Origin of the sequence: Caldivirga maquilingensis IC-167 (genome assembly GCF_000018305.1) — an archaeon.
Classification (GTDB): domain Archaea; phylum Thermoproteota; class Thermoprotei; order Thermoproteales; family Thermocladiaceae; genus Caldivirga; species Caldivirga maquilingensis.
The window spans coordinates 922743-1153428 of sequence record NC_009954.1; the positions used below are offsets into that span (position 1 = coordinate 922743).

At 43.1% G+C, this 230686-nt stretch carries 223 protein-coding genes, 3 tRNA genes and 4 pseudogenes (2 of these 230 only partly in view); 131 read left to right on the forward strand and 99 right to left on the reverse strand.

What is annotated here, in order from left to right; genetic code table 11:
• A protein-coding gene (locus tag CMAQ_RS04475; RefSeq protein ID WP_048062939.1) for an aminotransferase-like domain-containing protein crosses the window boundary here: on the forward strand, positions 1–833 show its 3' portion. 316 nt of this gene lie to the left of the window's left edge; the window shows 833 of its 1149 coding nt (coding positions 317–1149); the start codon falls outside the window, past its left edge; the stop codon is at positions 831–833.
• A 22-nt stretch (positions 834–855) separates the two neighbouring features.
• On the opposite strand, the gene CMAQ_RS04480 is transcribed toward CMAQ_RS04475, so the two are convergent.
• The 3 genes and pseudogenes from CMAQ_RS04480 to CMAQ_RS04490 form a co-directional block, all read right to left on the reverse strand.
• The gene (locus CMAQ_RS04480) at positions 856–1176 is read right to left on the reverse strand and encodes a hypothetical protein (protein WP_156769832.1); all 321 of its coding nucleotides are present in this window, start codon (positions 1174–1176) and stop codon (positions 856–858) included.
• A gap of 164 nt (positions 1177–1340) precedes the next feature.
• Positions 1341–1580: pseudogene (locus CMAQ_RS04485) on the reverse strand (type II toxin-antitoxin system VapC family toxin); the annotation flags it as partial.
• A gap of 679 nt (positions 1581–2259) precedes the next feature.
• A complete protein-coding gene (locus CMAQ_RS04490; protein ID WP_012185934.1) occupies positions 2260–2835 on the reverse strand; it encodes a DJ-1/PfpI family protein in 576 nt (191 codons plus the stop codon).
• 97 nt (positions 2836–2932) lie between these two features.
• On the opposite strand from CMAQ_RS04490, the gene CMAQ_RS04495 reads away from it, so the two are divergent.
• From CMAQ_RS04495 to CMAQ_RS04505, 3 genes are read left to right on the forward strand one after another with little or no spacing between them, the layout of a single operon-like run.
• Positions 2933–3553, forward strand: a complete 621-nt coding sequence (locus CMAQ_RS04495; protein WP_012185935.1) for a tetratricopeptide repeat protein — start codon at positions 2933–2935, stop codon at positions 3551–3553.
• A gap of 24 nt (positions 3554–3577) precedes the next feature.
• Positions 3578–4042: a nucleotidyltransferase family protein gene (locus CMAQ_RS04500; RefSeq protein ID WP_012185936.1), complete on the forward strand. Its 465-nt coding sequence runs from the start codon at positions 3578–3580 to the stop codon at positions 4040–4042.
• Positions 4035–4469, forward strand: coding sequence for a HEPN domain-containing protein (locus CMAQ_RS04505; RefSeq protein ID WP_012185937.1), 435 nt, complete (start codon positions 4035–4037; stop codon positions 4467–4469). The genes CMAQ_RS04500 and CMAQ_RS04505 overlap by 8 nt, the downstream gene beginning before the upstream one ends.
• Before the next feature lie 23 nt (positions 4470–4492).
• Here CMAQ_RS04505 and serS read toward each other — a convergent pair whose 3' ends face one another.
• Both serS and CMAQ_RS04515 read right to left on the reverse strand, forming a co-directional pair.
• Positions 4493–5899, reverse strand: a complete 1407-nt coding sequence (serS, locus tag CMAQ_RS04510; protein ID WP_048062940.1) for a serine--tRNA ligase — start codon at positions 5897–5899, stop codon at positions 4493–4495.
• Positions 5900–5946: 47 nt separating this feature from the next.
• Positions 5947–7314, reverse strand: a complete 1368-nt coding sequence (locus tag CMAQ_RS04515; RefSeq protein WP_012185939.1) for a type II/IV secretion system ATPase subunit — start codon at positions 7312–7314, stop codon at positions 5947–5949.
• A 107-nt stretch (positions 7315–7421) separates the two neighbouring features.
• Between CMAQ_RS04515 and CMAQ_RS04520 the strand changes: the two genes are divergently transcribed.
• A complete protein-coding gene (locus CMAQ_RS04520) occupies positions 7422–7712 on the forward strand; it encodes a hypothetical protein (RefSeq protein ID WP_012185940.1) in 291 nt (96 codons plus the stop codon).
• On the opposite strand, the gene CMAQ_RS04525 is transcribed toward CMAQ_RS04520, so the two are convergent.
• Positions 7709–7915 (reverse strand): hypothetical protein, encoded by a 207-nt coding sequence (locus CMAQ_RS04525; protein ID WP_012185941.1) that lies wholly within the window; start codon positions 7913–7915, stop codon positions 7709–7711. The genes CMAQ_RS04520 and CMAQ_RS04525 overlap by 4 nt on opposite strands.
• Positions 7916–8169: 254 nt before the next feature.
• Between CMAQ_RS04525 and CMAQ_RS04530 the strand changes: the two genes are divergently transcribed.
• Positions 8170–8355 carry a TFIIB-type zinc finger domain-containing protein gene (locus tag CMAQ_RS04530; protein WP_012185942.1) on the forward strand — a complete coding sequence of 62 codons (186 nt, stop codon included), beginning with the start codon at positions 8170–8172 and terminating at the stop codon, positions 8353–8355.
• Positions 8352–8858 (forward strand): hypothetical protein, encoded by a 507-nt coding sequence (locus CMAQ_RS04535; protein ID WP_012185943.1) that lies wholly within the window; start codon positions 8352–8354, stop codon positions 8856–8858. Before CMAQ_RS04530 ends, CMAQ_RS04535 begins: the two co-directional genes overlap by 4 nt.
• On the opposite strand, the gene CMAQ_RS04540 is transcribed toward CMAQ_RS04535, so the two are convergent.
• Positions 8839–9435, reverse strand: a complete 597-nt coding sequence (locus tag CMAQ_RS04540; RefSeq protein ID WP_048062674.1) for an alpha/beta fold hydrolase — start codon at positions 9433–9435, stop codon at positions 8839–8841. The two genes, CMAQ_RS04535 and CMAQ_RS04540, sit on opposite strands and share 20 nt — an antisense overlap.
• Positions 9436–9496: 61 nt before the next feature.
• Positions 9497–11053: an HD domain-containing protein gene (locus tag CMAQ_RS04545; protein ID WP_012185945.1), complete on the reverse strand. Its 1557-nt coding sequence runs from the start codon at positions 11051–11053 to the stop codon at positions 9497–9499.
• A gap of 242 nt (positions 11054–11295) precedes the next feature.
• On the opposite strand from CMAQ_RS04545, the gene CMAQ_RS04550 reads away from it, so the two are divergent.
• Positions 11296–12453, forward strand: a complete 1158-nt coding sequence (locus tag CMAQ_RS04550; protein WP_048062675.1) for an NAD(P)/FAD-dependent oxidoreductase — start codon at positions 11296–11298, stop codon at positions 12451–12453.
• Here CMAQ_RS04550 and CMAQ_RS04555 read toward each other — a convergent pair.
• Positions 12437–13558 (reverse strand): tyrosine--tRNA ligase, encoded by a 1122-nt coding sequence (locus CMAQ_RS04555; RefSeq protein WP_048062676.1) that lies wholly within the window; start codon positions 13556–13558, stop codon positions 12437–12439. The two genes, CMAQ_RS04550 and CMAQ_RS04555, sit on opposite strands and share 17 nt — an antisense overlap.
• A gap of 199 nt (positions 13559–13757) precedes the next feature.
• On the opposite strand from CMAQ_RS04555, the gene CMAQ_RS04560 reads away from it, so the two are divergent.
• From CMAQ_RS04560 to CMAQ_RS04585, 6 genes are all read left to right on the forward strand, one after another.
• Entirely contained in the window at positions 13758–14156 is a 399-nt protein-coding gene (locus CMAQ_RS04560; protein ID WP_012185948.1) for a translation initiation factor IF-5A, read from the forward strand.
• A 219-nt stretch (positions 14157–14375) separates the two neighbouring features.
• Positions 14376–15149 (forward strand): ABC transporter ATP-binding protein, encoded by a 774-nt coding sequence (locus CMAQ_RS04565; protein WP_012185949.1) that lies wholly within the window; start codon positions 14376–14378, stop codon positions 15147–15149.
• Positions 15146–16807, forward strand: coding sequence for an ABC transporter permease subunit (locus CMAQ_RS04570; RefSeq protein ID WP_012185950.1), 1662 nt, complete (start codon positions 15146–15148; stop codon positions 16805–16807). The genes CMAQ_RS04565 and CMAQ_RS04570 overlap by 4 nt, the downstream gene beginning before the upstream one ends.
• A gap of 84 nt (positions 16808–16891) precedes the next feature.
• Complete coding sequence (locus CMAQ_RS10680; protein ID WP_156769834.1) at positions 16892–17029, forward strand: eL34 family ribosomal protein; 138 nt, start codon at positions 16892–16894, stop codon at positions 17027–17029.
• A 2-nt stretch (positions 17030–17031) separates the two neighbouring features.
• On the forward strand, positions 17032–17577 hold the full coding sequence (cmk, locus tag CMAQ_RS04580) for a (d)CMP kinase (RefSeq protein WP_012185951.1): 546 nt from the start codon (positions 17032–17034) through the stop codon (positions 17575–17577).
• 104 nt (positions 17578–17681) lie between these two features.
• Positions 17682–17906, forward strand: a complete 225-nt coding sequence (locus CMAQ_RS04585; RefSeq protein WP_012185952.1) for a hypothetical protein — start codon at positions 17682–17684, stop codon at positions 17904–17906.
• Positions 17907–17974: 68 nt separating this feature from the next.
• Here the strand turns inward: CMAQ_RS04585 and CMAQ_RS04590 are convergent.
• The 5 genes from CMAQ_RS04590 to CMAQ_RS04610 all read right to left on the reverse strand — a co-directional run bounded on the left by CMAQ_RS04590 (position 17975) and on the right by CMAQ_RS04610 (position 23876).
• A tRNA-Pro gene (locus CMAQ_RS04590) sits at positions 17975–18100 on the reverse strand.
• A 183-nt stretch (positions 18101–18283) separates the two neighbouring features.
• Positions 18284–20962: a beta-galactosidase gene (locus CMAQ_RS04595; RefSeq protein ID WP_012185953.1), complete on the reverse strand. Its 2679-nt coding sequence runs from the start codon at positions 20960–20962 to the stop codon at positions 18284–18286.
• A 152-nt stretch (positions 20963–21114) separates the two neighbouring features.
• The gene (locus tag CMAQ_RS04600; protein ID WP_012185954.1) at positions 21115–22263 is read right to left on the reverse strand and encodes a DegT/DnrJ/EryC1/StrS family aminotransferase; all 1149 of its coding nucleotides are present in this window, start codon (positions 22261–22263) and stop codon (positions 21115–21117) included.
• A 72-nt stretch (positions 22264–22335) separates the two neighbouring features.
• Positions 22336–23115 (reverse strand): amidohydrolase family protein, encoded by a 780-nt coding sequence (locus CMAQ_RS04605; protein ID WP_012185955.1) that lies wholly within the window; start codon positions 23113–23115, stop codon positions 22336–22338.
• Positions 23116–23117: 2 nt separating this feature from the next.
• Entirely contained in the window at positions 23118–23876 is a 759-nt protein-coding gene (locus CMAQ_RS04610) for an amidohydrolase family protein (RefSeq protein ID WP_012185956.1), read from the reverse strand.
• Positions 23877–24047: 171 nt separating this feature from the next.
• Here CMAQ_RS04610 and CMAQ_RS04615 point away from each other — a divergent pair, with 171 nt between their 5' ends.
• On the forward strand, positions 24048–25418 hold the full coding sequence (locus tag CMAQ_RS04615) for a RuvB-like helicase (protein WP_012185957.1): 1371 nt from the start codon (positions 24048–24050) through the stop codon (positions 25416–25418).
• Positions 25419–25529: 111 nt separating this feature from the next.
• Here the strand turns inward: CMAQ_RS04615 and CMAQ_RS10685 are convergent, their stop codons facing one another.
• Entirely contained in the window at positions 25530–25844 is a 315-nt protein-coding gene (locus CMAQ_RS10685; protein WP_156769835.1) for a hypothetical protein, read from the reverse strand.
• A 294-nt stretch (positions 25845–26138) separates the two neighbouring features.
• Positions 26139–26477, reverse strand: a complete 339-nt coding sequence (locus tag CMAQ_RS04620; protein ID WP_156769836.1) for a hypothetical protein — start codon at positions 26475–26477, stop codon at positions 26139–26141.
• 238 nt (positions 26478–26715) lie between these two features.
• Between CMAQ_RS04620 and CMAQ_RS04625 the strand changes: the two genes are divergently transcribed.
• A complete protein-coding gene (locus CMAQ_RS04625; RefSeq protein WP_048062679.1) occupies positions 26716–26937 on the forward strand; it encodes a hypothetical protein in 222 nt (73 codons plus the stop codon).
• A gap of 55 nt (positions 26938–26992) precedes the next feature.
• Here the strand turns inward: CMAQ_RS04625 and CMAQ_RS04630 are convergent, their stop codons facing one another.
• A complete protein-coding gene (locus CMAQ_RS04630) occupies positions 26993–27886 on the reverse strand; it encodes a Gfo/Idh/MocA family protein (RefSeq protein ID WP_012185958.1) in 894 nt (297 codons plus the stop codon).
• Between the two features lie 43 nt (positions 27887–27929).
• Complete coding sequence (locus CMAQ_RS04635) at positions 27930–28640, reverse strand: 30S ribosomal protein S3 (protein ID WP_012185959.1); 711 nt, start codon at positions 28638–28640, stop codon at positions 27930–27932.
• A 172-nt stretch (positions 28641–28812) separates the two neighbouring features.
• Between CMAQ_RS04635 and CMAQ_RS04640 the strand changes: the two genes are divergently transcribed.
• The 6 genes from CMAQ_RS04640 (at position 28813) to CMAQ_RS04665 (ending at position 34723) form a co-directional block, all read left to right on the forward strand.
• Positions 28813–29931 carry a hypothetical protein gene (locus CMAQ_RS04640; RefSeq protein ID WP_012185960.1) on the forward strand — a complete coding sequence of 373 codons (1119 nt, stop codon included), beginning with the start codon at positions 28813–28815 and terminating at the stop codon, positions 29929–29931.
• Entirely contained in the window at positions 29924–31030 is a 1107-nt protein-coding gene (locus CMAQ_RS04645; protein WP_012185961.1) for a hypothetical protein, read from the forward strand. Before CMAQ_RS04640 ends, CMAQ_RS04645 begins: the two co-directional genes overlap by 8 nt.
• Positions 31031–31189: 159 nt before the next feature.
• Positions 31190–32134: an AAA family ATPase gene (locus tag CMAQ_RS04650; RefSeq protein WP_012185962.1), complete on the forward strand. Its 945-nt coding sequence runs from the start codon at positions 31190–31192 to the stop codon at positions 32132–32134.
• A gap of 7 nt (positions 32135–32141) precedes the next feature.
• A complete protein-coding gene (locus CMAQ_RS04655) occupies positions 32142–33428 on the forward strand; it encodes a DUF58 domain-containing protein (RefSeq protein WP_012185963.1) in 1287 nt (428 codons plus the stop codon).
• On the forward strand, positions 33425–34009 hold the full coding sequence (locus CMAQ_RS04660; RefSeq protein ID WP_012185964.1) for a hypothetical protein: 585 nt from the start codon (positions 33425–33427) through the stop codon (positions 34007–34009). The genes CMAQ_RS04655 and CMAQ_RS04660 overlap by 4 nt, the downstream gene beginning before the upstream one ends.
• Positions 34010–34045: 36 nt before the next feature.
• Positions 34046–34723 carry a hypothetical protein gene (locus CMAQ_RS04665; RefSeq protein ID WP_012185965.1) on the forward strand — a complete coding sequence of 226 codons (678 nt, stop codon included), beginning with the start codon at positions 34046–34048 and terminating at the stop codon, positions 34721–34723.
• Here CMAQ_RS04665 and CMAQ_RS04670 read toward each other — a convergent pair.
• Together CMAQ_RS04670 and CMAQ_RS04675 are read right to left on the reverse strand one after the other, a co-directional pair.
• Positions 34720–35757, reverse strand: a complete 1038-nt coding sequence (locus CMAQ_RS04670; RefSeq protein WP_048062944.1) for an NAD(P)-dependent alcohol dehydrogenase — start codon at positions 35755–35757, stop codon at positions 34720–34722. The two genes, CMAQ_RS04665 and CMAQ_RS04670, sit on opposite strands and share 4 nt — an antisense overlap.
• A gap of 175 nt (positions 35758–35932) precedes the next feature.
• A complete protein-coding gene (locus tag CMAQ_RS04675) occupies positions 35933–38917 on the reverse strand; it encodes a glycosyl hydrolase (RefSeq protein ID WP_012185967.1) in 2985 nt (994 codons plus the stop codon).
• Positions 38918–39069: 152 nt separating this feature from the next.
• On the opposite strand from CMAQ_RS04675, the gene CMAQ_RS04680 reads away from it, so the two are divergent.
• Complete coding sequence (locus CMAQ_RS04680) at positions 39070–39375, forward strand: hypothetical protein (protein WP_048062680.1); 306 nt, start codon at positions 39070–39072, stop codon at positions 39373–39375.
• Here the strand turns inward: CMAQ_RS04680 and CMAQ_RS04685 are convergent.
• Both CMAQ_RS04685 and CMAQ_RS04690 read right to left on the reverse strand, forming a co-directional pair.
• Positions 39352–40071, reverse strand: coding sequence for a helix-turn-helix domain-containing protein (locus tag CMAQ_RS04685; protein WP_198002089.1), 720 nt, complete (start codon positions 40069–40071; stop codon positions 39352–39354). The genes CMAQ_RS04680 and CMAQ_RS04685 overlap by 24 nt on opposite strands.
• A 177-nt stretch (positions 40072–40248) precedes the next feature.
• On the reverse strand, positions 40249–41316 hold the full coding sequence (locus CMAQ_RS04690; protein WP_012185970.1) for a four-carbon acid sugar kinase family protein: 1068 nt from the start codon (positions 41314–41316) through the stop codon (positions 40249–40251).
• Between the two features lie 236 nt (positions 41317–41552).
• On the opposite strand from CMAQ_RS04690, the gene CMAQ_RS04695 reads away from it, so the two are divergent.
• From CMAQ_RS04695 to CMAQ_RS04735, 9 genes and pseudogenes are all read left to right on the forward strand, one after another.
• Entirely contained in the window at positions 41553–42599 is a 1047-nt protein-coding gene (locus CMAQ_RS04695) for a replication factor C small subunit (RefSeq protein ID WP_012185971.1), read from the forward strand.
• On the forward strand, positions 42596–43852 hold the full coding sequence (locus CMAQ_RS04700; protein ID WP_012185972.1) for a replication factor C large subunit: 1257 nt from the start codon (positions 42596–42598) through the stop codon (positions 43850–43852). The genes CMAQ_RS04695 and CMAQ_RS04700 overlap by 4 nt, the downstream gene beginning before the upstream one ends.
• Before the next feature lie 3 nt (positions 43853–43855).
• On the forward strand, positions 43856–44560 hold the full coding sequence (locus CMAQ_RS04705) for a class I SAM-dependent methyltransferase (protein WP_012185973.1): 705 nt from the start codon (positions 43856–43858) through the stop codon (positions 44558–44560).
• On the forward strand, positions 44553–45062 hold the full coding sequence (locus CMAQ_RS04710; RefSeq protein WP_012185974.1) for a hypothetical protein: 510 nt from the start codon (positions 44553–44555) through the stop codon (positions 45060–45062). The genes CMAQ_RS04705 and CMAQ_RS04710 overlap by 8 nt, the downstream gene beginning before the upstream one ends.
• Positions 45063–45183: 121 nt before the next feature.
• Positions 45184–46377, forward strand: a complete 1194-nt coding sequence (locus CMAQ_RS04715) for an ORC1-type DNA replication protein (protein ID WP_012185975.1) — start codon at positions 45184–45186, stop codon at positions 46375–46377.
• A 5-nt stretch (positions 46378–46382) separates the two neighbouring features.
• Positions 46383–46664 (forward strand): winged helix-turn-helix domain-containing protein, encoded by a 282-nt coding sequence (locus CMAQ_RS04720; RefSeq protein ID WP_012185976.1) that lies wholly within the window; start codon positions 46383–46385, stop codon positions 46662–46664.
• A gap of 111 nt (positions 46665–46775) precedes the next feature.
• Positions 46776–47408: pseudogene (locus tag CMAQ_RS10960) on the forward strand (mechanosensitive ion channel domain-containing protein).
• Positions 47409–47707: 299 nt separating this feature from the next.
• On the forward strand, positions 47708–49297 hold the full coding sequence (locus CMAQ_RS04730; RefSeq protein ID WP_156769838.1) for an APC family permease: 1590 nt from the start codon (positions 47708–47710) through the stop codon (positions 49295–49297).
• A gap of 210 nt (positions 49298–49507) precedes the next feature.
• Positions 49508–50278 (forward strand): tRNA (adenine-N1)-methyltransferase, encoded by a 771-nt coding sequence (locus CMAQ_RS04735; RefSeq protein WP_048062947.1) that lies wholly within the window; start codon positions 49508–49510, stop codon positions 50276–50278.
• 30 nt (positions 50279–50308) lie between these two features.
• Here CMAQ_RS04735 and CMAQ_RS04740 read toward each other — a convergent pair whose 3' ends face one another.
• The 4 genes from CMAQ_RS04740 to CMAQ_RS04755 all read right to left on the reverse strand — a co-directional run bounded on the left by CMAQ_RS04740 (position 50309) and on the right by CMAQ_RS04755 (position 55564).
• Entirely contained in the window at positions 50309–51112 is an 804-nt protein-coding gene (locus tag CMAQ_RS04740) for a phosphoglycerol geranylgeranyltransferase (RefSeq protein WP_012185979.1), read from the reverse strand.
• A gap of 33 nt (positions 51113–51145) precedes the next feature.
• The gene (locus CMAQ_RS04745; protein WP_083755286.1) at positions 51146–51517 is read right to left on the reverse strand and encodes a hypothetical protein; all 372 of its coding nucleotides are present in this window, start codon (positions 51515–51517) and stop codon (positions 51146–51148) included.
• A gap of 112 nt (positions 51518–51629) precedes the next feature.
• Positions 51630–54137, reverse strand: coding sequence for a M1 family metallopeptidase (locus tag CMAQ_RS04750; protein WP_012185981.1), 2508 nt, complete (start codon positions 54135–54137; stop codon positions 51630–51632).
• Positions 54138–54238: 101 nt separating this feature from the next.
• Positions 54239–55564, reverse strand: coding sequence for a class II fumarate hydratase (locus tag CMAQ_RS04755; protein ID WP_012185982.1), 1326 nt, complete (start codon positions 55562–55564; stop codon positions 54239–54241).
• A gap of 160 nt (positions 55565–55724) precedes the next feature.
• Between CMAQ_RS04755 and CMAQ_RS04760 the strand changes: the two genes are divergently transcribed.
• From CMAQ_RS04760 to CMAQ_RS10380, 3 genes are all read left to right on the forward strand, one after another.
• Positions 55725–56009: a stationary phase-response protein gene (locus CMAQ_RS04760; protein ID WP_012185983.1), complete on the forward strand. Its 285-nt coding sequence runs from the start codon at positions 55725–55727 to the stop codon at positions 56007–56009.
• Between the two features lie 133 nt (positions 56010–56142).
• The gene (locus CMAQ_RS04765) at positions 56143–57384 is read left to right on the forward strand and encodes a nicotinate phosphoribosyltransferase (protein ID WP_012185984.1); all 1242 of its coding nucleotides are present in this window, start codon (positions 56143–56145) and stop codon (positions 57382–57384) included.
• Between the two features lie 67 nt (positions 57385–57451).
• Entirely contained in the window at positions 57452–57994 is a 543-nt protein-coding gene (locus CMAQ_RS10380; RefSeq protein WP_012185985.1) for a hypothetical protein, read from the forward strand.
• On the opposite strand, the gene CMAQ_RS04775 is transcribed toward CMAQ_RS10380, so the two are convergent.
• Both CMAQ_RS04775 and CMAQ_RS04780 read right to left on the reverse strand, forming a co-directional pair.
• Entirely contained in the window at positions 57991–58872 is an 882-nt protein-coding gene (locus CMAQ_RS04775) for a dihydrodipicolinate synthase family protein (protein WP_012185986.1), read from the reverse strand. The two genes, CMAQ_RS10380 and CMAQ_RS04775, sit on opposite strands and share 4 nt — an antisense overlap.
• A 134-nt stretch (positions 58873–59006) precedes the next feature.
• Positions 59007–60809 carry a glycoside hydrolase 5 family protein gene (locus tag CMAQ_RS04780; RefSeq protein WP_012185987.1) on the reverse strand — a complete coding sequence of 601 codons (1803 nt, stop codon included), beginning with the start codon at positions 60807–60809 and terminating at the stop codon, positions 59007–59009.
• Between the two features lie 60 nt (positions 60810–60869).
• Here CMAQ_RS04780 and CMAQ_RS04785 point away from each other — a divergent pair, with 60 nt between their 5' ends.
• The 8 genes from CMAQ_RS04785 (at position 60870) to CMAQ_RS04820 (ending at position 68777) form a co-directional block, all read left to right on the forward strand.
• On the forward strand, positions 60870–61478 hold the full coding sequence (locus tag CMAQ_RS04785; RefSeq protein WP_012185988.1) for a rhomboid family intramembrane serine protease: 609 nt from the start codon (positions 60870–60872) through the stop codon (positions 61476–61478).
• 74 nt (positions 61479–61552) lie between these two features.
• Positions 61553–63775 (forward strand): elongation factor EF-2, encoded by a 2223-nt coding sequence (locus CMAQ_RS04790; protein ID WP_012185989.1) that lies wholly within the window; start codon positions 61553–61555, stop codon positions 63773–63775.
• Between the two features lie 60 nt (positions 63776–63835).
• A complete protein-coding gene (locus CMAQ_RS04795; RefSeq protein ID WP_012185990.1) occupies positions 63836–64126 on the forward strand; it encodes a hypothetical protein in 291 nt (96 codons plus the stop codon).
• A gap of 117 nt (positions 64127–64243) precedes the next feature.
• Positions 64244–65653 (forward strand): TSUP family transporter, encoded by a 1410-nt coding sequence (locus tag CMAQ_RS04800; protein ID WP_012185991.1) that lies wholly within the window; start codon positions 64244–64246, stop codon positions 65651–65653.
• 153 nt (positions 65654–65806) lie between these two features.
• Positions 65807–66739, forward strand: coding sequence for a sulfite exporter TauE/SafE family protein (locus CMAQ_RS04805; RefSeq protein WP_012185992.1), 933 nt, complete (start codon positions 65807–65809; stop codon positions 66737–66739).
• The gene (locus CMAQ_RS04810) at positions 66736–67137 is read left to right on the forward strand and encodes a DUF1634 domain-containing protein (RefSeq protein ID WP_012185993.1); all 402 of its coding nucleotides are present in this window, start codon (positions 66736–66738) and stop codon (positions 67135–67137) included. The genes CMAQ_RS04805 and CMAQ_RS04810 overlap by 4 nt, the downstream gene beginning before the upstream one ends.
• A gap of 256 nt (positions 67138–67393) precedes the next feature.
• Positions 67394–68392, forward strand: a complete 999-nt coding sequence (locus CMAQ_RS04815; protein WP_012185994.1) for a sulfite exporter TauE/SafE family protein — start codon at positions 67394–67396, stop codon at positions 68390–68392.
• Positions 68385–68777, forward strand: coding sequence for a DUF1634 domain-containing protein (locus tag CMAQ_RS04820; RefSeq protein ID WP_012185995.1), 393 nt, complete (start codon positions 68385–68387; stop codon positions 68775–68777). The genes CMAQ_RS04815 and CMAQ_RS04820 overlap by 8 nt, the downstream gene beginning before the upstream one ends.
• A gap of 8 nt (positions 68778–68785) precedes the next feature.
• On the opposite strand, the gene ilvA is transcribed toward CMAQ_RS04820, so the two are convergent.
• The 5 genes from ilvA to CMAQ_RS04845 all read right to left on the reverse strand — a co-directional run bounded on the left by ilvA (position 68786) and on the right by CMAQ_RS04845 (position 75136).
• Positions 68786–70042 (reverse strand): threonine ammonia-lyase, encoded by a 1257-nt coding sequence (gene ilvA / locus CMAQ_RS04825; RefSeq protein ID WP_012185996.1) that lies wholly within the window; start codon positions 70040–70042, stop codon positions 68786–68788.
• Positions 70043–70061: 19 nt separating this feature from the next.
• Positions 70062–70409 carry a 50S ribosomal protein L29 gene (rpmC, locus tag CMAQ_RS10970; RefSeq protein ID WP_012185997.1) on the reverse strand — a complete coding sequence of 116 codons (348 nt, stop codon included), beginning with the start codon at positions 70407–70409 and terminating at the stop codon, positions 70062–70064.
• 171 nt (positions 70410–70580) lie between these two features.
• Positions 70581–71546: a Gfo/Idh/MocA family protein gene (locus tag CMAQ_RS04835; RefSeq protein ID WP_156769839.1), complete on the reverse strand. Its 966-nt coding sequence runs from the start codon at positions 71544–71546 to the stop codon at positions 70581–70583.
• Between the two features lie 5 nt (positions 71547–71551).
• Positions 71552–72370, reverse strand: a complete 819-nt coding sequence (locus tag CMAQ_RS04840; RefSeq protein ID WP_012185999.1) for a sugar phosphate isomerase/epimerase family protein — start codon at positions 72368–72370, stop codon at positions 71552–71554.
• Between the two features lie 468 nt (positions 72371–72838).
• Positions 72839–75136, reverse strand: coding sequence for a sodium-translocating pyrophosphatase (locus CMAQ_RS04845; RefSeq protein ID WP_012186000.1), 2298 nt, complete (start codon positions 75134–75136; stop codon positions 72839–72841).
• A gap of 382 nt (positions 75137–75518) precedes the next feature.
• Between CMAQ_RS04845 and CMAQ_RS04850 the strand changes: the two genes are divergently transcribed.
• Positions 75519–76637: a M42 family metallopeptidase gene (locus tag CMAQ_RS04850; RefSeq protein WP_048062951.1), complete on the forward strand. Its 1119-nt coding sequence runs from the start codon at positions 75519–75521 to the stop codon at positions 76635–76637.
• Positions 76638–76669: 32 nt separating this feature from the next.
• The gene (locus tag CMAQ_RS04855; RefSeq protein ID WP_012186002.1) at positions 76670–77650 is read left to right on the forward strand and encodes a dipeptidase; all 981 of its coding nucleotides are present in this window, start codon (positions 76670–76672) and stop codon (positions 77648–77650) included.
• A gap of 117 nt (positions 77651–77767) precedes the next feature.
• Here the strand turns inward: CMAQ_RS04855 and CMAQ_RS04860 are convergent, their stop codons facing one another.
• Positions 77768–78235 carry a KOW motif-containing protein gene (locus CMAQ_RS04860; protein ID WP_012186003.1) on the reverse strand — a complete coding sequence of 156 codons (468 nt, stop codon included), beginning with the start codon at positions 78233–78235 and terminating at the stop codon, positions 77768–77770.
• Between the two features lie 122 nt (positions 78236–78357).
• Positions 78358–79092, reverse strand: a complete 735-nt coding sequence (locus CMAQ_RS04865) for an RIO1 family regulatory kinase/ATPase domain-containing protein (protein WP_012186004.1) — start codon at positions 79090–79092, stop codon at positions 78358–78360.
• Positions 79093–79251: 159 nt separating this feature from the next.
• Here CMAQ_RS04865 and CMAQ_RS04870 point away from each other — a divergent pair, with 159 nt between their 5' ends.
• Positions 79252–80457, forward strand: coding sequence for a tRNA pseudouridine(54/55) synthase Pus10 (locus CMAQ_RS04870; protein ID WP_012186005.1), 1206 nt, complete (start codon positions 79252–79254; stop codon positions 80455–80457).
• An 8-nt stretch (positions 80458–80465) separates the two neighbouring features.
• On the opposite strand, the gene CMAQ_RS04875 is transcribed toward CMAQ_RS04870, so the two are convergent.
• Positions 80466–81215: a spermine/spermidine synthase domain-containing protein gene (locus CMAQ_RS04875; protein WP_012186006.1), complete on the reverse strand. Its 750-nt coding sequence runs from the start codon at positions 81213–81215 to the stop codon at positions 80466–80468.
• Between the two features lie 70 nt (positions 81216–81285).
• Between CMAQ_RS04875 and CMAQ_RS04880 the strand changes: the two genes are divergently transcribed.
• Entirely contained in the window at positions 81286–82197 is a 912-nt protein-coding gene (locus CMAQ_RS04880) for a hypothetical protein (RefSeq protein WP_012186007.1), read from the forward strand.
• Here CMAQ_RS04880 and CMAQ_RS04885 read toward each other — a convergent pair.
• Positions 82156–82494, reverse strand: a complete 339-nt coding sequence (locus CMAQ_RS04885; RefSeq protein ID WP_012186008.1) for a hypothetical protein — start codon at positions 82492–82494, stop codon at positions 82156–82158. The two genes, CMAQ_RS04880 and CMAQ_RS04885, sit on opposite strands and share 42 nt — an antisense overlap.
• 258 nt (positions 82495–82752) lie before the next feature.
• Between CMAQ_RS04885 and CMAQ_RS04890 the strand changes: the two genes are divergently transcribed.
• Positions 82753–83637, forward strand: a complete 885-nt coding sequence (locus CMAQ_RS04890) for a geranylgeranylglycerol-phosphate geranylgeranyltransferase (RefSeq protein WP_012186009.1) — start codon at positions 82753–82755, stop codon at positions 83635–83637.
• Here CMAQ_RS04890 and CMAQ_RS04895 read toward each other — a convergent pair.
• On the reverse strand, positions 83599–84000 hold the full coding sequence (locus CMAQ_RS04895) for a helical membrane plugin domain-containing protein (RefSeq protein WP_232203815.1): 402 nt from the start codon (positions 83998–84000) through the stop codon (positions 83599–83601). The two genes, CMAQ_RS04890 and CMAQ_RS04895, sit on opposite strands and share 39 nt — an antisense overlap.
• 78 nt (positions 84001–84078) lie before the next feature.
• Here CMAQ_RS04895 and CMAQ_RS10385 point away from each other — a divergent pair, with 78 nt between their 5' ends.
• A complete protein-coding gene (locus CMAQ_RS10385) occupies positions 84079–84333 on the forward strand; it encodes a transposase (RefSeq protein ID WP_052290700.1) in 255 nt (84 codons plus the stop codon).
• A gap of 294 nt (positions 84334–84627) precedes the next feature.
• Positions 84628–85641 carry an AIR synthase family protein gene (locus tag CMAQ_RS04905; protein WP_012186011.1) on the forward strand — a complete coding sequence of 338 codons (1014 nt, stop codon included), beginning with the start codon at positions 84628–84630 and terminating at the stop codon, positions 85639–85641.
• A 15-nt stretch (positions 85642–85656) separates the two neighbouring features.
• Here the strand turns inward: CMAQ_RS04905 and CMAQ_RS04910 are convergent, their stop codons facing one another.
• A complete protein-coding gene (locus tag CMAQ_RS04910; RefSeq protein ID WP_012186012.1) occupies positions 85657–86601 on the reverse strand; it encodes a ParA family protein in 945 nt (314 codons plus the stop codon).
• The gene (locus CMAQ_RS04915) at positions 86592–86960 is read right to left on the reverse strand and encodes a hypothetical protein (protein ID WP_012186013.1); all 369 of its coding nucleotides are present in this window, start codon (positions 86958–86960) and stop codon (positions 86592–86594) included. Before CMAQ_RS04915 ends, CMAQ_RS04910 begins: the two co-directional genes overlap by 10 nt.
• A 519-nt stretch (positions 86961–87479) precedes the next feature.
• Here CMAQ_RS04915 and CMAQ_RS04920 point away from each other — a divergent pair.
• From CMAQ_RS04920 to CMAQ_RS04940, 5 genes are all read left to right on the forward strand, one after another.
• On the forward strand, positions 87480–89402 hold the full coding sequence (locus CMAQ_RS04920) for a S16 family serine protease (RefSeq protein ID WP_012186014.1): 1923 nt from the start codon (positions 87480–87482) through the stop codon (positions 89400–89402).
• Positions 89403–89573: 171 nt separating this feature from the next.
• A complete protein-coding gene (locus CMAQ_RS04925) occupies positions 89574–90965 on the forward strand; it encodes an APC family permease (RefSeq protein ID WP_012186015.1) in 1392 nt (463 codons plus the stop codon).
• 59 nt (positions 90966–91024) lie between these two features.
• Positions 91025–91507 (forward strand): hypothetical protein, encoded by a 483-nt coding sequence (locus CMAQ_RS04930; RefSeq protein WP_012186016.1) that lies wholly within the window; start codon positions 91025–91027, stop codon positions 91505–91507.
• Entirely contained in the window at positions 91464–92468 is a 1005-nt protein-coding gene (mvk, locus tag CMAQ_RS04935; protein ID WP_048062955.1) for a mevalonate kinase, read from the forward strand. The genes CMAQ_RS04930 and mvk overlap by 44 nt, the downstream gene beginning before the upstream one ends.
• A gap of 72 nt (positions 92469–92540) precedes the next feature.
• Positions 92541–94553: a carboxypeptidase-like regulatory domain-containing protein gene (locus CMAQ_RS04940; protein ID WP_012186018.1), complete on the forward strand. Its 2013-nt coding sequence runs from the start codon at positions 92541–92543 to the stop codon at positions 94551–94553.
• 137 nt (positions 94554–94690) lie between these two features.
• Here the strand turns inward: CMAQ_RS04940 and CMAQ_RS04945 are convergent, their stop codons facing one another.
• Entirely contained in the window at positions 94691–95218 is a 528-nt protein-coding gene (locus tag CMAQ_RS04945) for a 50S ribosomal protein L16 (RefSeq protein ID WP_012186019.1), read from the reverse strand.
• A gap of 84 nt (positions 95219–95302) precedes the next feature.
• Positions 95303–97207, reverse strand: a complete 1905-nt coding sequence (locus CMAQ_RS04950; protein WP_012186020.1) for a glycoside hydrolase family 127 protein — start codon at positions 97205–97207, stop codon at positions 95303–95305.
• A 111-nt stretch (positions 97208–97318) separates the two neighbouring features.
• On the opposite strand from CMAQ_RS04950, the gene CMAQ_RS04955 reads away from it, so the two are divergent.
• The 9 genes from CMAQ_RS04955 to CMAQ_RS04995 all read left to right on the forward strand — a co-directional run bounded on the left by CMAQ_RS04955 (position 97319) and on the right by CMAQ_RS04995 (position 106454).
• The gene (locus CMAQ_RS04955; protein ID WP_012186021.1) at positions 97319–98005 is read left to right on the forward strand and encodes an MBL fold metallo-hydrolase; all 687 of its coding nucleotides are present in this window, start codon (positions 97319–97321) and stop codon (positions 98003–98005) included.
• Between the two features lie 261 nt (positions 98006–98266).
• Positions 98267–98650, forward strand: coding sequence for a hypothetical protein (locus tag CMAQ_RS04960; RefSeq protein WP_012186022.1), 384 nt, complete (start codon positions 98267–98269; stop codon positions 98648–98650).
• A gap of 46 nt (positions 98651–98696) precedes the next feature.
• The gene (locus CMAQ_RS04965; protein WP_012186023.1) at positions 98697–99740 is read left to right on the forward strand and encodes an NAD-dependent epimerase/dehydratase family protein; all 1044 of its coding nucleotides are present in this window, start codon (positions 98697–98699) and stop codon (positions 99738–99740) included.
• Positions 99741–99835: 95 nt separating this feature from the next.
• Entirely contained in the window at positions 99836–102394 is a 2559-nt protein-coding gene (locus CMAQ_RS04970; RefSeq protein ID WP_012186024.1) for a CDC48 family AAA ATPase, read from the forward strand.
• A 136-nt stretch (positions 102395–102530) separates the two neighbouring features.
• Complete coding sequence (gene proC / locus CMAQ_RS04975; RefSeq protein WP_269479090.1) at positions 102531–103349, forward strand: pyrroline-5-carboxylate reductase; 819 nt, start codon at positions 102531–102533, stop codon at positions 103347–103349.
• Positions 103350–103511: 162 nt separating this feature from the next.
• Entirely contained in the window at positions 103512–104174 is a 663-nt protein-coding gene (locus CMAQ_RS04980) for a methyltransferase domain-containing protein (RefSeq protein WP_012186026.1), read from the forward strand.
• Between the two features lie 125 nt (positions 104175–104299).
• A complete protein-coding gene (locus CMAQ_RS04985; RefSeq protein ID WP_012186027.1) occupies positions 104300–105286 on the forward strand; it encodes a deoxyhypusine synthase in 987 nt (328 codons plus the stop codon).
• Positions 105271–106251: an MraY family glycosyltransferase gene (locus CMAQ_RS04990; protein WP_012186028.1), complete on the forward strand. Its 981-nt coding sequence runs from the start codon at positions 105271–105273 to the stop codon at positions 106249–106251. Before CMAQ_RS04985 ends, CMAQ_RS04990 begins: the two co-directional genes overlap by 16 nt.
• A complete protein-coding gene (locus tag CMAQ_RS04995; protein ID WP_012186029.1) occupies positions 106251–106454 on the forward strand; it encodes a hypothetical protein in 204 nt (67 codons plus the stop codon). The genes CMAQ_RS04990 and CMAQ_RS04995 overlap by 1 nt, the downstream gene beginning before the upstream one ends.
• A 24-nt stretch (positions 106455–106478) precedes the next feature.
• Here CMAQ_RS04995 and gapN read toward each other — a convergent pair whose 3' ends face one another.
• The 3 genes from gapN to CMAQ_RS05010 form a co-directional block, all read right to left on the reverse strand.
• A complete protein-coding gene (gene gapN, locus CMAQ_RS05000; protein WP_012186030.1) occupies positions 106479–108020 on the reverse strand; it encodes an NADP-dependent glyceraldehyde-3-phosphate dehydrogenase in 1542 nt (513 codons plus the stop codon).
• 68 nt (positions 108021–108088) lie between these two features.
• Complete coding sequence (locus tag CMAQ_RS05005) at positions 108089–108643, reverse strand: KH domain-containing protein (RefSeq protein WP_012186031.1); 555 nt, start codon at positions 108641–108643, stop codon at positions 108089–108091.
• Positions 108644–108756: 113 nt separating this feature from the next.
• On the reverse strand, positions 108757–109905 hold the full coding sequence (locus CMAQ_RS05010; RefSeq protein ID WP_156769842.1) for a cobalamin-independent methionine synthase II family protein: 1149 nt from the start codon (positions 109903–109905) through the stop codon (positions 108757–108759).
• 183 nt (positions 109906–110088) lie between these two features.
• Here CMAQ_RS05010 and CMAQ_RS05015 point away from each other — a divergent pair, with 183 nt between their 5' ends.
• Together CMAQ_RS05015 and CMAQ_RS05020 are read left to right on the forward strand one after the other, a co-directional pair.
• Positions 110089–111231: an OBG GTPase family GTP-binding protein gene (locus CMAQ_RS05015; protein ID WP_012186033.1), complete on the forward strand. Its 1143-nt coding sequence runs from the start codon at positions 110089–110091 to the stop codon at positions 111229–111231.
• 62 nt (positions 111232–111293) lie between these two features.
• Entirely contained in the window at positions 111294–112223 is a 930-nt protein-coding gene (locus CMAQ_RS05020; protein WP_012186034.1) for an alpha/beta hydrolase, read from the forward strand.
• A 12-nt stretch (positions 112224–112235) separates the two neighbouring features.
• On the opposite strand, the gene CMAQ_RS05025 is transcribed toward CMAQ_RS05020, so the two are convergent.
• Complete coding sequence (locus tag CMAQ_RS05025) at positions 112236–113909, reverse strand: thiamine pyrophosphate-binding protein (protein ID WP_048062685.1); 1674 nt, start codon at positions 113907–113909, stop codon at positions 112236–112238.
• 370 nt (positions 113910–114279) lie between these two features.
• Between CMAQ_RS05025 and CMAQ_RS11005 the strand changes: the two are divergent.
• Positions 114280–115715: pseudogene (locus tag CMAQ_RS11005) on the forward strand (MFS transporter).
• A gap of 344 nt (positions 115716–116059) precedes the next feature.
• Positions 116060–116794, forward strand: a complete 735-nt coding sequence (locus CMAQ_RS05035; RefSeq protein WP_012186036.1) for a flavin reductase family protein — start codon at positions 116060–116062, stop codon at positions 116792–116794.
• A 41-nt stretch (positions 116795–116835) separates the two neighbouring features.
• Here the strand turns inward: CMAQ_RS05035 and CMAQ_RS05040 are convergent, their stop codons facing one another.
• The 5 genes from CMAQ_RS05040 to CMAQ_RS05060 form a co-directional block, all read right to left on the reverse strand.
• On the reverse strand, positions 116836–117951 hold the full coding sequence (locus tag CMAQ_RS05040) for a radical SAM protein (RefSeq protein ID WP_012186037.1): 1116 nt from the start codon (positions 117949–117951) through the stop codon (positions 116836–116838).
• A gap of 393 nt (positions 117952–118344) precedes the next feature.
• Positions 118345–118419: transfer RNA gene (locus tag CMAQ_RS05045), tRNA-Lys, on the reverse strand.
• Positions 118420–118515: 96 nt separating this feature from the next.
• Positions 118516–119469, reverse strand: a complete 954-nt coding sequence (locus CMAQ_RS05050) for a hypothetical protein (RefSeq protein ID WP_012186038.1) — start codon at positions 119467–119469, stop codon at positions 118516–118518.
• Between the two features lie 99 nt (positions 119470–119568).
• Positions 119569–120603, reverse strand: coding sequence for a potassium channel family protein (locus tag CMAQ_RS05055; protein WP_012186039.1), 1035 nt, complete (start codon positions 120601–120603; stop codon positions 119569–119571).
• Between the two features lie 376 nt (positions 120604–120979).
• Complete coding sequence (locus tag CMAQ_RS05060; protein WP_012186040.1) at positions 120980–122287, reverse strand: TrpB-like pyridoxal phosphate-dependent enzyme; 1308 nt, start codon at positions 122285–122287, stop codon at positions 120980–120982.
• A gap of 115 nt (positions 122288–122402) precedes the next feature.
• Between CMAQ_RS05060 and CMAQ_RS05065 the strand changes: the two genes are divergently transcribed.
• Genes CMAQ_RS05065 through CMAQ_RS05080 form a run of 4 tightly spaced genes read left to right on the forward strand, consistent with a single transcriptional unit; the run spans position 122403 to position 124949 of the window.
• Entirely contained in the window at positions 122403–123578 is a 1176-nt protein-coding gene (locus tag CMAQ_RS05065; protein WP_012186041.1) for an aconitase X catalytic domain-containing protein, read from the forward strand.
• Positions 123579–123628: 50 nt separating this feature from the next.
• Positions 123629–123904 carry a hypothetical protein gene (locus CMAQ_RS05070; protein ID WP_012186042.1) on the forward strand — a complete coding sequence of 92 codons (276 nt, stop codon included), beginning with the start codon at positions 123629–123631 and terminating at the stop codon, positions 123902–123904.
• Positions 123905–123910: 6 nt separating this feature from the next.
• The gene (locus CMAQ_RS05075) at positions 123911–124372 is read left to right on the forward strand and encodes a hypothetical protein (protein ID WP_012186043.1); all 462 of its coding nucleotides are present in this window, start codon (positions 123911–123913) and stop codon (positions 124370–124372) included.
• Complete coding sequence (locus tag CMAQ_RS05080; RefSeq protein ID WP_012186044.1) at positions 124335–124949, forward strand: class I SAM-dependent methyltransferase; 615 nt, start codon at positions 124335–124337, stop codon at positions 124947–124949. The genes CMAQ_RS05075 and CMAQ_RS05080 overlap by 38 nt, the downstream gene beginning before the upstream one ends.
• 18 nt (positions 124950–124967) lie before the next feature.
• Here the strand turns inward: CMAQ_RS05080 and CMAQ_RS05085 are convergent, their stop codons facing one another.
• Positions 124968–126005, reverse strand: coding sequence for an ATP-binding protein (locus tag CMAQ_RS05085; RefSeq protein ID WP_012186045.1), 1038 nt, complete (start codon positions 126003–126005; stop codon positions 124968–124970).
• 121 nt (positions 126006–126126) lie between these two features.
• On the opposite strand from CMAQ_RS05085, the gene CMAQ_RS05090 reads away from it, so the two are divergent.
• Positions 126127–127296, forward strand: a complete 1170-nt coding sequence (locus tag CMAQ_RS05090) for an MFS transporter (protein ID WP_012186046.1) — start codon at positions 126127–126129, stop codon at positions 127294–127296.
• A 44-nt stretch (positions 127297–127340) separates the two neighbouring features.
• Here the strand turns inward: CMAQ_RS05090 and CMAQ_RS05095 are convergent, their stop codons facing one another.
• The 11 genes from CMAQ_RS05095 to CMAQ_RS05145 all read right to left on the reverse strand — a co-directional run bounded on the left by CMAQ_RS05095 (position 127341) and on the right by CMAQ_RS05145 (position 136465).
• Positions 127341–128180, reverse strand: a complete 840-nt coding sequence (locus CMAQ_RS05095; protein WP_012186047.1) for a TIM barrel protein — start codon at positions 128178–128180, stop codon at positions 127341–127343.
• A gap of 61 nt (positions 128181–128241) precedes the next feature.
• Complete coding sequence (gene cca, locus CMAQ_RS05100; RefSeq protein WP_012186048.1) at positions 128242–129609, reverse strand: CCA tRNA nucleotidyltransferase; 1368 nt, start codon at positions 129607–129609, stop codon at positions 128242–128244.
• A gap of 50 nt (positions 129610–129659) precedes the next feature.
• Positions 129660–130367, reverse strand: coding sequence for a nucleotidyltransferase family protein (locus CMAQ_RS05105; protein ID WP_048062960.1), 708 nt, complete (start codon positions 130365–130367; stop codon positions 129660–129662).
• Between the two features lie 127 nt (positions 130368–130494).
• Positions 130495–131043: a hypothetical protein gene (locus tag CMAQ_RS05110; RefSeq protein WP_012186050.1), complete on the reverse strand. Its 549-nt coding sequence runs from the start codon at positions 131041–131043 to the stop codon at positions 130495–130497.
• 71 nt (positions 131044–131114) lie between these two features.
• Positions 131115–131882, reverse strand: coding sequence for an isopentenyl phosphate kinase (locus CMAQ_RS05115; RefSeq protein ID WP_012186051.1), 768 nt, complete (start codon positions 131880–131882; stop codon positions 131115–131117).
• An 82-nt stretch (positions 131883–131964) separates the two neighbouring features.
• Complete coding sequence (locus CMAQ_RS10390) at positions 131965–133242, reverse strand: glycoside hydrolase family 76 protein (RefSeq protein ID WP_012186052.1); 1278 nt, start codon at positions 133240–133242, stop codon at positions 131965–131967.
• Between the two features lie 106 nt (positions 133243–133348).
• On the reverse strand, positions 133349–134617 hold the full coding sequence (locus CMAQ_RS05125) for a tRNA (N(6)-L-threonylcarbamoyladenosine(37)-C(2))-methylthiotransferase (protein ID WP_012186053.1): 1269 nt from the start codon (positions 134615–134617) through the stop codon (positions 133349–133351).
• A 53-nt stretch (positions 134618–134670) separates the two neighbouring features.
• Entirely contained in the window at positions 134671–135033 is a 363-nt protein-coding gene (locus CMAQ_RS05130) for an ACT domain-containing protein (RefSeq protein ID WP_012186054.1), read from the reverse strand.
• A gap of 239 nt (positions 135034–135272) precedes the next feature.
• On the reverse strand, positions 135273–135617 hold the full coding sequence (locus tag CMAQ_RS05135; protein WP_012186055.1) for a cupin domain-containing protein: 345 nt from the start codon (positions 135615–135617) through the stop codon (positions 135273–135275).
• A gap of 37 nt (positions 135618–135654) precedes the next feature.
• A complete protein-coding gene (locus tag CMAQ_RS05140) occupies positions 135655–135879 on the reverse strand; it encodes a hypothetical protein (RefSeq protein ID WP_012186056.1) in 225 nt (74 codons plus the stop codon).
• Between the two features lie 73 nt (positions 135880–135952).
• A complete protein-coding gene (locus CMAQ_RS05145) occupies positions 135953–136465 on the reverse strand; it encodes a hypothetical protein (protein WP_012186057.1) in 513 nt (170 codons plus the stop codon).
• 60 nt (positions 136466–136525) lie between these two features.
• On the opposite strand from CMAQ_RS05145, the gene CMAQ_RS05150 reads away from it, so the two are divergent.
• Positions 136526–136951 carry a UPF0179 family protein gene (locus CMAQ_RS05150; RefSeq protein ID WP_012186058.1) on the forward strand — a complete coding sequence of 142 codons (426 nt, stop codon included), beginning with the start codon at positions 136526–136528 and terminating at the stop codon, positions 136949–136951.
• On the opposite strand, the gene CMAQ_RS05155 is transcribed toward CMAQ_RS05150, so the two are convergent.
• A complete protein-coding gene (locus tag CMAQ_RS05155) occupies positions 136948–137349 on the reverse strand; it encodes a roadblock/LC7 domain-containing protein (protein WP_012186059.1) in 402 nt (133 codons plus the stop codon). The genes CMAQ_RS05150 and CMAQ_RS05155 overlap by 4 nt on opposite strands.
• Before the next feature lie 119 nt (positions 137350–137468).
• Between CMAQ_RS05155 and CMAQ_RS05160 the strand changes: the two genes are divergently transcribed.
• The 3 genes from CMAQ_RS05160 (at position 137469) to CMAQ_RS05170 (ending at position 141107) form a co-directional block, all read left to right on the forward strand.
• Positions 137469–138620 (forward strand): LUD domain-containing protein, encoded by a 1152-nt coding sequence (locus CMAQ_RS05160; protein WP_156769843.1) that lies wholly within the window; start codon positions 137469–137471, stop codon positions 138618–138620.
• A 12-nt stretch (positions 138621–138632) separates the two neighbouring features.
• A complete protein-coding gene (locus CMAQ_RS05165) occupies positions 138633–140378 on the forward strand; it encodes an amylo-alpha-1,6-glucosidase (protein ID WP_012186061.1) in 1746 nt (581 codons plus the stop codon).
• Between the two features lie 108 nt (positions 140379–140486).
• Entirely contained in the window at positions 140487–141107 is a 621-nt protein-coding gene (locus tag CMAQ_RS05170; RefSeq protein ID WP_012186062.1) for a hypothetical protein, read from the forward strand.
• Here CMAQ_RS05170 and CMAQ_RS10935 read toward each other — a convergent pair.
• Entirely contained in the window at positions 141104–141235 is a 132-nt protein-coding gene (locus tag CMAQ_RS10935; RefSeq protein ID WP_269479077.1) for a hypothetical protein, read from the reverse strand. The genes CMAQ_RS05170 and CMAQ_RS10935 overlap by 4 nt on opposite strands.
• A 19-nt stretch (positions 141236–141254) precedes the next feature.
• Here CMAQ_RS10935 and CMAQ_RS05175 point away from each other — a divergent pair, with 19 nt between their 5' ends.
• Both CMAQ_RS05175 and CMAQ_RS05180 read left to right on the forward strand, forming a co-directional pair.
• A complete protein-coding gene (locus CMAQ_RS05175) occupies positions 141255–141557 on the forward strand; it encodes a hypothetical protein (RefSeq protein WP_052290702.1) in 303 nt (100 codons plus the stop codon).
• Positions 141558–141614: 57 nt separating this feature from the next.
• Positions 141615–142868, forward strand: a complete 1254-nt coding sequence (locus CMAQ_RS05180; RefSeq protein ID WP_012186064.1) for an ArsB/NhaD family transporter — start codon at positions 141615–141617, stop codon at positions 142866–142868.
• A gap of 40 nt (positions 142869–142908) precedes the next feature.
• Here the strand turns inward: CMAQ_RS05180 and CMAQ_RS05185 are convergent, their stop codons facing one another.
• Positions 142909–143901: an NAD(P)H-dependent amine dehydrogenase family protein gene (locus CMAQ_RS05185; protein WP_012186065.1), complete on the reverse strand. Its 993-nt coding sequence runs from the start codon at positions 143899–143901 to the stop codon at positions 142909–142911.
• Positions 143902–144006: 105 nt separating this feature from the next.
• Between CMAQ_RS05185 and CMAQ_RS05190 the strand changes: the two genes are divergently transcribed.
• Together CMAQ_RS05190 and CMAQ_RS05195 are read left to right on the forward strand one after the other, a co-directional pair.
• The gene (locus tag CMAQ_RS05190) at positions 144007–144843 is read left to right on the forward strand and encodes a class II glutamine amidotransferase (protein WP_198002051.1); all 837 of its coding nucleotides are present in this window, start codon (positions 144007–144009) and stop codon (positions 144841–144843) included.
• 55 nt (positions 144844–144898) lie between these two features.
• On the forward strand, positions 144899–146791 hold the full coding sequence (locus tag CMAQ_RS05195; protein ID WP_012186067.1) for an arginine--tRNA ligase: 1893 nt from the start codon (positions 144899–144901) through the stop codon (positions 146789–146791).
• Positions 146792–146793: 2 nt separating this feature from the next.
• Here CMAQ_RS05195 and CMAQ_RS05200 read toward each other — a convergent pair whose 3' ends face one another.
• Positions 146794–147210 carry a hypothetical protein gene (locus CMAQ_RS05200; RefSeq protein WP_012186068.1) on the reverse strand — a complete coding sequence of 139 codons (417 nt, stop codon included), beginning with the start codon at positions 147208–147210 and terminating at the stop codon, positions 146794–146796.
• A gap of 195 nt (positions 147211–147405) precedes the next feature.
• Here CMAQ_RS05200 and CMAQ_RS05205 point away from each other — a divergent pair, with 195 nt between their 5' ends.
• Entirely contained in the window at positions 147406–148095 is a 690-nt protein-coding gene (locus CMAQ_RS05205; RefSeq protein WP_012186069.1) for an SIMPL domain-containing protein, read from the forward strand.
• A gap of 210 nt (positions 148096–148305) precedes the next feature.
• Positions 148306–148848, forward strand: a complete 543-nt coding sequence (locus CMAQ_RS05210; protein WP_012186070.1) for a Mut7-C RNAse domain-containing protein — start codon at positions 148306–148308, stop codon at positions 148846–148848.
• Between the two features lie 140 nt (positions 148849–148988).
• Here CMAQ_RS05210 and CMAQ_RS10395 read toward each other — a convergent pair whose 3' ends face one another.
• Positions 148989–149681, reverse strand: coding sequence for a recombinase family protein (locus CMAQ_RS10395; RefSeq protein WP_012186071.1), 693 nt, complete (start codon positions 149679–149681; stop codon positions 148989–148991).
• A gap of 64 nt (positions 149682–149745) precedes the next feature.
• Positions 149746–150114, reverse strand: a complete 369-nt coding sequence (locus tag CMAQ_RS05220; protein ID WP_012186072.1) for a hypothetical protein — start codon at positions 150112–150114, stop codon at positions 149746–149748.
• Between the two features lie 150 nt (positions 150115–150264).
• Here CMAQ_RS05220 and CMAQ_RS05225 point away from each other — a divergent pair, with 150 nt between their 5' ends.
• From CMAQ_RS05225 to CMAQ_RS05235, 3 genes are all read left to right on the forward strand, one after another.
• Positions 150265–150840: a cysteine hydrolase family protein gene (locus CMAQ_RS05225; protein WP_012186073.1), complete on the forward strand. Its 576-nt coding sequence runs from the start codon at positions 150265–150267 to the stop codon at positions 150838–150840.
• A gap of 55 nt (positions 150841–150895) precedes the next feature.
• On the forward strand, positions 150896–151519 hold the full coding sequence (locus CMAQ_RS05230) for a hypothetical protein (protein ID WP_012186074.1): 624 nt from the start codon (positions 150896–150898) through the stop codon (positions 151517–151519).
• A gap of 67 nt (positions 151520–151586) precedes the next feature.
• Positions 151587–153644: a Sip1-related alpha-galactosidase gene (locus CMAQ_RS05235; protein WP_012186075.1), complete on the forward strand. Its 2058-nt coding sequence runs from the start codon at positions 151587–151589 to the stop codon at positions 153642–153644.
• 6 nt (positions 153645–153650) lie between these two features.
• On the opposite strand, the gene CMAQ_RS05240 is transcribed toward CMAQ_RS05235, so the two are convergent.
• Positions 153651–154331: a hypothetical protein gene (locus tag CMAQ_RS05240; protein WP_012186076.1), complete on the reverse strand. Its 681-nt coding sequence runs from the start codon at positions 154329–154331 to the stop codon at positions 153651–153653.
• A 499-nt stretch (positions 154332–154830) separates the two neighbouring features.
• Here CMAQ_RS05240 and CMAQ_RS10690 point away from each other — a divergent pair, with 499 nt between their 5' ends.
• From CMAQ_RS10690 to CMAQ_RS05280, 9 genes and pseudogenes are all read left to right on the forward strand, one after another.
• Positions 154831–154971: a hypothetical protein gene (locus tag CMAQ_RS10690; RefSeq protein WP_156769844.1), complete on the forward strand. Its 141-nt coding sequence runs from the start codon at positions 154831–154833 to the stop codon at positions 154969–154971.
• A 263-nt stretch (positions 154972–155234) separates the two neighbouring features.
• Positions 155235–155408, forward strand: a complete 174-nt coding sequence (locus tag CMAQ_RS10695; RefSeq protein ID WP_156769845.1) for a hypothetical protein — start codon at positions 155235–155237, stop codon at positions 155406–155408.
• A gap of 1187 nt (positions 155409–156595) precedes the next feature.
• Entirely contained in the window at positions 156596–157708 is a 1113-nt protein-coding gene (gene glcV, locus CMAQ_RS05250; RefSeq protein ID WP_012186077.1) for a glucose ABC transporter ATP-binding protein GlcV, read from the forward strand.
• A 16-nt stretch (positions 157709–157724) separates the two neighbouring features.
• A pseudogene (locus CMAQ_RS11010) lies at positions 157725–158428 on the forward strand (adenosylhomocysteinase); the annotation flags it as partial.
• Positions 158429–158891: 463 nt separating this feature from the next.
• Positions 158892–160406 (forward strand): glucose ABC transporter substrate-binding protein GlcS, encoded by a 1515-nt coding sequence (gene glcS / locus CMAQ_RS05260; protein ID WP_048062690.1) that lies wholly within the window; start codon positions 158892–158894, stop codon positions 160404–160406.
• Positions 160407–160419: 13 nt separating this feature from the next.
• Entirely contained in the window at positions 160420–161280 is an 861-nt protein-coding gene (glcT, locus tag CMAQ_RS05265) for a glucose ABC transporter permease GlcT (protein ID WP_012186079.1), read from the forward strand.
• A gap of 5 nt (positions 161281–161285) precedes the next feature.
• On the forward strand, positions 161286–162107 hold the full coding sequence (gene glcU / locus CMAQ_RS05270) for a glucose ABC transporter permease GlcU (RefSeq protein ID WP_012186080.1): 822 nt from the start codon (positions 161286–161288) through the stop codon (positions 162105–162107).
• Positions 162108–162452: 345 nt separating this feature from the next.
• Complete coding sequence (locus tag CMAQ_RS05275) at positions 162453–162677, forward strand: hypothetical protein (protein ID WP_156769846.1); 225 nt, start codon at positions 162453–162455, stop codon at positions 162675–162677.
• 142 nt (positions 162678–162819) lie between these two features.
• On the forward strand, positions 162820–163791 hold the full coding sequence (locus CMAQ_RS05280) for a thiamine-phosphate synthase family protein (protein ID WP_012186082.1): 972 nt from the start codon (positions 162820–162822) through the stop codon (positions 163789–163791).
• 99 nt (positions 163792–163890) lie between these two features.
• Here CMAQ_RS05280 and CMAQ_RS05285 read toward each other — a convergent pair whose 3' ends face one another.
• Positions 163891–165000, reverse strand: coding sequence for a saccharopine dehydrogenase family protein (locus CMAQ_RS05285; protein WP_012186083.1), 1110 nt, complete (start codon positions 164998–165000; stop codon positions 163891–163893).
• Between the two features lie 273 nt (positions 165001–165273).
• On the opposite strand from CMAQ_RS05285, the gene CMAQ_RS05290 reads away from it, so the two are divergent.
• The gene (locus CMAQ_RS05290) at positions 165274–165744 is read left to right on the forward strand and encodes a hypothetical protein (protein WP_012186084.1); all 471 of its coding nucleotides are present in this window, start codon (positions 165274–165276) and stop codon (positions 165742–165744) included.
• Positions 165745–165924: 180 nt separating this feature from the next.
• Here CMAQ_RS05290 and CMAQ_RS05295 read toward each other — a convergent pair.
• From CMAQ_RS05295 to CMAQ_RS05310, 4 genes are all read right to left on the reverse strand, one after another.
• Positions 165925–166012 (reverse strand) — tRNA-Leu (locus CMAQ_RS05295).
• A gap of 43 nt (positions 166013–166055) precedes the next feature.
• Positions 166056–166481, reverse strand: coding sequence for a hypothetical protein (locus CMAQ_RS05300; RefSeq protein ID WP_012186085.1), 426 nt, complete (start codon positions 166479–166481; stop codon positions 166056–166058).
• Positions 166482–166484: 3 nt separating this feature from the next.
• Positions 166485–166982, reverse strand: coding sequence for an adenosine-specific kinase (locus CMAQ_RS05305; protein WP_012186086.1), 498 nt, complete (start codon positions 166980–166982; stop codon positions 166485–166487).
• 139 nt (positions 166983–167121) lie between these two features.
• Positions 167122–168306, reverse strand: a complete 1185-nt coding sequence (locus CMAQ_RS05310) for a DegT/DnrJ/EryC1/StrS family aminotransferase (RefSeq protein ID WP_012186087.1) — start codon at positions 168304–168306, stop codon at positions 167122–167124.
• A gap of 96 nt (positions 168307–168402) precedes the next feature.
• Here CMAQ_RS05310 and CMAQ_RS05315 point away from each other — a divergent pair, with 96 nt between their 5' ends.
• Positions 168403–169749 (forward strand): phospholipid carrier-dependent glycosyltransferase, encoded by a 1347-nt coding sequence (locus CMAQ_RS05315; protein ID WP_012186088.1) that lies wholly within the window; start codon positions 168403–168405, stop codon positions 169747–169749.
• 313 nt (positions 169750–170062) lie between these two features.
• Entirely contained in the window at positions 170063–170257 is a 195-nt protein-coding gene (locus tag CMAQ_RS05320; RefSeq protein WP_048062692.1) for a hypothetical protein, read from the forward strand.
• Here the strand turns inward: CMAQ_RS05320 and CMAQ_RS05325 are convergent, their stop codons facing one another.
• From CMAQ_RS05325 to trpA, 6 genes are read right to left on the reverse strand one after another with little or no spacing between them, the layout of a single operon-like run.
• Positions 170258–170842 (reverse strand): anthranilate synthase component II, encoded by a 585-nt coding sequence (locus CMAQ_RS05325; RefSeq protein WP_012186090.1) that lies wholly within the window; start codon positions 170840–170842, stop codon positions 170258–170260. It lies immediately after the preceding gene.
• Positions 170830–172083, reverse strand: coding sequence for an anthranilate synthase component I (locus CMAQ_RS05330; protein ID WP_012186091.1), 1254 nt, complete (start codon positions 172081–172083; stop codon positions 170830–170832). Before CMAQ_RS05330 ends, CMAQ_RS05325 begins: the two co-directional genes overlap by 13 nt.
• Positions 172067–172708, reverse strand: a complete 642-nt coding sequence (locus tag CMAQ_RS05335; protein ID WP_012186092.1) for a phosphoribosylanthranilate isomerase — start codon at positions 172706–172708, stop codon at positions 172067–172069. The genes CMAQ_RS05330 and CMAQ_RS05335 overlap by 17 nt, the downstream gene beginning before the upstream one ends.
• Positions 172695–173714, reverse strand: a complete 1020-nt coding sequence (trpD, locus tag CMAQ_RS05340) for an anthranilate phosphoribosyltransferase (RefSeq protein ID WP_012186093.1) — start codon at positions 173712–173714, stop codon at positions 172695–172697. Before trpD ends, CMAQ_RS05335 begins: the two co-directional genes overlap by 14 nt.
• Positions 173711–174961, reverse strand: coding sequence for a TrpB-like pyridoxal phosphate-dependent enzyme (locus CMAQ_RS05345; RefSeq protein ID WP_012186094.1), 1251 nt, complete (start codon positions 174959–174961; stop codon positions 173711–173713). Before CMAQ_RS05345 ends, trpD begins: the two co-directional genes overlap by 4 nt.
• Positions 174958–175686, reverse strand: a complete 729-nt coding sequence (gene trpA, locus CMAQ_RS05350; RefSeq protein WP_012186095.1) for a tryptophan synthase subunit alpha — start codon at positions 175684–175686, stop codon at positions 174958–174960. The genes CMAQ_RS05345 and trpA overlap by 4 nt, the downstream gene beginning before the upstream one ends.
• Before the next feature lie 125 nt (positions 175687–175811).
• Between trpA and CMAQ_RS05355 the strand changes: the two genes are divergently transcribed.
• On the forward strand, positions 175812–176834 hold the full coding sequence (locus CMAQ_RS05355) for an aldo/keto reductase (protein ID WP_012186096.1): 1023 nt from the start codon (positions 175812–175814) through the stop codon (positions 176832–176834).
• Between the two features lie 108 nt (positions 176835–176942).
• Here the strand turns inward: CMAQ_RS05355 and CMAQ_RS05360 are convergent, their stop codons facing one another.
• The 4 genes from CMAQ_RS05360 to CMAQ_RS05375 form a co-directional block, all read right to left on the reverse strand.
• On the reverse strand, positions 176943–177893 hold the full coding sequence (locus tag CMAQ_RS05360; RefSeq protein ID WP_012186097.1) for an RIO1 family regulatory kinase/ATPase domain-containing protein: 951 nt from the start codon (positions 177891–177893) through the stop codon (positions 176943–176945).
• Positions 177880–178404 (reverse strand): PUA domain-containing protein, encoded by a 525-nt coding sequence (locus CMAQ_RS05365; protein ID WP_012186098.1) that lies wholly within the window; start codon positions 178402–178404, stop codon positions 177880–177882. The genes CMAQ_RS05360 and CMAQ_RS05365 overlap by 14 nt, the downstream gene beginning before the upstream one ends.
• 10 nt (positions 178405–178414) lie before the next feature.
• Positions 178415–178660, reverse strand: a complete 246-nt coding sequence (locus CMAQ_RS05370; protein WP_048062693.1) for a hypothetical protein — start codon at positions 178658–178660, stop codon at positions 178415–178417.
• A 62-nt stretch (positions 178661–178722) separates the two neighbouring features.
• Positions 178723–178902 (reverse strand): preprotein translocase subunit SecG, encoded by a 180-nt coding sequence (locus CMAQ_RS05375; protein WP_156769848.1) that lies wholly within the window; start codon positions 178900–178902, stop codon positions 178723–178725.
• A 109-nt stretch (positions 178903–179011) separates the two neighbouring features.
• On the opposite strand from CMAQ_RS05375, the gene CMAQ_RS05380 reads away from it, so the two are divergent.
• Together CMAQ_RS05380 and CMAQ_RS05385 are read left to right on the forward strand one after the other, a co-directional pair.
• Positions 179012–180163, forward strand: coding sequence for a dihydrodipicolinate synthase family protein (locus tag CMAQ_RS05380; RefSeq protein ID WP_012186100.1), 1152 nt, complete (start codon positions 179012–179014; stop codon positions 180161–180163).
• On the forward strand, positions 180153–181436 hold the full coding sequence (locus CMAQ_RS05385; protein WP_012186101.1) for a hypothetical protein: 1284 nt from the start codon (positions 180153–180155) through the stop codon (positions 181434–181436). Before CMAQ_RS05380 ends, CMAQ_RS05385 begins: the two co-directional genes overlap by 11 nt.
• A 53-nt stretch (positions 181437–181489) precedes the next feature.
• Here CMAQ_RS05385 and CMAQ_RS05390 read toward each other — a convergent pair whose 3' ends face one another.
• Together CMAQ_RS05390 and CMAQ_RS05395 are read right to left on the reverse strand one after the other, a co-directional pair.
• On the reverse strand, positions 181490–182026 hold the full coding sequence (locus tag CMAQ_RS05390; RefSeq protein ID WP_012186102.1) for a transcription elongation factor NusA: 537 nt from the start codon (positions 182024–182026) through the stop codon (positions 181490–181492).
• Between the two features lie 63 nt (positions 182027–182089).
• Entirely contained in the window at positions 182090–183373 is a 1284-nt protein-coding gene (locus CMAQ_RS05395; RefSeq protein ID WP_012186103.1) for an APC family permease, read from the reverse strand.
• 84 nt (positions 183374–183457) lie between these two features.
• Here CMAQ_RS05395 and CMAQ_RS10400 point away from each other — a divergent pair, with 84 nt between their 5' ends.
• Complete coding sequence (locus tag CMAQ_RS10400; protein ID WP_052290704.1) at positions 183458–184036, forward strand: Brix domain-containing protein; 579 nt, start codon at positions 183458–183460, stop codon at positions 184034–184036.
• Here the strand turns inward: CMAQ_RS10400 and CMAQ_RS05405 are convergent.
• Complete coding sequence (locus tag CMAQ_RS05405) at positions 184033–184590, reverse strand: 50S ribosomal protein L30 (RefSeq protein WP_012186105.1); 558 nt, start codon at positions 184588–184590, stop codon at positions 184033–184035. The genes CMAQ_RS10400 and CMAQ_RS05405 overlap by 4 nt on opposite strands.
• Before the next feature lie 119 nt (positions 184591–184709).
• On the opposite strand from CMAQ_RS05405, the gene CMAQ_RS05410 reads away from it, so the two are divergent.
• From CMAQ_RS05410 to CMAQ_RS05420, 3 genes are all read left to right on the forward strand, one after another.
• A complete protein-coding gene (locus CMAQ_RS05410; RefSeq protein ID WP_012186106.1) occupies positions 184710–185309 on the forward strand; it encodes an ArsR family transcriptional regulator in 600 nt (199 codons plus the stop codon).
• 51 nt (positions 185310–185360) lie between these two features.
• Complete coding sequence (locus CMAQ_RS05415) at positions 185361–185789, forward strand: type II toxin-antitoxin system RatA family toxin (protein ID WP_012186107.1); 429 nt, start codon at positions 185361–185363, stop codon at positions 185787–185789.
• A gap of 83 nt (positions 185790–185872) precedes the next feature.
• Positions 185873–186253 carry a hypothetical protein gene (locus CMAQ_RS05420; protein ID WP_012186108.1) on the forward strand — a complete coding sequence of 127 codons (381 nt, stop codon included), beginning with the start codon at positions 185873–185875 and terminating at the stop codon, positions 186251–186253.
• Here CMAQ_RS05420 and CMAQ_RS05425 read toward each other — a convergent pair.
• Positions 186250–187479: an RNA-guided endonuclease TnpB family protein gene (locus tag CMAQ_RS05425; protein ID WP_012186109.1), complete on the reverse strand. Its 1230-nt coding sequence runs from the start codon at positions 187477–187479 to the stop codon at positions 186250–186252. The two genes, CMAQ_RS05420 and CMAQ_RS05425, sit on opposite strands and share 4 nt — an antisense overlap.
• A gap of 465 nt (positions 187480–187944) precedes the next feature.
• Between CMAQ_RS05425 and CMAQ_RS05430 the strand changes: the two genes are divergently transcribed.
• Together CMAQ_RS05430 and brxL are read left to right on the forward strand one after the other, a co-directional pair.
• A complete protein-coding gene (locus CMAQ_RS05430; RefSeq protein ID WP_012186110.1) occupies positions 187945–191640 on the forward strand; it encodes an Eco57I restriction-modification methylase domain-containing protein in 3696 nt (1231 codons plus the stop codon).
• Positions 191641–191645: 5 nt separating this feature from the next.
• Positions 191646–193079, forward strand: a complete 1434-nt coding sequence (gene brxL / locus CMAQ_RS05435) for a BREX system Lon protease-like protein BrxL (protein WP_012186111.1) — start codon at positions 191646–191648, stop codon at positions 193077–193079.
• 635 nt (positions 193080–193714) lie between these two features.
• Here brxL and CMAQ_RS05440 read toward each other — a convergent pair.
• The gene (locus tag CMAQ_RS05440) at positions 193715–193906 is read right to left on the reverse strand and encodes a hypothetical protein (RefSeq protein WP_048062970.1); all 192 of its coding nucleotides are present in this window, start codon (positions 193904–193906) and stop codon (positions 193715–193717) included.
• A gap of 381 nt (positions 193907–194287) precedes the next feature.
• On the opposite strand from CMAQ_RS05440, the gene CMAQ_RS05445 reads away from it, so the two are divergent.
• Positions 194288–194539: a hypothetical protein gene (locus tag CMAQ_RS05445; protein WP_048062696.1), complete on the forward strand. Its 252-nt coding sequence runs from the start codon at positions 194288–194290 to the stop codon at positions 194537–194539.
• 216 nt (positions 194540–194755) lie between these two features.
• The gene (locus CMAQ_RS05450; RefSeq protein WP_012186113.1) at positions 194756–195016 is read left to right on the forward strand and encodes a hypothetical protein; all 261 of its coding nucleotides are present in this window, start codon (positions 194756–194758) and stop codon (positions 195014–195016) included.
• A 189-nt stretch (positions 195017–195205) separates the two neighbouring features.
• Here CMAQ_RS05450 and CMAQ_RS05455 read toward each other — a convergent pair whose 3' ends face one another.
• On the reverse strand, positions 195206–195946 hold the full coding sequence (locus tag CMAQ_RS05455; RefSeq protein WP_012186114.1) for a hypothetical protein: 741 nt from the start codon (positions 195944–195946) through the stop codon (positions 195206–195208).
• 99 nt (positions 195947–196045) lie between these two features.
• Between CMAQ_RS05455 and CMAQ_RS05460 the strand changes: the two genes are divergently transcribed.
• A complete protein-coding gene (locus CMAQ_RS05460; protein ID WP_012186115.1) occupies positions 196046–196825 on the forward strand; it encodes an SAM hydrolase/SAM-dependent halogenase family protein in 780 nt (259 codons plus the stop codon).
• Here CMAQ_RS05460 and CMAQ_RS05465 read toward each other — a convergent pair.
• Positions 196806–197384 carry an MGMT family protein gene (locus CMAQ_RS05465; protein ID WP_012186116.1) on the reverse strand — a complete coding sequence of 193 codons (579 nt, stop codon included), beginning with the start codon at positions 197382–197384 and terminating at the stop codon, positions 196806–196808. The two genes, CMAQ_RS05460 and CMAQ_RS05465, sit on opposite strands and share 20 nt — an antisense overlap.
• Positions 197385–197482: 98 nt before the next feature.
• Here CMAQ_RS05465 and CMAQ_RS05470 point away from each other — a divergent pair, with 98 nt between their 5' ends.
• The 4 genes from CMAQ_RS05470 to CMAQ_RS05485 all read left to right on the forward strand — a co-directional run bounded on the left by CMAQ_RS05470 (position 197483) and on the right by CMAQ_RS05485 (position 201396).
• Positions 197483–197773 (forward strand): MoaD/ThiS family protein, encoded by a 291-nt coding sequence (locus CMAQ_RS05470; protein WP_012186117.1) that lies wholly within the window; start codon positions 197483–197485, stop codon positions 197771–197773.
• A gap of 30 nt (positions 197774–197803) precedes the next feature.
• Positions 197804–198298, forward strand: a complete 495-nt coding sequence (locus tag CMAQ_RS05475; RefSeq protein ID WP_012186118.1) for a hypothetical protein — start codon at positions 197804–197806, stop codon at positions 198296–198298.
• Positions 198299–198572: 274 nt separating this feature from the next.
• Positions 198573–200471 carry a 2-oxoacid:ferredoxin oxidoreductase subunit alpha gene (locus tag CMAQ_RS05480; protein ID WP_012186119.1) on the forward strand — a complete coding sequence of 633 codons (1899 nt, stop codon included), beginning with the start codon at positions 198573–198575 and terminating at the stop codon, positions 200469–200471.
• Positions 200458–201396: a 2-oxoacid:ferredoxin oxidoreductase subunit beta gene (locus CMAQ_RS05485; RefSeq protein WP_012186120.1), complete on the forward strand. Its 939-nt coding sequence runs from the start codon at positions 200458–200460 to the stop codon at positions 201394–201396. Before CMAQ_RS05480 ends, CMAQ_RS05485 begins: the two co-directional genes overlap by 14 nt.
• A gap of 41 nt (positions 201397–201437) precedes the next feature.
• Here CMAQ_RS05485 and CMAQ_RS05490 read toward each other — a convergent pair whose 3' ends face one another.
• From CMAQ_RS05490 to CMAQ_RS05500, 3 genes are all read right to left on the reverse strand, one after another.
• Complete coding sequence (locus CMAQ_RS05490; protein ID WP_012186121.1) at positions 201438–202121, reverse strand: metal-dependent hydrolase; 684 nt, start codon at positions 202119–202121, stop codon at positions 201438–201440.
• A gap of 190 nt (positions 202122–202311) precedes the next feature.
• Positions 202312–203385 carry a threonine synthase gene (locus CMAQ_RS05495; protein ID WP_012186122.1) on the reverse strand — a complete coding sequence of 358 codons (1074 nt, stop codon included), beginning with the start codon at positions 203383–203385 and terminating at the stop codon, positions 202312–202314.
• A gap of 102 nt (positions 203386–203487) precedes the next feature.
• Positions 203488–203718, reverse strand: a complete 231-nt coding sequence (locus CMAQ_RS05500) for a CDGSH iron-sulfur domain-containing protein (protein ID WP_012186123.1) — start codon at positions 203716–203718, stop codon at positions 203488–203490.
• Between the two features lie 201 nt (positions 203719–203919).
• Here CMAQ_RS05500 and CMAQ_RS05505 point away from each other — a divergent pair, with 201 nt between their 5' ends.
• The 8 genes from CMAQ_RS05505 (at position 203920) to CMAQ_RS05540 (ending at position 214336) form a co-directional block, all read left to right on the forward strand.
• On the forward strand, positions 203920–204132 hold the full coding sequence (locus CMAQ_RS05505) for a DUF3311 domain-containing protein (RefSeq protein ID WP_012186124.1): 213 nt from the start codon (positions 203920–203922) through the stop codon (positions 204130–204132).
• A complete protein-coding gene (locus CMAQ_RS05510; protein ID WP_012186125.1) occupies positions 204129–205691 on the forward strand; it encodes a sodium:solute symporter family protein in 1563 nt (520 codons plus the stop codon). The genes CMAQ_RS05505 and CMAQ_RS05510 overlap by 4 nt, the downstream gene beginning before the upstream one ends.
• Positions 205692–205981: 290 nt before the next feature.
• Positions 205982–207349 carry a Fe-S cluster assembly protein SufB gene (sufB, locus tag CMAQ_RS05515; protein WP_048062974.1) on the forward strand — a complete coding sequence of 456 codons (1368 nt, stop codon included), beginning with the start codon at positions 205982–205984 and terminating at the stop codon, positions 207347–207349.
• 280 nt (positions 207350–207629) lie between these two features.
• A complete protein-coding gene (locus tag CMAQ_RS05520; protein ID WP_012186127.1) occupies positions 207630–207938 on the forward strand; it encodes a twin-arginine translocase TatA/TatE family subunit in 309 nt (102 codons plus the stop codon).
• Positions 207939–208056: 118 nt separating this feature from the next.
• Positions 208057–209274, forward strand: coding sequence for a metallophosphoesterase family protein (locus CMAQ_RS05525; RefSeq protein WP_012186128.1), 1218 nt, complete (start codon positions 208057–208059; stop codon positions 209272–209274).
• Positions 209256–211670, forward strand: coding sequence for an AAA family ATPase (locus CMAQ_RS05530; RefSeq protein WP_012186129.1), 2415 nt, complete (start codon positions 209256–209258; stop codon positions 211668–211670). Before CMAQ_RS05525 ends, CMAQ_RS05530 begins: the two co-directional genes overlap by 19 nt.
• 221 nt (positions 211671–211891) lie before the next feature.
• Positions 211892–213736 (forward strand): indolepyruvate ferredoxin oxidoreductase subunit alpha, encoded by a 1845-nt coding sequence (gene iorA, locus CMAQ_RS05535; protein ID WP_048062697.1) that lies wholly within the window; start codon positions 211892–211894, stop codon positions 213734–213736.
• Between the two features lie 9 nt (positions 213737–213745).
• Complete coding sequence (locus CMAQ_RS05540; protein ID WP_012186131.1) at positions 213746–214336, forward strand: indolepyruvate oxidoreductase subunit beta; 591 nt, start codon at positions 213746–213748, stop codon at positions 214334–214336.
• 143 nt (positions 214337–214479) lie between these two features.
• On the opposite strand, the gene CMAQ_RS05545 is transcribed toward CMAQ_RS05540, so the two are convergent.
• The gene (locus CMAQ_RS05545) at positions 214480–215829 is read right to left on the reverse strand and encodes an MFS transporter (RefSeq protein ID WP_156769851.1); all 1350 of its coding nucleotides are present in this window, start codon (positions 215827–215829) and stop codon (positions 214480–214482) included.
• A 159-nt stretch (positions 215830–215988) separates the two neighbouring features.
• On the opposite strand from CMAQ_RS05545, the gene CMAQ_RS05550 reads away from it, so the two are divergent.
• The 4 genes from CMAQ_RS05550 (at position 215989) to CMAQ_RS05560 (ending at position 219035) form a co-directional block, all read left to right on the forward strand.
• Complete coding sequence (locus tag CMAQ_RS05550; RefSeq protein WP_048062698.1) at positions 215989–216252, forward strand: hypothetical protein; 264 nt, start codon at positions 215989–215991, stop codon at positions 216250–216252.
• 47 nt (positions 216253–216299) lie between these two features.
• Entirely contained in the window at positions 216300–216467 is a 168-nt protein-coding gene (locus CMAQ_RS10700) for a hypothetical protein (RefSeq protein WP_156769852.1), read from the forward strand.
• Between the two features lie 98 nt (positions 216468–216565).
• The gene (locus tag CMAQ_RS05555; protein WP_012186133.1) at positions 216566–217705 is read left to right on the forward strand and encodes an AAA family ATPase; all 1140 of its coding nucleotides are present in this window, start codon (positions 216566–216568) and stop codon (positions 217703–217705) included.
• Entirely contained in the window at positions 217689–219035 is a 1347-nt protein-coding gene (locus tag CMAQ_RS05560; protein WP_012186134.1) for a vWA domain-containing protein, read from the forward strand. The genes CMAQ_RS05555 and CMAQ_RS05560 overlap by 17 nt, the downstream gene beginning before the upstream one ends.
• 85 nt (positions 219036–219120) lie before the next feature.
• On the opposite strand, the gene CMAQ_RS05565 is transcribed toward CMAQ_RS05560, so the two are convergent.
• A complete protein-coding gene (locus CMAQ_RS05565; protein WP_012186135.1) occupies positions 219121–220320 on the reverse strand; it encodes a pyridoxal phosphate-dependent aminotransferase in 1200 nt (399 codons plus the stop codon).
• A gap of 63 nt (positions 220321–220383) precedes the next feature.
• Between CMAQ_RS05565 and CMAQ_RS05570 the strand changes: the two genes are divergently transcribed.
• The 3 genes from CMAQ_RS05570 to CMAQ_RS05580 all read left to right on the forward strand — a co-directional run bounded on the left by CMAQ_RS05570 (position 220384) and on the right by CMAQ_RS05580 (position 225515).
• Positions 220384–221631, forward strand: a complete 1248-nt coding sequence (locus tag CMAQ_RS05570) for an arginine deiminase family protein (RefSeq protein WP_012186136.1) — start codon at positions 220384–220386, stop codon at positions 221629–221631.
• A 58-nt stretch (positions 221632–221689) separates the two neighbouring features.
• Entirely contained in the window at positions 221690–222742 is a 1053-nt protein-coding gene (locus CMAQ_RS05575; RefSeq protein ID WP_012186137.1) for a DUF354 domain-containing protein, read from the forward strand.
• Positions 222743–222902: 160 nt separating this feature from the next.
• On the forward strand, positions 222903–225515 hold the full coding sequence (locus CMAQ_RS05580) for an ABC transporter transmembrane domain-containing protein (RefSeq protein WP_012186138.1): 2613 nt from the start codon (positions 222903–222905) through the stop codon (positions 225513–225515).
• Positions 225516–225561: 46 nt separating this feature from the next.
• Here CMAQ_RS05580 and CMAQ_RS05585 read toward each other — a convergent pair whose 3' ends face one another.
• Together CMAQ_RS05585 and CMAQ_RS05590 are read right to left on the reverse strand one after the other, a co-directional pair.
• The gene (locus tag CMAQ_RS05585; RefSeq protein WP_012186139.1) at positions 225562–226263 is read right to left on the reverse strand and encodes an acetate--CoA ligase family protein; all 702 of its coding nucleotides are present in this window, start codon (positions 226261–226263) and stop codon (positions 225562–225564) included.
• Between the two features lies 1 nt (position 226264).
• Positions 226265–227698 carry an acetate--CoA ligase family protein gene (locus CMAQ_RS05590; protein WP_012186140.1) on the reverse strand — a complete coding sequence of 478 codons (1434 nt, stop codon included), beginning with the start codon at positions 227696–227698 and terminating at the stop codon, positions 226265–226267.
• 107 nt (positions 227699–227805) lie between these two features.
• Here CMAQ_RS05590 and CMAQ_RS05595 point away from each other — a divergent pair, with 107 nt between their 5' ends.
• Positions 227806–228921, forward strand: a complete 1116-nt coding sequence (locus CMAQ_RS05595) for a VIT1/CCC1 transporter family protein (protein ID WP_198002053.1) — start codon at positions 227806–227808, stop codon at positions 228919–228921.
• A 248-nt stretch (positions 228922–229169) separates the two neighbouring features.
• On the forward strand, positions 229170–230686 hold the 5' portion of the coding sequence (locus CMAQ_RS05600; protein ID WP_012186142.1) for a hypothetical protein. Its footprint extends 97 nt past the window's final position; only the first 1517 of its 1614 coding nucleotides appear in the window; its start codon is at positions 229170–229172; its stop codon lies beyond the right edge, outside the window.

Below are 230686 nucleotides of genomic sequence, written 5' to 3' on the forward strand. Positions count from 1 at the left end.
CGCAGCTATTGGTTAGGAGGGGTGTTAGGGTTTACGTGGAGGATCCAACGTTCTACGAAACCCTCTCACCCTTCAGGTTTCAGGGGGGTAGGGTAATTGGTGTATCCTTAACTAATGAGGGTATGCTGGTTAATGAAGTGGTTAAGGTGATTAAGGAGGGGGATATTGTTTACACAATCCCTAACTGCCACAACCCAACGGGTGTCTGCATGAGTGATGATAATAGGAGGATGCTTATTGAGGCCTCTGAGGAGAAGGGCTTCTTAATAATTGAGGATGACCCATACACCGTGCTTTCATTAAAGGCCCCGAGGCCCCTTAGGTCAGTGAGCAGTAATGTTATCTACGTGGGTACGTTCTCTAAGATACTTGGTCCAGGGCTTAGGATTGGTTTCATAGTGGCGCCTAATTGGCTTAGGGGGCATTTAGAGAGGCTTGAGCAGCATGACTTCTCAACATCAACGTTAACCCAGTTAATCGTGTATAAGCTTCTTAGAAGCAATACTGTTGATAAGGTTCTAGGTAAGGCAAGGGGAATCTACGAGGAGAAGCTTAGAACCCTAATTAATGCCCTAGACGAATACCTACCCAATGCCCTACAGTTTAAGCCTGCATGCGGATTCTACGCATTGGTTAGACTAGGTGTTGATGCTGAGAGGCTACTTAGGACTACGGCCAAGGTTGGTTTAACCTACGTGCCTGCTAGGAGATTCTTCATTAATGGCGGCTTCCCTGACGCAGCCAGGTTAAGTATCGGTGCTATTAGGCCTGAGAGAATCGAGGATGGTGTTAAACTCCTCTCAAGCTTAATTAAGAGTGCACGAAGCCAGTAACATTACTAACTCATGTTAATGCTCATGCACAGTACACGTAACCCTCCACTAAACCCATTAACCTATCCACTAACTCCCCAACCGTGAAACCCCTCCTCATTACCTCGGTGTAAATCCTCATATCTAATTCACCATCATTAACCACCATTACATCAATAACCCCATTACCCTCACCAAGTAGCCTATTGATATAATCCCTTAATACTAACGCCACCTTCTGCGCAATGGGTCTAGTTAACTTGAATACGCATGGTACGTACTTACGTCCACCATAATCATACTTATCGTAATTCATATCACACTCCACGGATACGTAGATGTAGGACTTGTAGAGTAGGCTCATTACCATTTTAATAATAATGAGGTTAAAAGCATTGCCTCACCGGGTTTAATAATAATTGACGATGCCCAAGGTTGAGGAGAGAGTTATATTAATATGACATTCACGTTCAATTCCCTTGCGGCATCAGCCTGCCTCCTATCAGCTGTAGCTAATTTAATGTTTAATTACTTAGCTAAAGCTACGTATATTGCATCGTAAATAGTGACCCTCTTTTCAACAGCTATCTCAAGGGCTTTCTCATAGTAAGGTCTTTGATCAACTACATCCACTAATGAATATAGTATCCTCAGGATTTTAAGGGCATCAGAGGCATTAATCTTATTCATTAGAGTCATCCTCCATAAAGCGTTCATAGCCTCCTTAATAGCTAACTCCACGGTAATGGCACCTTCAGTAAATACGTTCCTAGCTGCTTCCCACCCGGCTCCCTCGCTAGGTACTTAATGATTACACTGGCGTCAGTGACTATCACGGTCCTCCCTCACTAAGTGTTCTGTGAAACCTTCTTCTGCCGATTCAATTCTCGATAATACTGAGTCTAATTCCCTAAGTGCCTTCTGGGCTCTTATTTTACGGGCTAAAAACCCCAGCCCCATCTAACGCATCCTTAACCCCCTTCTTATTCTCACACTGATTACTACAGTTGACATTGTAATACGAATATATATTATGGATTTATAAATATTTCATAATACATACAAACCATATTATGAAAAATAATTACCATAAGGCATTAATGGCCACTTCGACTAACGTATCAATGTAATTATTACCGCATGGCTTAACCCGACTACCGTAATTTAGTAGAATTCATGTAATCGGCATCCTTCTCAACAACTATGGTTAAGCATATTAAGTAATCGCTAATTCCTGTAAACTATTTGACCGAAGACTATGGTTACCTGAGATTAATATCAGGTAATGAAGCGTATGCCTCTCATTAACCATAATACTTCCAGCATAGCGAGTTACCCATTATACTCATACTAAACAGTGAATTATACCAGGAACCTAATGACCTTAAGAGCATATTGAAATAATTTAAGATTAAGGTGTTTAATGGTCTTTAAGTAAATTACCTAACTAACCACCTATCCTAGCCTTTACTAGCTTTATGAATTCCCTCATCCAAGCTGGGTTATCAGGCCATGCCCTAGACGTGACTAGGTTCCCATCTACCACAACCTCCTCATCAACCCATATTCCTCCATTATTCTCAACCTCGGGTCTTACGGCTATGTAGCTAGTCATTCTTCTACCCTTAACCACGCCGGCTGCAGCCAGTATTTGAGGTGCATGGCATATTGCTGCCACAGGTTTCTTAGTCTCAAAGAAGTGCCTTACAATGCGCTTAACATCCTCTGAGGCAACAACCCTAACGTACTCAGGCATTCTACCCCCTGGTATAACTAACCCATCGTACTCCTCAGGCTTAACCTCGGAGAGTGTTTTAGTAACCCACTTAAAGAGGTAACCAGGTTTCTCACTGTAAGTTTCCCACCCTGGTTCAAAATCATGAACCACAGTCCTTAAATCCTTCCTACTTGGAGCCGCCACGTCAACATCCCACCCCTCCTCCTTAAGCCTATAGTATGGGTAGAAGAGTTCAAGAGCTTCAACGGCATCTCCAGCTATTATTAGAATCCTAGCCTTAGCCATGATTAATAATAATTTTTGAGAATATTTAAGCTTTATGCAGATATGTGGGTTTGGTATGATGGGTAATCTTTATAAGTAGGATATTTTTCCTAACTATATGAATGAGGAGTACTGTAAAGCCCTCTATAAGGCGGCTGAAGCCTCAATATGCTTAATGGAGCATTCACATGGATTAAGGCTATACAGGGAGTACCTATTAAGGTGTCCTGAAATACCGGGGGCATGGCATGGCTTAGCCATATGCCTTGAAGCCGTTGGGGATAGAAAGGAGGCGTTGAAGGCCTATGAGAAGGCCCTGGAGTTGAACCTAAGGCGGAATGATGCAGTAAGCCTACTATGGGGTGGTTGGTGTGCCTTTAAGCTGGGTAGGCATGAGTTGGCTTATAGATTATTCAAGGAGTCCATTGAAAAGAACCCTAACTACGCCTACACCTGGCATAGCTTAGCCGTGGCGGCTTTTAAGCTTGGTAAACGTGAGGAGGGGGAGGCGGCTATGGCTAAGTATAGGGCTTTAATTAAGGAGAGGCCCTATGAGAGAAGGGAGTGTGAGGGCATTAGCATGCTCATGGATTCACTTGAATCATTAAAGAAAATAAGCAGTGTTGATCAAGGCATTATTCAGGTGGTTGAGGACTTATTGATGAAATCCATTACTAAGCATAAGGGTAAATGCACTCAATTAAGCAACTATTACGTTAACTTGAGTGAAGGTAAATAAGCCCCAGCATCTTATTAACACTAAATGAGTATTAATGAAATTATTAACTCACTGAGTAATGCATGTAGGGAACTGGATAATGAACTTAAGGATGAGTTCCTAGGCTTAATGCTATTCGGTAGTTGGGCTAGGGGTGAGGCTAAGTTTAATAGTGATGTTGATGTCATGGTTCTTCTAAACTCGGTTAAGGGACTTGAGGTTAGGGTTAAGGTATATTCAATATTAAGAAAATACATCAGCAGTGACATAACTTTAGTAGATGTTAGGAGAAGTGAATTAGAGGGTGGGTTAACGGCATTAAGCATAAACATTGCATGGGATGGGGTAATAATATGTGATAAGTATGGTTACTTAGCTAGGTTTAAGAATGAGGTTAAGAGGTTTATTGAGGAAGAGGGGCTTATAAGGTATAGGACCCCTGATGGGAAATACGGCTGGACAAGGGCAGATGGGAAACCCCTCATTAAGGTGAATAAGAGTAATGTATGATCCCATTGATGAGGTTAAGTACAGGTATAGGTTAGCCATAAATTACTTCAATGAAACCACATCATCCTACAATAGACGGGATTGGAGAGGTGTTGCGGCTAATGCCCAATTAACCGCTGAAAATGCCGTGAAGGCAATTATAGCGGTATTCAACATACCCAGTTGGAGTCATGATCCATCTAATGAATTACTAAGCCTACTCAATAAACTGCCTGAGGGGGTTAAGGCCTTAATTAATGAATTAGCCATCATTGTTAGAACCCTAGCCCCCGAACATGGACGAAGCACCCATGGGGAACCTAGCAGAGGTTTAACCCCCTGGGAAATATATGATAGAGGTGATGCTGAGAGGGCCTTGGATATGGCTAAGAGAGCTGTGAGTATAATGATTACTGTTCTTAATGCTTTAAACATTAGCGTGCAGTGAGTATGTGATCCCTTTAAGCGTTTTTAGCTAATCTTAACAATATCCACTATTTTACCTTCACTATCCCTAATTATCTTAGCCCTAGGGTGTATGTAATCCCTCGGAGCCTTTGGGAAGGCTTCAAGATACTTGTTGAGTACCTTAGGTATCCTCACTGTGCCATCCTCCTCCTGGTTATTCTCAAGAATAGCTGTTATGGTTCTCTCCACGGCTATGGCAGTACTATTTAGAGTGTGCACGTACTCCCTCCTCATACCCTTCCTAATCACCCTAATCCCAAGCCTATATGATTGCCAATCAGTCACATTACTGCAGGAGGCCATTTCCCTGAACATTCCCTGGGCAGGCATCCAAGCCTCTAAGTCATATTGCTTAGCGGCTGTTCTAGACATTTCCCTAGGACACACTAAAACCACCCTGAAGGGTAATTCAAGGCTACTCCATATGTCAATTAGATTACCTAACAGCTTCTCGTGCCAACTCCAACTATCCTCAGGTAGCGTGAAGGCGAATTGCTCAACCTTATAGAATTGATGAACCCTAAATATGCCCTTCAAATCCCTGTTACCGGCCCCAGCCTCCTTCCTATATGATGGTGAGAAGCCGGCTAGGAGTATTGGTAGATCCTTCTCCAGTAATTCACTGCCGCGGTATAATGCAGCTAATGGATGCTCAGCGGTGCCTATTAGGTAAAGCTGTTCATTATCCACACTGTATATTGCATCCTTAAATGCATCGAAGTCTATTACTGAGCTTATAACATCGTAGTTAAGCATGTGGGGCGGCATAACAAGCCTAAACCCCCTCTGGGTTAGGAAATCCACTGCATATAGGGATAGGGCTAGGTTAAGCCAAGCCACATCATCAAAGAGGTAGAAGAACCTACTCCCAGCCACCTCCCCAGCCTTAGCGGTGTCACCAAGGCCAAGGACACGCTCAAGCATATCAGCATGACCAATCGGCTGCCAGTCAATAACATTGAATTCAAGACCATTGAAGCCGCTTAATTCACTCAAGTACCCCCTCCAAGCCTTCGGTTTCCCAAAGTACTTTAAGGCCACTGACTCAGCGGATTCATTTGGGCATGTTGAGTAGACTGACTCATGAAGTAGATTTGGAAACCTCCTAAGTAGCCTATCCCTCTCATCCTCAATTCTCTTAAGCTCAGCGTTAAGGTTCTCAAGCTCCTTAAGAACCTTATTAGCCTCCTCAATCATTAACCCCCTTGCCTCAGGGGGAGCCTTAGATATTTGACTACTTAGGCTATTCCTCCTATGCCTAAGTTCATCAGCCTTAACCTTAATGCTCTTCCACTGGTTATCAAGTGCAATGAATTGATCAACCATTGATTCTTCATAACCCCTCCACTTAAGCATTCTTCTAACCTCCCCAGGCCTCTCCCTAAGGGCGGTGAGTAGGCTCCAACTCACGTTAACTGCTTCAAGCATACCTTAATAACGCTTATCCTTAACAGCGGCTAGGAGTAGAGTTTACCTATTGTTGATAGGAGTTGATCAATTGATGAATCCATTAAGCTCCCTATAATGCTCCTCCTTAAGTGTAAGTCATCCTTAATGCTCAGGTACTTTTCATTAACCTCACTGGGCACTATAATGTCCTTAACATACCTAAGCCTCCTCATAACCTTCAAATTACCTCCAACACTCACCGGCACCAGTTCTGAACCCACTATAACCGCAATTACACTCTTTAAAACCTCCTCGGAACCTGGGGCAAGAACTGTAAGTCTCTTCACCATCTGTTGATAATCATCTGCGTGAAAGGTTGTAATACCCCCATGCCCAGTGGTTACTGCGTTCAACCACGCCTTAACCTCCTCAGGTTCCCTAACCTCATTCACGATAACGTAGTCAGCACCCATTCTCAACGCGTGTGCTATTAACTCATCCTTAGTTATGGGCTTAACCCCTAGGCCGAAGGACCTCCTCTCATATAGTTTAACTGATAAATGCCCTGGTAGATTCATCTCATCAACATCCATCACCAGTACCTTAAGCATACTAGGCTTAAGCATCATTGCTATGGCATTGGCTAAACTAGTTTTACCTGAACCCATGGATCCACCTATAAGTATAGGCACCTTCTCATCAGCCAACTTCCATAGTAATGCAGCTTGGTTAACAGTTAACATGCCCAGTTTAACAAGTGTAGGTAATGTCCATGGTTTACTCGGCAGAACCCTAATATGCACGCTTGTTTGCGATACAGGCATTGTTGATATGGTGAATCTAACCCTGTATTCAGGGTCAGTTACAGATACTAGAGGCATGTATGCAGTTAATGGGGTTCTTGTTCTTTTAGCAGCATTAACCGCCACCCGATTAACCAGGTCCCTTACAGTTAATGTTGATTCAATGAGCCTCATTGGAATTAGCCTCACCGGTCTAATTACCTTAACTTCACTTAACTTAACGAAGCATAATCCATAATCCCTATGGCTAACTCTAACGCCATTAGTGTCAACATATATGTCAGTTATGTCATCATCCATGAGTAGTGGGGTTATTGAACCATAGGCGTTAAGCCACCTATCAATAATAGCCTTAATAAGGCTGTTAAAGTTTTCATCAGTGGGTTTATGATTTAATTTACTTAAGATACCACGGTAAATCTTAATTAATTTAATAGGGTTCTTACCAAGCTTAATCCACTCCTCGAAGTATAATGGATCAACTATGGTTAAATACTCTGGGACTTGGTCCATTAGAAAGACTTGGACAACATTACTAACACTCCTATATTCAATGATTGTTCTAATACCTAAATTAACAATTACCTTACTGGACAGTATGCTACCAGTGGGTTTAACTAATGATACATGCATTATTGGTTTCAATACTAGGTTCAGTTAATGTTATTACTGACTCACGTAGGGTTATGTGGGATTAACCATTACCCTACATTCCACTAACCTTAAGGCTAAGTTTACGCATGCGTACTATGCGTGGACTCTCAAGCATAGTGGCGGCACTAGTGTTATTGCTTGTATTCGCCATGGTAATTTCAATCACTGTAATCCTTATAGGACTCTTCAAATCCTATAACTACTCCTCATCAACAATATTAAGCACTGGCTTAAGTGCACTTAATTGCCTTAATGATTCAAGTGTAGTTCAGTTTAATGTAAGCGGTATTGAAGTGAACTTAAGTGAACAATGCATGATAATTATAGTTAATGGGACAAGATACCTAGTGCATCCAGCTTTAGGAAGCCCTGGTTAAGGATTCCCCACTTGGTTCCTGGGCTTTATGATTACGTAGAGGCCGTAGATTAACACTAGTAGGAGTATTAAATCAACACCGAACGCCTCATAAGCATACCTATGCGGGTAACCACCCTTATAACCCAGGTAAGTGAATCCAAACACCACCAGCAGCATTATGAACGCTATTACCCACACCGCAAGGTCTATAGACCTCTTCATAAACGCCCAGTTTAATCAGGGTAATTAAGCATTTTGCTGAGCAGTGCTTAAGAGAATGAATCATACACCCAGGCTTAAAACTCGTTACTCAGCTCACAATTAATGGTGAGTTTTCAGTAAGGGTGTAACCATGCTTAATTCATCTTCACGGCTACCTTGCAGGCATTAGTATGAGATGCCCATAACTATGGGTAAGGTGAGGTAGTTCATAATCTGTAAGGTATTTAAACACGTAATTAATGTTAATGTGACTTATGAGTAGTGAAGGTAAGTGGGTTTGCGCAGTTTGTGGTAGTAGGGATGTTGGATTAATAATTGAGGGCAAGCTATATTGCAGTAAATGTGGTTCAAAGGTTATTAGACTTCACATGTATAGGTTCCTTAATAGGCTTAAGCAGGAAAATTTAATAGACCCAAGTGTGGAGATCCCTAAGCCATGAGGCTAATAGCAGTGCTTCCATTAGTGTTGGGGATAATGCTTGGATTAGTGACTATAGCTCATGCCCAGCAGTGCCTATTAACGTTAAACACTACTTTAGGTTATGTTAATGTAACCACTAATGCGCAATCAATAGATATACACGCATGGGGTGTAGTGGGCGTTACTAATCATACTACCTGTAGTTTCCACTACATAGTGTTCAAGTACTCATTATTGGGAATGTCATCGTTAATATACGTTCACACGTTATCAAATAATAGTGGCAGTTACGTTATTTTAAATTCCGGCATAGGTAAGCACGTGTTAATATGCCTAACCCTTAATCCAACGGTAACTAAGAATAATATCATTAAATTAACCTCAGGGGGAGGATCAATTACGGCCTATTGCTCAATTGTTGATGAGAATTCATTAACTCAATACAGCTTACTATTAGCAGTATTAATAGGTATCGCCTTAGTTACAGTATCCTACTTCACCATTAGGAACCTTTTGAAGTAGTGTCGCTTTTAGTTAATTCAAGCATCCAGGAGACCATGAATTGAGTAACCTTATCTAATTCACTTAACCAATCACTATTAATTAGCATTAACCTAGAATTCTTAATAACCGACTTAACGGCATTAGCCTCCTCAACAGGTGCATTAGGATCATTAATACTGTAAATTAGAAGCATAGGTATGTTTAATTTAGGTAATTCATCAATGCGGTTAATTACCCTAGGTGTTGAAACAAGCACTATACCGGAAATAGTGTTTTGCCTTGTTTGAGTTACGTAATCAAGGGCAATTCCTCCACCTTGCCCAACTCCAGCCAATATGATTCTCTTACCATTAAGGGCATTAATGATGTAGGATAATGCGGCAACCTTATTGGCTTTACTCATACTTGCTGGGGCTGAGGATAAGTCCACGTGAATTACCTTGAATCCAGCCGCCGCTGCACCTTTAATAACATTCATGAACCTATTCGCAGATGCATTAGGTGGAGGCACTATTATGAGCACTACCTCACCATCCCCGTTCTCCAAGTACCTTACCCTGTAGTTCCCCACGTTCACGTAATTTTCCGCAATCACTTGAGCCATTGTAGGCCGTGTTTTTAACCATTATTCAAATAATTCACTTAAGGGCCATTATCTAAGTGTAGTGAGGGTGACTTGATCCTGTGGTCGCCATGTTTGATAGAAGCCTTACCGCAGTGCTCCTTACTTTACTTAATTCTACACCGTTCTTACTTAATTCACTTGGGTCAATGAATACGAATACGTGTGGGGTTTGCTCCCATGCATTATCAATAGCCTTTATTAAGGGGGATACTTCAGTGATGGTTATTAATGACCCATCGTTACTTCTAACGAATGTACTTATATCATTACTGAATGATGCTGTGGAGACCAGTATCTTGCAATCACAGTTAAGGGTCTCCTTCATTTCATTAACCACCCTAGTCTTGAATTCATTAACCCAATTCAACCCATGTACCCCTACTTGTTCATCAATGTACTTATTAAGCATTATTGCGTTACCTAGGCCGAAAATCATTATGTAATCCTCATCCCTCTTCCATAAAGCCCTCATACTAGTCCTCCTGTGTAGTATTGAATCTGCATAATCCTTAACGTAACCATTAATCAACCCTTCATGGTAAGCTTCACTAAGCATGGCTTCTAAGTAATCATCAGTATATATGTCTAGGTCATCTTCATTGGGGTTCCCGTTAAGGAAGTTGATTGCAGCGGTCTTGAAACCCTTAGCCTTCTCAAGCATTATTATGCTTCTGAAAACCTCCCTTAGCATTTCATCGTATTGAAGAACCTTATGATGCATGTAAACCCACTTATATAGATTATACCTGGCTATTGCGTAACCCTCCAGGAATGCCTTTGCTTTATCATCAAATATAAGAATCCCCCTGCCTAAATGCAGGTAATTAACTAGCCTTGCAATATCAATTGCCCCACTCCCAGACCCAGCACCAGTGAAGTAAAGATCCCTAAGCGTATAATCAAGCCTATCAGCATCTATACCCCCTGAAACTATTGAAGCAAGGGATTCCAGGAGCATGGTCTCATCATCACTCATATTGCTTAGCAATTTAACTTCAGGTATACTTGCCTCTAAGTTAACTGAACCGTATTGGGTGATTAATCTTACTCTTTTAATTAACCTATAGAATGTTATTACCCTAAGGATGCCTGCATCAATACCTAGGCTACTAATTATTCTCCTGAATTTACCTGAACCCATTATCATTAACCCAGCTACCTCATGTTCCTTCCCCAACCCTGCAGTGTAAAGTACCTGATTAGGCTTAACTAATGATGATACGTAGCCATCTAGGACGTGGGATAAGGGTGGGTGACCAATGTCGTGATGCAGTCCACTTAACCTAACATACTGCCTTATGGCGCTGACTCCCTCATCATGAAGCCCAAGCGCATCCATTAAGGATCTAAGACTCTGCTCATTAGCTTCACTCAGCACCCTTTCCACCATTAATGTGGCTAAGTACATCGTGCCTAAACTATGCTCAAACCTACTCCCCCTAGCTGATGGGTAAACGTAATGAGCTAAACCATCCTGCGTTATTCTCCTAAGCCTCTGCACAAAGACATCATCATCCAGTAGCCTAGCCTCATCAATACTTAACCTAATCCAGCCATGTATAGGATCCCTAAGCTCCTTCCACGACACTGATTTAATACCTCCCTTCAAATTTTTATAAACCGTACCTAAAAGTTACATTACTATTTAACGCACTCCTCATGGCTTTTAGCTGTAGTCTCAGGGTTACTGAGAGTTACGTGAAATTAATGCTTAATCACGTACTGGAAGATTATATAGGGTTGTAGTTAAGGATCGGTGTGAATAATTGTAAATTATGGGCACTTGGCAATCGATGCAACCTTTAAATGAGCTGGATACGTAAGGGTATTGTGAAGATTGGTTTAATTGGTGCTGGTCCAAGTAACCTTTTCCTAGCTTGGCTGCTTAGGAATGAGGCTGATTTTCACTTAATTGAGGAGGATAAGAGGCTTGGGTTACCGTTGCATTGCACCGGCTTGGTTAGTGAGAGGATGGCTATTGCATTGGGGATAAGTAGGAGGGTGTTTGATAATTACTATGATAAATTAACGGTAACAACTAATCCATATTCAAGCGGGGTTTTACTTAGGTTCACTAATAGTAGGGTCACCATGTTGAATAGACCGGGGCTTGAGGAGTACCTGTATGGTGAGGCATCATTGAAGATGGAGCATATGGGGGTAAGGGCCATTGATGTTAATCATAAGGGTGTAGTTAAGGGTAGTGGTGGATTTGAGGATTCATTTGACCTAGTAGTTATCGGTGAGGGTGCCAGGAATGTGTTGAGTAGGCGGGTGCTTGGTAACAGGCTGGTTACGGTTAGTGGGATTCAGGTTGATGGTTATTCACCTTACTTAAGGAACATGGTTAACGATGATCATCACATTATTGTACTTTTTAATGAAGGCTATAGCAGCAGGTTCTTCACATGGATAGTACCGAAGGGTAATGGGGAGTTCAGGATTGGTGTTGTTGATGATACTAATGTTGTTGGTTTAAGGTTTAGGAGGATAATTAACCAATTTAGAGTAACACCCAGGAGGGTTTTCGGTGGGAGGATTGTGCTTGGTTCACTTAACGTTAATTACGGATACAAATCAGTGGTGGCTGTGGGGGATTCAACAGGCGTTACCAAGGCATTAACCGGTGGAGGGATTATAACAGGTATGTTAACTTCCCTAATATTAGCCAGGGTGATTCATGAATCAGACACCAATGTTCCTGAGCGTTACAGTAGTATGCTTAATGGTACGTTAGGTAGGTTAGCTAAAGTGTACTCAATCTTATCCAGTATACTTTACAATAACATTAAGTTAATTGAAATGGCGTTGAGGGAGGTTAATGGAAGTCACGTGGAGGTTAAGGTACCTGACTACGATAACCACATGGATGCGTTAATTAGACTCCTCATGACTAATCCTAAAATAGGCTTAAAGGTTATTAAGTATGCCCCATTAATCAACATGGGTGGGTTCACTCTACGTGATGTAATCAGCGCGTTACTTTAATCATACTGCTCATATCGCTGAGCAACTTGGCTCCTTCACCATTACTGAACCATTTCCAATAAGGCTCCAGGAATTTAACAGCCTCCTCAATAACCGCGTTCTTAAGATCCAGTGGGTGAATCTTCCCCTCGACGTAATCCTTGGTTAACTCATCGAATGTCCAATACTCCACTGGGCCACCGTACTCACTGGGTCTTTTTACAGTGAATGGGCTTCTCCTAGGTTCCCTGAAGGAGAATAACTTAGCTAGTTCAATCACGGGATTATTCTCAGTCATCTTAGGTGGGCAGTAGGCGTTCTTAATCTTCCGGGCTACATCATCAGGTGAATCGTGTAGGAATATGGCGGTTTCAGGCCTCGACTTACTCATCTTAGTCTCCGATAAATCAAGCCTACTCTCCTTACCAGTCATGGTTAATGAAGGTATTAAGTGATGCAGTAGAATTATGGGTTTCACAACCCTTCCCCCAAGGGTCAGTGGCATTAATTTAACCTTGTCGTAAACATCCCTAGCTAGGACATAGACCTTCCTTTGATCCACACCACCATGCGCAATGTGGGTTCCCAAGGCGTATACATCAATAACCTGCATTAACGGGTATATTAACCAAGACATCTTAGCTGAATTAGTGAATGTCCTACCCATTATGGTTAAACTATGCCTAACGTCAGATAATGATACTTGCCTAGCCAGGTCAAGGACCTGAACCCAGTATTCACGCTTCTCCTCAGTAAGATTAGATGCAAGTATGAAGTCCACTGAATCCGGGTCACCGCCAAGTACACTAATGGACTTCCTCAACGTCTCCTTAAAGTAAGTCACAGCCACTTTCCTAATAACCTCTAGGTCACCGCCCAGTTTATGGTTCAGCCAGGAATGTAAATCAGCCAGTAGGATGGATACCTTAACCCCAGCCTTCTGTAAGTCAACCAACTTATACATACTCACCACCCCAGTGCCTATGTGAATGTAGCCTGATATCTCAAAGCCTATGTAATGCTTAAGGGTTTCACCGGTCTCAAAGTAACTCCTCAACTCCTCCACTGTCAATAACTCCTCAGTGGGGTACTTTAGGGCTAGGTTAACCTTATCCTCAACATCCATCACCAAGTAACCAACCTAAGCTTAATAAGGATTTTAGTCGTAACCATGATGCACCCCTTCATCACGGTGGAATAAACCAGGTGAGGCGTTTAATTCCAGGATTAATGCATCGGAACTATGGTTTCCAACAAACCTAATGATAACCTGCTGAAGCTAACTATTTAAATGCTTGACTAAGGGGGTATGTTGGTGAGGTTACTTGTCGACTAGGACTGCTTCTGCAGGAGACATTAAGGAAGGCTCATACATCATGATAGATAACATGCCCTGTAGGGTTGTTGAGGTTGAGAAGAGTAAGACTGGTAAGCATGGTAGTGCTAAGGCTAGGATTGTGGGTATTGGTGTTATTGATGGTGTTAAGAGAACCATAGTAGTCCCAACGGACGCGGCCGTTGAGGTTCCCGTCATTGAGAAATTCACTGCTCAAGTAATATCAATTAGCGGTGATAGTGTTCAATTAATGGATCTTAGGAATTACCAAACCTTTGAAATACCAAGTAGTTACATTGAGGATGAGGCGAAGGGCAAGCTTGAGCCAGGGGTTCAAGTTGAGGTTTGGGACGTGGCAGGGTATAAGAAAATAATGAGAACTAGGTGAACTCACTTAAAAGCCGACTCCACGCTCTTAATCTAGTGATGGTTTATTAGGCGTAGTTTACTTCACTTAAGATGCCTAGGTTAATGCATCCTCATGATTAGTTAAATTAGCTTCAGTATTATGGTGGTTTATAGTAATGGAGGCATGAGGTTAGGTTTATAAACTCTATAGTTACCTTGGCATGGTGGGATCATCCCAGCATCCCCCGTTTTAGAGCTTGTGGATATTTCATTCAGTTATAGGACTGAGAGGGGTCCCCTTCAGGTTCTTAGGGATGTCTCCTTCGCTGTTTATGAGAAGCAGTACGTATCCATAGTGGCACCCACGGGTACTGGTAAGACAACACTTCTAAGGATTATAGCTGGGTTGAGGAAGCCGGATACAGGTAAGGTAATACTAATGGGTGAGGAGGTTAAGGGTCCAACGCCTAAGATCTCAATGATATTCCAGGACTTCGCATTATTCCCATGGTTAACGGCCTTGGAGAACGTGGAGATAGCCCTGCTTCATAAGAAGCTTAGTAAGGAGGATAGGGTTAAGTTAGCTAGAAAATACCTGGAATTAGTTGGATTGGGTGGTTTTGAGAATTATTACCCAAGGGAGTTGAGTGGTGGAATGAAGCAGAGGGTTGCCATTGCAAGGGCCTTAGCTGCTCAGCCCATTCTCCTACTCATGGATGAGCCCTTCGCTAACCTTGATGCCATAACCGCTGAGGGTCTTAAAAGTGAAATATACAACATGGTTTTTAATGAGGAGTCAACAGTTAAGGCAATAGTGATGGTTAGCCACAATCTCAGTGAGGTAATTGAACTTAGTGATAGGGTTATTGTGCTTGGTGGTAGGCCTGCAACTGTGATTGCGGATATAAGTATTGACTTACCTAGACCTAGGTCACCCAGGGATAAGGAGTTTCAGGAGTACTTGGATATGCTTTACAGTGAAATATCAAAATCCATGGAGCTCACCACTGCGGTTAAGGTGAATAGTAAATGAACACTTTAAGCATAGTCATCACATCACTATTAGCTACTCTCGCAACATTCACTAGGGTTGCAGTAACAATACTCGCCTCTATAGTAACCGGTTGGTTCCTTGGATATGCTGCAGCTAAGAATGGCTTAGTGGAGAGGGTGTTCCTGTCAGTAACCCAGACGCTGGAGGCTGTTCCAGTGATAACGTTCTTCCCAATAGTCCTAGTGTTCTTCATAAGCAGTATAAGGGGTTACCTTGGCGTTGAGTTAGCCGTTGACTTCCTGGTCTTCACCGCAGTGGTCTGGAATATTTGGGTTGGGGAGTATGAGTCAATTAAGACTGTTTCCCAGTCCCTTGAGGATGTGGCTAACATGTATAAGTTATCATTCATAGCTAAATTCAGTAAACTATACATACCAGTCACAATACCTCGAGTGGCTGGAAACGTCCTGGTAAGTTTCGCTGATGGATTATTCTACATAACTGTCAGTGAGGTTATTGCATTAGGCACCAAGAGTTACCACGTGTTCGGTATAGGTTCATTAATATTCAGTTGGGTTAATGTAGGAATGTGGTTTAATGCAATAATAGCGTTAATAGTATTAGTAATTATGGTTACAATCGTAGTCTTTGGTGTACTTAGGCCATTTGTTAATTGGGCTGTTAAGTATAGTTACGACCCCTATGCTGAGGTAATGAGGACTGGGGTAAGGAGGCAAACACCCAGTAGAATTAGAGCTTCATTGGCTAGGAACGTGAGGTACCTTAGGAGGATAACGGCTGCGGAGAGGGCTTTAATACCTGCTTTCGTTAGGGCAACAAGCTACGCAGTGTACCATAGATTAACTGTGAGGCCAAGGCCAATTAACGTATTAACAAGGTTTGATAAGTATGTTGCAGCAGGTATTGGTTCACTGCTGCTTGCTTTAATAGCCTATAGTGTTTACTCATCGTGGAGCACCACATGGTTACCAATAATGATTAATATCTATGATAATTGGGAAGTATACTTGTATTACCTTGGGTTGGATTGGCTTAGAATATTACTGGTAACGGTATCCGCAATATTAATTGCCATTCCAATAAACTACCTAATGGTAACTAGACCTAAATTAGAGGCAGTGTTATTACCGATTCTAGAGGACTTAGCCTCAATCCCAGTCTCAGCATACCTACCCCTAGTGGCAATACCCTTCGTAACGTACTTAGCCATCAGGCTTGGTTTAAGAATATCACTGGAGATTTTAGTATTCATTGTGGCATTCCTCAGTACGGCTTGGTACGTCATATACAATATGTATGTGGGAATGAAGACAATACCGCGAAGCCTATGGGATGTGGCTAATAACTTAAATTTATCATCATGGTATAAGTTAACTAAGCTAGCCATCCCAGGCGCCATGCCAGCAACCATAACAGGACTAGCCAGCACAGTGGGTTCAACCTGGGGCGGCCTTGAGATTGCTGAGTATTTTCAAGGTATTAACGGTAAGGTTTACATGGTTCACGGGTACACAGCCCTAATGGACTACTACACGGCTACAGGTAACCTAATTGGGCTGGAGGCTATGAGCCTAATACTTGCAATCAACGTCATCCTACTGAGTGTATTCCTATGGAGGAGCCTATTCACCATGGCTAGGCAAAGGTACCGTATGGAGGGCGCCATATCAATGTAATAACATCACAATGACATTGTAGTGAATCCCATTTCTTTTCGATTATTAAAGCTTAAAAACCGTTTCCCTAGGATTGCGTTAACTATGGCTAAGAAATCAGCCGCCAGGTGCTCAATATGTGGCTCAGTTATTAGAGGGAGAGTTAGTAGGTCATATGGTGGTTACGTTTGCCACAAGTGCTTATCAATGGGTTTGAAGTTATCCGTTAGGCTAGGTGCCTGAAAATGGGTGTTATTGCAATCAGTGGACAAGTGGCCAGTGGTAAGACTACTGTGGCTAGGCTTCTTGCCGATAAGTTAGGCTACAGGTTTATTTCAATAGGTGAATTATTTAGGAAGGTGGCCGCTGAGAGGGGGTTAACGTTAATGCAGCTTCATGAACTTGCTGAAAGGGATCATAGTATCGACCTCCATGTGGACCAGGTATCAATTGAGGAGGCTAAGAAGGGTAAGGTAGTTATTGAGGGGCATTTAGCGGCATGGATAGTGAAGGATTACGCTGATGTTAGGGTTTACTTAAAGGCGGATATGATGTCTAGGGCAGGTAGACTGGCACGTAGGGAAGGCATTAGTATTAATGATGCTATTAATGAAATTAAGACTAGAGAGGAGTCTAATAGAAGGAGGTACATGGCTATATACTCAATAAACATTAATGACTTATCAATATTCGACCTAGTTATTGACACGTCATTAATAAACATAAACGATACATTAGACATAGTGGGTAGTTACGTAATAAAAGTGTTAAACGCTAAGGGTAAATTATGAGGCACCGCATTACTCATATAGATTAACCAAGTAGGGTTAAGTCCAGTGCAATAGTATGGTTAATAAGTGTAAGTTTAATTAACCGCATATTAAGGCTTAATTAAGTGGATATTAGTGATATTGTTAAGGAAGCCAGGGTTATAGCAAGGAGGAGGTTAAACGGTCATTTACTTCTGGTTGCGCTTCAATGCCTAAATGATAATGATGTAGTTGCGGCAGCTGAGAAGAGGCTTAATAATGATCCATTCGGTGAAACAGAGGCGCTTAGAGTACTTGTGATGCTTTGCATTGAGCCTCAAGCATCTAAGAGTAATGATAAACTTGAATGAGCCTCCCTTAAACCTAATTAAAGCTTGTAATGAATGATTAATGTAAAGGAATCGAAACCACTCCTAAATGGTGGGGCCGCCGGGATTTGAACCCGGGATCACACGGGCATACCCCACCCCACTGGGCTATTTATTGAATGTACCCAGTGGCGGCGTCCAAGCCGTGCGTCCTAACCAGGCTAGACTACGGCCCCTTCCTTGACTCATTACGCGTCGGTTTATTAACTTTACCACGTACCTGAATCATCCTGCGTGAAGCATGAGTGATAATTAAGTCTTTAGACATTTGGCTTATTACTTAATGGTAAATCAATGTTGACTTCAGCATAATTAATTTAAACGCATCTTATTACTCATTAAGAAGCAGAGTTATTGATTCATAGAGTTAGGTTAATAATCCTCGTCACCATGTAGGGCTTAAACGTTACATTCACTGTGGCATTGCTTTCAACCGGTGTGGCTAATATGGTTAATTCATTCTCCTCACTTAAGTATGGTTCAGGTAAGTAGAACATGCTTTGTGAATCGCCTGGATAATACCTGCCGATTAATATACCGTTCAAGTATATTAATGCGTGGATCCTCCCACTCAACTCAACGTTAAGTGGTGCATTAGTATCACTTGGTTTATTGACCGTGAACTTAAGCTTAATGGTTGATGGCTCACTTATGATTAACGGTAATTTAACGCTATCCCTTGCCTCACCTAACTCCATAATGCTTAAGCTGTAGTCATTAATGATGCCGCCCCATAAATCAATCTCAACATTCCCTGGGGTTGAATTAATCTCCTTAATGCCGTATCTTAGTAATGCAATAACTACTTCAACGTCACCGCTTCTTAAACCACCGTATACCGTGGTTTCGAATGGTTCATCGCCATGACCCCTATAGACCTCTTCCCCATTAATGAAAATCACCATTGCGGCCCACTGATCGGCTTTACTGATCCTAAGAATTACATGCCTCGCCTCATTTAAATGAATTCTACCCCTATAGTAAATAACCGCATTATTTGGTTTACCTAAGTCACTAATGCTCTTAACCCACTTAACCTTAGGTAAGTACTCCTTAATCTCCTTATTAATCACCATGGTGTGACTGTAATTGGTTGCTATACCGGGCTTAAGTCTACTGGATAAGTCAAGTATACCGTATTCCCATGAATCAACCTTAATACTACCGACTTGATTAATTAAGACTGGTGACTGTAAACCGGTGAAGAACGGTATGGTGCCATCATTAGGGTGACCTGTTGACTCAACCACTATCCTCAAGTCACCGGCGTTAGCATTGGTTTTAATGTATATGAAGCCGTTTGCCGTAACCCTACCATTATTAATTACTGCGGCGTAATCGTGGGCTATGAAGCCTATTAATCCACTTGCGTTAAGCTTGGTGTCGTAGATGTATAATCCATGCTTAAACAAGCCTAATTCCTCAAGGGGCTTAATATCACTAATTTTAAGAATAGGTTTAATACTCACTGAGCCTTTAGTCACCTGGGTTATGGATACGTTAGGTTGCTCAACATTAACGTTAAGTTCAATCCTGGTTAAGTCCAGTTCAGGAATGTACCTACCCTTACTTGACTTAAAGGGTAGGTAAAGCACGTTAACACCCTCCTTAGCCTCAATTAACAGTGAGTTGTAGTTACCATCCCTAATTAAGTATACATTTGATGGAACATAGTAATCATTCATTATCCAGGTTCTGGATGCGAATAATTCACTTAGAATCAACACTCTAACATTACCTTTACCCTCAATTAAGCAACCATTTAATTCACCCGGCACCTTACCGCTCAGCACTATTGAGTCGCCTTCAGTACGATACTCAACACCTAGGCATGATTTAACTAAGCCACCCTTAAGCCTAATTTTGAATTCCTCACCGGCATTACCGTAAAGTAACACATCACCATCCCTAACGGTCAGTAGGCTTAGGTTTGTTTCACTAATTGTAGCACCCTTAACGCTTAAGTTACTTGGAATAACCTTAACACCCCTTGCTGGAACCTTAACATCACCATCAATCCAATCAGTCTCAGTGTTGTTAATGTAGAACTTTAACCTTAAGTCACCCTTACGCCTAATAACTAATAGCTTACCGTTATCGTATGATTCACCCTCTGTTTCACTACCATCAATGAATTCAGCCAGTGGTGTAATTAACTTAACCTTATAGTACCTTTCACTTAATTCACCCCACTCCCTAATTGAAGCCTCATAATCATAAGTAGTGGTTATCCATCTACCAGTCCAGTAACCGAAATTAGTGCCCCCATGGAACATGTAGAAGCTTACAACATCTGAACCATAGGCTAATGCCGTTGCTAAAAGTATCCTAGTCCAGTCAGGTGGGAAACTACCCCTTGATGTTGGTAATGGCCTATGAATAACCGAGAACCACCCACCCTCATACTCAAGTATCTTAGGCCTACCACCCTGGGTTTCCAGGAGATCCTTAATACTCCATATTACTGAGTTTAGGTCCCATGGGCTTGGGTAAAGATCCAAGGCATCAGTGTACACTGTGTTCCTAACATACCTATTAACATTAGTGTACAGCTTAGCAGTAACACCAACCTGCCTAGCTAACTCAGCTAGCTTCATGTGGAGTGGTGCATCACCCCAGAAGTACTCGTTCTCCAATTGAACAATATCAACACCACCATTAGGTTCCTGATGCTTAACAACAATGGGTAATATTACCCTAAGCCACCTCTCAGCGTAAGGCCAGTAGGATGAGTCAAGGCTCCTAGGCACCAATCCCCTACTCAGTAACCAGTCAGGGTGTCCACCATTATCCCATTCCGAACATATATAGGGTCCAACCCTGGCAATTATCTTAAGGCCAAGCTCCTCAGCCTTACTTAAGTACACGTCAACGTCCTTCTCCCCGGAGAAGTCAAATACCCCTGGTTCAACCTCATGGTAATTCCAAGCGAAGTAGGTGTTTAAGCAGTTTAACCCAGCCCTCTTAATCTTAAGCAGCCTATCTTCCCAAAGACCCCTAGGGACCCTGAAGTAATGCATTTCACCACATAGGAGCATACTAAATGATTAAGCCGCAGCATTAAAGTATTACCACTTCATAAATATACGCACCTAAGCTATAACCCCTTGAGTTAAGGATTACGTAAATGGCTAATCCTTGAAGGCGCAGGCTTAGGAAGAGCTTATTAAAAGGAGATGATGAATAATGATTACTTCAATTCCTTAGATACCTTAATCAATGCCTCAGCGGTTCTCCTAGTCTCATCCTCACTAAGCAGTACATGCTGAGGCACCCACACAACCCTCCTGCACGCATCCTCAGTCACAGGTAGGTTTAACCTGGAGTAGTCGGGTAATTTCCAGTACGCCTCCCTGAAGGCTGGTTGCCTATAAAGTGGCATTGGGTAACCCTCAACAATCACGCCTCCCCTCTTATTAACCTCATTAACTATCCTAGCCTTCCCATACTGGTTAATCAACCTACTACTAATCCATATTGGGAGGAGGTGGTTTGAACTAGAGACATAGTCAGGTGGTTTAATCGGCCTAAAGTCCTCAACTCCCTCAAGAATTTCATAAAGTAACCTAGCGTTCCTCTCCCTAACCTTAAACTCATCGTCGTAGCGTTTAAGTTGAGATAATAGTATTGCCGCCTGGAGTTCAGTCATCCTGAAGTTCCACCCGATAAGCATATGCATGTACCATTCACCGTTAATTTCCCTACCAGCGTTATGGTAGGACCAAGCCCTAATGTAGGTTTCATAATCATTAGTCACAATAACTCCACCTTCCCCAGCAGTCATATTCTTACTACTCTGGAAACTGAAGACGCCTGCATCACCTATTGCTCCAACTTTACGACCCTTATACACGGCTCCATGAGCCTGTGCCGCATCCTCAATAACCTTAGCTCCATGTCTCCTAGCCTCATTAATGACACCATCAAGTTCAGCGGGTATTCCGGAGAAGTGAACTGGGACGATTAACTTAATTTTATTATCCTTATCCTGCTCAAGAATAGCCTTAAGTGAATCAACACTTATGTTGAGGGTTTCAGCATCAATATCAATGAAGACTGGCACAGCCCTAAGCAGTACACCGGCTGTTGCAGTGGCTATGAAGGTGTAGGCCGGTAACGCGAAGTAATCCCCCTCATTTAACCCAACGGCTAGGTAGCTTAGGAATAAACCCGCTGTGCCACTTGTTACTGCCACGGCGTACTTAGCCTCATGGTACCTTGAGAACTCCCTCTCAAACTCCTCCACAACACCGCCGGGGACTCTGCCCCATTTACCGCTCCTGAATGCCTCAAGTAAAGACTTCTCATCATCTGAGTTAACCGGAGGCCACTTAACCATACTTGACTTAGCTGGGTTTAATCTATTAAAGTTTACTATAGAATTCAATGAGTAAATTAAGGATTTAGTGCTTTACTTAATTCCATAAAGCCTACCTGCGTTTACTGATGATATCGCCTCCTTATCCTTATCCTGAATCTTGGATAATTGAAGCTTAAGTATTGATGACTTAGGGTACTTCATCATGAATCCTGTTGATAATACGAGCCTTGATGCACCATATAGCTTAACTAATTCCTCAACGTGATTGTAAGGCGCCCCTAATACCTGTGATGATGCGAAGTCCACGTAAACATCACCATTGTACAGTGACCTTAAGCCAGCTAGGTCATTATAAGGGAAATGGGATAACAATACCTTAACCTCCCCATCCCCCTTATTAACTATATTCTTCAAGGCCTCACTTAATTCACCCAGCATGATTCTATACCTGAAGGAATAAGCCCTATGCATTTGCCTTAAATCCTCCAGTAGGTTAAGGATTACGACGGCGCCATGGCTTAAGGCCTCAGTTAAGTTACTTATCACGCTCCTCCTCATTAATCTGTAGCCATGGTATATTGGACTAGTGACGAAGCCCACGTAACCCATTCTACTGTACTCCCTAATCCTTAACTTATCCTCGTAGTCAGGGTTGAAGACGGCTAACTTATGTATGCTACAGTCAACCTTAGGGTCCTCCCTGGCGAACTCCACGTTAGCCCACCATGGATCCCTGTGAAATAGGGCTGTTAGGTTAAACATTAAGCAGTGCTTAAAGCCCTCTGAGGCTAATTTTGATGCAACAGCCTCAGTGCTCATTGAAAGGTACCTAAATGGGTATGCACCACTCATGCATAGTGCATCAATCATCCTCACTCACCTAGAATCCTCATGGCGTTTAACCTAAGTATCTTGATCCTAGACTCCTCACTAATATCAGCATTAATTATCCTAGACACGGCAGCCGATATCAACGTATCCGTGGCGAAGAGCACCCTATCATCGCCTAGAACCCTAACAGCCTCCTCCACTGAACCATAATCCACGACGCTTCCACCTATATCAACGTAAACGTTGGGTAAATCCCTAACCCTACTTACCGCGTACTCCCAATCACCACCACCCGTTATATGCGCCATAATGATTTTAGCCTTAGGGAACCTTAAGGCAAGTGACTTAATGTCATCTGGTTCACTTTCATTGGGCCTGGAGGTTGGGTAGAGTCTATGGGCTGTGTGAACCAGTATGGGTACGTTATTCTCAACGGCAACCTCAATAATAGGATCAACAATACGCCTACTAACTCTAACCGCCCTATACAGTTTAACACCTATAAACCCCCTCTCCCTAATGAAGAACTCAGTCATTTTAACTGCATCCTGGTTAAGTGGATTAACGTGCACGAAGCCCTTAACCTCCTTAAACCTCCTGGATAATTCATAGACAAATTCATTAGCCCTCCAGACTTCCTCAGAGGGTGGTTTAAAACCAGACATGGAGTATGGGTGATAACTAACCCATAATTGCTCAATACCAAGAATCCTTGAAAGCCTAATCATCTCCTCATTAATACTCATGTCAGGGTAACAGTGGGTGTGGGCATCCACTGCGCCACCTAGGTTAATCACCACTTAACCCCTACCTAAGTTAATCAGGGGGCTTATAATGTTAACTAAGCATGGGAGAGTGAGTAATCCATTGGGTTTAACCTAATTCTTCAACTATGGTAAGGTAGTGAACGGTGTAATTTCCTTGATTGCTCATGAGGTTAGGTTTAAATCAGTGCACAGTAAAAACGACCTATGTCATCCATAAGGATTGAGGAAGTAAAGGGTGGTGAGGAAGAAAGAAGGAGAATAAGTGTACATAGTCACATTAGAGGACTTGGTGTAGTTAATGGTAAGGTGGAGAAGATTGCAGGCGGCTTCGTAGGTCAGGTTGAGGCCAGGGAGGCTGCGGCAATGGTTGTTAAAATCATTAAGGCAGGTAAATTCAGCGGCAAAGGAGTACTAATAGTTGGCCCACCCGGCACCGGTAAGACGGCACTAGCCATTGGTATCGCCAGGGAACTTGGGGCTGATACACCCTTCGTTCACCTTAATGCCGCTGAAATATATAGCGTAGAGATTAAGAAAACTGAATTCCTAATGAGGGCCCTTAGGAAGGCCATTGGACTTAGAATAAGGGAATGGAGGAGGGTTTACGAGGGTGTGGTTAAGTCCATTGAATTCAAGTACGGTAAACACCCCTACAACCCCTACATTCAAGTACCCGTTGGGGCAACGGTTAAGTTGAAGACAACTGATGAGGAGAAGATACTGAAGGTTCCCCAGGAGATTGCCGCGCAGTTAATTGAGCTAGGAATCAGTACTGGTGATGTTATAATGATTGATGAGGAGACGGGTAGGGTTATTGTTGAGGGTCAGGTTCAAGGTGAGGGTGAGGAGCAGTACGACATATATGTTAAGCATAGGCTTGAGGTACCTAAGGGTCCTGTACATAAGGAGAAGGAGATAACCAGGTTCTTCACTCTTCATGACCTAGACCTGTATCAAGCTAGGCAGCAGGGCTTGGTTTCAGCAATGTTATTTGGAGTATTCACTGAGGAGAAGGAGATACCCAGTGAGGTTAGGAATGCCGTGGATAATTTCGTTAAGGAGACTGTGGATAAGGGTAATGGTGAGTTAATTCCAGGTGTACTCTTCGTGGATGATGCCCACATGCTGGATATTGAAACCTGGGCCTTCTTCACAAAGGCCATGGAGATGGAGATGAGTCCAATAATGATATTCGCCACGAACAGGGGTATAACAAAGATAAGGGGAACAGATATTGAGGCACCTCACGGTATACCACTGGATTTACTAGATAGGTTAATTATAATAAGGACTAGGCCATATAATGAGGATGAGGTTAGGGAAATAGTATCAATTAGAGCCAGGGAAGAGGGGGTTAAGTTAGATAATGATGCCTTAGATTACTTAACGAAGATAGGTGTTGAGAATAGTCTGAGATATGCAATACAATTACTGACCCCAGCCCAGATTAGGGCCAAGGAGCAGAATAGGAGTAATGTAACTAAGGATGATGTCGAGTACGTTAGGAAGCTCTTCCTAAGCCTAAGGGAGAGCGTTGAGTACGTTAAGCAGCATGAGGAGTTATTCCTAAAGTAACATAGTTTACAACCTTACCAGTAAGCGGTTCCTCACTTATGGTTTTTTAAACGGTTTTCAATACTTCTAGTTCCGTAAGTGGGGTTAGCCCTTGGTGCGGGTTCACTAGCTTCACCCGCACTGCATGGGGCTCCCATTTGAGGATAGGTACCTTAGCCCTATGTTTACTGCCCCAATAACATCTCTATCTAGGACTGCTTCATTACCTAGCTTAACTAGTCTCAGTTGAACTTTAATCACTCTTACCCTCTTCCTCCCTCTCACCGCAATGCGGATCATTGAGGGAGTGTAACTAGTGATAGGTTTACCTGTAAACGGGTCTTTTGAGGAGGAATACGCTTCCGATACCTCAACTACATGTAGCGGTTTATTGTTAAGTGCCTCAACTAGTTTCGCCACACTCCATTGATGAATCCTATGCCTCAACGTGTTCTCCCCAGCCTTATCAACTACTGCAGCATTATTCCTCCCCGCAACCTCCTCAATTATCCCAGCAGTCTTGTAGATAATGTCTTCCTTCTCTCAGCGTGGGAGATGACGAGTCTTTCAAGACCAGTCTCTACTCTATATACTTCACACAGCTTCCCATCCTTGAAAACAGCCATGTAACATTGTTCTCATTAACATCAACTGCAACAATACTGCCTTGATTGCATGTAACCTCGAAGTCTCTCGTAAACGTTAGATACACGATAACCCTCTTACCACCTGGTTTAAGTTTTAACTCACTGGAGGGCTTCCATAATGTATCTTTACCCATCCTCTATGAGTCCTAACCTCAATAAGTCCATTACTTAGCTCCCAGTCCTGCAAATCAGAGTAGGTTAGTGTTACCTTGATGATTCTCGTTGGTAACCAGGGATGTCTTTCCCTAAACTTATGGTAGAAGACTTTATGTAGGGTTGCTTGTGAAGCACCATACTTCAATGCGTAGTCGAGCATTTCCTGAAGCATGGCCTTATAAGCATCAGCAATTTCCCTAAGCGCTTGTCCACCAATGCTGTTAATCCATCCTTCCAATACTATCGTCCTTCTAAGGGTCTTTAACAACTTGTTCAACCGCGGTCACCACTACAGCTGGCGCCGACAATCCTAGCGAACCCACTAAGCTTATACAACCTTTCCATCATTAACCAAGTAATTAAAAGTAATTAGAGATATTTAAATGCAACGCTAAATCCGGAACAGCCTTACTATTCATGGTGTAATATTCCCCTATGAACAGGCAGTTAACCATGTGGGTGAAGCAATTGGTTTATTAAACTAGCCTCAGTGCCGTACTTAACCGGTGAATTAAGTGACCAGATGGGTTATTAAATGTACTCAATGCGGTATGGAGCGGGAGCTGGATGTTGGCTTTGATTTATCCGGGTTAAGGTACACCGTGTATCTTTACTGCCCTAGATGCAGGGTGAATACCATACATAGGGTAATGGGTTACTATGATCCATACACTAAGCAGTATGTTAAGTTGAATCAAGCCGAAGTAAGTGCAAGCAATATTAATGAGTTCGATTAAACCCCCCATTATTGGTGAAGATTCAGTACAATATTTAGGTATGAGATAACGGCCCCTATAATGGTACTGCATTATAATTTTGTTGAATGGCCTCAATTATCCTTAGGCATGATATGTAGTCGGTTAAGGTCGCGAAGGGTTTAGTCTTCCCCATAACCGCCTCAAGGAAATTCCTATCCTCTAGATAAACAGGTTCTTCACTTTGATTCACCTTCTTAACCTCCCCATTACCGTAAATTAACCCATGCATTAAGTCAGCTACCGTGAATGTACTTAACCCAACGTACGTATGCACACGTAGTTTACCTGACTTAACCCACTTAGCCTCAATATTCACTGAGACCCCATCTAGGTTAAGGAGTAGGCTTACGTTATCCCTATTAAGCATTGACTTAACCACTATAGCCTTCATGGGTCTTAACCTAAATAATGCTAGGTCTAGGTCATGGATTGCTAAATCATACATAACCCCAATGTATGAGTCAGGGTTCTGCGGCATGGTACCGATCCTAACCATTGATAAGGCGATTGGTTCCTTAACCATGCTGAACGCCTCTTCAGCAGTCTCATTAAATCTCTCAACCATTGCAGGAATCACCATGTTGCCGGTTTTCCTTGATTCACTAAGTAGGTTAAGGGCCTCACTCAACTTCACTGTTACAGGCTTCTCAACCATTAAGTGAGCCTTACCCACGAGCTTAATTGATAAGTCATAGTGAGTGGTTGTTGGTGTTGCTATTATTATTGCCTCATGATGCTTAGTTAAGGCTTCATCAATACTTTTAAAAGTTTCATCAACCCCCATGGATTTAGCGGCATTGAGCCTTGAATCATCAATATCAATAACAGTAATACTGTCAATTAACCCCTCATTCCTTAACCTAACTAATTCCTTAAGGTGGATTGAACCCATCCTACCCATTCCAATTAACGCAACCTTAACACCCACTTAATAACACCGTTGAGGGATTAATAATGAGTAATTATAAGCATTATTGCTGGGCTTGGCCAGGTGATTCACTACCCTCCTTACTCTCACTGCCCTCCTCGGGCTTATTCTCAATCTGCTTAACCTGAACCTCCTCAGGTGACTTAACCTCAAACCTATCACTAAGCTTCGCATCAGGGGGTAGTACCCTGACCCTAACCGAGAATATACCTGGTTTAAGCAGTACGGGTATTACAGCTTCCTGAACCTTCTCGAGGGCGTCTTGACCAGCCTTAATTACTATACCTGTAGTGTACTTCTCGAACCTTGAACGTTCAGTGGTTAACTTACCGCTTATTATTACTTCAGCACCCTGAACATTAGCCTCCTGAAGCTGCCTGAGGGCTATTATGGCAGCCCTCCTGAACCTGATTCCCTTAGCCATTGCATCAGCTATCCTAAGGGCAACTAACCTAGCATTATACTCAGGATGCGGCTCCTGTATCACATCTATAACTACATTATCTAGGTTGAACTTGGATTTAAGTATATCTGCAAGAGCCTTAACCTGCTGCCCCTTCCTACCTATAATCCTGTTCTTCTTCTCCGCAATAATAACGATCCTTGTACCTAATGTTGTTCTCTGAATTATTGAATCAACATACCTATTCCTGGTTAAGGCTATGTTAAGGTACTCCTTAATCATCCACTTCTTCTTATTATCATCAATAATCCTCTTATACATCGGTAACCTCCTTTGCTGTGCAGTGGCCATTACCCCCAGAAGTAACTAAGCTTTTTTAAACTTTGTGAATTAACGCATAATCCCTACACTCAACGTAAAGGCGCGGGTAGGGTTAAAGGAGCTTTCTAACCTTAATTTCTTGTATTAAGAATGCGTTGTGATTTGGGAAAGATTAATATACCGATTTCGGTTCTCTAAATATATGAGAAGAGACGCCGTTGCAACCCTTGTGATTGGATTAATTGCCCTATGGCTTCTCACATCATCAATAAGGATTATGACACTACCAGTATCCTCAAGTCCCCAGGGTGGTGGAGGTGGGTTAAAGGCCCCAGGCATAAGTATACCAGTAATCAACATTACGGTGCCTCATGGTAAGTCACCGAGCATTAGGTTACCTAGCTTAACGTTACCCTCAGTACCCATACCCATGGTTATAATTGAGTTACCCTTACCCAATATGACTGGTAAAGCCCCCTTAATCAACATTTCACTGCCTCATCAAGCATCATCAAGTCAATTTAACGGTACAGGTACGGGTAAGGGACAGGGGTCAGGTAGTGGTAGTTCCCCTCAACAACAGAGGGTTAGTATGCCTCAAATACCCACTGCGGTAATTCTAGTGATTTTAATAGTGGTGATGGTGGCGTCATCAGTCCTCGCAATCACCTCAATGAGGGGCAGAGGCAGTAGGGGTGGGGTTGAGGAAAGTGAGGGTGAGGGGGTGGTTAGGCTTACGGCGCCTCAAGCTCCCATCATTAAGGCGGCTAATGAATCATCCACGGTAACTGAGGTGAAGCTCCTAAGCAATGAGAGAGTGGAAGCGTTTAGAGGTTGGGGTGGTGGCCATTTACTTAAGCTTAATATACCGCCCGACTTACCCTTAATCTGGGGTATTAATGAACCCTTAACCTATGAGGCAGTGGGTAACGTCACTGTTAAGCCTGGTTCAGGACTGGTAATTAACGGTTCCCAGATCACCGCGTCCTCAGAGGGGTGTTATGAGATTACTGGGGAATTAGGGGGAGAGAGTGAGCGCCTTGTCATTAGGTTCACCGACTACTCTAGGGATGTTGAGAATCTCTTTAAGCTTAACGTATTAGCTAACTTAAAGAATCCCAGTAACCTAACCCCCAGGGAGGCCGTGGTTAAGTTGAGTGAGGACGGTGTAGTTAAGAGTAAGGCCGATGCATTGAAAATGATTAGAATCTTTGAGAGCGTTTACTATGGTAAGAGGACGGTTAGTAGGAGGGATTACGAGAGCTACCTTAGGTATTTATCTAGTTCACATAATGACCCTAAGGTGATTACCTGTGGTTAGTGCCTCAACTGGGTCATTAAGTAGGTACGTGGTTTACTACGTAATATTAATTATTATTACTGCAGTGTTAATGCTACTTACGTCAGTGGGCTTATATATATTATTCATTTTCTCAATACCTATAGCTGGTTCACTGGCGTTAATGCTGCTTAGCGACTTAAGAAACATGAGGGGTAGGCCTTGGTTCAGGGGGAGGCAGGCTAATGATGCAGCGTACGTTACATTAACATTACTAATGTCCCTAGGCCTCTTCCTAGTGATACCTAGTTATGAGGCTAAGGTTGCCTTAAGTTCATTAATACTATTGGTCTCCGCAGTGATGATTAATAGGCTTGGCTCCAGCCTATCGCTTACAAGCATTAATATCGGTGACTTCCTTAAGAAACTCTCAATCTCAATAGCCTTATTCTCATTATCAGCATTAATGGGGTTAGCCTACAGGCCCCTAATGTACCCGTTCCTAACATCATCCTTAGCAGCCCTAGTATTATCATCAACAGCATTAATTAATGCCCAGCCAGGTAAAGGTGCTGGTAACGCTGTACTTTACCTTAGGAATTCCTACGGTAGTATTGTGGCTGCCTTCTTCGGCTTAGGGGTGTTCTACATGGTGTTGGCTATCCCTAAGTCCCCGATACTCAATGTCTACGTATTAGCAGTATCAATACTATTAACCCTGGCTCTTGTAGCCTACATAAGCTACAGGGCGTATGTGGCTGTCTCTAGGGATATTGAGAAAATAGTGGAGGAGGTTTATGAGGCTCATAAAAGGGAGGTTAAGGTTATTCAAGTGCCTGAACTTAAGTACTTTAATGATGCTGTTGAGGATTTCATTAAGTATGGTCGTAAGGATAAGCTGATCGCGTACCTATCATACATGATGGCTAGTGGTGGTTTTGAGTACAATGAGGTTATTGACGTATTATCAAGCCTATTCAACTACCAGTATTCACCCGATAAACTCTATGATAGGTTCAGCGTTGAGGAGGAAATCACTAGGAGGATTAATGCGTTAAATGATGTGTTAAGCAGTATGACTCAGTATGAGCAGACTAAGAGCACTTACCAAATTTACGGCCAAGCATCGGCTCAGCAGTAATGTAATATTCATGATTATTAGGTAAGAGACGTGTTATTTCTTTACCCATGCATCATGGCTTCCATGAATCATGCTTAAGAATAGGAATCAGACCCCTATAGTAGTTTAAATACTGCCACATGAAAATACCTTTATTAATATGCCTTAAAGCTCTAGCACGTGGATTTAAAGACGGCGTTTGAGAAGGCGGGGAGCATAATTGATGAAGTGTTGAAATTCTACGTTGGTGATAGTGAGGTAATTTCTAAGATAATAGCAGCGGCCTTGGCTGGTGGCCACATACTTATTGAGGATTACCCAGGTATAGGTAAGACATTCCTAGCTAAGCTTGTGGCCAGGCTTCTCGGTATTGATTTCAACAGGATTCAATTCACCCCGGATCTACTTCCAAGTGATATCGTTGGTACTAAGGTTTGGAGACAGGATAAGGGTTATTTCGAAACCATAAGGGGCCCCATCTTCGCTAACCTAATACTGGCTGATGAGATTAATAGGGCTCCACCTAAGACTCAGGCCGGTTTACTTGAGGCTATGGAGGAGGGGCAGGTAACCATTGAGGGTGAAACCATTAAGCTTCCTCAACCCTTCATAGTTATAGCAACCCAGAACCCTATTGAACTCGAGGGAACATACCCGCTCCCTGAGGCTCAATTAGACAGGTTCATGATTAGGATAAGCCTAGGTTACCCTGGTGATGAGATTGAGTTGCTTAAGAGGAGGATTAGTTGGCGTACGGATGATCCAACGGTGTACGTTAAGCCCATTACTAATGCAGGTGAATTAATTGAGATTAGGCAGTACTTAGAGTCCTCAATCACTGTTAGTGATGAGGTGTTAGGCTACATTTCCAGTTTCAGGGCTATTAGGAAGGATCCAAGGGTTCTAGCTGGTCCAAGCCCAAGGGGCTTAATATCATTAATGAGGATGAGTAAGGCAATGGCGTTACTTGAGGGTAGGGATTACGTAATACCTGATGATGTTAAGAGGGTTGCCGTTGATGTTCTTGGGCATAGGATTGTGCTTAAACCTGAGGTAACCCTTGAGGGTGTGAGGGGGGAGTCCATTGTGACTGAGTACTTAAGTAAGCTACCTGTACCGAAGTGAGCCAGGGATGGTTAAGGAATCCTCAAAGACAATAATAATGCTGAGCACCTTATCAATGGCCACTGCGGCAGTGGCATTACTATCAACGGTTAAGCCACTAATTATTGGTGTCGCCTTCCCCTTAATACTAGCCTCCCTAGCCTTAATGATTGAGAATAAGCCACGCATTAATGCTGTCATTGAGGTTAATCCAGGGAGAATATACGTTAACGATGATGTTGAAGTAAACGTAAGGGTTAAGGTAACCGGGGGTTACGGCATAATCACAATTAGAGCTCCCCCTAGGCCAGGTAGTATTGAGGCTGAGGGCTTTGAGTTGGTTGACGGTAAGAACGTTCACGTTGTTTTTAAGGGGCTTAGGGATGTTGAGAAGACCTTTAAGTATAGGCTTAGGGCTGTTAGGAGGGGTCGTTACGAGTTAAGGATTATTGACTACACTTACCATGATTTACTTGGGTTAACAGCACCCATTGAGGGTTACGTGGATGTTTCAGCCCCAGTGGAGGTGATGCCTAGGGTTAAGTTAATAACCAGGGCCACAGGTATAATTAAGCCAAGGGAGGCTTTCCCAAGGACCCCATTATCGAGGCTTGGTCCATACTCCACTGAATTCAGATCCGTTAGGGAATACGTGTTAGGTGACCCCTATAGGTTCATTAATTGGAAGGCAACAGCCAGATCCCCTAACGGTAACCTGATGGTTAATGAGTATGAGAGGGAGGGGTTGAGGACGATATTATTTATTCTTGATTCAGGAAGATGGATGAGGTACGGTACATGGGAGGAGAATCCCCTTGAGTACGGTATATTACTAATATTATCATTATCCAGGCTACTGCTTAGGTATAACTATAACGTGGGCCTATGGACCACAATGGGTAGGGTTTACCCAAGTTCAGGTATGGGTCATTACTATAAGATTCAAAGGGCATTAATGGGTATTGAGGCTAAGCCGGCAGCCTACATAAATGACCCAACCCTGAGGGTTATAGTTAATGAAACAAGGCCGCTGGTAATAATGGTGACCAGTGTTAATAATGATAATGTGAATTGGTTAAGCGGTTTCCTAAAGTCATTACCCACATACGGTATTCTGCTTGATATAATACCCCACAGCATAATCATGAAGATGAACCTACCTGATATTAAGTGCGCTAAGGCATTGGCGTTGGATAGGGTGAGGCTGTATAGGTTAATGCCAAGTAGATTCAGGATACTTTCCTGGGACCCAGTCTGCGATGGGATTGGGCCAATTACAGTGAAGGTATTATCAAACATAGGGTGGAGCGTATGAGGATTCAGTTAAGCCTCATATCAATAATACTACCCCTAATCCCCTACGTGGTGGTATTCCTCTACGGTGACTCAACGGCCAAGGTCATTTCACTGGTCTTCATGGGCCTATCAGTGGTTATTGGTGTATTAGGCGTCATTAGGGGTAATCCTCTTGCTGAATCATTAGTGTCAGTGGTATTCATTTCACTGGTCTCAATACTATCATCAGGTTACTTAGTTTACTCAACGCACACTTACCTACTTTACATTAATCCAATTGGATTAACGATACTTGGTTACTCCATTGGTTTTGTTGAATTAGCCATAGTTTCATCCATGATGCTTAGAATGTATAATAGACTATACGGTGAGTTAACGGGTAAAGGTTATACTGAGGATGAGGTGAAGAGTGAGTTAAGTGAATTCACTAAGAATGTAATCACTGTCTCGGCAATAGTACTCGTGATTTCAATAATCATTTACCTACTGATTAGTTCAGTGACGGTAAGCATTATTGACCCTGTGACTGCACTTGTAGTATTCCTCATAATTTACATTATACTGCTTAGGTATGTAATCAGGGTTAACCCAGCTGGGTAACGTAAGTGTTTTAAAAGTCCTTACACTTAAAGCTCAATGCAATACTCAGACCTAGATAAGATACTTTACTCAATTAGGGTTGCGATAACCTTAACAATACCTGACCTGCTTGCTATAATATCGGCATCAGTGGTTTTAGGCCTATTAACCGGCATATACGCTAAGGCTGGTTCAATAGACTTCATAACAATGGTAATATACGCAGCCTTCATGCTTGCAACAAGCCTGTGGCCATCATTAATAATAGCCCTAACCTACACCCCCGTAATACTACTAATATACAGGGGGTTCAGTGAATTAGATGCTGCAGTTAAATTAAAGTGGGGGAGGATTGGCTCACTCATACTCACTGCCGCCTACCTACTGTGGGTGCTTAACTCAATCCTGGTTACTGTAACTCAGCCCATCTTTCAACCGATAGCCTCAATAGAGTCGCTTATTAACCGTATACCGAGGGGTTCATTCCTAGTCATTATGCCGGTCTACGTTTCTGTAATAATGGCTGCAGCCATGGTTGCTGGTGTAGTAGGCGTATTAATGTGCTCTTATTCACTAATTAAGGTGGGTAGACTAATTGGTAGTGCTAAAACAGTGAGGAATGCCTCAATAATAATAACAATCAGTATTGTGGTTGGGATAATGCCCATGGTGGGTGTTATACTGTTGATAATAGGATTATATTTAATGCTACGTGGACTTAAGGTAATGATCTAAGGCACTAAAACCTGCCTAGCGGTTACCCTCGCATACCTGAGGTTGTCAAGTGCCTCATTAGCCTCCTCAAGCCTCATTACCTTAGTAACAAGGGGCCTTATCTTACCACTGTCAGCAAGCCTCATGACACTCATGAAGTCACTTAGGTTACCTGTTAAACTACCCATTATTTGAATCTCCCTTTGCGTAATATAGGGTGCGTGGTAAGTTAAGTCACCACCATATAGGCCTAGGATAATGTACCTGCCCAGTTTATCTAATGCATCAATATACGTGCCTAAGGTTTCATTAGAACCCACTGTATCAACAATGACATTAACCCCCCTACCGCCTGTAATTTTCCTAACCTCTTCAACAACATTACCCCTACCGTTAATTACGTAATCAGCCCCAGCTCGCTCAATCTCCTTAAGCGCCTCATCCCTAACATCAATACCAATGACTATAGCCCCCATTACCTTAGCTATCTGAATAGCCATGGTTCCCAACCCACCACCAGCACCTATTACTGCAACATACTCAGACGGCTTAACCTGAGCCTTCCTAACCAGGGCCCTATAGGGTGTTAAGCCAGCGCAGGGTAATGGGGATGCGTTAACGGTGTCAAGGTTCCTTAACACGTAAAGGTACCTATAGTGCGGTATTAGCACGTACTCAGCGAAGCCACCATCAATGTTCTCACCAATCTTAATCGGGTGCTCGCACAACTGCTCCTCACCCAGTTTACAGTAGTGGCAGGTTCCATCACCTATCCATGGGTCAACAGCAACCCTATCCCCCTCCTTAACCCCCTCCACATCATCCCCAACAGCAGCCACAGTACCGGCTATCTCATGACCAGGGGTTACTGGTATTCTTAAACCAAGGGCCTTCACATCAATCCTACCAAACCTACCATCCACGAAGTGAACAACACTATGGCATACACCAGCACCCTCAACCTTAATTAAAACCTCAGTACCCTTAGGTTTAGGTATTGGAACCTCCTGGAGTTTAAGAGGCTTACCAAACTCCACAAGCCTCATTGCACGCATAAAATCAGGCATACTAGTAATAGGGTATTACATTTAAAAGCATTAATTACTAACTAGTATCAATATGTTTAAACATAATCTTAATGCTGGATAACGTAAAAGGCTATGAATCATCCTTAAGTGAAGTATAGGTTTAGTTTTAGTGTTCATAATCACATTAAGTTAACCGTGGCATTCACCTGCGTTTAAGTAGTGTTATCTTGGCTTCACTAAGACCGAACGGTCTTAACACGTAGTCATCAGTCCAATCACTGCCAATGACCATGAATGATTCAGGCCTTACATACGTTAAATCACCCTTATCATGTAATGGACCCAGTACATTACCCAACGTACCCACTAGGGTTACCTTAATCTTATTTTCACCAGGCCTTATGAAGCGTGTTATGTTGATTTCACCGGTACTGTTTATTAGGAATCCGGCGTCTGAATCGTTTATACTGACAAGGGCTAATGCAGCATTGAATCTTAAAATCAAGTGAGCATCATCGAACTGGTCAGGTATTCTAAAGCTCCTCGTTAACTCAACTGAACCGCCGTAAAATGGGTAGCCTTGTCTCGTTAAATCACCTAACTTAACTGTTTCTGGTTCCCACCCTGATAATGATGATTGAGCCCTTGGCCTTAACTCGACTGTGAAGTCGCCGAGGATGTATATTGGGTTAATAGTATATGGCTCTAAGCCAACCCTACCACTAATAACAATTTCATTAACCCCCTCCTTAATTAATTCTGATATATCATACATCTTGAAGTTCCAGTCAAGCCATTGACCAATGGGCTTACTTAAATCAATGCCGGTACCATTAACTGAGACCGCGTTTAATAATTCAGTACCCTCAATAACTAATTTAACAATACCCTTAGGTTTACTTAATACGTTAAATGTGAATTTAAGAGTGTACCTGGAGCCAAAGCCCATGTTGATAAGTTCGCTTGCAATCCTTGGGATCGGCATTAATCCACTCCATGAACCATCACTACGCATTAACATTGCATAATCCAGAACTAGTACATTTGGGTTGAGTCTATGTATAACCCAGCCATCACTTAACTCAATCTCGCTAACCTTAACATAGTTAATACTCTGCTCAATTATTGGTTTACCTGGTTTAAGTATGAGTAGTTTTGAATCAACTGGGTTAAGGTTAACCCTAATCCACGTCCACCTATCCCTTAATGAGGCTGGGTAGTCACTGATACTGCCTTTTAACGGATCCCATTCCTCAACCTTAAATGAACCCTTTAAACCAACCTCAACCTCATGCCCCTTAACCCTACTTGTATTAACAATGAATACAACTAATGAATCCCCAATCTCCCTAACATGCGTCAGTACATCACCATCACTGTCACTTGGACTATTAACAATAATACTCCTCTCAACGCTGGCTAAGGCTTCATTAAGCTTACCCACATCATCAATAACCTTAACTCTACTGAGGAATTCATTAATACTAGGCGTCTCCACGCCATCAATCATTGCTGGGAGTGGTTTAATGGCTATTACTAATCCACCATTATTAATAAAATCACTGAGGAGTTTAATTGTGCTTGAGGCTAGTGTTATGCTTGGAGGTATCACAACCACCCTATACCCCACCCTACCCACCTTGAGTAAACTACCTTCAACTGCAGCATGCTTAGCCATTATTAACTCATCACCAAGCTCGAAATCCACATGCATTCTCGTGAACTCCCTAAGAATCCTCATGAATGATTCATTAATAGCAGCAGCCTCAGACTCATTAACCGGCGTGTAGGTTGCCCAAACACTGCCAATTGGGTGTAGGATTAATACATCCACTAACCTAACCCCCTGTGATAGTACGTAACTAAGCCTAGCGAAGTAATCCTCAATAATCCTATTATACCGCCACCATGGTTGACTCCAATGTATTGTTAAACCGTAATCATGCTTCCTCCTACCCCTCAGGGAGTAGGGGATTAGGTGGTGGTTGAGTAGGTTAATGCCTAGGGCGTATAGGAAGTCCCCAATCCACTTCCTATCCTCGAATGTTGGGTGATGCCCAGTGGCACCGTAGGTTTCACTGAGAACCCTCCCCTTACCCAATTGATCAGCAACACTAGCCACCTGTTTAGCCGTTAGGAGCATATCCCATATCCTTAAGCCTAAGTGATCCATGCCGGGAATATGCATGTACTCGTAGTGAGGCATAACAGCACCAACGGTTAATTGGGAGAGGAGTGTATCCTCACCAAGGTAATGACCAGTGAACCTTAAACCATTAGCATCACACCACTGGTAAATCCTCCTACTATAAGACTCAACGAAAAGCATGGTCACAGTCCTCCAGTAATCATACCTAGTCTTAGTGAAGGAACCCATGTTGAAGAATAATTCAGGTAACTTATCAACAATATCATAACCATTAACCCCCTTAAAATAATCAGGGAAATTACTCGTCCAGGGTATTGCGTATGTTGAGTATAGTGAATGCCTTAGGGGTACTTGCCTCCTCGGTGGTCTTGATTCATTTAAATTGGGTTCATCTGTGAATATGCCGGGCACTACGTTACCTATATGTTCCTTAAGCTCCCTAACGTATGGTTCATAGGCAGTTCTTATGAATTCATCAGTGACCCTTGGATTAAGTAGATCAACGTAATTGAATCCATTAAACCTAAAGTTACTTGATGGCGCGGTGTACTCAATGAAGTTTAAGTAAATGTAACCATCCAACGCCTCACTACTACTAACCCTAACACAATCACTGGGCAATAAGTCATTACTCAAACTGCACCTGAACGACGCCACTGTTTCAGGGCCCACTAGAGCCATGTTGTGTATGAACAGTATAAGGGCCTTAGCCCTATACTCAGGTCCGAGGGCTGGTACATGACCACCGGCGAAGCCTGAGGGCCACCTATCCTCATCGTAAAGCCAAACCTTGACCCCAATCCTAGCAGCCTCCTCAACAACGGCCTTAAGTGCCTTAAACCATTCATTGCTTAGGAATGGTGTTAGTAAACCCTCCCTAGCATGAAAAAACACACCACCAAAGCCAGCATCCTTAATCAACCTAATCTGCCTAATCAACTCATCAACATTAAGCCTATCATTAATAGACCAAAAAGGAACACCCCTAAACTCAATGGATGGGTTAATGAAATACTCGACACTTAGTTCATTAGGCATTGAGAGCAAGGATCCGTGAAATATAAGTCACTTACTGTTATCAGTATTAAATTAAAAGTTAACTCGATTATACACTGGTGATTGCAAGCGATACTGAATACTGTACATAGTTTGAATGCATGTTTAAAAGACTGTTAAATTATAAATTATATGTGAGGCCCTTAATTACTATCACAACAGCGGTAGTGATGGTAATAGCATTAGTTGCTGTATTCGCCTTCACTTTAATCAATCATGGGGTGAAGCATGAGGTTAATTCGCAATACACCTACATTATAATGGAGTATAAGCCCTTCTTCCCATCATACGGCACCACCAGCGAGGCTACACCTATTACTGCACTATGGAGTAATAAGACGGCAATAGTAGTTCAAGACGCGCTTTGGTTAAGTTGGGCTGGTGTGGATGCGATCCTCATTGATTGGTCACCGGTATTAGGTGTTAATTATTCCTCTTAGTATTAGGGTTAGTAGCTTGTATATTCCCCTCCTTATTTCATAATTCACAGTGGTGGTGGATAATCCTAATGTGTCCGCGACCTTACTTAACGTGGTTCTCCTTGGTTCACTTAGGTATCCTAATTCATACGCCGTCTTCAATACTTTTAACTCACCCTTGCTTAGGAATGGGGTTAATTTACTGTGGATGGTCATGTATATTAATTCATCAGCGTTAATACGCCTGGTTCTCATATCCTTAACCTCACCACCCATTGTTAAGTATTGCTTAAGCCTCTTAACCTCACTTGAACTTGGTAATGCGAATCCCCAATTCTCCACGCCATTAATTATAGTGTCCTTAACCTCAATACCACCTAGCCTATAGGCCCTAAACCTAGTGGAATTATCTAACTTAACCCTTATGATAATGCTAACCCTCTTAGGGTACCCTGTGTTTAATGGTGTCACTTTAATAACCTCCTTAACATTACCATCACTTCTAATAATATTCAGTATGCCCCTAAGCGTTGCCTTATCATTAACCCTAAGTATAGCGAACTCTAGGGCGTACTTCCCAGTTTCATTAATGTATGATTCAACAACATTGTAACTGAATTCATAGCCACTGGCCTTATACGTCCAATCAACCTTATGAACATAATCAAACTCAACATAAGTGAATCCACGACTAATATCAAGGTAATTAACCTGCATTATTAACATAAACACTAGAATACTTAATAAGCATTACTTCAAAAATCATTAAGTAAACATGAATTACTCAACATAATTTAATGACACCATAGGTAATTCAAGTTAATAAATAAGCTAAATCAACAAAACACAAATAATATCTACCAAGAATAAGTGGAGTGGGGAATTGGTGAAGATTTATGTTGTTTCGTTCTTTTCAATAACATTAGGTAACCTTCTTAGGTAATCCCTTATTATTAAGTAGGTGTCCTCTCCCCCTATTATGCCTCCTTTAGTTACAATGATCTTACCATCAAGTAAACCTCCCCTAATTAAGCCTACACCAACAAGGGGCATTACTTCACCTATTGACTCTAGGTAATTGGCCTTAGATACATTAATCAGTAAATTAGCAGTCTCACCACCACTCACCACTAATGCGTCAAATTGAGCTGCCTGTTTTATGAAATCTTCATTTAAGTAATCCTTATCCTTCATTAGATCGAAGCTAATTATTACATTATCATAACTTGATAAATCAGTTGAATCCCTGATGTTAATAACCCTAATACCGTTCCTCTTAGCCCTCTCAATCTGCCTAATGGTATTCTCATGCGTACTGCCAATTATGAAGCATACTCTCTCAACCCTATTAATAGTATGTTTACTTAACTTCCCTTTAACATAAAGTCCGGCGACTTGAGCATTTAATGGCCCTGGATCCACTGCAGTGAAGCCATTATCATGTATTACCTGGGCTATTTCAGCAATATCACTCATTGTTCTTGAATCAACAATCACCACGCCTTTTAGATTACTGGCATTAGCCTTAAGCCCCCTAATACTCGTAACCATAGCCCTAATACCGCCAAGTCTCTCAAGTATACTTACCTTGGAGTCGCCTAAAATAGTGAAACCACCCTCAGTGAACCTACCGTACTCGGGTATTGTGTCTGTGATAACCATTGTTCGCTTAAGTAGTGGCCTCAACTCAGGCCCAATATTACCCCTTAATGCACTATCAATTCTCTTCCCAATTATGAATCCATTATACTCAGCGTAACTGATAACCGACTTAACCCTACTCTCAGCAATATCTGGCTCAATAAGCCTACTTTCAGTGTTAACGACAACGCATTCAGCATCACCTGGGATCAGCTTAATTAGCCTATGGTTAATAACTATGACACTGCAGTGTTTACTCATCATACCGGCAACACCATTAGCACCAGTTAAGTCATCTGAAATAACCATGAACCTAACCATCACCGGTGTAGTTACGTTAAGGGTTTAAACCCTTAATACCATAAGCCTATGAATCACCACTTCATCAACATAACACGTATAGTTATGGCTCTCTCCCTCAAACCTTTTAAGCCAGGTTTTATAATGAGTGCTCGCTTACTGGTTAGGGCTTAAATTCATCAGTATCATAATGATGAGACTTTAAGCACGTTGCACAAGGATTAAGGTTTTAAATACAGGGGAGTTTAATTAGTGGAATGTCTGAGCTTAAGGAATTACTTTGGGTGGAGCGTTTTAGGCCTGTTAGGCTTGTGGATTTGGTTGATCAGGAGGGTGTTAAGGTTGGTTTGATGGAGTTTGTTAGGCGTGGTGACTTGCCTCACCTACTCTTCTATGGTCCTCCAGGTGTTGGTAAGACTACTGCTGCCTTGGCTTTGGCTAGGGAGCTTTACGGTGATTCATGGCGTAGTAGTGTTCTTGAGCTTAATGCCAGTGATGAGAGGGGTATTGATGTTATTAGGGAGAAGGTTAAGGAATTCGCTAGAACAATACCCACCGGCCCAGTACCGTTTAAACTAGTAATCCTTGATGAGGCTGATAACATGACTAGTGATGCCCAGCAAGCCTTGAGGAGGATTATGGAGATGTACGCATCAACAACAAGATTCATACTACTAGCCAACTACATAAGCGGAATAATAGAACCAATACAATCCAGGTGCGCAATATTCAGATTCAACCCACTACCAAAGGAGGCAGTAATAGAGAGGCTTAGGCAAATAGCCAAGGAAACTGGAGTAGAGGTAACTGAGGATGGGTTAGAGGCAATATGGGAGGTGAGCCAAGGAGACATGAGAAAAGCAATAAACACACTACAAACAACAACCACAACAAACAAAAAAGTGGATAGGGAGGCTGTGTATAGGGTTGTTGGTAGGGTTGAGTTTAAGGTTGTTGATGAGTTCATTGAGAGCGCCTTAAGTGGTAGGTTTGAGGACTCCCGTAAGTTGCTTAGGAACATAATGTACACGTACGGTGTGTCCGGTGTTGAGTTGCTTAAGTATATTGAGGATGAACTACTCATTAATGATAAGTTTAAGCTACCTGTTGATGCGAAGGTTGAGGTCAGTGAGCTTGTGGCTGATATTGATAATAGGCTTGTAACAGGTAGTGATGAGGAGATTCAATTAACAGCATTAATAGCTAAACTAGCCCTCATAGGCTCTAAGTATGGTTTAAGGACCGTGAAGGAGCCTGAATCCAAGCCAAGTGAGAAGCCTGTTAAGAGAGGGTTACGTAAATGAGTACACGTAGGTTACCTTGGTTTGAGAAGTATAGGCCAAGGAGCCTCAAGGATATTGTTAACCAGGAGGAGGTTAAGAAGACTATGGAGGATTGGATAAGTAAATGGTTAAGTGGGAAGGAGAAGAGGGCTATATTGCTTTCAGGCCCACCTGGCACTGGTAAGACAACTATGGTTCATGCGCTGGCGTATGATTATGGGTTAGAGTTGTATGAAATGAATGCCAGTGATGTTAGGACAGCCTCAAGGATTAGGGAGACTATTGGTAAGGCGTTAACCCAGGGTTCATTATTCGGCTTCAGGGGTAAGCTTGTGCTCTTTGATGAAGTCGACGGTATTAACGTGAGGGCTGATCAAGGAGGCATATATGAGATAGTTGATATTGTTAAGGAGGCCAAGGTCCCAATAGCCATGACGGCCAATGACCCATGGGATCCTAAGCTTAGGCCCCTTAGGGATATTTGCGTTGTTGTTCAGGTTAAGCCGCTTAAGAATAGGGATATTATTGAGATGCTTAGACGCATATGCAATGCGGAGAAGGTTAAGTGCGAGGAGGATGCCTTAAGGCTTATTGCAGAGTCGTCAATGGGTGACATGAGGTCGGCTATAAATGACCTACAGACTGTTGCTGAAACAGGCCCAGTAACTAGGGAGAGGGTTTCATTATTGAGTAGTAGGGCTCACCAGTACGATATGTTTAGGATGGTTGACATGGTGCTTAAGGCTAATACCGTAGCATCGGCTACTGGGGTAACTAGGTTGCCTAGTTTTGATTGGGAAAGCTTCCTACTTTGGCTTGTTGAAAATGCGGCTGTGGCCTACTCATCGTCACTAGTAGCCATGAGTGATGCTTATGATAACTTATCCAGGGCTGACGTACTTAGAGGCATTATGAATAATAGGCAGGAGTGGGAGTTAATGCCTTACGTGCTTGAATTAATGACCAGTGGGGTTGCTTTAGTTAGGGATAAGCCTAAGTTACCATTCTTCATAAGGGGTATGAGGTTCCCTGAGAAGATTAGGTTATTAGCTAGGACTAAGGAGATTAGGGATACTAGGGATCATATCATGCATATGCTTAGGGTTCAGCTTCATGAATCAACATCAGTCATAATAAGGGATTACCTACCTTTAATAAGAACATTAATTGAGAATAATGGTAAGGTTATTGAAGTACTAGCCAAGTCACTGGGTGTATCCGAGAGATCCATTAAACTTATTATAAGTCCTGAAACCGTTGAAGAACAGGAGTAAACTATGGTTAAGTATTCAATATATGAGACGTACAGTGCAATAATACCCGTATATGAGAGGACGAGTAAGGCAATAACCCTTGGGTTAATAGGTAAATGGAGGAGAAAGACCATTAACCTAGGCCTTAAGGCTCTTAATGATTCAGGTAATGAACTCAGCGTTCTTGATGCTGGTTCAGGCCCAGGAAATATGACGGTTGAGTTAATTAAAAGTGGAGTTAAACTAAGGCGCGTTGTGTTGCTGGATCAATCAGTGGCAATGCTGAACACTGCCCCAAACCTTAATTACATTGACAAGGTCTGCGGCTCCTTTGAGCACATGCCCTTTAGGGACTCTGTTTTTAACATGATCATAATGGGTTTCTCACTCCATACCGCAAATGACTTAAGGAGAACCTACTGTGAAATATCCAGGATACTTAATGATAATGGTGTATTAGCCAGTGTAAGCATTGGTAAGCCCATTAATCCCATTTACCGCGCCTTAGGCTGGCTATACACTGTTGCCGCAATACCATTAATAACCCTTGTATTTGCTGGACCAAGGTATGTCTCGTATTTTTATGACATACATAACATATATGTTCAATTACCACCTAATAATGTGTTTAGAAGCATGGCTAATGGTTGTTTAAGGCTTATTCAATATAGGGATGAAGTCCTTGGTTTAGCTAACATCATTATAATGAGGAAGTGGAATCATGGTTAACGTAATTCTAGCCACAACTAAGCCAAGGAACAGTAGGATTGCAAAAGACCTGGAGGATTACCTCATCGTTAAGTTAGGTAATGTTAAGGTTACTAAGTCACGTTTCAGTGGTCTACTCGTAATAGAGACTGAGCTTGACCCTACATTGGTTTCTAGGGTTATTTTAAGGAGTCCATTTGCGGGTACAGTACTGTTTAGGATTGTTCCAATTATTGAACACATCAATGGGTTAAACCTAGAGGATTTAGTTAACTGGGTGCTGCGTAGGATTAACCAATGCGGTGACCAGAGACTATTAGTTAGATGTAGGGCTAGGGGTCATGGGGTTAGTGACTCAGGTTGTGAGCTTGAGTTGGCTAGAATGCTTAAGGAAAGGGGTATTAATGTTGGTGTTAAGTCGCCTGGTTGCCTACTGTTAATTGAATGTTGGGAACAAGGATGCGGTGTTCTTATGGATAAAATTGACTTAATTAAAGAGTATGCGCTTATAAATATAAAGTAATGAAGTAAATTAACCGTTTATTATATAGGTAAGTGCTAAGGGAATTAAAGTTTTAGAGTATTAGAGAAGTTTACTCCTTAATAAGCATTAAAGTTTTAAAGCAGAAAGAACAAGTATATGCGTGGGGGAGTTAAGTGTAATTAAGAATCCAGCAGCATTAACGCCAGATTTCATACCGCCTAGGTTAGTTGATAGAGAGGAGCAGATGAGTACACTTAAGATGATTTTTGATGATTACATTAAGTCCCCTGGATCATTCTACGCTAGGGCACTACTCGTGGGCAGTACTGGTACCGGTAAGACTATCACAAGCCTTAAGTTTAAGGAATACGCCTCACGCTCATCAACGGTGAGGTTTATTTATGTACCATGCTGGACACATAGGACAATGCACTCAGCCGTTAGGCATATTGGTGAATCACTGAAGATGAGTATACCTAGGCGTGGTTTTTCATCAGATGAGCTCCTTGAGATAATCTACGATTACTTAAAGGATAATGACATGTACGTGATCATAGTTCTTGATGATGTATTCCACATAGTTAACAATAGTGGTGCGGATTCACTTGGATTATTAATAAGGTTCTATGATGAGCACATAGGGGAGCATGATTACCACTTCTCATTAATACTTATTGATAGGGATGAATCACTATTAGATAAGCTTGATGCTGGGGCTAAAAGCACCCTGGGCAGGAACATAATTAAGTTCCCACCGTACACTAAGGATCAGATTTACGAGATACTTAGAGATAGGGCACAGGAGGCTCTTCATCAAGGTACCTATAATGATGAGATCCTTGAAATGATAAGTGATGTTACTGGAGCTAGAGATGGTGATGGAGGCAGGGGTAACGCTAAGCAGGCTATTGAAATACTATGGAAGGCAGCATTAACAGCGCAGCAGCAGGGCTCTAGGAGGATTCTACCGGAGCATGTTAGGGTTGCCATTAAGAACACGCTGCCTGTTCATGTGGGTGAATTAAAGGGTATGGATCTTCACGAGAAGTTATTCCTACTAGCCATAGTTGAGGCACTGCGTAAGAAGAGGGATGTACCATATGTAACCTTCGGGGAAGCCGAGGAGGAGTACATAATGCTTTGTGAAAGATACGGGTTAAGGACTAAGCGTAGTCATGGTCAATTATGGCATTACTTAAAGGACATGGAGGGTACGTGGAGGATTATTGAAACCAGGTTATCTGGTAAGGGTATGAGAGGTAGAACAACGTTAATATCAATACCATATGAATCACTCAATGTACTGGCTCAGGAGTTAACAAGGATTCTTGACTATGAATTAGCCGTTAGGTGACCCTCATGAACCTAGTTGATGAAATAATGGAATCGAAGATAAGGATTAAGATTATACTATCACTTTATGAATTAGGGGAATTAAACATAACTCAATTATCTAAGATAATAGGCTCAAACTACACGTTAACATTAAAGCATGTTAAAGCCCTTGAAGATATTGGAATAGTTAAGGAAGTTACAATAGGTAGAATGAGAATAATCAAGTTAAACAAGGATACCCCAGCATATAAGCACATTAAAGACCTAGCCAACACGCTCAAGAATCTAATGAACCTACAGCAGTAATTACCAATATGCATTAACTAAATAATAAGTACCACTAAGTAGCACTCATTATTATATTATTTACTTTATTTTAACTATAATACTAAGAAGCGCATATTAAATGGTTTAAATATGTCATCTAGTGGTGGAGGAATAGAAAATATTACTAGAAGTATAACAAGTAGTCTGGTATGGTTAATAGTATGGATTGCGGCATATATGATGGTTGCGGCCATTGTAAACGGTGTATTACCTCAAGTCTTAAGCCCTATATTTAACTACAGGGAATTAGTTCTTAAACCATATGGTGCCTACATAAATATAACGCTAGCATTAATCTTTGGTTATATGATTGTCAAGAGTTTTGCCAACTTCATTTACTGGTCCATGAGAATGAGGTATCCCCACCAGACTGCTGCAGCCATTAGGAGTATCATGACTATATTAGGGATTGGTGCATTACTGGCTGCAATAGCTGGGGGAGTTGCAGGGGGTGCAGCTGGGGTAGCCTTAGGCGGCTTCCTGGCACTTGTCATTGGTTTCGCCTCTCAGCAGGTTTTAGGTCAGGCTGTTGCCGGGATGTTCATATTATTAACGAGGCCATTTAAGATAGGCGACTAAGTGAATATCGTAGGTGAACAAGGTACTGTAGAGGATGCAACAGCACTCTTCACCTACGTTAGGAAAGATGACAACACCCTAGTCCTAATACCGAGTAACTCAATAATAAGTAACAAGATATATCATCTTAAGAAGACTCAATAATTTAATAGATCTTTCATTGCCCATCTATTGATGATAATTATTAACTCATATGATAATAGGCATGGACTTGATATACTGAAGGATTATGCATTAGTCGTACATTTGCTATACAATAGTAAAATATATTAATTTATACTATGTAAAAAATTATTACAACATTTATAAACCATTTTCCTCATCATGAGTAATGTACATTTTTATTGTTAGGTTGATTGTATTTATTAAACTATATAAAAGGTAAATATAATTAATGTAAGGATTATACGAAACTTTTATAAGTCTAGCATCAATACCCTTCTATGGTGGAGCAATCTAATAAAGTGGGATTGAGAAAACACTTAACTTTAGGCGACCTCTTAATCATAGGTGTAGCAGGATCAATAGGTGGCGCTGTATTTTATGGTGCACAAAAGGCTGCTGCAGAAGCGGGTCCTGCAGGCATATTGGCTTATGCATTGGCGCCGGTATTATACTTCTTTATAGCCTTAACTTACATAGACTTAGCGATGGATTATCCTGAGGCAGGTGGTCCATCTAGGTTCGCCATTTATAGCCATGGCCAAGCCACAAACATAATAAATTCCGTTGCTGACTTAATATGGTATCTATTCATACCGCCACTGGAGGCTTACGTGTTTGTTGCACTTGTGGTTAGTGAATTTTATCCAGGTGTTATTAATCCAGCTACGGGTAATTTAACCCTCATTGGTGGTTTAATAGCATTAGCGTTAATAATGATAATGGTTCCCTTAAACTACTACGGTATAGAGGTTTTCACGGTCTCAAATAAGGTGGTTGGTTCCATGAAGTTTGCGTTATACGCCATAATGGCTATTGTTTTCGCACTTACAGCACTTAAGTTTAATCCATACGTGCTCAAGAACTTAACGAACTATGGGGGGTTTATGCCTTACGGTGTTACTGGTTTATTTGCAGCCATGCCAATAGCAATGTTCTCATTTGGTGGAGCTAGGACTATACCGGACTTCGCTGAGGAGATTAAAGGGAAGCGTAGTATTGTACCTGGTCTCATATTAACGGTTGTCGGCCAAGGTGTGATTTACGTAACCTTTGCTGCATTGTTCGTACTTAGTGTTGACTGGGGTGTTTTCCATATAAGGCCAGGTGACTGGTCATCATTTCTAAACATATCTAGAAACCCATACTATTACCTTGCTGCTGCGTATAAGCTACCCTACATGTATATACTCCCCATGCTGTACCTGATTCTAGCATTATTCATGGTTGGTTACGTGTACATGGGTGCTGGAACAAGGGTAATGTTAGCCATGGCTCGTTCTAAGTATGTTGCCGGTAAAATCGGTGAAATACACCCAAGGTATGCAATACCTTACTGGGCCTTAATAATATTTGGCTTAATAGGGGCAGCCATATCATTCCTCTTCGCCCCAGTACCAGGCCTTTATGGAATAGTCAGTGATACAACAGCTGCAGGTTACATAGGGTTTGCTGTTAATCCAATAGCCATGATGGTGCTTAGGAAGCAGGGTGCATCAAAGTATCAAGTACCTGCAGGTTGGTTTGTTTCAGCAACAGCATTTGCGATATCGTCATTAATAGTGTTTTGGAATGGCTGGCCAGCTGTACCCTATGCGGTACTTCTCATGACTGTAGTGGCAGTTATATTAGCTATAATCTACCGGGTTAAGGAGGGTTGGCTTGAGGCGACGTGGTACATTGGTTGGATAGCCTTCGAAACATTAATGGCATACATAGGTTCAGATGGTGCATTAAACATAATACCATTCACATGGGCTACTGCAATAACAGCCATTATTTCACTGGCCGTGTTTTACCCACTAGGTATTATACTTGGATTAAGGCAGAGGAACTTTGAGGTTCATATAAAGGACTTAGGTGGCGTTTGATTAGGCCTATAGGGAGCTAACTTACATTAACCCCATAATCTTAATGCGGTGGAATGCATAATACTTACCCTATAAATAGTTTAATTTGAATTTAATTTATCCATAAGGTTTAACTGATCTTAAAATGCAATGATCCATATGATTATTCTCCATGATGAACCTTACATAGATGATGTAGTCAATTTTTTAAATAAATCACTAATTAAGCCTGTGGATGATGTAGTTAAGGAGAATGATTACGTGCTCCTTTGGCACAGTAATGAGATTAAGCTTGTTGTTAAGGCTAGGAGGAACCTAGTAGTCAGTACAGTTAGGGGTGTGTTAAGGATGAGTGAGATTATTGGTAAGGAGTATGGTTCAAAAATAGTGACTAACCTGGGGTATGTATTTTATATTACTAAACCAGATATAATGGATATATTGCTTAAGATGCCTAGGGTAACTCAACCCATATATCCAAAGGACTCCTCTACATTACTAATCATGCTTAATATTAGGCCGGGGAGTAGGGTACTTGAGGCTGGATTAGGTAGTGGTTACGCTACAGTAATACTTGCGATGCATGCTGGGCCCTTTGGTCAAGTTATCACTGTTGAGAAATCAAGTAAGTACATTAGGGTTGCTAAGGAGACTTTAAGAGCCATGGGTGTGTACGATAATGTTGACGTGATTAATGGTGATGTATCCAGGATTAAGCTTCCAAGTGAGTACTTTAATTCCGCATTGCTTGATATGGGTGATCCATGGAATGCAATACCCAATATCATTAATTCACTTAAACACGGAGGCAACATTGCCGTTTATGTACCCACTATTAGCCAGGTGGAGAGGGTTATTAGTAGTTTGATGGCTTCGGGCTTTATAGATATTAAAATGATTGAGGTTAATTGGAGAGAGTGGAAGACCACGATTAATGAGGTTAGGCCTAAGACCTGGAATCTGTCTCACACAGGCTTCATAATAGTGGCTAAGAGGCCTTAATTCCCTAAAGACTAACTGTGATTTCTCACTTTACTTATCGTTGACCCAGGCGTTAGCATTTTCATTACTATTACTTAGTCTCCTTAACCCACCCCTATGAACAGCATCAACAATATCCTTAAGCACCACAGCTGGGGATTCCTCAATAACAGTCCCGGTTATTATCACGTCAGCCCCCGCTAAGGCTATTGAGTAAGCTGCCTCAGGGCTCTTTATGCCTCCCCCAACCATCAGTATTTTATTCCTCACAGCCCTCTTAACCTTAGCCACCACACTGGATGGTACCGGCTCCCTGGCCCCTGACCCAGCCTCAAGGTAAATTGCCGAGAAGCCCATGTAGTATGCGGCTAACGCGTACGCAACTATCACGTCCTCCATGTGGAATGGTATTGGTTTAGCGTAACTGGCGAAGCCCACTGCTCCACCCTCCCCAACTATTATGTATGCCATTGGTATTGATTCAAGGTTACTGTAGTGCTTAGCCATAAGAACCGCCGCCTGCACTTGAGCCCCAATGATGTAGTATGGGTCTGTTGAGTTTAATACTGAGAGGAAGAGCACTGCGTCGGCTCTTCTACTTAACCCAGCTACACTACCTGGGAATAATATTATAGGCAACTTAACCTCCTGTTTAACAGCGTCAATGTAATTATCCAGTGTACCCTCATTAACGCCATAACTACCGCCAATCATTAGTGCATCGGATCCAGCCTTCTCAGCCCCCTTAGCTAGTTCAATGAACTTATCCATGGTTACCTTGTCAGGGTCAAGTAACGAGAAATGCAACGCCCCCTTCTCTGTAAGCTTATTCATCAAGGATTCAAATACAGTCATTAATCATTTTCAGCCGGTGGGAGTTTTAAGTTATTACTCTTCAACATCAGTGTCAGGCTCTGGGGCGTCAAGGTACTCTATGCCCTCGTCACTGTCTATTATGCCTTGATTCTGTTGATTAGTATTAGTGGTGTTAACCTTAACCTCCACCTGCTTAGTGGGTTTTAATTCACCTGCAAAGTACTTATCAACGAATTTATTATAGTAATCCACGGGTAGTAGGCCATTAACCTTATCGAACACTGCCTCAAGCCCACAGACGCCGCACGTAACCTTAACCTTATTCTCCTTCTTAATTACGGAAACGTTAACCGCAACTGACCCACAGTAGGGGCACTGAAACACAGTTGGCAGCCTCTTCTTAGGTCTTACCAACAATTTACGGGTCTTCCTCCTCTTACCCATGATTCGAAAAAGCGTAAGGCAGCTTAAAATACTTTCCCTCAGGTAACACAATACAATTATTAAGTAATTATTCATTAACAATGGCGTATTAAAGGAAACTTAATGCTTTAAGTCACCGCCTCTCCAGTTTACCGATCTCCTCCATGATGCGTCTATGCTCCTCCCTAATCTGTTCAATCTCCTCCCTAAGCCTCTGATACTCCACACCCCTCTCAAGCTGATCCCTAATCCTCTTAGCCACCTCCCTGGCCAGCCTCCTGATCCTTCCATCAGGATCCCTTGACGCTAATTCATCAAGCGTAGGCAATAGGGCCGGGTGCTTAACCTCATCGGCTGTAGCCACCACAGCGAACCTAACCCTGAATTGACCATCCCTAGCCAACTCAATTAACCTATCAACAGCCTCCCTCCTATCAATAAACCTACCGAGGGCCATTACCGCAGTGGCCCTAACCAAGGTTGGTTTACTGGGCTCAGTGTAATTAAGCACCACCTTAAATGCATTATCAGTACCTAATTCACCTAATCCCCTTAATGCACCCTGCGTTATTACGTAGTTAAAGCCCCCGTAGTCAAGGGCCTTAATTAACTCACCCTCAAGGTCCCTAATCCTTAACCTACCTAGGCTTACTAATGCAGCGTATCTGACGTAATCAGACTCCTTACCATCATTAGCAATAGTGAGGAGGACTTTAGCCACCTCTGCATCACCCTTAAAGTTACCTAAGGCATCAATGATGCTTCTCCTAACCCTCGGGTGCGTGACCCGTTTAAGTAACCTCAGTAACTCTGACTTAGCTGCCTCACCCCCTATCCTACCTAATGCATTAGCTGCCTCAACGGCAACACCCCAGAATGGGTCCTTCTCAATGATTGATGCTAAGGCTTCAACGGCCCTTGGGCTTGCGTTCTTAGCTAGGGCATTAATAGCCTCAATCCTACACATTACATCTTCATCACTTAACTCGCTTATAGCCTCCTCAAGCGGCTTATCGAATTGAGTTACCTTAAGTATCTTGAACTTGGGGTCGATGCAAATGTACTTTGGTTTACTGGGTGCATTTAAGTGAAGTACGTGCTCCTTCTCCTCAATATTCAGTAACCTAACCTCACTATTACCCTCATAAACTATCTTAACCTCAAGCGGTATCTTATAGACAGGGTATGAATCATCACCCTGTGCCTGACTCACACTTAACCTAATTGCTGATTCATCGGGAAGCCAACTCCATGAAACCTTAAGAACAGGGTGACCGGCTGAGTAGACGTATTGCTTAAAGAACCAGGTTAAGTCCTCACCGTAGGCCTCCTCCATGGCTTTCCTTAAATCCTCAGTATCAGCATTACTGAACCTATGCCTATTCAAGTAGGCCTCAATACCCTTCCTGAAGTTTTCCTCGCCTATTATGTTTCTTAACGTGTGTAGTACTAGGGAGCCTTTCTCGTACGTGTGCCTATCAAACATCTCCTCAGGTATTGAGTATAGGTTTGTGACTATTGGCCTTGAGTAACGCCTATACTCATCTAGGTAAGCCCTAAGGTTACCGTAAAGCCTATACACGAATTCATCAAAACCCCTACTGTGGAGTGTGTATAATGCATCGAAGTAGGTTGCGAAGGCTTCATTAAGCCAAATATTACCCCAATCCCTAGTAGTAACCAAGTCACCAAACCACTGATGAGCCAACTCATGAGCAACCAAACCATCAGAGGAAAAATCCTCCCTACCCCTACAGGGCCACTCATCATACGGGCACTCCTCCCTCTTAGTATGCAGTGTGGTGTCTGTTAGTATGGTTACCGTGGTGTTCTCCATACCGCCGTAAATGAATTCATGAACAGCCACCTGCTTATAAACAGGATACGGGTACTTGACGCCTGTGTACTCACTGAAGAATTTAATGGCATCACAGGTGGCTGCAAAGGTTACTTGAGGATCCCCATACCTACCCTTAGGCCAATAGTACTCCAGCTTAACCCCATTGCAGTCTGATTCAAGCTTCTCAAACTCACCTGCGGCGAAGGCTATTAGGTATGGTGAATGCGGGTAATCAAAGACCCAACGCCACGCAGTCTTATCATTAAGATCCTTAACACTCACTAAAACACCGTTTGAAACCGCCATCATGCCCTTTGGTACAGTTATCTCTAATTCGGTTGGGAACTTTATATTGGGGTTATCCGGTAATGGTAACCAGTACCTATTATCCTCACTCTCACCCTGGGTCCAAACCATCTGCGCCGTGTCACCCTTCTCCTTATCAGGTTTTATGAAGTAAGCACCCTTCCTAGGCTTAGTCTCGTAGGTAACCTCAATGATAGTGTTCTGAGAAGCCTCTATGGGTGGGTTGAAGTACAGCCTTAGTATGGAGCCGTCGTAATCCCTCTGGTGGCTTGTGGATAATATGTTCATCTCCTCAGCGTTTAACTCAATGTAACTGAGTCGTCTCCTTGGTATAATCTCGTAAATAACCCTACCTCTAAGTCTACCTTCACTAATGAAGATCTCTAACTGGGCTATTAAACGCCTAACCATGTATGGGTATGATTCGGGGAACCTTGGTTTATAGTCTGGAAACGCAAAGTCCCTACCAATAAGGTACTTCCCATTAACGAACATTATTAAAACCCCTAGGTTAGCGTATTTAAGTAATCCCAGTCATGTTAAAAGAACCCACATTACCCTTTTAGAGTATTCTAGAAACTTAAAGAATGTGGTTTTCAGGATTCATGACTTAATGGAAAGCCAGGTTTAGTTAACTTCTCTAGGTTAAGGATTTCATTAATCTGCTCATCAGTGTACCCTAATTCCCTTAATGCCTCCCTTATTGATAACCCATGCGTTAATCTCCTACCTATTTCAGCGGCTTTATCGTACCCAATTACTGGTGAAATCACTGTTATTAATGATGGGCTACTTTCTGCGTATCTCCTCATCCTATCTGTGTTGGGAACCATTCCATCAATCACAAGGTTAGTAAACTTACTTAACGCCTCAGAGAGCAAGTGGACTTGAAGCACTATGTTATAACCCATTAAAGGCACCCCCATGGCTAATTCAAATTCCCCAAGCATTGATGCAAATTGATTAGCGTGATCTAACCCTACCACTTGAGCCACTGCCAGTAAGGTTGCCTCCACGGTTACTGGGTTAGTTTTACCCGGCATAATACTGCTTCCAGCCACTTCCCCTTGTGTTGGTAAATCAATCTCATTTAACCCAGTCATGGGGCCTGAGAACATTAACCTTATATCCTGTCCCAACCTGTATAAGTCAATGGCTGTTGCCCTTAATGCACCGCTCAAGTTAAGTATATCAGTTAGGAGTTTTAATCCCCTGAACTTATTCGCGGGTTTAAAATCAAGGGATGTGATTTCATTAATCTCCTTTATTACCCTTCCCTGAAATTCCGGGTGGGTATTTAACCCAGTACCCACTGCTGTTCCACCTATGGGTAATTCCTTAACGTAATCCAGGGTGGATTCAATGATCTTTAAGTCGTGGGAGAATGCATCAAGGTAACCACTTAATTCCTGCCCTAGGGTTATGGGTAATGCATCCCTTAAATGAGTCCTACCAGCCTTGATTACGGTATTAAATAATGACGACTTCTCACCTAATGATGTAATTAATTTATTAAGGGCCGGTATGAGGAGTAACATGGAGGAGTGCACAGCCGCTATCCTAATGGCCGTGGATACGGTATCGTTTGATGATTGCCCTAAATTCACGTGATCATTAGGGTGAATTCTCTTCCCTGAAATTTCACCGGCTCTTTCCGCGATTACTTCGTTAATATTCATGTTTAATCCCGTGCCGGAGCCTGTTTGGAATACATCCACTGTTACTTCATCATCAAACCTACCATCCATAACTTCCTTAGATGCCTCCATTATCGCATGCCCAATATCACCACTAAGCAAGCCTAATTCAGTGTTAACCTTCGCTGATGCGTACTTCACTAAACCCATGGCCCATATTACTTGGCGAGGAAACTTTGTCCCAGTGGCCATGAAAAGTCTTGTCGCCGCCTCAGTGTACTTCATAGTGTTGCTTAATTTCAGGGCATTTATTCCTTACAGTATCGGCAACTGGGAAACGACACCCTGTAATAATTCCCCTACTGAGGAGTAGGGTAGTTTTATTAGGCTAAGGATTATGCATGTGGTAAAAAGCTTATTAAGCTATAGGAATACCCTATAGGTTATGTCATCACTGGCCAGCAATGAGGCTAATGAGAAGATAGCCCAGGCACTTTACTACCTGGAGAGGATAATCCACGATATGGGTATACCGAGGAATATTAGGAGGGCTGCCAGTGAGGCTGCTAGGATCCTTAGGAATAATGAAATGAGCCCAGGTTTAAGGGCTTCAACAGTAGTCAGTCTACTTGATGATGCCTTATCCGACCCCAATATGCCTACGTACAGTAGGGTCCTTATACTGCAGATTATCGCTGTTCTGGAGCAGGTAAAGGATATTGTTGGTTAATTATGCTTTACCTAACCTTTCAATGAGTGGTTTTACGCGTACCCGGGAAAGGGTTTACTTAACTGAGTATTGGTGTTGATTTCTAAAACTGCACATAACTGTTTATAACCACTCTGATTAAGCACCTTTACTCATGGAGAGGGCGTTCACTGTTGCCAGTGAGGATGAGGTTATTAGGGGTGAGGTAACTGACGTGTACTTCATTAGGACTGTGGATGTCCTTAAGGCAGCTGGGTTAGATAAGGTTAAGGTTAGGGCTGAATTCCACGTAATGAGTCTTCCAAGGGACTACGAGTGGGCGGTTTACACTGGGTTAAGTGAAGTACTTGAATTAGTGAGGAGGGCTGGACTTAAGGTTAACGTCTACTCAATGCCTGAGGGCACTGTTTTTCAGGCTAAGGAACCATTAATGATCATTGAGGGTAATTACATTGACTTCGCGGTCTATGAGACCCCAATACTGGGTATACTTAGGCATTACTCATCAATATCCTCAAAGGCGGCTAGAATAAAGTATAGGGCAATGAATAAGCAATGCCTATTCTTTGGGGCAAGGGCGCTTCACCCTATTATACAGCCGATGGCTGATAAGGCAGCGTACATGGGTGGGTGTGATGGTGTTGCTAATGTTGTTGGGGCAAGGTTACTTGGTATACCCGCGTCAGGCACTATGCCGCATGCCTTAATGATAGTTTTTAAGGCTGTTAAGAATGATCATACTTTAGCGTGGGTTTGGTTTGATCGGGTGGTTCCAGGGGATGTTCCTAGGATAGTTCTGGCTGATACCTTCCTTGATGAGAGGGAGGAGGCATTAATGGCAGCTAAACTACTGGGTGAGAGGCTGAGTGGTGTAAGGTTAGATACACCAAGCAGTAGGAGGGGTAATATGAAGGCTATAGTGGAGGAGGTTAAGTGGACTCTTGAATTAGCCGGGTATAGGAATGTTAAAATAATAGTGAGCGGTGGCCTTGATGAGGAGGCCGTAAGTGAATTAAGTGATTTAGTGGATTCATTCGGTGTTGGAACATCAATAGCCTTCCCACCCAGTGTGGACATAAGCATGGACATAGTTGAGTATTATGACGAGGGGTTGGGTAAATGGGTACCATTAACTAAGAGGGGTAAGATGCCTGGCTTTAAGCAAGTCTACAGGTGCAGTGGCTTTAGGGACTTCATTACCCCATTCAACTCCACCGTTAAGTGCCCTGATGGTTCAGAGCCCGAGGCTTTAATAAGGAAGGTTTACGATGAGTCAAGCGGCGTATTAGTGAGCAGTAAACCAAGTGATGTTAGGGATCACGTACTTGCCCAATTAAGCGAATTAAAGAAAAGTAATGGTTCAGTATCCGTGTACTTTAGTTCATTGGGGGGCTAAGTTTTTAAAGCACTGCGCATTACTTAGAGTCTACGAACCTACTATTTTATGCAATGGGTGATTTACCTTGAGTGAGGGTGAGAGGAAGGCTGGTGAGTTAGAGTATGTGAGGAGGACTAAGTACCATGTGGAGGATATTAATGGTGTTGAGGTCACTAGCTTTGAAGTACCCTACATAAGGTACTTCGCTGAGGATGAGTTGGTTTACCTTGAGGCTGTCTTGGACTTTAAGAGTACTGATGATTTAATTAAGAGGATTGATGAGAGTAAGCTTGGTAGGAAGACTATAGAGAAGGTGTTTGCCTACAGGCTTAAACAGGGTGATTCAGGTCCTGAACCCTGGCCTGTGGAACCGGCCCTATTACCAAGTTTAATACAAAACAACGCTGAACCTAACCCAGTTTATGAGGTGAAGCCTGATGAGGGGCTTAATGAATTGGTTTCATCGGCATATGGGCTTAATAAATTCATGTTCTCTTACTCAATAAGAATAAACGATATTAATGACTTCCTATTCATAGGGGTTTTAAACAAGGGCTTTTATAAGGAGGTCTACATATTGAGGAATATTGAGCCAATGGCTATTGTTAAATACAATATTTACGTTTAAACCCCTGAAACCCTTACCCTGAAGCCCAGTTTACTTAAGTCTGATGCGAGGGATTCCTCCTCCTCCCTAGTTAAGCCCCTTACTAATGGTTCCTTAACACCCCCGAAGTCGTACTTGAGGAGTTTCACTAAGCTATAATGCACTGCTGGTCTTGGATACTTATTGGCGGTATCCCTCACCTTAGTGACTAAGGCCTGTGTCCTTAATGCATTATTCACGTCTCCATCCTTAGCCCTCCTATACGTGTCGATAACTAGGTTAGTTATTGAGTTGGATAAAGCTGAAATACACCCCTTAGCCCCCACTATTACTGATGGCGCTATCATGTGGTCTGAACCATTAAATACCTCCAGTCCCATTTCAATGAACTGCATTAACTGACCCAAGTCACCACTACTATCCTTTACTCCAGTGATCCTAACCCCATCCTTAATTAACCTGGCAACAATATCCGGAGTCACGTTAAACCCAGCGTTACCTGGGATATTATATATGAACGTTGGAAGTTTGGTTAATTGATTCAGCTTCATGAAATACCTCCTTATTGTTTCATAATCCGGCCTATAGTAAATAGGTACAATTGAGGCAACCGCTGATGCACCATACTTCTCAGCAAGCTTAACAGTACCGGCAACGGTATCCCAATCCAGTGAACCAACTTGAACAACAATAGGCTTATTACCTGAAGCCTCAGCCACAGTCTTAATAACAGCCTCCCTCTCCTCAAGGTTGAGTAAAACACCCATACCGGTGGTGCCGAGGGGGAAGAAGCCATTGACCCCATCCTTAACAAGTGATGAAACATGTGCAGACAAACCATCGGCATCAACCCTCCCATTCTTAAAGGGTATTGTTAAAGCAACCAACACACCCTCCATAATAGCCTATTAATTAGTGCGCTTAAAAATACTCTGGGTAATGTAGGGTTAAGCCTAATAAGTGATACTTAATCTTACGGTTATGGTAAAATTAGGTATTTAATTCTTGCGTATTAATACGTGAAATTAACCAATTACTCTCTCACAATGAGGTAGTCCTTACCTCTAAGAACATACTCACCCCTAACCTTCTCGCCTGTTTCAACATTAACACCACTTACATTTATCTTAACGTCACTCCACCCATGGTTAATGTACGCCACGTAACTGTACTTACTTGACTTAAGCCTAGCCACTTGAACCCACTTACTAGGCGTTAATGCACCAATCCCCTCCCTTCTCAGTATTAGATTATAGAGTAGATGCGCATCATGGTTCTCAAAGGGTTTTGGACTTAGGCCTAACCAATACTCCAGTGGGTAGGTTATGAAGTATACTCTACCTGAACCAACGTTGGAGTATACAATAACTGGGTTACCTGCAGAATCCTTAAGCAATACGTCTCCTCCATTAACCTTAGCTATGGCTCTATCGTAGGTGTAGCCCATTGCTGGTACATTAATGTTAACGTTATCAACCGTTGTATTCAACCCATCGGAGAGTATGGGGTAATTATAGTAGAGGTCTAGTTTAATAGCCCAGTCGATATTCATCCAGAAGCCATAGCAGTACGAAATCACAGCAACCCCACCCTTCTCAACAAATCTCCTAATCTCCTCCTGCGTCTGGGCAAGATACCTTAATGCACATGGTAGGAATAGTACCTTAACGTCACCACTAATCTTACTCCTACCCTCCTCTATGATTACGCCATCTGTTAAGGGTTCCTCAATAATGACCCTTGGGTTCAAGCCGTTTTGAACAAGCATAACGTATGAGGAGAGGAGTGCAGTGGATATTTTACGGGCATCATCCCTTGAGGTGAATGGGTAACTCCAGTATACGTATGATGGGAATAGTACAGCGACAGGATCCTCCACAGGTTCCACATCACCGAGGGTTGAAATTAACCTGGAGAACCTGGTTAATTCATCACCCTGAGGCTTAACCCTCCAATCAACTGTGGTTACACCGAACCTGAGTTCATGAGGGTGATGGGAGTACGGCCTCTGGTTAATTAATGGGAAGTCACTGTAACACCAGCCCCACGCCCCCACGGCTCCACTGATTAAGGAACCCATTAGTACAGTCCTGTAGTAGCCTGCTATGTGCTCATCAGAACCAAGTGTTGATGATGCCCCAAACTCCTCAAGTATTGTGGGCTTCCCTAACCCCCTGCAGGCCTTAATTATTAACTGAGGCATTACAGTATGCCTAACAGCATCAGTGTCAGGGGTGTAGAAGTGAGGCCCCATGTAGTCAACGTAATCCTTATACCTGTATGGGTTAAAGCCATTGAACGCACCCATAATCCCCCAGCACCCATCCCCAGTGGTGACCCAGTGTCCACCATCAAGTGACTTAACTAGACTTGACATTTCCCTAATCCAGTCAGTAACCTTATCCTCACTTGACGTTGCGTATATCGGTAACTCATTGCTAAGTATCCAACCTCTAATGGCTGGATGACCCCTGAACCTTGACACTATGGTCTCAATGAGGACCTTAACCTCATTCCTCAGTTCAAAGAAGTCTCTGCCACCCCTCCATTGAGGATCCCAGTTCTCACCAGACATGTGGCCAACAATGAAGGTTAAGTAAACCCCAACATCATGCTTATGAGCAAGGTCAAGGAACCTCCCCAACCTCCTAAGCATCTCCTCATCAACCCTACCAGGCTCTCTCTGGAAGTCAGGCCAGTAAATGAAGGCTCTAATCACATCAACGCCCAGTTCCCTAATTTGGGCTAATTCCTTATCAACAATCTCCTCGTTAAAGAACCTCCACATCAATGGCCCCCCGCTCTTGCTCCAGTAATTCAAGCCTATTAAGAACATGAGTTAATTCCCTGGGAATAAAGTTTTAAAGTAATACCTCATTAGGCTCATTGAGTACTAATGGCTAGTCAACCACTTCACGTTAACGCTAGGACGACGGCAATAATAATAATCATAAATAGTGTTTTATCAATACCATACCTAGTGTTCAGTTACCTTGGCTTAGGGAGGGTTTCAGCATTAATGGGTATCCTCCTATCAGACTACTTAATAGCGCCGTATTTACCTTGGCCTCTTGGGTTAGTCACATCAATGTTCTTCGACCCATCCATACTTGATTACGTGTTTAATATGCTTACCCTGTTCTTCATCGGCCCATTCTTCGAGCGTAGGTATGGGAGGGGTATGATGTGGAGGGTTTACCTAATTTCAGGATTCTTCTCAGCATTATCAATATTCATATATGGACCCAATACATTCATTGCAGGGGCTTCAGGGGCGTTATTCGGTATGATAGGATTCATAATCGCCCTACCTGATAGGTGGGTAATATTATCTAATCCATGGAACGTAATAGCGATAATATTCCTCCTAACACCATTCGCAGCCAGTTTCGGCATAGCATATCTTGGTCATTTACTGGGTTTCGTAGTTGGTATAGTTTACGGCTATGTTTGGTATAGGAGGGTTGTTAGGTATGGTGCTAGGCTTAGGTATAGGTATTTTTAACACTGAATCAACTTACCCTGGTCTTGCCTGAGAAAACTTTATATAAGCTTATAGGAAAGTCCGCGTGATCATGAATGTCAGTTAGAGTTGTTGAGAAGAGGATAGAGGATATTCTAGAGATAATGAGGAATCCATCACAGATTAGGAATGTTGGTACATTGGCGCACGTTGACCATGGTAAAACAACTACAACGGATTCACTACTCATGGGTGCTGGTTTACTTAGCCCTAAGGTTGCAGGTAAGGCGCTTGCCTTGGATTACGTTGAGATTGAGCAGATAAGGCAAATGACCGTTAAGGCAGCTAACATAAGCCTATACTTCGAGTACGGTGGTAAACCCTACCTTATAAACTTCGTTGATACACCAGGCCACGTTGACTTCACGGGGCATGTGACTAGGTCACTTAGGGTAATGGATGGTGCACTTGTTGTTGTTGATGCAGTGGAGGGTGTTATGACTCAAACCGAGACTGTGGTTAAGCAGGCTATGGAGGAGATGGTTAGGCCAGTGCTCTTCATTAATAAGATAGATAGGTTAATTAAGGAGCTTAGGTTACCTCCACAGGACATTGGTAATAGAATACTCTACATTACTAAGGAGTTTAACTCACTCATTGACTCATACGCGCCACCTGAGTTTAAGGAGAAGTGGAAGGTTAGTGTTAATAAGGGGCAGGTTGCGTTTGGTTCAGCCTTAAGTAAGTGGGGTTTAACAATACCAATGATGCAGGAGAAGGGTATTAAGTTCAGTTACATAATGGATGCCTACGAGAGGAATGCCGTTGATGAGCTTGCTCAGGAATTCCCACTCTACAGGACTCTGTTAACCATGATTATAGAGCATATTCCACCACCTGATGTTGCTCAGAAGTACAGGGTACCTAAGCTGTGGAAGGGTGATTTGAATAGTCCAGTGGGGAAGGCTTTACTTGACGCTGACCCTAATGGCCCATTAGTCATAGCTATAAGTAAGATAAATAAGGATCCCCATGCAGGCTTAATAGCCACTGGTAGAGTCTTCAGTGGAACCATTAGGGAGGGGGATGAGGTTTACATAATTGGGCAGAAGATAACTAAGAAGGTTCTTCAAACATACCTATACATGGGTCCTAATAGGATAATAGTGCCCGAGGTTACTGCAGGGAACATAGTGGCGTTAATGGGTGTTGATGAGGCCAGGGCTGGTGATACTCTTGTGGCGACGGCGCTTAAGGATATTCCACCATTCGAGAAGATGAGGTATGTGTCTGAGCCAGTGGTTACGGTAGCCATAGAGCCTAAGAATCCTAATGATTTAGCTAAGCTAGTTGAGGGTCTTAGGGATCTGGTTATTGAGGATCCAACGTTAAGCCTTAAGATTGATGAGGAGACTGGGCAAATACTGCTGAGTGGTGTTGGTACACTGCACCTTGAGATAGCCACATGGTTACTTAAGGATAGGACTGGCCTAGACTTCGTTGTTTCACAACCATTGGTTAGGTTTAGGGAGACTGTTAGGGCTAGGTCACAGGTCTTTGAGGGTAAGTCACCTAATAAGCATAATAGGCTATACATAAGTGTTGAACCACTTGACGAGGAGTCCATTAGCCTAATACAGTACAGTGAGGTAACTGAGGATATGGATCCGAGAGAGAGGGCTAGGATACTTAGGGAGAAGGCTAATTGGGATACTGATGAGGCTAGGGGTATTTGGGCAATAGATAACCAGTACATTAACGTGCTCATTGATAAGACCAGTGGTATTCAACACCTCAGGGAGATTAGGGATTACATAGTTCAAGGCTTCAGATGGTCAATGTCAGCTGGACCATTGGCCCAGGAACCAATAAGGGGTGTTAAGGTAATACTACATGACGCAGTGGTTCATGAGGATCCAGCCCACAGGGGTCCAGCTCAAATAATGCCCGCCACCAAGAATGCAATATTCGCCAGCTTCCTCTCAGCCAACCCAACGCTGCTTGAGCCTCTCCTACTGATTGACGCTAAGACCACGGTGGATAACATGGGTCCAGTAACCAGTGTAATAACTAGGCATAGGGGTAGGGTTATTGATGTTACTCAGACTGAGACAATGGAGGTGATTGTTAAGGGTGAAATACCTGTAATAGAGTCATTCAACATAAGTGATGAGCTTAGAAGCGCCACAACAGGTAGAGTCTTCTGGAGCCTACAATTCTCACGCTGGGCACCAGTGCCTGAAAGCCTTCGTGAAAGCTTAATACTATCGATTAGGGAGAAGAAGGGGTTACCTAAGGAGTTACCTAAGATTGAGGACTACATTTCGACGATTGCATAAAATGCATATAATGCATTAACCATGAACCATAAAAACACCTTAAGTAACTTAAATTAATACATGGATGATGTCGAGGATTTAAAGAGAAGGTTAATTAAGGAAATATTAGCCTCAAGGGCCAGTGGACGGGATAATAAAATTGAGGTTATGGATTTAAGAGGAATAGGATGTGATGCGCTTAAGAAATTCCTCATGAATTACCAACTAGGTGAACATAATAAAAGGTATAGGGTCCTTCTAGATAATTACACGTGCTTCACTATGATTAAGAGGGCTATACCATTGTTGGGTGGTAAATTATTGGATTTTGGCAGAGAATCAACATATTTATTTATAGAGTATGAGAAGTAATTATAGTTCTATGAATGTGAAATACTTTATTTTAGACTAATGAATATATTCATGTTAGTATATTCATCTTACATTGAGAAATAACCCTTAATAAGGATTAAGGAAGATGCCGCATTAATGCTTGGGAACATAATAGCCCTAGCTAAATTCGTAGAAATTATGATTGCAGGCCTATGCGCAGGCATACTAGGTTCATTAGCTGGCCTAGGTGGTGGGGTTGTACTTACCCCTGTGTTAACCTTATTCGTAGGAATACCAATGATGTATGCCTCTGGTTCAGCCTTAATATCAACCATAGCTACCTCAGCTGGTTCGGCAAGTGTCTATGTTAAGAGGAGGCTGGCTAATGATAGGATTGGGATAAGCCTAGTTACAGCCACCTCAGGTGGTGCTATTGTTGGTTCATTAACCGCTAATTACGTGTATGAGCATGGTTTAACATGGATCATTTACACCGTATTCGGTATAGTGCTTCTACTCTCAATAATACCCACTGTGCAGAGAAGCACATGTGAACTACCACCATTACGTAATCCAGATAAGACAACTAAGCTACTTAGATTATACGGTGTCTGTTATGATCCTGCGCTTAAAATTTGGTATAAGTATTGGGGTGTTCGTTGGTGGTTGGGTGAGTTGATTATGTTTTTTGCTGGTTTTATTAGTGGTTTGCTTGGTATTGGTAGTGGTGCTTTGAAGGTTCTCGGTATGGATTGGGCAATGAACCTACCAATGAAGGTAAGCACAACAACAAGCAACTTCATGATAGGAGTAACAGCAGCCACAAGCAGTTCACTGTATTGGCATTTCGGCTATATTCAACCATTCATAGCCGTTGCTGCGGCAGTGGGGGTATTAATGGGTTCAATGATCGGTACTAGATTATTAATACGGATTACTAATAGACAGATTAGGTGGGTTTTCGTAGGTGTATTGGCATACTTTGGGTTAAGAATGACGCTTAGGGGCTTAGGCAAGGAGCATCTATTACCATTAACATCCCTTGAAAGAAATATAGTGGCGGCAGTCTTTTCAGCCATAGTAATTAGTGCGCTATATCTATTACTTACATATAAGTACACTAATACCGCTGATGAGACAGTCATAATGTATCGTACACAGCCAAGCGACACCAGTTCCATTGAGGAGAAGTTCATAGGCGTAACCAGTGGCTTACTTAAGTATGGAGTACTTGTAAGCGTGTTATTAATGGTAATAGGATTACTAGTAATGGTCGTAACCGGGCACGGTCTTCAATTCCCATTAAGCATAATAACTGATCCATCAAGCCAATTAAATACATCACTAATAGGGACTGCTACAATAATCAGTGGCTTAATTAAATTCGATGGCTTATGTATAATGCTCATTGGGCTTCTTGCATTAATAGCGATACCAATATTAATGATAATCATTAATATGGTTAGGTTCACGCTTGAGCATGACATACTTTACTTAGTATTCACATTGATAGTGTTCATTAATTTGATGCTTGCAATAGTGGTTCTGCCAGTACTCATAAGGTGAAGTTAGGAAGTTGTAATGAAACTAGTATTATATAAAATGTGAAACAATACCTTAATATGTTCATGAATTTATAAGGACCCCTTATGGAAAACTGATTGATAGTTTTTATATGAAAAATGTTTACTAAACCATGCTAAAAGTAATATAAGTAATATGGCAATGCTAACTCTAGTAATGTATGCAATAGGATTAACCCCCTTAGGGAGTCCACTTATCTTCCTAGTTTTATTAATGTGTATATGCATTGTTATAGGCTTTATAGCTGCACTAGCCGGTGTGGGTGGGGGTGTCTTATTTACACCAATAATGATGGCCTTCACATCCATTAACCCTGACATAATTAGGAGTACTGGATTAGCAATAGCAACTATGAGTTCCTTAGTGAGTGCTAAGCCGTACTTACACGGTAACTTAGCTAACTTCAGGCTAGTACTAGTTTCATCGATTCCATATACACTTTTCGCAATAATTGGATCAGTAATAGGGTTACACATAACCAGTGTCTTTGGCTCAGTGGGTAAGTCAATCATAAGGCTGAGCCTTGGTATGCTTGTTTTAGCCATAGCCGCATTATTCATAGTAAGGGGTAATAAGACTGATATACCAAAGCCTCCCAGTGGCGGGGATAAGTTAGCTGAATTACTTAGGCTTAACTCATCGTATGTAGAGAAATCACTTAACCTGCTTATTGAGTATAAGGTGGTGAACCTGCAATGGGGATTGTTGAGTTTAATGGGTATTGGATTAGTGTCAGGTATGTTTGGGCTGGGGGCTGGCTGGGCTATTGTACCTGTCTATAGCATGTTAATGTACATTCCCTTAAAGGTGGCCAGTGCATCAAGCATTGTATTGATAGGTATTGGTGATACCGCTGCAATGTGGGTTTACATTAATAATGGCGCCTTCATTCCGCTCTTCGCGGTACCATGCTTATTAGGTATTATAATTGGTGCACGCCTTGGATCAAGAATAATGCCTAAGGTGAAGATTAGTTGGATAAGGATACTGGTGATTATGGTCATGGTTATTGCCGGCTTAAGGCTAATACAGCAATCATTACCATTACTAATGGGGTGGTTGCAGTGAGTATTGAAAAATCCACTATTAGGGAGGGACCTGAAGCAAGAATATACGGCGACATAGTTTACATACTTGTACTAGTAAGCATATTATTACTCATAATTGGTTGTGTATTAATAATATTAAGGCACAGTGATGCTGCATTCTGCACAATAGGTGGATTACTTAGTGGTGATCCTCCTAATGAATTGAAAATGTGTTATACTGGTTCAATTACAGCAAGGCTTAATGAACTTGAAGGCATAGGTATGACCATTTTCGGTTCAGCGGCAATTATAGGGTTATTATTAACAGCCACAGCATTAATACTAAAGAAGGATATAATATACGTCATTATCTCATTAATATTGGTAACTATATTACTAATATCAGCTTTAGGTATAATTAACGTTAGTTTAGGTTAATACAGTAATTTAATGGCATTATTAATACGGTATTTAAATCAAGGCCTTCTACTTGAAATTAGCAATATAGCTTATGATCGAACCCTCATGCTTAAATATTTGAATTATAAAAAGATTCATTGTGAAATACAGTGTAGATAATGCCTACTATAATATGCTGCAATGTATTGAGTTATGCGTAATTCATATCATACTTTATGATAATAGGTATAATGAGGTTCGTTTTTTAAACCGTAGGTAGCCAGATTTATTCCATATGCTGAGTATATTTGCAAGGCTACTGATATTCGTGGAAATACTTGTGGCAAGTATATTAGCTGGCTTATTGGGGTCATTAACAGGATTAGGGGGTGGTACAGTCCTAGTTCCTGTATTAACGCTCTTCCTAGGTATACCGATAGCCTACGCAGCTGGTGCAGCCTTAATATCAACAATATCAACATCCAGTGGTGCAGCTAGTGCATACATAAAGGATAAGATAACTAATATTAGAATTGGTATGGGTCTTGAAATAGCCACAACCACTGGTTCAATAGTTGGGTCATTAACGGTCGCCTACATTTACTCACATAACTTAGAGTGGATAGTGTACGTTGTCTTCGGTATAGTTATATTAATGTCAATAATACCAACCGCCCAGAGGAGTAAGTATGAGATCCCTGACCCTAAGCCGCCTGATTGGACAACTAAGGTGTTTAAGCTATATGGTAGTTACTATGATGATGCCTTGAAGATGGAGGTTAAGTATTGGGGTGTTCGTTGGTGGTTGGGTGAGTTGATTATGTTTTTTGCTGGTTTTATTAGTGGTTTGCTTGGTATTGGTAGTGGTGCTTTGAAGGTTCTCGGTATGGATTGGGCAATGAACCTACCAATGAAGGTAAGCACAACAACAAGCAACTTCATGATAGGAGTAACAGCAGCCACAGGGAGTAGTATATACTGGTACCTGGGCTATATTCAACCATTCATAGCTGCAGCCACCGCTATCGGAGTGCTAATAGGTGCAATGGCTGGTACAAGGATACTAGTTAGAATAACTAATAAGCAGGTTAGGTGGGTGTTCTTAGCTATATTAGCCTTCTTAGGTATGGAGATGCTGCTTAGGGGCTTATATTTGAATCACCTACTAGTTATACCAGTGGCGTTACAGTACGCGTTAAGCCTAGCATTCACAGTGGTGGTGATGGTTACATTATTCTATAAGTATGGATTAAGGACTAAGGTTATTGAACGTAAGGGTGAGATGCATGGTTAAGTGGGATATGGATTATGTAATAGGGTTGGCGCTTAGAATTGGTGTAATAATAAGTGTAGTCTTAATATTAATTGGGGTAACGCTACTGGTTATTGAGGGTAAGGGTTTAGGTTATAGTGATTCCCAAATAATGAGTGTTAGATCCCGCGTTAACACAACATTATTACCACCATCAGTGGCATTAACAGGCTTAAGTCATGCAGATGGCTTATCCTTCATAGTCCTCGGATTAATGTTACTGATATTAACACCTGTGATTAGGGTGGCTTTAGGTATAGTGTCCTTCACCATGGAGAAGGACTGGATTTACGTGGTGATAACTATTATCGTTTTCATTAATCTAATGTTAGCAATATTCGTGATCCCGGCATTACTTCATATTTAAACTCAGAATTAAGGCACTTCAACCTTAAAGTTGAAGCCTAATCTACTTAATTCCTCAATAACCCTATCTACAGCTCCCTCCTCAGGTGGTGTTTCAACTATTACATCTACCTCAGTGTAATTGGGTCTTATTAATGGGTTATACCTCTCATGCCTAATTTCAACAATATTAACCCCCAGCCTACCTAGAACACCAGTTACCTGGGCAAGCATACCTGGCCTATCTGGTATAAGTCCCTTAAGCATAATTAATCTCCCTGTTTGAACAAGTCCCTTGTAAAGGACCTTGGCAAGCATCGTGACATCAATATTACCTCCACTAACAACAGCCACCACATTACCCTTAACGTTAATTTTACCGCTCAGTAACGCAGCTACAGCAGCTGCTCCAGCCCCCTCAGCTATAACCTTGGCTGACTCGGCCAATATTAGTATGGCGTTAACTATTTCCTGGTCACTGACTAAAACCACATCATCAAGCGTATTCCGCATTATATCGAAGGTTAAGTCCCCAATCTTCTTAACAGCTATACCATCAGCGATAGTGTCCGTGTTCTCTACCGTAATGATCTTACCTTGCTTAAGGGATAAGTATGCTGAGGGAGTTATCTCGCTCTGCACCCCAATCACCCTAGTGTTTGGGCTAATAGTCTTAATAACTGAGGCGATACCTGATATTAATCCCCCACCGCCCACTGGGACTATTACGTAGTCAATATTCTTAAGATCCTCAATAATTTCCCACCCTATTGTTCCCTGTCCAGCAATAACGAATGGATCATCATATGCATGGATCATTTTTGCCTTAAGCTCCTTAGTTAACTCTATAGCATACTTCTCAGCCTCATAGTAAGATTGACCCTCAAGTATGACTTCTGCACCATACTTCCTGGTATTGCTTATTTTAATCCACGGCGTGTACTTAGGCATCACTATCGTAGACTTCAAGCCATATATCTTAGCGACGTATGCAACGCCTTGAGCATGATTACCAGCTGATGCAGTGACAACATGCTTAACGTCATCATTAATATAGTGTGTTACAGCGTTGTAGGCGCCTCTAACCTTGAATGACCCAGTTTTTTGAAGTGCCTCAAGTTTAAGGTAAACATCGGCATTGGTTAATGAACTTAATGTATCGGATCTATAGAGGGGTGTTCTATGTATTATACCCTTGGCTTGAGCATCCTTAATGAGGGTTAAAGCCTCCCTACTGAGTTCGTAGACCTCATTAACCCTTGTGATATATAATTCACCAGATAGAATAAAGAACCCTAGTTTATATTTATTGCTGGGTAGGTTTAGTAGAGGTACTGGGTTTCGTGACCCTCAGTATCCTTCTTAAGGTTGATTTTTTAATACCCAATTGCATTGAAACCTTATCATACGATACCCCCTTCTTAACCAATTCATTTATCCTATTTCTTAAATCATTCAACTCAGTCTCATGCTCAATTGTAAGTATTCTAGCTATTAGTCTCCTAACGTACCTCATTCTCCCTGGATTATCAACAACACCCCTACCTCTTTGGGTCTCTAGCCTTATTAATTCGCTCCTAAGCTCATTAAGTAGCCTTAACCTATCCTCTCTACTCATGTTCTTAAGATCCCTCAACTTAACCTTCTCCGGCATTAGGGGGTTACGGGGTTAAGTGTTTTTAAGCTTAGTCTAGGGAAGAATCCTAGGAATTACCTCTTATCCTACTTCCTCTTACCTAGATTCAAGTTAATGCATCATCATAACCTAATAGTAGGTTAATAAATGATGCAGGAGCTTTTATTAATCAATAGCTTCCCTAGCCAATTACTGAGTGATGATTACCTTACTGTGCGTTAATGCTGATTTATATGCGGCATCAACAATCTGTTGAACATGATAACCATCCTCCTCATTAATTATTGGCTTCTCATTATTTTCAATGCATCTTACGAAATGCTTAACCTCATCAATATATGCATGCATTATTGACTCCTCGAAATCACCCTTCTCAATCACATTACCATTAAGGTCAGAAATCACGTAATTCCCTGTAACGTAACCCTCAACAGTAACCCTACCCCTCTCAGCGGTTAACCCCCACTTCCTCCAACTATGCCCCCCACTCCAGCTTAGGTGGAATATTGAGGAGGCCCCGTTATCATGCTTCATGAATACGGTCACGTTATCCTCAACAGTTATTCCACTGGTCACTGTTACTGCATCAGCATAAACCTCCCTAACCCTTCCAGCGTACCAGTAGTATTGGTAGAGGACGTGAACTCCATGCTCATTAAGAATACCCCCACTCACGCTCTTATCCTTAAGCCAGCCAGTGGTGGGCATTGTACCTAGGGCTATATGCCACATGGTCACTGGTTTACCTAACCTGGAGTCAAGAGCTTCCTTAACCATTATGTAGAGTTTATGGAACCTAAGAGTGAAACCAATCATTAACCTACCCCTACCCTTAGCCTCGTTGTATATTAGCCTAGCCTCCTCAAGGTCATTAGCCATGGGTTTCTCAAGAAACACGTAGTAACCCTTCTTAAGTGCGTAGACTGCTTGCTCCGCATGCAGGCTTGGTGGTGTTGCTATTATGACGCCATCGAATCCACCTTCATCAAGCATCTTAGCGTAATCCCTATAGGTTCTAATACCCATTTTAGAGTATTCCATTAGCCTCGCTTCATCAATATCGGAAACTGCAGTAACCTTAACTCCAAGTTCATTAACTAACTTAAAGTGGGTACTCCCCATTCCTCCAATTCCTATTATGCCCAGGCTAACCAATTTAATCACCCAAAAATCCTCCTAAGTGATGATGCGGCATCCTCAGCAGCCTTTAATGGGTCACCGGGATATGGTGGTATTTCAGCGGTTAATGGCCCCCCGTACCCTATTTCACTGAGTAGTTTCTTAACATTACCCCAATTAACGCTACCTGTTAATGGTATACCGAAAGTACACCTATTGGGTTCAGCTAGAAAATCCTTAGCATGCATGGCAACTATCCTATCCTTAAGCGTCATTATCCAATGCTCTGGTAAACTATGAGGTAAAGTATTACCGACGTCTAAGTATGCCCCAATGATTTTAGGGTCAAGCCCATCGAGGAGCCTCCTCATATCCAATGGGCTGGCGAATATCCTGTTCCAGACATTCTCAACACCAATAACTACACCGTGATCCTCAGCTATTTTAGCTAACCTAGATAACGCCATCCTGGCCCTTTCAATATGCTCCTCATAACTTAATTCAGTAACTGCAACACCTGGAACCACAAGAAGCACCTTAGCTTCAATCAAGCTAGCAGCCTTAGCCTCAGCCTCAAGGACCCTTGAAACCTTCTCAAACTGATCCTCAAGAATCATGTTAAACCTCCAGTAGAGGCCAGTGGCAATAGTGTATATGCCTATTCCAACACCCTCAGCCGTCTCCTTAATACTACTCCACTTCCTTGAAAAATCAGGCGAGTTTAAGGAATCTAAATCAGTTTCATCAATAACAGGTTCAAACAACTCAAACCCAGCCTTTTTAGCATGCCTAAGGGCATCATGTACATTGAGTGTTGGAGGGTAACTCCAGGCATTTACCCCTATCTTCACAGACACCATATTTAATTAAAGCTCCTAGTTATTAATAAGCATTATTTCATAGGATTTGAGCTAAACACTATTTAAGCAGGCGTAAATTTAGTTAAAGTACTATAGTAACTGATAGTTTTAAATTAATGAGTAAGGTTAGTGTAAATGACCCCTGCATGCATCCACACCAGGGTGAGGGCTAATTAGCCCTCACCCTTTTAATGTTATTAAATCATGTTAAGGATTAGTAATCTACTAGTATTTTAATTTTAAATAAAAATAAGTTATATAAAGTAAAACATAGTAGCACAGTTAAGGAGCCCAAACCTACACGCGTTCATACCATTGAAAGCCGGGGAAACCCGGTAAGTAAATGGTGTGGGTGCGTGCAGGGGGTTAATCCCTTACTGTTGCCTAATTCTTAATGCTACTGTATTTAACTGGTTCTTGGTTAAGAATTATGAATATTTTTAACAGGGTTTACATCATTAATGCGCTTTATGGGAATAAGCCTTGAAGGAGCCAAATCATGTAGAGCGGTATGAAGACTAATGATATTGTGTTAAGTAATTTAATAACAATGTGTAGTGATGGTCCAGCAGTATCTTTTAATGGGTCACCAACAGTGTCACCTATGACTGCGGCAGCATGGGTTGATGATCCCTTTCCCCCAAGATGCCCTGCCTCAATATACTTCTTAGCGTTATCCCAAGCCGCACCACCCCACATCATGGTTATAGCTAATACAATACCGCTTGCGGTTGCCCCTATTACTAAAGCACCCACTGCCGGTCCACCGAACAGTAATCCTATTATTAGGGGTGTTAGTATTACTGATAATGTTGGCGTTATCATGTTTCTTAACGCGAATTGCGTACTTATGTCCACTGCCCTATAATAATCAGGTTTCTCAATACCCCTCAGTATCCCGGGTTTTTCCCTGAACTGCCTCCTAACCTCCTCAACCATGCTCCATGCAGCCTTAGTTACGGCTCTTAAGGCTAAGGAACTGAAAAGGAAGGGTAACATTGCGCCTATTAGGACGCTTACCAGTATGTCAGCCCTCATTAACATTAGGTGGTTAAGGAGGTAATCCATGACACTTATGAAGCTTCCCAAGTTGAGTGACACATCAGTGGCTGCGGCCTGTATTACGGTTGGGTTCCTAGCGACATAATCCTGTATGAAGGCTTGAAACAGTAGTAGCGCTGCTAACGCCGCTGAACCCATGGCGTAACCCTTAGTGAGAGCCTTGGTAACATTACCTATTGAATCCAGTGGATCAAGCCTACCCCTAACCTCTGGGCTTAATTCACTCATCTCAGCTATGCCACTGGCGTTGTCTGTTATTGGACCTGCCCCATCAAGGGTCATTATTATTCCAGCTAAGGATAACATACCTAGGGTTGCTGCTGCTGTACCGTATATGCCGTAGATGAATTTAGCGATGGGAATACTACCTATGGTGTAGTTACTCATCACCACAGGTAATGGTGCGGTCATGCCTAGTGCAAACGATGCCAGTAGGGTTATTGCAATAACTATTATTGGCATGAAGGTTGCATTCATGCCTGTTGTTAAACCTTGAAGTATTGTTAACGCTGGGCTAACCCTAGATACCTCAGCAATCTCAATCACGGGCTTAGCCTCCCTGCCCGTGTAGTGGTTAGTCACTAGTACTATTATTATTGCAGCTATTATTCCAGTTAATGATGCTGTGAAGAAGTAAACCCAAATCTTCGGCATTAGGAGGTAGTATATTAGGAAGAATCCAGCAATAGCGGTTACGGCTGATGCTATCACGCCGTTCCTCAACGGCTCCATGGGATCCTTAAACTCACCTTGATAAGCCGATACCAAGACCCCTGGGACAGTTGCAATAACCCTAACCGCCCCTGTTAAGAATGGTAGGAATACAAAGCTCAAGGCCTCAGTAATGGGGTAACCTGCCTCAATTAGGAAGAAGTATACTGTCCAACCAACTATCATTGTTCCAAGCAACTCAGCTGTAACGGATTCAAAGATATCAGCACCCCTCCCAGCGCAGTCACCGACATTATCACCAACCTGATCAGCTATTACAGCTGGGTTCCTTGGATCATCCTCAGGGATCCCAGCCTCAACCTTACCCACGAGGTCAGCACCAACATCCGCTGCCTTAGTGTATATTCCACCGCCTATTTGGGCGAATAATGCCGATAAACTAGCCCCAAACGCGAAGCCCGCTAGGCCATCTAAGATAACCCTTAGGTTAAATGGTGTGGTTGCTCCCTCTACAATAATTGAGTAAACTATGAAGAGTAGAGCCAATGCAAATACGCTAACCGATGGTACGGAGAACCCAAGCACACTACCACCAAGTACAGCAACCCTCAGGGCATGTCTCACACCCCTCTTGGCGGCTTCGGTGGTCCTCACGTTAGCCTTAGTGGAGGCATCCATGCTTAGAAACGCTGTGGTTAATGATGCTACACTACCTAGTAGCACGGATACTCCAATTAACGTGGATTCAAGAGTAACCTCACTCCTTAGCTCAGGGTGCATGGGTAGAACCTTAATACTATAGCCAGCGTAAACACTAAGGGCTACTACCACTGATATCACTGCTGAGAAGAGCAATATAGTCCTTATTTGTCTCCTCATGTATGCTTTAGCACCCTCTCTTATTGCATTCCACACGTTAACCATGTTCTCGTCACCAAGCGGCTGTCTCTGGATCCATAGGTAAATGAAGATGGAGATAAGTATACCCACCAAGCCTGTTAATAATCCAACCAATACCAGGGGGTTAATCATATGTGGTCAGGTATTAGTGTAGGTGTGTTTTTTATCTCAGCATGGTGTAATTAGTGGAAATAAACATAATGGATAGGGGTGAGTTGTATTCTATAATTATAATTATTTAGATTTCACCAATATATATTTAGTTTATGTAGAAAGGTAAAATATATTATTAACTATTAATTTATAGCAATAAATATAATTTCATTTTTTACAATTATTAGCAATTAAGGTCGCTTTATAATAAAGGAATAATTAATATTTGTACATAACTTACAATAATTGCAGATGATGAAAATAATTGAAATAAAGTAATCTAGGTGATTAACTATTTTAACAAATATACGCAACCTAATATTGAGTGAATAATTATAAAGCTAAGTTAAGTGTAGTCATTATGAGTAATGAGGAATTCATAAACCTACTCAAGGAACTCTCCGAGGCGTTCGGTCCCTCTGGCTTTGAGGATGAGGTTAGGGAATTAGTGATTAAGGAAATGGAACCTTACGTGGATGAATTGGAGGTGGATAAATGGGGTAATGTTATTGGTGTTAGGTACGGTAGTAGGAGGGATCTTAAGGTAATGATTGCAGCCCATATGGATGAGATAGGTTTACTTATTGATAGTATTGATAAGAATGGTTTCCTAAGGTTTAGGGGTATTGGGGGATGGAATGAGGTAACTTTAGTTGGTCAAAGAGTAATCATTAAGACTCAGGATGGTGGAAAAATAAAAGGTGTAGTGGGTAGTAGGCCTCCGCATGTGACGCCTCCAGGAAAGGAGAGGGAGGCTCCGGAGATGAAGGAATTATTCATTGATATTGGGGCAAGTGATTCAAGTGAGGTTGAGAAACTTGGGGTGAGGGTTGGTTCAGTGGCGGTATTGGATAGGTCCTTTGAGGTCCTTAATAATGATACTGTAACCGGTAAGGCATTTGATGACAGGGTTGGGTTAGCTGTAATGCTGTGGATGCTTAGGCAATTAAAGAACCATGAGGTAACAGTGTACACTGTAGCCACTGTTCAAGAGGAGGTTGGGTTAAAGGGTGCGCAGGTTGCCGCTGACAGGGTTTACCCAGACTTCGCAATAGCCTTAGATACAACCATAGCTGCTGACGTACCTGGTGTATCTGAGCGTGAATACGTGTCTAGGCTTGGTGCAGGTCCAGCATTAAAAATAATGGATGGTGGAAGGGGCGGCTTATTCATAGCCCACCCAGGCTTAACTAACTACATTATTAATATAGCTAAGGCTAATAATGTGCCGTATCAATTAGAGGTATTGATTGGAGGCACCACTGATGCTGCTGGTATAGCCTTAAGGAGGGATGGAATACCTGCAGCAACAATCTCAATACCCACCAGGTACGTTCACTCACCTGTGGAGGTGCTTAAGGTAAGTGATGCAGTTAATGCATCAAGACTACTCACGCTAGTGGTTCAAGGGGCTAATGAAGGGTTAATAAGCAGTCTTAGGAGTAGGGTGATTAAGGGTGTTGGGTTTAAGGTGACTTGAAAACTTAATAACTCATGTGTTAGCTTACATTAATGTACCCGGTAATTGACTTACATGAGGACATAGCGTATCACTTAATGTTTGGTTCCAGGGTTCAGGACTTCAATATTGATGCTGAGGGTAGGCAGTCTGATATCCCCAAGCTTAAGCGTGCTAATGTTAAGGTAATCTTCGCCTCAGTATTCCCCATATTAACTACCTATAGTCCTAGCCAGGATGAGGCAAGGGTGCGTTCCTCATTACCCTACTCAACTAAGGGTGTTGCCCTTGAAATGGTTAAAACCTATTATAGACTCATTGATAGGTTTAATGACTCATTATCCTTAATTAATAATGTTGAGGATATTAATAATATCTTTAACACCAGTAAGATAGGTCTCCTAATATCAATGGAGGGTGCTGACGCCTTAGAGGATCCATATGACTTAGTTATCTTCCATAGACTCGGCGTTAATTCCATAGGAATTACGTGGAATTTTGATAATAAGTATGGGGCAACGTGCTTCACTAAGAAGGATTACGGATTAACAAATTATGGAGAGGAATTAGTTAAGTTAGCTAATAGGATTGGGGTTATTGTTGACCTAGCCCACGCGAGTAGGAGAACAATGATTGATGCATTATCAATCTCCAGGAAGCCTGTGGTGATAAGTCATAGTAACTCTAAGGCAGTTAATAATCACCCAAGGAATACTGATGATGAGGTACTTGAGTTACTTAAAAGTAATGGCGGGGTAATAGGTGTAACCATGATTCCTGAAACGATAGGACCCAAGCCGGCTGTTGATTCATTAATACAGCATATCAAGCATATACGTGACACGTTTGGAGCTGAGGTATTGGCATTAGGCACAGATTACTTAGGCATTAGCAGTACACCTCAGGGGCTTGATAATATAGCGGATATTAGTAGGCTTGTTAATGGGTTATTAAATGCTGGATTCAGTGAAAGGGAGGTGAGTGGTTTACTTTATGATAATGCATTGAGGGTAATTAAGGCAAATTTAACTTAAGCCACAGTCATTAAACTCATGGGTAATGAGGCCTTTAAATAATTAAATTAAGTAGTATAGGGCACCAGTTATACTGCCTCACTTACCGCAGGGGAATTAAGTCCTTTAATGTGAAGGTTACTTCTTCTCCTCAATGACTCTAATGGATTTAATGGGTAAGGTTACAGGTATGTTGGTTGCAGTATCGAATAGTAGTAGTTTAACCGTGTTGTTCTTCTCATCAACATCAACAACCTTAGCCTTAAATCCCCTGAATGGTTCCGTTATTATCTCCACGACATCATTGATTTGAACCTTAATCTCCCTCTTAATCATCTTCATTAATTCAGTTAAGGGAACCTTACCCATCATTAATCCCCTATACTGTTTTATGCCGGTTGATAGGTCAATGGCCACGTAGGAATGAGGGGTCTCTAGGTAAACCTGTCCCTGCACATTAGGTGGGACAACTATTGATGGTACATTATAGTACTTCCTCTTATCCTTCTCCATTAACTCAAGCCTAGTCCTAATAATGGCTGCAACATTATACTCCTGACCAGCAATAACTCTTACACCAATGAAGACGCACTTATCCTCCTGCATGAATTAAGAGTATTCAATAATTGTTAATAAGGTTTTCTAAACATTAATAATCATGGGTGAAATACACGTCTCGAGTCAAGGATCATTACCTAACGCAGCATCATGCATGTAATCACTGCAACTTAATTTAATAAACCCAGGGACCTGAGGATTAGGTTAAATGAATCATGACTTGGCTTAACCTTATATAATCTAAGTAATTTAATTAACGCATTAGTGTCCTGTAGGTTAAGGGCATTCCTAACCTTAGCCTGTAATGCTCCTTTACTGAGAATGAGTGCACTTACCAGTTGAGTAACATTGGTTATTGATTTAGTGAACACGCTTGCACTTTCGAAATCAATTATGTAAACTCTATTACTGATAATTACGTGTTCCCGAATCCTACTTAGTTCACTGTGGATTAACCCTATTGAATCAAGCCTAAAACCCTGCATTAATAGATCCTTAACCACAGCCTTAATTGAATCATGGTTAGCTTGATTAAGGTAAACCCCTAATGGCACCCCATTAATGTACTCCATTACTATAACATCATTAGTGTGATTAATTAGAAGAGGACCTACGTTAACTTCATTAGCTAGCTTAAGGTTACGTGCCTCATTAATAAGGCTGGGCCTTGGGGAATCAGGTCTCCTTATTTTGCATGCGTAATAGCCCTCAAGATTACTCACCCTGCACTTTAAAACAAAACTATTCTGTCCCTTACCAAGTAACTTAAGGCCACCTATGAATTCAATAGATCCCTCATTAATTAACTCAGTAATGTTCAAGCTTCTTAACTGCTTAAGTACATTATCAACATAGTTACTTGAGTAACCAATGCTACTGCATAATTTAATGAATAACTCATACACGGTGACTTTTACCTAAACTGTGGTTTTAAAGCCGTATCTCCATCATTACTGTAGCCTCCAATTACTAAACGTACCCTATTTTACGCCGTGGTAATTAAGCACTTAACACTGGGTTTTCGGGAATAGTTATTAAGTTAGTTTAAAGGCCGATTAACAAGTATGAGCATAATTGAGGATGCTAGGAAGGCATTATTGAAGTATCCATTATGTGACCACTGTTTAGGTAGGTTATTCGCATCAAGAGGCCTCATGATTAGTAATGAGGAGCGTGGTAGATCTATAAAGAATGTACTCTTCATGGAGTCTTTAAACTCCTCAACAGGCACGTATAATGAGGATACCTTGGTGGCGTTGGCTAAAAGTGGGCATAGGGAAAGCTTACTATTCCTGAGAAGAATGGGTAAGGTCATTGAGCAGCAGCCATGCTTCATCTGCGGTAATCTATTTGATAAAATTAATATTAATGATATTGTTAGTAAGGTTGAGGAGGAAATTAATAGACAGGGTATTGAGTTTAATAGTTTTCAAGTAGGTTCAACAGTCAATAAGGGGGTAATTGAGAATGAGGTTAAGGTATCGACGGAATTAGGCATAACAAGCAGTGAATCAATTAAGAGGGAATTAAATAGGTTGATTGGTAAGGTATTAGCAGATAAGCTGGGTAAAAGATACAGTAGGCTAAACCCAGATGTAGTGATTAAGGTGAATACTAGTGATGGTTCAGTAAGCGTTGAGGTTATGCCAATCTACATTGAGGCCAGGTATAGGAAGCTAATTAGGGGAATACCACAGGTTGGGGACTCCTCAGTGGCAAGTGTAGCTAGGGAGGTGGTGAGTGAGTTAAGGCCATTAAACGTGGTGCTTCACTTCGCCGGTATTGAGGGGCCTGAGGTGAGGGTGCTTGGGTTAGGGAGACCAATGATTATTGAGGCCACTAGACCCCTAAGGAGAAGCCTACCTGGGGGCATTATTACTAGGCATGGGGTTCAGTTACTTAACCTTAAGGCCGCTGGTAAGGTTCAGGTTAGGGAAATTAAGTCTAAGGCAGGTGAATTAAGGAGGGTTTTCAGGATTCTAGTTAAGTTACATGGTAGTGTTACTGATGAGCAGTTAAGGAGCCTTGAGGATTACTTCAGTAATAGGCAGATTAGGCAAAGCATGGGTAAGGGTAGGAGGGTTAAGTTGATTTACGGCTTGAAGGTGGTGCCGGTGCACGGTAGTATCCTTGAATTAATAGTGAATACGCAGGGCGGCTTCAGTGTAAGGAGATTCATTACCGGTGAGGGTACGGAACCATCAGTATCAGGAACATTAGGCATTAAGGTTACCCCCATTGAGATTGATATACTTAATATCTGGCACTAAAACCCCCACTAGCCCACCCTCCTGGCTAGTAAACCATACTCATTCTCACTAATTATGGTGAAGCCCGCTCTCCTTAACCTCTCAATAACACCACGCTTAACACTACGTCCCCTATACTTAATCCCAGTCATTGGTACATAATGGTACAGTAAACCACCCCTCTTCAATAACCTACTGTAAATCCTGTAAAGCTCCTCGGAGTATAGGGTTGTGAATCTTTTAGTGGGCCTGGGTGGGTCATGGATTATGAGGTCGAATACTGAATCCCTAATCCACTCAGCGGCTTCATAAATATCCCCAAGCACCAAATCAACCCTAGGGTCCATTAAGTGGCTGCTCCAGGGATTATACCTAGCTAGTTCAATTACATTATCATCAGCCTCCACGGTCACAACCCTCCTAGCACCCTTCCTAAGCGCCACCAGTGTGGTGTAGCCTAATCCAGTGCAGCAGTCTAAGACAATCCCCCTCACCCTCACTCCCCTTAACTTAACGTAACTGTAGCTTAATGGGTCACTCATCATAGTGTGCATCACTATCCCATCAATAACCAATGTTGGCGCCCACCCCTTATTTGAGGAGCATAACTTGTAACTATGCCCATTTGACTCAATGTACAGTCTAATTAGTGACTCCCCACTCCTAGTGAAGAGAGGCTTACACTGCTCCTGCCTATACTTCATTACTAATGACTCCTCATTAATATCCCAGTAAGTGTATGTGGTTTCTGATTTAGGCTTGAAGCTAATGATCCTCAAGGCTTAACCCTGGGTATTTTAGAAAAACGGTTTTAAAGCTCACGTGTATTGGTTAGCTTAAGCACCAGTAATGAGGGAGCTTAAGTTAAAGGTTAGGAGACTAGTGGAGAAGATGGTTATGGTTGATGATGTTCCTGAGGATGTTGTTAATGATGTCGTAAGTGAGTTGGGCTACTACGTGAAGAGTGGTTACTCTGATGAATTAGCTGAACGCCTAGTATTATCATATAGGGAGAGGATAATGAGTAGGCTTATGAGTAATATAAAACAGCACATGCCTGGAAGAGGAGGCATAGAGAAGGTTTTACCATTCCTGCTTAGGGAGTCCCTTGAGGAAATGGGCTTATCAGGCTACGTTTCACCAATGCTTTACGGGCAGCCGGTGGATTTAACGATAAGCATGGGTGCATTCCATGCACCGGTGATTATAATTGGGTATAAGGCAAGTAGAAAGGACTTGTACAGGATTAGTAGGCTTAGAAGCATGGGTATTAACCCAATGGTTGTGTCCCTTGATAATAACTTTAAGGATGCGGTTAAGTTTAAGGTTGATTACTTAAATGAACCAAAGTACTATAGGGTTATTATTGCTGGTGAATCGTTAAAGAGACTATTAGGTTCAGTAAGCCTAATCAGCGGTAGATCACTAAGACCCAGTAGGAGCATGGAGATTACTTACATGCTTTGGAGCGGGTTAAGGAGAATGGGTTACCTGGTTGTTCCAGGTAAGAGAATAAGTGACCTTGAGGTTTACGGCTTCGGCAGGTACTTAATTAGGATTCAGGGTAAACCCACAATGTGGGACCCATACTATAGGAAATTCAACACAGTGTTAATAATAACAGGTAGCAATGGGATTAGGGTGAAGGACTCAGTGATTATAATGGGTTTTAATTACCTTGAGAAGCTGGTTAATGAGTCAGGGCTAAGGATGAGTAGCCTAAGGAGGCTGGTATCCAGAGAAGGAGACCACATTGAATAATCTTAGAATACCCACATACCACTTCGCAATACCCCTAGCTACAACATCAACGTAATCCACGTTCACGTTCCCCAAGTAATTCCTCACAACCTGCTCAGCAACCTCACCATTAATCCTAGGCTTAACGTATTGAATAAGTGCATCAAGAAGCTCGGCGTAACTTCTCCTAGTCTCAGCATACTCCCTACCTATCTTAAAAACATCATCACTCGGTATTATTAAGTCAACATACTGCCTTAACCCCCTCTTCATTAACTCATTAATATACTCAACCACTATCGGGTCAGTGGGTTGCATTACTTAATGCGTGGAGTCGATGCTTATTAGTTTTATTAAAGCGTGATTTACGTCCGCATTACTAATGTTGCTGTTAAGTTAATTACAATACTGGGTATTCATAACTTACCATCAATCCCATTACAACACCCCTGCGGCCTCGCCTTTTCAGGGTGCGGATATTGAAGCGTAAATAAAATCTTAAAGGTGGGTGGCTTAGCGGTCTTACAGTTAATAGGTTGAACTAATGCTTAAATAATTAACCATAATGGACGCCGTGTGGCAAGTAAGGTAACCGGTGTCGTTAAGTTAGGTAGGATGGAGCACGGTTTATTAGCCGCAATAACCGTGGTGGCCTCCTATTACGTTTCCGGTGGACGTAATGGTTACGTGTCCTTAATATTGTTTGCATCAACATTCTTCGCTGAGGTATTCCTCTTCGTAACAAATGATATTCACAATATTAATGAGGATAGGATTAACAGGCCAAACGCACCCTTAGTGATGGGGGTGGTTACATTTAGGGAGGCCCTCTGGTTAGGGTTAGTATCCTTAGTACTATCCTTTATTCAAGTAATACCTGTAGTCATGGATTGGGCTAATTCACTCTCATTAATAGTACTGGCAACAGCATTAGTGCTTGGTTACCTGTATAATTCAAGGCTTAAGCGGGTAATGATTATTAACAATGTGGTGGTTGCGTTGGTTACATCATTAACATACCTTTACGGCTTAGCCTCAGTAAAGGTGATTAAGCCTCAGCCATCATTATTCATAACCCTACTCTTCCTAACCACAGTGGTTGCCACATTAGGTAGGGAAATAGTGAAGGGTTCACTTGATTATGAGGGGGACTTAAAGGTGGGTGTACGTACGATAGCTACTACGTATGGGAGGGATACCGCTAATAAGGCTGGTTCAATAGTGATGATGATTGCAGTCGCATTATCTATTCCATTAATAATCGTATCATCAGCTGTCCTAGGTAGGTTTAGCTCATTATTCATAATCTTCATAATCCTAACCGACTCCTTAATCCTAACCCTCTCAATAAGGGTAATTAAAGGTAATTTAAGGTTGTTCAGGGAATTAAGCCTACTGGCAATGGGATTAACCCTAATTGGTCTAATGCTTTGCTCTCTGCTTATCTTCATCTACACTTAGCTCTAATTCACTAGCCATAATTCTATGAGCTATTATATGGCAGGGCACATCAATATTGCATGATGCGCCATCACCCATATTCCTCACCTTCTCAGCTGCATCAAGGCACTTCCCCATACTCCTTAATAATTCAATGATTAACCCTAAGCCTTTCCTAACGTATGGATCATTTAACGCCCTTAATATATCTCCAAGTCCATTAATAGGCTTAATCTCATGCTTAACATTAGATGATACACCATATAACGAACACATAATGCATTGAGTAGCTTCCCTAAGCGTAACATTTAACTCCTCCTTACTCATCTGTTGTAGGGCACTAAGCACTGCTTGAGTAACATCATTTATATTGACATCACTCATAATAAGCATCTCAAAGCATTGTGTATAAACGTTTCTAGGTGGTTATTGCTTTAATATGAATTCATGATCTATGTATAAATGTTATGGCTAGTTTATAAGGGAGTAGGGATTAAGCAAGATTACTTCACCTCCAAGAGAGGATTACCGAGGTTCCATTCCCTTGTTGATATAGTTAAAATAATTAGCGTGTTCAATGCATACAATAAAGCTAGAGGGGAAACTAAGAGATTGTATGAGAAGTTGTACCGTAGGCTTCTTCACTTGTATAGGAATTCAGCTTCTCTCTTCATGAGGGCGCTATATGATGATGCTTCGATTGTAATTATTGGTTAATTAACCGTGAGCATGTGATAATGTGCCAAACATTTTAAAGTCTTATTGTTAAAGGCGCAGAATACGGTATGAAGATTATGAAGATTGTTAAATATTTTCACTATCCTAAATACTGCGCTTATCATGAGGTGGAAGTGAAGAGAAGGCTTAAGAGAGTAGTAACCTGTGGAAAAAAGACGTAGGCTTAATTCGGACCTTAACGGTGCACTCAGCATCATGAAGAAGACAATATGGGAAGTGATCACTAATGCTAAGACAGAATGTTTAATAGCCTTAACTTAAACTAAGCATCATATGGTTAAGTTCAGTAATGCTTTCATTGAAAGAGAGGTGTTTAAGATGTTAGGCGTGCGTGATAATAGTGTTACCTTAGGTCCAGGTATTGGTGAGGATGCCGCGGTTATTAGAATTAATAACTCATACATGGCTGTTCACACTGATCCAGTTACTGGTTCAAGTAACCTACTGGGTTGGTTGGCTGTGCATGTGGCTGCTAACGATATTGCAACAAGAGGTATTAGGCCTAGGTGGTTCCTAGTAACGCTGATACTTCCGGTTGATTACGGTGAGAATGATGTGGTTAATATAATGAGGCAGATTAATGATGCATTAATTGAAATTAACGCATCCCTAGTGGGTGGTCATACTGAGAAGTCTGATGCAGTAACTAGGCCTATTGCAGTAACAACAGCTATTGGTATTGGTAGTAGATTCATAAGAACAGGGGGCTTAAGGACTGGTGATGTTATTGTCATGACTAAGTACGCAGCCCTAGAGGCTACCGCAGTCTTAGTCAGTGACTTTAGAGGTAGATTAATGAACGTGTTAAGTGAGGGGGAGTTTAAGGAGGCTACCAGTCTCTATAGGATGGTGTCAGTGGTTAATGATGCCCTTGCTGCAGCTGAGTATGCTACATCAATGCATGATCCAACTGAGGGTGGTGTTTTACAGGGTTTACTTGAAATGGCGTATTCCTCAGGGAAACTAATAATTATTAATGAGGATAATATTCCAGTGCTGCCGGTAACAAGAAGGGTGCTTAATGCCTTTAACCTCAATCCATTAACAGTGCTCTCCTCAGGGTCATTATTAATAGGGGTTGGGGAAAATGATGCCGCTAAGTTAATTGGGAAATTAAGGGATATGGGGATTAATGCATCAATTATTGGTAAAGTTACTGATGGTGAACCAGGCGTTGTGGTTAAGGGTCGTAGTGGTGAGCAATTCTTCAGAGGTGACTTAACAATACCGGATGGGGTGATTGAAATGTGGTTAAGCGGTAATACTAGTGAAGGTTCTAAGGCCTAGGCTATGCTTACTGAGTCATTCTGTTTCAACTAATATGGAGCACTCTGGTTTAATATTTTCATTAAATTCATTTATTATTGATGATATTACGCATTTAGGCGTATATGATTCCACATCCTTAAGCCACTTCTCTGGGAATCTGGTTAATGAAGCCATGTAGGCTAAGGCTACATTAATTATCTTACCGGTTGATTTAAGGTCATTAACAGCCTTTACCACTTCACCAGGGGGCTTAGCGCCCCTTGCCTCCCTAGAACCTTTTGATAATACTTCTATGCCAGCCTCCCTAAGTGCCGCTGCCTCACTTCTTAACATGTCTTTATCGAAATTGAAGACGAATATTGGCTTAATCTCATTATTAATCTTCCTTGAAATTGTTTGAGTCATCCTAATAGTCCTCTTAATATCAGTTAAAGTAGGTCTCAGCGGTACGACTGCCTTATTAACCTTAGCTAAATCAGTCATAGCCAGCGCTATTGAGGTATATCTTTTATCAAAGAATGGGGCGGTATCTATAATTATGTAATTGAAGCGGCTTAATGCGCCTGATTTACTAAGAATAGTGAATAATGCATCACCCCTACCGTACTCACCCAGCCACAGTGTCACTAGGTTACTGAGGTCACCTTCATCATCTTCACCAGGTGGTAATACTTTCACATTCTGGAGTGTGTTTGCATCAATATTACCGTTAGGTGGATTTACGTAATCATCAATATCAATATTTTTGCCCTTATCATAATCCTTAAACATATGATATAGTGTCCTCCTAAGTTGATTAATCCTATCGTAATCATCCCCATATATTTTAAGCGATAAACCAGCAGTTGGATCCGTGTCAATTATGAGTATTTTCCCTGGATCTTCCCCATATTCAACGAGATAATGGGCTATTAATAGCGTTATGGTTGTCTTACCTACACCACCGGACGCTGACACTACAGGTATTATTACGGGCATATTTTCTCACTAAGGCCAAGTCTTTTATCTATTACTTCAATACAGAATGGTAAATTAAGTCTCCTGAATAATTCAACATAATTCTTAAATAACCTCGAGTACTTATCTAAGACATGTATTAACCATGTTTTATACCCTATGGTTAAGTATATTAATGCTTGCCCAATCCCATCGTATGGTTGCGCATCGTACTTAACCTCAAAGGCCTCATCATTAGCAACTACATCAATTAGGAACCTTAAACCATTAACCTCAATAGGTACCTCCCTCCTACCTCTAGTAAGTATAGCCAATTGACCTTTAATACAATCCTCATCCTCACAATACCTAATGTAATTGACCAAAGAACGTGCAGCCACTTAATTTTCACCATTACTTTATTTATAAATACTACGAGTAAGCATTAGGTTACATTATTACTTAATAGTGATATAAGTGTTCTTAATTATTGCAACATTATCGAGCTTTAGTGAGATTACTTAACTTTAATGCTGCTTCAAGCCTCATGGATTATGATGATTAGAGAATATTTTTCATGCGTTAAATATGTTAATAATGTGGATTATGTTAGAATCATTGTGAGTGACTTAGGCTCATACCAAGGATGGTATATTAAAGATGATGCGGCACTGCTAGTCCTCTTAATCTCCATGCAGTAATTAGGACTTAGTGATGAGGGGTATAGGGAATTATGTTAGGTGGAGAACCAGTTACAGAATGCTTCCACTAAGTTCTCACATTATTAAATAATTAATTGCATGTTAGTCGGCTTCACTAATAGGATATGGAAGAATGGCATTTATGAGTTTCCCGATGTATTTTAGTTTTTGAACGTATTTTGAAAAATATTTATATAGACTCTCCTTATTGACAACTTAATGAGGATTAGTAGGCTACTTCCAATATTGGCGTTAGCCATAGCGGTATCGGTGCTGGCTTATTCATGGAGCATTGGATCAATATCCACAAATAGTATAACTATCCATGCGTTAGCCGTCTCAGGTTCAAACCAGGGTGCTGTAATAAACATAACGATAACTGCGGTTAAGGGTTTACCAAGTTATCTAGGTGGTAATGTTTACGTATCCGCTATGCCATTACCCATAGGGGAGGGTGGTACCTTCATTTCATCAAGTCAAATAGCCGCCTTTGTGGCTACAACAATTGCTGGTCAATCGTTAACAAGCTACAACTTCCTTATTAACGTTAACTCCAGTACAATAGAGATAGGTGGTCCATCAGCCAGTGGTTACATGACCGTTGGCATGTACTCCCTCATAACTAACAGTAGCCTAAATCCAAGTGTGGTTATGACTGGTATGATTATGCCTGATGGAACAATAGGCCCAGTGGGTGGGATACCTGATAAGATTAGGGCTGCAGCCCAATTAGGTTACTCAACGGTACTGATACCCTACGGCCAGCAGAACTACGTATCCTCAAGTGGCCAGGTAATTAACCTTATAGAGTTAGGTAAGCAGCTTGGGGTTAATGTTATCCCAGTGGCCACGGTGTACCAGGCGATACAGTACTTCACAGGCCGTAGCTTTAACCTATCCCTTCAAGTAACACCCCAGGTGAGTGGTAATATTTCAGCCATTAGTGCCTACCTCTATAAGACGCTTTACGTTAATTATGGTAATGAATCAGCATTAGGTAGTCAGGCTGATTATGAGGCTGCAGTGAGCAATGCCAATAACGGCGACTACTATACTGCAGCAAGCTTACTCTACGATGCCCTAATAAACTACTACACTAACTTATTCAGGAACGCGACGTTGGCTTACGCTAAGGCTCTTGTGGCGAATGTAACTGCTCAATTGAATCAAATGACTAATGAAATTAATAGCATTCAACCCACTACAGCCAACTTGGACATAATGGTGGGAATCTATGATAGGATATACACTGCTCAATCATTGTTGAATACCACTATTAGTGATATTCAGGCTGATAATACAGCTAACATACCCGGTGATTTAGCTCAATTATACGTTAGGGTTATTACGCTGAAGTATTGGTTTAATGTGCTTAACGCCATTAATGGCGGTAACCCAATACCCATCTCTTATTTAAGTAAGTTAAGTGGATTATACACATCATACGCCTATACAACGGTAACTTACTTATACTCACTAGCCAGCGCTGAGGGGTTGACTACAAGCTTAGGGGTCATTAATACGATTAACCAGCTCATTAATCAAACTAATGAGGCACAGTCCTACTACCAGAATGGCCTTTACCTGGAGGCTTTAGCTGTGAGCCTTGATACAATAGCCTCAGCTAGCGCCATAATTCACACAATGTTCCTGATTGGGGGGAGTAATGCATCATTATACTTACTCAACGTTGTTAGGAACGTTGCAACGTATAATGAGGCCCTAGTATCCCAGTGTAATGGTTTACCAGTTCTATCCAGTGCCTATGTGCAATTCGGCAATTATTGGTTCAGTCAATATAATAGTAGTCTTGCTGGTAACCCATCGTCAACGTCAAGTCAAAGTTACTTTGAGGAGTCTTTATCGCTATACGAGGAGTCAATAGCGTATTCATTATTCCTGAGGCAACTTTACTATGAGTTAGGAGCATGCCCAATAGCCAGCTACACCATTAACTACACGGCACTTCAGTACGTGCCAGCACCAAGTGCTCCACATGTAACTCAAGGCCAATCCACGGGCGCATCATTTTCAATAATTAACCTGGCTGGAGTCAACGTAACGTACCTAGCCATTGGGGTAGTGTTAGTGGCAATGAGCATAGTGGTTCTAGTGCTTAAGGTTGTTAAAGTAAGTAGATAATAAATGTTACTTAATTATATCTAAAATTAGCAATATATATATTAATTAAATTTGTGGTATATTACATAAAAATATAATGTATAATAATTATGATGATTAATCAATTCAATAAGTATGCAGCTAATTAATGGGTAAGGTTTATAAAAGCATACATTACGTGGATTAACTAAGATGGTTACTACGGGAAGTTCAAGTAATGCTGATAAGCAGTATAGTAGCAGTAATGGACTGAGGAGGGTATTAGGCTTTAAGGAGTTATTCTTCGCGTCCCTGGGTGGGCAGTCCCCATTCCTAAGTATAACAACATACGGTACAGCTATAATACTCTACGCGGGTTTATTAGCACCATTAGCCGCATTAGTGGGTACATTAATTGTGTTGGTTAATGGTCTTGTGGTTTACCAGTTATCGCGACGATTAACGAAGACCGGTGGCTACTATGCGTATGCTAATCAATTCATAAGCCATAGAGTAGGTATTGAGACCGGGTTCATATACTTATTCTACTCAATACTCTATGGAAGCGCATATGCAATAGGTTCAGCAGGCATAATGTGGTTCTTATTCCACATAAACTTCATGTACACTTTAACAGCAATATTAATTATTCAAGCCGTGTTGGCTATATTAGGCATAAAGCCATCAGCCAAATACGCAGTATTCGCTGGTTCATTGGAGCTGGGTATATTAATAGTGATAGGCGTAGTGCTGCTCTACCTATCTGGCTTCAGGATAAGCTTAAGTTTAACCGCTAGCCAAGGTATTTCATTAACCCAATTCGGGTATGCTGCACTCTTCGCCGCAGCAATACCCACCGGGTACGGTACCATAACCCCCCTCTCTGGTGAAACTAGGATGGCCAGTAAGACTGTGCCCAAGGCCATTGTTGCAGTAATATTGACGGGTGGCTTGCTTGCAATGTTTGATCTTCTTGCCTTTAATTCAGCTGGGTTAGCTTTATTTGAATCCTATGGGCGTTTCGAATCCCTCATTAAGTCTATGATCGGTATGAGTACCTTTAACTCACCTATACTTTACCTTCTTCACAAGTACTTTGGCATATTCATTGATATACCGGTACTAGTGGCTCTTATTAATGATGGTGTATTAGGCGTATTGGCGTATAATCTAGCGTCATCAAGGGTACTCTTCGCAATGTCTATGGATGGATGGGCGCCTAAACCCTTAAGTTACATTAACGTGAACACTAATAACCCAATGTTAGCTGCATTAGTATCATCCATCGGGATAATTGCCGTTAGCCTAGCTACGGTAGACTTATTGTCACCATTAATGGCTTTCCTGGTTCTAGGAGGCTTATCAACCATGGCTGGGTTACTTGTTCACGTAATATCGGATGTATCTTTAATGAGACTTAGCATTAGGAGGATTAAGAAGTATACCAGTCAAATAATACTGGCGTCATCAGCCTTAATACTTGCCGCCTACTCAATAACATCAGCCTTAGTATCAACTAGACCCATGTTCGTGGAGTTGTTCCTAGGGTGGTTAATAATAGGCTTCATTTACGCTGAGGCATCATCAATAGCCAAGGGTAGGTAACCAGGCTCCTAATGTTAATGCCTAAAGCATTAATAAGCTAAACCCACTTTACTGAAACCGTGTCTAACGATTTAGGGGACATTAAGGGTTCAGTTAAGAGACTTAGGGAGAGGGTGTCCAGTGGAACATTCATTAAGGCTGTGGGTAAGGGTACTGTGAGGGATATAGAAACACTAATAGAGTACTATGAGTTAACTAAATCATGCGTAATGTTAACTCAGGATGAGGCCAAGAGCCTCTATAACTTATACGTTGCCAGTGAGGGAAGAATTAAGAAGCTTCTTGAGGGTTTCCTGGAAACCATGATTACCATTAAGTCAAGGGACTTCGCCGCAATATACCCATTCATGCCCAGTGACGTTAAGGAATTACTTAAGCCATTACTAAGCAGTAACACTGATGAGGGCATTAAGGAAGTGTTGGGTAATGTTTTAAGTAACCTTAATCTACTTGGCTCAGTGCTACTTAATATAGCTAAGAGGGAGCCAGGTGATGTTAATGGGTGCGTTAAAGGTAACTGCCACAGCACCGGGAGTTGTTAAACTGTTTGGGGAGCATGCTGTTGTTTATGGGAGGCCGGCAATAGCCATGGCCATAAACAAGGGCATTAAGGTTACTGTGGAGGAGGGTGGGGGTGATTCATTAACAATCCTTGCAAAGGACCTCGCAGTTAAGGGGGTTGCCATAAGGGTTACTGGTAATTCAATTGAAGGTAGTGTGATTGATGATAGTCAATTAAGTAGGCTAGCCTCATATGCCTTAACAGCGTTAAGGATTATGACGGAGAAGTATGGTGGTGACTTAAGGGGTATTAGAGTGATTATTGAGAGTCAACTACCCATTGGGGCTGGTTTAGCAACATCAGCTGCAGTATCAGTGGCGGCTGCGGCTGCTTACGCAAGGTTAATTAACGTTAAATTAAGTAAAGAGGATATCGCCAAGATTGGGCATTCAGTGGAGTTAACTGTTCAAGGGGCGGCAAGCCCCATGGATACTGCAACATCAAGCATGGGTGGTGTAATGTATATTAAACCTGGGGTTGAATTAAGGAAACTAAGTACCTCACTTAAAATGCCGTTGGTGGTTGGTTACGTTGAAAGAGAATTAACCACAGGTGAATTAGTTAAGAGGGTTAAGGCGCTTTACAATAAACACCCCAGGGTTGTTGAAGGTATAATAGATTCCATAGGGGCTATTGTGGATGAGGCGGTTACAGCCTTAAGCGGGGGTGATTACGTAGCCTTAGGTGAATTAATGAACATTAATCAAGGTTTACTTGAGGCATTGGGTGTATCCAATCATAGGTTATCTAACATAATATACATGGCCAGGAAGGCTGGTGCCCTTGGAGCCAAGTTAAGCGGTGGAGGTGGTGGTGGAGCAATGATAGCTTTAGCACCTGGAGTTGAGGATAAGGTTGCTGTGGCCGTTGAGTTAGCTGGTGGTGAGGTGATTCTAATTGATGTTAATTATGAGGGTGTACACGTTGAGGATTATAGTTGATTTAACTGTATTTTTATAGTAAACGGTTATTTTATCTGATTATCTTATAAATATGGTTATTTGATAACTCATATGTCATTTAGAGGGAAGTTACTTGGAGTAGTGGCGATAGTGATAGCGGGTTTAATACTATACGGTACGGCTATTTACCTAGCCACTGCAACCCAGCAGGCAACCCCGACTCAAAACCAAGCAGTATCAATCACCCTACCCTACTATGCTGAGGTTCAGTACATTGATGTGATTAACCAGACTGTTCAATTATCAATACCTGCAGGAGGCACCTACACGGTCACTGCACCATTACCCCCGGGTCCAGGCTATAGTTTAGAGTACCTTGAGGTTTACTTCCCCACACCTCTTCCATCAATAGGTGTTTCAGGTAATATACTGAAGAGTGTTAATGAGTACGGCTTCATAACCTCAGTTTACTCACCATCAGGCTCAATAGTATTGGTTAATTCAGGTCAGAACACTGTTAACGGTACAATAGTTGTTTCATCAGTCTTCGTTAAAACAATCTACGTACCCTTAACTAACCAGTCATCAATAAACATAACTGCACCGGACTACACCTACCAGTACGTTACTGACCAGTACGTGGAGTTAACAATACCAAATAACGCGCCCTTCAGTGTGAAGGATGTTGTGCTACCCAACGGTAGTGCCTTCAGTCAATTAGTTGAGAAGTGGAGTGGTAATGTTACTGCTATTCAATTAGACTACAAGCATATTAAGCTTGATATGGCTTACTTACCCTCAGGTAACTATAGTGTTGAATTACTTCAAGGCTCACAGTACGAGATGCCCTTCGCAATGCTGGTTAAGGGTACTCAATTCTACAACACCACTGTTGATGCCCATAGTCAAGTCATAATAACCACTAATAATTTCGGAATACCCTCAGGCTGGTCAATAATGGGTTACGTGGTAACGGTCTACACGGTTCAGCCACTGGTGGTTGGTGAAACAGGTGGTACATTCATTGTGGAGGCTAATAGGGTTTCACCAGTATACACGCTGAGTCAGCTTATTGTGGTTCATGGTGTTAGCTACATACTACCACCCTTCATAAGATTCATGCCAATCATTGGGATTTACGTAATATACGATACTCAATTCAAGGTAGTTAACCCACTGAACGTGCCAGTCATTGTTGAATACATGCCGATAATCTATAAGCCTGTTGGTCAATGGAGTAATGGTAACCTGCAGGTTCAGGTTTACCAGAGTGATGTGGCTCAAGGTATGTGGACGTCACTAGTTGTTCAACTACCTGAGACCGCAACAATAACCAGTATAGTTACCCCAAGCGGCACCACTTACAGTGGTTACACCTCATCAGAGTTGCCGTGGGGTAGTGAGTTCAGGTTGATATCAATATCACCGGATGGTCATGAAGCTTACATTGCAGTAAGCACACTGGGTGTATCTCAGCCAGGCCTCTACACGGTTAACGTGCATTGGGATCCATTAATAGTTAGTGTTCATAACACCTATGGTTCACCAGTGAGTGCTGTGGTTGCTGCGTCACAGAATGGGCAGGTTTACGGCACCTTCAACACTAATGCAAGCGGCATAGCTCTAGTGAGTGTAAGCAACCCGTACCCGGTTTCATTATCAATATACTATGAGGGTGTTGATGCATATAACATTGGAGTCACGACACTAATTAAGAGGCCAATAGATGTGACTCTAGGAGTCTACAATGTAACAGCCATAGTTGTCGGTTTCTTCAACCAGGCAATTAGTAAGGCTAACGTAACCATGTATAGGATTGGTACTGGGCCGGTTTACTCACAGTTAACTGGGCCAAACGGTGCCACTCAATTAAACGGAGTCTTAACAGGTGTCTACCAGTTAACCGCCTCATATGGTCATGCCAAGTACAGTAAATTCCTAACTGTTGATTCTGATGAGGTGGCTTTAATTAAGACCAATATATTAACCATAATAAATGGCTTCCCAATAACGACCGGTGATGCAATAATTGGGGCCGTTGGTATACCTGCCATTGCTGGGGTTGCATACGCAATTAAGAGTCTAGTGGATAGGAGGAGGCCTTATCACGTTGAGACCACGTAAGTGAGTTAAAAACACACTCATTAAAATTAAATAATCAATATCTAAATCCTCATTATCCATGAGCAGGGATACTTTTTTTAACCCAATACGTGCTTAGTTAGGATTAGTGATGAAGCAGCTCGATTATGAGTGGTGAATTAGCCTTTGATTACTGACTTCCTCGTTAACTCAATCCTACAGGGTAACGGTAACTTAGCCCTAGCCCTATTCAACGCCTCCTTAGCGTGGGTAATATTCCTATCCTCAACCTCAACAATCATTAAAACCTCCCCAGGCTCAATCTGAATAGCCCTACCAGTGGGTACACCGAAGGCAAGCCTCATACCTTCCTGTAAACGGTCGGCACCAGCCATAGCTAACATCTTATTCTCCCTAATAACATGGTGGGGGTACTTAATTATCTTCAGGTAGAAGTTTTGATCCGTTAGGACTTTAGATAAGTACTTATAGGCCATCTGCCTAGCAGCCTCAAGGGCATTAACCCTAATTTGACCACCCTCAAGAACCCTAAGCACTGCAACTGAAGTAAACCTCTCCCTGTCCTTAGCCTTAGTGGCCCCCATCTCAAACCTAGGTATCTGGACGTAGGGGGCGCCGTGAATATACTTCAGCCTAGTGTACGGTCTCTTGATCCTTTTATAACACCTAGCAGGCCTTAATGGCATAAGCAACCACTGCCCAGTACCCCTTTAAAACTATACTCAATAATCCCAGTAATCCAATAACATAACTGTAATATCCTTTAATTTTCAACCACCATAGTAATCGATTAATGGTACCCAAACAGTCATGGGCCCTGGGTCTCTATTGGCCCATGCGTAATACGGTATAGCCCTAAACTTAATGGACCTTAAACTAAGCCTAATGTCATTAAGTGACTTATACAATTCACCTTGACTTCTCAACTCATAGGCCTCACCCTCAATCACAACTACACCATTAAGCAAATTCTCAACGTACTTAGCCTCAAGACGGCAGGTGCGTTTAAGGACAATATCCCATACATCAACACCCGGGTTATCAACTTGCTCAAGGCAATACACCAATGGGCCCCTCTTAATAGCAACCCTAGCCGTATTAGCTAATACGTGTGGATGGGAGGCAATAAGCTCAATGGACATAGGTATCCTTAGGATAACTTCATCCCCACTCCTCCAAGTCCTCTTAACCCCTAAGTACGTTGATGGCTTTAATTCAACACCTTGCTCGACACCATTGATAAGTAACTTACCTCCACGGCTCCAGCCAGGTATCCTTAAGTATATTGTGAATTCATCCTCCTTACTTGGGTTAACGGTAACCTTAACTTCCCCATCCCATGGGTAATCTGTATTAACCTTAAGCTCCACAATACCACCGTTAAGGTTAACCTTGGCCTCTGAAGCTATGTAGAGGTGAATCCATACACCGTCACTGGATGTTGAGTATATGTAGCCTGGTAGTGATGCGATTAGCCTTGCAATATTAGGTGGGCAGCATGCTACATCAAACCAAGGCTGCCTCCTATGCCAACCCCTGTTTGCCAATGGATTAACGTAGAAGTATGATTTACCATCCAGTGATATTCCTGCTAACGCAGCATTATATAGGGCTAACTCCATAATATCCGCGTACTTAGCATCACCAGTGGCCAGCAGCATCCTGTAATTCCACATTACATTAGCCACTGCGGCGCATGTTTCTGAGTAAGCCCTATCATTAGGTAACTCATATGGTTCACCTATTGCCTCACCCTCATGCCTAGAACCAACACCACCGGTAACGTACATTCTAGTGCCTGTTAAGTCAACCCAAAGGTTACTTAAAGCCTCCCACAGTGCCTTATCCCCAGTCTCCATGACGACGTCGGTTGCACCAGACATGAGGTATAGGAACCTAACCGCATGAACACCAGTTGGTACTTCACGTAAATCCTTAAGCGGTTTATGGTCTATGAAGTACTCATCACCTGCATCCCATGACCCAGGCATTCTAAAATTCCTCAAAACACCCCTCCCCCTACTCTCTATCTGAAAAACAGCCTCCTCCAGGAACCTCTTATCCCCCGACTCCCTGTATAACTCAACCATGGCCATTTCGACCTCTGGATGACCATCAACCGCCAATAGGCCACTGGGGTTAATGACATCAACAATGTGGTTGCCTAATCTCAACGCCACATTATACAACCTTACACATACGCCACTCCTCCTACAGGCAACTGCCGCTTGAATTAAGTGACCTGCGCAGTATAGTTCATGGGATTGCCTAAGGTACCTATACCTCTCCCCTAACCTATGGTAGAAGTAGGTGTTAATGTAGCCGTCAGGCAATTGAGCCTCCGCAACAATATCAACGACATCATTAAGCACCTTAATTAATTGATCATTACGCCTATTAACCAAGGCCCATGCAGTGGCTTCAATCCACTTATAGACGTCAGAATCATTGAAGAGTATGCCCCTAAAACCACCCTTAACCCTGCCGGAAACTACCCTGAAATTATCAATCCGCCCAGTTTCCTCAAGAAGATTATACATTGTAGGTAATGTTACATTAACTAATTTATCCAACCTAGGTGACCAGAAGCCATCAGTGAGCTTAACATCACTCATCGAGACTGGTCTTAACTTGGCATAGGGGCTTCTAGAGGTATCAACAATAAAGACACCCATTATAATACATGTTACTTAAGGTATTAAAGTATTGTGGGTGGGTGTTTATTAGTATACAAAATTAAAATATGTAATGTTAATCTTTAATATAGGGGATTCCATGTATTAAGCATGGTTAAGTGGATGAAGCTTACGGTAATTAATGATAATGAACCTAATCCACCATTGCTTAATGATTGGGGATGGAGTATACTTATTGAGACTGATAAATGGGTTCTACTGTATGATGCTGACACTGAACCGGGAATCATGGAGAATAACATTAATGCCCTGGGTATTGACCTCAGGGGAGTGAATGCCGCATTTCTAAGTCACTATCATGCAGACCACTATGGGGGATTTAGATACATTGGTGAGGTTAAGAGGGGTCTTGTGGTTTATGTGCCTGAGGAGGATAAGATCTTGGCCAAGTGGGGTCTTAGGCCAGTTACAGTTAATTCACCTAGTGGGATTCTTGAGGATGCGGTAACTACAGGTGTTATGAGGGGTATGGGTGTTAATGAGCATTCCCTAATTGTTAAACTAGATGGCTATGGCCCAGTGATTATTGTGGGTTGTTCTCATCCTGGTATTGATAATATTGTTAAGAGAGTTTATGAAATGTTTAATAGTGTTTATCTAGTGATTGGAGGATTCCATGAACCATTAAGGCATCAACTTAATACTGTCGTGGAGTACTCAAGATACGTATGTCCAGCCCACTGTTCAGGTGATGATGCTAGGAGTTATGTGAAGAACAATTACCCAGAAAAATACTGTGGGATTAAGACTGGAGTTAGGCTTAGGTTACCGATGTAAATACACTTAGAAATATTACTCCAAGTATATAATTTAGGTAGGTTTGAATTAAAAGCATTACCTTAAACCTAGGTTATGCAGTAAGGCTCATTTAATTATTGGTGAAGGTACATGAACTGTATGAGGGAATAACATTTAAGTCCCTAAACTAGGAAATACAATGCAGTGATTAAAGACTAACTGCTGAGGGGTGATGAACTGGCGACAGTATGAGGTAACTTAATGGTGAAAGCTAAATTAAGTTGAGTAAATTATCCCAGTGTGGGTGTTTTAAGGAGGTTCCTAGTATATGTAACAAAGGACCTAGGTGGTGAGGCTAAGTACGTTGATGCCGTTACGTTCTGTAACCAAGGTGAATCAGTGATTAGGGTTAAGGTGGTTTACCAGGGGGCGTTCACTAGGACTGGTCTTGAGAAGTACGTTAAGGGCATTAGGCTTATATTTAATGACGGGGTAATTGTTGGTGAGGGTAATGAATCAACACCCATCCTAAGCCTAAGTAGTGGGCAGTGTATTAAGGGTACATTAATGTATTATATTGATCCTGAAATAACCACTCAACTTAACCCTGTTAGGGTTAATTTAATTAAGAAGGGTTTAATGTTCATTGCTGGTTACCAATTTGATGTAGTTACCGTGGATTAATTCAAAGTTAAGTTAAATTAATAAGTCTACTTACGCATTAACCCATATGCAGTACTTTAAGTTACCTGACAGGATAAGCACTATTGATGAGCTTGAGGATTTATTATCAACACCGTATCCTGAAACCATAAGTGACTTAAAGGAAGTTGACGGTGATATAATGATACTGGGTGCTGGCGGTAAGATAGGCCCGTCATTAAGCATTATGGCGGCTAGGGCTGTTAAGGCCAGTGACCTTAGGAGAAGAGTGATTGCGGTTTCCAGGTTCAGTAGAGGTGACTTACCCAGTAGGCTTAAGGAAATGGGTGTTGAAGTTATAAGTGCTGATTTAAGTAATGAGGATGATGTCGCCAAGCTACCTGACGCTGAGAACATAATATTCATGGTTGGTAGGAAATTCGGGACAAGTAGTGAACCTGAATTAACCTGGATAACAAACACCTACGTACCCGCACTGGTGGCAAGGAGATTCCCTAAGTCCAGGTTCATAGTTTTCTCAACAGGCAATGTTTACCCACTTGTCCCATTACACTCAGGCGGCGCCACTGAGTCAACTAAGACTGGGCCAATTGGTGAATACGCATGGGCGGCGTTAGCCAGGGAGAGGATCTTTAACTACTTCTTTAGGATTAATGGTAATAAGGCCGTGATAATTAGGTTGAATTACGCTAATGAGCTTAGGTACGGTGTTCTACTTGACGTGGCCCTGAGGGTTGCTAAGGGTGAGCCCATTGACTTATCAATGGGTTACGTCAATGTTATTTGGCAGGGTGATGTTAATAACATGATTCTTAGATCCCTTAAACACGCTCAAAATCCACCACTAATACTTAACATTACTGGACCAGAAACCGTACCGATTAGATGGGTTGCTGAGGAGTTCGGTAGGTTAATCGGGAGGAAGCCAGTATTCACTGGTAATGAGTCTGATACCGCCCTTCTCAGTAATGCCTCAAGGGCCTTTGAATTATTCGGTTACCCAAGGGTTACTTTAAGGCATATGATTAAGTGGATTGCGTATTGGGTTACTGAGGGTAAACCAATATATAACCTACCCACTCACTATGAAGTTAGAACAGGGGAATACTAATCTGATGCAGCATTATATATGTTACCCCCTTAGGAATCCCCTCAGTTAGCGTAGTCAACAAGGTTTTTATACACCCTATTAGCAAATAGGTACGTATGGCTAACGGTGAAGATTCATTAACACTTCGTGTGGCAGAGGCTAGGAGTCGTGATGTTGGTAGAGGTATTGTTAGGGTACCTATGAGATTAATGAGGAAGATAGGTATTGAGCCTGGTGACTACGTTGAGATAAGTGGTAATAAGCGTATAGCCTATGCCCAGGTTTGGCCGGCTTACAGTGATGATGAGGATAAGGACATTATAAGGATGGATGGTTTCATTAGACAGAACATTGATGTTTCACTGGATGACTTAGTTAAGGTTAGGAAAGCTAACCTAAGGCCGGCGCAAAGAGTAACAGTAGCCCCAGTGGGTGAGGAGATTAAGATTGATCCAGATTACTTGAAGAAATCATACCTAGTTGGTAAGCCAGTGTGGCGTGGTGCAATATTCGAACTACCCTACTATACTGGTGCATTAAAATTCATGATAACTCAAGTAATCCCAGCCCCAGCAGCCTACGTTGGCACTGAGACTGAGGTTACGATGCAGGATAAGCCAGTTCAGGAAACTAACCTGCCTCGTGTTACTTGGGAGGATATTGGTGATTTGGAGGAGGCTAAGCAGAAGATTCGTGAGCTTGTGGAGTTGCCTCTTAAGCATCCTGAGTTGTTTAGGCATCTTGGTATTGAGCCCCCTAAGGGTGTTTTACTAATTGGCCCACCCGGTACTGGTAAGACTCTCTTGGCTAAGGCTGTTGCCAATGAGGCTGATGCGTACTTCGTCTCCATTAATGGTCCTGAGATTGTTAGTAAGTATTACGGTGAGTCTGAGGCTAGGTTGAGGGAGATTTTCGATGAGGCTAAGCGTAATGCACCAGCAATAATATTCATTGATGAAATAGACAGCATAGCACCAAAACGCGAGGAGGTGACTGGTGAGGTGGAGAAGCGCATAGTGGCCCAATTACTAACACTAATGGATGGTTTACAGGAGAGGGGTCAAGTAGTTGTTATAGGAGCAACGAATAGACCGGATGCAGTGGACCCAGCATTAAGAAGACCAGGAAGATTCGACAGAGAGATAAACATAGGCATGCCTGATAAGAGGGCTAGGTTAGACATATTATCCATACACACCAGGGGTGTTCCATTATGCACTCCCGACGATGTGTCTAACTGCAAGGGTGATAATTGCCCATGTAAACGTGGTGATGAGGTTGACTTAGAGAAGATAGCCGATATGACGCATGGCTACACTGGGGCGGATATAGCGGCGTTGGTTAAGGAGGCTGCAATGACTAGGCTTAGGAAGTTCCTTAACCAGAATGGTAAGGCCATAGACCTAGATAGACCGATACCCACAGACATGTTGAACATGATTAAGGTTACTATGCAGGACTTCATGGATGCTATGAAGTACATTCAACCCACAGTATTAAGGGAAGTTATTGTTGAGGTTCCTGAGGTTCACTGGGATGACATTGGAGGCTACGCTAGCGTTAAGCAGGAGCTTAGGGAGACTGTTGAATGGCCTATTAAGTATAGGGTTTACTTCGATGAATTAGGCGTTGAACCACCTAAGGGTATTTTGTTGTTTGGTCCTCCTGGTACTGGTAAGACTCTCTTGGCTAAGGCTGTTGCCAATGAGAGTGGTGCAAACTTCATAGCCGTCCGTGGCCCTGAAATACTGAGTAAGTGGTTTGGTGAGAGTGAGAAGGCTATTAGGGAAATATTCAAGAAAGCCAGAATGGCAGCACCATGCGTAGTATTCTTCGACGAAATAGACGCAATAGCACCAGCAAGAGGATACAGGATAGACAGTGGAGCCACTGATAGGATAGTTAATCAGATACTTGCCGAGATGGATGGAATAGCGCCACTACGCAACGTAGTTGTGATAGCAGCCACTAATAGACCTGATATCCTTGATCCAGCATTACTAAGACCAGGAAGATTCGACAGAATAATATACGTACCACCACCGGATAAGGAGGCTATACTTGAGATCTTTAAGGTGCATACTAGGCATATTAAACTCTCCAGTGAAGTTAATGTGCAGGAATTAGCGGACTCCATTAGGGTTAAGTCCATTGAGAAGGCTTTAACGCAACTCAATATTAGGGCACATGAGTTTAAGACTAAGGTCACCGATGCTGTTGAATCCGCCTTAACTGAGCTTGATAGCAGTGATATTAAACAGGGTGATAAGGCTAAGTTAATTGAGGCGTTAAATAATGTGAAGTCAATGCTAAGTAATGGTGAATTCAAGGGCAGTAAGGGGTTAAGGACAATGATTGATGTTGTTAAGATTCTAGTTGATGTGTTTGAAACAGCAACACTAGGGCAGGTTGACAGTGGGCTTGAATCCCTCAGGGAGTTTAAACTATACGCCTCCCTATACACTGGAGCTGACATAGCCGCTATTGTTAGGGAGGCATCAATGATGGCTTTAAGGGAGGCAATAACCTCAACGAAGACGCCATCTGATGTGGCAGTGACCATGAGGCACTTCCAAATAGCCTTCCAGAGGGTTCAACCATCGCTAAGTGTTGAGGTGCTTAGGAAGTATGATGAAATGTCCAGGATGCTGAGTAGAGTAATCAGGGGTCTATAATCGCTAGTCTAGTAATGTAAGGTAACTTCCCTCTTATCGTGCTCGCACTGGGTGACTCATTACTACATATAGCGTAATGCTTTAAAGTAAATATACTATAGGGGCTAGGGGTGGTTTTATTGCCAGGTACGCAATAATAGGTTTAGGTAAAATAGGCACTGCAATAGCTAAGGCCTTAATTAAGGTAGGTATTAATCCAAGTGATATTGCTGGTTCAGTTAGGAGTGAGCATGGATTAAGGAGGACTCAAGTCGAGTTACCTGGTGTTCATGTAACGCTTAGTAATGGGGAGATTGTTAAGGATGCTGAAGTTATAGTACTGGCGGTTAAGCCTAGACAGGTAATTGACGTTATTAATGATGTCGCCGGGTTACTTAATGAGGATAAGTTAATGATTTCAGTGGTGGCTGGGCTTTCAACTAAGCTACTGGGTAGCCTCACTAAGGCTAGGGTAATTAGGACTATGCCCAATATATCAATCCTGGAGGGTTCAGGCGTCACGGCTGTTTCAAGGGGACCTAGGGCTACTGATGCTGATGTTGAGTTCACATGCAGCTTATTTAATGCAGTGGGTAAATGCTACATAGTTAATGAAGAGTACTTAAACGCAGTAACAGCGTTAAGCGGCTCCGGACCAGCATACGTGGCTATGATTGTTGAAGCGCTTTGGGAGGCTGGAATACTGATCGGCTTACCATCAGACCTAGCCTGGAGCCTCTCAATAGATGTAATTGAATCTGGGGCTAAGTTACTGAATTCTAAGAAGCCTTGGGAGATAATCAGTGATGTTGCTACACCAGGTGGTGTAACCATAAGTGGAATTAAGTTTGCTGAGGAGAGGGGGCTTAAGGGATTATTAATGGGTATGATTGAGTCAGCATATAGAAGGAGTACTGATGTCCAGAAGACTATTGAGGATACCATAGAGGCTAACTTAAGTAAGCTGAGAAAGTAAAGGAATTCTTTACTGATTAGGGAAAAATTTTAAAAGTAGTGATAAGTTATTTCATTACTTAATCAATAAAATAATCCTCACTAGGTTTAATGATTATAAAAGGAATTTGACTAAGAAACCACGTGAGCTATGTTTTAAAACTCCCCCTTGCAAACACTTAATATGCCGTATGACGTACCATATGTACCATCCCCGGAGGTTGTGGTAAGAAGAATGCTTCAAGTAAGTGGGGTAAGGCCTGGTGAGGTTGTTTATGATCTTGGGTGTGGTGATGGTAGGATAGTTGTAATGGCTGCTAAGGAATTTGGTGCAAGGGCTGTTTGCGTTGAGATTAGGAATGATCTTTATGAACAAACCCTCAGGAGGATTAAGGAACTTAACCTTGATAATGTTGTTAAGGTTATTCACGGCAACTTCTTCGAGGTACCTATAGAGGATGCCGACGTGGTAACCATGTACCTCCTAACAAGTGTTAATCAAATGCTTAGACCTAAGCTTGAGAGGGAGCTAAGGCCTGGGACAAGGGTTGTTAGCCATGATTTCGAGGTACCCGGCTGGAAGCCCATACTTGCTGAGGATGTTTACGAAGAGTGGAGGAGTCATAAAATATACCTATTCAAGATACCTGGCGCTGAAATACCAATACCAGCCCAAACCCAGGTAAGTGTACCCAGTGAGTACTCAGATATAGTTAAGTTACTTGATGGGCGTAGATCAATAGAGGAGATAGCTCAGAAGACTGGCTTAACAATGAGGAGGGTTAGGGAAATAGTTAATGAACTTGAGAAACTGGGGGTAGTTAAGGAGGTTAAGGTTATTAAGTGAATCAGTTAAATTAAACCAAGTGCACTTAAAATTAATAATCCCAATTAAACCCCATTAAGCCCACTCAACGCTTATTGAATCCAGGGGAGTAAAAGTTAAAACACCCACAATTAGGCATAGTCTTCATGAACCATGAGGAGAGGGTTGCTGATGCAGAGTTAGGTGCTAAGTCAATTAAGGACCTTATTGAATCCTACAACCTCATTGGTGGTTTCATGGCCAGGAACCTTTACGATGCATCCAGGGTACTTGCCTCAATGTACAGTGATCCTGACGTCACAGTGATACTATCATTCACAGCTAACCTAGTCTCCACAGGACTTAGGGGTATTTTAAGAGGTATAATAGAGAGGGGGCTTGCTGATGTAGTCATTACCACGGCGGGTACGGTGGATCATGACGTGGCTAAGTCACTTGGCGGAGTCTACTTTAAAGGCTCCTTCGACATTGATGACTCAGTACTATTAAGTAAGGGTATTCATAGGATAGGGAACGTATTCGTTAGGAAGGAGCACTATGGGCCACTTGTTGAGAAGGCTGTTCACTCGACTTTAAGTAAGGTTAATGCAAGTGAGATTGGTGTAAGGGAGTTGCTGTGGCTTATGGCTGATGAATTAGATGACTCATCAATAATAAAGGCATCTAAGAGGAGTTGCGTACCAATATACATACCTGGGTTTGTTGATGGGGCCTTTGGTACAGCAATACTGACTTACAATGAGGTTCAGAGGACTAGGTCAGGGGGTAGGAGGATTAACGTTAATGTACTTAAGGATGAGGAGGAGATAATGAATATAATTTACTCAAGTAAGAAGCTTGGCGCCGTAATAATAGGTGGGGGTATTAGTAAGCACCACGTCATATGGTGGAGTCAATTCAAGGGTGGGTTAGATTACGTCGTCTACTTAACCACAGCCACAGAGTGGGATGGATCATTAAGCGGCGCTAGGCCTAAGGAGGCGGTTAGCTGGGGTAAGGTTAAGCCGGAGGCTAAGTCAGCCTTCGTCCTGGCTGATGCCACAATAACTGTACCAATACTATTCAACTACATAGCCTCAGAGGTGGGTTTCAGGAAGAGGAACATGGGTGTTTACCCATGGAATTGCCAATAATAATCACTGCATCCACATTGGCGTCAATACTGGCGGCGTACATTGTGTTGAAGTGTAGATGCGCCCTAGTGCCTGATGTTCATAAGCCTAATAAGCCCCTCATACCTAAACTAGGTGGATTAGTGGTATTAGCCTACGTTGCCGTCTCCTTCACTTTACTGAGCATTAGTAGGGACTTAACCAACTCAATGTACTATGTTGTATTCTACACAACACCCATAGTATTAGGCGTAATAGGCATTGTTGATGACTTTACCCATGTTCATGAATTCCTCAGGGTCGGTGCCTCAGTGCTTTACCCACTTATAATACTACTAGCCATGGGTGGTAAGTTAGGTTACTTGAATTTCCCAATAATAGGCCACTTCTCTAACCCAGTGGTGATAATTGTATTAACCATTGCAGTGTACGGTGTATTCTCGAATGCCATAAACATGATGGATGTAGTTAATGGTGTTGTCCCATACTCAATGATATTAACATCCATAATCCCCCTAGCCTACTCAATAATGACTAACAACATTACCCTACTTCAAATGACCCTGACACTACTAATACCATCTATAATACTCTTCGCCTTCAACAAGTACCCAGCCAGGTTATTTAACGGTAATGGAGGCACATACTCAATCGGCGCGCTCGTTGCTGGCTTAATGCTCTACAGTGGCTTGGGTACATTAATACTCTTAGTAACGGTACCGTACGTAATCAATGGTCTACTCATTGTGGTTAGTTCAAGGGGCATTAAATCAAGGGAGAAGCTTAAACCCTCAACATACATGAATGACTTCATCATATACCCTAACCTAGATAAGGGATCAACCTTAACGCTGATGAAGATGATAGTCACTGATGAGCCTGGAGATGAGCGTAAAGTTATAAGGGGCTTCTACATGGTGTTTAATGTGGCCACTGCATTAACAATATTACTCTTCATAGTGCTTTACATAATGGGGTGGGTTTAATGGTTAAGACAGCATTATACTTAACCGTATCATCATGGGCACTGTTACTCATGGGGATTATTGTAATTGGTGTGGTTGCGCACATGTTCGGTAACCCATGGTTACTCATAACCGTGGGCCTAATAATAGTTGCAGCTTGGTCAATAGTGGTCTATAGGGTTGCAGAAACCTTAGTGAGGAGGGGTGTTAATAAGGGTCGTTGATTTTAATTGAAAGGAAACCTAATTTCACGAGTACCTCCAGACACCCTTACCTCTATAATTGTATACAATTGCCTTATATGCCGTAACATACTCAAGGGTGTAGCCAAGTCCCTCCCTCCCAATACCTGAATCCTTCCTGCCTCCAAATGGGTAGTAGCCTATACCGTGTCTTGGGTAATCATTCACGTACACTGCCCCAACCTCAAGTAGCCTAGCTGCCTTCCTTATCCTACTTACATCATTACTGAATATTGCTGCATCAAGTCCATACCTCCTACCATTAGATAATTCAATGGCCTCATCTAAGTCATTAACCTTCACTAACACTGCTATGGCTGCGAAGACCTCCTTATTGTAGAGGTACAGGTCCTTAACCTTACTCTTATCAATCTCAATTAAAGTGGGTTCAATGTAAGTGGGGCCGAGTTTCCTACCACCGTAAAGTATTCTACCACCCTTGGAGACTGCGTCTTGAGCCGCCTTAATGACTTCGTCAGCCGTGGCCTCATCTATTAATGGACCCATTGTTGTGTCTGGGCTTCTTGGGTCACCGACCTTAACCTTAGATAACTCCTCAATTAGGCTTGCCTTAAGTTGATCATATACGTTTGGTTCAGCGAAAATGAACTTAACTGCATCACACCTTTGCCCAGCGTAACTGTATATGCCTATGGCTATTCTTTGGGCAGCCCACTTGGGGTCAGCATCATTAAGCACTATGGCTGGGTCACCGCCACCAAGCTCCATTACAAACTGCTTAATGCCAGCCTCCCTAATAACCTCAATACCGGTCTCAGTGCTTCCAGTTAATGAAATTGCCCCTATCCTCCTGTCTGAAACCACCTTGCCCATGTCCCTACCTGGTATTGTTAATACTGCAAGTGCCTTAACTGGGAATCCAGCTAGCTCAAGTACCCTGGCGAAGAGTATTGTTGGTAATGGGTCAGCTGAGGCTGGTTTAATTAAGACGGCATTACCAGCTATTGCTGAGTATGCTATTTTATTAACAGTGTCGAAGAGTGGGTAATTGAATGGTACTATGGCTAACACAACCCCAATGGGTTCCCTCTTAACTATGGCCTCGCTCTCCAAGGCATCAAAACTCCAGTCCCCTGGCACGTAGTCACCGTGAACCCCTTCAACATCAAAATCCAGTCTCCTCAGTCTCTCAATTGCTGAATTAACCTCCCCATTAGCCGCTGAGGTTGTTTTACCAGCGTTGGAGACTAGTACATTAACGAAGTCCTCCCTAAACTTATCAAGTAGGTCAGCCGCCCTATGAAATGCATCGAGTCTCCTTTGACCAGGCATGTCCCTTATAGCCCACCTACCCTCCCTATAGGTGGTTTCGATAGCCTGCTCAGTTACGTTGCCTGGTAGTCTCGGTACCTTGGCTATTACAGATAAGTCTATTGGGGACTTGACGTCCTGCCAATTATCACCCATGTACCATTGCCCATTAATGAATGTTGGGAACAGTGGTGTACCATCAGGCCCAGTCTTCAGTATTGATGATAGTTCAGGCGACTTAACCTCAACCTTAACTTTACCCTTAACCTCAATCATTAATTAACCTGCCTTGGATAGCGCTTTTAAGCGCGGTGGGTTTTCTGGGTTAGCTTTAATTGACTTAATTAAAAATTACCCTCAATTCTCCTTAAATTCAAATCCCTCTTCCACCTCTGTAGCCACCTATACACTGTGGAGTGTTGCCTACCGTTAATCAACATTACTATTGCATCCCTAACAGCCCTAACATTATCGTAATTACCTATTATGCCCACTGCCTTATCCTTCACAGCAATCTTGGTTTCAGTTAATTCCTCAAGATTCCTCTTAACCTTACCGCCCTCACCAATTATTATTGCCTTAATCCTACTTAAGTGATTCTCCTTATCTTTACCAATGTAGTCGCTTAAATCCACTACATCAAGGTACTTATCATCGTTAAGTAACTCTAATGCATCATCCCTTGAGAAGCCTAGGGCTAGCGCTTGAATAATCTGCCTAGCCTTAATAACTGAGTCTGGGTTTGCATCCTGCATTGGTGTTAATACCACTGAGTCATCCTTAACCTCAACCTGCACCTTAAGATTTACCTCAATGGAGTTCTTAACCTCCTCAGTAACTAGGGTCTTCGCCTTCTCTAAGGGTATCTCAAGTGGTCCACCGAAGTAATAATTAGCCATAATGCTCAATAACCTAACCCACTGGAGTTAAATAAACCTTAACCCAACATGTGTAGGAATTAGAGGCATGCCTCCTTAAGTAGATGCTTAATTTAAATCCTTAATTAGTCCTTCTACTTCAAGTACTTGCCTCTCAGGATTTTAGCCGCCTCAGCCATTGAGCGAAGCTTCATGAATGCAATCCTCCTACTGTACCTCCTAAACATCCCAACACCGAATCCACAGTCGGGATTCAACCATACTCTGGTTGGGTCAAGTACCTTAAGAACCCTCTCAGCCCTGGCGACTATTTCACTAGGTTCCTCAACCCTATTACCCCTAACTTCAACAACACCCAGTCCTATCTCCTTCTCCTGAGGCAGTAATTGAGCGAATTTCGCTGGATCCCCACTCCCTGGGCTTGCGTACTCTAACACATACTGCTTAACCTTTATGTCAACGACCTCTGGGGCTAATTTCTCATAACCCACGCCATAGTATGGTGAATCTGGGTTAGGCCACCTATCCATATGCATCCCAATCCTGACGCCGTCAATACCCTTAATCGTCTCATTGATAAGATCCCTGGCTAGGCTTAACTCATTCTTAAACCCCCTATACTTCTGTCCATTTAATTCCTGAAGCACCTTCCTGTACCTATCTGGTTCATTCTCGGAGGCTTCAACTAAATCCCCAAGCATTGGTTCATCTAATTGAATGAAGTGGACACCCAGATCCCTCAACCTAATTACCTCATTCCTAACTAACCTGGAGTACTGTTGAGCTAATTCCTCGGGTTCCTTATAATAATCCTTAGAGTACTTAATGTGCCAAGCCTCCCACATTATTAAGTATGGGCTGGGTATAGTTACCTTAACCCTCCTATCGGTTATGCTTAGGGTGAAGGACGCCTCATCCACAGTGAACGGCTTATCCTCAATAGGACCCACTGCCACTGGCCTATAGTATGTTAATTGAGCCTTATAACGCCTCATAATGTCTATTCCCTGTGGGTTTATTTCAGATATGTGCATTACCTTGAAGCCAGGTATCTTCTGCCCCACGAAGGCCACGAAGCTAGTCCTCCTCTGTTCACCATCAGTTAAAACCTCCACACCAGCTAACTCCTCCTCCTTGACTGTTAACTTGACTGCGTCATTAACGTACTCCTCATACTCCTCCTTATCCATCTTACCCTCATTAAATAATTCAAAGGCCTCAACAAGCCACCTAGGCCTTGGGAAACTACCCACCACTGAGGTTACGAAGGCTTCCTCAACCATTAGTAATGCGTGGTTCAGGTAATTTAAAAGCATTAATCCATGGTTAAGGCTGGTTTATTCAGATCGTCGTGAGGTCATCAGTAATCAGGTTTGATACCCATCATCACTATGAAGTAGGCTTAACCCCGCTTATTAACTCTTACTACAAAGAATTATAACCCTCCCAGTGGAGGAAAACTGAAGATGCCAGCTAACCTACCAGCTGAGGCTAGGGCCAAGTGGCTTAAGGTACTTGAGGCTAAGACACCTGAGGAGAAGCTTAAGGCCCTTGAGGAATTCATATCAGCCACACCCAAGCATAAGGGTACTGAGAACCTTATCCACTGGGCTAGGAGGAGGATGGCTCAGTTGAGGAGGGAGATTGAGTTGAGGAAGGAGAAGGAGAGGAGTAGGGGTGGTGGGGGTCTTAGGATTTACGTTGAGAAGAGTGGTGATGTTCAATTAGCTGTAATTGGACCACCCCTATCAGGTAAGAGTGCATTACTTAAGTGCTTAACCGACGCTAATGTGGAGCCGGACCTCATACCCTACTCAACTATTGAGCCCGTACCCGGAATGTTCATTGAGGGTAACGTTTACTTCCAATTAGTTAAGGCCCCATCAGTAAGCCTAGGCAAGGACAGTGATTTAAACAACATTACCTTATCCATAATGAGGAACGCTGACGGTGTATTAATGGTGCTTAACTGCCTTAATGGTGATGTTAGGCAGCAGTTCGATGCAATAAGTAAAATGGCCCTTGACGACGGCATTTACCTAGTTAAGCCAAGAGGCATAGTGAGGGTGGAGCCTAAGACTGGTATGGGGGTTCAAGTCATTGGTAAGCTGCTTAATGCAACCCACAGTGATGTAGTTAAGTTACTCACGGGTTACAGAATATATGGTGCTATTGTGTACATAGATGGTGAAGCCACCCTAGATGATATTGAGGACGCCCTAATAAGGTCCCCAGCTTATAAGCCAACCATACTAATCCTAAACAACCATCATTTATGCGGTAAGGTTGATTTAACCGACTTAAGGATACCCATTATTCCAGCTAAGCTGGATGAATGCGTTATTGATAGGGTTAAGTTATCTGAAACCATATTGAGGCACCTTGATTTAATAAAAGTCTACACTAAGGAACCTTGGGCAAGTAAACCAACTGATAAACCCTTCATACTTAAGAGAGGCTCAACGGTGGGTGACTTGGCTCAAAGAATACACAGTGAGTTATACAGGAACTTCAAGTATGCTAGAATTTGGTCACCCACCGGCTTCCATAGGAGGGTTGGGTTAAACTACGTGCTTAATGATGGCGACATCGTTGAGATACATGCTTAACTTGAATTAAGCCGTAAGCCCACTCACAATGCTTAATAAGGTAGGTAGCGTTAATCAAGATTATGCCCCTTGACCCATCGGTGAGGAGGATAATTGAAGAGTTCAATAAGGTTAAACCGCAGATGAGTAAGGTGCCTCTTAATGAGCTTAGGAGAATGAGTAGGGCATCATCCTTAAGCCAACCTAAGAGACAAATACATAAGGTCTTCGACATTTCAATACCAGGGAGTGAAGTTAAGATACCTGCAAGGGTTTACGTACCCAGGGATGGGGAGGATTTTGGAGTATTAGTGTACTACCACGGTGGAGGATTCGTGTTCGGTGACGTTGAGTCCTATGATCCATTATGCAGGGAATTAGCTGTTGCATGCGATTGCGTAGTAGTCTCAGTTGACTATAGGCTTGCCCCCGAGAACAAGTTCCCAGCAGCAGTAGTGGATGCCTTTGACTCAGTGCAGTGGGTTCTTGAACACGCTAATGAGGTTAATGGTGATTCTGAGAAGATTGCAGTGGGTGGGGATAGTGCTGGGGGTAATTTAGCAGCAGTGGTGGCTATAATGGCTAGGGATAAGGGGTTAAGGCCAAGCCTTAAGTATCAAGTGTTAGTTAACCCATTCGTGGGTGTAGATGTCGCATCCTACAGTATTAGAGAGTACTCCATGGGCTTTCTCCTGGATAGGGATGACATGGATTTCTTCAATAAGGCTTACTTAAGTAACTTAACCGATGCATTGGATCCACGCTTCTCACCAATACTGGTTAATGACCTCAGTAACCTACCACCCGCCTTAATCATAACGTCGGAGTATGATCCATTAAGGGATTCAGCGGAAACATACGCCACTAGGCTTTCAGAGGCGGGTGTACCAACAGTTGTTGTTAGATTCAATGGTGTAGTCCACGGCTTCTACAACATGCCCATACCCCACGCGAAGGTGGTAGTGGGGTTAATAGGATCAACACTGAGGCAGGCGTTTTACGGTAAGTATTAGAGTATACTGCATTTAAATGGTGTTTAAACCGTATAACCTCTGGTACGGTATTGGGATTGTGTTAGGATCAATGTGCACATCTACGATTGTGGCCTTGTCACTGTTTAAAGCCTCATTCAACAACGGCCTCAACTCCTCCCTACGTGTTATCCTTAAACCCTCCGCACCCAGGGATTCGGCTAATAGGTTGAAGTCAATGCTGGGTAGTTTAATTAATGATTCGGTTGCATTACTGAACCTCACCTTCTCGTAAATCCTCAATACCCTGTACGCTGAATCATTGAATACAATTATCTTGGGCTTAACCCCATATTGAACAGCAGTTGCAACCTCAAGCCCAGTCATTAGGAATCCACCATCACCAACCAAGGCAACAACATCCCTGTCACGGTATATTATTGATGCAGCCACGGCGCCAGGTACTGCTAACCCCATTGAGACGTAGCTGGTGCTTGTTACGTAGTGTTCATTCTCGTTTATGGGCATTAGGAAGCTTTCAATCCTGTGAGCCCCAACATCACCAATGAATATTGATCCACCCTTGTTGAAAACATCCCTAACCGCCCTAATAACCTCCCAGGGCTTAATTAAGCCTGTAGCCTTCTCGTAGTAACTATTAAGCTCCCTATTCTCAATACTCCATAATTCCCTTAATTCATTAATTACACCACCTCTACGTCTAATACTCATGCCCTTAAGTACATTAATTAGCATTAGGAGGAATTCCTTAGCATCAGCCCGTATCCTTAAATATGGTTCATACGCCCTTCCTAAATCATACTCATCAATGTTAACGTGAATGAGCTTACCCCTAATCTCAAGACTATACCTACCAGTGCCAATTTCACTGAATCTATTACCAATAGCAAGCACTACGTCAGCTTTCTTAATAATCTCATAGGCAGTCATGTTACCTGCCTTACCAGCGGCTACACCGGCGTAGAGGGGATGATTAGGTGATATTAACCCCTTAGCCATTATTGTTGTTGTGATTGGCGCATTCAGTAATTCAGCCAATTTAATCGCCAAATCCTTAGCGCCGGATAAGATAACACCCCTACCTAGGAGTAGGACAGGTAATTCAGCATTGGAGAGTAGGTTGGCTGCTTCCTTAACGGCATCATTATTGATTGCTACTGTTTCCCCAGTAACAGGGTTTACATCCTTACGTTCACCGGTGGTGTCTAAGTCCATTAAGTCGGATGGTATATCAATGTAAACTGGGCCGGGTTTACCACTTGTTGCAATTCTATACGCCTTAGTTAAAACCTCAGTAACGTTACTTGGATTACTTACTCTAAGGGATGCCTTAACAACATTACTTAACGTGTTTAATTGAGTGTCGTCACGTATTTGATGCATGCGTGTACCCTTACCACCAATTATGGATGTGGCAATGACAATTAATGGATCACCCTCAATGAATGCCTCAGCAATGGGTGATAATGCACCAAATATCCCTGGACCAGCGGTAACGATTAGTGTACTGGGCTTAAGTAGGAGCCTTGATGAAACTAATGCCATGAAGCCTGCTGAAGGCTCAAACTTAGAATTAATAATGAACCCTCCCCTATTGATTAAAGACCTTAATAAACCCAGAATATTTTCAGCGGCAACTGTAAACACGTAATTACCAACATTATTTATTAACCATTCTGAAACAAGATCACGCACCTTCACACCCATGAGTGATACTAAACTATAAGGAAATATAAGTATTAACAAAGCTCATGAGTGCGCCCGCTCTGTTAATCCATGAATTATGAATAATAATTAATGCAGTAATGTTAATGCTTAATGTTATTAATGCATAATTTACTAAATCACTACCTGATTATCAATGAGGATGTGGGCGTACTTAGAATTATGAATACTATCCTTTAGGTTCGTGAATAATCATAGTAACCTAAATGAGATTCCTAAGTTAGGTTGCATTTATTGGATTAAAGGGTGCCATATGGCATGGTTTACTAAAAACGTTTCATATATAGTACTATATATGATACCAACTTTACTTAGATAGTATTAATTAATCCTAAGTTAAGTAGCCTAATTAATGGGAGCTAACAGTTCACGGTCCCGGATAAATCCGTTTAGTGAGATAAATCAGTTAAGGCTGGGGTGGAGTCATATTAAAATATGGTTCACTGCTGGTATGGGTTTCTTCACTGATGCATATGACTTGTTCATAATCGGTGCAGTAATAGACTTGTTCTCAAAGGCATCGTTACCTGGTTTTGAACTGAAGGGTACTTTACTTGGGTTAACGTTAACTGGGTTCCTGGGCGCATCAGCTATAATTACTGCCATTATTGGGCAGTTGCTTTTTGGTTGGCTTGCCGATTATTGGGGTAGGAAGAGGATTTATGGTGTTGAGGCTGCATTAATGATCATAGGTGCCTTACTTTCAGCGCTTGCACCTAACATCTACTGGTTAATAGCCTTTAGGGGTATATTAGGTATAGGTATTGGTGGTGATTACCCAGTATCCTCAGTGATAATGAGTGAGTATGCAAACACTAAGGATAGGGGCAAGTTAATAGCACTAGTGTTTGCGAATCAGGGATTAGGCACATTAGCCGCCATACTTATTGGTGTTCTTTCAGCTGAATTACTACCACCCACATTAGCTTGGAGGGTTATGTTAGGTGTAGGTGCATTGCCAGCCCTTGCTGTAATATACTTAAGACGTAAAGTGCCTGAAACACCCAGGTATGCATTACTGGTTAAGTGGGATAGGGGGAAGCTGAGAGAGCTGCATCAATACTTGGAGCTAGAATTAACACTAATGCTGTGGCTAGGAAAATACCTCTAGGTGAATTCCTGAGGAGGTACTGGTTAATGTTAATTGTTACAGCTGGTTCATGGTTCTTAATGGACATAGCCTACTACGGTTCAGGCATCTACTCAGGGCCAATAGTGTCAACCTTCATACCAATAAGCAGTAGTCTACCGGTGCAGGAGCAGATAGTTAATGAGATTATAATAAGCGGCTTACCATTCCTAGTGGGTTTCCCAGGCTACTTCACGGCTGCAGCATTAATGGATAAGCTTGGTAGGAGGACTATTCAAATATTGGGCTTCGCAATGATGGCAATCCTCTACTTAACTATTGTTAACCTAATGATTGTTCAAGGTACGAATATAATAGGCTTCCTAATACCCACCAGCTACGCCTTAGCCATATATGCCTTAACCTTCTTCTTCATAGACTTCGGCCCAAACACAACAACATTCGTAGTCCCCGCTGAGGTTTACCCAACATCACGCAGAACCACAGGTCACGGTATATCAGCCGCAGCAGGCAAGGCTGGGGCAGCTGTGGCAACTCTGCTATTTCCATCGCTTCAATTGGTCATTGGGATTAGAGGAATATTAATCATATATATGATTGCTGCAGCGGCTGGTGCATTATTATCAATGCTGTTAAAGGAACCGAAGAACATAGACCTAGAAACAATAGCAGAAGAGGAGATAGTTCCATCCAGTTAAAAAGATCCTTTAAGCGTCTTAACCTTAAAACACGTATTACAATGTATTTAGGATTCAATTACTTTATTATTCCTACGCACTTTTAGGAGTAGGGTTATGCCGAGGATTAATTGCCCTGGTTTACTTAAGCATAACATCCACAATAATAGTCAACTCACATTAACCATCCTTCACTGGTGCTGGGCTTATAAAGCTAGGCAATATTACTTGGTATTGGAGGTAGTGGGAGTCTATATGAGTATCGATTAGTCAATCATCGTATTGAGTATGGTTAATTAACCGTGATTTAAAGTTCGCATAATTAAAGTTAAGAATTAAAAGAGGATTCACCAGGTTCAGTTAATATGAAGGAGGTTGACCCTTCACTGGTGCATTACGTACTATACCCATCTACTGTCCCTATAATAGCTGCTAAGTCCGGCAATGATGCTGATGCAATGCCTGCCGTTTGGACAACCACTGTTTCATTAAAGCCCCCATTAATCATGACGGCGATAGCCCCTGAGAGATATACGTATAAGTTGATTAGGGAGAGTGGGTACTTCACTGTTAATCTCATGGACTTTAGCAAAGTCAGTGCGTTAGCATTTATTGGTGATGTATCAGCAAGGTTTATTGGTAATAAACTTGAGCTTGCAGGCATTAAGTTGATTCCAGCCCGTAAGGTGCCTAGTGTAATTATTGATGGTGCATCTGCAGTAGTAGAGTGTAGGGTGAGTAGGGTGATTGATGTAGGTGGTGATCACGACATATTCATAGGTAAGGTGATTAACGTAATGGTTAATGATGACTTCACTGATGGTGGTTGGAGGCTTGAGGATTACAGGCCCATACTCTACGTGGGCAGAACCCATAGACCTAGCCCCGTTATGAGAAGGTTCACAACTGTTGGTCAAGTCATTAATGTGGAGTATGCGAAGGGAATGCGGAATCCAGTTGAGGAGAGGAGGAGGGCTCAGGAATTAGCTAAGGAGATTATTAAGGAGTATGCGGGTAAACTAGGTAAAGACCCTAGGAATGCGACATACATTCTCCTAGACACCATAAGAAACATGCTTTCAGATAATTGGGAAGTATAGGTGAATATAAATAAAGGATAATCATTATCAATACCGTTTGCTCAACTAATCGGTCTCCAGACTAGTCCGAGTTCATCAGCATATTGATAGGCCTCCCCCATTTCCCTCTTTGAGACTAATCTGTTCATCTCCATGTATTTAGATGATGAGACTAAGTAATCGGGATGATACTGATCCATTATATTAACGAGAGCCCTCTTGCAATTCTCCGCTATCCATCGGAGCACGGGCTTCGTGCAACAGTTGACGTGGCTTGGGAGCACTAGGTGACGTATAATGATATCCTCCCCTCTTTTACATATTACTGAGAGATTCCTCGTGGTCACATCCCAGTAACGGGGAGCCACAGAATACCTCAGGGCACAGGCATTGTTTCCATATTTGAAGTCTGGGAGCCATATATCCATGACGTGTAGTATCAAGCTTAAGCTCTCTGGTGTTAGATACATGTTGGAGTTCCAAAGCTGGGGTACATTAATTCTTCGCTTAGCGAGAATCTTCAACGACTCTAAGATGAATGGGATGCTGGGGGTTGGTTCACCACCAACCCAGTTAATGTTACGTGCCCCATCTTCCCTCAACTTAGCTTGGATAGCGGCTAATTCCCCTGGCGTGACCTCAACACCATTCTCAGGTCTCTGCGATATATCCCAGTTCTGACAGTAAACGCAGCGGAAGTTGCAGCCAGTGAAAAACACTGTGCCAGAGGGCACTAGTGGTGCCTCCTCCCCCATGTGGTGGAAGAAGCTTGCCACACGGGCCTTGGCGTTTAGGAGGCAGGCTCCACGCTTGATGGTTCTATCCACACCACACCTCCTCTCACATAGCATACAATGCCTCAACTGTCTTCTAGCCAGCTCTATCTTGACGTCGAGGAAGGAGGCTTGAGGCAGGTCCTTCCACACCAGTGAGGTATCCGGTCGCTCCCTCTGCTGCATCCACTCCTCATCGAAGGTATGCCCAAGCTCATCATGAATCCTCCACAGCTCCGCGTCATCCATGGATACGTAATCATTAGGGGCCTCTATCCTAGCCGCTATGTGAAACTTCGCCGGTGCTAAGTCACGCATAACTGCGTAATACCAGTTTAGCCTCTCCCGCACTGCCTGTTCTCTCCATATTGTTACTGCATCGGGCCTGTAGGAGGCCCAAGCCACAGGTAATTTTAGTAACTTATTAATTTAAATATTAATTTAAGCAACTTACCTGGAGAACATATATAGGGTGAGGCTGCATTAGGTTGATATAATGAGGGGGTATGCATAATGATTAACTGCATTAGAGTCTTCGTTCACTGTGTCGAACTTCAATGTATGCGTAAAGGCATTATTCATCATGGTTGCTTAAGTACATGCCCTTCTTTAGCCTGGCCATGAGTAATGTCTCCTCCTTCATGCCCCTTAATTAAACCATAGGGAATTCTTCAGTTCTTTACTTCAGTAATGACTTTACCCTGCTAGGATTTACCTGAATGATAAGCTCTTATATGATATTGAGGCCGGTTGTTCTTATATGGTATTGAATTACGAATTGATTTTCATAAATAACAGCGGGCCCGGTGGGATTCGAACCCACGACCTACGGGTTAAAAGCCCGCCGCTCTAACCTGGCTGAGCTACGGGCCCTTGATTAGGCTCGGGGTTTAAGTATCTTATAAGTTTATCTCAATGCTGGTTATCATTAATGCATTTGCCATGAATCACGGTGATCATCCACGTTTATTAACTGTGCGATGGATAATATGCTATGCCTTTAGTATAGTTTCTCAGCACGCTTACCATTAATGGATTTTGATCTATACCGAATCCGCAGCAGTCATTCCAAACCCATATACCTATGTACACCGGCTTTAACCCGCTCACTTGGTTTAAGACCTCTGCTAAATATACTGCCGGTGCAGTGCAATTCCAGTTAATGGGGATGCCTGGATTAGCTTGTGAGGCACTATACCAGGCGTTGGCGTCACATACCCTGAACCCAATTTCACCAATAATTAGCTTGAATCCAGCATCCTTAATGGTTTTAATGTTATTCATGAGGGATGGATTAACGATTATTGAGTATTTAGCGACATGAACATAAGAGTATATGTCATATCCCAGTATCGTTATATTAGCCTCCTTAGCGAAGTTAATCATTAACACTGGGTCCACGCAGCAGTCGTAGTAGTAGAATTGAGCCTCGGGTAATTGAGCCTCAAGCCACCTATATGTTTGGGCAAGCGTATTGAAGCATTGCTTATTATACAGGCATCCCCATTGTTCACTGAAACCAACGTAGAGCCCCTTACCGCTTGGGTCAATGGTCTTCAGGTAATTCACTATGTATGTTAAGTCACTGTAATTGAAGTAAACTGGGTTATTTAATCCTCCCCTATAAGTCCAATATGTTGGGTATAGTGCAATGAATACTTGATGATTAACACCAAGGTAATACTTAACTAACGCCAGTGAGTTATTAAGAGTCTCAAGACACATTACATTACCACTGCAGTAGTAAACAGTAACAATGCCGGCTAAGGCCCATTTAGGTATGGTTGTGTTAGGTATCCACGGTTCAATCCAAATGAAGATCCTGCCTCTTGCTAGTTGAGTATGCTTAACGTTGATCATTATGAGGGAGACTGATGCAATAATGATTACTACAATAATTAATATGAGGTACTTGATCCTCATACCTTCAATGCAACTTAGTGAGTTTTAAGGTTTACCCTCAATATTTATATTTCCATTAACTCCCCAGGTATACACTTAATTAAGGTTAGGCTGCTGCATCTACTTAATGTTCATTGATTTAATTATTATTAATTCATCACCTGGTTTAATAATTAGTTCATCACTTGGGCTTATTAACACCTCATTATTTCTGAGAACACCAATGAGTATTCCCGACTCATCTTCCCTCACCCTAATGAGGGCATCCTTGAAACTCAACCCAGTGTACTTGCTTGAGTTAATAACTAAGATTTCACTGTTACCTCTAAGTAGCCTCATTATTGCCTTTAATGATCCCCTATAAATGATTTCATTCGCCATAGCTATTGTTGTTAATGACCCCACGGCTATTGCTTCATCGGCTCCAGCCTTAAGTACATACTCCGCATTACCCTCATTGAGGAGCTCAGCCACTATGTAGAGGCTTGGGTTAATGCTCCTAGCCACCACAACCTCCATAAGTGTCCTAGCATCCGCTGAAGCAGAATCCCCCTGGGGTAGGATTATTAGTGATGATGCCTTATCAACATTAGCCCTAATTAAAGTATCCTTAAGCGTTGGGTTACCCTTAATGAATTCAACATCCTTAGGTAAGTTAGGTGGTTTTTCAAATTCACTTACGTAAACTATATCAATGAATTTACCTGACTCATCCATTAATTTAATCAAAGCCTTAATTAAGTTGATAGCCCTCTCAGGCTCACCCAGAATAACCACATGATTACCCTTACTGCTTGACTTCATACCACCCATCTTCTCCATAGCCCTCTCAGTTAATAAGGTGGCTATTGATGCTGTTAATATGCTTATTACCGCTATACCAATTGGCATTATAACCATATCCAAAACCCTACCCACAGTGGTTTGAGGAACAATATCCCCGTAACCCACGGTGGTTATAGTCTCCATGACGAACCAAATGGCATCGAAAAAGTTCCTAATACCAGGGTTATGACCATGCTCAACCAGATAAATGCCTAATGCACCTATGAACAACACAGCCATAAACATTAATATTACGTAAACTACTAGGCTTCTCAACACTCTCCTAATCCTCCTCATTAGCCTATACACATTCAATTGTATAATAGGCATACTAAACCCATAGTAGCATCCCCTCTAATAATGCTTAATTAGCGTTACCATTATAGAAACTTAACCTAACATTAAGCATCCTAGTATGAACCGGTGGTTTAGGTGACGGGAGAAGGAAAAGTGATGCGGCCGCCGGGATTTGAACCCGGGATCTGCGGCGTTCCACGCGGGCGGTGCGTCAAGGGTACTGCCTTATAGGCCTTTTAAACATTTCGTTAAGTACCCATAAACCTTTACCGCCTGCACTTTATTTCACAATAATGTTATTCAAGCGTTCCTTAGACTTCACTAAATTAGCCACAAACTTAATGAATATTACAAAGTGAAGCATTAAATTAGTTTAAGAACGGTTTATTACTAAGGTTTACCTTCATTGTTATGCCTTTCCAAACCCTAATACATCAGCGAAGTTACCTAAGTCAAGCAGGCCATGGCCACTGAAGCTAACTAATATGACTTTTCTTTCACCAGTTCTCTTGGCTTCATCAGCAATCTCCTTAATTACTGGTAGAGTATGCGCAGTCTCTGGTGCGGGTATGTAGCCTTCAACCTGTGCGAATACTTGAGCCATCTTAAACACGGTGTCCTGGTCATAATCCCTCCCCTCCACGTAACCCTTGCTCATTAAGTATGATAAGGTTGGGGCAACTGCATGATAACGCAACCCCCCTGCGTAAATGGGTGGTGGAATGAAGTCTGAGCCTATTGTGTACATCTTCAACTGTGGTAGAACCCTACCTGTGTCTGGGTCATCATACTTGTAGACGCCTTTAGTAACCTTAGGCACCTCAGAGGCGCCTACGGCGATATACCTCCGTCTAACCCTCCCGCTTCTGAGTTCATCACCCATGAATGGGTAAAAGGCCCCACCCCAATTACTACCACCACCCACTACCCCTATCATTACATCAGGGTCCTCGCCTATTAACTCAAGCTGCCTCTTAGCCTCAAGTCCAGCAACAGTCTTAAATAATATGTCAGTGTTTATAACACTGCCGACAACGTACTTACCACCATTATTAAGCGCGTACTCCGCGGCCTCGGTTATGGCTACACCTAGGCTACCTGGGTGATTGGGATTCTCCTTCAGTAGCCTCCTTCCGAATTCCGTTAATTCACTGGGGCTTGCATGAACGTCGGCTCCATACATCTGCATTTGGAACCTCCTAAGCGGCTTGGCGTTGTAGCTTGCCTTAACCATGAATATGTGTGCCTTAACCTTAAATAAGGCTGAAGCCAAGGCAACCGCAGCACCCCATTGCCCAGCCCCAGTCTCAGTGGTGACTAATCTCGCACCATCCTTAAGCGCATAGTAGACCCAGGCTAAGGCTGAGTTAATCTTATGACTCCCCGTGTAAGTATAACCCTCCATTTTAAGGTATATTTTAACTGGGGCATCCAAGTACTCCTCAAACCTCCTAGCCCTAATCAATGGTGTTGGTCTACCAACCTGGATATACCTTTCACGCACCTCATCAGGTATTTTAATGAATCTTTCCGTGGAGAATTCGAAGCCTAGGGGCTCAGAGGGTATGACTTTCTTAAGCAATTCAAGTCTCCTCCCATTATCAGGATCCTGAGGCGGTGGGAGTGGTTCAGGAAGATCAGCGAGTATATTGTACCAGTGATCTGGGATTTCATCTGGAGGTAGGTCTACCCTATACTGGCTTAGTGACTTACCCAAATAGTGACCACCTATGGGGTTTAGGTGGCTTGGTTTTTAAGTGTAAACCCAGGATTCACAGCCTGGAATGACCAGTGGGTGAGGATTTTTAAAGAGGCTTAATTGATTCAGTGAAGTGCATGTTAGTAGTGAGGATGAGAGGCTACTAAAGGAGGGTGGGTACTTGGCTAAGGCCCTGGAGACCGTTATTAAGGTTGGTGAGGCTGTTAAGGCTGATAGGCTGCTTGACGTTGACACAGTGCACGTTAGTGGTGTTAGCTACTTAACTATTGGTGACGCTGGCTTAGAGTTCCTTAGGGATATTTCAAGTAGTGGAGCCAGGTTCAGAGTCTTCACAACAGTTAACCCTGCTGGGGTTGAGTACGGTAACCTGAATCTACCTGTTAATGAGGCCTTTATTAGGAGGCAAATGGAGATTATTGATTACTTGAGAAGAATGGGTGCTAGCCTTTGGTTAACCTGCACCCCATATGAATTCATTAGGCCTCAACCCGGTTCAATACATGCATGGGGTGAATCCAATGCTATAGCCTACATTAACTCAGTTAATGACGCCTACACTGAGAAGCTTCCTGGGCCATTCACCATAATGATTGCCATAGCAGGTAAGGTACCTAGGTTTGGGCTCTACGTTGAGGAGAATAGGGTACCTAAGGTTATTGTTAAGGTTAATGCAAGGCTCACCCCAGTTAAGGCTGGGTTACTTGGAAGGATTACTGCAGGTAAGTTGAAGGGTGAAGTACCGTTTATTGATTACGATAATTGGGATAAGCAGTTACTTAAGTCATTCCTAGCCAGCTACGCAACCTACTCCCCAACCCCACTGGCCGTGATTAAGGGTATTAACCCTAATTGGCGTAGGTACTTAAGCATGGTTGATAAACCCGATTCAATAACCATTGATGATGCTGAGTTAAGGTATGAACAGCCCATTGAATACGATGCATTATTCATAGGATGCCCCCACGCAAGCCTAGAGGAGGTAATGAGCATTGTTAAGGTTCTTGAGAAGCATGGTTACAGGAGGTTGGCGAAACCCCTCATAGTGTCAACCTCAAGGTTCATTAAAAGCACCCTAAGCCCTGAATTAATTAATAAGCTTAAGGAGGCTAACGTATACTTAATCACCGATACCTGCCCCATGGTGTCACCTATACTTCAGGGGTTAGGTATTAGGAGTGTGGCAACGCCGTCGTCTAAGGCTATATTTTACCTACCTAGGCTGGTGAATGTTAACGCCATGCCATGCAGTATTGAGGATTGTTTAGAAAGTGAATTAAGCAACCACTGATACCTTATTTTTACATATAAGTCTTTTAAAAAAGCAGTGAGTACAGGGTCGTGGTACTACTTAGGTACAGGTGCCCCTACTGTGGGGGTAGGTTAGTAATGTTTAGTGAGGGTGATGCAATAGTGGTTGGATGCAGTGAATGCGGCATATATGTGATTGTTGATGCTGAGGAGGCTATTAATGAGGTTAGGACTGATAACGTGGGTAAACCCATGGAGAAGGCTTTAGCTAGGAAACTATATAAGAAGTATCTAATGTACTCCGTTAAGGCCATGGCTAGGAGGGAGAACGCTAAAAGTATTAATAATTCCCCAAAGGATAGGTGACCAGTGGTGGAGATTAACGCCAGTGAGGATTATGCTAAGAAAATGAGGGCATTTCTACTTGAGCTTTCCAATAGGTTAGGCGTTAGCTTAAACTGGGTTATTGACGTGTACTACTGGCTTTCAGACAACATTAAGTCGAGGGAGTTTCAATTGGAGCATGAAACCGATAAGCCAACTAGGGCTGAGATAATAAGGGTTTTCGATAATGGTGAGGAGGTTATTGGAGTTAGGTTAAGGTTCTCCTCAGACAGTAGGAGGAATGAATACTACTACACCACGGTGGGTAGGTATGGGGCTAAGTGCACTTGTGAACGCAATATGATTAATGGTAAAGTATGCAAGCACATAGTGGCTGGTTTAATATTAATGAACGTGATTAACGTTTTAAAATACAGTAGGGTGATTAATTTAAGTAACTATGAATGGCTTAATGAGGGAAGTAAAGGAAGCCTACGAGAGGATAGCTGAGGTTTATGGGGAATCAAGGAGGAGTCCATGGGTCTCAGTTTTCAATAAGTTACCTGTTAGGCAATATGGGGTGGTTATTGATGTTGGCTGCGGAAATAGTTCCAACACACGTTATGCAGTCTCAGTGATTCAGCATAGACTCTACGTGGCCTGCGACGTGGCATATAACATGGTTAAGAACCTCCATGATGAGTTAGGGGGTGAAGTCGAGTACATTAACTGTGACGCCAGGCTACTGCCCCTTAGATCCTCGTCAGTAGACCTTTACATAACCATAGCCATGCTTCACCACTTAAGCAGAAGTGATAGGGATTCAGCGTATGCCGAGGCTAGGAGGGTATTGAAGAATGGTGGAGTATTCCTGGCTACAGTATGGGGTTGCGGTAATGCCGACTGTGATAAGGTTATTAAGTGGTCATGGGGCCTTAAGGAACCTGTCAACAGGTACTACCACTTATTCACTAAGGGTGAATTGGATAGCGAGGTGTCGGTTAACTTAAGGATTATGCTTACGGATGAAGTACACATTGGGCGTAGGGTTAATTACCTAGTCTTAGCTGTGAGGGAAAATACCTAGTTGCTTAATTATTCCCCATTAAGTCGATACTACAGAATACACTACATTACTTAAGTTAATGCGTCTCACTAATTCATAATTATGAACCTCAGCAATAATGTACTTATCCTTAGCTAACTCAGCCAGTAGACTCATTAAGACGTCCCATGTTTCATTACTCATGCAGTAATCTAAATTATCCACCAGGAGTATATCACCTCTATTCATGAGCATCACCTGGGTTGAAACAGCCAGAATAGTCCTAAGGTGACATGGTAACGGTGCCCCAATCCTGTAGTTACCTTTACTATCCCTGAAGCCTAAGGCTACATTACCATTAAATAAACCAACCCTAAGGGATCTGTAACCAAGCTTAGCCATAGCCTTCCTAAGTAATCCAACATCACTATCAAACCTGGGGTTCATGAAAATCTCAGCCAAGGCCCTAATAACCCCATCCCCATTCCTACCAATGTTATCAACATGGCTTAAGGACTGCTCCTTACCATCATACTCAAAGTAGGGGCCTAGCATATGAACCCTATGATTCATTAACTCACCCCTAATTAAACCCATTAATACCCTTGAGGACTCCAAGGCATCCTCATTACTACTTATTAATACTGATGCCTCCCCCTCAGGTACCCTTAAGGCATCTTCACTGATAAGGCTCCATGCATCAGCCACAGGGGCTTCAATGGGGTGGGTTATCATTGACCTTGAGTCATCAGCCTCAAGAACAAGTAAAGCCTTATCACTGGTCTTAATAATCTGCCTAAGTGACTTACCGTTGTACTCAATTACATACTCCAAGTGGGCTTCAGGATCCTTCAACTCAAGCCCAGTCACCTTGCCGGCTGATTCATCATTAATTCTAACCCTAACCATTATGCTGACTTTACCAAGCCAATTAATCTTAGACTTAGCGTTAACACCCATGTTGGAGAATGTGTTCCAAAGTATGTTAATTAACCTAGATTTACCTGAACCAGGGGCTCCAGTAATTAAGGTTACCGGCATTAGGTTAATCGTAGCTGAGACACCACCCTCCTCCTCAACACTTAAGCTGACTATCATTGGTTAAAAGGGTTTATGAGCCTTTAAATGCATTAAACTAAGGGATGAGGCGTAACTTAGTTTATTCCCAAGTAAAGCTCACGTTAAATATTTTAAATATTGTTAAGTTCAGTGAAGTGAAATGAGTTCAACAATAAATAAGATTGCGCTACTTAATGGGATGAGGACGCTTGGTTTCTCCCTCATCTGGCCGTACATAGGCTTAATATTGTATAAGTTGGGTTTACCATTCTGGTTAATCGGCATTTACTATAGTGCTCAGATGCTGGTTAACATTGTTTCACAGGTAATTGGTGGTGTTTTAACAGATATCATGGGTAGGGTTAAATTAATGCTTATTGGTAACATTGGGTCAAGTATGGTTCTCATATTAACTTACCTCCTAATTAGGTTTAATACCATGATAGTGATGGTATTACTGTTGGCTCAGTCATTATTCAACAGTATGTTTGCTGTGGCTAGTTCAACCATTGTAGGTGACCTTGAGAGAGGGTTAGGTAATTTAATTAGGGCCTACTCCAGGATTAGGGTGGGGGCTAATGCTGGTTGGGCCATTGGTCCATTAATAAGTGGTTACGTAATGTATTACTTGGGTTATAGTTACGTGTTCTTAATAACGGCATTAATTGCATTAGCCTCAACACCATTAATATTAATGCTAAGGGGATTAGAGAGGAAGGTGGTATCGTTTAGGTTAATTAGGGTTAATGCCCCATTTGCCCTATTCCTAATACCAACAATACTCCTCTTCTCAACAATGGGGTTACTTGGCTTCGCCTTAACAACATACTATAACGTTGTGAAGCATATTGAGATCTCAGACATAGGGCTTGTATACGCTCTTAACGGATTCATGGTTGTTGCCCTACAGGATAGGGTCGGTGGCTTCATATCAAGGAGGGATATTAGGTATTGGCTTGTTTACGGTTCATTAATCTACTATATTTCATATGGTGTAATATTCATGGTAAGTAACATCTATGAGGCATTACTGGACATGGCACTGGTAACCACGGGTGAAATCATTGTCTCACCCATAGTTCAGGCAATAGCCATGAATATGGCTGAAAGCGATAAGAGGGGCCAGTACATGGGTGTCTTCGGTTTAGCATCCAACATTGGTAGAACCATGGGTTCAGTAATGTCCAGTGAGGCTATGCAGTATATGATTAATAACCCGATCCTACTATGGCAATCCTTATCATCCCCAGCCCTAGTGGCTTCATTAATCTACCTAAGCCTATTTAAGGTTAACCGTAGGTTAATCAATATGACTAGGCAGCTTCATTAAGCGTGAGTCCTCGTTACTCATCCTATTAAGCCTAGGTTAATTACCTAAGCCATGGTGTTGCCGTACTTAAGTAGCATATCCCTCATTTTTAATGCATCCTGCTCCAGTAGGGGTGATTCACATATTATTGTTATATCCAAATCCTCCTTAGCCAATTCCTGGGCTAAAGGTTCAAAGGGTGGGTTATTAGTGTCTATTGGTTCATGTTCATCAACCCACTCCCCCCTCCTATACTTAACGGCGGTGAAGTGGGTGTGCATTGGTTGATTACCGAAGTACTCCCTCCACATGTTTAATATAGCCTTATAATCTATACTTCCCCCATTCCTAGCATATATGTGTCCCCAATCCACCACAGCCACCACTTGAGGGTTATTGATCTCCTTAACAAGCTTAAAAGTCTCCTCAAGTCCACCGAATTGGCTCCTCCTAGCCATTACCTCTAAGCCAAGTTTAACGTGGCTAATCCCCTCCTTACCCATTAATTCAATTACCCTCATTACGGATTCCCTCACTGCATTATAGCATCCCTCAGGGCCTAATTTACCGTAGTAGGCTGGGTGGAAGACCACTACCGTAGCCCCCATAGCCTCCCCCCTCTCCAGGGATTCCATCAGCCTCTTAATGCTTGCCTCAACGGTACTATCCTTATCACTGCATAGGTTTATGAAGTATGGTGCGTGAATCGATAACCTAACCCCAATTTCCCTAGCCAATTTCCCAGCATTCTCAGCGTCAGTGATACTCATTCTAACTCCCCTAACGAACTCAACCTCCATGGCGTTTAACCCAATATCTTTAACATACTTAATCCCATCCAATGTACTCCTCTTACCCTTTAAACCCATTGGTACTCCAGCCGGCCCCACGTAGACTTTAGCCATTTAGGCAAATTCAGGCTTTGTACTTTTAATTATTTTGCCCGAGACGCATTAAGGGTAGTTGTTAGGTAAGCCAGTGAGGCCTCTTACCCATGAAGGTTAACGCAATGCCCCTTAACTCCACTGGTAGCTCATTAACTTGACTAGCATCACGTAGTAAAACTACACGACCCTTAAGTAGGGAATCCTTAACAACACTGCCTCTAACAGTCTTAAGACTCTTGGCCACGGCTTCCTTAATACTCTTAATCCTTCTAGGCCTAATCACAAACCACCTTCCATTCCTTATGAATGGGCCAACCACATTACTGGCGTTAAGGTACTTCTCAATGAATGCCTCAGCCTCATCAGTCCAAACAGGGGGACCCATGTGTATTTCATACTCAGGTAACTCAGGTTCCTCAACAGTAAGCATTACTACAATGTAATTGTCCTGCGGCGTATAGAGGCCTATGTCAATTGGTTTAAAGCCACTGCTACTCACAGTACTCCATATTGTTGATGCAATCCTCCTTAATTGACCCCAAATAATATCCTCCACGTAACCCTTAGGGTACTCACCATACAGGATTAATGTTGGTGTGGTTAGTGTTAATGATTCTGAGGGTGATTGAGCACTGTTGGTGAAGAAAACCATGCTTGGTTTCTTAAGGAAACGCCTGGATGCTGCTATGAAGATCGCCATTGAGTCTAGGGAGACGGCTGCAGCAGCATTCCTACCTGGGTCAACTGGATCAATGACAACTAATGGTGCATTAAAGTTAACTTGCTTTGATGGTTCAAGAATTATCTTAACCTTGAATGGGATCCACCTTGAGGCTGCCTTAAGAGTATTTATGAAGCCCCCGTAGGCTAACGTGATTAATTCAGTCAAGTAACCGCTGAAGCCTTGAACCTTAACCTCGGCGCCATAGACGTTAATCCTCTTCATCATTAACTTAAGTAACCTAACATCATCCTCAAGGCCACTTAACCTACCCCTTAAGTAAAGTGTGTGGAGGGGGGTTCTATCAGCGGCTGTTACTGGTTTTTCACCAGGCCTAATCCTAATGCATGGAACTACGTCAATGTTAAAGCCATTGTAGGTTAACGTTAAGTAGGGGTGTTGAGCGTAATTCATGACCCAGCTTATACCCATTTCTGAAATCGCCGCGGCTAGGCTCCTCACCAATTCCCCTGACTTAACAAGGTTAATGTACTTCTCATTGTGTGGGAAAATTAAGAAAACATCAATATCCCTATCCCCAGGTAGCCAAGTACCGTGGGCAATAGAACCCTGTAAAGTAACCTCAGCCTCAAGGCCTAATTTATGCAGCATCCCCTCAAGTATATGCATTACCTCTGAGGCAGTATCGTTAATTACCTTAACCTCACTCTGACTGGGGGTAACGATCCTAAGGGCCTCCTTAACAATATCCTCAACATTAGGCACATTAATTCACCAATAATCGCTTTTAATCCCTTACCGAATCACTGCGGTGATTAACCCTTAACCTTATTATTAAAGACACCTTGCTCGTTAATCGCCTTATCAGCCTCCTCAAGATCCTTAAGGGTATCTATGGACTTCCAGTAGACGTCATTGTACGTAATACCTATGAGTTTCTTATCCTTAGCCAACCTAGGGAATGTGTAAACCTCAATATCACCCTTCTCCGGTAAGTAATCCCTTATTGACGTTCTTAAAGCGTACACACCTGCATTAATTAAGTAAGGTAACTGGGGTTTCTCCTGGAAGTTTAATATGAAGCCATCCTCATCAACCTGAACTATACCGTATGGGCTCTTAAGTGGTGTTAATGCAATGGCCCCAATAACACCCCTTTGAAGGGAATCCATGAGTTTACCTATCCTTAAGTTGGTTATTACATCACCGTTAACAACAATGAAGCCATCATCATTAATGTACTTTAACGCATTCCTAACAGCGCCACCGGTTCCAAGCGGTTCCCTTTCAACACTGTAGTAAACCCTAACACCGAATTGTGAACCATCCCCAATGTAGTCAAATATCTTACCACCCAGGTAACCGACGGCTAAAATAATATCAGTAACCCCCTGTTCCCTTAACCAATCTATCTGCCATGCCAGTATTGGCCTACCAGCAACCTCAACAAGGGGCTTGGGTCTATCATCAGTAAGTGGTCTAAGCCTCTTCCCAAATCCACCCGCAAGGATTACGGCGAACATTGCCATTAAGTTTACTGCATCAGTGAGGGTTATTAACAATTACCACATGGTTAAGTACTAGGACTGTGGCTTATTTAACATGAGGCTAGTAAAATTACTTCATAAGGCGTAAATTAATTCTCTTAAATCATTGAGCCTTAACCCTATGTATCTTAATCATGCACTTCTCGCAGACCAGTATCTCCTCGATCACTGGTTCCTCATATATTAGTGACTTGTGTGCATGCCTATACTTGATGAACATTTGGGACCCGCATTGCGGGCACGGTCCATCAGGTTCATTAATGCTTGATACCTTTGAGGAGAATGTTGTTAAGGCTAGGTTAAGGGTCTCCTCAAGTCTCTCCCCAAGCCTGTAAATATCCACTGCGTAAACCTTAACGTTAAGGTGTATTCCATTCCAAACCCTAACAGTATCAATGAGCTTACTGACTTCATCAGCTAGGTAAAAGGCCCTGTATGAAACAATTATAATGCCATCAACCTTACTCAACCCCATCTCCTCAACAAACTTAACAGGGTCATCTATGAGTAGGTAATCCTCATTAGGCAACCAAATAAGCATACTTAATGAACCAGACTTAGCAATGTACGCCTCATCATTAAGCCTACTTAGGGTAAACCCCCTCTCCTCCATTATTTTACTTAAATCCTCAATAACCTCCCCCTTCTCCACGGCTTAAGCGCTACTTTAATCAGTTTAAAAGCTTGTACTTATACCTAATACTAGGCTTAACGTTGAATAGTTTACGTAGCCTCAATTCTAGTGCATCCCCTGGGTTCCCCACCGGTGAGGATTAGGCTTATGGATTCCTGGTCCATTACTGAGCATAAGTATGTTTGAACACTCATCTCAGCTAATTCAATGGCATGCTTAAGCTTACCCATTAACCCCCCAGTGGCATCAACTCCACTACTACTGTATGATATGCTGGTGCTTGGCTTAAACACCCTAATTAACTCACCCCTCCTAGGTCCCTCGCTGTAAACTCCCTCAACATCCATTAGGAATAATGCGTACCTTGGCTTAAGCCGCTTAGCTAACTCAACCATTATCTCATCACCACTCAGTATACTGAAGCCTAATTCATAATCATGAATCACGTCACCGTAGAAGACTGGGATAATCCTCATTCCCACTAGTCTCCTCACTAAGTCTACTACGTCACCACTTAACTTAAGTCCACTTAATGTCCTCATGAACACCGCCCCAGTTCTTATCGTGTAGGTGGGTAACCCCAGCTTGGAGAATATTGATGTTATCCTCTCATTAAGTAGGCTTAATGTTAATGACGTTAATGATACACCGATTAATTGCGCATCATCCCTAATCCCCTTATCCAACCCATAAGCCTTAGCCACAGGGTGGGCGAAGGATCCACCTCCATGTATTAATACAGGTGTAATGCCGTGTTGCTTAATTAATAATGCTAGGTTTCGCACCGGTTCCTCATGGAATGATAATGGCTTAGCCTTATTACTGAATGCTGATCCACCCAGCTTAATTAATATCATTGCATTTACGCTTATTATCAGCTTTTAAGCAGTATCCCATAATTATGACCCTTACTCCTCAAAACCTAAGCGTTGAGGCTAGTTAACTCTTCTCTCTGATTCTCAAGGCAATATATGTGATTACAATTATTAATACGATAACGATTATAATGATTATAGGCCATTGCACCTGCACAAGTCCAGTGCCTGGTTTAATGCTAGGTGCCTTAAATGCAATTGGTTGCCGTGAACCAGCTATTATAGCGTATAACTGCACCATTGCAGCAGTCCATATTTCCGCATCATCAGGATTCACTGAATTCAATGGTTGACCCATTGTTATTAATCCAGTTTCAGGATCCCTATAGGTTATCCACGTATCATTAACATACGTTAAGAGTAGGTTCCAGTACATTTTAGAGAGCGTGTTATTACGGCTTATCTCAATGACCTTTTCAAGGCTTCTGAAGTATATTGCATTGAATTCAGGCGGCTGCGAGTATATGGCTCCCTGGCTAAAGTAGCTTAAGGATGCGTATGCGGAGTCTTCAGCTAGAACCAGGTATGACTCATTATGGGTTGCTTCATATATTAATGCCGCCGCTGCGGCTGTGGTGCCTTGGTTATAGCTCCATATTGTTTCATCAATGGTACCATCTGGGTTAATGTGATCATAATATAGTCCACTAGGTGACCTTAAGCATTGATTAACCCAGTTAAGGATCCTAATAGCCCACTTCAAGTAACTTGGGTTACCGGTTATTAGGTATAATTCAGCAGCAGCCTCAGCGGCTGGGGAATTGGATACAGTGTTCCTTGATAAGTCACCAACCCTCCAGTATATTCCACCAGGGCACCTTAATGACTCATTGGTACTCCACCCACTGATTATGAAGTTGAATAACTCCTCAGCCCTCCTCAAGTACCTAGTATTATTGGTCGCCAGGTACATTTTTATTAATGCTAACGTAACCCACTCATTATCATCATAATAAGTGTCACCACCTGGACCAATGGGTGGTGTTACAGCGGACTCATACCCTGATGATGGGTTAAGTGGATTAGAGTAATGACTTAAACCTAAGTAGTATTGATTAAATAGATTCGTGAAGTTACCTAAACCAGGTGTTAGGGATAAGTAAACTAATGCTGATAAAATCTGTGAGTAAGTCCAAAGGCAACTATAATCCCCACAGGTGGAGCCTTTATATAGATTTAGGGAATTCACGTAGTAGTGGTCTTGGAGGGCATTAAAGGTGGCTACAGCCCTCTTGGAGTAAAGCTCAATTAAGCTTATTGATGATGCATTATACAGGTTAAGTAAGCTCAGCACTATTAACGCCAGTGCAAGTAACGTGAGTAAGGTTAGCTTACCTACCATGATTCATTATCATTAAGTATACTTATTAAGTTTTACTAGTAAGAAATCATGCTTCTCATTAAGGGTTAATTAATGTGATGGATTAGTTAAGAAACCGGTATTGGTTTCATTCAATTATTTTGCCGATTAAGTTTATTGATGAGGCCCCAGTTACCTTAATTTTCACGAATGAGCCTAAGTCACCCTCATTAATGATAACTGGCCTATAGTCCATTAACCTAGCCATAAGTCCCCTACCCTTAAACCCAATTGAGCTAATTAACCCCTCGTAGGTGCCGCCAACGTACTCAAGGTTCCTGGAATACGCCACCTCAAGGGCCACCTTACTTAACATGCTGCTCCTCTGCTTCTTAACCTGATCAGGTACTTGACGCATGTAAGCAGCCTCAGTGAATGGTCTTGGGCTATATCTGGCGACATGAACCTTATCAATACCTAGTTCCCTAATCAACCTAACGCTCTCCTGGAAATCAGAATCATCCTCCCCAGGGTGGCCAACTATGATGTCTGTGGCTATGAATGAGTTACGGAAGCTCCTCCTAATTAACTCCACTTCCCGTTTAAACAAATCCACAGTGTACTTACGCTTCATTAATCTAAGCACCTTATCACTACCGCTTTGCACAGGTATGTGGAAGAACCTGTAGATTCTCCAGTCATTCTTAATTACATCAATTAACCTATGTATCATCCCCTCAAGCTCCAGTGGCTCAAGCATACCTAACCTAATCAAGTACCTTCCCTCAACATCCCTCAATACTGCCTCAAGTAAGTCAACTAAGTCATAACCCTTATCCTTACCGTACGCTGAAATCTCCTGTCCAGTTAAGTAAATCTCCCTAGCACCCCTTGCCACTGCCTTGGCTATGGATTCCTTAACCACGCTTAAATCAGCGCTCTTAACCCAACCCATACCACCCCTAGTGTATTTGATAACGCAGTATGAGCAGTTACCAAGGCAACCAACTTGAATAGGCACAACGTAAACGTGGCTTGATTCATAGTACTTAGGAATCCTAACCATTAACCTCTCAGTTAAATTAACACCACCCTTTAACAACTCGGCCAAATTTTCAACGGAACTTGGATTCACTATTAATGCGTCAGGGGCTAGTCTCATTATTTCACTGGGCCTTGCCTTAGTTAAGCACCCGGCCACTATTAGCTTCTTACCTAACCTAGAGTACTTCTCAATAGCCTTAAGTTCCCTAATCTCTGAATCCTCCCTAACAGCACATGTATTAACTAGTATTAAGTCTGCTTGAGCAGGATCATTAACCTTAACGTAACCCATTCTCCTTAAATCCTCCTCCATTAATGCTGAATCAGCCTTATTCAGCCAGCAACCATAAGTCTCAATGTAGTACGTGGGCACAATCCCCTATTCATGCTTTATTTAAAAACCTTTAAACACGTATTAAAAATCACCTAGTGTCTCTCTGTAACCTTTACTTCGTATGCTTCTCTTACTACTGCTCCTCCTTTTCTTAATTCTTCTATGGCTTTTTGGAAGTGGCCTTCCTTGGCTTCGTAGATTAGTAGTGCCATGGCTAACTCCTCATTAATAGTGTATAAGTAGGCTAATGTTAGATTCAAACCCAATTCAGCCAAAGCAGCAGCCAACCTAGCCAAAGCACCAGATTTATTGGGTAGGGCGATGAAGAATATGAACACACCACTAGGAGAAGACAAAATACTCCTATACACATGCCCAAACACATTACCAACCTCACTAAGGACACGGCCTAAGGATGCTGAACTATCCCCTTGTATACTTGGGTTACTAAACATATACTAGTGATACCTCGGGTTCTTAATAAATTTTATCTATCATATTAAATCTTTAATATTATATTCATGCAGCAGTTAAGAAAGAAATTAAGGGTGTTGATTAATCGAAAGGTAAATTTTGTTCATGATTTAGAACTATTTAAGTATAGTATTAGAGGTAATGCATCTCCACTAATTGGGCTATAGTATAATATGCTAAGATTATTGACTTCCCTTGGGATTCGCGTAAAGACTAAACTTCACCTTAAGTATTTATCCTCCCCCTTAAGCCAATCCTCCCTAATTGGACTGTATACATCCACTACTATTGAATCCTCCAGTGCCTCAACCTCATGCTCCATATTTGAGGGTACGTGAACCACGTCTCCGGCTTCAGCAATGTACTCCTCATTATTTATCCTAAACCTTAACCTGCCTGTTAATATTATTGAGAATTGCTCATTAATGTGTGCATGCCTCTTAACCTTGGCGCCTTTCTTAAACATGAATTGTGCAAGGGTCATTCTTTCACCATTAATGTACCTCCTGGTTGTTAATGCGTTAACCTCTTCCCCCTTAATATTACTTAACCTGTAAAGGGGCATAATTGCGGGTTCAGTACTGGGTTATAAGTATTGTATCCTATAGGTTGGTTGCGTTAAGTGTAATCTCCATTCCCCTACTCACCCTATCCCCAATACTGTAGCTGGCGTGTCTAACATCTAATTTAGTGAACTTGTAGCCGCAGTATGGGCATCTTCCCCCAGTCTTCTTGATAAGGAGTTCCCAAATTTCATTATATGGTCTTAGTCTCCTAAACACCATAACCACCCTACTGCAGTTTGTGCAGTATAGTGCTATGACCATGGTTTAGTACTCCCTTAGTCATATATAAGGCTATCGTTACCATATTTAAGATAATATAATACTAGTAAATTATTTAAGTATTATCAATGATGAAGCTTATCGTCTCCCTGCCGCCAACTTTAACACCCTCATTAACCCTCACGGTAATGATATTATCCTTAACGTTAACTTCACCAGCCATGGATACTTCAGTAACATTACCAGGAAGCCACCACACTATGTCATAGGGATACTCAGTGACCTCCTCCTCATACTCATCCTCATAAGTGTTGACACCACTCCTTAGGGATCCTTTAAACGTTATTAGGAATTCAATGAAGGGTAGGTTAACTGTTAATAGCCCAATGTTAACGTGAATTACCTTAGCCTTAACCCTAACACCATTCATCCTAATAACCTCCTCATCAAGGAAACGCTGCATATTACGCCTCAGTAGGCTTAACTCCCTCCTATACCCCTCCTTAGTTAAATTAGCGTAGTAGTGCTTAGGGTCGGTGTAGTAGAAAACAGTGTACTGCCTAACAGTGCCGTTGAGATCCATTGTGAAGAAACCCTTAGCGTAAATGGGCTTAACCTCCTCAGACATTACGTCAGTTAAAATAACATGATTATTAAGCTTTTTAGCTAACAGCAGTTACTCTAATCAGTGGTCACTGTAACTTTGATTAGTAAGCCTCAGGCAAGGGTCGGAGGGAACTTTAGAGTAATTAAGATACCTGAGGAGTGTTATAGGTGTAAGCTCTACGGCATATGTATGGGTAGGTTAAGGCCTGGGAGAGCTTATAGGATTACTGAAGTTAGGCCGCTTAAGTACCCGTCCCCATACAAATGCCTACTTAATGGTGATGAAATGGTGCCTGTGGTTGTAGAGGAGGAGAACCTGATATTACCCATTAAGTTACCGTACATTATTGAGGGTTCCATAACCTCCTTCGATAAGTCATGGTGCATATGTCATCCATGCCCCAGTGAAGAGGCTTTACCAAGTAGGGTGAAGATTATTAAGGTGATTGATAGGAGGCAATGCGGCAGCGGTTGGTTCTTCCTAGTGGAGGCTAAACCACTGGATTAAGGGGGGGGGGGTAGGTTAAATTTAAAGCCCGCCCTAGTTAAGGCATCACCAAGCACCTTTATTGCCTTCCCCTCCTCACTGGGTTCATTATCCACAATGGTTAAGGCATAGTCACTTAACTTAACGTTTAATATGAATCCCTTATCTGATCGTATTATAGTGTACACGTGATTATGATTATTCATGGTTAAATTACTCATCTCCTTAACATACGTAATACTCAATGCCGCCAAGGTCGCGGTTAACGCAGCCCATCGATCCGGGTCACCTGCACCATTGTAGCTAACTAGGAATCCATCAAGACTAGCCACGTATATGCCTAGTAAGCCCTTAAGCTGACTCTTAATGTAATTAATGGCTGCTGGTAAATCCTCGGCGCTCTGACTGGTAACACTCATTGGCAAGCCTCTTAGTTGCCGATTTTTAAGCATTTCAGATTGTATTTTGGTGCTTAAGCCTTGATTCAATTAAATGGATTATTTAAAAGGGATTAATTAAGTAGAGTAATCGGTGTTCTATAATGGGGTATGATGAGGCAATTAGGAGGGCTGTGGAGGCTAATGTGCCTAGAACCATGAGTATTCTCGATAAGTACCCATACGTAACCGAGTTGGCTAAGGAGCTTAGGAAGGCTAAGGAGGAGGTTATCAGAAACCTGGAGTACTACGTGGATAAGGCTATGAAATCCATTCAAGCCATAGGGGCTAAGGCGTACTTCGCAAGGGATGGCGATGAAGCCAGGAGAATAATAGGTAATATTGTGGGTAAGGGTAATGTTATAGTCTTAGGTAAGACAATGGTTGGCAGTGAGATTGGGCTTAGGGAATACTTAATCAGCATTGGTAATGAGGTTTGGGAAACCGACTTAGGTGAATTCCTAATACAGTTAACCGGGGATAAGCCAACCCACATAGTTGCCCCAGCCCTACACATGACCAGGGAGAGGGCTGCCAGGGTTATTAAAGAGAAGTTAGGCATAGATGTTAAGGCCGATCCATCTGAAATAGCCCAGACAGCTAGAAGATTCCTGAGGGATAAGTTCTTTAAGGCTAACTTTGGGATAACCGGAGCAAACGCAGTGGCCGCCGACACTGGGGCTGTGCTGCTTATTGAGAATGAGGGTAACATAAGGTTCACCACAGTGTCACCGCCGGTTCACATAGTCTTAACAGGTATTGATAAGATAGTCCCAACACTGCATCACGCATTCATGGAGGTTATGGTTCAAAGCGCCTACGCTGGACTCTACCCCCCAACTTACGTTAACCTAGTGGCTGGACCATCAACAACAGCTGATGTTGAGCAGACTAGGGTTTCCCCCTCACACGGGCCCAGGGAGGTTCACGTAATCCTCCTCGATAATGGTAGGTTAAGGGCCTCTAAGGATGATTTACTTTGGGAAGCACTACTGTGCATTAGATGCGGTAGATGCCACTTCCATTGCCCAGTCTACAGGGCTTTAGATGGTTCATGGGGTGAGTCACCCTACGTGGGGCCAATGGGGGTTATGTGGACTGCTGTGGTTTATGGAATTGAGAAGGCTGGTCCACACGCAATGTTATGCATGCATGCTGGTACATGCCGTGAAGCATGCCCAATGAAGATCAACATCCCTGAAGTAATACAGGGTATTAAGGCAAGGTACACTAAACTAGTGGCTAAGCGGTAAGGGGAACTGGTCATGAGGATTAGTAATAAGCTTGAAATCTCAAGTAACATAACATCAATAATAATGAATAACACGGGTATAGGGTTAAGATTATTCCACGGGGAGTACGTTGAGGGTGAGTTAAGAGGTAGTGGTGCTGCATTACTTAGGAGTTATTGGGATTATGGGGGAATTAGGAGGTATTGGGGTAATGGTGCCTTCGAATTCACCTCAATATACGGTGACTTAGCAGTCTACGTGATAAGAGGCTATAGGGGTGTTATTCAAGGGGAGTTTAAGGTAAGGGGCTTCAGTGGGGTTGATGAATTAGGGGATGGTTCAATTAACGTTAAGCATGAGGGTGGTTTAATGAGAATTAAGGCTACTCAACCAATTAACCTAAGGGTAATGAATAATGGATTCTCATTAACAATTAACGTTAATGATGAATTAAAGGTGGCTGCAGCTGGAGGTGGACAGGTGAATGATGTGGATAAGGTGCTTAACGATGAATCAATCATTGAGTCTAAGAGGAGACTATGGTTAAGCACCCTAATGAGCAATATCAATGGGAGTGATTTAATTAAACTATGCTGGTACGTGATATTAACTAATAGGTGCAGTGTACCTAATCACCCGGCTTTAAGGAAGCCGTTCAACATGCCCAGTAAGTACGTTTTCAGGCATCAATGGCTCTGGGACTCCTCATTCCACTCAATAGTCCTAAGGCATTACGACGTTAACATGGCTATGGAGGAGTTGGAGAACCTAATCCTGAATCAGAAGCCTGACGGTAGGATTCCGCACGAAATATTCATGTCGAAGGAGAGCTGTAAATCCTTCTGGGGTATTGATGACTACTCACCGTGGACAACCCAACCACCTGTATTAGCGGTGGCCATTGATAAGGTTCTATCAGTGAGGTGGAATGATGAATTCGCCGAGAAGGCCTTTAATGCATTAACCAAGTATGATGAATGGTTTAGGAGTCAAAGGGACAGGGATTCAGATCACTTATACGCCTACTTCGATCCACTGGAGAGTGGGTGGGATAATAGTCCCAGGTGGGATGAGGCCATTAGGAGGTTTAGGGAGAATCCGCAGCGTTACGAGGTGTATGGGAAATTAACCATGACTCCAGTTGAGGCTGTTGACTTAAATAGCCTAATTTACCTTCAGAGGAGGGTTATCGCTAAGTTGGCTGAAAGGCTTGGTGAGGTTAATGTTGCCGAACACTATGATGAGATGGCTGATGAGACCGCTAAGGCGGTTAGGAGGATTATGTGGAGTGAGAAGGATGGTTTCTTCTATGACGTGTATGAGGAGGGCCATGAATTAATCAAGGTTAAGACACCTGCAGCCTTCCTAACAATGTTCACTGGAATAGCTACGGGTGAGCAGGCTGAGAGACTGGTGGCGCATTTGCTTAATCCAAGGGAATTCTGGACTACATTCCCGCTACCAAGCGTGAGCGCTGATGAATCAACCTATGATCCAACAGGCTACTGGAGGGGTAGGTCATGGATTAACCTAGTGTGGTTCACGTACCATGGGTTGAGGAATTACGGTTACTATGAGGAGGCCTCCAGGTTACTTAATAAAGTCCTTGAAGTAATGGGTAGGTCAATGACCTGTAATGAGAATTACAATAGTAGCACCGGGGAACCAATGGGTGCCCCTGACTTCGGCTGGACCACACTGATAATAGACATGGTTGCGAGTGAACTGGGTAAGGAGTCCCCTGGGGCTGCGTTTCATTATGGTACTTTACTTAGTTAGATGATTATTTTTGCATAATTCCACGGCCTAAATAGGACTTAATAGCTAAACACTGAATAACCTTTATTAACACCCTCTCCTCTGAATTCTAAAGAGGAGGCGGGAACTGTGGAACCCCAAGCATGTGATAAGGGTGAGTTGGAAGGTATAGTGAATCAACTACTCATTGATGGGTTAGTTAATGGTATTCAAAACATTAACCCAAATGAAACGAGGGTATTGGCTTCATTTGCTAAGGATGACTTCATAACGTATGTTAAGACACTTCATGGAAGTAGGTCATTAAATTACTTATGTAGGCTTTACAGGAATGGTGAATTAAAGGGATTTGTTAACGAGTGGATTGAATTATGGGTTGTTAAGTGGAGGCAGAGGGTTAAGTTAATGTTCCGTGAGAGCCAGGAGGATCAGGGAATGGAGTTTACTGATGATTTAAAGCTAGTGGGTAAGAGGGAGGTTGGTAAGATGGGTAGGTTAATTAGGAGGGCTCTCATTGAGAATAATGAGATATGTGGTATTGATGCAGTATCCAATTACCTAACCATGCAATTCCTAAGAGAGTTAATAGACCTGTATGGTGCTTCAAGGGTTAATCAAATGATTAAGGATAATGACCCAACTGTGTTATCCTACGTGGTCTCTAGGGTTAATGATATCGCCAAGACCCAGCAGCCACTGGTGGTGCTTTTCCTTAAGATTGATGAGAGGAGGCAATTATTCATGTATTAATTCTCAAGCCTTGAAGACACCTGCCTAATTCTAACCCCATAATGCCTAAGCCTCTCTGCATTGGTTGGATGCTCCTTAATTATCACTATCCATGGGTTATCCCTAAAACTATTAGTGTACTTATTCACATGACTTCAGGTGATTTAAGTGTATTTCAATATAATGGTTAAAATAACTAATAGTCTGATAAGCTTCAAGCAGGGATTAGGAATAATGACCCTTGAATTAAAGTTAACACTAGACTGCCCTCGATGCGGTAATAAGCTCACCTTGAGGGAGTATAATAAGTATGTTCAATTATACTGCGATAAGTGCAATCTAAGCGTCACAATACGGAAGAGGATCATATTAATGAGGCATGTTGACTATGATGACGACGTCCTAGACTGGTCCAGTGCATTAGACTTCCTGTACTCGCTATTAAAGGGTAAGGCCACTGCATCATATTGATGTATTCGTTAAAATAGGCATAGGTTTATAAGAGGTACGTAATAATGGGTATTTGCCATGGAGTATAGGTTCATTGCGGCGTCAATAGCCTTAATTATAACATACAGCCTAATAGCGTTAAGGGGTGTGTCAAGGAGGTTTGACGTACCAGCATGGGTAGCCATGCTAATTGGTGCATCAATAATGATAGCCACAGGAGTCGTAACACCCAGTGAGGCCTTGGGTTCAATTAACCTAAACGTAATAATATTCCTCTTCTCCCTCTTCACAATAGCATCAGCACTTGAGGTAAGCGGCTTCCTATCCTACGTAGCCTATAGGCTAGTATCATCAAGCAGGAAAATGTATAACCTGATAGGTAAAGTATTCTTATCATCAGCAGTATTAAGCATGGTTATTTCCAATGATGGATTAGCAGCAAGCTTCACACCGATGATTATTGAGAGTGGTAAGGCGGCTGAAGGCATTGATGTTAAGCCACTTCTATACGCCCTCGCCTATGGGGTTACCATAGGCTCAGTGATGATGCCCATTGGTAACCCGCAAAACCTACTCATAGCCATTGAATCAGGGATACCTAAACCATTCGTGAGCTTCATTAAATACTTAGCAGTGCCAACGTTAATCAACCTGGCGGTAACATACATCTTAATGCTCATCCTCTTTAGGAAGAGGGCTATGGATGACTTAGAGGTTAAGAGAGTAAACATGAGGCTAAATGACCCAGCCTTATCTAACTTAGCATTAGTAATCCTGGTAATTATTGTTGTAGTACTTGTTGCATCAGACCTAGTTGGCTTAAACCTAGATGCGGCGTTAATCGCATTAATTGGGGCAACTGTGGTTTACGCCCTAAGTGATAGGAGGGGGGAGGTGTTGAGTAATGTGGATTGGCAGACGCTGGTGTTCTTCATGGGATTATTCATAGTAAGTGAGGGCGCTTACACTTCAGGTGTTTTAAATTACCTGGCGCATGCATTACCAGCACCAACAACGCTCTGGGGCATTTTCTTAGCAAGCATACTGTTAAGCCAAGTCATAAGTAATGTACCCATGGTTGCATTATACTTACCCTTAATGACAAGCCTAGGTGTTGGGCCAGGGATGATTAATGACTGGGTTGGCTTAGCTGCTGCAAGCACAATAGCAGGTAACTTAACGCTAATAGGGGCTGCAAGCAACATAATAATACTGCAGGCAAGTGAGAAGAGGGGTGGTCCACGCTTCAGTTACGTGGAATTCCTACTCTACGGTATACCAGTAACCCTAGTTAACGCCAGTATTTACTACGCCTACTTGAAGCTCATCTAGCCGGCCACGTGGGGGTTACTGTCCTCAATATTATTGAATTTCACGTACTGTATGAGTAGTTTATTAGGTCCTTAAGCGTAATTAAACCAGGCTTAGCCTCAGTAACCCTACTAGCTAAATTAACAACCACAGCGGCGGTGGCTGGGTCACCTGGTGTTCCACTGCTCCTCCAGGTTATGGTTGGTTCACCCTCAAGCCTAACCTCCTCGAAATTCTCACAGGCAACGCATGCCCTTAACTCAACCCTAATGACTTCACGCCCATTAATTAACCCAACCCCATAACCATCAACACCGCGGACTTGACCAGGCTCAATCTTAAAGTACTGGGTCTCATAATGCTTATCAGCAATTACAGCCTCCTGGCTCTCCCTAACTTCAGTTAGGTTAATGCCAATGATGCCTGCTGTTAAGAGTATGGATTCAGCGAAACCAACGTGTGCCGTTATCTCACCTCTACTTAACGCCTCCTTAAATTGACTAGGAGTCATACCTAGCCCAATCTTCCTCTGGAATGATAGCCTCCTCTCAGCGGCGTTAAGTGACCTAATGATACTTATCTTATCAAGCCTAATCAATGTTGCGGATAACACTGCCGGTAATGCATCAAAGATGAAACCTGGGTTAACCCCGGCACCGAGTACAGTTGAGTCATGGGTCTTAGCGTAACTGTCTATTAGCTCAGCTAAGTCAGGGTACCTGTACCATGGCCATGATAAAGTCTCACAGGTTGATACCACGTCGGCACCAACCTTAATCGCCTTAACCAACTGTGGGTAAACCTTATCTAACCATGTGCCAGTTGAGTGGAGTACAATATCAGGTTTTGAGCTTGATAACACCTTATCAGCATCACCCTCAACCTTAACACCAATGCTCTTACCTAAACCAAGCACTTCACCAACATCCCTACCAACCTTACCAGGGTCAATGTCTATTACCCCAGCAATCTCCATTCCCCTCTCCAACGCAACCCTAGTTATTAATTGACCTATGGGGCCTAAGCCATATACCACAACCCTTAGATTACCCATAATCCTATGGTAACTAGGGGTGTTTAAGTATTGGGTCCTTAATTACATGTAATGTAGGCGCATATATAGGTACTACTTATAAGTTTAATGTTAGTTGACTTAATCATGTGTAGGTTCGCGGCTTTAACCGTAAGTGACCCTGTCTTGGTTAAGGAGACTTTGCTCAAGCTTAAGGAGGCAGCTAGGGTGGATCCAATGGGGCCCAGTGGTGTGGTGGATCACAGTGATGGATGGGGTTTAGCGGTAATGCAGGGTAACCCTAGGGACGGTGTCCTCACATTATATAAGGCCACTAAACCCATTTACAGTGACTCAAGCTTCAACACTATGCTTGAATTGATTACGCAATCAAAGGGTGTGGTTTACAGTGGTGTGGTGCATGTGCTTAACGCCGATGATAAGAGCGTGGTTAACACAATAACAGTGCACCCTGTTAATGCACAGGTTAGTGATGGGGAATTATACCTGGTTCATAATGGTGTTGTGGATAAGTTTAAGGTTTACGAATACTTACGGAGTAAGTACGGTGTTAGGCTTAGGGTTGAGTTAATGAACGACACGTACGTACTAGCTCAATTACTAGCTAGAATCTACGATGACACCGGTGACTTAAGTCATGTATTAAGTAGGTTAGCCGGCTTAATTAGGGATGGTAATTGGCTTAAATCAGCGTTAAATACCGGGATTCTACTTATTAAGCCAAGCGCCGTTAACGTATACGTAACTTCAATGTACAGTTCAAGTGTTTTAAGCAATGAGAAGAGGAGGAAGTACTATAACTTATTCATGATTAAGTCAAGTCTAGGTGCAGTAATGGCATCCAGTACACTTATTAAGGCATATGGCCTAGGTAATGGTACTGTTGATGAGGTTGAGCCTAAGGGTAATGAATTAATACAATGTGAATTAAGCCTAAACTCCATTAACTGCCAGGAGGCTTAAGTAAGGTCCTGTTGATTGGAGGAAATGTTTTTAGCCTTGTAATGATTAAGCTCTAGTGGAGTATAATCCATATAAGGCCTTAGTAAGTGAATTTAAGAGTATTGCAGGTAAATTAACAGGTGTAGAGGATTTACAAGTTATTAAGGCTAGGGCTGGCTTTGGTTACTTATCAATACCTCTCCATGACTTAATCAGGAGTAGGCCTAGCCTAGGTAGTGAGATTAATGAGGGGATTAAGGGGGTTAAGGCTCAATACCTAACTGACTTAAGGTTCATTAATGGGTTCCTAAACACTAACGTTAACCTAATTAACTACAGTAGGCTCGTGCTTGACTCAACCATAGGCCTAGGGCCTGATTACGGTAAGGTTCCAGGTGTAAAGCGGCTTAACGTGATAGTTGAGCATACTAGCGCTAATCCACTTCACCCATTGCACATAGGTCATTGCAGGAATATGGTTCTGGGGGATTCCTTAGTCAGGTTACTTAGATTCATGGGCCATAATGTCTCAGCGAGGTTTTACCTCGATGACACTGGGATCCAGGTAATGTACCTTGCCTTAGGTTACAGTAAGGTTAGGGAATTAGCTAAAAACCGTATTGAATCAGGTCAAAAACCAGACCACGTAATGTGGGTAATATACTCAGTAACCAATGCCGTTGCTGAGGTGCAGAGGATTAGTAAAGTACTTGAGGGTAAGAGTGAGGAGGAGTATAGGGAGTTGATTAAGGAGAGGGATGAGTGGGTTGGGGTTATTGCTGATTGGTTAAGTAAGGATAAGGAACTCGTCAATGCTCTGGTTGAGGCCTTATCAAGCATTGACGTTAACGCTGAGGTTGCTAGAATGGCTAAGATGTATGAGGATGGTGATGAAAAGGTTAAGGGAATTGTGAGGGAGGCTGTTAACCTAGTCCTTAAGGGTTTTGAGGAAACCTTCAAGTTATTTAACGTTAAGTTCGATTCATACGACTGGGAATCAGAGATAGCGGTCTACAGTGGTTTAGCTAAACGCATAATAATGGATCTAGTTAAGGCAGCGCCGAAGTACGTGGAGTTTAAGGATGGTGTATACGTATTCAGGGCTGATAAGGCTGCCGCCGAGCTTAAGCTCTGGGATGAGCTTAAACTACCTAAATTCATACCACCTGCCACGTTGAATAGGAGTGATGGGACGACACTATACTTAACTAGGGACGTAGCCTACGCAGTATGGTGTTTAACCAACTGTAACCCGGACGTCGTGGTAAGGGTTATTGCAGTGGAGCAGACTCACCCCCAGGCTCAGTTGAGGATAATGCTTAAGCTACTTGGCTATGATGCATCCCGCATAGTGCACTACGCCTACGAGATGGTTAACCTAGGTGAGGCAAAGATGAGTAGCCGTAGGGGGCAGGCGGTGACGATTGATGGCCTCCTCGATGATGCTGTTAAGAGGGTTAAGGCAATAGCCTCAGGGCGCAGTGGGTTGAATACGGATGATGTAGCCTACGCAGTGGCGGTGGGGGCTATTAGGTATTACTTCGTCTCAGTTTCACCAAGTAAGCAAATAGTCTTCGATTGGGGTAGGGTATTGGATATGAATCAGAACAGTGGCCCATTCATACAGTACACCTACGTGAGGGCCTACTCAATATTAAGTAAGGCGAACCTAGACCACATTCAATACACCGTGCCCCCTACCTTAAGTCAGGAGGAGGGTGACTTAATATTAATGATTGGTGAATTCCCTGAGGTTTTATTAAGGGTTTCAGAGGACCTTAAGTTGGAGAACCTGGTTAGTTTCATGAATAGGTTAGCCCTAGAGTTCAATACCTTCTACGAGAAGTACCCTGTCTTAAATGCCGAGCCCGGGCTTAGGGAGTTTAGGCTTGCCTTAGTTAAGGCTGTTAAAATAGTGTTGGAGAATTCAATGAATATACTGGGTATACCGGTGTTGAGTAGAATGTGAACCTACTCAGCTAACTTAACGTTAATCTTAATCCCACTCCTAATGTAGTACTCATCCAACCTACCCCTAACACTAACTGTAACGAGTAGTTCAGTGTCCACTGGGGTTCTAATGCCCTCAGCCAGCTTAACCAGCACCTTATCCTCACTTATCAGTATCGACCCTATTGATGGATCCTTTAAGGCAGCGTCAACAACCTTAAAGTAACCCCTAATCATACCCCTCTGGTATAGTTGAATAATGGCGTACTGCTTAACGTTAACCGGATTTATAATGACTCTCTTAGCCATAATCCTCTTAATTGCTGAAACCAACCTGTAATCACTGAGGGATTCAACGAATATTACGAAGCCAAGTACAATTATCACTAGCGAGAAGACTATATCCAGGAATAGCGGGGAGATGACTATAGTAGCCATTACTTAACCTAACCACGGTGAGCTTAATAAACACTATCCACCCAAGCCCCACAGCCATCTAATTAATACTAATGCAGTGGTTAAGTATAATTGTTTTAAACTGATTACATTTACTACACCATGGGATAGTAAAATTTTTAAAACAGTGTAAGCAACGCCTTTATTAGAATTAATAATGTGACGGTGGCCTTAATAATGGCATTAGTGTTAATGGGGATTATAGCGCTTCTAGTTAATTCCCATGTCGGTTACCGTGACCCGAATAATAATGAATTAACTGATTGCTCATTAAACACCACTGTTAACGTGGATGGGTCTTATAGTGCCTCAATACCATCAAGCGGCTTCACGGTTAGTGTTTCAATAGGGACTCAGTCACCGGACATGAATGCCACTGAGGCCTACGTAAATGTGGTAACCAGGGCTAATGAAGCAGTTAACCTAGTTAAGGAGCTTGGATTAAACTACACCAGCTCCTTCTCAATGAACCCGCAGTATGGTTCATACAACGTATTTGAGGGTTATGAGGCATCCTTCTCAATGACCGTAATAGTACCATTAAATCAAACCTTGCTGAGTGAATTATTAACAGGCTTAGTTGGCGTTAGGGTGAATAGTGTCTCAATAAGCTCCTACATAAACCCGAAATTAACCCAGGAGGCTGAGTTATATGTCTTGAAGATGGCTGTATTAAACGCTTACAGTAAAGTTAATGCCATAGCTGGTGCATTAAATGAAACCGTAGTCTCAGTTAAGGTTGTTAATGAACAGTATTATGTTATTCAACCTTACACATCATCATTACCATCACCGCCTCAGGTTAATCCAGGGCCAGGATCAGTCAGTGCATCAGTAACAGTTATTGCGGTGTTGTGTAAGGGTTAATCCATGGCGTTAAGCTTACTTAAGCTGAGAATAATTCCATTATTTGAATCACTGTATTAATGAATACACCTCCTGCATTACTGAGTTTCAGGGATTAAGTGAATTCAGCTTAGGACCACTTCATCAGTGTTCAGACGTACTCCCTCACATCACTTACATTTATTCAAGCGGTAAGTTATTAAGCCTTATCCGTGTTAGACTACGTGTTGAATGAGGGCTATAGGTTTAGTTAAGCCATGTGAGGTTACTAGGGGGATTGTTTACGTTGACTCCATGCTTGGTTGGTTATCTAGATGGCTGAGGATGATTGGGGTAATGACCATATATAGGGATGACTTCAGTGATGATGAGTTAGCCGGCTTAGGTGGATTAGTTATAACTAGGGATAGGGGTTTATTCAATAGGCGGCGTGGCGATACCCTACTCCTCCTGACTGATAATCATGTTCATTGGTTAGTTGCATCATTAATGGTGCTTAACGTTAAACCAATCATAGGTGATAACTCACTATGCCCAGTATGCGGTGGTAGGTTAATTAAGGTGGATTCAAGGAATGCTGCTGGTGAAGTACCAGTTAACGTCATTAAAAGGAACCCCACACTCCTCAAGTGCGAGTCATGCGGCAAGTATTACTGGGTTGGTAGTCATCACAGGGGTATTGGACGTACATTAAACATGGTTAATGAATTAATTAGTAAATGCAGTATTAAGCATAATGGTTCTGAATGCCTAGTGAGCTGCCTCACCCTTTAGGGTGAGGCTTCCTTTCATTACTCCACCTTGCCAGTCCTCTAGAACTGGTGACGAGTGTTGCTTGAACGCATTAGTTAAAACCCTACCTCACCTTAAAAAGACGAGGCTTGCCGTTCTTTCATAAACGTGAATGAGTGGGATTAAGGCTTCAAGTACCCGCAGTTTGGGCAGTACCATGTGTTGTATTGTTCATCCCACTTAAGCCTGTGGAAGCATCTTGGGCATGTGCCTGGTGGTGGTGTTAATGCGCCGTTACTGTACAGTATTTTCCTAACCTGTCTTTCACTTAACCCGACTTTACTGGATATTGACCTTATTGATTCACCGTACTGGTACAGTGCCGTAACAGCCTTAGCTAGGCTTGGGTCGATTCTAGTTGCCTTAACAATACCCTTAGCCCTAAGTGCAGCCCTAGTCCTCTCCCTGATTAAGTATCTTTCATAGTCCGCCGCCCAAGCCAGTATGCTTAACACCAGTCTCCTAACCATTGGGTTAAGGTCCTGTAGGAACTCCTCACGGACACTGATTATGCTTATACCATCCTCATCAAGCCTCCTAAGTAGGTTGAATAAATCAGTGAAGCTCCTACTAAGCCTATCAAGACTGTAGACGACAATTAGGTTTACCCCATTAGCCTTAGCGTAATCCACAGCCCTCCTAAAACCAGTCCTCTCCAAGGCAGGCACGCTACCGCTTACGCCCTGATCAATGAAGAATTCCTTAACCTCAATACCCCTCATTGAGGCGAATTTAACAACACCCTCACGTTGAGCATCAAGACCAAGCTCCTGCTCCTCCGTGGAAACCCTAAGGTAGGATACTGCATTAACCACTCATTAGGCGGGTAACAGGGAGTAATAATGCTTGTGTTTAAGGGATTTAAAGGGAGAAAGGTACTTAAGGCATGTTTCGCATTAGCTTCTGCCTAGTGTTATTATCAAGCATGTTAAGTACCCTACTGATTATTGCAGCATCCCTATCGGCAAGCCTCTTATCAAGGCTTGACACCACGTTTCTCCTAAGTGTTAAACCGGCCTTAACGACATCATCTGGGTAACTGGCCAGTATCCTCATTGTTGTTATACACCAGTTAATGTACTCATCGTCGGTGGCTTTTTCAGCTAGGGTTTGGATCACGGATTTCAACGCCTTAAAGGCGTCATCCTGCTTCATCTTAAAGAGCCCCTCTAAAACACCCCTAATGGTGCTTTCCCTCTGTTTTTCAGGCATTCTGGCTACTGATATTGGGTCTAGTTGAGTTGACATGGATTAATGAATTATTTTACTGCTTAAATACATTACGCTAAGTTGTGTAGCATTAAGTACCGTGATTACTTTAATGGGTTTCTCATTGAGAGTGATTTACGTGTTTTATAATGGGGAATGATTTATTAATGAGCTAAGGCCGATATCGATATGGCGCTTAACCTAAGTGAGGATGTGTTAAGGGATATACTTAAACCAAACTACTCAATACTAGTTGTCTGGGATGTGCATAAGGCCCTCTATAACTCAATATTCAATAAGGATGAGTTCCTAAACGCCTTAAACAGGGTTATTGAGGCAGCCAGGAGGGTTAAGGTGCCTGTGGTTTTCACTAAGATAACACCATACCCAAGGGGCTTTGAACCACCGGCTTCTAGGCTAGTGCAGTGGAGGGGTGGATTTAGACCTGAGGACATGGAGTTAGTTATTCAGCCCCAGGAGAATGAAATAGTGCTTAATAAGAATACTTGGAGCATATTCGTTGGCACTAACTTTGAACTCCTACTACGTAACTCAGGTAGGTCAACAATAGTATTCACAGGCATTGCAACAGAGATTGGTGTTGAGACTAGTGCTAGGCATGCATATGCCTTAGGCTTCATACCAGTCATAATCAGTGACGCGGTTTCATCGTACAATAAGGATGGGCATGAGAGATCCCTGCAAAACATGAGGATGTTCTTCCCAGTAATAACCTCAAGTGAGTTAGCTAAAATATGGGCTTAACCAGGCGTTAAAAAGTTAAGTTTATATTCTTCAGCGTCAATCTTATTATCCTGTAATGGTTAGTTTCATTACTGCTAAAGTCATGGAGTTCCTGGAGAAGTGGATTAAGGAGAATGGGCTAGTGGAGGTGGATAAGGGTGATGATTACGTAATCTGCAGGGAGGGTAATAATACAGTCATGTATAGGGGTCTTTACTTGGAAATACCCACTGAGGGTGATGTTGCTAAGGAGATTGCCCTAATGGCTAAGGATAGGGTTCTCTACAATAAGTACTACATAGTCACCACGCCTGAGGTGGTGAATTTCATAGATGGTGGTTTAATTAAGAAGCTTGGTATAGGGGTGATGGTTGCTGATGACTCATCAATTAAGGAGGTTATGAGAAGCATACCCATTGAGACAACACCCAGTAGGGGGAGGGATGCTGATCAGAGGATTGAGCACCTGGAGAGGGTTATTAATACCCTTGAGGGTAAGGTTAAGGAACTTGAGGATAAGCTTAACCAATTAACACAGGTGGTTAATGAACTTAGACGCGGCACCCAGAGGGGTGAGGAAACTGCACGAACAGGGGTGATGGAGCAGGGGGTTAATGTGCAGGTACCTGATAATGTGCCAAGCTTCATTAAGGATAACCCATGGTTAGGTATATTAATGAGTAAGAGTGAGTCAACTTAAGTCTTAATACCTTAATCAGCATGCATATTGATAATGCTTTAAAACTAAGACAGGGGATTCAAGCCTAATGAGTGTAAGTAACTTAATTACCAGCATAGTAATAAGTTTTGACGATGGTTCAACCTGCAATGTTGATTCACCCTCAGCCTCCTTCAACCTCTGTGGTTTTGGTTCAGGTGAATTAAGGGTTACTAGTGATGAATCAGCATTACTAATAGGCTTAACCCTTAAGGCAAGTAAACAATTAAGCAAGTACCCAGTATCACTGGTGCTTAATCAACCTAAGCCAAGTAGGGTGCTTGCCTTAACCTTCCTAGGCCTAGCAGGCCCATTCATCGGTAAGGCCTTCGGTTACTATAACTACGTTGCCCAGGGTAAGCAGCCTAGGTCCGAGCCACCGCCTGATAAACCAGAGTACCCACCGGGGGTTAAGGCAAGTGGTTTAGTTGAGTCTGATCCATTGGACTGCTGGTCCTACCCAATGCTTGTTAATAATTATGGTGAACTACACCCATACACCGTAATGGTGCTTATTGATTCAGGTAATGGATCATACACAGCATTATTCACCTTCTCCAACAATCAATTAACCGCATGGCTTGATAAGGGCCTAGTGATAAGAACCTACACCAGTAAGCCCAGTGACGAGGTTAAGTTAAGTTACGTAGCCTCCATAGCCACAGGCAGTGACCCATACGATGCAGTGGCTAAGGCTGTTTCCTCAGCCTCCAGGGTTACTGTGTTTAAGACGAGGAGTCGTAAGGCTAAGCCCCTATTCATGAATGGGTTAGGGTGGTGTAGTTGGAATGCATTACTCAGTGATGATTTAAGCCATGATAATGTGGTTAAGATAGTTAAGGGGCTTAGGGATAGGGGAGTACCCATTAGCTGGGTTATTATTGATGATGGTTGGCAGGACCTTTGGAATGGTGTAATTAATAGCATTGAGCCAAGTAAGGTGAAGTTCCCAAGGGGCTTTAAAGCCGTGGTGGATGAGTTAAGGAACCTGGGTGTTAGTAATATTGGATTATGGTTCACCATAAACCTATACTGGAACGGCGCCTCTGAAGCCTTCATTAAGGCTCTTAACGCTGAGGGCTTTAAGACAAGTAGAGGCTACGTACCTAAGCCTAACCTTGAGGACTCCTTCAAGCTCTATGATGCCTGGTTCAGGGTGCTTAAGAGTAATGGCTTCAGTTTCGTTAAGGTTGATAACCAGTGGTCAATACACCACTTATACAGGGGGTTTGCAAATGATGCCGAGGCCGCTGCGGCCGTTGAATTAGGCCTTCAATTAGCAGCCACCACTAATGGTTTAGATGTATTAAACTGCATGAGCATGCTCCCCGGTAACTACAGTAACTACGCCATTAGTAATGCCTTAAGGGTTTCAATAGACTACATCCCAATGTGGAGGACTGACGCTAAGCTTCACACAATGTGGAGTGCCTACAATAGCCTACTCTACAGTAACTTCGGTTACCCCGACTACGACATGTGGATTAGCTACGACCCATCAGCAAGGCTAATAGCCGTCAGCCGCATATTCAGCGGTGGCCCAGTATACATTACTGACCGTGAACCTGAGAAAACCAATGTTGAGTTAATTAAATGGATTACACTCAGTAATGGCGAGGTCATTAGGGTTGATGAACCAGCATTACCAACTAGGGATATCTTATTCAGAGACCCCTACAATGAGACTGTACTACTTAAACTAGCCTCAACAGTCAATGGTTACCCAGCCATCGCCTTCATGAATGTTAATAAGAATGGTGTAAGGATTAGTGAGGAGTTTAAACTAGTTAATATGCCCATGAAGTTAAATGGCCAATACGCATACTACAAGGTGATTAGTGGGGATTGGGGCATCGTTAAGCCTGATGATTCAATTAAGGTTGAGTTAAGTGAATTAGAGGCTGAGGTAGTAGTGCTGGCGCCATTAATCAACGGTAAGGCTGCATTAGGCATAGTGGAGAAGGCGCTGCCACCATACGCAATTAAGGCAACCCCAATTAACGGTGAATTAATGGTGGAGGCTAGGGAGGATGGAACAATGGCTTACGTGAAGGAGGGGAGGATGGAGAGAATTAGGGTGAAGGCAGGGGAGAGGGTAAGAATATGATGAAAATCACTTGATTCCTGTATAATTAATCACGCAGCATGATTCACAGGAACCTCTAGGTATTACAACCAACCACAGTGAGAGTGACCCATGAGGGTAAAGTGTTTGATTACCGGTTGACACTAATTGTTCAGGCTTATTAATAACTAAGTAGTACCAAGCATCCATCATTAATACCGTAACGTTACCAATACTCAATACATTCACCTGAGGCGACCTTACCGCTAACAATGGTACAATGTAATCATAAGTAATGGAGCCTATTAATTCACCACCCTTATAGGCACTTAACGTCACGAGGTAACTACCGTTATAGTACGTGGTGTTGAAGACCCTTACGTTAATTGAATAATCACCCATGGTTACGTTACTGAGCCATATTAAGGCATTATTAATCGATAATTCAACTGGCGCATAACAGTACGTTAAATTACCTATCACCAGTGAATCAGAGTTAACAACCCTAATGCTCAGTAAACTGTTAAGACTAATACCATGCAGGTATTCCTGAGGCGGAGATGAGTTCACTGCCTCTAGGAGCAGGGTCTTCGTTTCATTAATCCCCCAGGAAATTAACGACGTATACATTAATTGAGGATTATTAACCGGGTGTCTTATCGTTAATATAGTTATACTAATTGCATACACACCCACTAGGAGTAGGATAGTTAAGATAACTGGCATCATATAAAAGTTCACCGGTCCCCGCCTAGCCATATGTGAGAAACAGTGGAGGCTTTAAACCGTTAACCCCCTTAACCACGCATAATACACATCAGTATTTCTAATCTTTTTGGGATTTTCGCTACTGATTACAGTGTTCCCATTGGTATATAGCAGGCCAGGGAGGCCGTGAATGTGATCCTCGGGATGCCTTCAGAGAGGTACCAAGGATCCTACCACAAACCCCACAGGCAAGTGTCCTTAGACCTGATGTGGTGCTAACAAACCCACCATTCACCAAGTGGGGTAGCCTTGAGAGGGACTATGGGACTTGTGATGTCCACAATAGAGGGACTGAGCTATGGTAGGTACATAACGAGGGGACGCTAGCCTCCAGGTAATATTCATCTTCACTCATAGACAGCATCCTAAGGTACAGTGGGCTATTGATCACTGTATTACCAACATCCACCTTCCACATAATATACGGCAGGGACTCAAGGAACTACTCAGGGAGAGGTATATGGTGAAAGCAATAATAGGGAATGGGTTAAGACCCTCATTCTCAGCGGACGGTGTCTTCAAGAAGGTCATTATGGTGGCCGTGAAGGAGCATGGCGAGGCACCCACGGCATCATTAGGGGTATTGAGATGTAAGGCCTGAATTCTTCTTCATACTAAACAAACACTGGAAAATCATGGAAGAGCGGTGGGACTCGGTGAGGATAGGAAATGGGCACTAGGAACTAACCATCAGCAGGAACTACCTGGTAAAGACCCTACACAAACCAAGCCTATACAGCCATAGAATAATTGCAGACGTAAACACATTCATGCCTTCAATACCCCTGTTGAAATTAATGAACTACCAGTTGTCTTACAGGAATATATCAAGTGGGGATTAAATCAAACACTGCAAAACCTGCCATGAATGCGCATGGAAAGTACTGGTATAGCCACGTTTACAGGCAGGTGATGATTAAGAGGCCGTTTGGAAGGGTCTTCATACTGGATAAGGTGGACCTGCTCTTCAGGAATAGAGTGTTTTCGCAAACTACATCAGTGAAGAGGTTGCTGCATCCAAGAACTTCTACATCATAAAGAACATAAACAACACCAGGCAAAACTCCTAATCAGCTGGTTCAACGGCACAATATTCATCACAACCCTAGCACTACTGAGCAGGAGAATACCCTATGAGCTGGCGGTCACAGTGAATGGGTAAGTGGCGCCAGTACTTATTATTACCTGCCACTATACTGAAATACTGAACACCGGCAGTGAAGTTCCCAATGCTGGTGCACGTCCACGCTGTTCCATTTACAGAAACATTAGCACGGCACATATACTGTTGCATATTGGCTGTGCATGTGTAACCGCCAATGCTTATACCAGTCAGTGAGACCGCAGTACCGCTCGTACTGTTTAGGGCTAGGGTTACGGTCTGTATATTTATGGTGTGGTCTTTGCTGCTGAGCCTGCTAGTCCGAAGGCTCATACGGCCACTGCGACGGCTAATGCTATGGTTACGGCTATTAGTATTATTGTGGTTACCACTTTGCTTATTCTCAATTTCTATTTATTCTGGCCTGCATTGTGAGTAATTGAATGTTGTTAATATACCTTCCTAATCGTGTTTCTATCTTCTTTTCAGCATTAATTTGCTCTTTCTACGGGTATATCACTGAGGGGCTTTTATTTTTATTAATGACTTTTTGCCCCCTTCTACTGCTTATTCACCGGCACTGAGTGTTTTCCTTCTTGGGTTCTGCAGTTGCTTTGTGAATGGTTTAACGCCGTGAGTCCCCTCACGTGCCTGATCCTCAGTATCTAACCTCTCCAGGGTTATCTATACTATTAAACCTAATCGCCACGTTAGCCGGTCCTCCCAATGCCCAGCGCCTCCGAGGTTCGTGAGTATTAGCACCTTTATTAATGTGAACCCTGCCTTGTATTGTAGTGAATCCGTAGTTAATGTTTTCAGCATGGCCTTTATTTCTACTGTATCCATCTTTACTATTCATTAGCACTACTTTCTACGATATTTGTTAAATTCTCCACGTATACTCCATGGTGAGGGGTGCGTTTAATTTCCGTTAAATAACTCTGTTGTTCATGGTCATCATCTATGCGACCATCATAATGACTCAGAACTCGAGATCATGATCACGGTTTTTCCCTCAGCCTGCTCCTTATCAACTTCCCCCTGGGGTTGGGGTTTAATTTAATAATTAAATGTAATCTTCATGAGAAAAAATTTATAAATAGTTAATTTATAATATTTTATAATGGTTAGGGTTTATCTGCATGATGTGACTAAGGTGTTTAGTAAGTCAGTGATAGCTTTGGATCATGTGGAGCTTGAGGTTAAGTCGGGTGAGTTTATGGTGGTTATGGGTCCCTCTGGGCATGGTAAGACCACGCTCCTTAGGATTACGGCTGGGCTTGAGGAGCCCACTGATGGTGATGTTTGGATTGGTGATAAGCTAGTGGCCTCAGCTAGGAAGGGTGTGTTTATCCCGCCTAAGGATAGGAATGTGGGTATGGTGTTCCAGAACTGGGCCCTTTACCCACACATGAAGGTTTTCGATAACATAGCCTTCCCCCTGAGGATTAAGAATATGCCCAGGCAGGAGATTGAGAAGAAGGTTAAGGAGGTCGCAGAGGTGCTGGGTATTGCGGAGACCCTCGACAGGTACCCAAGGCAGTTATCGGGGGGTCAGCAGCAGAGGGTTGCCATTGCCAGGGCCTTAGTTAAGGAGCCCCAGGTCCTGCTCATGGATGAGCCCTTTAGTAACCTTGATGCCAGGGTTAGGGTTATGGCTAGGGCCTTCGTGAAGGATATACAGAGGAGGCTGGGCATAACAACGATACTAGTGACCCACGATCCAGCCGACGCGTTGACTCTCGCTGATAGGATTGCTGTGCTTAGGAGGGGTGTGGTGCAGCAGATTGGGTTGCCCAGTGAGGTTTATGATAAGCCGTTCAACATCTTCGTTGCCAATTTCATTGGTGATATAAACCTGATTGAGGGTTTCATAGAGAGTAATGGCCCAGGGGTTTTGTTCAATGGCGGTGATGTGAAGATACCCCTAAGTGAAAAGTTGTTGGAGGCCCTGGATGAGCGTTCCAGTGTGGTTCTTGGTATTAGGCCCGAGGATATTGTGTTGAGTAGAGAGGAGTTACAGGTTGGTGATGGGTTGGTTAATGTGGGTAGAGGTGTTGTGGAGATTTCGGAGTTTGCAGGTGGTAAGTTCAATGTCATGGTTAGGATGAGTGGCATAGAGTTGAAGGTGGTTTCCTCGAGTAGTTTCGGTATTGGTGACCAGGTTAATGTGTACTTCAACATGAATAAGATTAAGCTCTTTAATAAGTCAACCGAGACCCTAATCTACGGTTAATAATCCACAGATTAAAACTGAAGGTGTTATTAGGCTCAGAGCCATGGCCAGAGAGGCACTTTGAGGTACCAATAATTTCCATGAATGACTCATACATAAAGTACCTCTTTAACAATAGGTACGGTACAAGCCAATCCACTTGGAATAAGATACCCAAGGCAACATAGCAATGAGGGCTAGGGGCCTTGGTGCCCGTAGAGTCATAGTCACGGAGGTAGACCCGGTGAGGATGCTCGAGGCTATTTTTGAAGGCTTCGAGGTCATGCCCATGAACGAGGCTACAGAGGTTAGCGACATCTTCATAACGACCACTGGGATATTAATATAATAACCTTGGGACACATACTCAAGGTGAAGGATGGGGCCATACTGGCCAATGCGGAGCGCTTCAATGTGGAGGTTGACGTGTCCAGCTTTGAGGAGGTTGCTTGAGAGAAGGACCACCTAGGAATAGTGCAGGCTACCCAATGGTAAGAGGGTTTACGGGCTAGGTAAGGGTAGGCTGGTCAACCTGATGGCTGCGGAAGGTCATCCAAGTGAGGTTATGGATATGTCCTTAGTAATTAGTAATTCAGATGCCTGCTGTGGAGTACATCGTTAAGAATAAGGGTAAGTTACCACTTGGTGTTCATAAACCTCCCGGTGAACTGGACATGGAGGTTACTAGGCTTAAGTTGGAGACCATGAGTATAAGGATTGATCAATTATACTGAGGAGTAGAGAAGGTACATTAGTGGCTGGAAGCCGGGTACTTGATTCTTAAATTTATGCTTGTGATTCCTTAAACTAATGATGTTAATACCCTCATCATTTGGGTGTTTACCATATTTCAAAATAGATAATCAATAACGAGCCTAAACACCACATACATAGGTTCCTTCATGACCATAGCACTACCCACGGAGCCCAATCCACACTCCTGGTCTATGTAAATAGTGCATTAACCCCAGTGCCTCTCAATGGCAGCAATGTGATAATACTCGTTTTAGGCATGCCTCAATATACATACTCTACATGCTTAGACTCACGGTATCCAGCGGCTTCGTCACACTAAACGTTATTATAACTCAACCCTCTACGCTTATAACTACGTGTTGATTTACAATATAACACTATCGCTCATGAAATTTTTGTTTCCCTATATGTGGAAAAACTTAAAAGGAAGAAGTAATAGACTCTATTTATGACGAGGAATATTCATAAGTCTGGGATCTCTAGAACGGTGCTCATAGTCATAGTGGCCGTGGTTGTGGTTGTTGTGGTGGTGGGTGGTGTGGTTGCGTATTATGTAACAAGGCCAACGCCAACGCCAACGCCCAAGTCAATTCTATTCTATACCTGGTGGGCCACCGAAGGTAGGGTGGCTGGTGAGCATACCTGGCCCCTGTTTTCGCAGTACTTCCATATTTCCGTTTCACCGTATGTTGTTCCCGGCGCTGGCGGTACTGCCGCTAAGTATGCTATTATAGCGTTGATAGAGGCTGGTAAGCCTCCAACCGCATTCCAGAGTCATGAGGGGCCTGAGATGGTTAGTTATATTGAGATTGCGCCCCAGGGTGCTAATTCATTCTATAACACAACCTCATACTGGATGTCATTGGTGACCACGGGTAATGTGTCCATCCCAGTAATAGAGGCTGGGATGTACAATGGCCATATGTACCTATTCCCAGTTAATGTACATAGGGGTGCGCTCCTATTCTTTAACCCACAGGTACTTCGTGAGTATAACCTACCAATACCAACCACAATAGAGCAGTTATACTATGATGCCAAGGTTCTATATCAGCATGGAATATGCTTCATGATACCGGGCGCGGACAGTGGTTGGGATCAATTCAACCTATGGGAAAACATATTCCTGGCACTGGGCGGGCCCAAGTTATACATGGAGTTCCTATACGGAACCCTTAACTTAAGTGACCCACAGGTTCAGGAAATAATTAACGAGACCAACACCTGGTTCCTGAAGTTCCAAGCCCTCGACTGCCCAGGCTGGGAGTCCCTGACCTGGACCCAGGGGCTAGCTTGGGTTATTGAGGGTAAGGCAGCATTCCAGACACTTGGTGATTGGTGGGTTAACTATGCCTATGACTTCCTAAACGCAACAACATACCCAGCAATACCACCATACACCAGCTGGACCAACATAACAGTCATGACGGAGCCATTCCCAGGGACAGCCAATGTATATGCGCTGGACGTTGATGCAGTGGCTGTGCCCGTGAGTCCCGAGGAGAAGTATGGTGTTTTGTTTGCTGAGTGGTGGAGCTCCTGGTATTGGGGCAGTGGGATACCCGGTGGCGATCCATCATGGACCAAGTGGAAGTCAGCCACATTTTACACCAACATAACCACGGACTACTACAACACGCCAGAGCAGTGGTGGAGTTATCAGCAATTGACGAACATGAGTAAGAACCCAAGTGATTGGTGTAACTTTGTTTATCAACTAAGTGATGGTGGGGTATTCGATGACGTATTTGCACAGGTTAATCAAGGACTACTCACATACGCCGAGGTGGGTTCTGTGGGTACGTCTCAATGGATGAGCACCCTGGCCTCGGCATTAGCTGAGGAAAAGGCAGAGTGGTTGAAGGCCAATAGCCTAGGCCTTGGGTACCTGGGCTGGCCAGGGCATTACCTGGGCTGTTACGTACCACCGTGGGTTAGCAACACCAACACCTCGGGTAGCTAGTACGGTGATTTTTATGAGATCTAATCTCAAAATTATATTTACATTTTCCCTACCCGTACTATTCTTCGGCGCCTTCTTACTCTACATATTCGCGTGGACTTATTACTACTCGTTTACGAATTGGTCATTATTTAATCCAACGCCTCAATTCGTGGGTTTACAGACATACATTAAGATTTTAAAGACACCAATCACCGTAGCCTCCCTGGAGAGGTCCCTGCTACTTGCGGTATTAGTTGTTGCTGCTGGTAATGTGGTTGGTATTGCCATAGCCGGCTTATTATTCTTCCTAAGGAGTAATGTTCAGCGTAATGTGTACCTATCAATAATAATATACCCATTTGCAATGCCCATGATAGCCAGCGCCTTCGTATGGCTGTGGCTGTATAATGTTCAGTATGGGTTTGACTGGCTGTTTAAGTTAATGGGGCTACCCACAATTAATTGGCTGGGCTCATCAAATGCCTTCTGGAGCATATTCTTAATCACCATCTGGGCATACTCAGGGCTTGCGGTCCTCTTCTACCTGGCAATGCTCATGAATGTACCATCATCAATAATCGACGCCGCTAAGGTTGATGGCGCGGGCACAATGACCATATACCTAAGGGTCCTGCTACCCAATGCTAGGGGGGCCCTCATAATATCCTCAGCATTACTATTCCTCTTTGCCCTGAGAATATTCTCATTACCCTACGGCATGGTGGGTCTTAACCCATTCGTGGAGACCGCGGTGATAAACCTGTACTGGGACTATATAACCGAGTTCTTCGCTGAATCCACCGCAATAGCCGGTATATTAATCGCCATATCCGTTGCAGTAATAGTACCCTACGCATTGTATGGGCTGAAGAGGTGGGTGCTGCAGGGGTGATGTGAATGCCCAGCGCCAGGTACGTACTTTATCAGCTGGTCCTTGGCGTAATCATTGCGATTTGGTTAATACCACTCTATGCCATGGTCATTAACTCCTTCAAATCCAACATGGATGCTCTATCAACACCGGTGCTTATACCTCGGGGGTTCCATGTTAGTAATATAGTCACCGCGGCCCAGGCGTTGGCGTATGGCTTAGTTAATAGTGTGATTGTTGTGTTACCCACTGTGGTAATATCCACATTACTGGGCGCCTTATCGGCATTTGGATTCTATAGGGTTAAGCATTGGCTTAGTGACTTCCTCTTTACGCTAGTGGCCATAGGCACCTTCATACCCTATCAAGTGGCTGCTGTACCGCTTGTGAAGATAATGGTGCCCCTGGGACTCTTTAACTCCTACTGGGGGTTGATACTGGCATACTTAATATTCTTCGTACCCGCAGGGGCCTTGTTAATGTCCATATTCATCTCAGTAATACCCAAGGACTATGTGGAGATGGCGTACATAGACGGTGCTAGTGACTTAACGGTGTTCCTGAGGATAGTACTACCCCTGACAATGCCCGGTGTCATAGCTACTGCAATATACATACTAATAATGTCCTGGAACAACTTCTTCATACCACTGGTCGTCATAAAATCACCTGAGTTAAGGCCCATAGCACTCGCCGTTGAGAGATACATGGGCGGTTACGGGGTACTGTATAATGAATTCTACGCTGCGGCATTAATAGCGGCTATAGTGCCGCTGGTGATCTTCATACTACTGGGTAGGTACTTCATAAGGGGGTTGCTGGCCCTGGGCGCTGGCACAAAGGGTTGATAAATCAATCCCTAAAACCTAGGACATTATTTAATAATTGTTGAGATTAAGGATATAAGTGAGGTCCCTAGGCATGGTAACTCATCCGTTAAGGTTAGGATTATTATGAATGGTGTATGCGGTAGTGATAGGGAGATTGTTAATGATAGGTTATCAATGGCGAGGCCACCACCAATAAGGATTGGTTAATACTGGGCCATGAAGTGGTGGCTGTCGTGGAGGACTCTGGGGTTCCTCGATTTAGGTCTTGCGATTACGTTATGCCCATTAATAGGAGGAGTTATGGTGGTAAATACCCCAACTGTCTCGTGGGTAAGCCCCGACTTTTGCAAGTTTGGTGAGTTTGTGAGGAGGTTACTACTGGTGGCTATGTTCACCAAACTTCAGGAGAATTTATTAAGGCAAAACATGCTACTACGTAGTATTGACACTGAGGAATTGAAGAATACTGTGATTGAATTAGTTGAGAAATACGTTAATAAAACCATGATGAAGAATATTCCAATATTTCCACTAGCAACCGTAGCCATTGGCGCAGTAGCCGCTGCATTAGCCTTTGTATATTGGTAAAAGTGGATTAAATGTAGTATTCAATATTGTCTACCAGTATGAAGGTATTAGCGACCTCAGTAGGCGAGTACATGTTTAAGAATATTATAATGAATATGAATAAATCGAAAATCCCAAAAGGAATTTTTAGAGGGTAATTAGAATGGTTTTTAAGCCAAGAATATTAGTTGGTTTGATTAATGTGCTTAACCTTGGCTTGGAATTCCTGGTTGATGAAGTGGTGCCGTTGATTAAGGCGGAGGTTGCTAGGGAGCTTGCTGAGAGGGGTTATTCCCAGTCTAGGATAGCTAAGATACTTGGGGTTACTCAACCAATGGTTAATAGGTTAATGAACCAGTATGAGTATTATGTTGAGAAGGCTAGGAAACTGAACCTATGGGGTATGGTGGTTAATGTTAGTAGGGCTGTGGTTGAGATGATTATTAGTGATCGTTATGATGAAGCCTCAAGGTACATTATGAGTACTCTATTACTTGATTTAGCTAGCCTAAGGCTCTGTGATGCCCATAGGATGGTTAAGACGGATATACCGGCTAATTGTAGTGTGTGTTCAATACTGATAATGCCTAGGGATGCGGTTATTATGAATGTTGAGGAGGCTGTTAGGATTCTTGAGGCGAACCCTGAGGTTGCGTTGCTGGTGCCTGGTGTCTTAATGAATATAGCTGAGGCAATACCCAACCCCAGGGATCCAGCTGATGTGGCTGCTGTACCAGGTAGAATAGATAGGGTTGAGGGGAGGGTGAAGGCGTGGAATCCCCCAGCCTACGGGGCCAGTGGTCACTTGGCAATGATACTCATAGGTATTTCCCACAGTGACCCATCCACTAGGGCTGTGGCTTCAATTAAGTGGGGGAGTGATGTGGAGGAGGCTATTAAGTCCCTTGGGTGGAGTATGGTGAAGACCAGTGGGTCAATGAAGCCCAGTGAGGAGGAGATAATAAGTAGGGTTGTTTCAGCCTACATAACCGGTAAACCCAGGGTAATCGTGGACACTGGGGGTTATGGTGTTGAGCCGATAACCTACGTGTTCGGTAGTAATGCCGTTGAGGTTGCGCTTAACGTTGTCTCACTGGCTAAGGAGGTGGCTAAGTTAGCTAGGACTAATCAATAATGCCTTCAGGCTTAAGGAAAAGAATCCCTATTTAAACCAAGTGAACCTAATGGCAAATTCATAATACCCTACTTCTCAAGGGTTGAGGTAAGGTTTAAGCTAGGGTGCGGTTACTGTTTTAGTGAGCATAAGCTTCACGCCCTCAGCCTTAAGTCCATTGAGAACATGCCTCAATACATCCTTATTCTCAAAATAAGCCTCCTCAATTGGGAGCAAGCCACTACCCTTAATCACACCCCTTGCCACTAAGTCAGCTACCACGGCTGCTGTGAACCCAGTTAACCTAGCCATTGACGTGAAGCCACCCCTTGCGTAATCAATACCCTCAAAGGCAACCCTGGCAGGCTCACCATTAATCACACCCCTAGCCTCCACCACAGTTAGTGAGAAATCCTCAACACCCTGCCTCATTATGCTGCTTAAGGATTTAACCAATGCCTCACTACCCAGTAAGCCAACATCCTTAAGAATCCTCATAACCTCAAGGTGCCTACTCCACCTAATGGTTCTCTCATACATTGTTTTAATTGACTTAAACCGCCTAGGCATGGTGACGATTAGTGTTGATAAACCGTCGGTGTAGAATTCAGAGAAGTCACCGTCAATGAGCCAGGTCCTAAACGGGTATATTGATGATAATGGGTCAACACTCTTTAACTCACCGTTAATCATAATTGTGGCCGGCCTCACGTACTCCTCAATGGTGCTTTCAACGGAGAATAACACATCATAGTACAGTGGTGGCCTTGGGTTCACTGGATTACCACCAACATGAATCCCCAACTCCTCAACAGCATCCAACTCTGAGGATGCTGCAGCTGCAAGTAGGTTGGTTAAGCCTGGAGCCCAACCGCAGGCCGGTATTACAAGGGATCCATTACTAACCCTCCCAGCGGTTTCACTATTAAACCTCCATAGGAATATTAAATCAATAACCTTAGCCCCATATTCATGAAGCTTAAAAACCAGTGAATCGGCAATGGACTGTGGCACAGCGGTTAATACTACATCAGAATCACCGGCAATCCTCCTGGCGACCTCATCATTCATGGCATCAGCCTTAACGGCATTAATCCCCAGGCTTAATGCAGCATTAACCGCCTCACTGGATTTATCGTAACCCAATACCTCATGATTAGTGTGCTTAATCAAGTAGTATGAGGCAGCCCTACCCATTGGACCCAAACCCACTACGGTAATCAACCCCATAATTACCACCTAGCCTTAACTCAATAGGTATCTAAAGTATTCCTACATTAACCACCATAAGGCAGTGTACTTTAATACCCATCAGGACTATTAAAAATACCGCTAGTTAATCACCATGGAAAAGCCCTAAAATAATGTGCAGCATAGTTAAGTGAATTTTATGCCTGCATTATGGTTAACGTAGCCTCAATCCTTAAGATTACTAAATATGGCTAGCATTGAGATGCAGTCAAGGAGGAAAGCATTTATTAACTTGTAGAGGATTATGCAAGTATGATGAGGGGGTTATTAATTACAGGCATTGCACTTATTGTGGCTGCACTGGTGCTCTTCATAGTAGGTGCCTATGCCATTAGTAGATCCTTTAAGCCATTAACTACAACAGTAACATTGAATCCTGGTGAAAATGAAACAATCGGTGTTGCGACGCCTGGGAGGGCATTAACAATGTATTACACGGATTCAATAAATAAGCCATTGAGGGTATACACTAATGAGTCAGGCTTCATGGCCACTACTTATAGGGCTGGCTACTACGTAGTCGTCTTCACAATACTTAATGGTACCAGTGCACTGTATTTGATTAATAATTACTCAGCGCCGGTTACGGTTAAGTATAGTATAGTTAACTTAGCATTATCCTCATCAATAGTGAGCGGCGTATTGGTTATAGTAAGCATAGTAGTAGGTATAATTGGAGTAATACTTATAATATTAGGATTAGTATTGAGATCAAGTAAATAAGTTTCATTAATGGATTATTAAAACCATGATTCATGTTCAAGTTAACTAGACTCCAGTACGCCTCCCTACTCATCCTATTAAGCAGTCATTCCCTATAACTCATCCTCCTAATCCTCGTAATCCCACACTCAGTGCGTTCCCTGGTTACGAGTTTGAGAACTTTACCCTGCATGAAGGCAATGGTGCGGGGGGTGGGATTTGAACCCACGCAGGCCTACGCCAACGGGACCTCAACCCGCCCCCTTTGACCAAGCTCGGGCACCCCCGCCGCTGGGCTTAGTATATTAAGGCTTATAAGGCTTACCCATGCCTTAACCCAACTCCCCAGTGGTAGGTATTTTACTTAAGTTAAAATCCTTAAGCAATTTAATAACCCCCTTAAGTGTACCAGCCTCCTCGGCTAACCTAAGTATTAATGGTATGTTGACTTGGGTTAAATTAATTCTATTAACTAATCCCCAGTACTCAGTACTGTTGAGTGGTAGTGATGCTATGAAGTCCTCTAGGCTAACGTGAGGTAAGCCACCAATGTATACAGCCCTATTGGAGAAGCCCACCACCCCAACCTTAAACACCCTTAACCCTCCCGGTACTGCATCAATGTCACTTACGTGGACGGCAACATCATCAGTGTCCCCAATACCCATTATTCTCCTAAACATTGATAATGGTCCACAAGCCACCTCAAGCCTATTCCTTAAATCCCAGTAGGCATCATCACAGTTCAGTTTAATCACCGGTTAAGGAGCCATCTTGTAACCGAACCTCCTAACCAATTCCTTACGTTCCTTAGCATCCTCAGGTTTTTCAACCCCTAGGGGTGAGTAACCATCCACAACACCAACCACACCCCTGCGTTCAGGGGCTATTTCAGCAACTATTATGGAGAGGGGGTTACCTGTGGCTGCAAGTATCCTGGTAACCTCCTTAACATTCTTTATAGCGTTTAAGACGTTTATCGGGTAGGCGTTCCTAATGAATATTACGAATACGTGCCCAGCCGCTATTCTTGAGCATAGGTCAATGGCGGCGCCCCTAAGCTCCTCATCATTACCCTCATGCCTAATAAGCCTCTTACCACTGGCCTCGCAGAAGGCTAACCCAAACTTAATGCCTGGGACTGAGGATACTAGGGCTTCGTAAAGATCCTCAACAGTCATTATGAAGTGCGAGTACCCTATTATTACGTTTGAGTCAGGTGGATACTTAACATCCACCACATCAAACTTAATACTCATATTAACCTTTAACTAATTAAGGGATTTAAGCATTACACTCACGTGCCATAACACCGGTATGAACCTTAACTTTTAATTCACCACAGCCTAATCATAATTCACTAAGTTCCTGATTCCTAATGTTTTCCACGTAATTAAGTCAACTTAACGCCATTAATGTATCCTTAATCACCTTAGCCGCGTACACCGCATCATCCTCCGTGAAGTATGGTGATATCAAGATACCGAATATCCTCCTAGTAGCCTCCTCAGTGTTGGGTAATGGTTCATACTTAACCTCCCTACCATAGAATGGGCATGACCATGGGCAACCCTTACCGTACCCAATCTTATTAATGAATAATGGAGTCCTGTATAACGGTATGGGGTAGGCTACAGTCACCGCCTCAATACCCTTAGCCTTAAGCTCCTCAACCACCTTATCCCTAGGCGCCTTAACCCTACTGGTTAATAGGATTTGGTAAATGTGCCAGGCATGCCTAACATAGGGCTTGGGTTTAGGTAGAATCAGTAAGTCGTTATCTAATCTACTTAACTCCTCTGTAAGGGTCTTGGCGAAGGCCTCCTTCCTCCTAATAATCTCCTCCACCCTGAGGAGTTGGGAGTAGGCTAAGGCTGCCTGCAATTCACCCATCCTGTAATTGTAACCCAACTCCTCGTAGTAGTACTTCCCTGTTTCCCCATGGCTCCTAAGTAACCTAACCCTATTAGCCAATTCACTGGAGTTAGTGGATACAGCACCCCCCTCACTACTGGTTATTGTCTTGGTTGGGTAGAAGCTGAATGTACCCAAATCCCCCAGGGCCCCAGCCTTAACACCACGGTAGACTGCACCAAGGGCTTGGGCAGTGTCCTCAATTAGGTATAGGTTATGCTCCTTAGCAACCTTAATTAATTCATCCATTTCAGCGGGCATACCAGCCATGTGAACCACTATTATTGCCCTAGTCCTATCACTAATCTTAGACTCAACACTACTTGAATCAAGGCCCAGGGTTTCAAGGGAGATGTCTGCGAACACTGGTACAGCGTTGGAGTGCAGTACAGCTGATGCGGTTGCTAGGAAGGTGAATGCCGGTACAATAACCTCATCACCAGGCCCAACCCCAATCGCCCTTAAGGCTAGGTGAAGGGCCGTTGTTCCACTTGAGACCGCTAACGCGTGCCTAGTATTAAGGTACTTGGTTAACTCCTCCTCAAGCAGTTTACCGTACTTACCGTATGGTGAAACCAGGTTACCGCTCATTAATGCATCCACAACAGCCTTAGTATCCTCCTCGGTTATCCAGGGCCTGAATCTAAGCGTCCTCTTAGCCTCATGCATGTGTCACTACTGGGTATGGGTTTTTAAACTAGTATTCAAGCTTCTCATTAATTCATTAGAAAAATAATTATTAAGTCTAGGCTTTAAGCCTACGTTATGGGTATGTTAAGCTTATTGAAGAGGTGGCTGCCACTAGTCATAGTGCTGGTGGTTTTCACGCTTTACCTAGTGGCTATTCAACCCCACTTAAACTCCTACACCAGTGATGAGATTTGGTACGTTTCAGCGGCTAGGAATTTCATAAATGAGGTTGGGTTAGGCAGGTACTTAGTCAGTTACGGAGTTACAGTAGCCCCTTCACCACCATGTAATGTAACCGGTGCTACACCGGCTATATACTATAAGGATAATTTAATGGCGTGGTACAGTAATGTAACCTACACCCAGTTGAAGAGCCTGATGGATAATTCCACCTGCATAGTTAGGTTCGGTTACTATTACCCGGATAAGCAAAGCATAGTTACTTACCTTAACATTGAGCATCCATGGTTCGGTAAATGCTTCATGGTTCTCTCAATGCTCCTACTGGGTGATAAGCCAGTTACCTGGAGGGTGCCTTCAATGATACTATCAGCCCTAATGCTAATACTAGTCTACTACATTGCATTGTACATAAGTAATAACGTGGCCTACGCATCCCTAGCATCCCTGGCTCTACTCATGGATGCATCATTCCGCGACGTTGGTATAATAGCCCTCCTGGATGTTTACATAGGCTTCTTCACACTACTCACAGTATACCTATACGTAACCAAGCGCTTCACCTCATCATCAGTGGCCGCCGGCCTAGCGGCAGCCAGCAAGTACCCAGGAGTCTTCACAGTCTTCGCTGGGGCCTACTTAGAGGCTTATAGGCGTAATGGCTTATGGGCATTAGTCTACTTAGCGATATCACTCATAGTATTCATAATACCTCAATTACCCATAATTCACCTCGTCGGCGGCTTAAGTAACTACATTTCAGACGTATTCTTCTACCTAAAATGGTTTACTGAATCCAGGCCACCTGGACCCGTTGCATCTAATCCATTCGACTGGCTCATAGGCGTAGACAGTTTTGTCAATAATGTTTCACCACCATTATATGCAATGGGGTTACCTGGGGCATACCTAGTTGCCTTAGTTTACTCATTCCTAATGATTATTCCCCAATCCAGGAAATTACTATTCAGTAATATTCAATTCAACGAGTACTCAATACCAGTCACTATACTGACCATGTGGTTAGGCTTCTGGATGATATACCTACTGGGCAATACTACGCTATACAGTTACTACACCATGGACTTCGCACCATTAATACCCCTTGAACTAGTATTAGCCATGCATAGGGCTAAGCCCAACACCAAGCCATGGATCATTATCGCGGCATTAGCCGGCATAGCCTATGGCATCGCCGTTCAATGGAGCATGATATACTCCCTAATTAAGGCTATTACCTAAACTAGGCTTAGGGATTCTTAATTACCCTTAACCTATATTGATGCTCTCTCTGAGTACATGGAATTACACCCTGAATGAATGTGTAGCGGCTCGGCTCAAATGCTAGTGTTTATACGTCTAGAATATGTGTTTAATAGCAATATGAGGTTAATCTAACTTGGAAACAATGAGTCAATTACCATAAATTCACTAATCACCTTGAATGCAGGTTTAAGTGAATTCCAGAGGCAGTATTTAATTATGATTGTTAGCGCACACTCAGTTACAATATGATACATCAACCACGCGCTTCACTCAATGGTTAAACCAAGGCGTGGTATTCACCATAGCTCCAGCTACGGTATTTACAAACGGTGTATTCATGAATGAACCAGGATACACACTCATCACTAATAAACCCATTGATATGACTGTGAACTGGAGTATAGACTGGTCAGTAACTGGACCCATGTACGGTGTCATTATCGTTGTTATAGTTTTATTGGTTCTGCTTCTTAGGAGGCGTTAATTAGTATAGGTTTAGGAAGTTTTTCAGTATTTTCTTACCCATTGGTGTTCCAATGCTTTCTGGGTGGAATTGGACTCCGAATATGGGGTGTTCCACGTGTTGTATAGCCATGATCTCGTCATCATCAGTGGATACTGCCGTGACCTCTAGTTCCGGTGGTGGGTTATCGATTACTAGGCTGTGGTATCTCATTCCCTCTATTTCACTGGGTATTCCGCTGAATATGGGTGATGTCTTTATTATCCTTATTACACTGGTTTTACCATGTTTTATTGTCCTAGCCCTCCTTATCCTGGCTCCGAAGGCTACTCCTATGGTTTGGTGGCCCATGCATACACCCAGTATGGGTACTTTACCCTTGAAGTGCAGTATTACATCCTTTGATATGCCTATGTCCCTTGGGTTTAGTGGTGTTCCTGGGCCTGGTGATATTATTATCCTATCCGGCCTAATCCTCTCCAGGGCCTTTATGCTTACTTCATCATTCCTAAAGACCAGTGGTCTACTGTCTAATTCACCCACGTACTGGGCGATATTGTACACGAATGAATCGTAGTTATCTATTATCACTGTTATGTCCGCCATACACCTAACACCCTCTTAATGCTTCCAAGCTTATCCTCAGTTTCCTGAAGCTCGGCTTCAGGTATTGAATCGTAAACTATGCCGGCGCCTGCCTGAATCCTTACTTTATCGTTCATTGAGAATAGGCTTCTTATTATTATGGCGAATTCCCCACCACCACTATGCATAATGCCCAATGCACCTGCGTAGGGTCCTCTTGGTGAATTCTCGTACTTGGCTATTAGCTCCATTGCCCTTGGCTTAGGTGCACCACTCACTGTGCCTGCTGGGAATGTTGAGACTAAGGCGTCGACAATATCATTACCCTTACTCAGCATTCCCTCAACCCTGGAAACAAGGTGTTGGACGCTTTGATACTTCTCAATGGCGTATAGTTCCTTAACCTTAACACTACCGTATACGCATACCTTACCTATATCGTTCCTAGCTAAGTCAACGAGCATTACGTGTTCAGCCCTATCCTTAATGCTTGAGAGTAATTCCTCCTCAAGCCTAATATCACTCCATGAATCCCTCCCCCTAGGTCTTGTTCCAGCTATTGGGTGTGTCTCAACCCTGAGTCCATCAACCTTAACCAGTAGTTCAGGGCTTGTGCCTATTATGTACTTATCACTCATCCTCATGAAGTACATGTATGGTGATGGGTTAAGGTCAGCTAACTTCCCGTAAAGAGTCATTAAATCCCCCGTGAACCCATACTCCTCATACCTTGATAAAACCACTTGGAAGACCTCACCATTCTTAATATCCTCAATGGCCTCTGAAACCCACTTCATGTACTCAACGGGATCCGTGGCGGTCACTAACCCAGTGACCTTGAAATCACCCTCATCACCAGGCTTACTCCTAGGTAACTCACCCTTAACGTAGGCCCTCCCCAGGAAGTAATCGTAGATAACCACGTTACTGGGTATCATGAATTCAGCCTGAGGCCAATCACTCATCTTAATTAAACCAGCTAAGTGAGGCTCTATTGATGCAATGGCCTCATAGGATAAGTAACCCACAGCGATATTACCATCCTCAAACCTACCCAGTCCCCTGTAAAGGGACTTAAGCTCATCATATAAGTTATCATTAATAGTCACTAAGTCCTTAACCCCCCAGGCCACTATGGTGAACCTAGCCCTCTCAGGGAATCCTGGCCCACTCTCAAGTAGTGTAACGTGATCCTCACCATTCTCAATAAGAACCCTAACTAATTCCCTAGGCTTAGGTAACTCCTCAAGGGGCACCTTCACCCTTAATCACCTTAACAACCTCCATGATTAGTCTCCAATCCTTAACACCGGGGCTTGATTCAACCCCTGAATTAACATCTATTAAAAATGGATTATACTTAATAATGAACTTAACGTTACCTGGCCCAATACCCCCAGCAACACCAATCCTGCTTAAACCCACGACACGCCTAATAATGCTTAGTGGTATTTTCAAACCGTATTCAAATAACCTGTAACCAGCCTTAGGGGCGTCAATGAGGATGTACTCCACGTTACTCATGGTTAAGTACTCCTCAATAGTCTTCACTACGGTGGAATCGTCACTATACTCAATTACTGGTGCAAGGTTAATGTTACCCTGTCCACTAAGGTACTCATCAACGTTAACCACACCGTGGTACTGTAGGATTGGGAAGCCTAAGCCAGTAGCCAACTCCACTGCGTCCCTTAACCCCAATCCCCTAACCACGGCCACTGGCTTAGCCTTGGAGAGTGTTGAAGCCAAGTCCCTAGCCTCATTGGGGCTCAGTAGCCTCTGGGTCTTAACATCTGAGTGAATTATGAAGCCTGCGTAATCGGCGTGCTTATCAATGAACTCTACGTCAATCCTCCTCGTTAATCCGCAAACCTTAAGCAGAGTCACGCCTACTCACTGCTGCGACATTATTAACGTAGCTCCAGAAGTCGTTTGAATTACCTGCAATCTGCTTAACGGCCTCAACACCATCCCTAGGATCCTTAACCTTACCAGCGACGTAGAGCGCCATTGCTGTGTTGGCGGCTATGAAGTCTAAGGCAGCTTCATCAACACCCATTAAACCCCTCTTAGCCTTCTCAATGCTCTCCATTGGGTTAGAGACCACTACATCCCTTAACTCATGTATGCGTAAACCAAGTTCAGGGGGCTCAATTACGTATTTATCAATGGAATTACCCTTAACCTCATATATCATTGTTCTCCCGAATACTGAAACCTCATCAATACCTGGTTCACCGTGAACTAACAGGAGGTGGTCATAACCTATTAAACCAGCTGCCTCAGCCATAACCCCCATTATTCCAGCCTCAGCCACACCAAGCACCTGCCTCCTCACAAGGCCTGGATTAGCCAATGGACCCACTAGGTTAAATATAGTTCTTATACCGAGCCTCCTCCTAACAGGCATAACATTCTTCATGGCTGGGTGGTACATTGGCGCGAAGGCGAATGAGAACCTATGGTTATTCAGCATTAGTAATGCAGTTTCAGGTTTCACACTTATGTTGAAGCCGAGGGCCTCCAGGAAGTCTGCGCTGCCTGATGATGATGAGACACTCCTATTACCGTGCTTAAGCACCTTAACCCCCAGGTAGGCTGCCAGTAATGCTGAAATAGTGGATACGTTCATTGTCCTTAACCCATCACCCCCAGTGCCAGCTGTATCTATTACGTATGGGTCATTAACCGGTATTCTTAGGCATGTTTCCCTAAGCGCCTTAGCGAAGCCTGCAACCTCAAAGGCACGCTCACCCCTCACCCTAAGCCCCATGAGTAACGCAGCAGTCTCAGCCTCACCTGCCTCCATCTTTAATATGGCTAAGGCGGCGTTATAGGCCTCCTCAAGACTCAACTCAAGACCCCTAGCTATCTTCTCTAGGAGTGGCCTCATGATGCGTTCACCTTCTCGTAGGCGTCAGGATCCAGTAAACCATGCCCAGATAGGTTAAACAATATTACACTGCCCTTAGGCATTCTCCTGGCTTCATCAATAACAGCCCTTATTGCATGAGACGACTCAGGGGCAGGTATAATGCCTTCACTCCTTGCAAATAATACACCCGCCTCAAGAGCCTCCTCCTGCGTGTAGGCTCTTGTCTCAACAACACCCTCCTTAACGAGTAGTGATAGGCTTGGGGCAGCCCCATGGTACCTTAAGCCGGCTGCATGGCTTGGCGGTGGTACGTAATTGTGACCGAGGGTTAGCATTCTAATCATGGGTAGTAAACCCCCTGAATCAGGGAAGTCGTATTCATACCTGCCTTGAGTCAACTTGGGTGCTGCCTTGGATTCAACTGCAAGGAACCTAGTCTTCTCAAAACCCTCACCCCTTAGTTTAGCCCCTATGAATGGGTACGTTAAACCAGCGAAGTTGCTTCCACCGCCAACGCATCCAACCACTAGGTCAGGTTCCTCGGGTATTTGATTAATGGCCTCCTGCCCGATAACTGTTTGATGCATTAGGACGAATTCAAGCACACTACCTGGAATATACCTCCTCCCCTCACCCTGAAGCACGTAGTCTATTGCCTCACTTATGGCTAAGCCTAAGCTACCTGGGTGATTGGGGTTAGCCTTAACGGCCTCAACTCCGTACTTAGTAACCTCACTGGGGCTTGGGTAAACCATGGCCCCGTAAGTCCTCATGAACATAACCCTCTGCCTCTTACTCAAGTAGGAGCTCTTGGTCATGAAGACCACGGCCTTAATCCCAATTAACGCAGCCGCAATGGATACTGCTAAGCCCCATTGCCCAGCCCCAGTCTCAGTGGCAACCTCCTTAGCCCCATCCTTAGACGCATAATACACCTGAGGCACTGCTGTGTTGAGTTTATGTGAACCACCCGGTAACGCACCCTCGAATTTATAGTAGATCTTAACCCCATTACCTATAAGCTTCTCCAAACCCCTAGCCCTCCTCAGTGGTGTTGGTCTACCAAGCCTCATGTATATTTCCCTAACCTCATCGGGAATGGGTACGTACATTAATGAGGTGAATTCCTGGTGAAGTAATTCACTCGGCATTATCCTATTAAGTAAAGCTATCCTGGACTCACCCTCATAGGGATCCATGGGTGGTGGTAGTGGTTTAGGTAGGTCAACGGCTATGTTATACCAATGAGTTGGAACACCACTCACGGTAAACCACCCCTAAGCCACTTAAGGAAGCTTAACGCATCATTAAGGTCACTCATTCTTTGAATGAAGGCTGAACCAACAACAACCCCATCAGCCCCAGCCTTAATCAATGACCTAACCATATCAGGGCTATTAACTGCGAAACCCACGATAAGGAATGCATCACCTAAAACACCCCTAATAGTTACTACATTCTGCTCAATGTAAATAGGCAACTTAATACCAGTGGCCGCGTATAGGCCTAGGTATATGAATAATGGTTCCTGTTCACTTAGGCTCCTAATTAACCTATAGGGTGTTTTACTTGATATGAAGAAGCTGGGGGCTAATCCATTACTCCTCATAACCTCAATGTACCTACCTATTAACTCAGGGTAATCGAATATTAGGTCAGGGAATAATACAGTGGCGGCCCCAACATCACTAGCTGTCTTAGCCACATCATTGAGTGAGTTCACGTAATCACTAATATAACCCATTAGCACAGGTACTTTACCATACTTACTGTAGTCATCAGTAACCTTAACTGCATTAAGACCCATTAACTCAGCACCCTGGTGAGCCATCCTTATAACCGGCCCATCATACTTAGGATTACGTGTCGGTATGCCTATTTCCAGGAAGTCCACGAGGCCACTTATCTTATCAAGGGTCTCTAGGAAGCGTTTAGTACTTGGGTACGTTGCCGTTAAATATAGGCCCAAGGCGGGCCTACTTATACCCATTGGAGCTTACCGTCCCTCATAGGTGTATTTCGGTTAACTATTTTTAAGCATTACTGCGCTATAAACGCTAAAGTGAACGTTACTTGACATGAAATGTTTTAAAACTAAGGCCCGGTGGCTGGCTTATGCAGTATGTTAAGCTTGGTTGGTCTGGGGTTAAGGTTTCACAACTATGCCTCGGCACCTGGTACCTGCCTAGGCTTAATGAGAAGGATGAGTATGGTGTTCATAAGGTTGACGTGGAGTTAACCATTAAGATAATGAGGAGGGCTTACGATGAGGGTATTAACTGCATTGATACTGCTAATAGGTATCATGGAGCCATGGCACCCGTTGACTTAAACCATGTGGGTAACTCCGAGCGCGTGGTTGGTGAATTCCTGAAGACTGTGGATAGGGAGTCCATTGTATTAGCCACTAAGGTTAGGGGGCAGATGGCTCCTTGGCCTAATGGTGAGGGTTTATCTAGGAAGCACATTAGGTGGCAGATTAAGGAGTCATTAAGGAGATTAGGGACGAGTTACATTGACCTATATCAAATTCACTGGCCTGACCCCGATACTCCTAAGATTGAGACTCTTAGGGCTTTGAATCAGCTTGTTGAGGATGGTTTAGTGAATTATATTGGTGAAAGCAACCACCCAGCACACGACATAGTGGAATTCATGGAGCTAGCCGACAAACACAACCTAGAACCCTTCACAACAATGCAAGAGATTTACAATATCCTAGTCAGGGATATTGAGAGGGACAAGATACCTGTAGCCAAGAGGTACGGTATGGCAATACTAGCCTACTCACCCCTGGCTCAAGGAGTGTTAACGGGGAAGTACGTGGACTTCAATGCTAAGAAATGGACCACACCCAGTGATTCAAGGGCTGTAATATCAAGTGGATTACAGGGTTACTTCAATGATAGGAACCTTAAGGTTCTCCTGGAGCTTAATGAAATAGCTAAGGCTAAGGGAGCCACCTTAAGCCAAGTCTCATTAGCCTGGTTAATCAGCATGCAGGAGAGGTTTGGGGTTAACATAATACCCATCATAGGGGTTAGTAGAATGGAGCACCTTGAGGATAACCTAGGTGCATTAAACATTAAGTTGAGTCAAGATGATTTAAAGAGAATTGATGACGCCTTAAAAGCATGATATAAATAAATTCACCACTGGAATAACTCTATACAGGGGGATGTTTAATCAAAATTGAGTTTAATAATACTAATTGTTTAAATGTTAAATTGATGTATTGTAATTGAGTCATTTAACTAAGGATGTTACTCTCTTAATTAACCTGGAGTACGCCTTCTCAGGTGGTAATTCACTGTTCGGTATTAATGGGGCTAGCCTACTCATAACTGCATCAATGCCTACGTTTAACCCGTAGTTTGACTTAAAGTGCCTCAGTATAATGTTGAGGTCCCTCATTAGGATTACCCTAGATCCCTTAACGTTAGCGTACATCCACTGGGGCCAATCTATTATTGTTATTTTCTCATCACTTGGATTAACTAGGATATTGTATTCGTTTAAGTCACCGTGAATAATGTTTATCCTCAGGAGATCCTCAATGGCTGAAATAATCTGTTCAAGAACATCCTCAGGATTACTTAACTTAACCCTAAATAATTCAACACCATTAACGTACTCCATGGCCACCAAGTGCCTTGTCACAGCCCTAGGCCTTGGTGCAGGTACCTTAGCCTTATAGGCTTCGGTTAACGCTAGGTACTCCATGTGTGCTGATATCTTAGCTTCGTAAAGCCAAGTAACATGCCTCCTCTCCCCAATCCAAACCCTATACTTCCTAGTATTCCTGAAACTAACTCTACCAATCCTATGGAACTTTAAGGCGTATTTTTCCCCATTTGGCGCATCAGCAGCGTATACGTCTGATTCCTTACCAACACCAAGGGGTGTTGGGGCTATGGCATCTATAACACCCTTCTTAACCATGGTGTGTATTGACAGTATGTCGTAGGCTGGGAATGTTAACCTAACGTTATCAGGCCCCCTCCTAACCAGTAGTTTAAGCTTATTCATCTTTGAAATAGACTTATCAATAACCTCCTCACTTAAACCCATGTAATTCACAATCCTCTTAACCGGAACGTACTCGTGATTCCTGTGGAGGACCTCAATTACCCTAAGCACCCTTAAGTCGAGTTTACTTAACTCATTGTAGGAGGCTATTACGTTACTTATGCTCATGCACTTCACTCATTAATCTCCAGACGTAATCATCAACGTGGTGAATATTCTTAAGAACCTTCCCCCTACTCATGTTAATCACCTCATCACTACTGTATAGGCTAACAGTCACAGCTATTACCCTCCCCCCAGGGCTCTTAACCAGTACAATTTCCCCTGGTTTAAATGAACCGGTTAATTCCCTTATACCAGGCCTCATTACATCAGCCCCAGTGGCTATTGGCTTAACAGCACCCTCATCAACCTGAACCACTGGGTAGTACTTCACCAGTGATGGGTACTTATTAGCGGCAAGTAGTGTTGGGTAGGTTAGGTTCATGCTTGTGTTACTTACGCTTACCACAGCCTTAACTAATGCGGTGTCATTCATTATTCTGTAGATTTCCAAGTTATCATTAGCCTTAATAACCTCGGCTTCCTCAATGTTCCCGTAAACTTCACTTAACCATGGAACCTCATTCATAAGCCTCTTAATATCCTTCTTACTGAGCATATGCCTATTAATAACCATAACCCCCACTCTACATGCACACTGAGTCGGTGAATTTCTTAGCAATAACCCTGGCATCATCAAGGCTATCAACAACCTCAACACACGCCTGCTCCTCATCAACCATGTAGACTAGGTACTTATCCCTAAGCCTAAACACCTTAGCCTGTGCGAAGCAGTTTTCCTCAATCATAGTCCTGTAGGTTTCAATAGGCTCATTATACTCGGCGTTAACCTCCTTAAGCAACTCCTCAACCCTAGCCTTACCACACTCCACGCTGTAACCTGGGTTAACCTACTTTTAAACCATACTTGTTAATAATGCCTCAGCCCCCTTGGTTAAACAGGGACAAGTAGGTAAAGTAGTATTACTATTATTGGTACAGCTAACCCAATCATTATGGTTACCGCCGGCGGTATCTTAATTCTCTCAACCTCCTTAACATCCCTAAACATCAGTAGGCCGGCGCTCATTAAAGGCTGCATACCGCTATTCCTCCTCCTACGCCTAGTTGACATTAAATTCAGTTTACTTAAACTGGTTTATTTAGCTTTCCCCAAGACCCGTAACCTAATGCATTAACCAGTGGACTAGCATTTAAATCCCCACGCCATGGAGTAAAAATATATGAGTAATTTCCCTAAACCACCAAGGGATATTTACGACATGATTAGGAGTGGTGTAGCCATAGTTGCTCACCCGCTCGCCTTAACTAGGGATAGGAGGATTGATGAGGCCAGGCAGAGGGCCTTAACAATATACTACCTAGTCTCCGGGGCTGGGGGAGTGGCTATTGGTGTGCATACTACTCAGTTTAAGGTTCATGAGAACGGCATGTATGAACCCCTCCTTAAAATCACCAGTGAGGTGGTGGATCAATGCAGTGGAAGGGTTGGTAAGGTTGTTAAGGTTGCGGGCATTGTTGGCGGCACCCAGCAAGCTGTCAAGGAGGCTAGGTTGGCTTACGGGCTTGGTTACCATGCCGGCTTAGTTAGCTTACACAGCCTAGCCGGTGAGCCTCAGGATAAGGTTATTGAGCATGTGAAGGCCGTGGCCAGGGAGATACCTGTCTTCGGATTTTACCTTCAACCAGCGGTGGGTGGGGTTAGGCTTGGTTACGGCTTTTGGAGGAGGCTTATTGAGGAGGTTGAGAACCTGGTTGCCATTAAGGTAGCTCCCTTCAACAGATACGCCACAATTGATGTAGCCAGGGCTGTGGTTGATGCTGGGAGAGTTGGGGAGGTTGCCCTCTACACTGGTAATGATGATAACATAATCATTGACTTATTAACAAAGTTCAGGTTCACGGATAGGCGCGGTGGCCTTAATGAGGTTAAGATAGTGGGTGGGTTACTTGGCCACTGGTCCTTCTGGACTAAGAGATCCATGGAGATATTCAGGCTTGTTAAATCAATTGCTGAATCAGAACACATACCCCCAGAGCTACTAACCCTAAGCGCCCAGGTCACTGATGCTAATGGTGCAGTGTTTGATGCGGCCAATGAATTCAGGGGAGTGATACCGGGTATTAATGAGGTTTTAACACGCAGCCGACTACTGGCGGGTAGGTGGACGCTTGATCCTGAGGAGGATTTATCACCAGGGCAGCTTGATGAGATTAATAGGGTTTACTCATCATACCCCCACCTCAGGGATGATGACTTCACGGCTAAGTACGTTGATGATTGGATCAGGGGTGAGTGCGTTGGGTGGGGTGAGTTAAGGGAGTTGAGCTTAAGTGACGTTAAGTTAATGCTGAGTGGTGGTTATGGTCATTGAGGCATCGTACAGTAAAGTAAACATAACGCCACCCATCGGCCTTAGACTAGGGGGTTATGCCCATAGGCTTGGTAAACCATCAAACAGGGTTCACGATGACTTATACGCTAGACTACTATTATTATCCAGTGGTGATGTTGAAGTTATTATTATTCAAATGGATTTACTAGGCTTATACAGTAGGGATGCGTCACTAATTAGGAGGAGTGTGAGTAAGGTGACTGGGGTTAAGGAGGATAACGTAATAGTAGCCTCAACCCACACTCACTCAGCGCCTGAAACCATTATACCAATGTGGCCTAACACCCTACCCTACAGTGGTGAGGAGAGGGTTAAGTACAATGATTGGTTCACAGGAGTAGTGGGTAAGTTAACTGAGGCTGCGGGTAGGCTTAATGGTACTGAAAGGGTTGAGTTAAGTATTGGTGCAGGGGAGGTTGGTGAATTATGCTTCAACAGGTCCTTTAAGGGTGGGTTAATAAGTGGTGAATCACCAATACTAATGGTTAAGTTCAATAAGGGTAAGGTGGCTTTAATCAACTACCCATGCCACCCAGTCTGCAACACTGACTTAGGCTTCTCAGCGGATTACCCCGGGGTTACATATGAGGTGCTTCTCAGTAACGGTGTCGAGTCAATGTTCCTAACCGGGGCAGCAGGTGACATTGATCCAATTAAGAAGGGTAGGGGTTTCATGAATTACCTCGGGTACTCATTATCCTCATCTGTGATTAAAGCCTTAAACTCCCTTAAACCCACAGCCCCAGTCATTAGTGTTAAGGGGATTAAAGTCACCCTACCCCTTAGGACTGTTAACAGGGAGGAGGCTGAGTTGAGGTATGAGGAGGCGCTTAGGAGGGTTAAGGCTAAGGGTGGGTTACCCAGTGAACCCACTGAATCAATATGGGTTGATGAGGATTACTTAACGTTAATGTACAGTGATGAGGAGTATGAGGTCTCTAAGGATAATAGAAGCCTCATTGAGACTGAGGTAAACTTAGTGAGGATTGGGGACCTACTCATGGTCACTATACCGGGTGAACCATTCATTGAATCAGCGTTAACCATTAGTAATGCAGCTGAGGGCACGGGGTTTAGGGAAACCATGGTTGTTGGTTACGTTAATGACTACGTGGGTTACATACCCATTAAGGCATCATTCATTAAGGGCACTTATGAGGCTAGGTTAGCCAGGTGGAGTAGGGTTACCGATGAGGCTGAGGGGTTGATTACTAGGGCTGTGGAATCTAACCTAAGGGAAGTGGCATCATAACGCCGTGTATGGTGTAAGCTGGGTTAATGCCTAGTTAAGCCTCCCCTCCTTGATTACGCGGTGTTTAATTGATCGTGGCTAATTACCTTAACCTTAACGTTCCTATTAGTTATGGCGCTCAGTAACCTAGCCATGTCAGATGGCCTAAGCCTCAGCCTCCTAGCATCCCTCCTCATTATCCTAACCTCAGTTTCATTAGTTCCATCAGGCAGCCAAGTCGTGGCCACAGTTGGCCTAGCTGGGTAAGCCACCTGGGTCACTAATTCATTAATATCAGCCGTGTACTCAATTATCTTAACCCTCCTATTAAGGGCCTCTGAGAGCTTATCCTCAATTTGCCTAACTACGTTAATCGGTACTCGCCTAATACCCTTTAAGGCGATGAAGTATGTGTCATCAACCTCATAGGACTTATAGTACTCAACGTTACTAAGCATATTATTAAGCTTCTGGTCATTATCAGTTAACTTAAGGATAGCATCTATGACGTCGACGTCATGCATCTCGTACTGTCCACTGTTAAGCAGGGACTGGCATTTGCTGCAAAACAGCCTCGTCTTCACGCAGAATTCGCAGAACGGAATCCGCATCAACCCCTCATTAGAGTAAGGATATATAAAACTTTCCTCCCTGAGCAGTGATGTTAAGCATGATCAACCATCCGCAGTAACTTTACGTCTCCTCCCAATAATGTTAAACTCCTCGTGAACCTCATAAATCAGTATACCTACTATTAATGTCATAGCCCCTATTTCAAGGGAATTATAACCAAGGGCACTGGTGATTAGTAGGGATAGGATAATGGTTAGTAACTGCAGTATTGGGAATAAGGGGGCCTTAAAGGACCCAGTAATACCCCTCCTCCTAGCCACCACTACGGCTATTGGTGTTGTTATGTAGGAGAACACGACGCCGAAATTAGCCACTAGGCCAAGGGTCTCCACGTTACCAAGCGCCAATGATGCTAAGGTTGCCGTAGTCACTATTACCAGTGGCCAGTCACCGTGGGCAAGCCTCCTCGGTGCTACATTATCCTCAGCCATCTGGCTCAAGGTCCTTACCCCAGCTATAATCATTGATAACGTCACTGTGAAGGTTGATAACAAGGCTACTGATGAGACAATTAACCTAACCACATAGGGGGCCCTAGCCTCCTCAAGGGCGAAGCTTAATGGATCAGGCCTGGTACCGTATAGTTGCCAGGGGGCTATGTAGAGCATTGTGAAGACCACTAGGATGTATATTACCGTGGTTATGCTTAAGGATAGTATTATTGCCTTAGGCACGTTCCTCTCCCCATTCTCCACGGATGGTGTTAATGTGGCTATTGTGTTGAAGCCTGAGTAGGCGAAGAAGGCCAGTGACGATGATTCAATGAGGCCGAATAAACCATGAGGTAGCAGTGGCTTAAAGTGACTTGACTTAAATGGACCCGAGTAAAGTAAACCAGCGGCAATGAATATTACTAAGCCAGCCACGTTGATTGACGTTAAGTACTTCTCAAACTCTGAGGCAATCTTTAAACCAGACCTGTAGAGTAGGGATAGAATCACAATTAACGCCACTGACACTGGGTAAGTTAAGTACCGCGGCACCCCCATTGAGGTTAAGTAACCTGAGAACCCTAACGCAACAGCAGCCCCACCGATTACGTAGGATACAACCCTAAGTAAACCAACCAGGAAACCCACGGAGTCACCTAGGGTTAATTTAGCGAAGGAGTACACCCCACCCTCAACGTTGGGGAAGGCTGAGGCCATTTCAGCACTATTTAACCCAACCCCAATGGCTAGGGCCGCAGTCACTATGAAGGCGAGTAACGCCCCAGGTCCAGCTAGGTTTATTGCTGAACCAGCCATAACGAATATGCCTGCCCCAATAATGTTACCTAACCCCACGGCTGTGGCCTCCCATAGTGTTAACTTACTCCTCCTCACGCATGCCAGGTAGTGCGGTGTATTTTAAGATATGCCTTAGGTGCGATTAAGGTTTTTAATCCCCGTAACTATGGTTTAGGGGAAATGGTGGTTGTTTTAACTACCTCGAGGGATGCCTCCACTAGGCTTAGGCAATTCATTAATGAGCTTGAGTTAGCGGTGCCTAATGCCGTTAAGGTTAATAGGGGTAGGAGTGGTTTAGTTGACTTAGCCTTAAATGCCCTGGAGATGGGGGCTAGGCACATTGTTGTCTTCAATTCATTCCACGGTAACCCATCATCAATGGTAATATACAGGATTAGGGAGAATTCATTGGTTAAACTACCCTACGTAATAACCTTAACAGGTGTTAAACTGCTTAAGGACATACTGCCCTCAAGGCCGATTCTAGGTAAGGCGAACACCATGGTCACTGTGACTCAACCTGGGGTTCAATTAGCCTTAACCCTATCCGAGGTCTTCGAGTCCCAGTTATTCTACGGGAGTATTGATGAGTATAGGAGTTATGATTCAATAATGTACATTAGACCCGTGAAGCCAGGGTGCTGTGAGGTGAGCTTCATAGATGGGTTAACCTACGCACCAAGGGGGCCTATTATTAGGATTAGGAGGTTTAAGGAGGTTAATGCACCCGGCCTAGTGGTTAAGAGGCTTAGGGCTTAAATCATCCTCAGTATAAGATCATTAATGTCTAAACCCCTGTAACCCAACTCCCCACCAGCCCCATAGGGCTTCTTAATACTCCCCTTGAATCCACCCTTAGGTGGGTGTAGTCTGAAGAATGGTTTAAGGCCCGGTATGCAGGAGGCCTTACCGTTAATCATCCTAGGTCCCTCACCCCTCCTGCACCATAGGCTCTTAACCTCACCCTTAAGGTAAGCATCCACCAACTCCTCAACACTACCCCACCCATACTTCTTAAGGTACTCATCCGTTAAAGGTAAGTCACCCACAATCCTACCCCTCCTCCTGAGTAGTTGAATTAATGTATCCCTACTTAACTCACCCCACGTAGCCCAACTCTCAACAGACTTAAGCATACCCTTAATTGAATCAGACAACACGTATACACTGCACGTGAACCTCCTCCTAAGCCTCAGTAGGTTTAACGTATGGTTAACCTCAGGGCTAACGTCAACTAAACCCCTAATCCTAACTGCAGCAACAATAACCCTCCCATGCTCCCCACTCCGCTCAATCCCCTGGGTACTCTGCATAATGACCCCTTGCCTAAGCCCCCTTTATAACTGTACCTAAAAATACCCTACCCCTAATTAACACCAATCCACTGAACAATCCACTAAGGCTTAATAATAACCTTACCCTAATCCCTAATGTGGCTGAGTTTAAGCCCGATATAATTGTTCTACCGGGTAGATTGGAGACAAGTATTGAGGAGGGTTCATACGTGATTATGAGTGAACGAAACTTCAATGCAATATTCAATGACATTAACTTAACCATAGTCTCATCAATAGCCAAGGGGGCTCATAGGTTTAATGAAATACTTAAGGCGACATCAGTACCCAGGGGTCAATTATCAAGGCACTTGAGGGCACTCATTAAGAGTGGGTGGTTGAGTAAGAGTAATGGTGAATACGGCTTCTCCGCATCAGTCTACGTAGTATCCAATGTGGAGGAGGTTAATGAAACCATTATGATTAAGCTAATGCCGAATAAGGGAGCCTTCCTGGACCCAGTCCACGGCCTAGTTATATTCAGGGACTCAACGGGGGATTACTGCTCAACATGCCCTCTTAGGTCGCTTTGCACAAGGAATGTTAAAGACATTGCCAATAAATACGGTATTAAACTACACTCCCCTGAACCAGCTGAGGCGTATATGGAGATTTTCAGAAACCTAATACTAATTAACCTAGCTAAGAGACTTAGGATAGGTTCAATAAACCTAAGAATACCAGGTAATGGGGGATAATACCCCACCAGCCGCGAAGGGATTATTTAGCAATAATACATAGGCCTAGTAATGATTCAATTCACGGTAAGTAAGAGGACAAGCATACCTAAGGACACCTTATGGAGCCTAGTCTCCAGGGTGGAGGATTACCCGAAGTACTGGCATGGACATAGAGAGGTTAAGGTAATAGGCAGTAGTGGGGGTAAACTTCTGGTTAACATTAGATTCGCCTTCAATGGCCCATTAAACCACGGCACAGCCTACGTGGAGTTAGGCAACTATACGGTTACCTTCAACTTCCTTAAGGGTCCATTTAAAGGCACACACATTATTAAGGTTAAGGATGGTGAATTAACCAGTGAATGGAACATTAAATTAAACCCACTCCTAACCCCCATGAGTAAGTGGATAATCAACCACTTTAAGCAGGGTTCAGAGCACGCCTTAGAGAGAATAATTAAGGACGCTGAATTAATAATGAAGACCCCAAGCTCCTAAAATAATTAAGCTAACCTAAAGAGTTAAAACAATCTACAATATACTTTAAATACGCCTCCACTGGTTAATATTTAGGTGTTTAAATGACATGGGAATTAAGGTACTACAAGCTCCCTAAAATACTATTAGTATTAACAATAACCCTAGCCGTATTACTTGGCCTACTCCTCAGCGGCTTCACCCCACTGGCTAATACACTACACTTAAGAACCACCATTACGTATTATAAACCAGTATCAACATTCATTACAAGGATTATAACAAATACCACCACATTAATCATCAACCACACAGCAACCAATGTAATCACACTCACCACTCCACAAATCATTAATAACACGGTAACCACCACAACAACCACCACTACAGTTCAATTAACCACAGTAACAACAACATACACCACAACCACACCAGTATACTATACGGCAACAATAACCAGTACACTGATTTCCTCCCTGCCCTAAAGGGTGGGAGGTTCCCCCCATTGATTCGGGTTTACATCTCTCACTTGGGGGGCAGTCGAGAGGGTCAGAGACCCCCTCCCACGTATATAGAGGTTAATGATTGCAATGATGTCACGGTCATTCTCATAACCACACTTAAGGCATTTGAACCACCTATGCCTAACCTCCCTCATCTCTACACCGCATTTTGGGCATTGGGTTGATGTATATGCGGGGTTAACGTAGATGACCTTAAGACCACGCTTCAATGCCTGCCACTCAATCCAGTATTGAATCCTTCTATACTGCATAAGATATAACTTGTCTCTATATGCTTTCCCTAACTTTTCCACACAGGTAATCATATTATTCAAGTTCTCCAGTACTATGACGTTAGCATTCATACCCTCAGCAATATCCACAACCAATTTACCAGTCTTCCTTGCGGAATCATTAAGAATGTTTCCTGCATGATTATGGAAGTGGCGAATCCTATTTAGAATCCTTCTACTCTCCCTCCACCGCTTAGGATACTTCCTTTGCAGTAACTCAGCCAGAGCCTTATAGTGGTGAGCATCCTCTAGCCTAGTGGGAATCCTCACGTAATGCTCATCATCACTACCCACAACAACCCCACTCATATTAATATCCACAGCCACTAAACCAGTTGGGGTAAAACCATCTCCTTCCCCCCTCCTACCCCTCCTCTTCTTTTCCTTGCTCACAATTACCTTCAGAAACCACTCCCCACTCCTCTTAACCAGTCTAGCCTCCTTAACAAACCATCCCCTATAGAAGCCTATGTTATGCGGGTAACCAGTAACCTCCACATGCTTACCCAGTATCGTACACTTCATTTTCTCTAGATCTAAGCTGAAGGAGTATCTTGAAGTTAGCCACAATGACACATTCCTTAGCACTGGGTATCTCCCCTTCCTAGGGTTATTGTACCATGCCTTATACAGTGCTAACGCATCCCTATAGCAATCTTCCGCTAGTCTTGAATTCAAACTAAATTTCTCCCTTAACACCCTATACATGTTATTGTGCACCATAGACAAGACCCCCTTCTCATTGGGATTTATCCTACTTTCAAATAACCATTTAAGAACAAGCCTCTTCGCATTCATGTACCTTTCAACAAGGAGAGGGAGCCCGAGACCCGATGGGCGAATCTTCACACTAAGTGTCGCGATTCCCCCATCGATGGAACGCACCTCACGGTGCGTTCGGTCTCGAGTCTCCATAAAGATCTTTACCGCTGCTGGGTTAAAAAGATTGCATTAAACCCACCTTAAAAACAAGACCCTCCACCCACGGTGTTATAACCATAACCAGTACTCAGAGCCGATACTAGGTGTAATCGTATGGATGACGTAAGGTTCTCCTCACTTTATCCCCAGGCTATAATCATTTACAAGTAGACATGTTTGCTACTGAATAATCCCTCTTCCTCATGCGGTAGTATCAAGATAACAGTATCCTTTAGGGTGCTGGCGCCAGGGTCTCGATATAATCAGGGTTAACGACATGACTAAGTACCCTTACTATGGCTATGAAGGTGATTTCAAGCTTAAAGGATGTAGAGCTCAGATTCTATGCTGTGAAATTTCTGGAGTATCCGAGATGCTGTGAAGTCATTAAATTATTACCAGAAGGATAAGGGTTAAGTTTATATTAAATTTCCTTAAAATTAAAATAGTGTCTCAGATATGGCTGCTCAACCTCAAATAAGCATTGATGATGTTTTAAACTGTTTTCTACAAGGCATTAGGGAGGCTAATAATGAGGAAGAGTTGAGGATCAGGATATCCAGGTGCATAGAGGATATGATCCTCGAGCCACTCGGCATAACACAGTACGGTGGTCGCTATGAGTACACCCTAGTCTCTGGGGCTAGGGTGGATGCCCTCTACGGACACGTAATCATAGAATATAAAGCCCCAGGCAGACTCTCAACAAACACCGACATAACCAAGGCCAAGGACCAAGTCATAAACTACATTAAAACCGAGGCCGCCTCAAAAGCTGAGTGGGATAGGTATCTGGGTATTATAATCAGTGATAGAATAGCCTTCGTGAGGTACTACAAACCGCAGGATACCTGGATCCTAAGGGGCCCGTATAACATTACCAGGGAGAGCATTATAAAGATTATTGAGGCCCTGAGGGGGCTAAGGAGGAAGGCGCTCAGTGTGGATAACCTCTTGAGGGACTTCGGCTCCCAGTCGGAACTTGCTGGGAGAGTTATTAGGGCGTTGTACAGGAGGCTCATTGAGACTGGGAACCCGAGGACTAGGGTGTTGTTTGAGGATTGGATGAGGCTCTTCAGACAAGCAACAGGTTATAGGCCTGAGGAGCTTGAGGAATTACCCACGTTGGCTCAGGAGTACGGGTTAGCCGATAATGTGAACTTCGATGCATTAATATTCGCAATACAAACATACTACGCCTTCATACTAAAGCTCCTCGCCGCGGAGGTTGTTTACCTATACGGCGGTGGTAGGTTTTACATATCCTACATAGCCGATCTCGATGACGCATACACAAGGGGCAGTGTCAACGCCCTAAGGGATGAGCTTAGGGAGTTGGAAAGCGGTGGCATTTTTAGGCACTTCGGCTATGAGAATTTCCTAGAGGGTGATTACTTCTCCTGGTACCTGGAGGAGCTTGATGGGGAGCTTGCTGGGGCGCTGGCTGAGGTGATCAGGAGACTCTCGGACTACGAGCCGGCAACGCCTCAATTAGAGCCCGAGTACGCTAGGGACCTACTCAAGAGACTTTACCAGGAATTAATGCCCCGCGACATAAGGCATAATCTTGGCGAGTACTACACGCCTGACTGGCTCGCTGACTTCCTACTCGATGAGGTGGGGCTTAGCCTAGGGAACCTCATGGAGATGGGTAAGGAGGACTCACTGAAGCCACTGCAGCAACTGAGGGTTCTGGACCCGGCATGTGGCTCGGGCACCTTCCTAGTGAGGTACATAGCGAGGCTTAGGGCTTATGCCAGGGAGTACTTCCTGGAGGATGTACTCGTGGACTACGTACTACAGAACGTGGTTGGCTATGACCTAAACCCACTGGCGGTACTCACCGCCAGAACAAACTACCTACTCATGATTGCGGACTTGCCAAAGAAGGGAACAATAGAGATACCGATTTACATGGCTGACTCATTGATGGTTGAGAGGAGATCCACACTAATGGGTGATGTTTATGCGCTGAGGACAACGGCTGGGGAGTTCAGGATACCGGCAAACATCATCGAGAAGAACCTACTGCCGGATATACTCCACGAGGTGACTGACGCATTGAGGAACAGGTACAAGCCGGAGGAGTTCAAAGCAAGACTACAGTACAGATTCAAGGAGTTGGGAGAAAACGAGCTCAGCGTCCTGTTGGATTTCTACAGCACACTCCTAAAGCTGGAGGAGGAGGGTAAGGACGATGTGTGGGTATCCATAATAAGGAACGCCTTCGCACCAATACTGAGGGGCAAGTTCGACTACATTGTGGGTAACCCACCATGGGTTAATTGGGAAAACCTGCCGGAGGACTTCAGGGAGTTGTCCAATGACTTGTGGCAGCACTATGGGCTGGCCGAGATTAGGGGGAAGATGGGGTTGGGTAAGGTTAAGAGGGACTTGGCGATGCTCTTCATGGCCAGGTGCTTCGACCTATACCTAAAACCCGGCGGTAAGCACGCATTCCTAATGCCATTCACAGTATTCAAGACACAGGCTGGTTCAGGGTTCAGGAGGTTCCTAGCCACAAAAACCAGGGTGCACGTTGTACATGACATGGTAACTCTGTACCCATTCGAGGGGGCCGTGAACAGGGTCTCGGCAATAGTTGTTGAGAAACCCGAGACGGGCAACGCTACGGGGAACAAGGGTGGGGTTAGGCACATCATATGGGTTAACAGAACAGGGAAGCCCATACCCACCGATGCGCACTTAGAGGATGTCCTCAAAGTTACGGAGAGGTTCGAGGCCATAATGGCACCCGTAGTGGAGAGGGACCCGTCAAGCCCCTGGATGCAGGTAACAAGTAAAGTACTACCCTACATTAGGAAGATAACCTCCGGGACCTCACCATACGAGGCACATGCAGGCGTTTATACAGCTCTAAACCAGGTATACTTCATACAGATCAAGCAGAGACTCCCAGACGGTAAGCTACTAATCATCAACCCGCCGGAGCCTGGGCAGAAGAAGAGGGTTAAGCAGGTCGAGGTGACTATAGAGCCTGACCTGGTCTACCCGCTCATTAGGGGTAGGGACGTCAAGAGGTGGTACGTAGACTACAAGGAGAGGTATATCATTCTTCCTACAGATGAGCAGGGAAATATGATTAAGCATTATGAAATGAAGATAAAGTACCCCAATACGTATAGATACTTCTATGAGTTCTTCAGGGATCTAGTGAATAGGGGTGGTGAGCCCTACAAAAGTAAGTTAGAACCTTATAGGAGGTTACCACTTGAGGTGGCGGAAAAAAGCGCACCGCCGTTTTACTGGGTGTTCAACGTAGAGCCTAGCCTAGTTCCCTACAAGGTAGTGTGGAGTAGAATTGCCGGGGGCATTAGTGGTAAGGCTGTTAGTTTTTCATGTGCTGTAGTAGAACCCATAGAGATAAAGGATCTAGGTAAAAAGCCTGTGATACCTGATGATGGAACTATACTAATAGATCTCAAAGATCCGAAGGAGGCCTACTATATTGCTGGCGTCCTTAATTCAATTATCGTAAGGACAACAATAGCAGCATATACATACGAGTTGAGACAGGAAACGCATATAGTCGATTTTATAAGAATTCCTCGTTATGATCCTAATAATGAATTGCATGGGAGGATTTCCGAGCTCTCCAGGAGGGCTCACGAGATTGCCAGGTGTATCCACGCCAGTGCCAAGCCCGAGTACTGTGGGTTCATTAGGGACCCCGAGGGTGGGCTCAGGAAGATTGAGGATGAGCTTGATAGGGCCGTGGCTCAGCTCTACGGCATACCCGAAGATGCCCTGGAGGAGTTCAGGAAGTTACTGGGTGTGTTGTCTGGCGAGAGCGTTCCAGAAGAGGAAGAGAGTGTTGTGGGGGTTGTTAGGCCCTCGGTGGAGTTTCTCAAGGTCAATGTTGTTGCTGGGCAGACTGATTACCTGGAGGTTAATATTGTGACTGCGGGGCTTTGTGATAAGGCCGTACTCATTCTTAAGTGGCCCTGGGGCACGCAGACGCTGAACCTTGATGATGGTAGGCATAGGATTGAGGTTAAGGTCCCTGAGGGGGTTTATGAGGTTGCGTATAGTTTTAAGTGCTCTGGTTATGAGTATGATGGTAGTGTTAAGGTAACGGCATCCTCCAAGGTGCCGGAGGGGCCTAGGAGGTCCAGGACTCTTAGACTTGGGTGATGGTTATGGGTGATCTTTATGTTAAGATTAGGAGGGCTTTTGGGGATTATGCTGTGGATAAAAGCCTACTTCATGAGACGGAGATATCTAGGTTGCCGGGTTTTGTTGCTGAGTATCTCATAACGGAGTTTGCGATGGAGTATCCCAATGATTGGCAGACGAGGCTTAGGGAGTTCATTACACAGCATTATTTTGAGACCAGTGAAAAGGAGTACCTTAAGCATAGGCTTATTGAGGAGAGGCGCATTAAGATTATAGATGAGTTAAGGGTTTGGGTGGATTTGGAGAGTGGTGAACATAGGGGTGTAATTCAATCCATTGGTGAGAGCGACATAAGAGTCCCACCGGATATAGCCAGTAATTATCCCATGACCATGATTACAGGGATGTGGGGTCTCATTGAGCTTGAATACTCACCTGAAACCGCTAAGAGGGATATTAACGGAGAGCTTATAGAAAATCCAGTCATTGTGACTGATTTCACACCATTCCAGGCACCCACCTCGGATCCCAAGATACTTGCTGAGGCCCGAGGTTACTTTACCTTTGAGGAGTGGCTTGATGTTCTCATAAACACCATTGGTTATAATCACAATGCTTACCCGGGTATTAGGAGGAAGCTTGTCCTCCTCTCAAGGCTCTTACCGCTGGTGGAGGAGAATTTGCACATTGTAGAGTTTGGGCCTAAGGCCACTGGTAAGACTTACGTGTTTAGGAATGTGAGTAGGTATACGAGGATTATCGTGGGTGGTATGATAAGCCCAGCAGCCTTGTTCTACAACCTCAGGAATGGTATGCCGGGCGAGATAGCCATTAGGGATTCTGTGGTATTCGATGAGATATCCAAGGTCAGATTCCCCAACCCTGATGAGATAGTTGCTAAACTCAAGGACTTCATGGAGAGTAGTCAGTATGAGAGGGGTAAGCAGAGAGTTGCATCTGGTTCTTCTATAGTTATGCTTGGGAATGTAGAGGTTGAGGAGAGGGAGGGGGCTTACGTGCCCGTGGAGGACTTAACATACATACTGCCAAAGCCCATGAGGGACTCAGCCCTAATAGATAGGGTTAGAGGGCTTATACCAGGATGGGAACTCCCTAAAATAGGTATGGTTAAATATCATTTGTCCCAAGGTTATGGGATTGCTCTAGATTACTTCTCAGAAGCATTACATACAATGAGGAAGGAGACCTTAGTAGGTGAAGTTAGTAAGCATATAGAGTTAATGGGAGAGGTGACGATTAGAGATGAGAAGGCGATTAAGAAAATGCTAAGTGCATTCATTAAACTCCTCTTCCCAAACCTAGAATTTGATAAAAGAGAGTTGGATATAGTCACTGGGCATGTAGTAGAACTAAGACAGAGAATCAGAGATTGGATGCATAAGTTGTCTCCCTCAGAATTTCAAAGAGAGGAATTATCATATATTGTGAAAGGATAAAAACTACATGAGAAAGGCCTCAAGGACAACCCTAATGAGGGAGTTGTAAGAATGGCTCCTATTACTTTAAACCAGGTGAGGTAGGGTGCAAGCCCGTATTCTTTAGTTCCTCAATGTTTTCTCCACTGATTTAGGTAATTGAGGAGTGGCTTAGTTATTGAATCATTATTACTTGATTCATTTAGACTGGGGTGTCAGTCCAAGTCTTAGAGCCGATACTAGGTGTAATCGTATGGATGACGTAAGGTTCTCCTCACTTTATCCCCAGGCTATAATCATTTACAAGTAGACATGTTTGCTACTGAATAATCCCTCTTCCTCATGCGACCCCTTCTCCTCACATATATTGATTTTCACGGATACCTCAGTGCCCTATCTTGTAGGCTCTCTAGCTCTCTTAATCCTCATCTCCATCATCTCCTAGGCATAGTTCCACAACTATTCAACGTGCAGCTTTAGTTCCCTCAAGCTTACCCTATTTTCATCTTAATCTCTATGATGAGCTGATGTACATTATTGATATCTGTAATAACTATGTCAGGCACCTTTTCCTAGACTATGCCACTGGACTCCTTCAGATACTGCTTAAGTTTCTCTAAAAAGACTATAAACACGGTTTCTCTACTCAAGCAACATCACCTACTCTTAGGTTTCACCCTTATTACGAATTCCGAGACTTTGTTGGATTGAGTATTTACACCATAGTAATGGTTGAATACTCCATGACATTTTGGGCACTCAAGCTCCTTAACAATGTAGAACCTGAACCTCCACTGCTTTATAAGCCTGAAATTACCTTCATAACCACAGTACGGACACTTAACCATACTTCCCACCTCTCCTCCTAATTACTGCCATAGGCATATTCTTTTATATATTTAAGCTGTATGCTAAATTTAAACCTTCCTACACCTATAGGTTAATTAAATTAACATTAATTATGCTTCTCACCATGTCTTCAAGCCTGCCTCCTTAATCTCAAGTCTCTTCTTAGGGGTTGATTTATTGAAACTGAGTAGTGATTAATCCTCCTGGTTCATATGGAGGTAAACCCTCCCTCAGTGCACCTGGATTTATTCCCCATATTCCACAACCTAAACACCCACATCACACCATCCACCATATGGTTTATTTCAGCTTTACAAAAGAGGCTTACTGGATAAAATAAACGATAGGTTCTTAAGATACTCCTGAATGTTTACTATCTTATGATTGGAACACAAGATTCATTAGTAGAATATGTGGTATTAGTAATGGTGACAGTAATAATGGGAATAATAATTGGCTACTGGCTACCATATTTTATAATTTTGCTTTCTAATAATGGAATAATCACCCTTATTGAAGCACTAATACTTGAATTAACTGGAGCAGCACTATTGGCGATGGCGGCATTGGCTGCTGGGATTCTGATTGGGTCTTGGATTCAGTCCAGGATAGAACAGTCTTCACCATGGTAAGTCCATTCATTGTAGGCTAATGATTTAAATTTAAAACATGAATTCTTTATTGAGATAAACAACCTATTTTCCTCAATTAATTAAGACTCAGTATTATAGGACTCTATTGATCCGAGTAAAGAGTAAGCAATGCTCCAAAATAGCGAATATAACCTATCCTAGAAAAACGGAGAAATATAGAGAAAGGTTTATAAAGAATGCTTAAGCCCTTATACTATGGATAGTGAAATAAAGGATATATTATTAATTATTGTAGGAGTTGCAATAATTGCGATAGTGCTTATTGCATCATATAAGTTAGCTAACTTAGTTGAGGTTTCCATAACTTGGTTTTCTAATATCACTGGAATAAATATTCCTGCTAATGTAAACTTCCTGAATCCCGCAATATCAACATTTACATTAGCTGGAGAAGTATTTATAGTAGTTGGTTCCATAATAGTTGGTTCCGGTATTATACGTATTTACTCCTCCTAGTGCCCTCTGGGTTGCTACAGAGGAACCATTTACTGTAAGTTCATGATTAACATTAATCTAAATTTAAGAACCATCTTCATTAAAGGAGGTTTTCAATGAATTAAGAGTAGTGTTAGAATTCTGTATATTATCTAGCCATAATTAGGATGGATGAATATGTGACTACTCAATGTGTTTCATTCTTATTCATTAATTTGAATCCTTTCCCATACTTCTCATGATAAAAGCACCAATTCTAATTTCTTTAGAAGTAGCCCCATAAAGGGAGTAATATCTGATTGTTGAGTATTGAACCCAAGCGTAGTCCCCGCTTCCACTTCTCTGGTAACTGTAGCCGCCTGGGCCATTGATGCCAACGTTGATGCTCCACGGGATGCCTAATGAATCATTAGTAATCATTATGGTCACTGAACCCTCCCCACTACTTGATGCCTGTGTCTCACCAGTGCCGTTACCGTATTCAGTTATTACCCATCTTAACATTACCCAGTTACACGTATTTGATGCCTGTGTTGGGCATACTTTAACAGATATGCCGTTGTAATGCCCCTTAATGATCATTAATAATGCGTGCCCGGGCTCCAGGAGTAGTCTACCGTTGATTACTATTGGTTCACTATGGTTAAGTATAGTGTAGGTTAAGTAATCCATGATTGAGTTCACGCCTATTAATACGCCTGAATTATTGGTTAAAGCGTACATGCCGTCTAAGTAGGCGTTAACCCTACCCAAGTTACCGAGGATTATGAGTGTTGAGTTACTCATTGCGAAGCCGTAGGCCTCGAGCACAATGTTGGCTAACTCCTCATGTGCAATTAAGTAACGGGAGTAGTTACTGTAGCTCACTGATGCGTAGGTTAATATTATGGTGACTGCAGCTATTGAGGCGACTAGTATTATCGCCTCCTCAACGGCCTCCATTGGTTGCATTGGGTTAATGGTTGGGTTAATGATAAGTACGTAGGGTTATGTTTAAGTTGAGTTTACCCTACTTGGATTAATTTAAAAAGGAGTCATTGAGGCATCCCCATGCGTGTAATAACCCTACTCACTGACTTCGGTAATGGGGATTACTTCGTGGCATCAATGAAGGGGGTTATACTGGGTATTAACCCTAACGTAACCATAATTGATATAACGCATGATGTACCATCCTTCAACATACGTAAGGCAGCATTCATACTATGGGCAACCTACAGATACTTCCCAAGGGGTAGTGTTCACGTTGCCGTCGTTGATCCGGGTGTTGGAACCAGTAGGAGGGCTATTGCAGTAATGAGTAGGAATTACTACTTCATAGGCCCGGATAACGGTGTCTTAACCATGGCTGCTGAGGATGATGGTGTATTGGAGGTTAGGGAGATAAGTAATAGGGGGGTTATGTTGAGTGATGTTTCATCAACATTCCACGGTAGGGATGTGTTTGCACCCGCGGCGGCTTACCTTGGTTTAATTGATTTTAAGGATTATGGACCATTAGTGAGTGATTACGTTAAGTTAACCATGCCTAAGCCCGTTGAGAGGAATGGTGTAATTGAGGCCCAGGTGGTTTACGTGGATAAGTTCGGTAACGTCTACACCAGTGTTAGGAGGGGTATGTTTAACATAAATTATGGCGACTACATTACGGTTAACGTTAAGGGTAGGGGGATTAGGCTTGGGGTTAATAGGTCCTACGGGTACGTTAACAAGGGTGAGGCCCTCGCCCTCTTTAATAGTATGGGTTTCCTAGAATTGGCGATTAATGGGGGGAGTTTCTCCAGTGAGTATGGGTTAAGTGAGGGTGATGTTATTCAGATTGTTCGCTAGAGCTGTACTCACTCATTAATGAGTGGTAGTAGTTGTATATTCTGTAGAAGTTATCCTTAAGTTCACTGGAGTCCACGAAGTTATCCTTACTAACCTTAATACCATTAACCCTCACGTTCTCCATGCTTAAAAGCATCGCCTTAATACCCTTACCATCCCTATGCCACGCACTGTACCCGCCTATTGTGCCATCCCTGTTAATAACCCTATGGCATGGGATAAGGACGGGCATAGGGTTCTTTGAGGCGAATAGGCCTATTAGGCGTGGGGTCATGTTGAGTAATTCAGCTAAGTCACTGTAGGAGGCTACGAAACCCCTCGGTATGGCTAGTATTGCAAGCATAACTAGGCCTAAATTATCATTAGGTATCTTAGCCATCCTAACCACAGTTAATGGGTCTGGTTCAACGTAATCAGTAATGTTGATGTTACTGAACTTGCGTAGAAATGAACTGATTCTAATTATCGTGGTCTTATCCACCAATCCCTTGAAATCCCTGTGAACCAAGAGCCCTAGGTCACTCTTACCCAGCCTCCATAGTTGATCGCTATTCTTCACGAACTGATTCAATTTTTAAACCTTAAAAACCGTTACCTATGCTGATACCATGGTAATTACTCCAAAGTATGGTTTATAAACAGTAATGATGCGTAGTAATGGTGGAGGAATGCAGGGTTAAGGTTAAGTTCGCCGGTGTACTTGTTACATTTGCCGGTTCGGAAACCATTGATGTGGGTGTGAAATGCGGTTCAACGCTTAGGGATTTGCTTAGGCAATTAGCCAGTGTGAACCCTAGGTTGAAGAGGAGGCTTATTGAGGATGATGGACTCTGGCCAGGTGTCTACGTAGCCATTAATGACACTGACATTAGGCTGCTTAATGGACTCGACACTAGGTTGAATAACGGTGACGTAGTACTCTTCCTATCCTATATTCATGGAGGTTAATTTATTTAAACCCAATGCCGGTTAATCACGGTGATTGAACCAATTAGGCTTAAGTTAGGTGATGAGGAGGCTCAATTCATAGTCTACACAATGCTGCTTGAGGAGCCGCTTAGTAATGAGGCTTTAAGCATGCTCCTAAGCAATACTGAGGCTGACGTGTTCATTATCATTGATGGTTCAACATCACCCACGGTGAATGATCTACTGTACTACCTTTATTTAGCCCACAGGAATGTTAATGATGGTGTTTCAATAGCCAGGGATGCTAACGTTGAGGCTATGCTTTACGTGCAATGCACGACGCAGATTAATGAGGCTAAGAGGATTAGTGACCCATTGGGTAAGAGGCTTGTAACCGTGGCAGCCTTATCCATCGGGAGGGGTGTGAGGGTGAATCCACCCCTCGGTGACTTCTTCATTGGTTCAGTGAGTAGGCTTAGTAGGGGTGGTTGCGGTAGAGGTAAGGTTATTAGGATGATTATGGGGAGGATTAGTACTAGGCGTCTAATAACTAATGATAGTTAAGCGTTTAAGCGCTGTTAAAGGGCCTTAAGTGTGATGAACCCAGACGGCCCTGAGCCTTGATGAGCTATGCCAAGACTGAATGATGCTTTTAAGGTAATGTTTAAGGAGTTAAGTAATATTTAACATATATAAAGATGCAAACTACATTGATCTATAAATTATTTTTAACTGAATCTATTTTATTATTGGTTTCTATTCAAAATATATTGCTAATAGTCAAGCGGTTTACTTAGAAAGATTTAAAAATATCAAGGGGATTATTTAAGCGAGGTTTATGACGGTTAAATTAACGTGGATGATAGGTGGAGCCCAGGGAAGTGGTGTTGACACATCAGCAAGCATATTCGGTAACGCGGTGGCTAGGGCTGGATACTACATTTACGGTAATAGGGAGTATCACTCAAACATTAAGGGTAGGCACAGTTACTTCAACCTAACGATAAGTGACGTTAAAGTTAATAGCCTATCCGACGAGGTAAATATATTAGCCACCTTCGATGCCGAGACTGTTTTCCAACACTTCACTGAGGTTAAGGACTACATAATATACGATAAGGCCCTTGAGGGCACTAAGATAAGTGCAGTGCAGAGTATGGAGCCTGAGAGGGCTGAGAAGATTGAGAAGATCCTAACCTCAAGCGGCTACGGCACAACAATAAAGGATGCCTTAAACTACGCAGCCAGTAAGGGTGTTAAGATTATTCCAGTTGATTACGGTAAGATAATAAGCGAGGTAGCCAGTGAATTAAAGCTCCCAGTATCCGTTGTGGAGAGGGCTAGGAACCTAATAGCCTCAGCAGTATCATTAAGACTACTCGGCATCAAGCTGGATTACCTAAGGGCTGCCTTAAGGGTCTTCTTCAGGAATGAACTCTACGTTAAGATGAATGAGAGGGCCTCAGAGAAGAGTTACGACCTTGTTCAACCAGCCTATAACCTAGCTGAAATACCAGTTAAGGGACATAGGGTTCAATTAGACGGTAACACGGCTGTAGCCATCGGTAAGATTGCAGGTGGCTTAAGGGTGCAGACCTACTACCCAATAACCCCCGCCGCTGATGAAAGCATGTTCATTGAGGATAATGAGGTTGTGGACGTCATTGACCCTGAAACCAAGGAATTACGTAAGGCAGGTGTCCTTGTTTTTCAATCAGAGGATGAGTTATCCGCAGTTAACATGGCCATTGGAGCAGCCTTAACAGGGGCCAGGGCAGCAACAGCAACCTCTGGGCCGGGATTCTCACTAATGGCTGAGGGTATTGGTTGGGCCGGTATGAATGAGGCGCCAGTGGTTATAACATACTACATGAGGGGTGCCCCATCCACCGGCATGCCAACCAGGGGCCAGCAGGCTGACCTATTATTCGCAGTTAATGTTAGTCACGGTGAATTCCCAAGGATAGTTATAGCCTCAGGGGACCACGTGGAGGCCTTCTGGGACGCAATATGGGCACTTAACCTAGCTGAACGCTACCAAACCCCAGTAATACACCTTGTTGATAAGTTCCTGGCTAACTCATACTCAATAATTGATGAGGAGGAGTTAGATTACAGGAATAAGAAGATTATTGATAGGGGTAAGTTAATGCTCAAGGAGGTTGATGACTATAAGAGATTCGAGTTCACTGATGATGGCATATCACCGAGGATTCCATTAGGCTACGCAGTAATGCACTACACTGGTGATGAGCATAATGAGTACGGTATAATAACTGAGGAGAGTGAGAATAGGATTAGGATGTATGAGAAGAGGCTTAAGAAGCTTGAAACCGCTGATAAGGAGATTCCGGAGGAGCAGAGGCTTAGGGTTTACGGTGATGAATCCGACATTGCAGTGGTTACATGGGGTTCACCAAAGGGTCCAGCGGTGGATGCATTACAGGAATTAAAGAGTGAGGGCGTTAATATTCAAGTTATTCAAGTTAGGATGTTTAACCCATACCCAAGGAACCTAATTAGGAAGCTTCTTGAGGGTAAGAGGATGATAATTGCCCTTGAGGCCAACTACACGGCTCAAGCGGCTCAGTTAATGAAGCTTAACACTGGTATTGAACCAACCCACTACGTGCTTAAGTGGAATGGTAGACCAATAACTAGGACCGAGGTTAAGTGGGCTATTAAACACATTCTAAGCACAAATGAGAAGAAGGTGGTCCTAAATGGCGGTGCTTAAGGTAGCCCTGAATCCACAGCAGTATAGGGGTAAGAAGTGGATTGATTGGTGTCCTGGTTGTGGTAATTTCGGTATTTTGGCTGCTGAGACCCAAGCCTTCGCTGAATTAGGCCTTGACCCCAGGAGAATTGTCGTCGTCTCGGGGATAGGCTGCTCAAGCAGGATGCCTGACTTCCTAAACGTTAATGGCGTCCACACTCTTCATGGTAGGGCTATACCGTACGCCATGGGTATTAAGCTCGCTGACCCAAGCCTAGAGGTTATTGTTAATGGTGGTGATGGTGATTTGCTTGGTATTGGTGTTGGTCATTTTGTTAGTGCTGGTAGGTATAATGTTGATTTAACCATTATTCTTCATAATAATGGTGTCTATGGTTTAACTAAGGGTCAGGCTTCACCAACATTACCTAGGAATGTTAAGACTAAGGCATTACCTAAGCCTAATATTAAGGATGCAGTCAACCCAATAATCCTAGCCCTAGCCAGTGGATACACCTTCGTAGCTAGGGCATACGCATACGATACAAGACACTTAAAGGACGTGATAAAGGAGGCTATTAGGCATAAGGGAACAGCACTAGTAGACGTCCTACAACCATGCCCAACATACAACGACATAAACACAAAGGAATGGTACGACAAAAGAGTATACAAGCTAGACAATGAGAAATGGGACCCAGTGGTGCATGATGAAAAGGAGGCTAATGAAAAGAGGTTGAAGGCCATGGAGATCGCCAGTGAATGGGGTGATAGGATACCAGTGGGCATATTCTATAAGAATGAGCTAGTACCCATATATGAGGAGAGGATGCTCTCCAGGATAAGTAATTACCTGGAATTACCACCGGCTAAGCAGGTTATTGAGAAGGATGGTTACTCCGTAACGTTGATAGATAGCATACTTGAGAAGAGGAGGGTTGTTTAAACTAATTTTTAATTTAAGCCTTAAATTAAAAGCTCCTTATTTCACTTAATAGGCAGGTTAAGTACATCTCCAGGCTTCATCACGTAAACCCTCACGTGGGGGGCTAGGGACTCGGTTAGGTTCCTGAATTCCTCAGGATCCTGCCTAATCTGGGGGAAGGTGTTGTAGTGCATTGGCACCACAGCCCTGGGGTTTATTAGGGATACTGCGTAGGCCGCTTCCCGTGGACTCATTGTGAAGTAACCGCCTATGGGTAGTAGGGCCACGTCAGGCTTATATAATCTGCCTATCAACTCCATGTCACTGAATAAACCCGTGTCACCGGCGTGATAAATAACGGCCTCAGGGGACTTAATTACGAAGCCTACTGGTGAACCATGGGTTGAGCTGTGTAGTGCTGGAGTCATGTAAACCTCTATCTCGTTAGTTAATTTAACGGGTCCACCAATGTTCATACCTATGGTGTTCTTAACCCCCTCCTTCTCGGCTAGGTAAACGGCTAGCTCGAATATTGATACAACCGTGGCGTTAGTCTTATTGGCTATTTGAACCGCCTCACCCAAGTGATCTGAGTGATCATGGGTCACCAGTATGAAGTCTACCTTACTTAACTCACCTAGGGTTACTGGGGAATTGGGGTTTGATATCCATGGGTCAATAAGTATTCTCTTACCCATTAATTCCACTTCAAAGGCCGCATGCCCAAGCCACTTCAAGTAACCCATGATCCTAGAGGCTTAACGCATCTTAAAAAGTTAACCCCTGAGGAATATTAGGGCATTTACCTAACAGTGCCCTGGTTTTAATCATAAGTAATTAACTCAACTTAACGCATCTTACATAAATTAGTCCTCGAGGGTTTACTAAGTCTAGTGAGGATGAGTACGATATTTAAGGTGAATCATGGGTCTTAGATCATTCACCGTATATTAACCGATACAGTTCATTACTCAGCTTTAAGCCTGAACCCGTTAAAATAACTACAGTTGTGCCACTTAGGTTCACTTCCTTAAGGGCCTTAAAGACAACTGCGCTTGTTGGCTCAATTATGAACCCTAACCTAATACCCTCCCTTAACCCCTCAATAACCCCCTGATCATTAACAACCACCACGTCACCTCCAGTGTCCCGTATCGCGTCAATTATCTGAGTTAACCTAGGTGGCTGGGGCACTATTATGCCGTCGGGTAAGGTTGCCTTAACACCCATGGGTGTGTTGTGAAGCATACTGTAAGCCCACTCGTAGCCTGATGCCTCAACGGCTATTATCCTAGGTGTGTCTTTAATAAGCTTCAATTCCTCAGCCTCCTTGAAACCTAAGTATAGGCCTAGGGTTAAGGTACCGTTACCTAGGGGTGCAACAACATTATCAATGTTCCCTAATTCTAATGCTAGTTCATAAGCTATTAACTTAACGCCATGTATGAAGAAGGGGTTCCATGAATGACCAACGTAAACCCCCTCTGTGAAGCTCATGGCAAGTGATGATGCATCAGCCCTAGTTGCAGCCTCAACCACATTAGCGCCTAGGAGCCTCATAAGTCTCTTCTTAGCCTCAGGGGCCGTCTTAGGGACGTAAATCCTAGCCCTAACCCCCTTAACCGCGGAGTATGCTGCTAGGGATAGTCCAGCATTACCGCTTGAATCCTCAACCACAGTGACGTCATTACGTAGTACTGATAGGGCAAGACTCCACCCCCTATCCTTAAATGAACCAGTGGGGTTAAGGTACTCAAGCTTAAAGTAGTAATCACCCCTCCTAACCAGTGGGGTTAAACCTTCACCAAGGCTTAACGGCTCCTTAACAGGTAGAATCCTCGTTAATTCACTTCTACTAAGCTCCCTAGGTCTCCTTAAATCATAATTCACATTCAACGGTGACCCGCATCTAGGGCACTTGATAAGCCAGGTATTAGCCTCGGTTGTGAAGCCGCATTTAGGGCACTTGTACGTTACCTCCCCGCTCATGTTAGTTAAGTTAAGCACCATGAATAAGGAACTGTGCTCAGCTTTAAAACTAATTCACGGTTAGGAATACTTCTAGGTATTATTGAAATACTTGCTTAGGGCCTTTTTTAAATTAAGCCGTGTTTAAACCCTCCTTAATCCCCTAGCATCAATGCTGGCTTCACCCAGCCTCTTATAGCCTGTTTCATCATACGTGTAGACCTTGGCATCATCCTCATCCTGCACTAGTTTATGCTTCCCACTGCAGAACGGGTACTTATCACTCAGCCCACACATGCATATGGCTACTGTTTCCCCGCTGGGAAGCTTATATACGTATGGTTTCTTAGCCGTATGTATAACTAGCCTAGCCATGGCGCATTTGATTTATGGTATTTTAAAAACGTGTCGCGTCTGTTAATTCATAATGTTTGAATGATTTATGTATTTAAGGACTACCTGTGAACCATAATTATATTAATATATAGAGTATGTTATTTCACAATTTGCATTAATGTTAAATCTAAGTAGTTATAGGGGGTAATGCTTATAAGGAATTAAGAATAGCTCCTTTTTATGTCTAGTAATGTTGGCTTAGGTAGAAGGGTTACTGCCGCAATACTCTTCATAGTGCCGTGGGTTTTCTACCTAGTGTTACCAGTGTATAATAGGGTTAATCCTGAGGTTGGTGGTGTACCATTCTTCTACTGGTTTCAAACCCTTTGGTTAATTATAGCCGCTGTATTAAGCCTAATAGGAGTGTATTTGATTTATGGTGGTGAGTCATGATTGGGATTGCTGGTTGGGTATCATTCCTAGTACTCTTCGTAATCTTCGTGCTGCTGGGCTTCTATGGGGCTAGGTGGCGTAGGGGTGATTTAAGTAGGCTTGATGAGTGGGCCTTAGCAGGTAGGAGGTTAGGCACGTTCCTGGTTTGGTTCCTAGTTGGCGCGGACTTATACACGGCATACACATTCGTCGCCGTTCCCGCTGGCGTATTTGCGAAGGGTGCATTATACTTCTTCGCGGTACCCTACGTGGCCACTGTATTCGCATTAGCCACGGCAGTTATGCCCCCTCTCTGGGAGTGGTCTAGGAGGAGGGGTTACATTACGGCCGCTGACTTCGTTGAGGATAGGTTTAACAGTAGGTTATTGGCTGCATTAGTGGCGTTAACTGGTATAGTGGCTGAGTTACCTTACATTGCGCTTCAAATAGTGGGTATGAGTGCTGTGTTAGCCGTTATGCTGCTTAATGTTGTCCCTGGGGCTAGCCTTGAGTTTGTGAGTGACTTAGCCTTAACCATAGCGTTCATAATACTGGCGGCCTTCACATACACCAGTGGTTTAAGGGGTGCTACCTTAACGGCCGTGTTTAAGGATGCGTTAATATTCCTAAGCATAATAGCAATACTTATTGCCGCACCCATAGCCATACCAGGGGCATTCCACACAGCCTTCAAGGTAGCCTCAAGCCTAAACAGCGGTAAAGGCTTACCCACAGGCACCAGTAGCCTTAATTCAGTATTCTCCTCAGCCTACTTATCACTTTGGGTTGGTAGTTCACTGGCGCTTTACCTATACCCCCACTCCGTTAATGGAGCCTTAAGCGCCGAGAGTAGGCGTAAACTAGCTGTGAGCACGGCCCTACTGCCAATATACGGTATTGGGCTTGCCTTACTGGCTCTTTACGGAATACTGGTTTACGCTGATTCACAGGCCCTTAACATTATAAGGAGTTTCCCATCAACTGGGTACGCCGCTGTAATTAAAGGTAACTTACCCATACCAGCCCTAGCAGCCACAATACTGCCTGATTGGTTAGCCGGGGTGGCGTTACTGGGCATTTTCATTGGGGGTATGGTGCCTGCGGCAATTATGGCTATGGCTCAGGCGAATTTACTGACCAGGAATGTGGCTAGGTATGTGGTTAAATTAACCCCCCAGGGCGAGGCCAGGTTGGCTAAGTGGGCTTCAGTTTTCTTTAAGTTCCTTGCACTTGTCTTCGCCTTAATACCGGCATTAGCCTCAGTGTCAATAAACCTTCAACTACTTGGGGGAATAATAATAACCCAAACACTACCCCCAATATTCCTTGGCTTAGTCACTAATAGGTTTAATAAGTATGCACTCATGGCTGGTTGGGCTTCGGGAATATTAACAGGTGTATACATGTTTATCACTAGGTATATTGCAACAAAGGGTGCCTCACCAACACTATACCCGATTGCAGGCCACCTATACTACATTGCCGTATTAGCATTGGTAATAAACATACTAGTTACCTTAGTCGGCACCGCATTAGCTGTGTTAATTAAGAGAAGTGCCGTTAGTAAGGTTAAGGCATAGGATAACTGACTACGTCTTAATTGTTAAATTAATATGCTCTTAAATGAGCCTTAGCTTAAATATGAATTAATAATCATAGTTTATAAGGAGGCTTAATATAGGGGATGCAGTGATGAGGATTATTAAGTTGTGACCAGTGATCGGGAACCCACGTACTGAATTCATTAAACTTTTCTTAATAATAGTTTATATTTATATAAAGCTTTATAAAGTCATGAGGTTAATGAAGCATGTGGTGAGGAGTGAGTGATGTTAAGTTGAATCTCATTAAGATTGAGGATTTCTCAAACATGCTTGGCTCAGCTAAGCCGATTAAGTGGGATGTAACAATAACAGGTAGGATAAGTAGGGATACTGTTGAGGAGTTGAGTAGGATTAGGGGTGAGCCTGATTGGATGAGGAGGCTTAGGTTAAGGGCCCTTGAAATGTTTGAGAAGCAGCCTTGGCCAAATTGGCTCCCCCTGGAGGGTAACATTAACCTTGAATCACTAATCCTATACGCTAAGCCAAGTGTTGAGAGGGCTAGGTCATGGGATGAGTTACCTAGGGAATTAAGGGAGTACTATGAGGCGCTTCAAATACCTGAAGTCGAGTCCAGGCTATTGGCTGGAGTCATTAGTCAAGTTGACTCAGGGGTTGTTTATGAGAATGTTAGGAAGAGTCTTGAGGAAGCTGGGGTTGTGGCAATGAGCATGGATGAGGCTGTTAAGAGGTACCCTGACCTAGTTAAGCAGTACTTCATGAAGATATTCCCACCTGAATATAAGTTCGCATCACTTAACATTGCATTATGGAGCGGTGGAGTATTCGTCTACGTGCCACCTAACACGCATGTTAAAATGCCCATGGAGCTCGTCGTATTAATTAGTAGTGCTAATGTTGGTCAATTCGAGCACTCACTCATCATTGTTGGTGAGAATTCCCAGGTTGAATTAATAGTGGCTTGTGCAGCCCCAGTCTTCAGTGGGCTTAGTCTACATGATGGTGTAACCGAGGTTTACGTGCATAAGGGGGCTAGGGTTAAGCTCGTTGACATGAAGAATTGGAGTAAGGGTGTTATCTACTTCGGTAATAATAGGGCAATAGCTGAAGCTAACACTAATGTTGAGTGGCTTAGTGGTTCACTGGGTGGTAAAGTAACCATGGTTTACCCAATGACTGTGCTTAAGGGTGAATACGCTAAAACAACAGTCACCTCAGTGGCCTTAGCCAATGGATTAACCTGGAAGGAGGAGGGCGCTAAGGTATTCCATGATGCACCACACACGTCAAGTAAGGTAGTTAATAAGGGGGTGAGTGTAAATGGTGGCACCACCGTATATAGGGGTCTTGTTTACGTTAGGAGGGGTGCTAGGTTTGCTAGGTCTCATGTTTCATGTGATTCGCTTATTCTTGATGATAAGTCTAAGGCATACACTATTCCTCATGATCAAGTATTCGAGGACACGGCAGTGGTTACCCACGAAGCCTACACAGGCAGAATAAGCGAAGATAAACTATTCTACCTAAGAAGCAGAGGATTAAACGAAGAAGAAGCAAAAAGCCTAATAGTACTTGGTTACTTCCATGATGTGATGGTTAACCTACCTATGGAGTACATGTCAATATTCAATAAGGCCATTGAATTAGAGCTAAGCAAGATGCATAAGGTTGGATGATTTCTTCCCCCCGCCTTAAAGGGTTGGTTACGTTGAGAGTCTCCTGCGTTAGCCTGTGCGGGTTAATGGATTATTGATTCACTTAAGTAATGTTATCACTAATCTCAATTAACTCAAATTCACAAGTCCTTGTGGGCCAGTATGCAAAATAAGGGGAAACAGGTCTTAAAATTCATTCACCATGAATAAGAGGCTTTAAGTGCGTAGTAGTGTTTAAGCATTATGGGGTAGGGGCGAAGGGTTTATTAAAGGTGTTAGTGTGTGTTAGTGTTGGTTTGGTATGATTGGTAGTGTTTGGGATTGGATAATAGTGATTGCGGTGGTGTTAATATTGTTTGGTGGTGCTAGTAAGATTCCTGAGTTGTTTAGGGCGTTGGGTAGGGCTGTGGGTGAGTTTAAGAAGGGGCAGGTTGAGGTTGAGAGGGAGCTTAGGCAATTAACCAATGAACCCCAATCAAACCAAACCAACATAAGTAAACAAGACAACACAGTGAATAATAAGGATGAGGAAGCCCAGGAATTAAGAAGGCAGATAGAGGAATTAAGAAAGAAAATCGAGGAATTAGAGAGGAAGAAATCACAGAATTAACTGCATTAACCCATGCTTAAGGGTTAAGGATAATTAGCCCTGAGTGTTACTTAATCAGAGTTGCTGAAAAGTATTAATTAATGCACTAGCTTTTTAACCTAAACATAGATTCGGTATTGTGCTCATTGCGCACATATCTGATGTGCACTTAGGTAGGAGGCAGTATGGGCTTGAGGCTAGGGCTAGGGATTATGAGGCAGCGTTCCTTAATGCTATTAGTGAAATCATTAAGTTACGTGAGGAGAGGGGGGTTGATGTTGTCCTTGTTACGGGGGATCTATTCGATAATCCAAGGCCATCCCCATCAACCTACCTAACCGCAATTAAGGGTTTTAGTAGGCTTAGGGATTCAGGCCTTAATGTTATTATAACCAGGGGTAATCATGACGCTTCCGTTATTAATCCTGTGGATAACCCAATAAGCGTACTATCATCATCAGGCCTGGTTAAGTACCTTGACTTGGATTACATTGATTACGGTAAGTTAAGGATCATTGGTGTAGGCTGCGTACCCGGTAGTGAACATGGTAAACTCACCAGGGGTTTAAGGGGGTTAATGGGGGGTGGTTTAAACATAGTCATGATGCATCAGTACATTGAGGGTGCACCGTATAGGTACCCTATGCCTAACATTGACTACTACAGTATACCCGCTGATGAACTTCCAATAGACGCCTACTATGCGGTGGGTCATATTCATGAACACGCCTTGAGGCATCCATCATTAAACGCAGTTTACCCTGGTTCCCTTGAGATCTGGGATTCCCAGGAGTTTGAAACCTACGTTCTTAATAATGGTAAGTTAAGTAAGGTTAAGGAACAGGACCCTAAGGGTTTCCTGCTACTGGATGTTAATGAAGGTGCCGGTAGGGTTAAGGTTGAGCCAGTTAGGCTGCATGGAGGGCGTAGGATGATTAAAGTCCTGGTTAATATTAATGGTGAATCACCATCAGTATTCAGGGAGCATTTAAGTGAGTTAAGTAGCCTTAATTACAGGGACGCCTACGTTGAGGTTAACGTAACCGGTGAATTAAGTGAGGGCTTCAGTGTTAGGGATTACGGCTTCAATACTATTAAGGGTTTAATAAGTGATGCACTTAAGGTCAACGTTAAGTTAACGGTCACGAGGCGTAGTAGCGTTAAGGGGCAGGTTGTGCATGGTTTAATTGAACTTATTCAATCAGTACTAGGTAAGAACCTTGGTAATGAGGCTATGGTTAACGCAGTCCTTAGGGCCCTTGACCTGGTGAGTGATGGTAAGGTTAATGAGGCTAGGGTTACTTTAGAGAAGGCGCTTGGTATAGGGGATGATGCTGAATGGCTTCAGTGGAGTTAATTGAGGTTGAGAACATTAGGTCAATAAGGAAGGCCTCAGTGAGGTTAAGCAGCGGGGTTAACTTCATACATGGCTTAAACGGTGCAGGTAAGACAACTATACTGGATTCAATAGCCCTAGCCCTCTATGGGACTGATTGGCTTAAGAGGAGGAGGATTAAGTTATCTGAGTTAGTTACCATAGGCGCCTCCACTGGTGCTGTTAGGCTTATGATTAATATTGAGGGGCGTAGGTACATTATTCAACGCGTCTTCACCAGGGAGAAGGTTATTGAATCCCAGACATACGTCATGAGTGATGATGGTAGTAGGGTTGCAGGTAGGGATAAGGAGGTGACTAGGTGGGTTACCGAGAACCTGGGTGTTGATGTTGAGCTCTTCAACCTGCTTTACGTTAGGCAAGGTGAGTTAAGGGATATACTTGAGGTTAATAGGAGGGAGGAGTTTAAGCTCGATAAGTTGCTTAAGATTGACTCAATGGATAAGCTTCAGACTGATGTATTGAGGAGTATTGAGAAGAGGCTTGAGGGTGAGGAGAAGGCCCTTGAGGCAGCCATTAGGGAGAACAATGATGAGAAGGATAGGGTTGAGAGGAGGTTGAGTGATGCCAGGGTTAAGGTTAAGGAAATTGAAAGTGAAATCAGTAAACTTGATGGCGAATTAAGCGTTAAGGAGAGTGAACTAAGTAAGCTTAAGGAGGAGGAGAGGAGGCTAATTGGAATTAGGGAGAGGTTCAATACCCTTAATGACGAGTTAAGGAGACTTAAGGATGAATTAAATAGAATTAACGCAAGCATTAAGGATGTTGAGGACAGGATTAAGGAGAGGGAGGGCATTAGGGCTAGGGTTAAGGGGATTGAGGAGAAGCTTAAGGGAATGAAGGAATTAAGGGACGAAATCAGTAAACTTGAGGAAGAGGAGAGGGAACTACGGGGTAGGGTAATAGTCCTTGAATCCAAGGAATCAACAATAAAGGGGCTTGAGAGGCAACGAGCAGAGTTAAGCAATCAATTAAGGGAAACTGAGACTGAATTAGAGGAGTTAAGGGAGAAGGCGGCTGGTAAGAGTGAGTTAGAGGGGAAGCTTAAGGAAACCTTAACGAGGCTTAATGAGCTTGATGAATTAAAGTCAAGGAAACTGTCACTTAAGAGTGAGTTAAGTCACATTGAGGAGGAGTTGAACGTATTGAAGTCATCTAAGGAACCAGTATGCCCAGTGTGTAAGAGACCGTTGAAGCCTGAGGATAGGGAGAGGTTGATTAAGGAGAATAATGAGAAATTAAGGTTAATTAGGGAGGAGATTAGGGAAATCGACTCAAGGCTTAAGGATTACAGTGACTTAAAGGAGACTGAGGAGGAGCTTAGGAATAGGCTTACCCAAGCAAAGATGGCTGCGGAGAAGATCCCCATCCTTGAGTCAAGGCTAAGGGAATTGAGGAGTAGGGTTAATGAACTTGATGAGGAGTTGAAGACAGCTAGGGAGGAGGTTAAGGAATTGGAGAACCTGAGGGTGAGGCATAGTGAAGTCAATTCAAGGCTTAGTGAATTAAGGAGGAGGTTAACTGAGGTTGAGATGCTTCAGGAGGAGTACGTGAGGCTTAATGCTGAGTTAGCCAAGAACCCTGAGGCTGATTTAAGGCATTTAATGGAGAATAAGGCTAATGTTGAGGCAAGGATTAGGGAACTGGAGAATGAGGTTGAGGCACTGGGGAAGGAGTTGGTTAGGCTTAGGGAGATTGAGGATAAGGTTAAGGAGACTGAGGAGGAGGTTAAGAGCCTGAGGACTAGGCTTGATAAAAACAACGGCATGTTAAGTCAATTGAAAGCCAGTATAAAGGAACTGGAGGATGAGGCCGGGCGTTTAAGGGAATTAATCAGTAAGAGGAGTGAGAGACTTAGGTTCATTAGAGGTAAGATTCAGGAGGTTGCGGGGTTGATTAACGCCATAGATAATGCCAAGCCAGCTTTAAGGAAGGCGCTGCTGAACGCCATAAATGATGAATTAAAGGACGCCTTCAGGATGCTTAGGCATAAGGAATCCTTAATCGACATTTACGTAACAGAGGACTACGAGGTCATGGTTAAGAGGAGTGATGGTAAGGAGTTACCGGTGAGCATGCTTTCAATGGGTGAAAGAAACCTAGTGGCCCTAGTGCTTAGATTCGCGTTATCCAAGGCCATACTAGGTGACATACCAATAATGCTACTGGATGAGCCAACCGAGCACTTGGACTCTGAGCATAGGAGGAGGGTTTCAAACTGGCTACGTGACTTATCTAACGTAGTCGATACACTGGTGGTTACGTCACATGTTGATGCATTCGAGAACACCGCTGATAATATTATTAGAGTTGAGGTCACTAGTCCAAGGGGTGAGTCAGTGGCGTATAATGCGTGAATACGAAGCAGTGATGCAACATTACTCAAGTGCATTAATTACCCACAGGTCTTCACCATATGGGATTTCACTAAGAATAGTGGATTATTGTGAATAACCATTACTTAGGCGTATACTTAGTAAAGTGAGGTTCAGGTGCCTTATAAGCAATATTAAATGTACTGAAATATAAACTATATTTATAGCAATAGTTTTAAAAACAGTAAATTGTCTATGTAATGATGGCTAATTGCTCAGTGAGACTCATGTTGGGTAATCATGCGGTTGCTCATGCGGCATTAGAAGCGGGTTTAGCCGTTGCAGCAGGTTACCCTGGTACGCCTAGTAGTGAGATTATTGAGTACATTATTGACCACTCCAGGGAGACTGGGGTTTATGTTGAATGGTCAAGCAACGAGAAGGTAGCCTACGAGGTGGCTTACGGTGCAGCATTAGCCGGTGCTAAGGCATTGGTTAGTATGAAGCATGTTGGCTTAAATGTAGCGATGGATCCACTAATGTCAAGCGCGTACACTGGTGTTAGGAATAGTTTACTGGTTATTACCGCTGATGACCCTGGAATGTGGTCAAGCCAGAATGAACAGGATAATAGGTGGGTTGGTTTACACGCCCATATTCCAGTAATTGAACCATACAGTCCACAGAATGCAGCTGACCTAGTTAAGTTATCAATGAGTATGAGTCAACGCCTCAATCACCCAGTGTTAATGAGACTGGTTACTAGGGTTTCCCACGTTAGGGAACCTGTTAAGGTCTGTGAATTCAGTAAACCTGACTATGCCCAAGGCTACCTCAAGGACCCATCACACCACGCCTTAGTTCCATCCAACGCTAGGCAACTTAAAGGTGAGTTAATTAAACGCTGGGAGAGTATTCAGTATGCCGTTGAGGATTTGCCTCACGAGTACGTTAACGATGGTAGAGTACTGGTTATTACGAGTGGTGTAGCGTATAATTACGTTAAGGAGGCTTTAAGGGACCTTGAAATCCCCGTTAGTACACTCAACGTAATCACCCCAGTACCCCTACCTAGGAGGCTTATAGCTAATGCAGTGTCTAACTCAGATAAGGTCGTGGTTGTTGAGGAAGGTGACCCAGTGGTTGAGTTTCAGGTTAAGGAGGTGCTTTACGATGAGGGTATTAGGGTTCCAGTGTACGGTAAGGCTGAGGGTTTCTTCACCAGGGTTGGTGAATTAACACTAATGAATGTTGAGGAGGGGTTGGCTAAGGCACTTGGTGTTGAATTAAGGGGAATGCGAAGTAATGCGCAACGCATTGATGTACCACCAAGGCCCCCTGTCTTCTGCCCAGGTTGCCCCCATGCGGCATCATTCTATGAGTTAAAGATAACCACGGCTAAGGCCATGGTTAAGCCAGTCTTCAGCGGTGACATAGGCTGCTACTCCCTAGGCATAAACCCACCCTTTAATGAGCAAGACGTGTTAACGAATATGGGTAGTTCAATAGGCTTAGGCATGGGTATCCTTAGAGGCACTGGTGGTAGGCAATTCATCATAGCCATTATAGGTGACTCCACGTTCTTCCACGCCGGTTTACCAGCCCTGGTTAATGCAGTCTACAATAAGGCGCCAATGCTTGTTATTGTTATGGATAATAGGTTCACTGCGATGACGGGTGGTCAACCAAGCCCAACGCAGGTCATTGATATTGCCGCTGTAGCTAAGGCAATTGGGGTTAAGTACGTGTACACAATTGACCCCTTCAACGTTAAGGAGGCTGAGGCTACGTTAAGCGATGCGTTAAGGAAGGTTAAGGATGGGGAATTAGCCCTAGTGGTTATGAAGAGGGCATGCGCCCTAGAGGCATCAAGGGGGCGTAGTTCACTCATTGTTAAATTCACAGTGGACCCCGATGCATGTAAGGCATGCGGCATCTGCTACAATCTAATAGCCTGCCCAGCCATAGCACCCCTTGAGAACAGGAAGGCTTGGATCGACCCCAATATGTGCGTGGGATGCTCAGTATGCGCTCAAGTCTGCCCTTACAATGCAATAAAGCCCAGCGGTAATGCAAAGGAGTGGCTTGATAAGTGGGCTGAAATGTGAGGTGATGGTATGAAGATGAACATATATTTAACCGGCGTTGGTGGTCAAGGATTAATCACCTTCGCCTCAGTGCTTGGTCAAGCAGCATTGCATTCCGGACTTAAGGCACTGGTGGCTGAGACCCATGGATTAAGCCAGAGGGGTGGTTCCGTAGACGTACATCTAAGGATCGGTAATGTACATGCACCCTTAATACCTAGGGGGAATGCAGACATTATAGTGGCCTTTGAATTACTGGAAGCCTTTAGGGCATTGAACTACGCTAATGATAACACCGTGATAGTGGTTAATAAGCGATTAATCAGACCACCAACCACTAGAGCCAAAATACCCAGTATCAATGAATTAGTAAGCGAGTTACGTAAGATGAATAACACTGTTTACGTAATTGATGCCTACAATGAAGCCCTTAAGCTCGGTAACGCGATCTTTGAGAACATGGTAATGTTAGGAGCCTTGTACTCAGTATCCGATGTGAGTAAATTCATAAGTACGAAGGCAATTGAGGAATCAATTAAAGAGGTTATCAAGAGGGAGCGGGAGGAAAATATAAAGGCATTCCATGTAGGTATGGGGCTCATTAATACGCAAAGGCAATAATAATGCGAAGAATATTGCCTCGAATATGCTTAATAACGATATATAATGTATTATTGTATTTTTAGCATACCATCAAGTATACTCATGTTTAGAATTTATAAGGAAGATATTGAATTATTTTTAATGAATACGCAATGTACAATTTACTTCTCCTTTACTATTCTTAAATCAATGCCTATTGTTTCCGGACCAATTGCCGCAGCCACTCCATATACAATACCAGCTAGTATTAGCCAGAACGCAGCCACAAACCATATATTAGTCCCCTCTATGGTTGCAAACGCGCTGTAAAGTGGTATTGAGTATAGTGGTATCCATGCAGATATGAATATACCGGAACTATAACCAAAACCAACACCACTACCCCTCCTCTGCGTGGCAAAACGCTCACTTAGGTAAACGGGCACTAAGCCCCAGGGCCATTGGGAGAGCCAACCCATTAGAAGGGCACCAAGGACTAGTAACGGTACGCTCCTAACCACAGCGCTATAGTAAACAACATAGTAAGCTGGGACTGCAAGTACTGCGGATACCACTGCGGCGATTATTAAGGCACGTTTTCTACCAATGAAGTCACTGGCTAAGCCCCACAGCGTTGCTGCTATGGCTGCGAATATACCCATTATACCATAGTAAAAGCTCGCCAAACCCTCCGGTAAGCCAGCCCTTGTATATATACCCACTGCAAAATCAAACATTGAGTAGGAGCTAAAGAATAAGCCAGTCATAAAGACAAGAACCTGCAGAAACGTCCAAAGGGCGGGAGGCTTAAAGATGCTGAAGAACGGTATCCTCTCAAGCTGGCCCTTCTCCTTAGCCTCCTGGAAGATTGGCGTATCCGGCATTGTATACCTAATTATGAAGGCCACAACGGCTGGTATTAGGCCCGTTAGGAACACGTACCTCCAAGCATATGCATACATAGCCTTTACCCCAAAGAGTGCTGTGAAGCCCGCGACCACTAATCCTCCTAATGCCACACCCCATGAGAAACCACCCTGAACTATACCACTAACTAATCCCCTCCACCTGGGTGCTGAGTACTCCATGGCGAATGGATGCCCAGCCGCGTACTCACCACCAACAAAGACCCCCAATATGAACCTTAAAACTGCATAAATCCAAAAGGCTGCCCAACCCACGGCCGCGTACGTTGGTATCGCAGCCGTGACCGCACTGGCGAGGCTGTAGCCCAGTATTGTTATCATGAGGGTGTCCCTACGCCCAATCCTATCGGCATAGTTACCGAATAATGCGCTACCCACTGGTCTCGCAATCATGGTGAATGCGTAACCAAGCAGTGTTAAGAAGTAACCAACCACTGACTTAGCCAGTGTCGATGGGAAGAGAACTGTTGCTAATATTGGCGTCATTGCCGTTACGAACGTTAAATCATAGGCATCCAAGAAGAAGCCTAGAAATTGAGATGCTATAGCCTTACCAGCGTTTGGTGGCCATTCATAGTGTTTAGATGCCCACTGAATCCTGGCCATCAGTAAATATATCTCTATGTCTTTTAAAGTATTACTGTGGTATTTAATGATCATATAGTTTAAATATGCATAATAGGGCAATCTCATCTTAGTTCCGCATCATTGTAGAGCCTATTACTAACTCCATACTGCTTGGGATTGTGTTAAATATTATTGTGAATGAACAATCTAGACTTATTAATTCAGGGTTTAATAGCTTGCTTAATCATAATTAGGCTTAGTAACGGTGAGGCATTAATAGATTCAACCTCATGTGTTGGTTGCTTGGTTTGCGCCAAGGTTCGCTCATATGATGCAATAAGGCTTCTTAGTAATAACGTGCATGTTATGTTGGGGTTTGTTGCCTCATTATTAATACCTAGGGGTAAGGCCAATGTTGCTGTTATCTTTGAGTTGATTGAGGTGCTTAGGCATTATCTTTAATTAATAAGTCCACTTTACTGATCATTAATAGGAGGCTTATACTCCCGGTGCTTAAGGGTTTGTTACCTAGGCCTGAATCAATAGAGGTTGAGGTCAAGATGACTAAGGTGTATTTCATTAATGCATATGATTACGCAGTTAAGATTAGGAATCCTGTGTTTGAAAACGTGGTGATGCTGGATTGCGTTGCATGCGTTATTCAGGCTTGGGTGTGACACAGTGGCTGTGGCCTAATAAGGGCTAATTCTTTAGTATTATTTTGTTGAGTGAAAACGACACAAACCATTATAAATGGGTCAGCGCCTATACAATTATGGAGTCAGCCGGTGGTAAAGGCATTGAAGACATTAGGAACCTGTACCTTAAGCTTAACAGCATGTTTTACAAGTACAGTAATGAGGTTACTGGCATATTAATGTCAACGCTGGCTAGGGAGAATTACCTACTCATAGGGCCTCCTGGCACAGCTAAGACAACGCTGGTTTACGTATTATCAAAGCTACTTAATGCCAGGTGGTTTTACAGGCAGTTAACCAAGTTCACTGACCTTGAGGAGATACTTGGCCCTATTGATGTTGCTAAGCTACTGGAGGGTAAGGTTGAGAGGATTTACGTTAATTCAATAGTTGAGAGTGACTTCGCTCTACTTGATGAAATATTTAATGCATCAAGCGCGATACTGAATACACTCCTCTCGCTTCTAAACGAGAGGGTGGTTTATGACGGTGACAAGGTTATTCCAGTTAAGACTTGGACAGTATTCGGTAGCAGTAACAGGATTCCTGAGGAGGAGGAGCTTCAGGCACTCTACGATAGGTTCCCGTTAAGAATATTCACAGAGTACGCCGCACCCGAGGACACTGAGGCGTTACTCACTAAGGGCTGGTACCTACGTAGGGAGACCGAGAACCTAAGCCCAGTGGCGACCATGGAGTTGATTCGTGATACCTATAATGAGTTAATTAGGCACCTCTACGTTAACATTAATGATGTGGCTAAGGTCACTTCACCAATAATAGCTGACTTTGTTGAGCATGTCCCCATAAGTAATAGGACTAGGATAAAGGTTCCATTATACGCGTTAGCCTACTTAATGATACAAGGCTTCCCACTCAGCCAGGTTAATGCAACGATGCTTAAGGTCGCCGTCATGAAGGTTTCCCGCTACCTGGTTCACGATAAGGAGCAGTTGAGTGAGTATGAGGCCTTCCTAACCGCCCACCTACCTGATGAATTACTTAAGGTAAGTGACCTGGTTAGTGAGGCTAAGGCATTGTTAAACAATAACATGGTTAATGAGGCGGCTCAGAAGATTAAGGAGGCTGAGGAGACTTTGAATAAGCTTAAGGCTAGGTGGGATAAGTCCCTCCTAAGCCTATACATTAGTGAAATAGAGGAGACAGAGTACCTAATCCAGAGGTTAAGGGGTGCTATATATGGGTCAGAGCAGTGAAGAGGATTACGGTATACTACTTAACGTTGATTATGATGAGGAGTTAACCCGGTATAGGCTTAGGGAGGTTTACCTAATGGCTAAGCGCCACATGATACCTAACCTTGATAAGTTAAGGAACTACATACTCGCCGACTCATTCTACATACACTACAGGCAACCAATACTTAGGAGTGGTAATGATAGTAATAATTATAGGGCATTATGGAGAATGATAGTTAGCAATTACATTAATAGTGAGCAGTATGCTGAAGTCTCCAGGTTAACTAAACTAAATGGTAGGTTATCCAGGATAATGGCGGTTAAGTTACTTAGAATATACGTTAACATGCTTAATAGGATTGAAAGGAACGAGAGACTTGCCAATGCATTGAGGGATGCGTCAAATAAATCGTCGCAATCATCAAGGGAGAGTAGAAATATGCTTGATAGGGAGATTAGATCATTAATCTCATTTTACATGGGGAACATGAAGAAGGTTAATGACACTATTAATAAGGCTCGCTCCGTTCTAGGACCGGCTATAGGCCATGAGGTTGCTGAATTAATACTGGATACGGACATAGACCCATATAGGGCTAGGTTAGTTAACATGCTTAATTCACTGCTTAAGCTAGTCACGGAGTCAAGCCGCATGTATGATGAGGGGATACTTAATGAGATGCTTGATAAGGGGGTTATGACTGGTATTAAGAGGATGGATAAGGTTAATGAGGTTAAGGACCTAACCCCAACCAATAGGGCATTGGCTAAGTTCGCTAAACCAATATACGCCTACAAGTTAGCCACAGGGAGCTTAACGGTTAAGGAGAGGAAGATGATGAGGAAGCCTAAAATATACCTGGTTATAGATAAGAGCGGCAGCATGTTCTACACAGTTATGAATAACATATTTGAGTACAGTAGTGTGAGTAAGATAACCTGGGCAGCCGCATTAGCCATAGTAATGGTTATGAAGGGTCATGAAGTCGTGGCAAGGTTCTTCGACCAGCAGATATATCAATTAATGACTAATAAGAAGGACATAATAAAAACACTCCTATCCCTGGTCCCATTAGGTGGAACAAACATAACCTCAGCCATTAGGGTAGCCTACGATGATGCTCACAGGAACCCAGCCTTAAGGAATTATAAACTAGTGCTAATAACTGATGGTGAGGATGATGAACTTGACTTAGCGTTAATTAAGCAGGGTTTATCAGGTTTCAGTGACTATAGGATAATACTAATAGGTAATGAACACTCAGCCCTTGAAATGCTTGGACCAAAGGTAACTAAGATACATAACCTTAACGCTAGATCATTAATAAGCGTACTAAGAAAAATATAATCAAGGGGCTTTCCCTAATTACTATTCGTAATCAGTTAATTCACGTGTTTTAAAAAGCGAGTCATTCATTCACCATAGTCTCCATTCACAGAACCGATAATTCCCTTAATAACTCAGCAATCCTCTCCACACCTTCACGAAGCCTATCAGTTGACTCCCTGGTGAAGTTAATCCTAATGTGTAACGCACCCCCATCACCGAACGCGGAGCCTGGTACAACACCAACATGCTTCTCCCTCAGTAATCGTAGTGAGAAATCTAGGTCATTCATCTTAATCCTGCTTAAGTAACTAGATAAGTCAGGGAACATGAATAATCCAGCCTTAGGCTTAAGCACCTTAGCATCAGGCAGCATGGATTTAATACTATTGTAAACCACATCCCTCCTCTCCTTGAATAATGGTATAGTCTCTTTAATGAAGTTCTCCTTATACTTACGTATGTATAGGAGACCAATGTACTGGGCTGGGGTTGGTGGATTAATGTTAATGTACTGCTTAACCCTATTGAATACGCTAAGTATATCCTCATCAGCAACCACGAATCCAAGTCTCCAACCTGGTAATGCAGGATCCTTTGAGAATGTGTTTAATGCAATGACATTACTCATATTGTACCTTAACGCATACACATGCTCACCCTCATAGTAAAGATGCCTATAAGCCTCATCATAAACTAGTAATGAATCATTATCCACAGCCAGATCCACCGCAGTCTTAACAACCTCACTCCTAAGGGTTGAGCCGGTTGGATTATCTGGGTTAACCAGTACTATTAACTTAGTATCCTTATCCACGGCCTTCTTCAATTCCTCAGGATCAGGGTTAAAATCATTACTAATACTCACCTTAACCTCAGTGACCTTAGCATTAAAATACTGCATAATCGGCTTATAAAGTAGGTAGGTTGGATTAAGTACAACAGCCTTATCACCTGGGTTTAGGAAAGCCATGGCTAACGTTATTATTGCCTCAGAGGAACCTGTGGTTACTGAGATATTTGATGGAGACACCTTAACACCCGAGTACCTGTGGTAATCATCAGCAATAGCCTCCCTTAACTCAAGTATCCCAGGTGTTGAGGAGTAGGCGCTTAACTCAAAGGACTTCTCCTTAAGTAGCCTCGTGAACTCATCTATTAACCCACTTGAGGGTGGTACACCAGGTTGACCAATATGCATCTTAATCACGTCCACTCCCCTGTCCTCAAGCTCATTAATCAGTGCGTTAACCTCCCTAATCATCGAACCCTTTAAGTACTCAGACCCCTTGGCGGGCTTAGGCATTTAATTCACCTTAATTCTAGGTTTAGGTATAATCTATTTAAGCTATACTTAGCCAAATAACTGGTGCTGGTTAGAAGTGAATGGGATAGGTTAAGTGAGGTTATGGTTCATAGACCTGGCGTGGAAATGTTCTACGGGTTACTATACCCCAAGGCCTTCCTCTACGAGGGTGTGTTCAGTATGGATGAGGCGCTTTATGAACATCAAAACATGGAGCACGTAATGATGAGTGAAGGGGTTACTGTACATAGGCTTAAAAGCATAGTAATACAGAGAATGAGGCATAGTAGTGAGTTCAGGGAGGCTGTGGTGTCTGTTGTTAAATCATCAATAGTTTATAAGGGGGATTTAAGTGATGAAGCCTACACCGACTTCCTAAGAAGCCTAGCCTCATATGATCCTGAAACATTATTCAACATACTCATACTGAGGCCAATGATAATTATTAAGAGGACTAAGACCAATCTAATGGCAAGAATCATCAACAGAAACCCAATGGCTAACCTATACTACACTAGGGATCAACAGTTAGTAGTTAAGGCAGGTGTGGTGATGGGGAGAATGCGAATGATTCAAAGGAGGCTTGAACCAATGATCACTGAACTCTTCTTCAAGGCTATAAACACACCCATAGTGTATAAGTTGATTAAGCCAGGCTTCCTGGAGGGGGGTGACTTCATGCCCATGGGTGACTTCGCGGTGATTGGGTATGGGTGGAGGAGTAGTATTAATGGTGTTAAGCAGATAATGGGTCTCCTAGACTTCGACGAGTTAGTTATTGCTAAGATACCTAAACACCCATGGGGGGATAACATGCTTGTAATGCACCTTGACACTTACTTTAACGTTGCCGGCGACGGCTTAGTAATAGGGAATGAGGAGTTAATGAAGAATACCCAGGTCACAGTTTACGCGAGGTCTCCAGATGGGTTAGAGAAGGTGAGTGAAGCCACGTTACTTGACTACATTAGGCAAAAGGGCTTCAACGTAATTAACTTATCCATTGTTGAGCAAGCCGCCTTCGCCTCCAATTTCCTAACCCTTAAGGATAGAAGGATACTGGTGCCTAACATTGAGATGAATATTAAGAAGATGATTAGGAGGCTGCGAAGCAGTAATGACCCGGTTAGGCAAGCTACATTACAGTACGTGGAGTCAGGTTATGGGAGGATGAGGAGTGAGGGGTATATTTTCCCATATAGGCCTGATGTGCTTAATGAAGGTGTAGACTTCATAACAATAGACGTCAGTGAACTTGTTGGTGGTTACGGTGGTGTTCACTGTGCCACAGCCACTATACGGAGGACTTGAGGTACTTAAAGCCTAATGTGGGGCTAAGTTTAATAATTTATAATCCATTATCCCACTAATGTTAATATGGTTTGATGCATTAACGGCTAAGCAGGCTAGAATAGCCTCAGTGTTGGTGCTGGAGGGTGGGAGGAGGGGTTACGGGTTCATAATTACATGTAGGAATTACGATTACGTAATTAATGTGTTAAAGATGTATGGTGTAAATGGATACTGTGAGGGTAAGCACGGTGAGGATACTAAGAGTAAACTGATTAATGGGCTTACCAGGAGCCTTAAATTAATCAATATAGTTAATGGTTTTAATGTCCACGTATCATTAACATCACCTGATGCTTTTCGAGTAGCCTTCGGTTTAGGTAAACCATCAATAGCCTTAACGGATACTGCCCACGCATTCCATGTTAATAAATTAACATTACCCCTAGCCAGCAGTGTTATTGCGCCTGCAGCCATACCTAAGAGGAGGCTGATGGCCTATATTCCACATGGGGAGGAGGGTAAGGTTAAGTTCTTTAACGGTGTCTTTGAGGTAATGTGGGTTTATAGGTTTAAGCCTAATTGGGGTGAGGTTGAGCAATTGGGTTTAAGGAATGGTGATGAGTATGTTGTGTTTAGGTTTGAGGAGAGTAAGGCAGCCTACTATAATTACAGTGAACAGTCTAAGATTGCAGTTAAGGCTATTAAACTCCTATTAAAGGAGGGCTTTAAGGTTATTGTATTCCCTAGGTATGATGACCAGAGGAAGTTAGTGATGAGTAAGTTCCCCCAGGAATTAAAGAATAATAACGTGATAATGCCGGATAAGCCTATTGACGGCCTTCAATTAGCCTACTACTCAAGTCTAGTTATAACTGGTGGATCAACCTTCGCAGTGGAGGCTGCGTTACTGGGTGTTCCATCGATATCGTACTTCCCATCAACCTACTACACTGATAAGTATGTGATTAAGGCTGGTGCACCATTAATTAGGGTTAAGCCAAGTAGGCTAGTTTTCAGCATACGTAAGGCTATGGGAATGGGTAAGGTAGGTTTAATAAAGGGCCTTGAAGACCCCACGGATTTGATACTTAATGAGGCTGACATGTTGGCTAACGAAAATAAGGGATAATACTTATTCTTGACTGCTTAATTATTATATAAAAATCATAATCTACTATAGTACTTATATATTATTTATCTTAGCTGCTAAGTATTGTAAGCACTTTACTGAAGCCTAATGGAGAAAGGTTTATTAATATGATTGGTTAAAGGCGGCTTAAGAACCATTTATGGATTGTACCTTTAAGGTGATTTCCGACTTAGATAAAGATCTCAGGTTCAGGAATAGTGAAGTATGCTTAACAAATGATAATAGAATAATAGTGAGTAGTGATGGTAAGGAGGAGTCTTATCAATTAAGTGATGTGCAGAGGGTTTATGTTGAGGATGGTATAGGTATAGGTAAGCTTATCCTAGTTATGAAGAATGGTGAGGAGGTTGAGGCTGCTTACTTCACGAAGAAGCCTATTGAGGAGTTTAGGAGGTTTGCAATATTTGTTAATGGGCGTATAAACGGTAATGGGCATTATGAGGGTGTTACGTTAAGTAGGGAGAATAGGAAGCCTAACGTTAGGAGTACGTTGCTTTGGTTACTTAACTTCATGAGGCCTTACTGGCATAAGATGCTTATAGGGATTATATTATCTATAAGCATAGCAATGCTTAACCTGGTTCCACCCTACTTACTTAAAATACTGATTGATAGCGTCTTCTTAACCAAGACCCACTCAATGAAGCTCTTCGTTAATTTAACACTAACACTAATAGGGTCATATATTGGGGTTACGGCATTATCCATAGCCCAGAACTACATACTCAACACCGTTGGGCAGAGGGTTGTGAACGATATAAGATCCAAGGTTTTTGAGCATGTTATGAGGCTTTCAGCATCATTCATAGATAGGATGTCAACGGGTAGAATACTCTCAAGGCTAACTAATGATGCAGGCAACACTCAGTGGCTAATGGTCTGGGGCTTACCAACACTCATAGTTAATATACTAACTCTAATAGGTATAGGTGTAATATTATTTACCATGGATGTTAAACTAGCCCTATTCGTACTACTGCCGACTCCAATAATAGCTTACATGATATATAGGTACCGTAAGAGGTCGCATAGGGTCTACCACAGGAATTGGAGGAGGAGTGCTGATGTAACCAGTGCTCTATCAGACACTATACCTAATTATATGGTTATAAAGTCCTTCGCCAAGGAGGATTATGAATCAAATAGGTTAAATGACTTACTCAATAGGCTTTATGAGTCCCAGGTTAAGGTAACTAAAATGAATGTTAGTTACTGGCCATTCCTAGGCCTACTTACATCATTATCAACAGTCATGATGTGGTGGTTTGGTGGTGAGCAGGTTATTGCAGGTACTATTCAATTAGGTACCTTGACCGCGTTCGTATCCTACATGGCCCAGTTCTACGGACCTATAAACAACCTAAGCAACATAATACCGTTCATCCAGCAGGCTGTGACCTCGGGGGATAGGCTTAGGGAGATAATGGAGGCTGAGCCTGATGTTAAGGAACCTGAGAAGCCTAAGAGACCTGACTTGAAGGGTGATATACTGTTCAGTAATGTTTGGTTCAGTTACGATAAGTACACGCCTGTCTTAAAGAACATAAACCTGAGGATAAGGGTTGGTGAGAAGGTTGCAGTGGTTGGTAAGAGTGGTTCAGGGAAGAGTACGTTATCTAAGCTACTGCTTAGGATGTATGATGTTGACTCAGGGGAGATAAGGATAAATGGGGTTAATGTGAAGGAGATCGACCTACAGTACCTTAGGGATAGGATAGCGTATGTGCCGCAGGAGGTGGCTTTATTCGATAGCACTGTGGCTTACAATGTGGCTTACGGTAGTGGGAGGCATGTTGAGCCTTGGGAGATCATAGCGGCTTGTAAGGCGGCTAGGATTCATGACGAGATTATGCAGTTGCCTTTAGCCTACGACACTAACCTGGGTGAGAGGGGTTCATCATTATCCGGCGGCCAGAGGCAGAGGATTTCAATTGCTAGGGCTATTATTAAGCAGCCGGATATCGTAATACTTGATGAAGCAACGTCAAACCTTGACGTTATTAATGAGGCTGAGGTCTACAGAGCCATCATGAACCTGGCTAAGGGTAGGACTGCAATATTCGTTACTCATAGTTTCGTTGAGGTCATGAGTGCGGATAGGGTTATAGTTATGGCAAATGGGGAAATTGTAGAGGAGGGTAAGCCAAGTGAATTATTGGCTAAGAGGGGGCACTTCTACAATATGTTTAAGGATCAGCTTGAATTATTCACCGGTGAATTGAAGCTTCTTGAGAATGATGACGGTAATGGGAATGCCTTAACCCTTAGGGATTACGTTAAGGACGTAATGGTTGAGCCAGGTAAAGTTAAGGTTAAGCCAGGGAGTAGGAGGAGTCTAGTTACATTGATCGTTAATGGTGAGGTTTACAAGGATCTTAAACCAAAGTTACCGTTCCCAATATCCCAGCCTGAGTACGTCATATTCTATGATAAGGATGGTAAGGAACGCTTCATTCTGAGTAATTATAAGGCACTCGACGCTGAATCAGTTAAGCTACTTGAGACCGCAATAGCCTTGAATAACTTCAAGCCCGTAACGTTGAGTGTTAAGAGGATTGATGTTAAGGGTGATGAATTGGAGTGGCATCTAGTGACTAACTACGGTGAGGTTGTGGTTAATACTAGGGGCAGGAGGAACGTGATGATCATGGATAGTAAGTTAACTTTAGTTGATATTCATGATAATATATATGAGATTGACTTAAAGAGACTTGATAAGGATAGCCTTAAGCTAATAGCAGACACAGTGTGATTTAACCACAAGTAATCACGGTGCTTTATTATAACATATTTCAATTTTAAGTAGGCTTTATTATGAACCTTGCGTCCACTGCGTATGAACCTTTCCCATTCTCAAGCATTATAACTGGGTTCAAGTCTGCTTCAGAGATCTGCGGATTCTCAATCATTAGTCTGGAGAATTTAACGATTATATCCACGAGTGAGTAAATATCCCTTCTCGGCATACCCCTGTAGCCTATCATTAATTGGTAAGCCTTAGTCTCCTTAATCATGCTTAAGGCATCATCCTCAGTGATTGGGGCCACCCTCATTGAGGTATCCTTATATAACTCAGTTAATACGCCACCAATTCCAAATAGGATTACTGTACCGAATATTCTATCCCTTAAACCACCCACAATTACCTCCAGTCCCCCTTGAACCATGTGTTGAACCAGGAAGCCGAATACCCTGGCGTATGGTGCCAGGTGTTTAATGTTATTGGTCATTTCTCCGCAAGCCCTCTTAACGTCATCATCACTGTTAACGTTAAGTATCACACCTCCCACATCAGTCTTATGCATTATGTCAGGGGAAATCACCTTTATTGCCACTGGGTAACCAACCTCATTAGCGGCCTTAATGGCTTCCTCGTAATTAGACACCACCCTATACCCAGGTGTTGGTATGCCGTATGCCTCAAGTAGCTCATATGCCTCATGATCAAGTAGCTTAAACCTACCCTCTGAGAGTGCTTTAGTAACTATATCATGGACCATACTACTCCACCTCCTCCCTAAGCATCCTCTTAATCATACTGTACTGCACCAGGGCCCATAGTGCCCTAGCACCCCTATCTGGTGTTGCGTAAACTGGTATTCCATTATCCTCCAGGGCCTCATTGAACTTCTCCATCATTGCGCTACCGCCGAAGGAGACTACAACCATGGGTTTCCCATATCTTTTAGCATCAATAATGTAGTTGACGAGGTTTGGGGTTAAGCCAGGTATCTGCATTAAGGCTACTATGAGGGCCATGTCAACGTAACTAGTGGGTAGGATTGAGTCAAGCACTATCTTATAGTACTCATCAGTCGCACTACCGGTTACGTCAACCGGATTCCTAACTATTGCCAAGGGTGGTAGGAATTTCCTAAGCATTGATTGGATCGTTTCAGGTAATTCAGGAACTTCAAGACCAAGCATTGATAAGGTGTCCACTGCCTGAATCCCCATTCCACCGCTATCAGTAAGCACAAGCACCCTCCTACCCCTTGGTAATGGTTGCGTGGCTAAGGCCTTGGCTAAGTCAAACATCTCCCTAACACTATTAGCCTCAATTAAACCAGCCTGCCTAAAGGCACCCCTGTAGATTTCATAGTCACCGGCTAATGCCGCAGTATGGCTTGCCACAGCACCTGCCGATGCCTTAGTTCTACCAGCCTTATAGACTATTACCGGCTTTATTTGAGTAACCTTCTTAGCTGTTTCAAGGAATCTTAAGCCCTCGCCAGGGTACTTTAAACCCTCCATGTATATTGTAATCACCTTAACATTACTATTATTAGCCAGGTACTCCAGTAACTCTGACTCATTAACATCAAGCTTATTACCGTAATTCACAGCTAAACCTATGCCCAGTCTCCTCCTTGATGCCCAGTCAAGTATCGCCGCTGCAACCGCCCCCGACTGGCTTATTAAGGCTATTGGGCCCTTAGGCGGCCTACCCATCCTATCCTCAGGTAGGAAGAAGGTGTCGAGGCCATTATCAGCATTATAAACCCCTATGCAATTTGGGCCAAGAACCCTAACCTGAGTGTTCTTAACAATTTCCCTAACCTCATCCTCAAGTCTCCTACCTTCATCCCCAACCTCACTGAAGCCACCGCTGATTATTATTAATGCCTTAACATTCTTCTTCACAGCCTCAGCGGTAACCTGGGGGACCACGGGGGCTGGTACAGCTATTACTGCTAAGTCAACTTCATCATTCACCTCAGTGATGCTCTTATAGCATTTAGCACCATTTATTGAATCATACCTTGGATTAACTAGAATAACCTTCCCCTTAAATTTACTCAGTAAATTACTCATTATGACGTAACCAACATGACCCGGCTTAGGTGTCGCCCCAATTACTGCAACCGATGATGGGTAAAACAATGCCTCAATCCCCCCTTTACTGACTGCTTCCCTGGTTTGTTCAATAACCATATAGTACTAAATAGTTACTAGTGGTTTAAATATATTCTCACTCCCTTAAACACACATTATACCCTTCTGCGAAGGGTTTATTTAAAGGGGCAAGTATTATGGCTGCAATGAGTCAGCATAGTGAGGTAATGGGTAACATTGACTATGTTGGGTTCTATAAGGATGAGTTAACGGATTACTACGTGTACAGTACCCTTGCTAGGGTTGAGAGGAATAAGGATAGAAGGAGCGCGTTAATGGAGATTGCCTCAACAGAACTTAGACATGCTAAGTATTGGGAGGCAAGGGCTAGGGAGTTAGGGTTAAGTGTTGGTGAGTTTAAGGTTCCGTGGCTTAAGATTATTTTCTACCTAACCCTAAGGCTACTCTTCGGTCTTGCAGTTGTTATTAGGCTTAGGGAGAGAGAGGAGGATGAGGCTATAGTAAGGTATGTTAACGCCAGGGATGTTGTTAAGGATCCTGCGCTTGATGAGATAATTAAGGATGAGGTAATACATGAGGATTACTTCATAGAGGAGGCAACTAAGATGAGTGAACGCTTCAATAATATTAGGGACTTCATATACGGTATGAGTGATGGCCTAGTTGAAGTAATGGCAGCATTAGCCGGATTAGTGCCCGTTGTAGTTAACCCACTGTTAATAGCCATGGCCGGCTTAATAGTTGGTGTTGCCGGTACAATATCAATGAGTATAGGAGCCTACATGTCTGTTAAGGCTCAGTCCGAGTTAATGAACTACAGGGTGAATAAGGTTAAGACAGCCCTCAGGGTAATGCCCATTAGCACCGTTACCGATAAGGTACTTGACATTTTAAAAAGCAGCGGCGTACCCGAGGAGAAGGCTAGGAGTATTGCAAGGGAATTAAGCGAATATAAGGATGCGGTATCGGACATGGTTATAACAAGGGAATTAGGCTACGTGGAGTCCACTGAGAATGCCGCTAAATCAGCCGTGAGCACCGGTGTATCCTACATAATCGGCGCTGCCTTAGTCATATTACCGTTCCCAACCATTGGATTAGTGAACAGGTATGCGGCATTATTCACGTCAATAGTACTAATGATTATAGCTACATCAGTGGCCGGTGTATTCACTGCAGCTTCAAGTAACGCTAAGATGCGTAGTGTTATTGCGAGGAATGTTGGATTAAGCCTACTTGCATTAACGGTAACATACCTAGTGGGTTCACTGGCCCATGCCCTAGGCGCCACGGTTACGTGAAGCAGGCTTAATGATTCATAACTGGAGTTATAATCCAACATTAGGCCAGTACCCTCTTAAGGCATTTAAGTCCAAAGTTAACACCTAATTAGGTTCATCAATGAACCTAATGTAGCCTCAGTCATGGATGCCGCCCAAGTGGCCTCATAAAGGTGAGTAACATCCAAGGCCTCGGCATACAGCTCTTAAGGCGTGAGGAATAGTGTCAAAAGCTTTAAATTCTTATATTTCACTTCTACGTGACAAGCGTGATATTCGAGGTTCCCTCCTATTTACGTCTTAAGGATTCTTTGGAGGGCAATGAGCCGGTTATTGTAACCGGTCTACCTCGTAGCGGTATATCCACAGCCCTCAACTGGGTTTTAAACACCAGTGACGCCGCGGGAATTGGTAAAACAGGTTTTAAGATTATGGAGTTACCCAAAGCGTTTAATGAAGATGCTCAACTGTCTATGCTTCTTTCCAAGCTCAAGGGGCAGCTCGATCAGCATGGGGAACGTTTTATCGTTAGTGGTAGAAGCAATGTTGTAGAGTTTGTGTTCAGTAACGGGGGCAACGTACGTGGTGGCAGGGATTGGTTTATAGGCATTTATCAAGGTCTAAGGAGCTTGAGACGTAGGCTTCTTTCCCTCTCCTATGAATGGGAGCCGGTGATTGTTGATGGTTTCCGCACATACATGTTCTCCTTCAGTAAGGAGGATGCCGTGATCTTGGCTGAACACTTGGGTGTTAGAAGGGATAAGGATGTTGATGCTGTTTTAGAGTACTCGAGCTTTAAATCACTTTTCCGCGGGGTGTATTTGCCTGGGCTCATTGTTGAGGGAACACGCAAAATACTTAATGGTGAAGAACTCTTCGAGCAGAATGAGAGAATCGGTGAGTCGGAGCGCATGTTTGTGTTCAGTGCCCCTCTCCTTACCTCCGCAGCAGAGGCTTTTGCTGAATCACCGGTGGAAGCCGCGAGTAGTATTGCGGAAACCGTGGGTAGGTTTATTACGGGCATGGGGTTAGCTTGGGAGCTGGGTGTGCTCTTCGCTTCATTTTTTGGCTTTGGATCATTCTCAGAGAAACGTTTTGAAAAGGAACTTGTCAGCGTGGGTAATGCTTGGCGCACGCTTCCAGAAGACAAGCGTGAGGTGATTGCGAGTGTGTACGATCGCGAATTAAAACTTATCCCAGGCACCTCAAGATCGGTCTTAGATGACCTCTTCCTAGGGGTTTCAACTCTCAGATCTAAAGTTGAACAGGCGTGGTCGTATATTAGACAGGTGGAGGTGCATCAGACCTACGACACACTACTTTCTAGACGGGACGCCTCTCTTGAGCTTGTGAAAATTATTAAACAGTCGCATACAGGGGTTCAACTCACTTCCAAGGGTCGTGGAAGTGAAGTGGCTGAGCTTACCTCGTTGATTAGAAACGCAAAGGAAGAGGTACGCATTTGGAGACAGGGCTTTTCAGCAGTGAATGAGCTCATCCCCGTTTTTAAAGAGTTCTTAACACGGCCAAACACCGAGATAAAGGTCTTACTAAAGATTGATCAATTCTCACTGCAAAACGCATCGCGTCTACTCGAACTAGCTAGGGTATACCCTAACCTAGAATTAGCCCACTTTGATTCATCCCTAAGAGGAGAAATATACGATCAGCTTAAGCTACGCCTCGTAACGAAGACTCCGCGCACACCTACCACTATAGATGACCCTCGCGTCCCAGGCACCGACTCAGAGTTTTACTATGCTGTTTGGCTCACAGAGGACAAGGA

Coding starts and splice junctions, on each gene's coding strand:
- CMAQ_RS04660 (WP_012185964.1), top strand. CDS start 33,425: ATGAGGATTCAGTTAAGCCTCATATCAATAATACTACCCCTAATCCCC.
- CMAQ_RS04755 (WP_012185982.1), bottom strand. CDS start 55,564: ATGAAGTACACTGAGGCGGCGACAAGACTTTTCATGGCCACTGGGACA.
- CMAQ_RS04705 (WP_012185973.1), top strand. CDS start 43,856: ATGGTTAAGTATTCAATATATGAGACGTACAGTGCAATAATACCCGTA.
- CMAQ_RS04845 (WP_012186000.1), bottom strand. CDS start 75,136: ATGATTAACCCCCTGGTATTGGTTGGATTATTAACAGGCTTGGTGGGT.
- CMAQ_RS05585 (WP_012186139.1), bottom strand. CDS start 226,263: ATGGTCCATGATATAGTTACTAAAGCACTCTCAGAGGGTAGGTTTAAG.
- CMAQ_RS05285 (WP_012186083.1), bottom strand. CDS start 165,000: ATGGGGTTGATTACCGTAGTGGGTTTGGGTCCAATGGGTAGGGCTGCC.
- CMAQ_RS04870 (WP_012186005.1), top strand. CDS start 79,252: ATGAGCATAATTGAGGATGCTAGGAAGGCATTATTGAAGTATCCATTA.
- CMAQ_RS05495 (WP_012186122.1), bottom strand. CDS start 203,385: ATGGTGCTTAACTTAACTAACATGAGCGGGGAGGTAACGTACAAGTGC.
- iorA (WP_048062697.1), top strand. CDS start 211,892: ATGGCTAATTGCTCAGTGAGACTCATGTTGGGTAATCATGCGGTTGCT.
- CMAQ_RS05230 (WP_012186074.1), top strand. CDS start 150,896: ATGGTTAGTTTCATTACTGCTAAAGTCATGGAGTTCCTGGAGAAGTGG.
- CMAQ_RS04665 (WP_012185965.1), top strand. CDS start 34,046: ATGCAATACTCAGACCTAGATAAGATACTTTACTCAATTAGGGTTGCG.
- CMAQ_RS04765 (WP_012185984.1), top strand. CDS start 56,143: ATGGAGAGGGCGTTCACTGTTGCCAGTGAGGATGAGGTTATTAGGGGT.
- CMAQ_RS04860 (WP_012186003.1), bottom strand. CDS start 78,235: ATGCAGGAGGATAAGTGCGTCTTCATTGGTGTAAGAGTTATTGCTGGT.
- CMAQ_RS05575 (WP_012186137.1), top strand. CDS start 221,690: ATGTTAATATGGTTTGATGCATTAACGGCTAAGCAGGCTAGAATAGCC.
- brxL (WP_012186111.1), top strand. CDS start 191,646: ATGGGTGATCTTTATGTTAAGATTAGGAGGGCTTTTGGGGATTATGCT.
- CMAQ_RS05530 (WP_012186129.1), top strand. CDS start 209,256: ATGGCTTCAGTGGAGTTAATTGAGGTTGAGAACATTAGGTCAATAAGG.
- CMAQ_RS04895 (WP_232203815.1), bottom strand. CDS start 84,000: ATGAGTGATGTCAATATAAATGATGTTACTCAAGCAGTGCTTAGTGCC.
- CMAQ_RS05310 (WP_012186087.1), bottom strand. CDS start 168,306: ATGCATGAGGCTAAGAGGACGCTTAGATTCAGGCCCTGGATAACCGAG.
- CMAQ_RS05035 (WP_012186036.1), top strand. CDS start 116,060: ATGAAGGAGGTTGACCCTTCACTGGTGCATTACGTACTATACCCATCT.
- CMAQ_RS05080 (WP_012186044.1), top strand. CDS start 124,335: ATGAGGGAAGTAAAGGAAGCCTACGAGAGGATAGCTGAGGTTTATGGG.
- CMAQ_RS05290 (WP_012186084.1), top strand. CDS start 165,274: ATGATGAGGGGGTTATTAATTACAGGCATTGCACTTATTGTGGCTGCA.
- CMAQ_RS04795 (WP_012185990.1), top strand. CDS start 63,836: ATGGATGATGTCGAGGATTTAAAGAGAAGGTTAATTAAGGAAATATTA.
- CMAQ_RS04745 (WP_083755286.1), bottom strand. CDS start 51,517: ATGGGTAAGAGGAGGAAGACCCGTAAATTGTTGGTAAGACCTAAGAAG.
- CMAQ_RS05470 (WP_012186117.1), top strand. CDS start 197,483: ATGGTGGAGGAATGCAGGGTTAAGGTTAAGTTCGCCGGTGTACTTGTT.
- CMAQ_RS04640 (WP_012185960.1), top strand. CDS start 28,813: ATGAGAAGAGACGCCGTTGCAACCCTTGTGATTGGATTAATTGCCCTA.
- CMAQ_RS05590 (WP_012186140.1), bottom strand. CDS start 227,698: ATGGTTATTGAACAAACCAGGGAAGCAGTCAGTAAAGGGGGGATTGAG.
- CMAQ_RS05115 (WP_012186051.1), bottom strand. CDS start 131,882: ATGATATTAATTAAGCTGGGTGGATCAGCATTCAGTAATAAGGCTAAG.
- CMAQ_RS05055 (WP_012186039.1), bottom strand. CDS start 120,603: ATGCCTATTATACAATTGAATGTGTATAGGCTAATGAGGAGGATTAGG.
- glcT (WP_012186079.1), top strand. CDS start 160,420: ATGAGATCTAATCTCAAAATTATATTTACATTTTCCCTACCCGTACTA.
- CMAQ_RS05105 (WP_048062960.1), bottom strand. CDS start 130,367: ATGTTCGCCGTAATCCTTGCGGGTGGATTTGGGAAGAGGCTTAGACCA.
- CMAQ_RS04530 (WP_012185942.1), top strand. CDS start 8,170: ATGAGTAGTGAAGGTAAGTGGGTTTGCGCAGTTTGTGGTAGTAGGGAT.
- CMAQ_RS05145 (WP_012186057.1), bottom strand. CDS start 136,465: ATGTCTGAGGAGGTTAAGCCCATTTACGCTAAGGGTTTCTTCACAATG.
- CMAQ_RS04820 (WP_012185995.1), top strand. CDS start 68,385: ATGGTTAAGTGGGATATGGATTATGTAATAGGGTTGGCGCTTAGAATT.
- CMAQ_RS05085 (WP_012186045.1), bottom strand. CDS start 126,005: ATGATAGTCAGCTTAAGTGTTGAGGAGGAGGGTGGTGTCTCAGCTACG.
- CMAQ_RS05580 (WP_012186138.1), top strand. CDS start 222,903: ATGGATTGTACCTTTAAGGTGATTTCCGACTTAGATAAAGATCTCAGG.
- CMAQ_RS04990 (WP_012186028.1), top strand. CDS start 105,271: ATGGAATTGCCAATAATAATCACTGCATCCACATTGGCGTCAATACTG.
- CMAQ_RS05555 (WP_012186133.1), top strand. CDS start 216,566: ATGGAGTCAGCCGGTGGTAAAGGCATTGAAGACATTAGGAACCTGTAC.
- CMAQ_RS04965 (WP_012186023.1), top strand. CDS start 98,697: ATGCAGTACTTTAAGTTACCTGACAGGATAAGCACTATTGATGAGCTT.
- CMAQ_RS05280 (WP_012186082.1), top strand. CDS start 162,820: ATGGTTTTTAAGCCAAGAATATTAGTTGGTTTGATTAATGTGCTTAAC.
- CMAQ_RS05460 (WP_012186115.1), top strand. CDS start 196,046: ATGCGTGTAATAACCCTACTCACTGACTTCGGTAATGGGGATTACTTC.
- CMAQ_RS05090 (WP_012186046.1), top strand. CDS start 126,127: ATGAGTTCAACAATAAATAAGATTGCGCTACTTAATGGGATGAGGACG.
- CMAQ_RS04670 (WP_048062944.1), bottom strand. CDS start 35,757: ATGCGTGCAATGAGGCTTGTGGAGTTTGGTAAGCCTCTTAAACTCCAG.
- CMAQ_RS05130 (WP_012186054.1), bottom strand. CDS start 135,033: ATGTTTAGTAACCCAAGTATACAAGGGGATAGTTCAGCATCCTTAGGC.
- CMAQ_RS04970 (WP_012186024.1), top strand. CDS start 99,836: ATGGCTAACGGTGAAGATTCATTAACACTTCGTGTGGCAGAGGCTAGG.
- CMAQ_RS05005 (WP_012186031.1), bottom strand. CDS start 108,643: ATGGCTAATTATTACTTCGGTGGACCACTTGAGATACCCTTAGAGAAG.
- CMAQ_RS05425 (WP_012186109.1), bottom strand. CDS start 187,479: ATGGAGACTCGAGACCGAACGCACCGTGAGGTGCGTTCCATCGATGGG.
- CMAQ_RS10385 (WP_052290700.1), top strand. CDS start 84,079: ATGTTATGGCTAGTTTATAAGGGAGTAGGGATTAAGCAAGATTACTTC.
- CMAQ_RS05430 (WP_012186110.1), top strand. CDS start 187,945: ATGGCTGCTCAACCTCAAATAAGCATTGATGATGTTTTAAACTGTTTT.
- CMAQ_RS04785 (WP_012185988.1), top strand. CDS start 60,870: ATGGCTAGTCAACCACTTCACGTTAACGCTAGGACGACGGCAATAATA.
- CMAQ_RS05355 (WP_012186096.1), top strand. CDS start 175,812: ATGCAGTATGTTAAGCTTGGTTGGTCTGGGGTTAAGGTTTCACAACTA.
- CMAQ_RS05545 (WP_156769851.1), bottom strand. CDS start 215,829: ATGGCCAGGATTCAGTGGGCATCTAAACACTATGAATGGCCACCAAAC.
- CMAQ_RS04555 (WP_048062676.1), bottom strand. CDS start 13,558: ATGGATGTTGAGGATAAGGTTAACCTAGCCCTAAAGTACCCCACTGAG.
- CMAQ_RS05360 (WP_012186097.1), bottom strand. CDS start 177,893: ATGAGCATAAGTAACGTAATAGCCTCCTACAATGAGTTAAGTAAACTC.
- CMAQ_RS05595 (WP_198002053.1), top strand. CDS start 227,806: ATGAGTCAGCATAGTGAGGTAATGGGTAACATTGACTATGTTGGGTTC.
- CMAQ_RS04710 (WP_012185974.1), top strand. CDS start 44,553: ATGGTTAACGTAATTCTAGCCACAACTAAGCCAAGGAACAGTAGGATT.
- CMAQ_RS05180 (WP_012186064.1), top strand. CDS start 141,615: ATGGAGTATAGGTTCATTGCGGCGTCAATAGCCTTAATTATAACATAC.
- CMAQ_RS04535 (WP_012185943.1), top strand. CDS start 8,352: ATGAGGCTAATAGCAGTGCTTCCATTAGTGTTGGGGATAATGCTTGGA.
- CMAQ_RS05405 (WP_012186105.1), bottom strand. CDS start 184,590: ATGCAGAGTACCCAGGGGATTGAGCGGAGTGGGGAGCATGGGAGGGTT.
- CMAQ_RS04685 (WP_198002089.1), bottom strand. CDS start 40,071: ATGCAGGTTAATTACCTTGATATTAGTCGTGGATTCACTTATGTTGAG.
- CMAQ_RS04500 (WP_012185936.1), top strand. CDS start 3,578: ATGAGTATTAATGAAATTATTAACTCACTGAGTAATGCATGTAGGGAA.
- CMAQ_RS04905 (WP_012186011.1), top strand. CDS start 84,628: ATGGTTAAGTTCAGTAATGCTTTCATTGAAAGAGAGGTGTTTAAGATG.
- CMAQ_RS04740 (WP_012185979.1), bottom strand. CDS start 51,112: ATGACTGTATTTGAATCCTTGATGAATAAGCTTACAGAGAAGGGGGCG.
- CMAQ_RS04945 (WP_012186019.1), bottom strand. CDS start 95,218: ATGCCATTAAGGCCTGCTAGGTGTTATAAAAGGATCAAGAGACCGTAC.
- CMAQ_RS04955 (WP_012186021.1), top strand. CDS start 97,319: ATGGTTAAGTGGATGAAGCTTACGGTAATTAATGATAATGAACCTAAT.
- CMAQ_RS04520 (WP_012185940.1), top strand. CDS start 7,422: ATGCGTACTATGCGTGGACTCTCAAGCATAGTGGCGGCACTAGTGTTA.
- CMAQ_RS04525 (WP_012185941.1), bottom strand. CDS start 7,915: ATGAAGAGGTCTATAGACCTTGCGGTGTGGGTAATAGCGTTCATAATG.
- CMAQ_RS05200 (WP_012186068.1), bottom strand. CDS start 147,210: ATGGCTACTATAGTCATCTCCCCGCTATTCCTGGATATAGTCTTCTCG.
- CMAQ_RS10400 (WP_052290704.1), top strand. CDS start 183,458: ATGGTGGTTGTTTTAACTACCTCGAGGGATGCCTCCACTAGGCTTAGG.
- CMAQ_RS04995 (WP_012186029.1), top strand. CDS start 106,251: ATGGTTAAGACAGCATTATACTTAACCGTATCATCATGGGCACTGTTA.
- CMAQ_RS05550 (WP_048062698.1), top strand. CDS start 215,989: ATGAACAATCTAGACTTATTAATTCAGGGTTTAATAGCTTGCTTAATC.
- CMAQ_RS05015 (WP_012186033.1), top strand. CDS start 110,089: ATGCCAGCTAACCTACCAGCTGAGGCTAGGGCCAAGTGGCTTAAGGTA.
- CMAQ_RS04910 (WP_012186012.1), bottom strand. CDS start 86,601: ATGCCCGTAATAATACCTGTAGTGTCAGCGTCCGGTGGTGTAGGTAAG.
- CMAQ_RS04775 (WP_012185986.1), bottom strand. CDS start 58,872: ATGGAGGGTGTGTTGGTTGCTTTAACAATACCCTTTAAGAATGGGAGG.
- CMAQ_RS04490 (WP_012185934.1), bottom strand. CDS start 2,835: ATGGCTAAGGCTAGGATTCTAATAATAGCTGGAGATGCCGTTGAAGCT.
- CMAQ_RS04925 (WP_012186015.1), top strand. CDS start 89,574: ATGGTTACTACGGGAAGTTCAAGTAATGCTGATAAGCAGTATAGTAGC.
- CMAQ_RS04480 (WP_156769832.1), bottom strand. CDS start 1,176: ATGAGCCTACTCTACAAGTCCTACATCTACGTATCCGTGGAGTGTGAT.
- CMAQ_RS05235 (WP_012186075.1), top strand. CDS start 151,587: ATGAGTGTAAGTAACTTAATTACCAGCATAGTAATAAGTTTTGACGAT.
- CMAQ_RS05165 (WP_012186061.1), top strand. CDS start 138,633: ATGAGGATTAGTAATAAGCTTGAAATCTCAAGTAACATAACATCAATA.
- glcV (WP_012186077.1), top strand. CDS start 156,596: ATGGTTAGGGTTTATCTGCATGATGTGACTAAGGTGTTTAGTAAGTCA.
- glcS (WP_048062690.1), top strand. CDS start 158,892: ATGACGAGGAATATTCATAAGTCTGGGATCTCTAGAACGGTGCTCATA.
- CMAQ_RS05305 (WP_012186086.1), bottom strand. CDS start 166,982: ATGAGTATTAAGTTTGATGTGGTGGATGTTAAGTATCCACCTGACTCA.
- mvk (WP_048062955.1), top strand. CDS start 91,464: ATGGGTGCGTTAAAGGTAACTGCCACAGCACCGGGAGTTGTTAAACTG.
- CMAQ_RS04850 (WP_048062951.1), top strand. CDS start 75,519: ATGAGTAATGAGGAATTCATAAACCTACTCAAGGAACTCTCCGAGGCG.
- CMAQ_RS05540 (WP_012186131.1), top strand. CDS start 213,746: ATGAAGATGAACATATATTTAACCGGCGTTGGTGGTCAAGGATTAATC.
- CMAQ_RS04700 (WP_012185972.1), top strand. CDS start 42,596: ATGAGTACACGTAGGTTACCTTGGTTTGAGAAGTATAGGCCAAGGAGC.
- CMAQ_RS05225 (WP_012186073.1), top strand. CDS start 150,265: ATGGCGCTTAACCTAAGTGAGGATGTGTTAAGGGATATACTTAAACCA.
- CMAQ_RS04760 (WP_012185983.1), top strand. CDS start 55,725: ATGTCATCACTGGCCAGCAATGAGGCTAATGAGAAGATAGCCCAGGCA.
- CMAQ_RS04695 (WP_012185971.1), top strand. CDS start 41,553: ATGTCTGAGCTTAAGGAATTACTTTGGGTGGAGCGTTTTAGGCCTGTT.
- CMAQ_RS04840 (WP_012185999.1), bottom strand. CDS start 72,370: ATGGTGTCTGTGAAGATAGGGGTAAATGCCTGGAGTTACCCTCCAACA.
- CMAQ_RS05095 (WP_012186047.1), bottom strand. CDS start 128,180: ATGGCTAAAGTCTACGTGGGGCCGGCTGGAGTACCAATGGGTTTAAAG.
- CMAQ_RS05220 (WP_012186072.1), bottom strand. CDS start 150,114: ATGTCAACTCAACTAGACCCAATATCAGTAGCCAGAATGCCTGAAAAA.
- CMAQ_RS04655 (WP_012185963.1), top strand. CDS start 32,142: ATGGTTAAGGAATCCTCAAAGACAATAATAATGCTGAGCACCTTATCA.
- CMAQ_RS05140 (WP_012186056.1), bottom strand. CDS start 135,879: ATGGTCATAGCACTATACTGCACAAACTGCAGTAGGGTGGTTATGGTG.
- CMAQ_RS04605 (WP_012185955.1), bottom strand. CDS start 23,115: ATGATTGATGCACTATGCATGAGTGGTGCATACCCATTTAGGTACCTT.
- CMAQ_RS05420 (WP_012186108.1), top strand. CDS start 185,873: ATGACATGGGAATTAAGGTACTACAAGCTCCCTAAAATACTATTAGTA.
- CMAQ_RS04815 (WP_012185994.1), top strand. CDS start 67,394: ATGCTGAGTATATTTGCAAGGCTACTGATATTCGTGGAAATACTTGTG.
- CMAQ_RS04615 (WP_012185957.1), top strand. CDS start 24,048: ATGTCATCCATAAGGATTGAGGAAGTAAAGGGTGGTGAGGAAGAAAGA.
- CMAQ_RS05020 (WP_012186034.1), top strand. CDS start 111,294: ATGCCCCTTGACCCATCGGTGAGGAGGATAATTGAAGAGTTCAATAAG.
- CMAQ_RS05325 (WP_012186090.1), bottom strand. CDS start 170,842: ATGGCGGACATAACAGTGATAATAGATAACTACGATTCATTCGTGTAC.
- CMAQ_RS05385 (WP_012186101.1), top strand. CDS start 180,153: ATGGTCATTGAGGCATCGTACAGTAAAGTAAACATAACGCCACCCATC.
- CMAQ_RS05415 (WP_012186107.1), top strand. CDS start 185,361: ATGATTCAATTCACGGTAAGTAAGAGGACAAGCATACCTAAGGACACC.
- CMAQ_RS04790 (WP_012185989.1), top strand. CDS start 61,553: ATGTCAGTTAGAGTTGTTGAGAAGAGGATAGAGGATATTCTAGAGATA.
- CMAQ_RS05135 (WP_012186055.1), bottom strand. CDS start 135,617: ATGCCCCTTTACAGGTTAAGTAATATTAAGGGGGAAGAGGTTAACGCA.
- CMAQ_RS05390 (WP_012186102.1), bottom strand. CDS start 182,026: ATGCGGATTCCGTTCTGCGAATTCTGCGTGAAGACGAGGCTGTTTTGC.
- CMAQ_RS05565 (WP_012186135.1), bottom strand. CDS start 220,320: ATGCCTAAGCCCGCCAAGGGGTCTGAGTACTTAAAGGGTTCGATGATT.
- CMAQ_RS10680 (WP_156769834.1), top strand. CDS start 16,892: ATGGCTAAGAAATCAGCCGCCAGGTGCTCAATATGTGGCTCAGTTATT.
- CMAQ_RS04750 (WP_012185981.1), bottom strand. CDS start 54,137: ATGTTCGTTAATGGGAAGTACCTTATTGGTAGGGACTTTGCGTTTCCA.
- CMAQ_RS04570 (WP_012185950.1), top strand. CDS start 15,146: ATGAACACTTTAAGCATAGTCATCACATCACTATTAGCTACTCTCGCA.
- CMAQ_RS04720 (WP_012185976.1), top strand. CDS start 46,383: ATGAACCTAGTTGATGAAATAATGGAATCGAAGATAAGGATTAAGATT.
- CMAQ_RS04730 (WP_156769838.1), top strand. CDS start 47,708: ATGGTGGAGCAATCTAATAAAGTGGGATTGAGAAAACACTTAACTTTA.
- CMAQ_RS04805 (WP_012185992.1), top strand. CDS start 65,807: ATGGCAATGCTAACTCTAGTAATGTATGCAATAGGATTAACCCCCTTA.
- CMAQ_RS04980 (WP_012186026.1), top strand. CDS start 103,512: ATGCCGTATGACGTACCATATGTACCATCCCCGGAGGTTGTGGTAAGA.
- CMAQ_RS05510 (WP_012186125.1), top strand. CDS start 204,129: ATGATTGGGATTGCTGGTTGGGTATCATTCCTAGTACTCTTCGTAATC.
- CMAQ_RS05155 (WP_012186059.1), bottom strand. CDS start 137,349: ATGAGTGTTACCAGTCAGAGCGCCGAGGATTTACCAGCAGCCATTAAT.
- CMAQ_RS05190 (WP_198002051.1), top strand. CDS start 144,007: ATGTGTAGGTTCGCGGCTTTAACCGTAAGTGACCCTGTCTTGGTTAAG.
- CMAQ_RS05380 (WP_012186100.1), top strand. CDS start 179,012: ATGAGTAATTTCCCTAAACCACCAAGGGATATTTACGACATGATTAGG.
- CMAQ_RS04690 (WP_012185970.1), bottom strand. CDS start 41,316: ATGGTTAGGTTCATGGTTATTTCAGATGACTTAACTGGTGCTAATGGT.
- CMAQ_RS04675 (WP_012185967.1), bottom strand. CDS start 38,917: ATGCCTAATGAACTAAGTGTCGAGTATTTCATTAACCCATCCATTGAG.
- CMAQ_RS05025 (WP_048062685.1), bottom strand. CDS start 113,909: ATGGGTGTGAAGGTGCGTGATCTTGTTTCAGAATGGTTAATAAATAAT.
- CMAQ_RS04940 (WP_012186018.1), top strand. CDS start 92,541: ATGTCATTTAGAGGGAAGTTACTTGGAGTAGTGGCGATAGTGATAGCG.
- CMAQ_RS04505 (WP_012185937.1), top strand. CDS start 4,035: ATGTATGATCCCATTGATGAGGTTAAGTACAGGTATAGGTTAGCCATA.
- CMAQ_RS05485 (WP_012186120.1), top strand. CDS start 200,458: ATGGCGGTGCTTAAGGTAGCCCTGAATCCACAGCAGTATAGGGGTAAG.
- trpA (WP_012186095.1), bottom strand. CDS start 175,686: ATGGGTATAAGTAGGCCCGCCTTGGGCCTATATTTAACGGCAACGTAC.
- CMAQ_RS05520 (WP_012186127.1), top strand. CDS start 207,630: ATGATTGGTAGTGTTTGGGATTGGATAATAGTGATTGCGGTGGTGTTA.
- CMAQ_RS04985 (WP_012186027.1), top strand. CDS start 104,300: ATGAACCATGAGGAGAGGGTTGCTGATGCAGAGTTAGGTGCTAAGTCA.
- CMAQ_RS05455 (WP_012186114.1), bottom strand. CDS start 195,946: ATGCAACCAATGGAGGCCGTTGAGGAGGCGATAATACTAGTCGCCTCA.
- CMAQ_RS10695 (WP_156769845.1), top strand. CDS start 155,235: ATGAATGCGCATGGAAAGTACTGGTATAGCCACGTTTACAGGCAGGTG.
- CMAQ_RS04595 (WP_012185953.1), bottom strand. CDS start 20,962: ATGCTCCTATGTGGTGAAATGCATTACTTCAGGGTCCCTAGGGGTCTT.
- CMAQ_RS05240 (WP_012186076.1), bottom strand. CDS start 154,331: ATGATGCCAGTTATCTTAACTATCCTACTCCTAGTGGGTGTGTATGCA.
- trpD (WP_012186093.1), bottom strand. CDS start 173,714: ATGAGGCCACTCCTAGAGAAGATAGCTAGGGGTCTTGAGTTGAGTCTT.
- CMAQ_RS05480 (WP_012186119.1), top strand. CDS start 198,573: ATGACGGTTAAATTAACGTGGATGATAGGTGGAGCCCAGGGAAGTGGT.
- CMAQ_RS05500 (WP_012186123.1), bottom strand. CDS start 203,718: ATGGCTAGGCTAGTTATACATACGGCTAAGAAACCATACGTATATAAG.
- CMAQ_RS05185 (WP_012186065.1), bottom strand. CDS start 143,901: ATGGGTAATCTAAGGGTTGTGGTATATGGCTTAGGCCCCATAGGTCAA.
- CMAQ_RS04885 (WP_012186008.1), bottom strand. CDS start 82,494: ATGCAACCCACTGACCCGATAGTGGTTGAGTATATTAATGAGTTAATG.
- cmk (WP_012185951.1), top strand. CDS start 17,032: ATGGGTGTTATTGCAATCAGTGGACAAGTGGCCAGTGGTAAGACTACT.
- gapN (WP_012186030.1), bottom strand. CDS start 108,020: ATGATTGAGGTTAAGGGTAAAGTTAAGGTTGAGGTTAAGTCGCCTGAA.
- CMAQ_RS04950 (WP_012186020.1), bottom strand. CDS start 97,207: ATGGGTGTCTTTATTGTTGATACCTCTAGAAGCCCCTATGCCAAGTTA.
- CMAQ_RS05205 (WP_012186069.1), top strand. CDS start 147,406: ATGGCATTAGTGTTAATGGGGATTATAGCGCTTCTAGTTAATTCCCAT.
- CMAQ_RS05375 (WP_156769848.1), bottom strand. CDS start 178,902: ATGTCAACTAGGCGTAGGAGGAGGAATAGCGGTATGCAGCCTTTAATG.
- CMAQ_RS04780 (WP_012185987.1), bottom strand. CDS start 60,809: ATGTTCTTAATAGGCTTGAATTACTGGAGCAAGAGCGGGGGGCCATTG.
- CMAQ_RS04600 (WP_012185954.1), bottom strand. CDS start 22,263: ATGGTTAAGTGGCCTCCGGTTAACTCAGATGATGAGAAGTCTTTACTT.
- CMAQ_RS05505 (WP_012186124.1), top strand. CDS start 203,920: ATGTCTAGTAATGTTGGCTTAGGTAGAAGGGTTACTGCCGCAATACTC.
- CMAQ_RS04855 (WP_012186002.1), top strand. CDS start 76,670: ATGTACCCGGTAATTGACTTACATGAGGACATAGCGTATCACTTAATG.
- CMAQ_RS05440 (WP_048062970.1), bottom strand. CDS start 193,906: ATGGTTAAGTGTCCGTACTGTGGTTATGAAGGTAATTTCAGGCTTATA.
- CMAQ_RS04880 (WP_012186007.1), top strand. CDS start 81,286: ATGAGGGAGCTTAAGTTAAAGGTTAGGAGACTAGTGGAGAAGATGGTT.
- CMAQ_RS05445 (WP_048062696.1), top strand. CDS start 194,288: ATGATTGGAACACAAGATTCATTAGTAGAATATGTGGTATTAGTAATG.
- CMAQ_RS05365 (WP_012186098.1), bottom strand. CDS start 178,404: ATGGTTATTAATAGGCATATGCTCAGTAAGAAGGATATTAAGAGGCTT.
- CMAQ_RS05315 (WP_012186088.1), top strand. CDS start 168,403: ATGGGTATGTTAAGCTTATTGAAGAGGTGGCTGCCACTAGTCATAGTG.
- CMAQ_RS05490 (WP_012186121.1), bottom strand. CDS start 202,121: ATGGGTTACTTGAAGTGGCTTGGGCATGCGGCCTTTGAAGTGGAATTA.
- CMAQ_RS05450 (WP_012186113.1), top strand. CDS start 194,756: ATGGATAGTGAAATAAAGGATATATTATTAATTATTGTAGGAGTTGCA.
- CMAQ_RS10390 (WP_012186052.1), bottom strand. CDS start 133,242: ATGGTAGGTAAGCTAACCTTACTCACGTTACTTGCACTGGCGTTAATA.
- CMAQ_RS05560 (WP_012186134.1), top strand. CDS start 217,689: ATGGGTCAGAGCAGTGAAGAGGATTACGGTATACTACTTAACGTTGAT.
- CMAQ_RS04515 (WP_012185939.1), bottom strand. CDS start 7,314: ATGCATGTATCATTAGTTAAACCCACTGGTAGCATACTGTCCAGTAAG.
- CMAQ_RS05210 (WP_012186070.1), top strand. CDS start 148,306: ATGAGGGCTATAGGTTTAGTTAAGCCATGTGAGGTTACTAGGGGGATT.
- CMAQ_RS05010 (WP_156769842.1), bottom strand. CDS start 109,905: ATGGTTGAGGAAGCCTTCGTAACCTCAGTGGTGGGTAGTTTCCCAAGG.
- sufB (WP_048062974.1), top strand. CDS start 205,982: ATGCTTGGCTCAGCTAAGCCGATTAAGTGGGATGTAACAATAACAGGT.
- CMAQ_RS04800 (WP_012185991.1), top strand. CDS start 64,244: ATGCTTGGGAACATAATAGCCCTAGCTAAATTCGTAGAAATTATGATT.
- CMAQ_RS05050 (WP_012186038.1), bottom strand. CDS start 119,469: ATGAGGATCAAGTACCTCATATTAATTATTGTAGTAATCATTATTGCA.
- CMAQ_RS04495 (WP_012185935.1), top strand. CDS start 2,933: ATGAATGAGGAGTACTGTAAAGCCCTCTATAAGGCGGCTGAAGCCTCA.
- glcU (WP_012186080.1), top strand. CDS start 161,286: ATGCCCAGCGCCAGGTACGTACTTTATCAGCTGGTCCTTGGCGTAATC.
- CMAQ_RS10690 (WP_156769844.1), top strand. CDS start 154,831: ATGGTGAAAGCAATAATAGGGAATGGGTTAAGACCCTCATTCTCAGCG.
- CMAQ_RS04635 (WP_012185959.1), bottom strand. CDS start 28,640: ATGGCCACTGCACAGCAAAGGAGGTTACCGATGTATAAGAGGATTATT.
- CMAQ_RS04920 (WP_012186014.1), top strand. CDS start 87,480: ATGAGGATTAGTAGGCTACTTCCAATATTGGCGTTAGCCATAGCGGTA.
- rpmC (WP_012185997.1), bottom strand. CDS start 70,409: ATGCCGGAGAAGGTTAAGTTGAGGGATCTTAAGAACATGAGTAGAGAG.